The sequence below is a fragment of the Stappia sp. genome, assembly GCF_040110915.1.
Lineage (GTDB): Bacteria > Pseudomonadota > Alphaproteobacteria > Rhizobiales > Stappiaceae > Stappia.
Genome location: NZ_CP157793.1, coordinates 3,875,542 through 4,099,989, shown reverse-complemented (window position 1 = coordinate 4,099,989; position 224,448 = coordinate 3,875,542). Strand labels below are relative to the sequence as shown.

General features: G+C 68.5%; 211 protein-coding genes, 3 tRNA genes and 1 pseudogene (2 of these 215 cut by a window edge). 124 read left to right on the top strand and 91 right to left on the bottom strand.

The genetic code is table 11. The features are described from left to right. The 3 genes from ABL312_RS18360 to ABL312_RS18350 all read left to right on the top strand — a co-directional run. Window positions 1-807, top strand: the 3' portion of a protein-coding gene (locus ABL312_RS18360) for a TRAP transporter substrate-binding protein (protein ID WP_349358849.1). Its footprint begins 252 nt before the window's first position; only the last 807 of its 1,059 coding nucleotides appear in the window; its start codon lies off the left edge, out of view; the stop codon is at window positions 805-807. Between the two features lie 106 nt (window positions 808-913). After that, window positions 914-1,441 (top strand): TRAP transporter small permease, encoded by a 528-nt coding sequence (locus ABL312_RS18355; protein ID WP_349358848.1) that lies wholly within the window; start codon window positions 914-916, stop codon window positions 1,439-1,441. A gap of 5 nt (window positions 1,442-1,446) precedes the next feature. After that, a complete protein-coding gene (locus ABL312_RS18350) occupies window positions 1,447-2,769 on the top strand; it encodes a TRAP transporter large permease (RefSeq protein ID WP_349358847.1) in 1,323 nt (440 codons plus the stop codon). A 24-nt stretch (window positions 2,770-2,793) separates the two neighbouring features. On the opposite strand, the gene ABL312_RS18345 is transcribed toward ABL312_RS18350, so the two are convergent. The 4 genes from ABL312_RS18345 to ABL312_RS18330 form a co-directional block, all read right to left on the bottom strand. Beyond that, a complete protein-coding gene (locus ABL312_RS18345; RefSeq protein ID WP_349358846.1) occupies window positions 2,794-3,882 on the bottom strand; it encodes a hypothetical protein in 1,089 nt (362 codons plus the stop codon). 41 nt (window positions 3,883-3,923) lie between these two features. After that, on the bottom strand, window positions 3,924-5,351 hold the full coding sequence (locus ABL312_RS18340; RefSeq protein WP_349358845.1) for a cytochrome P450: 1,428 nt from the start codon (window positions 5,349-5,351) through the stop codon (window positions 3,924-3,926). 90 nt (window positions 5,352-5,441) lie between these two features. Beyond that, window positions 5,442-6,731 carry an amidohydrolase family protein gene (locus ABL312_RS18335; RefSeq protein WP_349358844.1) on the bottom strand — a complete coding sequence of 430 codons (1,290 nt, stop codon included), beginning with the start codon at window positions 6,729-6,731 and terminating at the stop codon, window positions 5,442-5,444. Between the two features lie 71 nt (window positions 6,732-6,802). Next, window positions 6,803-7,699: a LysR family transcriptional regulator gene (locus tag ABL312_RS18330; protein WP_349358843.1), complete on the bottom strand. Its 897-nt coding sequence runs from the start codon at window positions 7,697-7,699 to the stop codon at window positions 6,803-6,805. Between the two features lie 96 nt (window positions 7,700-7,795). Here ABL312_RS18330 and ABL312_RS18325 point away from each other — a divergent pair, with 96 nt between their 5' ends. Next, window positions 7,796-8,473: an NAD(P)H-dependent oxidoreductase gene (locus tag ABL312_RS18325; protein WP_349358842.1), complete on the top strand. Its 678-nt coding sequence runs from the start codon at window positions 7,796-7,798 to the stop codon at window positions 8,471-8,473. 15 nt (window positions 8,474-8,488) lie between these two features. Here ABL312_RS18325 and pobA read toward each other — a convergent pair whose 3' ends face one another. Then, on the bottom strand, window positions 8,489-9,682 hold the full coding sequence (gene pobA, locus ABL312_RS18320) for a 4-hydroxybenzoate 3-monooxygenase (protein ID WP_349358841.1): 1,194 nt from the start codon (window positions 9,680-9,682) through the stop codon (window positions 8,489-8,491). 134 nt (window positions 9,683-9,816) lie between these two features. On the opposite strand from pobA, the gene ABL312_RS18315 reads away from it, so the two are divergent. From ABL312_RS18315 to ABL312_RS18305, 3 genes are all read left to right on the top strand, one after another. Then, entirely contained in the window at window positions 9,817-10,689 is an 873-nt protein-coding gene (locus tag ABL312_RS18315; protein WP_349358840.1) for a helix-turn-helix domain-containing protein, read from the top strand. Between the two features lie 119 nt (window positions 10,690-10,808). After that, window positions 10,809-11,165: a hypothetical protein gene (locus ABL312_RS18310; RefSeq protein ID WP_349358839.1), complete on the top strand. Its 357-nt coding sequence runs from the start codon at window positions 10,809-10,811 to the stop codon at window positions 11,163-11,165. After that, window positions 11,162-11,749: a zeta toxin family protein gene (locus ABL312_RS18305; RefSeq protein WP_349358838.1), complete on the top strand. Its 588-nt coding sequence runs from the start codon at window positions 11,162-11,164 to the stop codon at window positions 11,747-11,749. Before ABL312_RS18310 ends, ABL312_RS18305 begins: the two co-directional genes overlap by 4 nt. Before the next feature lie 42 nt (window positions 11,750-11,791). Here the strand turns inward: ABL312_RS18305 and pap are convergent, their stop codons facing one another. Beyond that, on the bottom strand, window positions 11,792-13,360 hold the full coding sequence (gene pap, locus ABL312_RS18300; RefSeq protein ID WP_349358837.1) for a polyphosphate:AMP phosphotransferase: 1,569 nt from the start codon (window positions 13,358-13,360) through the stop codon (window positions 11,792-11,794). A 165-nt stretch (window positions 13,361-13,525) separates the two neighbouring features. Between pap and ABL312_RS18295 the strand changes: the two genes are divergently transcribed. Continuing rightward, complete coding sequence (locus ABL312_RS18295) at window positions 13,526-15,586, top strand: VTT domain-containing protein (RefSeq protein WP_349358836.1); 2,061 nt, start codon at window positions 13,526-13,528, stop codon at window positions 15,584-15,586. Window positions 15,587-15,700: 114 nt separating this feature from the next. On the opposite strand, the pseudogene ABL312_RS18290 reads toward ABL312_RS18295, so the two are convergent. Continuing rightward, window positions 15,701-15,988, bottom strand: a pseudogene (locus ABL312_RS18290) (ArsR/SmtB family transcription factor); the annotation flags it as partial. Window positions 15,989-16,159: 171 nt separating this feature from the next. Between ABL312_RS18290 and ABL312_RS18285 the strand changes: the two are divergent. From ABL312_RS18285 to ABL312_RS18260, 6 genes are all read left to right on the top strand, one after another. Beyond that, on the top strand, window positions 16,160-16,588 hold the full coding sequence (locus tag ABL312_RS18285) for a YeeE/YedE family protein (RefSeq protein WP_349358835.1): 429 nt from the start codon (window positions 16,160-16,162) through the stop codon (window positions 16,586-16,588). Window positions 16,589-16,592: 4 nt separating this feature from the next. Then, window positions 16,593-17,033, top strand: coding sequence for a DUF6691 family protein (locus ABL312_RS18280; protein WP_349358834.1), 441 nt, complete (start codon window positions 16,593-16,595; stop codon window positions 17,031-17,033). A 79-nt stretch (window positions 17,034-17,112) separates the two neighbouring features. Continuing rightward, window positions 17,113-18,006: an MBL fold metallo-hydrolase gene (locus ABL312_RS18275; protein WP_349358833.1), complete on the top strand. Its 894-nt coding sequence runs from the start codon at window positions 17,113-17,115 to the stop codon at window positions 18,004-18,006. A gap of 47 nt (window positions 18,007-18,053) precedes the next feature. Next, window positions 18,054-18,482 (top strand): TIGR01244 family sulfur transferase, encoded by a 429-nt coding sequence (locus ABL312_RS18270; protein ID WP_349358832.1) that lies wholly within the window; start codon window positions 18,054-18,056, stop codon window positions 18,480-18,482. A 162-nt stretch (window positions 18,483-18,644) separates the two neighbouring features. Then, the gene (locus ABL312_RS18265; protein ID WP_349358831.1) at window positions 18,645-20,429 is read left to right on the top strand and encodes a sulfate permease; all 1,785 of its coding nucleotides are present in this window, start codon (window positions 18,645-18,647) and stop codon (window positions 20,427-20,429) included. Window positions 20,430-20,528: 99 nt separating this feature from the next. Next, window positions 20,529-21,653 (top strand): hypothetical protein, encoded by a 1,125-nt coding sequence (locus ABL312_RS18260; protein ID WP_349358830.1) that lies wholly within the window; start codon window positions 20,529-20,531, stop codon window positions 21,651-21,653. A 40-nt stretch (window positions 21,654-21,693) separates the two neighbouring features. Here the strand turns inward: ABL312_RS18260 and ABL312_RS18255 are convergent, their stop codons facing one another. Next, the gene (locus ABL312_RS18255; RefSeq protein ID WP_349358829.1) at window positions 21,694-23,793 is read right to left on the bottom strand and encodes an EAL domain-containing protein; all 2,100 of its coding nucleotides are present in this window, start codon (window positions 23,791-23,793) and stop codon (window positions 21,694-21,696) included. 200 nt (window positions 23,794-23,993) lie between these two features. On the opposite strand from ABL312_RS18255, the gene ABL312_RS18250 reads away from it, so the two are divergent. Continuing rightward, complete coding sequence (locus tag ABL312_RS18250; protein ID WP_349358828.1) at window positions 23,994-24,368, top strand: septal ring lytic transglycosylase RlpA family protein; 375 nt, start codon at window positions 23,994-23,996, stop codon at window positions 24,366-24,368. 254 nt (window positions 24,369-24,622) lie between these two features. Here the strand turns inward: ABL312_RS18250 and ABL312_RS18245 are convergent, their stop codons facing one another. Continuing rightward, window positions 24,623-25,570 carry a LysR substrate-binding domain-containing protein gene (locus ABL312_RS18245; protein WP_349358827.1) on the bottom strand — a complete coding sequence of 316 codons (948 nt, stop codon included), beginning with the start codon at window positions 25,568-25,570 and terminating at the stop codon, window positions 24,623-24,625. 232 nt (window positions 25,571-25,802) lie between these two features. Here ABL312_RS18245 and ABL312_RS18240 point away from each other — a divergent pair, with 232 nt between their 5' ends. The 3 genes from ABL312_RS18240 to ABL312_RS18230 all read left to right on the top strand — a co-directional run bounded on the left by ABL312_RS18240 (window position 25,803) and on the right by ABL312_RS18230 (window position 29,634). After that, window positions 25,803-27,026 carry an acyl-CoA dehydrogenase gene (locus ABL312_RS18240; protein WP_349358826.1) on the top strand — a complete coding sequence of 408 codons (1,224 nt, stop codon included), beginning with the start codon at window positions 25,803-25,805 and terminating at the stop codon, window positions 27,024-27,026. Window positions 27,027-27,132: 106 nt separating this feature from the next. Continuing rightward, the gene (locus tag ABL312_RS18235) at window positions 27,133-28,314 is read left to right on the top strand and encodes an FAD-binding oxidoreductase (RefSeq protein WP_349358825.1); all 1,182 of its coding nucleotides are present in this window, start codon (window positions 27,133-27,135) and stop codon (window positions 28,312-28,314) included. A gap of 96 nt (window positions 28,315-28,410) precedes the next feature. Further along, window positions 28,411-29,634, top strand: coding sequence for an aminotransferase class V-fold PLP-dependent enzyme (locus ABL312_RS18230; RefSeq protein ID WP_349358824.1), 1,224 nt, complete (start codon window positions 28,411-28,413; stop codon window positions 29,632-29,634). 53 nt (window positions 29,635-29,687) lie between these two features. On the opposite strand, the gene pyrF is transcribed toward ABL312_RS18230, so the two are convergent. Continuing rightward, window positions 29,688-30,407 carry an orotidine-5'-phosphate decarboxylase gene (pyrF, locus tag ABL312_RS18225; protein WP_349358823.1) on the bottom strand — a complete coding sequence of 240 codons (720 nt, stop codon included), beginning with the start codon at window positions 30,405-30,407 and terminating at the stop codon, window positions 29,688-29,690. A gap of 280 nt (window positions 30,408-30,687) precedes the next feature. On the opposite strand from pyrF, the gene hisB reads away from it, so the two are divergent. The 9 genes from hisB to coaA all read left to right on the top strand — a co-directional run bounded on the left by hisB (window position 30,688) and on the right by coaA (window position 36,376). Next, the gene (gene hisB, locus ABL312_RS18220; RefSeq protein WP_349358822.1) at window positions 30,688-31,281 is read left to right on the top strand and encodes an imidazoleglycerol-phosphate dehydratase HisB; all 594 of its coding nucleotides are present in this window, start codon (window positions 30,688-30,690) and stop codon (window positions 31,279-31,281) included. Between the two features lie 31 nt (window positions 31,282-31,312). After that, window positions 31,313-31,831 (top strand): DUF2628 domain-containing protein, encoded by a 519-nt coding sequence (locus ABL312_RS18215; protein WP_349358821.1) that lies wholly within the window; start codon window positions 31,313-31,315, stop codon window positions 31,829-31,831. A gap of 29 nt (window positions 31,832-31,860) precedes the next feature. Further along, a complete protein-coding gene (hisH, locus tag ABL312_RS18210) occupies window positions 31,861-32,511 on the top strand; it encodes an imidazole glycerol phosphate synthase subunit HisH (RefSeq protein WP_349358820.1) in 651 nt (216 codons plus the stop codon). A gap of 56 nt (window positions 32,512-32,567) precedes the next feature. After that, on the top strand, window positions 32,568-32,771 hold the full coding sequence (locus ABL312_RS18205) for a hypothetical protein (RefSeq protein WP_349358819.1): 204 nt from the start codon (window positions 32,568-32,570) through the stop codon (window positions 32,769-32,771). Beyond that, window positions 32,768-33,292, top strand: coding sequence for a hypothetical protein (locus ABL312_RS18200; protein WP_349358818.1), 525 nt, complete (start codon window positions 32,768-32,770; stop codon window positions 33,290-33,292). Before ABL312_RS18205 ends, ABL312_RS18200 begins: the two co-directional genes overlap by 4 nt. 17 nt (window positions 33,293-33,309) lie before the next feature. Next, window positions 33,310-34,041 carry a 1-(5-phosphoribosyl)-5-[(5-phosphoribosylamino)methylideneamino]imidazole-4-carboxamide isomerase gene (gene hisA, locus ABL312_RS18195; protein ID WP_349358817.1) on the top strand — a complete coding sequence of 244 codons (732 nt, stop codon included), beginning with the start codon at window positions 33,310-33,312 and terminating at the stop codon, window positions 34,039-34,041. Between the two features lie 113 nt (window positions 34,042-34,154). Continuing rightward, a complete protein-coding gene (gene hisF, locus ABL312_RS18190; protein WP_349358816.1) occupies window positions 34,155-34,931 on the top strand; it encodes an imidazole glycerol phosphate synthase subunit HisF in 777 nt (258 codons plus the stop codon). Between the two features lie 36 nt (window positions 34,932-34,967). Then, entirely contained in the window at window positions 34,968-35,291 is a 324-nt protein-coding gene (locus tag ABL312_RS18185; protein WP_349358815.1) for a phosphoribosyl-ATP diphosphatase, read from the top strand. Between the two features lie 107 nt (window positions 35,292-35,398). Continuing rightward, window positions 35,399-36,376 (top strand): type I pantothenate kinase, encoded by a 978-nt coding sequence (coaA, locus tag ABL312_RS18180; RefSeq protein WP_374730150.1) that lies wholly within the window; start codon window positions 35,399-35,401, stop codon window positions 36,374-36,376. A 13-nt stretch (window positions 36,377-36,389) separates the two neighbouring features. On the opposite strand, the gene ABL312_RS18175 is transcribed toward coaA, so the two are convergent. The 10 genes from ABL312_RS18175 to ABL312_RS18130 all read right to left on the bottom strand — a co-directional run bounded on the left by ABL312_RS18175 (window position 36,390) and on the right by ABL312_RS18130 (window position 48,201). Further along, complete coding sequence (locus ABL312_RS18175) at window positions 36,390-37,700, bottom strand: folylpolyglutamate synthase/dihydrofolate synthase family protein (RefSeq protein ID WP_349358814.1); 1,311 nt, start codon at window positions 37,698-37,700, stop codon at window positions 36,390-36,392. 232 nt (window positions 37,701-37,932) lie between these two features. Further along, complete coding sequence (gene accD, locus ABL312_RS18170; protein WP_349358813.1) at window positions 37,933-38,952, bottom strand: acetyl-CoA carboxylase, carboxyltransferase subunit beta; 1,020 nt, start codon at window positions 38,950-38,952, stop codon at window positions 37,933-37,935. Window positions 38,953-39,025: 73 nt separating this feature from the next. Then, complete coding sequence (gene trpA, locus ABL312_RS18165) at window positions 39,026-39,859, bottom strand: tryptophan synthase subunit alpha (protein WP_349358812.1); 834 nt, start codon at window positions 39,857-39,859, stop codon at window positions 39,026-39,028. 154 nt (window positions 39,860-40,013) lie between these two features. Beyond that, window positions 40,014-41,177: an iron-containing alcohol dehydrogenase gene (locus tag ABL312_RS18160; RefSeq protein WP_349358811.1), complete on the bottom strand. Its 1,164-nt coding sequence runs from the start codon at window positions 41,175-41,177 to the stop codon at window positions 40,014-40,016. A 108-nt stretch (window positions 41,178-41,285) separates the two neighbouring features. Then, entirely contained in the window at window positions 41,286-42,677 is a 1,392-nt protein-coding gene (locus ABL312_RS18155) for an aldehyde dehydrogenase family protein (protein ID WP_349358810.1), read from the bottom strand. An 82-nt stretch (window positions 42,678-42,759) separates the two neighbouring features. Continuing rightward, window positions 42,760-44,127, bottom strand: a complete 1,368-nt coding sequence (locus ABL312_RS18150) for a glutamine synthetase family protein (protein WP_349358809.1) — start codon at window positions 44,125-44,127, stop codon at window positions 42,760-42,762. Between the two features lie 112 nt (window positions 44,128-44,239). Beyond that, complete coding sequence (locus tag ABL312_RS18145; RefSeq protein WP_349358808.1) at window positions 44,240-45,289, bottom strand: TRAP transporter substrate-binding protein; 1,050 nt, start codon at window positions 45,287-45,289, stop codon at window positions 44,240-44,242. Window positions 45,290-45,444: 155 nt separating this feature from the next. Continuing rightward, window positions 45,445-46,785: a TRAP transporter large permease subunit gene (locus ABL312_RS18140; RefSeq protein WP_349358807.1), complete on the bottom strand. Its 1,341-nt coding sequence runs from the start codon at window positions 46,783-46,785 to the stop codon at window positions 45,445-45,447. After that, complete coding sequence (locus tag ABL312_RS18135; RefSeq protein WP_349358806.1) at window positions 46,785-47,381, bottom strand: TRAP transporter small permease subunit; 597 nt, start codon at window positions 47,379-47,381, stop codon at window positions 46,785-46,787. The genes ABL312_RS18140 and ABL312_RS18135 overlap by 1 nt, the downstream gene beginning before the upstream one ends. After that, window positions 47,374-48,201, bottom strand: coding sequence for an N-formylglutamate amidohydrolase (locus ABL312_RS18130; RefSeq protein ID WP_374730149.1), 828 nt, complete (start codon window positions 48,199-48,201; stop codon window positions 47,374-47,376). Before ABL312_RS18130 ends, ABL312_RS18135 begins: the two co-directional genes overlap by 8 nt. 195 nt (window positions 48,202-48,396) lie before the next feature. Between ABL312_RS18130 and ABL312_RS18125 the strand changes: the two genes are divergently transcribed. Further along, complete coding sequence (locus ABL312_RS18125) at window positions 48,397-49,272, top strand: MurR/RpiR family transcriptional regulator (protein ID WP_349358804.1); 876 nt, start codon at window positions 48,397-48,399, stop codon at window positions 49,270-49,272. Between the two features lie 15 nt (window positions 49,273-49,287). On the opposite strand, the gene pcaQ is transcribed toward ABL312_RS18125, so the two are convergent. Further along, on the bottom strand, window positions 49,288-50,211 hold the full coding sequence (pcaQ, locus tag ABL312_RS18120) for a pca operon transcription factor PcaQ (protein WP_349358803.1): 924 nt from the start codon (window positions 50,209-50,211) through the stop codon (window positions 49,288-49,290). Between the two features lie 100 nt (window positions 50,212-50,311). On the opposite strand from pcaQ, the gene pcaD reads away from it, so the two are divergent. From pcaD to ABL312_RS18095, 5 genes are read left to right on the top strand one after another with little or no spacing between them, the layout of a single operon-like run. Beyond that, window positions 50,312-51,103: a 3-oxoadipate enol-lactonase gene (pcaD, locus tag ABL312_RS18115; protein WP_349358802.1), complete on the top strand. Its 792-nt coding sequence runs from the start codon at window positions 50,312-50,314 to the stop codon at window positions 51,101-51,103. Further along, window positions 51,100-51,519, top strand: coding sequence for a 4-carboxymuconolactone decarboxylase (gene pcaC / locus ABL312_RS18110; RefSeq protein ID WP_349358801.1), 420 nt, complete (start codon window positions 51,100-51,102; stop codon window positions 51,517-51,519). Before pcaD ends, pcaC begins: the two co-directional genes overlap by 4 nt. Then, window positions 51,516-52,250, top strand: a complete 735-nt coding sequence (pcaH, locus tag ABL312_RS18105) for a protocatechuate 3,4-dioxygenase subunit beta (protein WP_349358800.1) — start codon at window positions 51,516-51,518, stop codon at window positions 52,248-52,250. The genes pcaC and pcaH overlap by 4 nt, the downstream gene beginning before the upstream one ends. Beyond that, window positions 52,250-52,810: a protocatechuate 3,4-dioxygenase subunit alpha gene (gene pcaG, locus ABL312_RS18100; protein WP_349358799.1), complete on the top strand. Its 561-nt coding sequence runs from the start codon at window positions 52,250-52,252 to the stop codon at window positions 52,808-52,810. Before pcaH ends, pcaG begins: the two co-directional genes overlap by 1 nt. 46 nt (window positions 52,811-52,856) lie before the next feature. Beyond that, entirely contained in the window at window positions 52,857-54,188 is a 1,332-nt protein-coding gene (locus tag ABL312_RS18095) for a lyase family protein (protein WP_349358798.1), read from the top strand. 6 nt (window positions 54,189-54,194) lie between these two features. On the opposite strand, the gene ABL312_RS18090 is transcribed toward ABL312_RS18095, so the two are convergent. The 10 genes from ABL312_RS18090 to ABL312_RS18045 form a co-directional block, all read right to left on the bottom strand. Further along, a complete protein-coding gene (locus tag ABL312_RS18090; RefSeq protein ID WP_349358797.1) occupies window positions 54,195-55,139 on the bottom strand; it encodes an ABC transporter permease in 945 nt (314 codons plus the stop codon). Beyond that, window positions 55,136-56,218, bottom strand: a complete 1,083-nt coding sequence (locus ABL312_RS18085) for an ABC transporter permease (protein WP_349358796.1) — start codon at window positions 56,216-56,218, stop codon at window positions 55,136-55,138. Before ABL312_RS18085 ends, ABL312_RS18090 begins: the two co-directional genes overlap by 4 nt. Then, entirely contained in the window at window positions 56,215-57,762 is a 1,548-nt protein-coding gene (locus ABL312_RS18080; protein WP_349358795.1) for an ABC transporter ATP-binding protein, read from the bottom strand. The genes ABL312_RS18085 and ABL312_RS18080 overlap by 4 nt, the downstream gene beginning before the upstream one ends. Before the next feature lie 81 nt (window positions 57,763-57,843). Beyond that, window positions 57,844-58,863, bottom strand: a complete 1,020-nt coding sequence (locus ABL312_RS18075; protein ID WP_349358794.1) for a BMP family protein — start codon at window positions 58,861-58,863, stop codon at window positions 57,844-57,846. Window positions 58,864-59,210: 347 nt separating this feature from the next. Next, window positions 59,211-60,791, bottom strand: coding sequence for a murein biosynthesis integral membrane protein MurJ (gene murJ, locus ABL312_RS18070; protein WP_349358793.1), 1,581 nt, complete (start codon window positions 60,789-60,791; stop codon window positions 59,211-59,213). Between the two features lie 46 nt (window positions 60,792-60,837). After that, window positions 60,838-63,669: a [protein-PII] uridylyltransferase gene (locus ABL312_RS18065; RefSeq protein ID WP_349358792.1), complete on the bottom strand. Its 2,832-nt coding sequence runs from the start codon at window positions 63,667-63,669 to the stop codon at window positions 60,838-60,840. A 74-nt stretch (window positions 63,670-63,743) separates the two neighbouring features. Then, window positions 63,744-64,115, bottom strand: coding sequence for a helix-turn-helix transcriptional regulator (locus ABL312_RS18060; RefSeq protein ID WP_349358791.1), 372 nt, complete (start codon window positions 64,113-64,115; stop codon window positions 63,744-63,746). Then, window positions 64,112-64,726: a Smr/MutS family protein gene (locus tag ABL312_RS18055; RefSeq protein WP_349358790.1), complete on the bottom strand. Its 615-nt coding sequence runs from the start codon at window positions 64,724-64,726 to the stop codon at window positions 64,112-64,114. The genes ABL312_RS18060 and ABL312_RS18055 overlap by 4 nt, the downstream gene beginning before the upstream one ends. Next, window positions 64,723-65,844 (bottom strand): MltA domain-containing protein, encoded by a 1,122-nt coding sequence (locus ABL312_RS18050; RefSeq protein ID WP_349358789.1) that lies wholly within the window; start codon window positions 65,842-65,844, stop codon window positions 64,723-64,725. The genes ABL312_RS18055 and ABL312_RS18050 overlap by 4 nt, the downstream gene beginning before the upstream one ends. A gap of 203 nt (window positions 65,845-66,047) precedes the next feature. Next, a complete protein-coding gene (locus ABL312_RS18045) occupies window positions 66,048-66,773 on the bottom strand; it encodes a Tim44/TimA family putative adaptor protein (RefSeq protein ID WP_349358788.1) in 726 nt (241 codons plus the stop codon). Window positions 66,774-67,195: 422 nt separating this feature from the next. On the opposite strand from ABL312_RS18045, the gene ABL312_RS18040 reads away from it, so the two are divergent. The 3 genes from ABL312_RS18040 to polA all read left to right on the top strand — a co-directional run bounded on the left by ABL312_RS18040 (window position 67,196) and on the right by polA (window position 71,921). Beyond that, on the top strand, window positions 67,196-67,735 hold the full coding sequence (locus ABL312_RS18040) for an FxsA family protein (RefSeq protein WP_349358787.1): 540 nt from the start codon (window positions 67,196-67,198) through the stop codon (window positions 67,733-67,735). Window positions 67,736-67,820: 85 nt separating this feature from the next. Then, on the top strand, window positions 67,821-68,864 hold the full coding sequence (locus ABL312_RS18035; protein ID WP_349358786.1) for an acyltransferase family protein: 1,044 nt from the start codon (window positions 67,821-67,823) through the stop codon (window positions 68,862-68,864). 60 nt (window positions 68,865-68,924) lie between these two features. Beyond that, window positions 68,925-71,921, top strand: coding sequence for a DNA polymerase I (gene polA, locus ABL312_RS18030; RefSeq protein WP_374730148.1), 2,997 nt, complete (start codon window positions 68,925-68,927; stop codon window positions 71,919-71,921). 460 nt (window positions 71,922-72,381) lie between these two features. Here polA and ABL312_RS18025 read toward each other — a convergent pair whose 3' ends face one another. After that, on the bottom strand, window positions 72,382-72,843 hold the full coding sequence (locus ABL312_RS18025) for a MarR family winged helix-turn-helix transcriptional regulator (protein ID WP_349358784.1): 462 nt from the start codon (window positions 72,841-72,843) through the stop codon (window positions 72,382-72,384). Between the two features lie 208 nt (window positions 72,844-73,051). On the opposite strand from ABL312_RS18025, the gene hmgA reads away from it, so the two are divergent. The 6 genes from hmgA (at window position 73,052) to ABL312_RS17995 (ending at window position 78,968) form a co-directional block, all read left to right on the top strand. After that, a complete protein-coding gene (gene hmgA / locus ABL312_RS18020; protein WP_349361452.1) occupies window positions 73,052-74,350 on the top strand; it encodes a homogentisate 1,2-dioxygenase in 1,299 nt (432 codons plus the stop codon). Window positions 74,351-74,357: 7 nt separating this feature from the next. Next, window positions 74,358-75,374, top strand: a complete 1,017-nt coding sequence (locus tag ABL312_RS18015; RefSeq protein WP_349358783.1) for a fumarylacetoacetate hydrolase family protein — start codon at window positions 74,358-74,360, stop codon at window positions 75,372-75,374. 70 nt (window positions 75,375-75,444) lie between these two features. Further along, entirely contained in the window at window positions 75,445-76,404 is a 960-nt protein-coding gene (locus ABL312_RS18010; RefSeq protein WP_349358782.1) for an MBL fold metallo-hydrolase, read from the top strand. A gap of 77 nt (window positions 76,405-76,481) precedes the next feature. Further along, on the top strand, window positions 76,482-78,092 hold the full coding sequence (locus ABL312_RS18005; protein ID WP_349358781.1) for an FAD-dependent oxidoreductase: 1,611 nt from the start codon (window positions 76,482-76,484) through the stop codon (window positions 78,090-78,092). Window positions 78,093-78,103: 11 nt separating this feature from the next. Further along, complete coding sequence (locus ABL312_RS18000) at window positions 78,104-78,310, top strand: DUF2783 domain-containing protein (RefSeq protein WP_349358780.1); 207 nt, start codon at window positions 78,104-78,106, stop codon at window positions 78,308-78,310. Between the two features lie 103 nt (window positions 78,311-78,413). Next, the gene (locus tag ABL312_RS17995; protein ID WP_349358779.1) at window positions 78,414-78,968 is read left to right on the top strand and encodes a VOC family protein; all 555 of its coding nucleotides are present in this window, start codon (window positions 78,414-78,416) and stop codon (window positions 78,966-78,968) included. A 65-nt stretch (window positions 78,969-79,033) separates the two neighbouring features. Here ABL312_RS17995 and ABL312_RS17990 read toward each other — a convergent pair whose 3' ends face one another. After that, entirely contained in the window at window positions 79,034-79,837 is an 804-nt protein-coding gene (locus ABL312_RS17990) for a 4'-phosphopantetheinyl transferase superfamily protein (protein WP_349358778.1), read from the bottom strand. 161 nt (window positions 79,838-79,998) lie between these two features. Here ABL312_RS17990 and ABL312_RS17985 point away from each other — a divergent pair, with 161 nt between their 5' ends. From ABL312_RS17985 to ABL312_RS17955, 7 genes are all read left to right on the top strand, one after another. After that, window positions 79,999-80,610, top strand: a complete 612-nt coding sequence (locus tag ABL312_RS17985) for a histidine phosphatase family protein (RefSeq protein WP_349358777.1) — start codon at window positions 79,999-80,001, stop codon at window positions 80,608-80,610. Between the two features lie 84 nt (window positions 80,611-80,694). Then, the gene (locus ABL312_RS17980) at window positions 80,695-81,108 is read left to right on the top strand and encodes a hypothetical protein (RefSeq protein ID WP_349358776.1); all 414 of its coding nucleotides are present in this window, start codon (window positions 80,695-80,697) and stop codon (window positions 81,106-81,108) included. A 52-nt stretch (window positions 81,109-81,160) separates the two neighbouring features. Beyond that, window positions 81,161-81,700: a cytochrome c gene (locus ABL312_RS17975; RefSeq protein ID WP_349358775.1), complete on the top strand. Its 540-nt coding sequence runs from the start codon at window positions 81,161-81,163 to the stop codon at window positions 81,698-81,700. Continuing rightward, window positions 81,697-83,235 (top strand): multicopper oxidase domain-containing protein, encoded by a 1,539-nt coding sequence (locus ABL312_RS17970; RefSeq protein ID WP_349358774.1) that lies wholly within the window; start codon window positions 81,697-81,699, stop codon window positions 83,233-83,235. The genes ABL312_RS17975 and ABL312_RS17970 overlap by 4 nt, the downstream gene beginning before the upstream one ends. Window positions 83,236-83,246: 11 nt before the next feature. Beyond that, window positions 83,247-84,272: a cation diffusion facilitator family transporter gene (locus ABL312_RS17965; protein ID WP_349358773.1), complete on the top strand. Its 1,026-nt coding sequence runs from the start codon at window positions 83,247-83,249 to the stop codon at window positions 84,270-84,272. Between the two features lie 41 nt (window positions 84,273-84,313). Then, on the top strand, window positions 84,314-84,442 hold the full coding sequence (locus ABL312_RS17960; protein ID WP_349358772.1) for a hypothetical protein: 129 nt from the start codon (window positions 84,314-84,316) through the stop codon (window positions 84,440-84,442). Window positions 84,443-84,634: 192 nt separating this feature from the next. Then, window positions 84,635-86,128 (top strand): hypothetical protein, encoded by a 1,494-nt coding sequence (locus tag ABL312_RS17955; protein WP_349358771.1) that lies wholly within the window; start codon window positions 84,635-84,637, stop codon window positions 86,126-86,128. Window positions 86,129-86,419: 291 nt separating this feature from the next. Here ABL312_RS17955 and ABL312_RS17950 read toward each other — a convergent pair whose 3' ends face one another. Next, complete coding sequence (locus ABL312_RS17950; protein WP_349358770.1) at window positions 86,420-87,568, bottom strand: benzoate/H(+) symporter BenE family transporter; 1,149 nt, start codon at window positions 87,566-87,568, stop codon at window positions 86,420-86,422. 108 nt (window positions 87,569-87,676) lie between these two features. Here ABL312_RS17950 and ABL312_RS17945 point away from each other — a divergent pair, with 108 nt between their 5' ends. Both ABL312_RS17945 and ABL312_RS17940 read left to right on the top strand, forming a co-directional pair. Next, window positions 87,677-88,327 carry a GntR family transcriptional regulator gene (locus ABL312_RS17945; protein ID WP_349358769.1) on the top strand — a complete coding sequence of 217 codons (651 nt, stop codon included), beginning with the start codon at window positions 87,677-87,679 and terminating at the stop codon, window positions 88,325-88,327. 126 nt (window positions 88,328-88,453) lie between these two features. Beyond that, window positions 88,454-88,777: a multidrug efflux SMR transporter gene (locus ABL312_RS17940; protein WP_349358768.1), complete on the top strand. Its 324-nt coding sequence runs from the start codon at window positions 88,454-88,456 to the stop codon at window positions 88,775-88,777. A gap of 12 nt (window positions 88,778-88,789) precedes the next feature. On the opposite strand, the gene ABL312_RS17935 is transcribed toward ABL312_RS17940, so the two are convergent. After that, a complete protein-coding gene (locus ABL312_RS17935; protein WP_349358767.1) occupies window positions 88,790-89,488 on the bottom strand; it encodes a LysR substrate-binding domain-containing protein in 699 nt (232 codons plus the stop codon). Window positions 89,489-89,694: 206 nt separating this feature from the next. Here ABL312_RS17935 and ABL312_RS17930 point away from each other — a divergent pair, with 206 nt between their 5' ends. Together ABL312_RS17930 and ABL312_RS17925 are read left to right on the top strand one after the other, a co-directional pair. Continuing rightward, window positions 89,695-90,660, top strand: coding sequence for a DMT family transporter (locus tag ABL312_RS17930; RefSeq protein ID WP_349358766.1), 966 nt, complete (start codon window positions 89,695-89,697; stop codon window positions 90,658-90,660). A 419-nt stretch (window positions 90,661-91,079) separates the two neighbouring features. Then, window positions 91,080-92,006, top strand: coding sequence for a DMT family transporter (locus ABL312_RS17925; protein ID WP_349358765.1), 927 nt, complete (start codon window positions 91,080-91,082; stop codon window positions 92,004-92,006). Between the two features lie 6 nt (window positions 92,007-92,012). On the opposite strand, the gene ABL312_RS17920 is transcribed toward ABL312_RS17925, so the two are convergent. Then, a complete protein-coding gene (locus tag ABL312_RS17920) occupies window positions 92,013-93,458 on the bottom strand; it encodes an MFS transporter (protein WP_349358764.1) in 1,446 nt (481 codons plus the stop codon). A 57-nt stretch (window positions 93,459-93,515) separates the two neighbouring features. On the opposite strand from ABL312_RS17920, the gene ABL312_RS17915 reads away from it, so the two are divergent. Beyond that, a complete protein-coding gene (locus ABL312_RS17915) occupies window positions 93,516-94,148 on the top strand; it encodes a MarR family transcriptional regulator (protein ID WP_349358763.1) in 633 nt (210 codons plus the stop codon). Between the two features lie 156 nt (window positions 94,149-94,304). On the opposite strand, the gene ABL312_RS17910 is transcribed toward ABL312_RS17915, so the two are convergent. Continuing rightward, on the bottom strand, window positions 94,305-95,312 hold the full coding sequence (locus ABL312_RS17910) for a zinc-binding alcohol dehydrogenase family protein (RefSeq protein ID WP_349358762.1): 1,008 nt from the start codon (window positions 95,310-95,312) through the stop codon (window positions 94,305-94,307). Window positions 95,313-95,645: 333 nt separating this feature from the next. Further along, complete coding sequence (locus ABL312_RS17905; RefSeq protein WP_349358761.1) at window positions 95,646-95,933, bottom strand: putative quinol monooxygenase; 288 nt, start codon at window positions 95,931-95,933, stop codon at window positions 95,646-95,648. Between the two features lie 114 nt (window positions 95,934-96,047). Here ABL312_RS17905 and ABL312_RS17900 point away from each other — a divergent pair, with 114 nt between their 5' ends. Next, window positions 96,048-96,440: a helix-turn-helix domain-containing protein gene (locus ABL312_RS17900; protein WP_349358760.1), complete on the top strand. Its 393-nt coding sequence runs from the start codon at window positions 96,048-96,050 to the stop codon at window positions 96,438-96,440. Between the two features lie 171 nt (window positions 96,441-96,611). Here ABL312_RS17900 and ABL312_RS17895 read toward each other — a convergent pair. From ABL312_RS17895 to ABL312_RS17880, 4 genes are all read right to left on the bottom strand, one after another. Continuing rightward, a tRNA-Arg gene (locus ABL312_RS17895) sits at window positions 96,612-96,688 on the bottom strand. A 164-nt stretch (window positions 96,689-96,852) separates the two neighbouring features. Beyond that, window positions 96,853-98,067 carry a tryptophan synthase subunit beta gene (trpB, locus tag ABL312_RS17890; protein WP_349358759.1) on the bottom strand — a complete coding sequence of 405 codons (1,215 nt, stop codon included), beginning with the start codon at window positions 98,065-98,067 and terminating at the stop codon, window positions 96,853-96,855. Next, window positions 98,064-98,810, bottom strand: coding sequence for a phosphoribosylanthranilate isomerase (locus ABL312_RS17885; protein ID WP_349358758.1), 747 nt, complete (start codon window positions 98,808-98,810; stop codon window positions 98,064-98,066). Before ABL312_RS17885 ends, trpB begins: the two co-directional genes overlap by 4 nt. 30 nt (window positions 98,811-98,840) lie before the next feature. Then, window positions 98,841-101,123, bottom strand: a complete 2,283-nt coding sequence (locus ABL312_RS17880; protein ID WP_349358757.1) for an NADP-dependent malic enzyme — start codon at window positions 101,121-101,123, stop codon at window positions 98,841-98,843. 209 nt (window positions 101,124-101,332) lie between these two features. Here ABL312_RS17880 and mutS point away from each other — a divergent pair, with 209 nt between their 5' ends. Next, window positions 101,333-104,140: a DNA mismatch repair protein MutS gene (gene mutS, locus ABL312_RS17875; protein ID WP_374730147.1), complete on the top strand. Its 2,808-nt coding sequence runs from the start codon at window positions 101,333-101,335 to the stop codon at window positions 104,138-104,140. Between the two features lie 41 nt (window positions 104,141-104,181). On the opposite strand, the gene ABL312_RS17870 is transcribed toward mutS, so the two are convergent. Beyond that, on the bottom strand, window positions 104,182-105,066 hold the full coding sequence (locus tag ABL312_RS17870) for a methylated-DNA--[protein]-cysteine S-methyltransferase (RefSeq protein WP_349361450.1): 885 nt from the start codon (window positions 105,064-105,066) through the stop codon (window positions 104,182-104,184). 334 nt (window positions 105,067-105,400) lie between these two features. Here ABL312_RS17870 and ABL312_RS17865 point away from each other — a divergent pair, with 334 nt between their 5' ends. Beyond that, window positions 105,401-107,419, top strand: coding sequence for a hypothetical protein (locus tag ABL312_RS17865; protein ID WP_349358756.1), 2,019 nt, complete (start codon window positions 105,401-105,403; stop codon window positions 107,417-107,419). A 54-nt stretch (window positions 107,420-107,473) separates the two neighbouring features. Here ABL312_RS17865 and ABL312_RS17860 read toward each other — a convergent pair whose 3' ends face one another. After that, window positions 107,474-108,016: a DUF2244 domain-containing protein gene (locus tag ABL312_RS17860; protein WP_349358755.1), complete on the bottom strand. Its 543-nt coding sequence runs from the start codon at window positions 108,014-108,016 to the stop codon at window positions 107,474-107,476. 22 nt (window positions 108,017-108,038) lie between these two features. On the opposite strand from ABL312_RS17860, the gene nth reads away from it, so the two are divergent. Then, entirely contained in the window at window positions 108,039-108,782 is a 744-nt protein-coding gene (nth, locus tag ABL312_RS17855; RefSeq protein WP_349358754.1) for an endonuclease III, read from the top strand. A gap of 145 nt (window positions 108,783-108,927) precedes the next feature. Here the strand turns inward: nth and irrA are convergent, their stop codons facing one another. Beyond that, complete coding sequence (gene irrA, locus ABL312_RS17850) at window positions 108,928-109,320, bottom strand: iron response transcriptional regulator IrrA (RefSeq protein ID WP_349361449.1); 393 nt, start codon at window positions 109,318-109,320, stop codon at window positions 108,928-108,930. A 614-nt stretch (window positions 109,321-109,934) separates the two neighbouring features. Between irrA and fabA the strand changes: the two genes are divergently transcribed. The 3 genes from fabA (at window position 109,935) to fabI (ending at window position 112,886) form a co-directional block, all read left to right on the top strand. Then, on the top strand, window positions 109,935-110,444 hold the full coding sequence (gene fabA, locus ABL312_RS17845) for a 3-hydroxyacyl-[acyl-carrier-protein] dehydratase FabA (RefSeq protein ID WP_349358753.1): 510 nt from the start codon (window positions 109,935-109,937) through the stop codon (window positions 110,442-110,444). Between the two features lie 318 nt (window positions 110,445-110,762). Then, entirely contained in the window at window positions 110,763-111,980 is a 1,218-nt protein-coding gene (fabB, locus tag ABL312_RS17840; RefSeq protein ID WP_349358752.1) for a beta-ketoacyl-ACP synthase I, read from the top strand. A 75-nt stretch (window positions 111,981-112,055) separates the two neighbouring features. Further along, on the top strand, window positions 112,056-112,886 hold the full coding sequence (gene fabI, locus ABL312_RS17835; protein ID WP_349358751.1) for an enoyl-ACP reductase FabI: 831 nt from the start codon (window positions 112,056-112,058) through the stop codon (window positions 112,884-112,886). Window positions 112,887-112,997: 111 nt separating this feature from the next. Here the strand turns inward: fabI and ABL312_RS17830 are convergent, their stop codons facing one another. Beyond that, window positions 112,998-113,528, bottom strand: a complete 531-nt coding sequence (locus tag ABL312_RS17830; RefSeq protein WP_349358750.1) for an SH3 domain-containing protein — start codon at window positions 113,526-113,528, stop codon at window positions 112,998-113,000. 264 nt (window positions 113,529-113,792) lie between these two features. On the opposite strand from ABL312_RS17830, the gene ABL312_RS17825 reads away from it, so the two are divergent. Then, window positions 113,793-114,779, top strand: coding sequence for a D-glycerate dehydrogenase (locus ABL312_RS17825; RefSeq protein WP_349358749.1), 987 nt, complete (start codon window positions 113,793-113,795; stop codon window positions 114,777-114,779). A 293-nt stretch (window positions 114,780-115,072) separates the two neighbouring features. Here ABL312_RS17825 and dnaQ read toward each other — a convergent pair whose 3' ends face one another. The 5 genes from dnaQ to ABL312_RS17800 all read right to left on the bottom strand — a co-directional run bounded on the left by dnaQ (window position 115,073) and on the right by ABL312_RS17800 (window position 118,873). Then, window positions 115,073-115,783 (bottom strand): DNA polymerase III subunit epsilon, encoded by a 711-nt coding sequence (dnaQ, locus tag ABL312_RS17820; RefSeq protein WP_349358748.1) that lies wholly within the window; start codon window positions 115,781-115,783, stop codon window positions 115,073-115,075. Window positions 115,784-115,923: 140 nt separating this feature from the next. After that, on the bottom strand, window positions 115,924-116,511 hold the full coding sequence (gene coaE, locus ABL312_RS17815) for a dephospho-CoA kinase (protein WP_349358747.1): 588 nt from the start codon (window positions 116,509-116,511) through the stop codon (window positions 115,924-115,926). Then, window positions 116,508-117,347 carry a shikimate dehydrogenase gene (locus ABL312_RS17810; RefSeq protein WP_349358746.1) on the bottom strand — a complete coding sequence of 280 codons (840 nt, stop codon included), beginning with the start codon at window positions 117,345-117,347 and terminating at the stop codon, window positions 116,508-116,510. The genes coaE and ABL312_RS17810 overlap by 4 nt, the downstream gene beginning before the upstream one ends. Continuing rightward, window positions 117,344-117,940 carry a Maf-like protein gene (locus tag ABL312_RS17805; protein WP_349358745.1) on the bottom strand — a complete coding sequence of 199 codons (597 nt, stop codon included), beginning with the start codon at window positions 117,938-117,940 and terminating at the stop codon, window positions 117,344-117,346. Before ABL312_RS17805 ends, ABL312_RS17810 begins: the two co-directional genes overlap by 4 nt. Before the next feature lie 60 nt (window positions 117,941-118,000). Then, window positions 118,001-118,873, bottom strand: a complete 873-nt coding sequence (locus ABL312_RS17800) for a pyruvate, water dikinase regulatory protein (protein WP_374730146.1) — start codon at window positions 118,871-118,873, stop codon at window positions 118,001-118,003. A 433-nt stretch (window positions 118,874-119,306) separates the two neighbouring features. Here ABL312_RS17800 and hemE point away from each other — a divergent pair, with 433 nt between their 5' ends. The 9 genes from hemE (at window position 119,307) to ABL312_RS17755 (ending at window position 129,654) form a co-directional block, all read left to right on the top strand. Beyond that, the gene (gene hemE, locus ABL312_RS17795) at window positions 119,307-120,326 is read left to right on the top strand and encodes a uroporphyrinogen decarboxylase (RefSeq protein WP_349358744.1); all 1,020 of its coding nucleotides are present in this window, start codon (window positions 119,307-119,309) and stop codon (window positions 120,324-120,326) included. 7 nt (window positions 120,327-120,333) lie between these two features. Continuing rightward, window positions 120,334-120,759, top strand: coding sequence for a protoporphyrinogen oxidase HemJ (hemJ, locus tag ABL312_RS17790; protein ID WP_349358743.1), 426 nt, complete (start codon window positions 120,334-120,336; stop codon window positions 120,757-120,759). A 324-nt stretch (window positions 120,760-121,083) separates the two neighbouring features. Beyond that, window positions 121,084-122,349 carry a transcription termination factor Rho gene (gene rho / locus ABL312_RS17785; protein WP_349358742.1) on the top strand — a complete coding sequence of 422 codons (1,266 nt, stop codon included), beginning with the start codon at window positions 121,084-121,086 and terminating at the stop codon, window positions 122,347-122,349. Between the two features lie 138 nt (window positions 122,350-122,487). After that, window positions 122,488-123,060 (top strand): GNAT family N-acetyltransferase, encoded by a 573-nt coding sequence (locus tag ABL312_RS17780; RefSeq protein WP_349358741.1) that lies wholly within the window; start codon window positions 122,488-122,490, stop codon window positions 123,058-123,060. 178 nt (window positions 123,061-123,238) lie between these two features. Then, complete coding sequence (gene mnmE / locus ABL312_RS17775; RefSeq protein WP_349358740.1) at window positions 123,239-124,582, top strand: tRNA uridine-5-carboxymethylaminomethyl(34) synthesis GTPase MnmE; 1,344 nt, start codon at window positions 123,239-123,241, stop codon at window positions 124,580-124,582. Between the two features lie 521 nt (window positions 124,583-125,103). After that, a complete protein-coding gene (mnmG, locus tag ABL312_RS17770; RefSeq protein WP_349358739.1) occupies window positions 125,104-127,041 on the top strand; it encodes a tRNA uridine-5-carboxymethylaminomethyl(34) synthesis enzyme MnmG in 1,938 nt (645 codons plus the stop codon). Next, on the top strand, window positions 127,038-127,790 hold the full coding sequence (gene rsmG, locus ABL312_RS17765; protein ID WP_349358738.1) for a 16S rRNA (guanine(527)-N(7))-methyltransferase RsmG: 753 nt from the start codon (window positions 127,038-127,040) through the stop codon (window positions 127,788-127,790). The genes mnmG and rsmG overlap by 4 nt, the downstream gene beginning before the upstream one ends. Next, window positions 127,787-128,614, top strand: a complete 828-nt coding sequence (locus ABL312_RS17760; RefSeq protein WP_349358737.1) for a ParA family protein — start codon at window positions 127,787-127,789, stop codon at window positions 128,612-128,614. The genes rsmG and ABL312_RS17760 overlap by 4 nt, the downstream gene beginning before the upstream one ends. A 140-nt stretch (window positions 128,615-128,754) precedes the next feature. Then, window positions 128,755-129,654 carry a ParB/RepB/Spo0J family partition protein gene (locus ABL312_RS17755; RefSeq protein ID WP_349358736.1) on the top strand — a complete coding sequence of 300 codons (900 nt, stop codon included), beginning with the start codon at window positions 128,755-128,757 and terminating at the stop codon, window positions 129,652-129,654. A 233-nt stretch (window positions 129,655-129,887) separates the two neighbouring features. Here ABL312_RS17755 and ABL312_RS17750 read toward each other — a convergent pair whose 3' ends face one another. Beyond that, window positions 129,888-130,454 (bottom strand): sigma-70 family RNA polymerase sigma factor, encoded by a 567-nt coding sequence (locus tag ABL312_RS17750; protein WP_349358735.1) that lies wholly within the window; start codon window positions 130,452-130,454, stop codon window positions 129,888-129,890. Between the two features lie 409 nt (window positions 130,455-130,863). Between ABL312_RS17750 and ABL312_RS17745 the strand changes: the two genes are divergently transcribed. The 3 genes from ABL312_RS17745 to ABL312_RS17735 all read left to right on the top strand — a co-directional run bounded on the left by ABL312_RS17745 (window position 130,864) and on the right by ABL312_RS17735 (window position 133,478). Next, a complete protein-coding gene (locus tag ABL312_RS17745) occupies window positions 130,864-131,373 on the top strand; it encodes an invasion associated locus B family protein (protein WP_349358734.1) in 510 nt (169 codons plus the stop codon). 319 nt (window positions 131,374-131,692) lie between these two features. After that, window positions 131,693-132,943 (top strand): 23S rRNA (adenine(2503)-C(2))-methyltransferase RlmN, encoded by a 1,251-nt coding sequence (gene rlmN / locus ABL312_RS17740; protein ID WP_374730145.1) that lies wholly within the window; start codon window positions 131,693-131,695, stop codon window positions 132,941-132,943. Between the two features lie 7 nt (window positions 132,944-132,950). Next, window positions 132,951-133,478 (top strand): translation initiation factor IF-3, encoded by a 528-nt coding sequence (locus tag ABL312_RS17735; RefSeq protein ID WP_349358733.1) that lies wholly within the window; start codon window positions 132,951-132,953, stop codon window positions 133,476-133,478. Between the two features lie 65 nt (window positions 133,479-133,543). On the opposite strand, the gene ABL312_RS17730 is transcribed toward ABL312_RS17735, so the two are convergent. The 5 genes from ABL312_RS17730 to htpX form a co-directional block, all read right to left on the bottom strand. After that, window positions 133,544-133,930, bottom strand: coding sequence for a YkvA family protein (locus tag ABL312_RS17730; protein WP_349358732.1), 387 nt, complete (start codon window positions 133,928-133,930; stop codon window positions 133,544-133,546). Between the two features lie 133 nt (window positions 133,931-134,063). Continuing rightward, a complete protein-coding gene (gene purH / locus ABL312_RS17725; protein WP_349358731.1) occupies window positions 134,064-135,680 on the bottom strand; it encodes a bifunctional phosphoribosylaminoimidazolecarboxamide formyltransferase/IMP cyclohydrolase in 1,617 nt (538 codons plus the stop codon). Between the two features lie 139 nt (window positions 135,681-135,819). Beyond that, the gene (locus ABL312_RS17720; RefSeq protein ID WP_349358730.1) at window positions 135,820-137,568 is read right to left on the bottom strand and encodes a heparinase II/III family protein; all 1,749 of its coding nucleotides are present in this window, start codon (window positions 137,566-137,568) and stop codon (window positions 135,820-135,822) included. A 256-nt stretch (window positions 137,569-137,824) separates the two neighbouring features. Next, a complete protein-coding gene (locus tag ABL312_RS17715; protein ID WP_349358729.1) occupies window positions 137,825-139,126 on the bottom strand; it encodes a transcription antitermination factor NusB in 1,302 nt (433 codons plus the stop codon). A 190-nt stretch (window positions 139,127-139,316) separates the two neighbouring features. Next, the gene (htpX, locus tag ABL312_RS17710; RefSeq protein WP_349358728.1) at window positions 139,317-140,288 is read right to left on the bottom strand and encodes a zinc metalloprotease HtpX; all 972 of its coding nucleotides are present in this window, start codon (window positions 140,286-140,288) and stop codon (window positions 139,317-139,319) included. Between the two features lie 189 nt (window positions 140,289-140,477). Between htpX and ABL312_RS17705 the strand changes: the two genes are divergently transcribed. The 5 genes from ABL312_RS17705 (at window position 140,478) to ABL312_RS17685 (ending at window position 147,013) form a co-directional block, all read left to right on the top strand. Next, window positions 140,478-140,738 (top strand): DUF1674 domain-containing protein, encoded by a 261-nt coding sequence (locus ABL312_RS17705; protein WP_349358727.1) that lies wholly within the window; start codon window positions 140,478-140,480, stop codon window positions 140,736-140,738. Between the two features lie 370 nt (window positions 140,739-141,108). Beyond that, entirely contained in the window at window positions 141,109-142,377 is a 1,269-nt protein-coding gene (locus ABL312_RS17700) for an aminotransferase class I/II-fold pyridoxal phosphate-dependent enzyme (RefSeq protein WP_349358726.1), read from the top strand. Window positions 142,378-142,379: 2 nt separating this feature from the next. Beyond that, complete coding sequence (locus tag ABL312_RS17695; RefSeq protein WP_349358725.1) at window positions 142,380-145,142, top strand: DNA translocase FtsK; 2,763 nt, start codon at window positions 142,380-142,382, stop codon at window positions 145,140-145,142. Between the two features lie 109 nt (window positions 145,143-145,251). Continuing rightward, window positions 145,252-145,917, top strand: a complete 666-nt coding sequence (locus ABL312_RS17690; RefSeq protein WP_349358724.1) for an outer-membrane lipoprotein carrier protein LolA — start codon at window positions 145,252-145,254, stop codon at window positions 145,915-145,917. A 10-nt stretch (window positions 145,918-145,927) separates the two neighbouring features. Further along, window positions 145,928-147,013 carry an ATP-dependent carboxylate-amine ligase gene (locus ABL312_RS17685; protein ID WP_349358723.1) on the top strand — a complete coding sequence of 362 codons (1,086 nt, stop codon included), beginning with the start codon at window positions 145,928-145,930 and terminating at the stop codon, window positions 147,011-147,013. 238 nt (window positions 147,014-147,251) lie between these two features. On the opposite strand, the gene acnA is transcribed toward ABL312_RS17685, so the two are convergent. Continuing rightward, entirely contained in the window at window positions 147,252-149,999 is a 2,748-nt protein-coding gene (gene acnA, locus ABL312_RS17680) for an aconitate hydratase AcnA (protein ID WP_349358721.1), read from the bottom strand. Between the two features lie 509 nt (window positions 150,000-150,508). On the opposite strand from acnA, the gene ccmA reads away from it, so the two are divergent. The 8 genes from ccmA to ABL312_RS17640 all read left to right on the top strand — a co-directional run bounded on the left by ccmA (window position 150,509) and on the right by ABL312_RS17640 (window position 156,131). Beyond that, on the top strand, window positions 150,509-151,135 hold the full coding sequence (ccmA, locus tag ABL312_RS17675) for a heme ABC exporter ATP-binding protein CcmA (RefSeq protein ID WP_349358720.1): 627 nt from the start codon (window positions 150,509-150,511) through the stop codon (window positions 151,133-151,135). Window positions 151,136-151,143: 8 nt separating this feature from the next. Next, entirely contained in the window at window positions 151,144-151,803 is a 660-nt protein-coding gene (gene ccmB, locus ABL312_RS17670; RefSeq protein ID WP_349361447.1) for a heme exporter protein CcmB, read from the top strand. A 140-nt stretch (window positions 151,804-151,943) separates the two neighbouring features. Further along, window positions 151,944-152,702, top strand: coding sequence for a heme ABC transporter permease (locus tag ABL312_RS17665; protein ID WP_349358719.1), 759 nt, complete (start codon window positions 151,944-151,946; stop codon window positions 152,700-152,702). Continuing rightward, a complete protein-coding gene (ccmD, locus tag ABL312_RS17660; protein ID WP_349358718.1) occupies window positions 152,699-152,971 on the top strand; it encodes a heme exporter protein CcmD in 273 nt (90 codons plus the stop codon). Before ABL312_RS17665 ends, ccmD begins: the two co-directional genes overlap by 4 nt. Then, window positions 152,968-153,585, top strand: a complete 618-nt coding sequence (locus ABL312_RS17655) for a DsbE family thiol:disulfide interchange protein (protein WP_349358717.1) — start codon at window positions 152,968-152,970, stop codon at window positions 153,583-153,585. Before ccmD ends, ABL312_RS17655 begins: the two co-directional genes overlap by 4 nt. A 14-nt stretch (window positions 153,586-153,599) precedes the next feature. Then, on the top strand, window positions 153,600-154,142 hold the full coding sequence (locus ABL312_RS17650) for an NUDIX hydrolase (protein WP_349358716.1): 543 nt from the start codon (window positions 153,600-153,602) through the stop codon (window positions 154,140-154,142). Window positions 154,143-154,285: 143 nt separating this feature from the next. Next, entirely contained in the window at window positions 154,286-155,074 is a 789-nt protein-coding gene (locus tag ABL312_RS17645) for a DUF1223 domain-containing protein (protein WP_349358715.1), read from the top strand. Between the two features lie 169 nt (window positions 155,075-155,243). Further along, complete coding sequence (locus ABL312_RS17640; protein WP_349358714.1) at window positions 155,244-156,131, top strand: cation diffusion facilitator family transporter; 888 nt, start codon at window positions 155,244-155,246, stop codon at window positions 156,129-156,131. Between the two features lie 25 nt (window positions 156,132-156,156). On the opposite strand, the gene ABL312_RS17635 is transcribed toward ABL312_RS17640, so the two are convergent. Next, window positions 156,157-157,311, bottom strand: coding sequence for a response regulator (locus tag ABL312_RS17635; RefSeq protein ID WP_349358713.1), 1,155 nt, complete (start codon window positions 157,309-157,311; stop codon window positions 156,157-156,159). A gap of 277 nt (window positions 157,312-157,588) precedes the next feature. On the opposite strand from ABL312_RS17635, the gene ABL312_RS17630 reads away from it, so the two are divergent. Next, the gene (locus ABL312_RS17630; RefSeq protein WP_349358712.1) at window positions 157,589-158,545 is read left to right on the top strand and encodes an AEC family transporter; all 957 of its coding nucleotides are present in this window, start codon (window positions 157,589-157,591) and stop codon (window positions 158,543-158,545) included. A gap of 18 nt (window positions 158,546-158,563) precedes the next feature. On the opposite strand, the gene gluQRS is transcribed toward ABL312_RS17630, so the two are convergent. After that, window positions 158,564-159,433 (bottom strand): tRNA glutamyl-Q(34) synthetase GluQRS, encoded by an 870-nt coding sequence (gene gluQRS / locus ABL312_RS17625; RefSeq protein WP_349358711.1) that lies wholly within the window; start codon window positions 159,431-159,433, stop codon window positions 158,564-158,566. Between the two features lie 160 nt (window positions 159,434-159,593). Between gluQRS and ABL312_RS17620 the strand changes: the two genes are divergently transcribed. Continuing rightward, window positions 159,594-160,241: a DNA-3-methyladenine glycosylase 2 family protein gene (locus tag ABL312_RS17620; RefSeq protein WP_349358710.1), complete on the top strand. Its 648-nt coding sequence runs from the start codon at window positions 159,594-159,596 to the stop codon at window positions 160,239-160,241. An 84-nt stretch (window positions 160,242-160,325) separates the two neighbouring features. On the opposite strand, the gene ABL312_RS17615 is transcribed toward ABL312_RS17620, so the two are convergent. Next, window positions 160,326-160,400 (bottom strand) — tRNA-Gly (locus ABL312_RS17615). A 235-nt stretch (window positions 160,401-160,635) separates the two neighbouring features. On the opposite strand from ABL312_RS17615, the gene ABL312_RS17610 reads away from it, so the two are divergent. The 4 genes from ABL312_RS17610 to ABL312_RS17595 all read left to right on the top strand — a co-directional run bounded on the left by ABL312_RS17610 (window position 160,636) and on the right by ABL312_RS17595 (window position 163,257). Next, a complete protein-coding gene (locus ABL312_RS17610) occupies window positions 160,636-161,145 on the top strand; it encodes a prolyl-tRNA synthetase associated domain-containing protein (protein WP_349358709.1) in 510 nt (169 codons plus the stop codon). Between the two features lie 97 nt (window positions 161,146-161,242). Further along, the gene (gene trxA, locus ABL312_RS17605; RefSeq protein WP_349358708.1) at window positions 161,243-162,217 is read left to right on the top strand and encodes a thioredoxin; all 975 of its coding nucleotides are present in this window, start codon (window positions 161,243-161,245) and stop codon (window positions 162,215-162,217) included. Between the two features lie 107 nt (window positions 162,218-162,324). After that, the gene (locus ABL312_RS17600; RefSeq protein WP_349358707.1) at window positions 162,325-163,008 is read left to right on the top strand and encodes an LON peptidase substrate-binding domain-containing protein; all 684 of its coding nucleotides are present in this window, start codon (window positions 162,325-162,327) and stop codon (window positions 163,006-163,008) included. A gap of 57 nt (window positions 163,009-163,065) precedes the next feature. Beyond that, entirely contained in the window at window positions 163,066-163,257 is a 192-nt protein-coding gene (locus ABL312_RS17595; RefSeq protein ID WP_349358706.1) for a Trm112 family protein, read from the top strand. A gap of 82 nt (window positions 163,258-163,339) precedes the next feature. Here the strand turns inward: ABL312_RS17595 and leuB are convergent, their stop codons facing one another. From leuB to tsaD, 11 genes are all read right to left on the bottom strand, one after another. Beyond that, window positions 163,340-164,452 (bottom strand): 3-isopropylmalate dehydrogenase, encoded by a 1,113-nt coding sequence (gene leuB, locus ABL312_RS17590; RefSeq protein ID WP_349358705.1) that lies wholly within the window; start codon window positions 164,450-164,452, stop codon window positions 163,340-163,342. A gap of 82 nt (window positions 164,453-164,534) precedes the next feature. Then, the gene (locus ABL312_RS17585; protein ID WP_349358703.1) at window positions 164,535-165,470 is read right to left on the bottom strand and encodes a threonine/serine dehydratase; all 936 of its coding nucleotides are present in this window, start codon (window positions 165,468-165,470) and stop codon (window positions 164,535-164,537) included. Between the two features lie 55 nt (window positions 165,471-165,525). Next, entirely contained in the window at window positions 165,526-166,293 is a 768-nt protein-coding gene (locus ABL312_RS17580) for a TSUP family transporter (RefSeq protein WP_349358702.1), read from the bottom strand. Then, a complete protein-coding gene (locus tag ABL312_RS17575; protein WP_349358701.1) occupies window positions 166,290-167,099 on the bottom strand; it encodes an ATP-binding protein in 810 nt (269 codons plus the stop codon). Before ABL312_RS17575 ends, ABL312_RS17580 begins: the two co-directional genes overlap by 4 nt. A gap of 88 nt (window positions 167,100-167,187) precedes the next feature. Then, entirely contained in the window at window positions 167,188-168,357 is a 1,170-nt protein-coding gene (locus ABL312_RS17570) for a M20 aminoacylase family protein (RefSeq protein ID WP_349358700.1), read from the bottom strand. A gap of 174 nt (window positions 168,358-168,531) precedes the next feature. Beyond that, the gene (locus ABL312_RS17565) at window positions 168,532-169,200 is read right to left on the bottom strand and encodes a methyltransferase (RefSeq protein ID WP_374730215.1); all 669 of its coding nucleotides are present in this window, start codon (window positions 169,198-169,200) and stop codon (window positions 168,532-168,534) included. A gap of 7 nt (window positions 169,201-169,207) precedes the next feature. Continuing rightward, window positions 169,208-169,630, bottom strand: a complete 423-nt coding sequence (locus ABL312_RS17560; protein ID WP_349358698.1) for an EVE domain-containing protein — start codon at window positions 169,628-169,630, stop codon at window positions 169,208-169,210. A gap of 1 nt (window position 169,631) precedes the next feature. Next, window positions 169,632-169,919 carry a YciI family protein gene (locus ABL312_RS17555; RefSeq protein ID WP_349358697.1) on the bottom strand — a complete coding sequence of 96 codons (288 nt, stop codon included), beginning with the start codon at window positions 169,917-169,919 and terminating at the stop codon, window positions 169,632-169,634. 33 nt (window positions 169,920-169,952) lie between these two features. Beyond that, window positions 169,953-170,954, bottom strand: a complete 1,002-nt coding sequence (locus tag ABL312_RS17550; RefSeq protein WP_349358696.1) for an NAD(P)H-dependent glycerol-3-phosphate dehydrogenase — start codon at window positions 170,952-170,954, stop codon at window positions 169,953-169,955. Further along, window positions 170,951-171,493: an NUDIX domain-containing protein gene (locus tag ABL312_RS17545; RefSeq protein WP_349358695.1), complete on the bottom strand. Its 543-nt coding sequence runs from the start codon at window positions 171,491-171,493 to the stop codon at window positions 170,951-170,953. The genes ABL312_RS17550 and ABL312_RS17545 overlap by 4 nt, the downstream gene beginning before the upstream one ends. Continuing rightward, window positions 171,490-172,596, bottom strand: a complete 1,107-nt coding sequence (gene tsaD, locus ABL312_RS17540) for a tRNA (adenosine(37)-N6)-threonylcarbamoyltransferase complex transferase subunit TsaD (RefSeq protein WP_349358694.1) — start codon at window positions 172,594-172,596, stop codon at window positions 171,490-171,492. Before tsaD ends, ABL312_RS17545 begins: the two co-directional genes overlap by 4 nt. Window positions 172,597-172,685: 89 nt before the next feature. On the opposite strand from tsaD, the gene hemC reads away from it, so the two are divergent. The 8 genes from hemC (at window position 172,686) to dcd (ending at window position 181,426) form a co-directional block, all read left to right on the top strand. Continuing rightward, window positions 172,686-173,654: a hydroxymethylbilane synthase gene (gene hemC / locus ABL312_RS17535; RefSeq protein ID WP_349361446.1), complete on the top strand. Its 969-nt coding sequence runs from the start codon at window positions 172,686-172,688 to the stop codon at window positions 173,652-173,654. Window positions 173,655-173,658: 4 nt separating this feature from the next. Continuing rightward, window positions 173,659-174,363 (top strand): uroporphyrinogen-III synthase, encoded by a 705-nt coding sequence (locus ABL312_RS17530; RefSeq protein ID WP_349358693.1) that lies wholly within the window; start codon window positions 173,659-173,661, stop codon window positions 174,361-174,363. 908 nt (window positions 174,364-175,271) lie between these two features. After that, window positions 175,272-176,711, top strand: coding sequence for a mitofilin family membrane protein (locus ABL312_RS17525; RefSeq protein WP_349358692.1), 1,440 nt, complete (start codon window positions 175,272-175,274; stop codon window positions 176,709-176,711). Window positions 176,712-176,820: 109 nt separating this feature from the next. Continuing rightward, a complete protein-coding gene (locus tag ABL312_RS17520; protein ID WP_349358691.1) occupies window positions 176,821-178,722 on the top strand; it encodes a heme biosynthesis HemY N-terminal domain-containing protein in 1,902 nt (633 codons plus the stop codon). 453 nt (window positions 178,723-179,175) lie between these two features. Continuing rightward, a tRNA-Thr gene (locus ABL312_RS17515) sits at window positions 179,176-179,251 on the top strand. Between the two features lie 205 nt (window positions 179,252-179,456). After that, window positions 179,457-179,822, top strand: a complete 366-nt coding sequence (locus tag ABL312_RS17510; protein WP_349358690.1) for a hypothetical protein — start codon at window positions 179,457-179,459, stop codon at window positions 179,820-179,822. Beyond that, window positions 179,779-180,831: a hypothetical protein gene (locus ABL312_RS17505; protein WP_349358689.1), complete on the top strand. Its 1,053-nt coding sequence runs from the start codon at window positions 179,779-179,781 to the stop codon at window positions 180,829-180,831. The genes ABL312_RS17510 and ABL312_RS17505 overlap by 44 nt, the downstream gene beginning before the upstream one ends. Then, window positions 180,815-181,426, top strand: a complete 612-nt coding sequence (dcd, locus tag ABL312_RS17500; RefSeq protein ID WP_349358688.1) for a dCTP deaminase — start codon at window positions 180,815-180,817, stop codon at window positions 181,424-181,426. Before ABL312_RS17505 ends, dcd begins: the two co-directional genes overlap by 17 nt. Before the next feature lie 318 nt (window positions 181,427-181,744). On the opposite strand, the gene ABL312_RS17495 is transcribed toward dcd, so the two are convergent. The 6 genes from ABL312_RS17495 to ABL312_RS17470 all read right to left on the bottom strand — a co-directional run bounded on the left by ABL312_RS17495 (window position 181,745) and on the right by ABL312_RS17470 (window position 187,900). Then, complete coding sequence (locus ABL312_RS17495; RefSeq protein WP_349358686.1) at window positions 181,745-182,263, bottom strand: hypothetical protein; 519 nt, start codon at window positions 182,261-182,263, stop codon at window positions 181,745-181,747. A gap of 75 nt (window positions 182,264-182,338) precedes the next feature. Next, window positions 182,339-184,183 carry a DUF294 nucleotidyltransferase-like domain-containing protein gene (locus ABL312_RS17490; RefSeq protein ID WP_349358685.1) on the bottom strand — a complete coding sequence of 615 codons (1,845 nt, stop codon included), beginning with the start codon at window positions 184,181-184,183 and terminating at the stop codon, window positions 182,339-182,341. Between the two features lie 119 nt (window positions 184,184-184,302). Further along, complete coding sequence (locus tag ABL312_RS17485) at window positions 184,303-186,078, bottom strand: sodium:solute symporter family protein (protein WP_349358684.1); 1,776 nt, start codon at window positions 186,076-186,078, stop codon at window positions 184,303-184,305. Between the two features lie 19 nt (window positions 186,079-186,097). Next, window positions 186,098-186,358 (bottom strand): DUF4212 domain-containing protein, encoded by a 261-nt coding sequence (locus tag ABL312_RS17480; protein ID WP_349358683.1) that lies wholly within the window; start codon window positions 186,356-186,358, stop codon window positions 186,098-186,100. A gap of 616 nt (window positions 186,359-186,974) precedes the next feature. Then, complete coding sequence (locus ABL312_RS17475; RefSeq protein ID WP_349358682.1) at window positions 186,975-187,412, bottom strand: MarR family transcriptional regulator; 438 nt, start codon at window positions 187,410-187,412, stop codon at window positions 186,975-186,977. Continuing rightward, window positions 187,409-187,900, bottom strand: a complete 492-nt coding sequence (locus tag ABL312_RS17470) for a flavin reductase family protein (protein WP_349358681.1) — start codon at window positions 187,898-187,900, stop codon at window positions 187,409-187,411. The genes ABL312_RS17475 and ABL312_RS17470 overlap by 4 nt, the downstream gene beginning before the upstream one ends. Before the next feature lie 178 nt (window positions 187,901-188,078). Between ABL312_RS17470 and ABL312_RS17465 the strand changes: the two genes are divergently transcribed. From ABL312_RS17465 to ABL312_RS17415, 11 genes are all read left to right on the top strand, one after another. Continuing rightward, window positions 188,079-189,125: a peptidase M29 gene (locus ABL312_RS17465; protein WP_349358680.1), complete on the top strand. Its 1,047-nt coding sequence runs from the start codon at window positions 188,079-188,081 to the stop codon at window positions 189,123-189,125. After that, a complete protein-coding gene (locus ABL312_RS17460; RefSeq protein ID WP_349358679.1) occupies window positions 189,122-189,904 on the top strand; it encodes an alpha/beta hydrolase in 783 nt (260 codons plus the stop codon). The genes ABL312_RS17465 and ABL312_RS17460 overlap by 4 nt, the downstream gene beginning before the upstream one ends. A gap of 50 nt (window positions 189,905-189,954) precedes the next feature. Then, window positions 189,955-191,226: an acyl-CoA dehydrogenase family protein gene (locus ABL312_RS17455; RefSeq protein ID WP_349358678.1), complete on the top strand. Its 1,272-nt coding sequence runs from the start codon at window positions 189,955-189,957 to the stop codon at window positions 191,224-191,226. Beyond that, the gene (locus tag ABL312_RS17450; RefSeq protein ID WP_349358677.1) at window positions 191,223-192,755 is read left to right on the top strand and encodes an AMP-binding protein; all 1,533 of its coding nucleotides are present in this window, start codon (window positions 191,223-191,225) and stop codon (window positions 192,753-192,755) included. Before ABL312_RS17455 ends, ABL312_RS17450 begins: the two co-directional genes overlap by 4 nt. A 99-nt stretch (window positions 192,756-192,854) precedes the next feature. Beyond that, on the top strand, window positions 192,855-193,877 hold the full coding sequence (locus tag ABL312_RS17445) for a TRAP transporter substrate-binding protein (RefSeq protein ID WP_349358675.1): 1,023 nt from the start codon (window positions 192,855-192,857) through the stop codon (window positions 193,875-193,877). After that, complete coding sequence (locus ABL312_RS17440) at window positions 193,874-194,350, top strand: TRAP transporter small permease (protein WP_349358674.1); 477 nt, start codon at window positions 193,874-193,876, stop codon at window positions 194,348-194,350. Before ABL312_RS17445 ends, ABL312_RS17440 begins: the two co-directional genes overlap by 4 nt. 148 nt (window positions 194,351-194,498) lie before the next feature. Beyond that, window positions 194,499-195,791 (top strand): TRAP transporter large permease, encoded by a 1,293-nt coding sequence (locus tag ABL312_RS17435; RefSeq protein ID WP_349358672.1) that lies wholly within the window; start codon window positions 194,499-194,501, stop codon window positions 195,789-195,791. Between the two features lie 138 nt (window positions 195,792-195,929). Beyond that, the gene (locus ABL312_RS17430; protein ID WP_349358671.1) at window positions 195,930-196,988 is read left to right on the top strand and encodes a DUF2336 domain-containing protein; all 1,059 of its coding nucleotides are present in this window, start codon (window positions 195,930-195,932) and stop codon (window positions 196,986-196,988) included. Between the two features lie 491 nt (window positions 196,989-197,479). After that, the gene (gene leuC / locus ABL312_RS17425; RefSeq protein WP_349358670.1) at window positions 197,480-198,892 is read left to right on the top strand and encodes a 3-isopropylmalate dehydratase large subunit; all 1,413 of its coding nucleotides are present in this window, start codon (window positions 197,480-197,482) and stop codon (window positions 198,890-198,892) included. A gap of 131 nt (window positions 198,893-199,023) precedes the next feature. After that, the gene (locus tag ABL312_RS17420; RefSeq protein WP_374730144.1) at window positions 199,024-199,596 is read left to right on the top strand and encodes an HNH endonuclease; all 573 of its coding nucleotides are present in this window, start codon (window positions 199,024-199,026) and stop codon (window positions 199,594-199,596) included. A 148-nt stretch (window positions 199,597-199,744) separates the two neighbouring features. After that, window positions 199,745-201,133 carry a pilus assembly protein TadG-related protein gene (locus tag ABL312_RS17415; protein ID WP_349358668.1) on the top strand — a complete coding sequence of 463 codons (1,389 nt, stop codon included), beginning with the start codon at window positions 199,745-199,747 and terminating at the stop codon, window positions 201,131-201,133. Between the two features lie 146 nt (window positions 201,134-201,279). Here the strand turns inward: ABL312_RS17415 and acs are convergent, their stop codons facing one another. From acs to ABL312_RS17360, 11 genes are all read right to left on the bottom strand, one after another. Continuing rightward, window positions 201,280-203,220, bottom strand: a complete 1,941-nt coding sequence (gene acs, locus ABL312_RS17410; RefSeq protein ID WP_349358667.1) for an acetate--CoA ligase — start codon at window positions 203,218-203,220, stop codon at window positions 201,280-201,282. Between the two features lie 158 nt (window positions 203,221-203,378). After that, window positions 203,379-203,786 carry a DUF1761 domain-containing protein gene (locus ABL312_RS17405; protein WP_349358666.1) on the bottom strand — a complete coding sequence of 136 codons (408 nt, stop codon included), beginning with the start codon at window positions 203,784-203,786 and terminating at the stop codon, window positions 203,379-203,381. Between the two features lie 88 nt (window positions 203,787-203,874). Beyond that, entirely contained in the window at window positions 203,875-204,564 is a 690-nt protein-coding gene (ureG, locus tag ABL312_RS17400) for an urease accessory protein UreG (RefSeq protein WP_349358665.1), read from the bottom strand. 36 nt (window positions 204,565-204,600) lie between these two features. Beyond that, window positions 204,601-205,305: an urease accessory protein UreF gene (locus tag ABL312_RS17395; RefSeq protein WP_349358664.1), complete on the bottom strand. Its 705-nt coding sequence runs from the start codon at window positions 205,303-205,305 to the stop codon at window positions 204,601-204,603. 268 nt (window positions 205,306-205,573) lie between these two features. Next, a complete protein-coding gene (locus tag ABL312_RS17390) occupies window positions 205,574-206,104 on the bottom strand; it encodes an urease accessory protein UreE (RefSeq protein WP_349358663.1) in 531 nt (176 codons plus the stop codon). Next, a complete protein-coding gene (locus tag ABL312_RS17385; RefSeq protein ID WP_349358662.1) occupies window positions 206,101-206,724 on the bottom strand; it encodes a glutathione S-transferase family protein in 624 nt (207 codons plus the stop codon). Before ABL312_RS17385 ends, ABL312_RS17390 begins: the two co-directional genes overlap by 4 nt. Before the next feature lie 37 nt (window positions 206,725-206,761). Then, the gene (gene ureC, locus ABL312_RS17380; protein WP_349358661.1) at window positions 206,762-208,474 is read right to left on the bottom strand and encodes an urease subunit alpha; all 1,713 of its coding nucleotides are present in this window, start codon (window positions 208,472-208,474) and stop codon (window positions 206,762-206,764) included. Window positions 208,475-208,541: 67 nt separating this feature from the next. Further along, the gene (locus ABL312_RS17375) at window positions 208,542-208,976 is read right to left on the bottom strand and encodes a lysozyme inhibitor LprI family protein (protein ID WP_349358660.1); all 435 of its coding nucleotides are present in this window, start codon (window positions 208,974-208,976) and stop codon (window positions 208,542-208,544) included. Then, on the bottom strand, window positions 208,973-209,278 hold the full coding sequence (locus tag ABL312_RS17370) for an urease subunit beta (RefSeq protein ID WP_349358659.1): 306 nt from the start codon (window positions 209,276-209,278) through the stop codon (window positions 208,973-208,975). Before ABL312_RS17370 ends, ABL312_RS17375 begins: the two co-directional genes overlap by 4 nt. Before the next feature lie 11 nt (window positions 209,279-209,289). After that, window positions 209,290-209,592, bottom strand: a complete 303-nt coding sequence (locus tag ABL312_RS17365) for an urease subunit gamma (protein ID WP_349358658.1) — start codon at window positions 209,590-209,592, stop codon at window positions 209,290-209,292. A 73-nt stretch (window positions 209,593-209,665) separates the two neighbouring features. After that, window positions 209,666-210,526 (bottom strand): urease accessory protein UreD, encoded by an 861-nt coding sequence (locus ABL312_RS17360; protein WP_349361445.1) that lies wholly within the window; start codon window positions 210,524-210,526, stop codon window positions 209,666-209,668. A gap of 661 nt (window positions 210,527-211,187) precedes the next feature. On the opposite strand from ABL312_RS17360, the gene ABL312_RS17355 reads away from it, so the two are divergent. Continuing rightward, a complete protein-coding gene (locus ABL312_RS17355) occupies window positions 211,188-212,576 on the top strand; it encodes a D-alanyl-D-alanine carboxypeptidase family protein (protein ID WP_349358657.1) in 1,389 nt (462 codons plus the stop codon). 209 nt (window positions 212,577-212,785) lie between these two features. Then, window positions 212,786-213,988 (top strand): GTP-binding protein, encoded by a 1,203-nt coding sequence (locus ABL312_RS17350; RefSeq protein ID WP_349361444.1) that lies wholly within the window; start codon window positions 212,786-212,788, stop codon window positions 213,986-213,988. On the opposite strand, the gene tesB is transcribed toward ABL312_RS17350, so the two are convergent. Continuing rightward, the gene (tesB, locus tag ABL312_RS17345; protein ID WP_349358656.1) at window positions 213,985-214,887 is read right to left on the bottom strand and encodes an acyl-CoA thioesterase II; all 903 of its coding nucleotides are present in this window, start codon (window positions 214,885-214,887) and stop codon (window positions 213,985-213,987) included. The two genes, ABL312_RS17350 and tesB, sit on opposite strands and share 4 nt — an antisense overlap. A 189-nt stretch (window positions 214,888-215,076) precedes the next feature. On the opposite strand from tesB, the gene ABL312_RS17340 reads away from it, so the two are divergent. From ABL312_RS17340 to ABL312_RS17295, 10 genes are all read left to right on the top strand, one after another. Continuing rightward, on the top strand, window positions 215,077-216,312 hold the full coding sequence (locus tag ABL312_RS17340) for a ubiquinone biosynthesis hydroxylase (RefSeq protein WP_349358655.1): 1,236 nt from the start codon (window positions 215,077-215,079) through the stop codon (window positions 216,310-216,312). A gap of 59 nt (window positions 216,313-216,371) precedes the next feature. Next, complete coding sequence (locus ABL312_RS17335; protein WP_349358654.1) at window positions 216,372-217,244, top strand: SDR family NAD(P)-dependent oxidoreductase; 873 nt, start codon at window positions 216,372-216,374, stop codon at window positions 217,242-217,244. A 145-nt stretch (window positions 217,245-217,389) separates the two neighbouring features. Beyond that, entirely contained in the window at window positions 217,390-217,587 is a 198-nt protein-coding gene (locus tag ABL312_RS17330; protein ID WP_349358653.1) for a twin transmembrane helix small protein, read from the top strand. Window positions 217,588-217,612: 25 nt separating this feature from the next. Then, the gene (locus tag ABL312_RS17325) at window positions 217,613-218,188 is read left to right on the top strand and encodes a cob(I)yrinic acid a,c-diamide adenosyltransferase (RefSeq protein WP_349358652.1); all 576 of its coding nucleotides are present in this window, start codon (window positions 217,613-217,615) and stop codon (window positions 218,186-218,188) included. Between the two features lie 148 nt (window positions 218,189-218,336). After that, window positions 218,337-219,029: a rhomboid family intramembrane serine protease gene (locus ABL312_RS17320; protein ID WP_349358651.1), complete on the top strand. Its 693-nt coding sequence runs from the start codon at window positions 218,337-218,339 to the stop codon at window positions 219,027-219,029. 230 nt (window positions 219,030-219,259) lie between these two features. After that, on the top strand, window positions 219,260-220,009 hold the full coding sequence (locus tag ABL312_RS17315) for an electron transfer flavoprotein subunit beta/FixA family protein (protein WP_349358650.1): 750 nt from the start codon (window positions 219,260-219,262) through the stop codon (window positions 220,007-220,009). A gap of 28 nt (window positions 220,010-220,037) precedes the next feature. After that, the gene (locus ABL312_RS17310; protein WP_349358649.1) at window positions 220,038-220,979 is read left to right on the top strand and encodes an electron transfer flavoprotein subunit alpha/FixB family protein; all 942 of its coding nucleotides are present in this window, start codon (window positions 220,038-220,040) and stop codon (window positions 220,977-220,979) included. A 263-nt stretch (window positions 220,980-221,242) separates the two neighbouring features. Continuing rightward, a complete protein-coding gene (locus tag ABL312_RS17305; RefSeq protein ID WP_349358648.1) occupies window positions 221,243-222,124 on the top strand; it encodes a 3-hydroxybutyryl-CoA dehydrogenase in 882 nt (293 codons plus the stop codon). Window positions 222,125-222,139: 15 nt separating this feature from the next. Beyond that, window positions 222,140-223,633, top strand: a complete 1,494-nt coding sequence (locus tag ABL312_RS17300) for an AMP-binding protein (RefSeq protein WP_349358647.1) — start codon at window positions 222,140-222,142, stop codon at window positions 223,631-223,633. Between the two features lie 54 nt (window positions 223,634-223,687). Next, window positions 223,688-223,894 (top strand): hypothetical protein, encoded by a 207-nt coding sequence (locus ABL312_RS17295; RefSeq protein ID WP_349358646.1) that lies wholly within the window; start codon window positions 223,688-223,690, stop codon window positions 223,892-223,894. 28 nt (window positions 223,895-223,922) lie between these two features. Here the strand turns inward: ABL312_RS17295 and ABL312_RS17290 are convergent, their stop codons facing one another. Next, a protein-coding gene (locus ABL312_RS17290; protein WP_349358645.1) for a TlpA disulfide reductase family protein crosses the window boundary here: on the bottom strand, window positions 223,923-224,448 show its 3' portion. It continues 131 nt past the right edge of the window; only the last 526 of its 657 coding nucleotides appear in the window; the start codon falls outside the window, past its right edge; the stop codon is at window positions 223,923-223,925.

Genomic DNA, 224,448 nt, shown 5'->3' with positions numbered 1-224,448 from the left:
GCGCTCTTCGACCAGGCCCGCGACGGTGTCGTCGACATCGTCTGGACGCTGCTCGGCTATACCCCCGGCCGCTTCCCCAAGACGGAGGCCTTCGAGCTGCCGTTCCTCGGCAAGGATGCGGAGTCCTCGTCGCGCGCCTTCCACGAGTTCGTCGAGACGCATGCGATGGACGAATTCGCCGGTGTCAAGCCGCTGGCGTTTCACGTGCACGGCCCCGGGCTGCTGCATGTCTCGGGCGACGGCGTGTCGCGCCTTGAGGACATGGAAGGCCTGAAGCTGCGCGGGCCGACGCGCATCGTGACCAGGCTGCTCGGCGAGCTGGGCGCGACCGCCATCGGCATGCCGGTGCCGGCCGTGCCGGAGGCGATCTCCAAGGGCGTGATCGACGGCGCGGTGATCCCCTGGGAGGTGACGCTGCCGCTCAAGATGACCGAACTGGTCAACACGCACACCGGCTTCGACGATCCGCGCGGGCTCTATACCGCGACCTTCGTCTTCGCCATGAACCAGGCGAAATACGACGCCCTGCCGGACGACCTCAAGGCCGTGATCGACGCCAATTCCGGTCCCGAGGCGGCCGCGCTGTTCGGCCGGGCGATGGACGAGGTGGACGCGATCGGCAAGGCCAGGGCGGAGGAGGCCGGCAATACCATCCGCATGCTGTCGCCGGAGGAAACCGCGCGCTGGAAGGCGGCGGCCCAGCGGGTGACCGACGACTGGATCGCGGAGATGGACGGACGCGGGCTCGACGGACAGGCGCTGGCAGAGGCGGCCCGCGCGCTGGTCGACAAACACGCCGGCGAGTGATAGCGAGCAGCGACTTGACGGAACGGCCCGCGGGTCGTTCCGTCAAAGGTCCGGCGCCGGGGACGCCACGCCCCGGCCAGGGTTTCGGATCAGGAGAGGATCTGCCGTGCGCAAGTCGATGGAACGAATCCTGGAGCGGATCTCCGCCTTTCTCGCGATTGCCGGCGGCGCCGTTCTCGTCGCGCTGACCGTGACCACGGTCGTGTCGATCACCGGGCGCGAGCTGAACTGGATGGGCCTCGGCCCGGTGCCGGGCGATTACGAGCTGGTCGAGGCGGGCACCGCCTTCGCCATCTTCGCCTTTCTGCCCTGGTGTCAGCTCAAGCGCGGGCATGTCACCGTCGACCTGCTGATGACCCGCTTCGGATCGCGCGTGAACGCCGCCGTCGATCTGGTCAGCAACATCCTGATGACCGCGGTCGCCGCCCTCATCGCCTGGCGCCTGTGGCTCGGCCTGCTCGACAAGAAGACCTATCAGGAAACCACCTTCATCCTTCAGTTTCCGCTGTGGTGGGCCTATGCGGCCGCCATGATCGGCGCGAGCTTCGCGATCGTGGTCTGCGCCTACACGATCTGGCGCAGCTACGACGAGATGCGCGCGGGCACGCCCCACCCGACCGCCGCCCAGGAGTGACGTCCGTGACACCTCTCGAAATCGGCCTGTGGTCGATCCCGGTCCTGCTGGCGCTGATCTTCGCGCGCCTGCCGATCGGGCTTGCCATGTTTCTCGTCGGCGTTGCCGGCACGACGCTGGTGACGGGCACCACGGCGCCCATCCTCGGCCAGCTCAAGTCACTGGTCTACAGCACGTTTTCCAACTACTCGCTGTCCATCGTGCCGCTCTTCCTGCTGATGGGGCAGTTCGCGACGCGCGGCGGCATGTCGCGGGCGCTGTTCCGCGCGGCCGAAACCCTCGTCGGGCACCGGCGCGGCGGCGTCGCCATGGCCTCGGTCGCCGCCTGCGGCGGCTTCGGCGCGATCTGCGGCTCCTCGCTCGCCACCGCCGCCACCATGGGCCAGGTGGCGCTGCCGGAGATGCGGCGCGCCGGATATTCCGGCGCGCTGTCCACCGCCTGTCTCGCCGCCGGCGGCACGCTCGGCATTCTCATTCCGCCGTCAGTCGTGCTCGTCATCTACGCGATCCTGACCGAACAGAACATCGCCAAGCTGTTCATGGCCGCCTTCGTGCCCGGCATTCTGGCGGCGGCCGGCTACATGCTCACCGTCTCGCTCTACGTGCGCTTTCGCCCCGACAGCGCGGGCAGCCGGGAGCGCGCCTCCTGGGCGGAGCGCGGCGCGGCGCTCGCCGCCGTGTGGCCGGTGCTGCTGATCTTCATCGCGGTGATCGGCGGCATCTACTCCGGCTTCTTCACGCCGACGGAAGGGGCCGCGGTGGGGGCCGCCGGCACCGGGCTGGTGGCGCTGATCAACGGCGGGCTCGACCGCAAGGGGCTGGTGGACTCCTTCCTGTCCACCGCCTCCTCCACCGGCATGATCTTCTTCATCGTGCTCGGCGCCACGGTCTACAACGGCTTTCTCGCCTTTTCGCAGCTGCCGCAACAGGCCGCCGCCCATGTCGCCGATCTCGGCCTCAATCCCTGGCTGGTGCTGCTTCTGATCCTGGTCTGCTACCTGATCTTCGGCTGCATCATGGATTCGCTCTCGATGATCCTGCTGACGATCCCGATCTTCTTCCCGATCGTCTCGGCGCTCGATTTCGGCCTGCCGCCGGAGGAATTCGCCCTGTGGTTCGGCATCATCGTGCTGATCGTCGTGGAGGTCGGCCTGATCACGCCACCGGTGGGCATGAATCTCTTCGTGATCAACTCCATGGCGCCCAATGTGTCGCTCGGCCAGACCTTCCGCGGCGTGGTGCCCTTCATCGCCAGCGATCTGGTGCGGGTCGCCATTCTGGTCGCCTTCCCCTCGATCACGCTGTTCCTGGTGCGCTGGCTCTATTGAGCCGGCGCGTCGCATCCGCTCGCATCACGTCCGGTTCGGATCGAACCCCGGCAGCCGCGCCTCGGCGAGCATCCACCATTGCTCGCGATTCTCCCGCACGATCGGATCGAAGAAGGCGTCGATCTCCTCAAGCGCCTTGCGCAGCGCCTCCTCGGCGGGCACCTCCCGGTCGAGCGGCAAAGGCGGGTGCAGGCGCACGCGAAAGCGGCCGCCCGGCTCGCGCAGCATGTAGACGGGAATGAGCGGGGCGCCGGAGCGCAACGCCAGTTTCACCGCGTTGACCCCGTTGCCCCGGTCCGGCAACGGCCGGCCGAAGGTCGGCAGATGGCTTTGGCGCGCGCGCACCTCGTCGACGAAGCACAGGATGTCCGTGCCGCCCTGCACCACGCAGCGGTGGATGTGCCGCGCCGAACGCTGACCCGGCGGGAAGACATGCATGCCGTAGCGGCGGCGCAGCCGCGACAGCAGGCGGTTGCGGAAGCGGTTGCGCTCCGGCTCCCAGATGCCGATGCAGGTCCGGTTCAAACCGTTGTTGACGACCTCGCCGAGCAGTTCGAACGAGCCGAGATGCACGGCGACATAGATGAACTGCCCGTCGGCCAGCCCCGTTTCTTTCAGCGCGTCATAGCCTTCCACCGTGACCCGTCGGGACGCGCGATAGCGCTCGACGCTGGCGTATTCGGCCATCATCCGCCCCATGGTGCGCCACCAGCGCGCCACGCTGGCTTCCAGCGCCGTGCCCGTGACGGGACCGTCCGGCGCGAGGACGGAGAGATTATGGGCGATCCGACGGGCATAGACGCGCCGACCCTCCAGGCGGCGGGTCACGCCGGCGATGGCCGCCCCGACCGCCGGACCGACATCGACGGGAAGACGGCGGAACAGCGCGTCGAGCGCGACGAAGGCGCCGCCGGACAGCCGATCCCACAGGTGATACCCGCGCGCCGCGCGCCCGATCTCCCCGCGCGCGAAACACGCGCCGAGCGGCGGCGCCTCCGGCTCGGGCGCCATGGTTTCGGCAAAGGGAATCTCGTCGATCCGGATCGTCACCGCGCCGTCGCGCGCGGGCGCAGGATCGCGTGTCGGCTCCTGCCGGTCCTCACGCCCCGTCATCGTCCCGTCCGCGCCCCGCACCGCCATCCGCGGAACACCCGTCAGCGCCGCATCAGCCGCATGGGCAGCGCATCGCCCGGGCGCAGGGTCAGGCGGCAGACCGGCTGAATGTCGACGCCCTCCTCCAGCACCGGATCGAAGCGCTGCGCGAGCATGGCGAGCGACAGGATCGCCTCCGTCAGGCCGAAGGCGAGCCCCGCGCAGATCCGCGGCCCGATGGCGAACGGCACATAGCCGTATTTCGACTGGCCGCCGCGTGCAGCCTCCAGGAAGCGCTCCGGCTCGAAGTGATCCGCGCGCTCCCACAGGGTCGGATTGCGGTGCAGCAGCCACGGCACGACGAGAACGATGGAGCCCTTGGGGATCGGCTGGCCGGTGATCGTGTCGTCGGCGAGCGCCTCGCGCCCCAGGATCGGCACGGGGGGATAGAGCCGCAGGGTCTCCTCGATCACCGCCCGCGTGTAGGGCAGCCGCGCGATATCGTCGAAGCCGGGATCGCGGCCGCCGAGCACGGTGTCGAGTTCCGCGTGCAGGCGGGCGCGCACGTCCGGCGCCTGCGACAGCAGGAACCACGCCCAGGCCAGCGTGTTCGCCGTCGTTTCGTGACCCGCCATGAAGATCACCGACGCCTCGTTGCGGATTGCCTCGCGCGACAGCGGCTTGCCGTCGGCGTCGCGGGCGTCGAGCAATCCGCCGATCACCGAGGTCTCGCCGTCGCGGGCGCGCTCCGCATAGCTGGAAATGATCTCGTCGAGCACCGTGTCGATGCGCTTGACCGCCTTTTTCACCGCGCGTCCGCGCCAGCGCGGAAACCAGTCGGGCAAGCCGATCAACGAGGGCAGATCGACCTGGTCGATGTGGCGCTGGTAGTCGGAAAAGCTCTCGACGATCTCCGCGGCATAATCGCGGCCGAGCTGGCGGCCGAAGATGGTGCGGCAGATGATCTCCGCCGTCAGATGGGCCATCTCCTGCAGCGCGTCGATCCGCCCGCCGTCGCCCAGCGCCTCCCAGGCGGCGCGGCGTTCGGCCACGGTCTCGCTCATGATGGGGAAGAACGCGGGTACCCGCGAGGCATGAATGATCGGCGCCACGATCTGCCGGCGCGCCTTCCAGGTCTCCTTGTCGGAGATGAACAGCCCGTCGCCGATCAGCGGCTCGAGCGCGTGGCGCATCTGCGCCGTCTTGCGCTGGAAGGTCTCGTGCTTGCGGGCGAGCGCTTCCTGCACGGTGGCCGGATTGTTGCAGACGAAGATCTGCCGGCGCAGGATCGCGATCTTGAGCCACGGCAGCGAAAAGGCGTGCGCCGGCCAGATGTCCAGAAAGCTGCGGCGGCCCAGCCGGATCAGGTCGGGCACCGAGGGTGTCGCCGGATGGCGATAGGGATAGGGAGGGACATACCCGCCCGCTGCCCCGGATCCCGTCTGCGTCGCCGCATCGGGCCTGTCAGCGCGCGCCGTGCTCCGTGCCATTCGTGCACCCCCTCGTTGTCGCCGGTCGCGCGTCTTATGGACCAGATTTGCCGGCGCGCCAAGCGGCTGACGTCCAGCCGCGGTCGGGCGTCAGCCCGCAGGCGCATAGTCGGCCGGATCGAGCGTCGACGGCCGATCCGGCAGGTCTAGGCGCGTGAGGACCGGATCGCTTTCGGCAATCACGCGGCCGCGCCGCACCACCGCGAGACGGCGGGCGCGCAGGCGGATCGCCTCGATCGGATCGGCGGCCTGCAACAGCACGAAATCGGCGTTGCAGCCAGGCGCCAGCCCATATCCCTCCAGCCCGAGAATGGTCGCGGGATGGGTGGTGACGCAGGCGAACGCGTCGCGCATCGCGCCCCGGCTCATCATCTGGGCGACATGCAATCCCATGGAGGCGACCTCCAGCATGTCGCCGGACCCCATCGAATACCAGGGATCCATCACGCAGTCGTGGCCGAAGGCGACCGTGATCCCCTGCGCCCGCATCTCCGGCACACGCGTCTGGCCGCGGCGCTTCGGATAGCTGTCGTGCCGGCCCTGCAGCGTGATGTTGATGAGCGGATTGGCGATCGCATGCACACCGGCCTCGGCGATCAGCGGCAGGAGCTTGGAGACGTAGTAATTGTCCATGGAATGCATGGAGGTGAGATGCGAGCCGGCGACACGACCCTGCAGCCCGAGGCGCTGCGTCTCGAAGGCCAGCGTCTCGATATGGCGCGACAGGGGATCGTCGCTCTCGTCGCAATGCAGATCGACCCTGAGGCCGCGCGCCGCCGCGATCTCGCACAGCGCGCGCACCGAGCGGGCGCCGTCGGCCATCGTGCGCTCGAAATGGGGAATGCCGCCGACCACCTCGACGCCCATGTCGAGCGCGCGCAGCAGGTTCGCTTCCGCCGTCGGCGAGCGGTAGAGCCCGTCCTGCGGGAAGGCGACGAGCTGGAGGTCGAGATAGGGCGCGACCCGCTTCTTCACCTCAAGCAGCGCCTCGACGCCGGTGAGCCGGTCGTCGCAGACATCGACATGCGAGCGGATCGCGAGCAGCCCCTGCGACACCGCGAGGTCGCAGTAGCGCAACGCGCGCTCCATCACCGCCTCGACCGTGAGAAGCGGCTTCAACTCGCCCCACAGCGCGATCCCCTCGAGCAGCGTGCCGCTCTCGTTCATGCGCGGCAGGCCGAGGGACAGCGTCGCGTCGAGATGAAAATGACTGTCGACGAAGGGCGGCGAGACAAGCCGCCCCGCCGCATCGATCACCCGCCCCGCTTCCGCCGCGATGCCCGGCTCGACGGCAAGGATGCGCCCGTCCCGGCAGGCGATGTCCACGCCGGCCCGCCCGTCGGGCAGGGTCGCGTTGGTGACGAGAAGATCGACGGTCATGGCAGGTTTTCCGGGAATCGGGAGAGGAAAGGGTACACGCCGGGGCAGTTTCGGTCGCAACCGCACCCGATTCAAGCGCCCGGTTGCGGGGCGCGAAAACCGGCGGTTTCGTCGAGCAGCCACTCCGTGACACGCGTCACCTCGCGCCGCGTGCGCGCGTGGGGTGCCTCAAGGAGACGGTAGCAATGACCGTCGGCCCGCGGGCGGAGATCGACTTCCTGCAGCAGCGAGGCGGTCACAAGATGTCCGGCCAGCACGTCTGAGAGCACGGCGATGCCCTTGCCGGACACCGCCGCGAGCGCCGCGTGATGCTCGTCGTCGAAGATCACGCGCTCGCGAACCCGCGCGCCGAGCGCGGTCTCGAAGACGGCGAGCGGGAGCTCCGGCAGCGCGGGCGTGTGCCAGCGGCAAGCAAGCAGGGCGGCGCCCACCGCAGCGCCCCCGGCTGTCGGCCGGGCCAGCGCGGGCGCGGCGAAGGCCGCGAAGCTCTCGCGCGCCAGAAGCCGGCCGTCTGTCGCGGAGCGGGGGCGATAGCGCACGGCAAGATCGACGCCACGGGTGCGCTCCAGGTCGACCGGCGCATGGGCGGATTCGACCCGCAGGGCCACGTCCGGGAAAGCCGCCTGAAAGGCGGACAGGCGCGGCGCCAGCCAAAGCGCGGCGAAGGCCGGGGTCGTCGCCAGGGTGACCCCGCGCTCCGCCGACACCAGCCGGTCCGCCGCCGCGTCGATGACGGCAACCGCGGTGCGCGCCGCCTCGAACAGGTCCGCGCCGGCGGCCGTCAGGTCGACCTTGCGATGCGACCGGCGAAACAGGGGAAGCCCCAGACCGGCCTCCAGATTGCGGATGCGATGCGAAACGGCCGTCGGCGTCAGGCCAAGCTCGTCAGCCGCCGCGCGAAAGCTGCCGAGCCGCGCCGCGGCCTCGAAGACCCGGATTGCAGCAAGCGAGAGGCGATGGGACGACACGATGAATTCTCCTCATCTCAAGAGGTGATCAGATCGTTTGAATATTATAATTTAATCAATAGTTTGATGTGGATTTCATACTCTGGAGACATGCCAATGACAAGACTTCTGCGCATTGATGCGAGCGCCCGGCGATCCCGCTCCCTGACCCGGGAGCTGGGCGATCTCTTCGAGGCCGAATGGCGCCGCCTGCGCCCTGCCGACACCTGGATGCACCGGGATCTCGCCGATCAACCACCGCCGCATGTGACGGAGGAGTGGATCGCGGCCGCCTTCACCGGCGCGGACGCGCGCACGCCGGCGCAGCGGGAGGCGCTCGCCGTCTCCGACGCGCTGGTCGACGAGCTGGTCGCCGCCGATCTGCTTGTCGTGACCGTGCCGATGTACAATTGCGGCATGCCCTCGGCCCTGAAGGCCTGGGTCGACAATGTGGTGCGGATCGGCCGAACCTTTTCCTTCGATCTGGCGCGCGGCGATTTTCCCATCGAGCCGGTTCTTCGCGACAAGGAGATGGTGGCGCTCACATCCGCCGGCGAGTTCGGCTTCGATCCGGGCGGCCCGCGCGACCACCTGGACCACCTGATCCCGCATCTGCGGGCCGTGAACGGCTATCTGGGCGTGCGCGACCTGCATGCCGTGCGGATCGAGTATCAGGAGTTTCGCGACGCGCGGCACGACGCCTCGGTGCGCGCGGCACGGGAAGAGACGGCCGCGCTGGCGGCGCGGCTGGCGGGATCCCGGACAACCGTCGGGTCGGCGACGGACGCCGCATGATCGACCGGTTACAGGTCAGTAGGGCAGGCCGACGTAATTCTCGGCCAGAGACGCCTGCGCGGCGCGCGAGGACTTCAGATAGTCGAACTCCGCGCGCTGCATGCGGGCGCCGAAGGCGCCCTTTTCGGGAAAGCGGTGCAGGAAGGTGGTCATCCACCAGGAGAAGCGCTCCGCCTTCCACACCCGCGCCAGCGCGCGCTGCGAATAGGTCTCGAGCCCCGTGCTGTCGCCCCGATAGTGGTCGATCAGACCGGTCGAAAGGTAATGGATGTCGGAGGCCGCGAGGTTCAGCCCCTTGGCGCCGGTCGGCGGCACGATGTGGGCGGCATCGCCGGCCAGGAACAGCCGGCCGTGGCGCATCGGCTCGGTGACGAAGGAGCGCAAGGGCGCGATGCTCTTCTCGATCGACGGACCGGTGACCAGCTTTCCCGCCACATCGGCCGGCAGATGCGCGGCCAGCGCCTCCCAGAAACGGTCGTCCGACCAGTCCTCGACCTTTTCCTCCAGCGAACACTGGATGTAATAGCGGCTGCGGGTCTGCGAGCGCATGGAACACAGCGCGAAACCCTTGTCGTGACAGGCGTAGATCAGCTCGTCGTTGACCGGCGGCACGTCGGCGAGAATGCCGAGCCAGCCGAAGGGATAGACCAGCTCGAAGGTCTTGAGCACATCGGCGGGGATCGTCTGGCGGGCCACGCCGTGAAACCCGTCGCAGCCGGCGATGAAATCGCAGGCGATTCGGTGCGTCTCGCCGTTCTTCTCGAAGGTGGCATAGGGCGCGTCGCCGTCCACGTCGTGCAGGGCGACGTTCTCCGCCTCATGCACGATCACGCCCCCCATCGCGTCGCGCGCGGCATAGAGATCCGCCGTCACCTCGGTCTGGCCGTAGACCATCACCGTCTTGCCGCCGGTGAGATCGGCGAGATCGAGGCGCAGCCGGTCCTCCTCGAAGGCGATCTCGACCCCGTCGTGCACCAGCCCCTCGCGGTCCATGCGCTCCGCCGCGCCCGCCCGGCGCAGCAGGTCGACCATCCCCTGTTCGAGGACGCCGGCGCGAATGCGCGACAGCACATAGTCGCGGCTGCGCCGTTCCAGCACCACCGTGTCGATACCGGCGCGGTGCAGGAGCTGCGACAGCAGCAGGCCGGAGGGGCCCCCGCCGACGATCAGAACCTGCGTCTTCGCGGGGCAAGGCATGGGAGCGGACATCGGGCGTTTCTCCATTTGTTGATCTTGTCGGGGCGCAGGAGACCCCGCCGGACGGCGCGCGGCCGGTCGATTTCGCACCGGAGTGTGGAAAGACCCGCTGGACAAGGGAAGGGACGTTTCGATCTAATACTTGCATGAATCGAACATCGCCCCTTGCCCCCGATTACGGATTGTATGGCGAACCGGCGCGTGCGGGTTTTCCCGATCTGGTCCATATCGAACGTCTGGTGGAGCGCAGCGGCCCCCGCCGCTGGCGCATCTCGGCGCATCGCCACCCGGCCCTGCATCAGCTCTTCTGGATCGTCGACGGCGGCGGCGTGATGCGTCTGGGCGAGGAGGAGCGCGCCTTGCGCGCGCGCATGCTGATCTCCCTGCCGGCCGGGACGGTGCACGGCTTCCGCTTTCGGCCCGGTACCGAGGGCTGGGTGATCACGCTGCCCGACACGGTGTTCGAGCCGATCCGCGCCGCGCTCGACCCGGGACGGCGGCTGGCGGTGCCGCATCTGGTGGGCGTGGACACGCCGCCCCCGGACCTGGAGGCGCTCGCCGCCGAACACGCGGGCCACGCGCGGCTGCGCGGCGAGGCGCTTCGGGCGCGGCTGACGCTGATCCTCGTCTGGCTCTTGCGCGAACTCAGCCCGACGACCGGCGCGGCGGATGTCGCCGCCGCGCCGGAAAACCGGCTCTACGGCCGCTTTCTCGATCTGCTCGACACACGGCGGGGCGACCTGAGGTCGGTGTCGGACTATGCCGACGCGCTCGCGGTGAGCGCCCCGCATCTGTCGCGCGTGTGCCGGCGCGAGGCCGGCAAGCCGGCCTCCGCGCTGCTGCGCGCGCGGCAGATGCTGGAGGCGCGCCGGCTGCTCGCCTACACCCAGATCGCCGTCGCCGAGATCGCCTATCGCCTCGGCTTTTCCGATCCGGCGCATTTCAGTCGCGTGTTTTCCGCCGAAACGGGCCTGTCGCCCCGCGCCTTCCGCAAGGGGTTCACCGACAAGGCGGAGTGAGCGCCGGCGCTTCCACGCCGGAACCGACCCGCGTCCGTCGGCGGCGGAGGACACGGAGCAACCTTGATCAAGAGGTGGCAATTTGCTACCTTTGTGCACCCCTGACGCAGGAGGCTCCCATGGCGCAATCCGTGAAACTTGCCGATGACATCATGGCGCTGGTCCGTCGCGAGGCCGATCTCCACAGCCGGTCGGTCGCCGGCCAGATCACCCATTGGCTAAAACTCGGCCGGGCGATCGAGCACTCCGGCCGCTTCGACCATGCCCGCATCACCGCCGCCCTCGAAGGGAAGCTCGATACGGTTCATCTGGCGGACGAGGAGGAAATCGCCTGGCTCGACGCCTTCACCGAGAAGATGAGCGCGCCTTCGCAAGAGGAAACGCGTTTCTTCGCCCGGCGACAGGCGCTCGGCCGGGGCGTCGGGCTCGATGCCGGCGGCAATCTCGTCCACGCCAGGGCGGACCCGGCCGAATGAGGCCAAGCCTCGTTCTGCTGGCCGGACCGAACGGCGCCGGAAAGTCGACCCTTTACCAGACCCGCGTCGCGCCCAGCTTCGCGGGTCCTTTCATCAATGCGGACATCATCCAGCGCGACGAGTTGCGCGACCCGTCGATGCAGGCATCCTACGAGGCCGCGCGGATCGCGGAAGAGCGGCGCGGCGCGCTGCTGGAGGCACGGCGGAGCTTTGCGACCGAAACCGTCTTCTCGCACCCCTCCAAACTCCACATCATCGAAACGGCCCGGGAACGGGACTATCTCGTCATCGTCCTGCATGTGGGAGTCGAGAGTCCTGACCTGTCCGTCTTCCGGGTGAAGGGTCGCACCGAGGAGGGCGGCCACGATGTCCCCGAGGACAAGGTCCGGGCGCGCTACGCGCGCGGCCTGCCGCTGATCCGCGAGGCCGTGCTTCGGGCCGACAGAGGCATGGTCTTCGACAATTCACGTCTCAACGTTCCGCCGCAGCGGATGCTGGTCTTCGCCGAGGGGCGCCTGATCGAGGCCGCGCCGCACCTGCCGACGTGGATCCTCACGGCCTATGCCGCCGATCTGGTGATCTGAGCACCTCGGTCCGAAAGCAACACGCGGGCGTTCGCGCGGGCCTCAGAGCGCCGCCTTCAGCCGCTTGCACATGCGCTTGAGCACCTGCACCCGGGCGTGGCGCTTGTCTTCCGCCGAGATCAGCTCCCACGGCGCGTAATGGGTCGACGTGCGGTCGATCATGTCGCCGGCGGCCATGGCGTAGTCGTCCCACTTCAGCCGGTTGCGCCAGTCCTCGTCGGTGATCTTGAACTGCTTGTAGGGCGTTTCCTCGCGCGCCTTGAAGCGGGCGAGCTGCTCTTCCTTGCTGGTCGCCAGCCAGAATTTGACCACCAGCGTGTCGGCCTCGCCCAGCTCCGCCTCGAATTCGTTGATCTCGTTGTAGGCGCGCAGCCAGTCGGCCTCGGAGCAGAAGCCCTCCACGCGTTCCACCAGCACCCGGCCGTACCAGGAGCGGTCGAAGACGGCCGTGTGGCCGCGACGCGGCAGCCGGCGCCAGAAGCGCCAGAGATAGGGCCGGGCCTTTTCCTCGTCGCTCGGCGCGCCGATGCGGTGGACCCGGTAGCGGCGCGGATCGAGCGGGCGCACCATCCGGCGGATCGCCCCGCCCTTTCCGGCCGCGTCGTTGCCCTCGAAGACCGCAACGAGCGACAGATCGCGAAACGCCTTCTTGTCGGTCAGATGCGCGAATTCCGCCTGCCAGTGCTCCAGCTCCTCGCGATAGTCGGACTTCGACAGGCGCTTCGACAGATCGATCGCCTCGACCGCGCTGCGGCGCGTGAGCCGCTGGACCGCCGGCGGCCTTGTCTCGGAGGCCTGCTGAGCGCGCGCCAGACGCCGCGACAGCGCGATCTCGATGGCCCGGCCGAAGGCGAGATCGCGCGCCTCCGTGTCCTCCGAGGGAATCACCAGCCAGGGCGCGGCCGGCGTGGAGGTGGTCACCGCCGCTTCCTCGAAGATCGCCTGGGCGGTGGCGGAACGCTCGATGTCGGTCCATTCGGCGAGAATGCGCCGGGCGCGCTTCTTCTTCCTGGTGAGCGCCGCGAGGCGTTCCTTCTGGACCTCCGGGCGGAGCGCGAACCAGAATTTCAGCACCAGGACGCCCTCGTTCGACAGCATCTGCTCGAAGCTGTTGATGCGGGCGAGGCGCGTCTGGAAGGTCGTCTCGTCGATCTCGCCGAGCACCCGGTCGCGCAAGGGGGCATTGTACCAGGAGGACACCACGATCGAGGTCTGGCCACGCGCCGGCAGGTCGCGCCAGTAGCGCCACAGCTCCGGGCGGTGGCGCTCCTCCTCGCTCGGCGCGTCATAGGCGTTGCAGGCCAGATGGCGCACATCGAGCCATTCGAGCAGCCGGGCGATGGCCTCGTTCTTGCCCGCGCCGTCGACGCCGGCGATCACGATGAGCAGCGCCGCCGCCTCGCCGGCGATCATCTTCTGCTGCGCGGCGAGCAGCTCGGTGCGCAGGGCCGGCTCCAGCTTCTTGAAATCCTCTTTCGACAGGGTCACGGGCAATGCGGCCGACTGAAACACGGGCGGAGCGCCTCCTGGCTTGTGCGAACACACGACATGGCGAAACGACAGGGTGGCGCGTTTGCGCAGCACGCGCAACGCCGGGACATCAAGCGCCATCGGGACCGCTCCCGACGCGGGCGGATTTTCCCGGATCGCGAGGATTGGCGCGGGCTTGCGGAGCGCGTACATGTAACACGCGCGCGCCTCCCGGGCCCGCGCCTGCGTATCGCGCGGGGGCGGTCCCGTCTGCCGCGCGTCTTCAGTGATCCCGAGCCGCGACCCGTGACAGACCTCCTCAACCAGCTCGTTGCCTTCATCGGCGAGAACCCCACCCTCGCCAATGCCGTCGTGTTCCTCATCGCGATGGGCGAGGCGCTGTTCCTGATCGGCATGGTGGTGCCCTCCACCGTCGTGCTGGTGGGCGCCGGCACGCTGGTCGGCCTCGGCAAGCTCGACCCCTGGCCGATCTTCCTGTGGACCACGCTCGGCGCGATCGCCGGCGACGCGATCTCCTACTGGATCGGCGCCTATTACAAGGACCGGATCAAGTCGGTCTGGCCGTTCAACCGCTACCGGGTGCTGGTGGAGCGCGGCGAGGCCTACTTTCTGCGCCACGGCGGCAAGAGCGTGTTCATCGGCCGCTTCGTGCCCGGCGTGAAGGCCATCGTGCCCGGCATCGCCGGCATGGTCGGCATGAATGTCACCCGCTTCACGGTGATCAACGTGACCTCGGCCATCGCCTGGACCATCGTCCATCTGGGGCCGGGCTATGTGGCGGGCACGGCCTTCGGCGCGCTCGGCGAGATCAGCGGACGGCTCGCCACCGTGCTCGGCATCTTCCTGGTGGTGCTCTTCGTCGCGGTGATGCTGGCGCGCTGGCTGATCCTGATCGTCCTGCCGCTCTATGCCGGACGGCGCACCCGCATCGTGCGCTGGCTGGAGGCCCGCCCCTCCCGCGCGGCCCGCTGGTTCGCCCGCATGCTCGATCCCGAGCACCCCCGCTCGGCCGGCATGCTGGTCTCCGCCACGCTGCTGCTCGTCACCGTGCCTTTGTTCGTCGGTCTCGCGGCCGCGATCTCGCCCGACAACGGCCTGCAACGCGCCGACACGGCGATGCGCAACCTGTTCCTGAGCCTGCGCACGCCGACGGGCGACGAGCTGATGACCTTCGTCACCATGCTCGGCGACGGCATCGTCACCACCGTGGTGGCGAGCGTCACCGTGGCCTATCTCTTCATGCGCCGGGCGTGGCGGCGGGCGACCGGCTTCCTGATCGCCATCGCCGGCACCGCGCTCTTCGTGCCGCTGTTCAAGCTGTTGATGGATCGCGCAAGGCCGATCGACATCTACACCGGCGCCGACGCGCTCTCCTTCCCCAGCGGGCACGCAACGCTCAACACCGTGCTCTACGGCATCATCGCCGTGCTGGTGGCGCACGACCGCTCGCCGCTGGTCAAGGCGTCGGTCTTTTCGGTGACCGTCACGCTGGTCGGCGCCATCGGCTTTTCCCGCGTCTATCTCGGCGCGCACTGGATGAGCGACGTCATCGGCGGGCTTGCCTTCGGCACGGCGATGGTCGCCGCCTTCGCCTTCGTCTTCGGTTCGATCCACAACGAGAAGGTCGGCCGCTGGGCGCTCGCCGCGCTGACGAGCGTGACCGTCATCGTGGTCGGCGGCGCCCATGTGACGCGCAACTTCGACGCAGGCCTTGCGCTCTACCGGCCCGTCGCGCCGACGGTGACGCTGTCGCAGGCGGAGTGGCTGGCGCGCGGCTGGCGCGACCTGCCGCGCCATCGCATCGAGCTGAACGGCGAGCGGGAAGAGCCGCTGATCGTCCAGTGGGCGGGCGATCCGCAGGCGCTCGCCGACGCGCTCGCCCCGCTCGGCTATCAGCGCGCGCCCGCCTGGTCGCTCGCCACCTTCGCCGGCTTTCTGGCCGGACAGACGGCGCCGGAGGACCTGCCCGCCCTGCCGCGCATCCAGAACGGCCGCGCCGCCGAACTCGTGCTGATCCGCCGCGACACCGCCCATCCGTCGGCGACCGGGGCCGAGGACACGCCCGACGACGACACGCCGCCCGACGGGCGCTGGGTGCTGCGGCTGTGGCCGACGCATTTTCGGGTGGAAACGGAGACGGGCAGAACCGTACCCGTCCATGTGGGCTCGCTCATCCACGAGCGGATCCTGCGCCCGCTCAACGAACTGTCGACGCCGCGCGCCGATCGGGACCTGCCGCAGGCAGAGGAAAACCCGCTGCCCGGCCTGCCCGGCACGCTGACGCGCCAGCGCCAGGACGGGACCCAGGTGGTGCTAGGCGGGACGGACCTCGACAAGGGTCTCTGACGCCTCGGCCTCTTCCGGCGCGGAGGGCGTGTCCGGCCCGGCGCTCTCCGCCGGAGCGGGCGATGTAACCGCCTTTGCGGCACCCTTTCCAGCCCCCTTGCCCGTCTGCGGCGGGCAGTAAAGCGCGTGCAGCGTCTCCAGCACCGCCATCACCTCCCGGCTCGCCAGGCGGTAATAGACCGTCTGGCCATCGCGGCGCGCCACCACCAGCCCGAGCGCGCGCATGCGCGCCAGATGCTGCGAGAGCGCCGACTGGCTCAGGCCGACGTGCTCGGCCAGCGCGCCGACGCTGCACTCGCCGTCGACCAGATGACACAGCATCATCAGCCGCCGCGCATTGGCCATGGAGGCCAGCATCGTCGCGGCGCGGTCGGCGTTATCTTCCAGATATTGAATATTCATACTTGCTAAATTAGCATATCCTTATATATTTGCAACGAGCGTTTCACCGCAGGGGCGACCGTCACCGGCCGTCCCTGCCGGCGTTTCCGGCGGGGCTGCGCCGGACGTCGGCCGGATCCCCGGCGGCACCGTTCACAAGGGGGCGTTCTCACAAGAGGAACGTGAGGAGACATGACCGAATTCACACCTGTTCTGTCCGCCGCCGGCGGACTTCTCATCGGCCTCGCCTCGGTCGCGCTGATGGCCGCGATCGGACGTATCGCCGGTATCTCCGGCATGCTGGGCAACCTGCTGCCGCCGATCACCGACGGCGACTGGGGCTGGCGGCTGGCGTTTCTCGCCGGCATGGTCGCCGCCCCGCTCGTGATGCTGGCGGCGACCGGCCAGATGCCGCAGATCGAGGTTCCGGTGACCACCACGATGCTGGTCGTCGGCGGCGTGATCGCCGGCATCGGCGTCTCCTACGGCAGCGGCTGCACGTCGGGCCACGGCGTGTGCGGCATGGCGCGGCTTTCCGCGCGCTCGATCGCCGCGACCCTCACCTTCATGGCGACGACGGGCGTCACCGTCTATCTCGTGCGCCACGTCTTCGGAGGCTGATCCCATGGCCAAGATCGCGGTTTCCTTTCTCATCGGCATCGTCTTCGGCATCGGCATCCTGGTTTCGGGCATGGCCAATCCGGCGAAGGTGCTCAACTTCTTCGACGTCTTCGGCACCTGGGACCCGAGCCTCGCCTTCGTGATGGGCGGCGCGCTGGTGGTCACGGCCATCGGCTTCCGCCTCGTCCTGGCCAAGTCGCATCCGCTGCTCGCCAACGGCTTCGCCCTGCCCAGCAAGACGGATCTCGACCTGCGCCTGATCGGCGGGGCGGCGACCTTCGGCGTCGGCTGGGGCCTGTCCGGCTTCTGTCCGGGCGGCGCCGTCCCCGCGCTGGGGCTCGGTCGCGCCGAGCCGGTCATCTTCGTCGCCGCGCTCGTGGTCGGCATGGGGCTCGCCAAGATCGTCGAGACCGCCCGCGCCCGCACCGCCGCGCAAACGAGCTGACGGCCGGCCGGCCGAACAGGTCGGCCGCACACCCCAAGTCCAACACGATCCCTCAACGCAAACCCAAGGAGCGATCGAGATGAGTGCCCATTGCTACCCGGTCGACGTCGCGACCAAGCCCGACGTCACCGCCTTTTTCGACGAACCCACCAACACCATCTCCTACGTGGTGAAGGACCCCGCCTCCAACGCCTGCGCCGTCGTCGACAGCGTCATGGACATCGACTATGCGGCCGGCCGGATTTCCTTCGCCTCCGCCGACAGGATCATCGAGCACATCCGCGCCAATGGCCTTGAGCTGGAATGGCTGATCGAGACCCATGTGCACGCCGATCATCTCTCCGCCGCGCCCTACATCCAGGAGAAGCTCGGCGGCAAGATCGGCATCGGCGAGAACATCACCGTCGTGCAGGACACCTTCGGCAAGGTCTTCAACGAAGGCACCGAATTCCAGCGCGACGGGTCGCAGTTCGACCGGCTGTTCAAGGACGGCGACACCTACACCGTCGGCAAGATGAGCTGTTTCGCCATGCATACGCCGGGGCACACGCCGGCCTGCATGACGCATGTGATGGGCGATGCGGTCTTCGTCGGAGACACGCTGTTCATGCCGGACGGCGGCACCGCGCGGGCGGACTTTCCCGGCGGCGACGCGGGCGAGCTCTACCGCTCGATCCGCAAGGTGCTGACCCTGCCCGACAGTTTCCGCCTGTTCATGTGCCACGACTACGGCCCGAACGGCCGCGAGATCCGCTGGGAAACCACGGTCGCGGAGGAACGCCAGCACAATATCCACGCCCGCGACGGGATCACCGAGGAAGAATTCGTCAAGATGCGCACAGAGCGCGACGCGACGCTCGACATGCCGAAATTGATCATCCCGTCCATTCAGGTCAACATGCGCGCCGGGCGCCTGCCGCCCAAGGACGATCAGGGCAAGACCTTCCTCAAGGTGCCGGTCAACGAACTTTGACGACCGCGGACACCGCGGAAGGACAAACGACGCGAGGACAATCGGGCATGCAAACCGCCAAGGTCGACGACACGATCACCGTCGCCTACCAGATCCGGCCGGAGGACGTCGCGGCGATCCGCGACGCGGGCTTCGTCGCCATCGTCAACAACCGTCCCGACGGCGAGGCCTTCGACCAGCCGGCGGGCGCGGAGATCGCGGCGGCGGCGGAGGCGGCGGGGCTTTCCTACGCCAGCCTGCCGATCGGCCGCGAGGGGATCGCCCCCGATCTCGTCGAGGGCCTGCGCAAGATCCTCGACGCGGCGCAAGGCCCGGTCTTCGCCTTCTGCCGCACGGGCACGCGCTCCATCAACCTGTGGGCGCTGACCCAGGCCGGGCAGCGCGATCCGGACGAGGTGATCCGTCTGGCGGCCGAGGCCGGGTACGACCTCTCCGGCCTGCGCCCGGTTCTCGCCCGGCTCGCCGAAACCGGATAGTTGCGCGCCCGCGGAACGGGCGACGCTTCATTTCCCCCGACCGACCCCGACCGGGCGGACCGCGATCCGCCCGGACGGTACCTTCGTGCCTTTTGTCCGGAACCCTCCGGAACCGCCCGACCGCCAGGCGACACCGCCAAACGATCAAGACGAGACGCCCCCATGAAGAAGCTCGCGTCCTACCTCCCCATTCTCGACTGGGGCCGCAGCTACACGCGCGACACGGCGACCGACGACCTGATCGCGGCGCTGATCGTCACGATCATGCTGATCCCGCAGTCGCTGGCCTATGCGCTGCTCGCGGGCCTGCCGCCGGAGATCGGGCTTTATGCCTCGATCCTGCCGCTGGTCGCCTATGCGCTGTTCGGCACCAGCCGGGCGCTGGCCGTCGGGCCGGTCGCCGTGGTCTCGCTGATGACCGCCTCGGCGGTCGGCGAACTGGCGCAGCAGGGCACGCCGGAGTATCTCGGCGCGGCCATCGCGCTCGCCTTCCTGTCCGGCCTGATGCTTCTGGTGATGGGCGTGTTCCGCCTCGGGTTTCTCGCCAATCTCCTGAGCCATCCGGTGATTTCCGGCTTCATCACGGCCTCGGGTCTGATCATCGCCGCCAGCCAGCTCAAGCATCTGCTCGGCGTGCCGGCCAGCGGTCACAACCTGTTCGAGCTGGTGGTCGCGCTGGTCGCGGCGCTGCCCGAGACCAATATCTACACGCTCGCCGTCGGCGTTCCCGCCACGATCTTCCTGTTCTGGGTGCGCAGCGGTCTGAAGCCGCTGATGCGCAAGGCCGGCCTCGGCCCGCGCATGGCCGATGTGATCGCCAAGGCCGGCCCGGTCGCGGCGGTCGCGGTCACCACCGTCGCGGCGGTGGTCTTTTCGCTGGGCGACAAGGGCGTGCGCCTCGTCGGCGACATTCCCACCGGCCTGCCGATGCCGACGCTGCCGCCGGTCAGCCTCGACCTGTGGTCGCAGCTCGCCGTGCCGGCGCTGCTGATCTCGGTGATCGGCTTCGTGGAATCGGTCTCCGTCGCCCAGACGCTCGCGGCCAAGAAGCGCCAGCGCATCGTGCCCGACCAGGAGCTGATCGGGCTCGGCACGGCCAACATCGCCTCGGCCGTCTCCGGCGGCTATCCGGTGACCGGCGGCTTCGCCCGGTCGGTGGTGAATTTCGACGCAGGTGCGCGCACGCCGGCCGCTGGGGCCTTCACCGCCGTCGGCATTGCGCTGGCGACCCTGTTCCTCACGCCGCTGCTCGCCAATCTGCCGCAGGCCACGCTGGCCGCGACCATCATCGTCGCCGTGCTGTCGCTGGTCGACTTCAAGGCGCTCGGCCAGGTCTGGGCCTATTCCAAGAGCGATTTCGCGGCCATGGCCGGCACGATCCTCGTGACGCTCGGCTTCGGCGTCGAGACCGGCGTGGTGACGGGCGTCGCCGTCTCCGTCGCGCTCTATCTCTATCGCAACTCGCGCCCGCACATGGCCATCGTCGGCATCGTGCCGGGCACGGAGCACTTCCGAAACGTCAATCGGCACCAGGTGATCACCGGCGACAGCGTGCTGTCGGTGCGCGTCGACGAAAGCCTGTTTTTCGCCAACAGCCGCTATCTGGAAGACCGGCTGCTGGAATTCGTCGCCGAACGTCCCGCACTGAAACACGTCGTTCTGATGTGCACGGCGGTGAACGAGATCGACGCCTCGGCGCTGGAAAGCCTGGAGGAGATCAACCGCCGCCTGTCGGATTCCGGCGTCAGCTTCCATCTGTCCGAGGTCAAGGGACCGGTGATGGACCGGCTGGAGGGCACGGAGTTCCTGGCGCATCTGAGCGGGCGGGTGTTCCTCACCCAATACGAGGCGTTCGCCGCGCTCGATCCCGCCACCGCGCATATCGCGGAAGCCCGCAAGCCGCGCAAGGCGACCGAAGCGAACTTCTGGATCGGCCCGCAGATCTGATCGCCCCCGCCTTTATTGCAACGACCCGCCCGCGCCCTTGCGCCGGGTCGGGCGTTGGCGCATCTCTGATCTGCGGTGGCAACAGGCATCGGGACAGGAATGCAAGAGCCGGAGCGAGAGGAACAACGGGGGCACGATCCCGACACCGGTCTCGTCTGGCGGTTTCGCCCGGCGGGCCCGGACGCTGGGTCGGCGCAAGAAAGAGCAGCCGGGCCGTGCCTCGTCGTCGTCTATTCGCAGGCCCGGGTGGCGCCGGGGCGCTTCGGTCTGGAGCGGCTGTTTTCAGCCACGCGCCACGCCTGCCTGTTTCTCAACGCACCGGATGCCGGCTGGTACATCGGCTGCGAACAGGCAATCGACGCAGCCATTGACGCGGCGGTGCAGGCGGCACGCCCGGCGCGTGTCATCCATTACGGCGCCTCCAAGGGGGCCTATGGCGCGCTGCTGACCGGCCTGCGGCGCGGCGACGGGGCGATCTACGCCTTCGGTCCCGAATTCGAACTCGGCGCGCCCGGCACGCAAAGCGCGCAGCACATGCGCGGACACGTTCGCGGACCGGATCTGGCCGCCGCCTTGCGACGCGCCGAGGCCGGACCGCCGATCACGCTCGTCTTCGGCCTGTTCGACCCGGTCGATGCCGCCGGCGCCGCAGCGTTGATGGACACGACCCTGCCGGCGCGCGTCCGCCTGCTCACATTGCGGTCGTCGCACGCAAGCCACGACCATCTCTACAGCCAGAACGTCATCCGCAAGCTGATCGCCCGCTTCGACCGGAACCTCGATGCCCTTTGCGCCGACCGCGACCTTCTCGCGCGCGAGACACGGGCGGATCTCGTCCGCTTCGCCGATACGGGGCGGCGCTTCGCGCAGGGAGACCTCCCCGACGATCTCACCCGGCTGATGCCCGGCCATCCAAGCGAAGACCCGCATCTGCGCGCCAATGCCGGCCATGCGCTGCTCGCCGGGGAGATCCTGCTCGCCGCCGGACGGGCGCAAGAGGCGGCAGACCGCCTCGCGGCGCTTCAGGCCGGGCTTGACGCCGATCCCGCCTTGCGGGCCCTGCCCAAGCGCTGGCGCAAGCAGGTGTGGCGCGCGCGCCGGGCGGCGCTTGCCGCGGTCGGCGACGCGGTGCGGCTGGCCGATCTCGACCGCGCGATTGCGGAGCGCTTTCCCGAGGATCCGGACCTGCGCGCCCCGCTGCCCCGCCCCACGGTCCCCGATTGAGCGCGCAGCCTCACGCCGTTTCGGGCCGCGCCGTGTCGGGCTACACCGTATCGGGCCCCACCGTGTCGGCCCAGGGCGTCGGCCGGCCGAGATAATGCCCCTGGGCGTAGCGCACGCCGAGGTCGGCGAGGGGCGCGAAGCCGTCCGCGTCCTCGATGTATTCCGCCACCGTGGGCAGGTCGAGCGCCTCGGCCAGTCCGACCACGCCGGAGACGGCCGCGCGCTTGACCGGATCGCCGGCGATGCCGGAGGTCAGAACGCGGTCGATCTTGATCATGTCGAAGGCGTTTTCCCGAAGCTGGGAGAAGGATGAAAACCCCTTGCCGAAGTCGTCGAGCGTCACCCGGCAGCCGAGACGGCGCAGATCGCCGAGACAGGTCCAGCTTGCGGCCGTGAGGCGGGTGATCGCGGTTTCCGACACCTCGACGACGAGCTTTTCGGCAATCGCGGGGGCGGCCTGCAGCCGCTCCAGAAGCGGATCGACGAAGGCGGCGCTGCCCAGCGCGTCGTGCGACAGGTTGATCGCGACCGGCAACTCCGGCGGGCGCCGCTCGAGACGGTCCAGCACCGCCTCGACCATCCAGCGGTCGACGTCGCGCATCAGGCCGTGACGCTCGGCGGTGGCCAGAATGAGCGAGGGGCCCTGGAGCGTCCCGTCCGGCATGGCGAGGCGCAGCAGGATCTCGTGCATCACCGGCGCGCGCGTTTCCACGTCGACCACCGGCATGCGTTGCAGCGACAGGAGGCCCGGTTCGGCGAGCGCCTGCTCGATCAGCGTGAGATGATGCACTTCGGTGCGCCGGGTCGCGGTGATGCCGTCCCGGGCCCGATGCTCCACCAGCCGGCGGCCGCCCGCCGCCTTCGCCTGCATGCAGGCGTGATCGGCCCATTGCAGGACGTTGCCGATGTCGGCGTCCTGCGCGCGCACCATGTCGCGGGTCACGGTGGCGAGCCCGAGGCTCGCGCCGCTGCGGAAGGTCATGCCCTCGCTGGCGAAATGATGGCGGTCGAACGCCTTGAGAATCCCGCCGCACAGGGCGCGGGCGTACTCCCGGTTCTCGCCGTCGATCACGAAGCCGAACTCGTCGCCGCCGATGCGCGCGACATGCACCGTGTCGGACGCGAAGGACGCCAGCCGCTCGGCGATGCTTTGCAGGAAGCGGTCCCCCGCGCCGTGGCCGGCCGTGTCGTTGACGATCTTGAAGTCGTCGAGATCGATGAAGACCACGCTGAAGCCGCTGAGTGTCACATTGCCCTCGGCCAGCTTCGTCAGGCGCAGGTCGAGCCATTTCTCGAAGGCGCGGCGGTTGGCGAGCCCGGTGAGATCGTCGGCCAGCGCCAGCTTTTCCAGCCGGTCGGCGAGCCGTCGGTTTTCGGTCACGTCACGCAGGGTGACGACCGCCCCCTCGATGGCACCGGACCCGTTGCGGAACGGCTCGAGCCGCGCCCCGATGATCACGGCCCGACCGTCCGGCGCCGTGGTGTCAAAATCATACTCCACCGTTTCGCCGGCGAAACAGCGCTCGAGGGTGGGTTTGACCTCCCGTTCGAACCGCTGCTGGCCGACGAGCCTCTCGACCGGGCGCCCGACGAAGTGCTCCGGTTCGTCGCCATACCAGCGCGCATTGCTCTCGTTGGTCATCTTGTAGCGATAGTCGCGGTCGATGATGGAGATGCGATCGGCCATCTGCGAGATGACGCTCTTGTACATGCGCAACGCATCGTCCGCGCGCTTGAGCTCCGTGACGTCGCGCCCGAAGGCGGCGACGCCGATGACCGTGCCCTTCGTGTCGCGGACCGGCTGATAGGTCACATCGTAGTAACGCCGCCCCTTGCCCGGCACGTCGACGCCGGCCTGCAGCGTCGTCGCGACACCGGACAACGCCTTGTCGAGCTGCGGGCGCCGATACTGAAAGACGGAAGGGCCCACCAGATCCGCGACGGTGCGGCCAATGGCATGATCGCGCGTGTGCCCGCCGATTTCGGCATAGAGCGCATTCGCCTCGCGGACGACATAATCCGGCGTGCAATAGTAGATGGGATCGGGCGACGCCGCGATCACCCGGGCATGCAGGCCGTCCTCGATGCCATGCGACCCGCTGCCGGTGCGCCGAGGATCCGCGTCCTCACGATCCGTCATCGTCGTGCCTCGCCCAACTCCAGTCCCCCCAACCAGAATCCGGACCCTCAGTGCCCGAAACGGCCCCTCGCCCGGCAGGCATGCGCTCAACCATCCTAAAAATGCCTCTAAGGAATCCCATGAAGACAACCTGTGCAGATCGAAAGTTCACGTGTGAATAAAAGCTATAAATGACCTATCGAAAATAAGGATGTGATTCGGTGATTCGCAACCTGACTCTTTCCGTGTTTTTGACAGTATCGATATCCGGAAACGCCGCCGCATCCCCTGCGGAATGTGGCAGGGCCTCCTGGTATCAGCTGCGCGGCCTCACCGCGAGCGGCACCCAGGCCGACCCGGAGGCCCTCACCGCGGCCCACCCGAGCCTGCCCTTCGGCACGCGGATAACCGTCACCAACCTCGCCAATGGCCGAAGCATCGCGCTGACGGTGGTCGACCGCGGCCCCTTCGTCCGGGGCCGGATCGTCGACGTGTCGCGGCGCGCGGCGCGCGAGCTCGGATTTCTGAGGCAGGGGGTGACCCGCGTCCGCGTCGAACCGGAGGGGGCGCAGGGCGACACGGCGACGTGTCGATGACCCGCTCCGCCCGCCGGGGCGTCGCACGCGTCGGCCATCCGGGCCGTTTCGGCGGAAGGAAATGGATCGGGGTCCCGGGCCTGAGGGGCCGCGTGGAAGAAAGTTGGTCCTGATCGCGAGGAGGGAGGGGGGGAACCCCGCGATCAGGACCGCCGCATCTCCATGACTGAAGACACACCGATACGAACAGGATTCGCGGCGCCTGCAAAGCCGAAATGCCCGCGCCTCTCTCAGGTGTCGATCTCGGGCGCCGGTCACCCCCGGGACGGCGCGGCGTCCGGGATCAACTCCGGGGTCGCCTCGTCGGCGTTCTCGCGTGCCACCTCCCTGTGCAGCCAGTCGCGGAACGCCCCGGCGATGGGGCGCAGGGTTCGGTTTTCGGGAAACACCAGATGATAGGCGGAGGGCAGTCGCAGGACGTGGTCGAACAATTGCACCAGGCGTCCCTCGTCCAGTTCCTCGGCGACGAAGAACCGCGGCACCAGCGCCGCGCCGAGATCATGCGCCGCCGCCTGGGCCATCATCACGAACTGCTCGAAGCGCGGCCCCTGGAAGGCAAGGTCGGTATCGACGCCGGCGCATTCGAACCACTGCCGCCACGCGAGCGGCCGGGTCGACTGGTGCAGCCGCATCAGCGGCGCCAGATCGGCGGGCGTCTCGATGCGGTGGCGGTCGCGAAAGCGGGGCGAGGCGACGGCGATCACGTCCTCGCGAAACAGCGGCTCGGCGATCGCCCCCGCCCACACCGGATCGCCGTAGTGGATCGCCGCGTCGAAGGGCTCCTTGGCGAAATCGAAGGGGCGCAGGCGCACCGCGAGATTGAGGCTCGCCGTGGGATGCACCGCCACGAAACGGGCCAGACGCGGCGCCAGCCACCGGGTGCCGAAGGAGGGCAGGGTCGCCAGATTGAGCACGTCCTCGTTGCCGGCGAAGGACATGACCTGACGCGTCGCCGCCGTGAGGCTTTCCAGCGCCCCGCGCACGTCGTGCAGATAGAGCCGGCCGGCATCGGTCAGCACGATGCGCTGGCGCACCCGCTTGAACAGCTCGACGCCGAGCCGGGTCTCCAGATGGCGCACCTGCTTCGACACCGCGCCCTGGGTAAGATGCAGCTCCTCGGCCGCCCGGGTGAAGCTGCCATGCCGGGCCGCGCACTCGAAGGCGATCAGGCTGTCGGCGTGGGGAACGAATCCGCGTTTCAAAGCCTATTCCATTCACTCATGAACTCGGGACACAATATCACTTTCGCAACGCCTGCCCAGACAAGACACTCCGGCGGCGTGAAATTGCTGCCCGGGCGGTCGCCGCCTTGTAACGGATCCGCGTGCACGCATGCACCGTCCCGTATTGCCGGTGCCGATACCCGTCCCGGGACACCCCGACCCTTGTGCGAGTGCCGTGCGGCCCGCGCGACCGTGGAGGAAACGAAAGACCATGACCGCCAACACCGCTCTTCAGCCGAAATCCAATCCGACCGGCGGCGGCAGCTTCATGTGGGACGACCCGTTCCTGCTGCGCGACCAGCTGAACGAGGACGAGATCCTGATCATGGAGACGGCCCGCGCCTATGCGCAGGACAAGCTCCTGCCGCGCGTCCTGTCGGCCTATGCGAACGAGCGCACCGATCGCGAGATCTTCAACGAGATGGGCGAGCTCGGCCTGATCGGCGTGACGCTGCCGGAAGACTACGGCTGCGCCGCCGCCTCCTATGTGGCCTACGGCCTGGTGGCGCGCGAGATCGAGCGCGTCGATTCGGGCTACCGCTCGATGAACTCGGTGCAGACGTCGCTGGTCATGTATCCGATCTACGCCTATGGCGACGAGGCCCAGCGCAAGAAGTACCTGCCCAAGCTCGCCTCCGGCGAATGGGTCGGCTGCTTCGGCCTGACCGAACCGGACGCCGGCTCCGATCCCGCCGGCATGCGCACCCGCGCCGAGAAGATCGACGGCGGCTACCGGCTCAAGGGATCCAAGATGTGGATCTCCAACTCGCCGATCGCCGATGTCTTCGTCGTCTGGGCCAAGTCCGACGCCCATGACGGCGCGATCCGCGGCTTCGTGCTGGAAAAGGGCATGAAGGGCCTCAGCGCGCCGAAGGTCGGCGGCAAGCTCTCCCTGCGCGCCTCCATCACCGGCGAGATCGTCATGGACAACGTCGAGGTCGGCGAGGACGCGCTGCTGCCGAACGTCTCCGGCCTGAAGGGTCCGTTCGGCTGCCTCAACCGGGCCCGCTACGGCATCTCCTGGGGCGCGCTCGGCGCGGCGGAAGACTGCTGGCACCGCGCCCGCGACTACGGCCTGGAGCGCAAGCAGTTCAACAAGCCGCTCGCCCAGACCCAGCTCTTCCAGAAGAAGCTCGCCGACATGCAGACGGAGATCTCGCTCGGCCTGCAGGCCTCCCTGCGCGTCGGCCGTCTGTTCGACGAGGGCCGCGCGGCGCCGGAGATGGTGTCCATCGTCAAGCGCAACAATTGCGGCAAGGCGCTGGACATCGCCCGCCAGGCCCGCGACATGCACGGCGGCAACGGCATCCAGGAAGAGTACCACGTGATGCGCCACGCGCAGAACCTGGAGACCGTCAACACCTACGAGGGCACGCATGACATCCATGCGCTGATCCTCGGCCGCGCGCAGACCGGCCTGCAGGCGTTCTTCTGATCTCGGCACGACGCGAAAATTCGTGCTAGCGTTGGACGCGGGCGATTCCTCGCCCGCGTTTTTCGTTTCCGCTCAGCATGTTCGCCCTGCCAACGAGATCACAGCCATGACCCAGACCCGCGTCGACGTCGCCATCGTCGGCGGCGCCGTGATGGGCTCCTCCATCGCCTGCCATCTCGCCATGGACCCCGGTTTCAACGGATCGGTCCTGGTGATCGAGAAAGACCCCTCCTACGCCCGCTGCGCCTCGGCGCTCTCCGCCGCCTCGATCCGCCAGCAGTTCTCCACCGCCGTCAACATCGAGATCTCGCTCTACGGCATCGACTTCCTGCGCGAGATCGGCACGCGTCTCGCGGTCGGCGACGACCGGCCCGCGATCGACCTGCACGAGGGCGGCTACCTGTTTCTCGCCACGCCCGACAGGCGCGACCTTCTGGAGGCCAACCACGCCCTGCAGACCCGGCTCGGCGCGGATATCGTCTTCCTCGAGCCCGACGGCCTGCAAGAGCGCTTTCCCTGGCTCAACGTCGACGACGTGGCCGCCGGTTGCTGGGGCGCGCGCGGCGAGGGCTGGTTCGACGGCTACGGGCTGATGCAGGCCTTCCGCAAGGCCGCCCGGGCCCGCGACGTGCCCTATCGCGCCGGCGAGGTGGTGGCCGCCGCGCGCGACGGCGACGGCTTCCGGCTGACGCTGGCCGACGGCGACACGGTGCTGTGCGACCGGCTCGTCAACGCCGCGGGCGCGAGCGGCGCCGCGCGCCTTGCCGCCGATCTCGGCGTCGACATTCCCGTCGTCAGCAAGAAGCGCATGATCTTCACCTTCGACTGCCGCGAGGCGGTCGCGGGCTGTCCGCTGCTGGTCGACCCGACCGGCACTTACGTGCGCCCCGAAGGCACAGGCTTCCTGTGCGGATCGGCCCCGCCGGAGAGCGACGATCCGGAGACGGACGACTTCGAGGTCGACCACACGTTCTTCGAGGAGCATCTGTGGCCGACGATCGCCCATCGCGTGCCGGCCTTTGAGGCGATCAAGCCGGGCGCCGCCTGGGCCGGGCATTACGACATGAACCTCTTCGACCACAATGCGCTGCTCGGTCCGGTCGACGGCGTGCCGGGGTTTTTCCTGTGCGCGGGCTTTTCCGGCCACGGGCTGCAGCAGGCACCGGCGGCGGGGCGCGGGATCGCGGAGCTGATCGTGCACGAGCGTTACCGCACGCTCGATCTCACGCCGCTTCATCTGGCCCGCATCGCCGAAAATCGGCCTGTCGCGGAACGCAACGTCGTTTAAACTGCAGAACGAATGCGCCGCCCGGGGGCGGCCTTCGCCACGTTTCGCGCGGGCCGCGTCCGGCCGCCGCGCCAGCCCACTTTGCGGGAGGATACCGTGACGCTTGCCCATGGCCGCCAGGTCCTGATGATCCCCGGACCGACGACGGTCCCCGACGCCGTTCTGCAGGCCATGCACCGGCCGGCCATCGACATCCGCCAGGGCGAGTTGGTCGACATGACCGACCGCTGTCTGGCCGACCTGAAGACGCTGTTCGGCACCGCCGGGGAGACCTTCATCTATGCCGCCAACGGCCATGGCGCCTGGGAGGCGGCGCTGTCCAACACGCTGTCGCGCGGCGACCGGGTTCTGGTGCTGGAATCGGGCCGCTTCGCACGCGGCTGGGGCGAGATGGGCGCGCGCCTGGGGCTCGACGTCGAGCTGCTTCCCGGCGACTGGCGCCGCGCCGTCGACCCGGCCGCGCTTCAGGCGCGGCTGGCGGCCGACGACGCCCATGAAATCAAGGCCGTTCTGGTCGTCCAGATCGACACCGCCTCAGGCGCGCTCAACGACATTCCCGCACTGCGCCGTGCACTCGACGCGGCCGGTCATCCGGCCCTCTTCATGGTCGACACCATCGCCTCGCTCGCCTGCGTGCCCTTCGAGATGGACGGCTGGGGCGTCGATCTCTCCGTCAGCGCCACCCAGAAGGGCCTGATGACGCCGCCGGGCCTGTCCTTCGTCGCCGCCGGCCCGCGCGCCATGGCCGCCCATGCCTCGGCCGGGCTCGTCACCCATTACTGGGACTGGACGTTCCGCATGGGCGCGGCGCATTACCAGAAATACTGCGGCACGCCGCCCGAGCATCTGATCTTCGCCCTGCGTGCCGCGCTCGATCTGCTGCTCGCCGAAGGACTTGCGGCCGCGCAGCGCCGCCATCGGCTGCTGGCCGAAGCCGTGCGCGCGGCGGTCGCGGTCTGGGCGCAAGCCGGAGCCCTCGCGTTCAATATCGAACGCCCGGAAGAACGGGCGGATTCCGTCACCGTGGTGCTGATGCCCGACCACGATCCGGAGCGGTTGCGCCGCTTCTGTCTGGAGACCTGCGGGGTCACCATCGGCGAGACCATCGCCGAGATCCACGGCCACGGCTTCCGCATCGGCCACATGGGACACGTCAACGCGCCGACCGTGCTCGGGGCGCTGGCAAGCGTCGAGATGGGCCTGTCGGTGCTCGGCATCCCGCATGGGGCGGGCGGCGTTCAGGCCGCGACCGAGCATCTCGCGACAGCGCTTGCCTCCGAGCGCAGGACGCAGGCGGTCCCGGCGGCGGCGGCCGGCTGACGCCTAGCGGGGACGCATCCCGGTTACGCAAGCGCCCCGGTGCGGCCTGCGCCTCAAAGAGCCGCTTCGATCTCCGCGACGATCGCTTGCGCCGCCGCGCGCGGGTCGGGCGCGGTGACGACGGGGCGCGCGACCACCAGATAGTCGGCACCCTGGCGGATCGCATCCGCCGGCGTCATGATCCGCTTCTGGTCGCCGGCGGCGGAACCGGCGGGGCGGATGCCCGGCGTCACCGCCACCAGATCGGGACCGAGCACGCCGCGCAGGTCGCCGACTTCCTGCGGCGAGCACACGATCCCACCCATGCGGGCGGCGCGCGCATCCGCCGCGCGGGCGCGCACCAGATCCGGCACCGAGCCCGCATAGCCGGCCTCGTGCAGATCGCTTTCGTCCATCGAGGTCAGCACCGTCACGCCGAGCAGGCAGAGGTCGCCACCGACGTTCTCCAGCGCCTGAACGGCGGCGCGCATCGCCTTGGGGTAGGCGTGGATGGTGACGAAGCGCACGCCCATGCGCGCGATGTTCTCCACCGCCTTCATCACCGTGTTGTCGATGTCCAGCAGCTTCACGTCGAGGAAGATGCTGTGGCCGGCGCGGGCCAGCTCCTCGGCGAAGGCCAGCCCGCCGGCGAACTGCAGCTGCATGCCGATCTTGTAGGTGCCGACCGCGCCTTCCGTCCGGCGCACGATGTCGCGGGCCTCGTCGACGCTCGGCACGTCGAGGCCGACGATCAGCCGGTCGCGGGCGGTGCGCGGGGCAAACCGCGGATGCATCGGGGCGGTCTGCATCGAGGCAGACTGGGGCAAAGGATCGGGGGCGGTCATCGCAAATCGGTCTCCGGACGGTCGAGGCGGGCGCAAGGCGTCTCCCGTTCTCTTACGCGAGGTGTGCCCGGTTTGGCCAGATCCCCGGCCGGGTCCTCTTCCGGCACGCGCCCGATCCATCGAACCGGCCGCGCGCCGCGTGAGGTATTTCCATGCCCGCACCCGCCTGATACAAGGCGCTGACACCGGGTCGACCGCACGCTCCGGGCCGATAGGAAAGACGTTTTCGATGCGCACTGCCTCCATCTCGCGCGAGACCAAGGAAACCGACATCGCCGTCACGGTTTCCCTCGACGGCACCGGCGCCTATGACATCGCGACCGGCGTCGGCTTTCTCGACCACATGCTCGAGCAGTTGGCCCGCCATTCGCTGATCGACATCACGGTGAAGGCGCGCGGCGACACGCATATCGACTTCCACCACACCACCGAGGATGTGGGCATCGCGCTCGGCCAGGCGCTCAGGCAGGCGCTCGGCGACATGACCGGCATCACCCGCTACGCCGACTGCCATCTGGCGATGGACGAGGCGCTGACGCGCTGCGCCCTCGACGTCTCGGGCCGGCCGTTCCTGGTCTGGGACGTGAGCTTTTCGCGCGACAAGATCGGCGACTTCGACACGGAGCTGTTCGAGGAGTTCTTCCGCGCCTTCGCGATGAACGCCGGCATCACGCTCAACATCGCCGGCCTGACCGGCACCAATTGTCACCATATCGCCGAAACCTGCTTCAAGGCGGTGGCGCGCTGCCTGCGCAAGGCCGTGGAACCCGACCCCCGCCAGGCGGGCCGCATCCCCTCCACCAAGGGGCAGCTCGGCGGTTGAGCCCGCGCGCCGCGCGGCAAGGAGGCGTATCGTGACGATCTACACCGTGATGATCCCGCCGGGCGCGCGGCCGGGCGAGATGACCGACGAGGCCTTCGACCGCACCGTCTTCATCAAGGAAGGGTTCTGCTGGCCGGCGCTGTTTGTCGCGATCCCCTGGATGCTCGTCCACCGGCTGTGGCTGGTGCTCCTCGTCTATCTCGTCGTCGGGCTGCTGCTGGAAGCGAGCGCGCAGGCGCTCGGCGGGGCCGTGCCCGGCGTCGTCGCGGCCGCCTTTTCGCTGCTCGTCGCGCTGGAGGCGAACGAATTGCGCCGCTGGACGCTGGAACGGCGCGGATGGCGGCTGGCGGGCGTCGTCGAGGGCGCGACGCGCATCGATGCCGAACGCCGCTTCTTCGCCGGGTTTGCCGCCGCCGCGGCCCGCGCGCCCGATCCCGCTCCTGCGGCCGCGCCGGCGCCGCCGAGCCCGCCCGCGCCGGCGCGCGCGCCGCGCATCGGCGGACCCCAGGTGATCGGCTTCACGCCCGCGCCCCCGCGCGGCACCTCCTGACCCGAACCCGACCTGCCACGGACAGTTCCATGCTCATCGCCATCATCGACTACGGATCCGGCAACCTGCGCTCGGCGGAAAAGGCGTTCGAACACGCCGCCCGCGGCCATGGCGCCAATCCGCGGGTGCGCGTGACGGCGGACCCGGACGTGGTGGCACGGGCCGACCGGATCGTGCTGCCCGGCGTCGGCGCCTTCGCCGACTGCCGGCGCGGGCTCGCCGCGGTCGACGGCATGACCGAGGCGCTGGTCGACGCCGTGGAGACGAAGGGCCGCCCCTTTTTCGGGATCTGCGTCGGCATGCAGCTGATGGCGACACGCGGGCTCGAATTCGAGACGGCGCAGGGCTTCGGCTGGATCCCGGGCGACGTCACCGCGATCACCCCGGACGACCCCGACCTGAAGATCCCGCACATGGGCTGGAACACGCTTCAGGTCACCCGCCCGCACCCGGTGCTCGCGGGGCTCGAAACCGGTCGCGACGGAGGCCATGCCTATTTCGTGCATTCCTACCACCTGAAGGCGGAGACCCCCGACCACGTTCTGGCGACCGCCGACTACGGCGGCACGATCACCGCGATGGTCGGCCGCGACACCATGATCGGCACCCAGTTCCACCCGGAAAAGAGCCAGAAACTCGGCCTCGCGCTGATCGCCAACTTCCTCGACTGGGCGCCTTAGGGGATTCACAAACGTGCTTGCATGATTATATGCTGCAAGTGGCGATGGAGAGTGAAATGGCGAAAGTCGGCAAGCCGGTGTCGCGCAGCGGACACGTGACCTATTCAATGCGTCCTCACAAGCAGGGACGCGGCGTGTTCTCGGATGTCAAACTCCCGGATGGCACGATCATTCGCAGGGTTGACGAATCCGTTCATCGTGCAGGCCTGAAGCGTGTCAAAGAGGCCTTCCGGAAGCATGAAGTGAAAGAACCGGCGTGAGCCAGTCGGGCGATTCAAGTGCGGCCACGCCGGAAGCCTACAACAAGGTCTTCGAGTTTTACGCAGAAGACACGGACAACGATATCGATCTCGTCGGCTTCGTTGCTTACGCCCTCTATAAGCGGCAGAAGCGCGACTGGATCCTGAAGCATCTTGAAGACAAGCATCGTCGGCCGACCGACGAGGAGATTTCTGCTGTCATCACCAGCTATCTGACGGATGACATGCGTAGAACGCTCCGCGACCGTGCATCCGATCTGCTCAGTCAATATGCGGAAGAGTACGTGTCAGCGCTGGAGCCCAGCATTCGCGAAAATGCCGTAAACAGCGAATCACTGGTCCGCGTACGCGAAATCAAAGAGGAAATCGCGAGACAGACCGGGTTCTGGCAACAGGTGAAAACGGGGCTCGCGGCATCAGTCATATGGACCGGCATTCTCATCGTCGTCTTGGCTGGAGCGGCGTTGTTCGGTACAGACCTCAGCGAAGCTTGGCGTACCCTCAATCCATCCACGAACTGAGAGCTCCCCGAATCGACATGCCCCTTCTCTTTCCCGCCATCGACCTCAAGGGCGGCCAGTGCGTGCGCCTCAAGCTCGGCGACATGGACCAGGCCACCGTCTTCAACGACGACCCGGCCGCCCAGGCCCGCGCCTTTCAGGACCAGGGCTTCTCCTGGCTGCATGTGGTCGATCTCGACGGCGCCTTCGCCGGCGAAAGCCGCAACGGGGCCGCGGTCGACGCGATCCTCGCCGCGACCTCCAATCCCGTCCAGCTCGGCGGCGGCATCCGCACCATGGCCCATATCGAGGGCTGGCTCGACAAGGGCATCACGCGCGTGATCCTCGGCACCGTCGCGGTGCGCGATCCCGAACTGGTCAAGGCCGCCTGCGCCGCCTTTCCGGGCAGGATCGCCGTGGGCATCGACGCGCGCGCCGGCAAGGTCGCCGTCGAAGGCTGGGCGGAAACCTCTGAACTCGCCGTCCACGATCTCGCCGCCCGCTTCGAGGACGCGGGCGTTGCCGCCATCGTCTACACCGACATCGACCGCGACGGCGTGCTGGCCGGCATCAACTGGACGGCGACCCTCGATCTCGCCAACCGCACGTCGATCCCGGTGATCGCCTCGGGCGGCCTCGCCTCGATGGACGACGTGAAGCGCCTCGCCGCGCCCGACTGCGCCCGGCTTGCCGGCGCGATCTCCGGCCGCGCGCTTTACGACGGGCGTCTCGACCCGGCCGAGGCGCTCGCCGCCCTGTCGGCCGCCTGATCCCGGGGCCCGCGCGCGGTCGTGTGCCTGCTCCCCGTGGTTTCCCGTCTTTGCAGTTTCGCGCCCGCGCCGTTATGCTGCGCCCGCGAAACGCCCTGCGAGGTTCCGCCAAGATGCTGAAAGCGCGTGTCATTCCCTGTCTGGACGTGAAGGACGGCCGTGTCGTCAAGGGCGTCAATTTCGTCAATCTGGTCGATGCCGGCGATCCGGTGGAGGCCGCCAAGGCCTATGACGCGGCCGGCGCCGACGAATTGTGCTTCCTCGACATCACCGCGAGCCACGAGGGCCGCGACACGATCTACGACGTGGTCCGGCGCACGGCGGAAGCCTGTTTCATGCCGCTGACCGTCGGCGGCGGCGTGCGCAGCGTGGAGGACATCCGCAAGCTGCTGATCGCCGGGGCCGACAAGGTGTCGATCAACACCGCCGCGGTGAAGACCCCGGAGTTCATCCGCGAGGCGGCCGAAAAATTCGGGTCGCAGTGCATCGTCGTCTCCATCGACGCCAAGCAGGTCAACGCGCCCGGCGAGCCGGAGCGCTTCGAGATCTTCACCCACGGCGGGCGCACACCGACGGGGATCGACGCGGTCGCCTTCGCCAAACGCGCCGTCGAGCTCGGCGCCGGGGAATTGCTCGTCACCTCGATGGACCGCGACGGCACAAAGCTTGGCTTCAATCTGGCGCTGACGCGCGCCATCGCGGATGCCGTGCCTGTTCCGGTGATCGCCTCGGGCGGCGTCGGCACGCTCGATCACATGGTCGAGGGCATTCGCGACGGCCATGCGACCGCCGTGCTCGCCGCCTCGATCTTCCATTTCGGCACGCACACGATCCACGAGACCAAGGCCCATATGGCGGCGAACGGCGTGCCCGTTCGCATGGACGCGTGAGCGGCGCGCCGCGAACCCGAAGGATCTGTTGAACCAATGACCGGCTTCACACTCGCGGATCTGGAGCGCATCATCGAGGCGCGCGCGGCAAGCGACGACCCGGCGTCCTATACGCGCAAGCTGATGGACAAGGGCGTGCCGAAGATCGCCCAGAAGCTCGGCGAGGAGGCGGTCGAGACGGTCATCGCCGCGCTGGACGAGGATGCCGCCGGGCTGACCGGCGAAACGGCGGATCTTCTGTATCACCTGCTCGTGCTGCTGAAGGCGCGCAACGTGCCGCTCGACGCGGTGATGGCGGAACTGGCCCGGCGCACCGGACAGAGCGGACTGGAGGAAAAGGCGTCGCGCACCGCGGACTGACGGGTCCGCGGACCTAAGGCGCGCGACGGGACGAAGAGCGCTCCCCCGCAAGACGGCAAGGGGCGCGGCTTCGCACGGGTCGGGGGGACCCGGAGACGGATTGGGGCATGATGGTCGCCATGGAACAAAGTCTCGGGAAGATCACCGAGGAGGAGCTGTCGCCGTATCGGGTGTTCAGCGAGGCGGAATGGGCGCGGCTCAGGGCCGACACCCCGATGACGCTGCGCGCGGAGGAGGTGCGGCGGCTTCAAAGCCTCAACGACCCGGTCTCCATCGCCCAGGTGGAGTCGATCCTGCTGCCGCTGTCGCGGCTGCTCGCCTATTACGTGGAGGCGACCCAGCAGCTCCACCGCGCCACCAACCGGTTCCTCGGCTCCAACGAGGTCAAGAACCCCTTCATCATCGGCATCGCCGGCTCGGTCGCCGTCGGCAAGTCGACCACCGCCCGCCTGCTGCAGGCGCTGATGGCGCGCTGGCCGGCGAGCCCCAAGGTGGATCTCGTCACCACCGACGGCTTTCTCTATCCCAACGCGGTGCTGGAAGCGGAAGGGCTGATGCGGCGCAAGGGCTTTCCCGAAAGCTACGACCGGGCGACGCTGCTGAAGTTCCTGTCGGACCTCAAGGCCGGCAAGCGCAACGTCCGCGCCCCCGTCTACTCGCACTTTTATTATGACGTCATGCCGGGACAGTTCGTCACCGTCGACCGGCCCGACATCCTCATCCTCGAGGGCCTCAACGTGCTGCAGACCACCAATCTGCCGCGCGACGGCAAGGAAATCCCCTTCGTTTCGGATTTCTTCGACTTCTCGATCTACATCGACGCGGACGAGGACATCCTGCACGACTGGTACGTGTCGCGCTTCATGCGCCTGCGCGAGACCGCCTTCCGCGATCCCGGCTCCTACTTCAACAAGTATTCCACGGTGGCCGAGGACGAGGCGCTGGCGATTGCCGAAGGCCTGTGGCGCGAGATCAACCTGGTCAACCTGCAGGAAAACATCCTCCCGACCCGCCCGCGCGCCGACCTGATCCTCGGCAAGGGCAGCGATCACGCGATCAACGAAGTGCGGCTCAGAAAGCTGTGAGCCCGCGCCGGGGTCACGCCGGCTTCATGCCGTTCTTCGCCAGGATCTCACCGGCCAGATAGAGCGAGCCGCAGATCAGCACGCGCGGCGGCGTATCGTGCGCCTCGACGCGGGCGCGCAGGTCGGCGAGCGCCGCCTCGAGCCCCGCGAAGGGCGACGCGGCAAGCCCCGCCTCGCGCGCGGCCTCGGCCAGATCCTCGGGCGGGCGAAAGGCATCGGTGGAGGCCAGCGGAACGGTCGCCACATGACGGGCCAGCCCCGCGAAGGGCCGAAAGAAGCCGACCGGATCCTTGGTCTTGAGCATGCCCGAAATGAGATAGAGCGGCCGGTCGGCGCGCTCCTGCTGGGCGCCCATGACGGCGGCGACCGCCACGCCCGCGCCGGGGTTGTGCCCGCCGTCGAGCCACAGTTCGGTGCCCGGCGGGCATTGGTCGAGCAGCGGCCCGTGCCCGAGCGGCTGCATGCGCCCCGGCCAGTCGACGGACACAAGGCCCTGTTCGATGGCCGCCGTCGCCGGAAGACGGCCGGCGGCCCGCAAGGCGGCGATCGCCATGCCGGCATTGACCGCCTGATGCGCGCCGAAGAGCTTCGGCGCCGGCAGGTCCATCAAGCCGCCCTCGTCCTGATAGACGAGCCGGCCGTTTTCCTCAAAAGCCATGAAATCCCGGCCGAAGACGGACAGCGGCACGCCGCGCTGTGCCGCGATCTTCTCGATCACGGCAAGGGCTGCGTCGGGCTGCGGCGCGATGACGGCCGGCGCGCCGGGCTTCAGGATGCCGGCCTTTTCCGCCGCGATGGTTTCGATGGAGCCGCCGAGATAGCGTTCGTGATCCATCGACAGGGGCGTGATCAGACTGGCGAGCGGGGCGTCGATCACATTGGTCGCGTCCAACCGCCCGCCGAGGCCCACCTCGAGCAGCAGGACGTCCGCCGGTTCTTCGGCGAAGAGCCAGAAGGCGGCGGCCGTCGTGATCTCGAAGAAGGTGATCTCCGCGCCGGCGTTGGCCTGTTCGCAGATGTCGAGCGCCTCCACGAGGCGCGCATCGCTCACCAGCCGGCCGGCCAGGCGGATGCGCTCGTTGAAGGCGACGAGATGCGGCGAGGTATAGACGTGGACCTTGAGGCCGGCGGCCTCCAGGATCGCGCGCATGAAGGCGGTGGTCGAGCCCTTGCCGTTGGTGCCGGCAATGTGAAGCACCGGCGGCAGGCGGTCCTGCGGGCGGCCGAGCGCCGTCATCAACCGCTCCATGCGGCCGAGCGAGAGGTCGATCTCGCGCGGATGCAGCGCCAGAAGCCGGTCGAGGATTTGCGTGACCTGATCCATCGTCGAAGCCCGTCAGACGGCGCGCCGCGCCCGTCGATCGTCCTGGAATACGCCCGGTCCGGAGACTGGTCCGGAGATCCTTGGGCGGCACTTGCCGGGGCCGGACATTCCATGCATTTCGCCCTGCAGTCCGTCCTGCCTTACGCGCCCGCCCGGTCGCGCGCAAGGCCGGACCCCGGCGGTGTCGCGTCTGCGCAACGCCCGTGCCGGTCCGGGACCGGCACGGCCTGCGTCAGCCGGCCTTCGGGGCCTCGCGCGGCGCGGTTTCCTCGTCCCCGGCATCCTTGTCGGGGGCCGCGCCGGTCGCGGCCTCGGGCTCCGGATCCGCGGTCGCGTCGGTCGCGGGCGCCTCGGACGTTTCCGGCTCCGCTGCGACGAGGTCCTCCGGCTCCGGCGCGCTCACCGGCGTCTGCATCAGCACGGCGCAGATACGCGCGATGGTCTCCGGCAGATCGTGGCGATGCACCACCAGGTCGACCATGCCGTGATCGTAGAGATACTCGGAGCGCTGGAAGCCCTCGGGCAGCTTCTCGCGGATCGTCTGCTCGATGACGCGCGGGCCCGCGAAGCCGATGAGCGCGCCGGGCTCGGCGAGATGCACGTCGCCGAGCATCGCGTAGGAGGCCGTCACGCCGCCGGTGGTCGGATTGGTGAAGACCACGAGAAACGGCAGGCCCGCCTCGCGCATCATCTGCACGCCGATCGTCGTGCGCGGCATCTGCATCAGGGACAGGATGCCCTCCTGCATGCGCGCGCCGCCCGACGCGACGAAGAGCACGAAGGGCGTCTTGCGCCGCACGGCTTCCTCAAGCCCGGTCAGCACCGCCTCGCCGGCGGCCATGCCGAGCGAACCGCCCATGAAGGCGAAATCCTGCACCGCCGCCGTCACGGGCATGCCCTTCAGGAGCCCCGTGGCCACGGTCACCGCGTCGTTGAGGCCGGTCTTGCTGCGGGCCTCCCGCAGCCGGTCCGTATACCGCTTCTCGTCGCGGAACTTCAGCGGATCGGCCACCACCTCCGGCGTCTCGACGACGTCATAGGCGCCGTTGTCGAAGAACAGCTCCAGACGCTTCTTGCCGGCGATGCGCATATGGTGCCCGGAACTCGGCACCACCCACTGGTTCGCCTCCAGATCGCGGTGGAACACCATCTCGCCGGTCTCCGGACACTTGATCCAGAGGTTCTCGGGCACGTCCCGCTTCTGCAGCAGGCCACGGATTTTCGGGCGAACGAGGTTGTTGATCCAGTTCAAGGCAGGTTCCGTTCGTGTCTCGTCGGGTCCGGCGGCTCAGGGCTTCCGCGCGCCGATCAGTCTTGCGCGCCGATCACTGGGGCCGGGCGCGGCGCACGCCCTCGGCCAGGCTGGCGACGCGCTCCGTGACCGCCGCCACTGTCTTATCCGTCGCCTTTCCGGCATCATCAAGGCTTTCGCGCACGGCCTCGACAAGCACGGAGCCGACCACGACGCCATCGGCGTCGCGCCCGATCACCTCCGCGTCCTCCGCCGTCTTGACGCCGAAGCCCACGGCCACGGGCAGATCGGTGTGCCGCTTGATGCGCTTCACCGCCTCGGCCACGCTCGCGCGGTTGGAGATCGTCGCGCCGGTGATGCCGGTCACGGAGACGTAGTACACGAAGCCCGAGGTGTTGGCGAGAACCGCCGGCAGGCGCCTGTCGTCGGTCGTCGGCGTCGTCAGGCGGATGAAGTTGAGCCCCGCCTCCAGCGCCGGCAGGCAGAGCTCGTCGTCGGCCTCGGGGGGAATGTCGACCACGATCAGCCCGTCGACGCCGGCCTCGACGGCTTCCCTGACGAAGACCTTCGGGTCGCGCACGTAGATCGGATTGTAATAGCCCATCAGCACGATGGGCGTGTCGTCGTCGTGCGTGCGGAAGGCCCGCACCATGTCGAGCGTGTCGTCCATGCGCTGGCCGGCGGCGAGCGCGCGCTGGGTGGCGCGCTGGATCGGCACGCCCTCCGCCATGGGGTCGGAAAAGGGCATGCCGAGTTCGATCACATCGGCGCCGGCGCCGGGAAGCGCGTCGAGGATCGCCTGCGACGTCGCCCGGTCGGGGTCACCCGCCGTGACGAAGGTCACAAGGGCCGGCCGGTTTTCCGCCTTCACCGCCGCAAAGCGGCGGTCGATCCGCGTGTTCGTCATGTCGCCTCGTCCCGCGCTTGAGATGCCCGCCCGCCACGGTTGGCGGGCGCGCATCGGTGTAGGGTCGGAAGCGACCGGCTGTCAATCGACGCGAGGTCGGCCGGCGCTTTTCCGCGTTGTTTTGCCCGCAGGACCCCGCCGACCGCCGCCGCGCCTACAGCTTGCCGGTGAGCGCGGCCTCGAAGATCTCGGTCGCACCGTCGACGGTGAGCTCGCGCGGATTGCCGCCCGCGGTCGGATCGACCACCGCCATCTTGGCAATCCTGGCGGTCTGCGTGCCGTCGACCTTGAGCCCGTCCAGCGTGTGCGGCACCTCCAGATCGGCGCGCAGGTCGAGCACCGCCTTCATCACCCCGTCGAAACCGCCGTCGATCCCGAGGAACCCGGCAAGGCGCTCGAACTTCTTCTCGATCAGCGGCCGGTTGAAGGCCAGAACATAGGGCATGAAGACCGCATTGGTCATCCCGTGATGGGTGTCGTAGAGCGCGCCGACGGGATGGGACAGCGCATGGATCGCGCCCAGCCCCTTCTGGAAGGCGACCGCGCCCATGGCGGCGGCCGACATCATGTGACCGCGCGCCACCACGTCGCCGGGCTCCTGGGCCACGCGGCGCAGGTTCTCGAACACCAGGCGCATGCCCTCCAGCGCGATGCCGTCGCTCATCGGGTGGTACATGAGCGAGGAATAGGCCTCCAGGCAGTGGGCGAGCGCGTCCATGCCGGTGCCGACCGTGAAGTAGCGTGGCATGCCGACGGTCAGCTCCGGATCGCAGATGACGATCGCGGGCAGCATCTTGGGGTGGAAGATCACCTTCTTGGTATGCGTCTCCTCGTTGGTGATGACGCCGGCGCGCCCCACCTCGGAGCCGGTGCCGGCGGTCGTCGGCACGGCGACGATGGGCGCGATCCCGTCCGGATCGGCCCGCGTCCACCAGTCGCCGATGTCCTCGAAGTCCCACATCGGCCGCGTCTGCCCGGCCATGAAGGCGATCACCTTGCCCGCGTCGAGACCCGACCCGCCGCCGAAGGCGATCACGCCGTCATGATCGCCGGTACGAAAGGCCTCCACCCCGGCCGCGATATTGGCGCCGGTCGGATTGGGCTTCACGTCGGAGAAGATCCCCGGCGCGAGACCGGCATCGCGCAGGATCTCCAGCGCGGCCCCGGTCATCGGCAGCTTTGCGAGGCCCGGGTCGGTGACCAGCAGCGGCCGTTTCATGCCGCAACTCGCGGCGCATTTGCCCAGTTCGGAGATGCGCCCGGCGCCGAAGCGCACGGACGTGGGATAGGACCAGTTGGCGGAAGGGGTGTCGCTCATGACGGTCAACCTTGAAGCGGAGGAAAAGAGGAAAGAGGAATGCGGCCGGCGAGAGGACGAAGGAGGCCCGCCGGCCGGTGTCGGCCTCCCGTGAGACGGGGCCCGGGGTCAGCCGGTCGACTGGCGCAGGTGATAGGACTTCGGCCGGGTGAGGGCGTAATAGCCGAACTCGGACAGGCCCGCGCCCTTGCCCGTCTCCTTGACGCCGGTCCACACCAGCGCGGGATCGAGATAGTCGCAGCGGTTCATGAAGACCGTGCCCGTCTCCAGCCGGTCGCCGAGCGCGATGGCCGCCGCCTCGTCCGCCGTCCAGATGGAGGCGGTCAGGCCGTAGGGGCTGTCGTTCATCAAGGCCAGCGCCTCCTCGTCGTCGCGCACCTTCATCACGCCGACGACCGGGCCGAAGCTTTCCTCGCGCATGACCGACATCTGGTGGTCGACGTCGACCAGAACCTGCGGCGCGAGATAGGGCGTGCCGGGCTCGTTCGCCGGGAAGCCGGCCGGATCGACGAGCGCCCTGGCGCCCTTGCGCAGGGCCTCCTCGGTCTGCTCGCGCACATGCGCCGCGAAGCGGGCCTGCGCCATCGGTCCGAGCGTCGTCGCCTGGTCGAGCGGATTGCCCAGCGTGAAGCCGCGCGCGATCTCCGCGAGCCCTTCCGCCACCGCGTCGAAGTGCTTCTCATGCACATAGACGCGCTCGATGCCGCAGCAGCACTGGCCGGAATTGAAGAAGGCGCCGTCGGCCAGCCCCTCGATGGCGGCGGCGACGTCGGCGTCCTCGCGCACATAGCCGGGATCCTTGCCGCCGAGTTCCAGCCCGAGCGAGGCGAAGGTGCCGGCCGCGGCCCGCTCGATGGCGCGCCCGCCGGCGACCGAGCCGGTGAAGTTGATGTGGTCGATCCTGCCCGAGCCGAGCAGCTTTTCCGTCTGGCCGTGGGTGAGCACCACGTTCTGGAAGACCCCCTTCGGCAGGCCGGCCGCCTTGAACGCCTGGTCCAGGCGCTCGCCGACCAGCAGCGTCTGCGCGGCGTGCTTGAGGATCACCACGTTGCCGGCGGCGAGCGCCGGCACCACCGTGTTGATCGCCGTCATGAAGGGATAGTTCCACGGCGCGATCACCATGACGATGCCGAGCGGCTCCGGCTTCACGTGGCGGGTGAAGCCCGGGCGATCGGTGTGACGGCGGGGCGCCAGCGCGCCTTCAGCGATCTTGAGCATGTAATCGGTGCGCTCGCGGGTGCCGCCCATCTCGCCGCCGTAGCGCACCGGCCGGCCCATCTGCCAGGCCAGTTCCGGCACGATCTCGTCGTTCATCGCCTCCAGCGCGTCGATGGCGGCGGCGACGGCGGCGCAACGCTCGGCGAGCGGGCGGGCGGCCCAGTCCGCCTGTGCCGTGCGCGCCGCCTCGACGGCAGCGGAGAGCGCGGCGTCGCTGGTCGCGGGGCGCTCGGCATAGACCGACCCGTCGACCGGGGAAATCAGCTTGATCGTGTCCGACATGATTCACCTGTGAAAACGAAGGCCGCGCGAAAGGCGCGGCGTTCGGGACAAAACAATTCGGGCGCGGGCGACCCGCGCCGGTTCAGCAGCGTTCGAAGCCGCGCGCGATCTCGTAGTCGGTCACCACGCGGTCGAATTCCTCCTGCTCCCACTCCGCGGCCCGCACGTAGTGGTCGATGACCCCCTCGCCGAAGGCCTCGCGCAGCATTTTCGACGCCTTGAGCGCCTGCGTGGCCTCGCGCAGGGTGCGCGGCACGTCCTGCAGGCGTTCGGCCTGATAGAGATCGCCGGTGACCGGCGGATCGAGCGGCAACTCCTCCTCGATGCCCCGCAGTCCGGCCGCAAGCTGGGCGGCCAGCGCCAGATAGGGATTGAGGTCGGAGCCGCCGATGCGGCATTCGACGCGGATCGCCGGCGAGCCCTCGCCGCACAGCCGGAACCCGGCGGTGCGGTTGTCGATCGACCAGGCGGTCTTGGTGGGCGCGAAGGTGCCCTCCTGGAAGCGCTTGTAGCTGTTGATGTAGGGCGCCAGGAAGTAGGTATAGTCGGGCGCGTATTTGATCAGCCCGGCGACATACTGGCGCATCATCCGCGACATGCCGTGTTCGGCCTCGCGGTCGAGGAACAGGCTCTCGCCGTCGAGCGTCCACAGCGACTGATGGATGTGGGCCGACGAGCCGACCTTGTCGCGATGCCACTTCGGCAGGAAGGTCACCGCCCGGCCCTGCTGCCAGGCGATTTCCTTGGTGGCGTGCTTGGCGATGGTGTGATGGTCGGCGCACAGCAGCGCGTCCTCGTAGCGGATGTTGAGCTCTTCCTGGCCCGTTTCCGCCTCGCCCTTGGTGTTCTCCACCGGAATGCCGGCGGCATAGAGGTGGTTGCGCAAGGGGCGCATCACCGCCTCTTCCTTGGTGGTCTGGAGGATGTGGTAATCCTCGTTGTAGCCGGAGATCGGGCGCAGATCGCGGAAGCCGGTCTTCTGCAGTTCCTCGAAGCTCTGCTCGAACAGGAAGAACTCCAGCTCGCTGGCGGCCATGACCTTCAGCCCGCGCGCCTCGAAGGCCGCGATCTGGCGCTGCAGGATCGCGCGCGGCGAATGCGGCACGGAGTCATGGGTGTGATGGTCGAGCACGTCGCACAGCACCATGGCCGTGCCCTCCAGCCACGGCACCCGGCGCAGCGTGGCGAGATCGGGCTTCATGACATAGTCGCCGTAGCCACCGGCCCAGCTCGTCGCCCGGTAGCCCTCGACCGTGTACATCTCCAGATCGGTCGCCAGCAGGTAATTGCAGCAGTGGGTTTCCTTGTAGGCGTGATCGACGAACATCTGCGCGTGGTAGCGCTTGCCCATCAGCCGGCCCTGCATGTCGACGAGGCAGGTGAGCACGGTGTCGATCTCGCCGTCTGCAACGAGGCGGGAAAGCTCTTCGAAGGTCAATGTGCCAGCCATGGAGGGTGTCGTCTCGTGTTCGGGTCGCCGTCAGGAAAAGACGAACCGCGTCCTTGAGCGAAGCGGTTCGCCGGCTCGCGCGGGGCGGCCCGGCGGCCGCCCCGGCATCGGATCAGGTATAGCGGTAGGGCCGCCCGGCCTTTTCCATGTCGTCGTTGTACTTCTTGATGATCGACACGACCTTGGCCTTGACCTCGGATTCGGCGGCGATCTCGTCCCAGAAGTCGCGCGCGGCGCGCTCCACCTGGGCCCATTCGGCATCGGGGATGGAGGTCAGTTCGAGCTTGGTACCGTTGACGCGCAGGTTCGCCTCGCCGCCCCAGTACCACCACTGGCGATAGTAGTGCGAGGCGTCCATGGCGAGCTGGAGCATGGTCTTGAGATGCTCCGGCAGCTCGTTCCAGCGCTCCATGTTGGCGAAGAACGATCCCGCCCAGGCGCCCGAGATGTTGTTGGTGAGGAAGTAGTTGGTCACGTCGGCCCAGCCCACCGTGTAATCCTCGGTGATGCCCGACCAGGCGATGCCGTCGAGCTCGCCGGTCTGCACCGCGACCTCGATGTCCTCCCAGGGCAGCGTCACCGGCACCACGCCGAACTGCGCCATGAAGCGCCCGGCGGTCGGGAAGGTGAAGACGCGCTTGCCCTTCAGGTCCTCCAGGCTGCGGATCGGATCCTTGGTGGCGAAGTGGCACGGATCCCAGGCGCCGGCGGAGATGTGCTTGACGCCGACCTTGGCGTATTCCTCCTCCCAGATCTCCTTCAGGCCGTACTGGTTGAACAGCACCGGCACGTCCAGCGAATAGCGACTGGCGAAGGGGAAGTAGCCGCCGAAGACGGTGACTTCCGTCGGCGAGGCCATGGAATCGTCGTCCGACTGCACGGCGTCGATGGTGCCGCGCTGCATGGCGCGGAACAGTTCGCTCGTCGGCACCAGCTGGTCGGCGAAGAACAGCTCGATCTCCATCTCGCCGTTGGCCGCCTTGTTGAAGGCGTCGATATGCGGCTTGATCACATGCTCGGCGAGCGCCGGGCCGGCGTAGGTCTGCAGGCGCCACTTGAGCGGCGCCTGGCCGACGACGGCCGGCGCGGCGAGCGTCGAGGCCCCGGCGGCCGCCACGGTTCCCAGGCCGGCCTTCTTGAGAAAATCGCGTCTGTTGGTCATGGCTTCAGTCCCCTTTTTCGTGTGTTCCTGGATGCGGATTGCAGCCCTTGCGGCTTTCTTGGTCTTGTCACGCGCCAAGGCGTGAGGAGTGTGGCACCGATGTCTCCCGCTGTGCTCCGTCCCGGTCCTTGCGGACCTTCGGTGCCGGTTGCGCGCTAGCGACCATAGACGACCTCCGGCAGCCAGAGCGCGATCTGAGGAAAGATCATGATGAGCGCCAGCGCGAGCACCATCACCAGAACGAAGGGCGCGATGGAGCCGTAGATGTCGCGCAGGCTGATTTCCGGCGGCGCCATGGCGCGCATCAGAAACAGATTGTAACCGAAGGGCGGGGTCATATAGGCGATCTGCGTCGTCACCGTGTAGAGCACGCCATACCAGATCAGCACCTTCTCCGGCGGAATGCCGAGATCCAGCGTCGCCACCAGCGGAACGTAGAGCGGCGCGACGATCACCAGCATCGCCGTGTCGTCGAGGAAGGTGCCCATCACCAGGAACGACAGCTGCATCAAGATCAGGATCATCCAGGGCGACAGGCCGAGCTGATCGGTGAACAGATCCTCGATCGCCTTGACCGCGCCAAGCCCGTCGAACACCGCGCCGAAGCCCAGCGCGGCCAGGATGATCCACATGAACATGCAGGAGATGGCGAGCGTCTGGCGCACGCAGGTCTCGAACACGGTCCAGGTCATGCGCCGCTTCGCCACCGCCGCCAGGAAGGCCGTCATCGCGCCGATGGCCGAGCTCTCCACCAGCGATGTCCAGCCGTTGACGAAGGGCACCATCATCGCGGCGAAGATGACCAGCGGCAGCAGCCCGGCGCCGAGCAGGCGGATCTTCTCCGGCATCGGCACGTCGCGTTCGGCCTTGGGCAGGGCCGGTCCAAGCGCCGGATTGAGGCGGCAGCGCACGTAGATGTAAACGATGAACATCGTCGCCATCATCAGCCCCGGCACGACGCCGGCGAGCCAGAGCTGGCCGACGGGCGCGCGCGCGATCATCGCGTAGAGCACCAGCACGACCGAGGGCGGCACCAGGATGCCGAGCGAGGATCCCGCCTGGATGACGCCGGTGACCATGCGCTTGTCGTAGCCCCGGCGCAGAAGCTCGGGCAGGGCGATGGTGGCGCCGATCGCCATGCCGGCGACCGACAGGCCGTTCATCGCCGAGACCAGCACCATCAGCCCGATGGTGCCGATGGCGAGCCCGCCGGAGACCGGGCCCATCCAGACGTGGAACATGCGGTAGAGATCGTCGGCGATCTTCGATTCCGACAGCACGTAGCCCATGAAGATGAACATCGGCAGCGTCAGCAGCGGATACCATTTCATCAGCTTCATGGCGGCGGAAAAGGGAATGTCCGACCCGCCGGTGCCGTAGAGCGTGAGGGCGGCGATCGCCGCGATGCCGCCGATGGCGCCGAAGACGCGCTGACCCGTCATCAGCATCAGCATCATCGAGGCGAACATCAAAAGCGCGATCATCTCGTAGGACATCACACCTCCTCCCCGCGGATGCGCAGGATGTCCTTGAACAGCTCCGAGACGGCCTGCAAAAGCATCAGGAAGAAGCCGAGCACCATGATGAATTTCACCGGCCACAGATAGGGCCGCCAGGCGGTCGGGCTGCGTTCGATGTAGCCCATGACCTCGCCGGCCGCCTCGGGACCGCCGGTGACGAAGGCGACGATCAGGTCCTTGTAGAAGACGAAGGGCTCGGAGCCGAAGTAGCCGAGCGAATAGGCGCCCGAGCCGAGGCCGCCGTAGAGCAGCACGCCGAGGTAGAACATCAGGACGAAGACCGTGAAGGCGTCGACCCAGGCCCGCTTCTTGAGCGACCAGGTGGCATAGAAAAGGTCCATGCGCACGTTGGCCTTCATCTGCATGGCGTAGGGACCGCCGAGAATGTAGTAGGCGACCATCGCGAATTGCGCGAGCTCCAGCGTCCACAGCGAGGGATTGAAGGCCGTCTTGGAGATCGACGACCACAGCAGGATCGCGACCATCACGAAGATGCCGTACATGATGATCCGTCCGAGACGACGGTTGAAGGCGTCCACCGCGCGGATGTAGAGCCGCATCGCCTTACCCATGGCGCGCCCCGTCCGTCGCCCCGTCCGCCGCGACGTGCCGCAAAGGAGCGGCCGCCGGCACGAGATCCGCCAGGCCGGCGCGGATCGCCCGGGCGAGCCGGTCCGCCCACAAGATCGCCTCGGCGTCGCCCGGCACCTCGTCGTTGCGGATCTCGACCATCGCGCAGGCAAGCCCGCGCGCCTCGCCGTGCCGCGCGAGCGTGTAATAGACCCCGTCGGCCGGACGATACGGTTCGTTGTCGCCCACATGCGGCACGCCCTGAGCCACGAGATCGGCGATCATGGCGTCCGCGAGCCGCCGGTCCGCGTTCGACAGGATGCCGATGGGCCAGGGACGGGCGACGCCCTTGTAGACCGGTGTGAAGGTATGGATCGACACCAGCACCGTCGGCAGCCCCTCGGCGGCGCGCCGGTCGAGCAGACGGTCGACCGTCTCGTGAAACGGCGCATGCGCCAGCGCGATTCGCGCGGCGCGTTCCGCCGGCGGCAGATCGCGGTTGCCGGGAACGGGCGTCGTCTCGCTGATTTCGGGAATGAGATCGGGGGCCGCGACGTCGCGATTGCAGTCGATCACCAGCCGCGACAGGTCCGGATAGACGAGCGGCGCGTCGAGGTCGCGGGCCAGATGCCGCGACACCTCCAGCGCGCCCGGATCCCAGGCGATATGCGCGCGCCGCGCATCCGCGTCGAGCCCGAGATCGCCGAGCGGTTCGGGGATCCGGTTCGAGGCATGATCGCACAGCAGCACGACCGCGCCGCGCCCGGCCGCGTTTTCGCTCACGATCACGCCGTCCCCCGCGGCCGTCGCTCTCGGCTCCATCTCACCCCCCTGGCTCACCCCCTGGTCCGCCGCCGCCCGGGAAGGCGGCCGGGCAGGGCGATGGCGCGGCGCCGATCGGCTGCCGCCTTGTTCGATTTGTTACAAAATTGCGTTGATATTGTTCTTCTGTATGATTTGATACACAGATACGACCGATGTCAATCGGCTTTCGTAACGGGAGGCGGCACGACCGACATGACCCAGTCCCTGGCCGAGGACATCCGCGAGCGGCTCGACAGTTTCACCGCGACGGAGCGCCGGGCCGCCCTTGCGCTGCTCGCCAATTATCCGGTGCTCGGGCTCGGCACGGTGGCGCAATTCGCCGCCGCCGCCGGCGTGTCGTCGCCCACCATTCTGCGTTTCGCCGCCCGCATGGGCTTCTCCACCTATGCCGCGCTGCAGACCCGGCTGCGCACGGAACTGGAAGACCAACTCAAGTCGCCGCTCGCCCGCGCCCGGGACGGCGGTCACGCCCGCGAGCCGGGCAGCCTCGATCTCGCGGCGGCGGCGGAAGCCAACATCGCGGAGACCTTTCGCCATCTGCCCGAAGCGGAGCTGGAGGCCGTGGTGCGGCTGATCGGCGACGAGCGGCGCACGCTCTATCTGCTCGGCGGACGCTTCACCGACGCGCTGGCGCGCTACATGGCCGCGCATCTGCGTGTTCTGCGCGGCCGCGTCGTGCATGTCGCCGGGCAGGAGGGCAACTGGCGCGACCATCTCGTCGACATGACGCGCAAGGACGTGCTGATCGTCTTCGACATCCGCCGCTACCAGGCCGATCTCGCACGTTTCGCGCAGGCCGCCTCGGATCTCGGCGTGTCCATCGTGCTGATCACCGACAGCTGGCTGTCGCCCATCGCCAGCGTCTCGACGCATGTGCTGCCGGCACGCGTGTCGGTGCCCTCGCCCTGGGATTCGGCCGCCGCGCTGATGGTGATCGCGGAAACGCTGATCGCCGGCGTGACCACCGACCATCCCGAGCGCAGCGACCGGCGCATGTCGATGCTGGAACGCTACCGCGACGCCGACGATCCCGAACGACGCCCGGCCCCGGCACGCGAGCCGGGCTGAGCGCGCCAGCCGGGATCACGCGCAAGGGCGGACCCACGCCACCGCCTCGCGCACGGCCGACATGAACAGCAGCAGATCGGGCGCATGCGCTTCTTCCGCCCGCGTCGAGATCCCCACCGGGCCGAGCGTGATCGCCGTGTCGACCGGCAGCGCGACAAGGGCGCCGTCGGCGAGGTCCCCGGCGACCACCCCGTGCGAGATGATCCAGACCGCGTCGGTGGACCGCGTGAAGGCGCGGCCGAAGGCGTTGGACACCGTCTCGATGCGGCGCGGCAGGGGGCCGAGCCCGTTGGCGACCATCAGCCGTTCGACCAGCGGGCGGATCGCCGCCGTGCGGCTTGGAAAGAGCACCGGATAGTCGGCCAGACGCGCCAGATCGGGCGCCGCGCACAGCGGATGGCCCGGGCGTACCACGAAGGCGACCTGCTCGCTGTAGAGCTGCTGGAAGCTCAGCCCCTGCATCGCCTGCGGCTGCCCGAGCCGGCCGACGACGACGGTCAGCGCGCCGCTGCGCAGCTGGTCGAGCAGATGGCCGTTGGGGCCGGTCACGATCTCCAGCGTCGCCCCCCGGCCATGCTCCAGATGCAGCTCCGCCGCACGTGGAATGATGCTCGCCGCCACGCTCGGCAGGGCGCCGACCCGCAACAGCCGCTCGCTGCCCATGCGCGCCTGCTCGATGCCGTCGAGCCCCTCGCGCAGGGCCGCCACCGAAAGCGCGGCGTAATGCTGGAAGATCTCCCCCTCCGCCGTCAGCGCCACGCCGCCGCGGCCGCGCTCCATCAGCACCGTGCCGAGCAGGGTCTCCAGCTCCTTCAGCGTCTTGGAGATGGCCGGCTGGGTGACATTGAGCGCGTCGGCCGCGTCCGTCAGACTGCGCCGGCGGGCGATCTCCAGAAAGGCCTGCAGGTGGCGTAGCTTGATCCCGGCGCCCATGGCCATGGTTTGCATCTCTTCAGGTTATGCGAATCCGAAAAATTCTCATTTTACATTACCAATTCGACCAATCATGCTGCAAGTCGACACAACGAGGGGATACGGCGTGAAAGCTGTCAGGCGCGACGGGCGCATTCTGCATGCACATCACAGGCCGGCGGCGCCGGGTCAGGCGACGCTCGCCTTTTCCAATTCACTGGGCACGGATCTGCGGATCTGGGACCGGGTCGTCGCGGCGCTGCCCGACACGCTCGGCCTGCTGCGCTACGACACCGCCGGCCACGGCCTGTCGCCATCGGGCGGCGAGATGAGCATCGAGGACCATGGCGCCGATCTCGTCGCGCTGCTCGACGCCTTCGGGATCGACCGGGCCGCGATCGTCGGCCTGTCGGTCGGCGGTCAGATCGCCCAGGCGGTGGCGCTGTCCGCGCCCGAGCGGGTCGCCGGCCTGCTGCTCTCCAACACCGCGCCGAAGATCGGCACGGCGGAGGCCTGGGGCGCGCGCTTCGCCGCCATCGGCACGGGCGGCATGGAGGCGATCGCCGACGCCACCATGGAGCGCTGGTTTTCCGAAAGCTTCCGCACGGCCAATCCGGACGAACTGCTCCTGTGGCGGACCATGCTGACGCATACGCCGGCGCGCAATTACATCGATCTGGGTCGGGCCATCGTCGGTTGCGACTTCACGGATCGGGTCGCGACAATCGCCGCGCCGACGCTGTGCCTCGCCGGCGGAGAGGATCTCGCCACGCCCCCCGCCGTGGTGAAGGCGATGGCCGAGGCGATCCCAGGCGCGCAGTACCGCGAGATCGCCGGCGTCGGTCACCTGCCCTGCATCGAGGCGGCGGAGGAGACGATCCTCGCCATCGCCGATCTGCTGAAGGAGGTGGGCCGATGAGCGAGGACGATCCGCGCGAGGGCGGTCTGGCGACGCGGCGCGCCGTGCTGGGCGAGGCGCATGTGGCGCGCGCGCAGGCGGGCACCACCGAGTTCGACGCGCCGTTTCAGGATTACATCACGCGCGGCGCCTGGGGCACGGTCTGGGCGCGCGACACGATCAGCCGGCGCGAGCGCTCGATGATCACCATCGCGCTGCTGGCCGCGCTCGGCCATGACGAGGAACTGGCCATGCATTGCCGCGCGACGGCGCGCACCGGCGCCAGCCGCGACGACATCTGCGAGGCGCTGCTGCATGTCGCCGTCTACGCCGGGGTGCCGGCCGCCAACCGCGCCATCAAGATCGCCAAGGCCGTGTTCGCCGAGATGGAGACCGGCGAGGCGACCGCGACCGAGGGAGAGACGACCAGGCCATGACCGCACCCGAGACCGACCGGGATTTCTACCGGCGCGACCGCGCCGCGCACCCGACACCGCTTGCGCCGACCTACAAGAGCACCGTGTTGCGCGCGCCCTTCCGCCCGCTGCACGCGGTGGAACAGAGTGCGCTGGAGCGCAGCGGGCCGACCTTCGGCCGCGCTGCGCTCGGCCCCGTCGACCACGATCTCATCCGCAACGCCGCGGTCGACGGCGATGCGCTCGGCGAGCGCATCTATGTCCACGGCCGGGTGCTCGACGAAAACGCGCGGCCCGTGCCCAATGCGCTGATCGAGATCTGGCAGGCCAATGCCGCCGGGCGCTACGCCCACGTCAAGGACGGCTACCTCGCCCCGCTCGACCCGAATTTCTCCGGCTGCGGGCGCTGCATGACGGATGCGGAGGGGCGCTATCTCTTCCGCACCATCAAGCCCGGCCCCTATCCCTGGCCGAACAACGGCTCGGACTGGCGGCCGGCGCATATTCACCTCTCCGTCTTCGGCGAGGCCTTCACGCAGCGGCTGATCACGCAGCTCTACTTCGAGGGCGATCCGCTGATCCCGCTGTGCCCGATCGTCAATACCATCCCCGATCCGACCGTGATCGAGCGCCTCGTCGCGCGGCTCGACATGAAGAACCAGGAACCCTTCGACTGCCTAGCCTACCGCTTCGACATCGTGTTGCGCGGCCGCCGGCAGACGCATTTCGAAACCAGACCGGAGGGCGCGTGATGCGTGACGACAGGCTCGGCGAAACCCCGTCGCAGACGGCGGGACCCTATGTGCATATCGGCACCGTGCCGCAGGCCATCGGCCGCGCAGCACTCCCCCATCAGCCCGGTCCGCGGATCAAGAGCGACACGGGCCCGAGGATCGTTTTGGAAGGCATCGTGTACGACGGCGCCGGCGTGCCGGTGCGCGACGCCATGCTGGAGATCTGGCAGGCCGACGGCCACGGCCGGGTCGGCCCGCACGGCCTCTTCGCCCGCGCGGCGAGCGACTTCGACAGCGGTCTCTTCCGCTTCGAGACGGTGCGGCCGGGCGCGCATGCCGACGGCCATGCCCCGCATGTGGCGCTGCTGATCTTCGCGCGCGGCATCAATATCCATCTGCACACGCGGATCTATCTTCCCGAGGATCGCGAGGCGGTGCACGCCGACCCCGACCTCAAGCGCCTCGACCCGGCCGCGCGCGACGGGCTGATCGCCGTCGCCGATCCGGACCGGCCCGGTACCTACCGCTTCGATGTCCATCTTCAGGGGCCGAAGGAAACGGTCTTCTTCGACATCTGACCCCGCCGAGCGACCCGATGACCGCCCCGCTGACCGGAGCCCCGCCATGGCGCTGACGCCGCTTGCCTCGCCGCTCTATGCCGATCTCTTCGGCGATCCGGAGACCGCCGCGCTGTTTTCGCCCGAGGCGGAAATCGCGGCGCTGATCGAGGTGGAGCGGGCGCTCGCCGGCGCGCAAGGGGCACTCGGCGTCATTCCTTCGGAGGCGGCGGCGGCGCTCGAGGCCGCCTTGCGGGAGGCGCGGGTCGACCCGGCGATCCTTGCCTCCGGAACCGGCTCGGCCGGCGTCGCCGTGCCCGCGCTGGTCGCCCAGCTTCGGAGCGCGTTGCCGCGCGCCGCCGCCGATTACCTGCATTTCGGCGCGACCTCGCAGGACATCGTCGACACGGGCACGATGCTGCGCGCAGGCCGCGCGCTGGCGCTGTACGAAACGCGCCTCGAGGCGCTTCTCGGCCTCCTGGTCCACCTTGCCCGGACCCATCGCGCGACCGCCATGGCGGGGCGCACGCGCGGGCAGGTCTCCACGCCGGTGAGCCTCGGACTGCGACTCGCCAACTGGGCCTTGCCGCTGGCCCGCGCCCGCGTCGCGCTCGCCGCGCAGCGCGAGCGGCTGCCGGTGCAACTCGGCGGCGCCTCCGGCGATCTGTCGGTGCTGGGCGAACGCGGCGCGCACGTGCGTGAGGCGGTCGCGCATCGTCTCGGCCTCGCGCCGTCCCTGCCGTGGATGACCGATCGCGCGCCGGTGCGCGCACTTGGCCAGATCTGCATCGACCTGACGTCGGCGCTCGGCAAGATCGGCGCGGATGTGGCGCTGATGACCCGCTCGGAAGCCGGCGAGATGCGGCTTTCCTCCGCCGGCGGCTCCTCCACCATGCCGCAGAAGCAGAACCCGGTGCGCGCCGAAACGCTTATGGCGCTGGCCCGTTTCGTGGCCGGGCTCGCGGGCCAGCTCGCCGCCTCCGGTGTCCATGCGGAAGAGCGCGACGGGGCGGCCTGGATGGGCGAATGGCTGGTGCTGCCGCAGATGTTCGTGGCGACCGGCTCGGCTCTGGAAACCGCGCGACGCCTTGTCGACACGCTCGAACCCCAGACAGACGCGATGACGGCCCGCGCCACCGGCGACGGCGGCCTGCCGCTCGCCGAGACCCTCTCCTTCGCGCTGCTGCCGCATGTGGGTCGCGCGCAAGCCCAGGATCTCGTCAAACGCGCGGCCGCCGACACGCGGACACGCGGCACGCCACTCGTCGAGGCGCTTCGGGCGCTCACCGACGCGCCGCTCGACTGGGACACGCTCGGTGCGCCGCAGGCGGCCACGGAGGCGGCCGCGCGCATGACCGACGCCCTTCTCGCCGAGATCGACGCCCTCGCCGCGCGCTGAAGGCCGTCAGCGCTGACCCTTGAAATAGGGCTTCAGCAGCGCGCGCGGATAATCCACCTTGCGCGCCACCACGACGAGGGCGGCGATCGACAGGAGATAGGGCAGCATCAGGAAGATCTGGCCCGGAACGAAGGCGCCGACCTCGGTCTGCAACCGCACCTGAAACGCGTCGAACGCGCCGAACAGCAGCGCGCCGAGGAGCGCCTTGCCGGGCCGCCAGGAGGCGAAGACGACGAGCGCGATGCAGATCCAGCCGCGCCCGTTGACCATCCCGAAGAAGAAGGCGTCGAAGGCCGACATGGTCAGGAACGCCCCGCCCAGCGCCATCAGCGCCGAGCCGGCCACCACCGCGCCGATCCTCAATGCCATGACGGAAAGCCCCTGCGCCTCCACCGCCGCCGGATTGTCGCCGACGGCGCGGATCGCGAGCCCCAACGGCGTGCGGTAGAGCACGAAACCGACGGCGAGCACGAGGGCCAGCGCCAGAAAGGTCAGCGCCGTCTGCTGGAAGAGGGCGGGGCCCAGAAAGGGCAGATCCGACAGCACCGGGATGTCGAGGGGCGGGAACGCCTCGATGCGCGGCGGCGAGGAGACGTCGGGCAGGGCGGTGCGATAGGTGTAATAGCTGAGGCTGGTCGCGAACAGCGTCACGCCGATGCCCGACACATGCTGCGACAGGCCGAGCGGCACGGTCAGGATCGCGTGGATCAGCCCGAAGAGCGCGCCGGCAAGCGCTGCGACCATCACCCCGCCCCACAGGCCCGCGCCGAGCCAGGCGGCCATCCAGCCGGCCATGGCGCCGGCGGTGAAGATCCCCTCGATGCCCAGATTGAGCACGCCCGCGCGCTCGCAGATCAAGGCGCCGAGCACGCCGAAGATCAGCGGCGTCGCGATCCGGAGCGCGGCGGCCCAGAAGTTCGCATTGAGGAGAATGTCGAGGATCTCGGTCATGCCCCGCCTCCCTTTGCCGACCCGGGGCGGACGAGGCGCACGCGGAAGCGCACGAAGAGCCCGGAGATCAGCACGCAGATCAGTGATGTGGCGACAACGAGATCGGCCAGGTAGTTCGACACGCCGATGGCCCGGCTCATGGAGTCCGCGCCGACGAAGACACCGGCGATGAACAACGCGGCCACCACGACGCCGAGCGGCGAGAGGCCGGCAAGCATCGCAACGACGATGCCGGCATAGCCGAAGCCGGGCGACAGATCGGCGGTGAGATAGCCCTTGAGGCCGGCCACCTCGCCGACGCCGGCCAGCCCGGCGAGCGCCCCGCTCAGGCAGGCGACGCGCAGCACCGTCGCGGTGACGGGAATACCGGCATGGCGCGCGGCCTCCGGGTTCTCGCCGACCGCGCGCGTCTCGAAGCCCCACACGGTGCGCGTCAGCACGATGTGGACGACAAGCGCGGCGACGAGCGCGACGATCAGCCCGGCATGGACGCGCATGCGCTCCAGGAGCTTCGGCAGCATGGCCTCGTCGACGATCGGCTCGGACTGCGGCCAGCCCATGCCCATCGGGTCCTGCATCGGGCCCTCGAGCATCATCTGCACGAAGAGGATCACGACGAAATTCAGCAGGAGCGTCGTCACCACCTCGTCGGCGCCAAGCCGCACCTTGAGAAGCGCCGGCACCAGCATCAGCGCCGCACCCGCAAGCGCGCCGGCGAGCATCACGGCGGGGATCAGCAGCGCCGGCGGCAGGGTCAGCGCGCCGGTGCCGACCGCGACGGCGGCGAGCGCGCCGGCATAAAGCTGCCCCTCGCCGCCGATGTTCCACAGCTTGGCGCGAAAGGCGATGGCCGCCGCAAGCCCGGTGAAGATCAGCGGCGTGGCGCGCGCCAGGAGTTCCGACAGCGCGAACACCGAGCCGAGCGCGCCCCGCGCCATCAGCGCATAGGCCTCCAGCACTGGCGCGCCGGCGGCGGCGATCGGCAGGCTAGCAAGGGCGAGCGCGGCGAGTGCCGCCAGCACCGGCGCGCCGATGCGGCGGCGCGCGGAAATCCGCTCGCGCGGTTCGAAGCGGATCATGCCGCCTCCTCCGGTTGATGGCCGGCCATCATCAGCCCGACGGTGGAGCGGTCGAGCGCCTCGGCCGGCTGCGGCGCGCTCAGGCGCCCGCGATGCATGACGGCGATGCGGTCCGACAGGGCGAAGAGCTCGTCGAGATCCTCGGAGATCAGGATCACGCCGGCGCCGCGTCCGCGCGCCTCCAGCAGACGCCGGTGGACGTCCTCGGTCGCGCCGATGTCGAGCCCGCGCGAGGGCTGGGCGGCGAGCACCACGGTCGGTTCGGCATCGAGCGTGCGGGCCAGCACGATCTTCTGGATGTTGCCGCCCGACAGCAGCCGCGCCACCGCGTCGCCGCCGGGGCAGCGGATGTCGTAGCCGGCGATCGCCTCGCGGGCGCGCGCGGCGATGGCCCCGAATTTCAGAAAGCCGAAGCGCTGGTAGCGGGCGGAGCGCAGCTCCTCGATCACCAGGTTCTCCGCCACGCTCATCGCGCCGACGATGCCGTCCCTGTGGCGGTCCTCGGGAATGCGCGCCACGCCGGCGCGCACCATGTCGGCGGCCGAATGGGCGTGCAGCTCCCGGCCGCTCAGCCGGATGCGGCCCGTGTCGGGCTCCTCCAGCCCGGACAGCAGCCGCGCGAGCATCGCCTGCCCGTTGCCGGACACGCCGGCGATGCCGAGGATCTCGCCGGCCTTGAGTTCGACCGTCAGATCCGTCACGGCATCGCGGCCGTCGCCGCGGCTCACGCCCTCGAGCGCCAACAGCGGCGCGCCGGCGGCCTGCGGCGTGCGCCGGCTTGTCGTGACCGCGTGGCCGACCATGGTTTCGGCCAGCGACTGGCGGTCCCACTCGGCGGTTGGCCGGTCCGCGACCTTGGCGCCCTGGCGCAGCACGGCGATGCGGTCGGAGGCGGCCAGCACCTCGGCGAGCTTGTGCGAGATGAAGACGATGGCGAGCCCCTGGCCGGCGAGCGCCTTGAGCGTTTCGAACAGCGTTTCGGATTCCTGCGGCGTCAGCACGGCGGTCGGCTCGTCGAGCACCAGAACGCGGGCATCGCGATAGAGCGCCTTGAGGATTTCCACCCGCTGCTTCTCGCCGACCGACAGGCGCGAGACGCGCACGTCGAGATCGACGCCGAGGCCGGAGCGCGCCATCAGATCGGCGAGCCGGGCGCGCGCGGAGCGCGAGCCGATGCGCGGCGCGACCAGCGCGCCCGTGCCGAGCACGATGTTCTCGAAGGCGGTGAGGTTTTCGGCCAGCGTGAAATGCTGGTGCACCATGCCGATCCCCGAATCGAGCGCGGCATGGGGCGAGCCGGGTTCGAGCGGCTGCAGCCGCCCCTGCGCATCCGCCACCCACACGCGGCCCGCGTCGGCGACATAATGGCCGAAAAGGATGTTCATGAGCGTGGTCTTGCCGGCGCCGTTCTCGCCGAGCAGCGCGACGATCTCGCCGGCGCGCAGGTCGAGATCGACCGCGTCATTGGCGGTGAGCGCGCCGAAACGCTTGGTGATGCCGTCGAGCGACAGCACCACGGGTGAGCCCGCGTGCGACGCGGTCATGAGATGGCCCCCGAACCCGGATGGAAGAGACGTCAATCGAAAGATCGGCAGCCGCGCCGGCTGACGCGGCCGCCGGCCGCGTTACATGGTCGACTTCGGCTCGGCGTCGTTGACGTTGACGCGGAACAGGCCGTCGAGAATGTCCTGCTCGATCTTGCGGGCCTCGGCCAGCGCATCGGCATCGGCCAGGCTCTCGTCGACGACGAAGCTGCCGCCGCCGTAGCTCATGAAGCTGTACTGACCGTAATCGGCGGGCTCGAAATCGCCGCTCTTCACGTCGGCGACCACGCGCTCGATGGTCGGCCCCATGTGCCACAGCGCGCTTGCCAGGATCGTGCCGGGATAATCGGCCGAGGTGTCGATCACGTTGCCGACGGCGAGGATGCCCTTCTCCTTCGCCGCATCCGACACGCCGAAACGCTCCGCGTAGAGAAGGTCGGCGCCCTTGTCGATCATGGCGAAGGCCGCTTCCTTGGCCTTGGGCGGATCGTACCAGGAGTTCAGGAAGGTCACGAGGAACTTCACATCCGGATTGACCGCGCGCGCGCCGTCCATGAAGGCATGCATCAGCCGGTTCACTTCCGGGATCGCATAGCCGCCGACCATGCCGATGATGTTCGATTCGGTGGCGGCGCCGGCGACGATGCCGGTCAGATAGCTCGGCTCGTGGATCCAGTTGTCGAAAACGGCGAAATTCGGCTGCGCCGGACCGAAGGAGGAGCCCATCAGGAAGGCGGTGTCGGGATATTCCGCCGCCACCTTGCGCGCCGCGCGTTCGACCGCGAAAGCCTCGCCGACGATGAGATCCATGCCGCCCTCGGCATATTCGCGCATGACGCGCTCATAGTCGGTGTTGGCGACGTTTTCGGAGAAGGTGTAGGTGACGTCGCCGCGCGCCTCGGCCGCCGTGAGCGCCTCGTGAATGCGGCCGACCCACTGCTGCTCGACCGGCACGGTGTAGATTGCGGCAACCTTGAGCGGCGCGTCCTGCGCCTTTGCGGGCGCGCCTGCGACGACCAGCGCCACGCCGGCCGCGAGACCGAGCACGGCCCGGCGGCTCCATCCGGCCCACGTCCGGGCCGTCCCATCAAAACCTGTCATCTTGCTCCCCCTTTGCCCCTGGTCATTTGCTCATGGTCCCACGCGGTGGCACCGGCTGTGCGTGCGCATCCGGTTTTCAGCGGACCGTGCCGGCCGAGCGGATGCCCGCCGACCGCGTGTCCGCGCTCTCGCCGACGCGACGGCTCGGCTCCGCGCCCGGCTGTTCGGGGCGGGCGCAGGACAGGCCGCACGCTGCGTCCTGAGGGAAATTGGATCACAGAATGGGCACGCTCACAATCCAGGCAGAGCGCGCCGCATGTCGATTCTCGACCGAATGGACAAGATTTGATCGTTTGGTCAAAATTTGAGCCGGCACCCGACGCCGCCACGGGCAATCGCGCGCCGCCTCAGGATTGGTCTTCGGCACTCTTTCGCGATTTGCGTGCACGCCGCGCGAGGCTCTTCAGGTCGACCACGCCGGTCAACTGCACGAACAGGCCGAAGAGCACCATGCCGACCGTGACCAGCGCGCCGAGCGCGGCGAAGCGGACGAGGAGCGCCGGGGCCTCCAGCCAGGGCGCCAGCAGGATGCCGCCGGCATAGACGCCCGCCCCCATCAGGAGGCTCGCCAGCGCCAGCAGCGGCAGGCGCTTGACGGCGCCGGCATCCATGCGGAAGGCGCCGCGCCGCCACAGGGTCACGGCGAGCAGCGTGCTGTTGACCCAGCCGGCGAGGCTGGTCGCCACCGCGATGCCGACATGGCCGAAGAACGGGGCGAGCGCCAGCGCGCCGACGACATTGACGATCATGCCCACGCCGGCGAACCACATCGGCGTCACCGTGTCCTCGCGCGCGAAGAAGCCGGGCGAGAACACCTTGTTGAGCACGAAGGCCGGCAGTCCGGCGGCGAAGGCGATCAGCGCCGCGGTCGTCGCCTGCGTCGCCGTGGCGTCGAAGGCGCCGCGCTCGAACAGCACCGAGACGATCGCCCCGGGCACCACGATGAGCGCGACGGTCGCCGGCAGGGTCAGCGCCAGCGCGAATTCCATCGCCCGGTTGAGCGTGTGGTTGGCGCGCCCGTCCTCGCCCGAGCGCAGGGCCCGCGACAGGTCGGGCAGCAGCACCACGCCGATGGCGATGCCGACGACACCGAGCGGCAGCTGGTAGATGCGGTCGGCGTAATAGAGATAGGAAACGGCGCCGGCCTGCGCCGAGGCGATGATCGTGCCGACCGCGATGTTGATCTGGGTGATGCCGCCGGCCAGGATGCCGGGCACGCCGAGCGCCCACAGCCGCTTGACCGAAGGGGTCAGGCGCGGGCGCAGCAGCGGGATCGCCACACCGAGGTGGCGCACCGCGCCGAAGACGAGGGCGAGCTGCGCGAGCCCCGCGACCGCCACCCCGCCGGCAAGCGCCATGCCGAGCGTCACGCCCGGCTCCAGCCCCGACCACCAGATGCCGGCGAGCACGGCGATCATCACCACGTTGAGCACCACCGGCGCGAAGGCGGCCGCCGCGAAGCGGCGATAGGTGTTGAGGATGCCGGAGAAGAAGGCCACCAGCGACATGCACAGCAGATAGGGGAAGGTGATGCGCGACAGCAGCACGGCGAGGTCGAACTTCTCCGGATCCTCCGTGAAGCCCGGCGCGAGCACATAGACGAAGGCGGGCATCGCCACCTGGGCCAGCGCGGTCAGGCCGAGCAGCGTCCACAGGAGGGCGGCCATGATCTCGGCGGCGAAGGTGCGCGCGCCCGCATCGCCCTTTTCCTCCACGGCACGGGCGAAAAGCGGCACGAAGGCGGAGTTGAACGCCCCTTCCGCGAACAGCCGGCGGAACAGGTTGGGCAGGCGGAAGGCGACGAAAAAGGCATCGGCCACCGGCCCCGCGCCGACGAAGGCGGCGATCATCACGTCGCGCAGGAAGCCGAGCACACGGCTGGTCATCGTCGCGCCGCCGACGGTGGCGAAATTGCGCAAGAGGCTCACGGGGTGCGCTCCCCCGCCGGCTCTCTCGCAGCGCATGCGATCGCGCTCATGCGGCGCCTGCCGCGCGGCGCGGCCGGCGACGTCCGGTCTCCTCGCCGGCCTCCGCGTCGACCGCGATCTTCAGCCGGTCTCGGATCGCCTCCTGGCGCCCGATGTTGCCGATCTTCTGCCCCGTGAGGTCGGTGACGTAGAACACGTCCACCGCCCGCTCGCCGAAGGTGGCGATATGGGCGGAGTTGATGTTGAGGTTGAGCGCGGAGATCTCCCGCGTCAGGTCGTAGAGCAGGCCGGGACGGTCGAGCCCGGTGATCTCCAGCACCGTGTGCCGGTTGGACAGCGCGTTGTTGACCAGCACCTCGGCCTCGATGCGGAACGCCTTCATGCGTCCGCGCGCGCCCGCCTTGGTCGCGACCTTGCCGGCGACCTGCTCCGGCAGGCGTTCCTCGCCGCGCAGCGCCTGTTCGATCAGCCGGCAGATACGTTCGCCGCGGCGGATCTCGTCGGCGTCGTCGGGCAGTTCGCGGGAGATGAAGATCGTGTCCAGCGCGAAGCCGTCGGTCGTCGTGTCGATCTGCGCGTCGACGATGTTCGCCCCGGCGACGAAACAGGCGCCCGCGATGGTCGACAGCAGCTTGGGATGGTCGGCGGCCAGCACCGTGATTTCCGTCACCTCCTCGAAGGCATGCGGGATCACGCGGGCGGAAAAGCCGGTGCGTTCGTGATCGGCGGCGCGGATCATCTCCGCGTCGGCGATCTTGCGCTCCAGCGGCACGCGCAACCAGTAGGCCGGATAATGCCGCTCCAGATAGTCCGTGCGCGCCGCCTCGTCCCAGGAGGCGAGCGCGCCGGCCAGCTCCGCCTTGGCCGCCGCCACGCGCTGGTCGTGCGGCAACAGGCTGTGGCCGCCTGTCAGCACCGGTTCGCACTCGTAGTAGAGCGTGCGCAGCAACTGCCCCTTCCAGCCGTTGAAGACATTCGGCCCGACGGCGCGGATGTCGGCGACGGTGAGGATCAGGAGCAGCTTCAGGCGCTCCAGGCTCTGCACCTCGCGGGCGAAATCCTCGATGGTCTTGCGGTCGGCGAGATCGCGCGACTGCGCGGTCGTGCTCATGTCGAGATGATGCGCGACCAGCCAGGCGACGGTGTCCGTCTCCGACGACGACAGTCCGAAGCGCGGGCACAGCTTGCGCGCGATGCGGGCGCCGGCGATCGAATGATCCTCGGGCCGTCCCTTGGCGATGTCGTGCAGGAACATGGCGACGAAGAGCACCCGCCGGTTCTGGATCGTCTTGATCAAATCGGTGGACAGGGGATGGTCCTCGCCCGCCTCGCCGCGCTCGATCTCGCCGAGCACGCCGATGGAGCGGATCAGATGCTCGTCGACCGTGTAGTGGTGGTACATGGAAAACTGCATCATCGCCACGACCTTGCCGAAATCCGGCACGAAACGGCCGAGCACGCCGGTCTCGTTCATCTTGCGCAGCACCGTCTCCGGGTCCTTGCGCGAGGTCAGGATCTGGAGGAACAGCCGGTTGGCTTCCGGGTTCTCGCGCACCGCGGCGGTGATCAGCTTCAGCGACCGGCGCACGCGCTTGAGCATCTCGGGATGCAGCATCGCCCCCTGTCTGTCGGCGATGGCGAAGAGGCGCACCAGATTGACCGGGTCCTTCTCGAAAACGCCCTCGTCCGCGATATTGAGCCGGCCGTTGTCTATCACGAAATCGGGATGACCCGACTCCGACCGCCGGCGGCGCACGCGGTCGGTCAGCTGCCCGATCAGCCGCGACAGGGGCTGCGGCTGCTTGGCGTGCTGCTCCTCCAGCGCGGCGCAGAAGATGCGGGTCAGATCGCCCACGTCCTTGGCCACCAGGAAGTAGTGCTTCATGAAGCGCTCGACGTCCTTCATGCCCGGATGCTGGGTGTAGCCGAGGCGCACCGCGATCTCGCGCTGAACGTCGAAGGACAGCCGTTCCTCCGCCCGTCCCGCGAGGAAATGCAGGTGGCAGCGCACCGCCCAGAGGAAATCCTCGCCCTTGCGGAAGCGCTGATGGTCGGCGCGGGTGAAGACGCCCGCCTTCACCAGCCCCGACCCGGAGCGCACGCGATAGAAATACTTGGCGATCCAGAACAGCGTGTTGAGATCGCGCAGGCCGCCCTTGCCCTCCTTGACGTTGGGCTCGACCAGATAGCGCGAGGCGCCCTGGCGGGCGTGGCGGGCATCGCGTTCGGCCAGCTTGGCGGCGATGAATTCCGCGCCGGTGCCGGCGACGACCGTCTCGTCGAAGCGGGTGACCAGTTCGTCGTAGAGGGCCTTGTCGCCCCACACGTGGCGGGCTTCCAGGATCGCCGTGCGGATCGTCATGTCCGACTTCGACAGGCGCAGGCATTCCTCCACGTTGCGGGTGGCGTGGCCGACCTTCAGCCCCAGATCCCACAGCATGTAGAGGATGTATTCGACCACCTGCTCGCCCCAGGGGGTCTGCTTGTAGGGCAGCACGAAGAGCAGGTCGACGTCGGAGCCCGGCGCCAGCGTGCCGCGCCCATAGCCGCCGACCGCGACGACGGCCATGCGCTCGGCCGCGGACGGGTTCTTGACCCGATAGACGTGATAGAGCGCGAAATCGTAGACGACGCGCAGGATCTCGTCCTGCACGAAGCTCAGCCGCCGCGCGCAGAGCGTGCCGCCGCCGTCGTCGAACAGCCGGTCCTCCACACGCTGGCGGGCGTCGCGCATCGCCTCCTTGAGGCGGGCCAGCACCTGCGCGCGCACGCCGGCATCCGACCCGTCGCCGTCGAAGGGCGCGGTCATGGCGGTCAGCTCGTGACGCAGCGCGTCCGCATCGATGAGACCGGCGAAGGTGTCGGCCGTCTTCGTCATGGGGCTCAGTCGATCCTTCCCTTGTGCGATCCGGCCTTGTGCGAGCCGGCCTTGTGCGAGCCGGTGCCGCGCGCCTAGACGCCGTCGCGCGCCGCCGCCGCCCGGACCTGATGCAGCAGATGCCTCAGGCTTTCCGGCGACAGGCCCGAGATCTTCGCCGCCAGCACGTTGGCGAGTTCGGTCGCCTCCGGCGTCAGTCCGCCGGTGTCGATCGACACCTTCGGATCCGAAAGCTCCGCCAGCCGCTGCAACTCCTCCGCTTCATCCCAGATCACGTTGAAGAAGGCAATGATGCGCTGGACCATGAACCAGGTCGGCGTCCCGCGCCGGCCGTGCTCCAGCGCCGACAGATAGGCCGGCGACACCGACAGGGCGGCGGCCATCTGCGACAGGGTCACGCCCCGCTTCTTGCGGTGCTCGCGCACCTTGGCGCCGAAGGGGGTCATCCGCGCCTCCCGGCCGGCGGCGCGAAACGGCCGGCCTTGCGGATGCGCACATAGAGCGCGCCGCCGCCGCCATGGCCGGCATGCGCCTCCTCGAAGCCGACCACGAGACCGCGAAACTCGGGAAACGACAGCCATTGCGGAACCACCCGACGCAGCACGCCGCGCCCCTCGGCCGACAGGCTGCCACCGGCCCCGCCCTTGCCGGTGATCACCAGGACCAGCGACAGGCCCTGCGCCTGGGCCTGGGCGAGAAAACCGCGCAACCGGGTATGCGCCTCGGCCTGGGTCAGGCCGTGCAGGTCGATGCGCGCGTCGATGGCGCGCGTGCCGCGCGCGATGCGCCGCCGGGTGCGCGGCTCGAGCGGCGCGAGCGCCGGCGGCTGCGGCGGTGCCGGGGGTTTTTGCGGGTGAAGCGCGCGCATCGCCGTCGTCGCGCGCGGCGGCGGGGTCGCGCCCAGGGACCGCTCGGGCTCCGCCGCCGGCGCGGGCGCGCTCTCGGCGGAGCGCGGACCGCGATCCTCGGCGAGCGGCGTCACGTCGGCGGTCACCTGCGCCCACAGCTTGCGCTCGTCCGGCGAGGGCAGCCGCGATTTCCGGCGGCGCCCGCTCATCGACCGGCCTCCGGTGCGTCCGCGCCGGCCCCACCCGCATCAACGGGCCCATCAACGGGCGTGGCGCGCGGGAGGAGCACGACCATCTCCGCCGGATGCTGGATCCGCCCGGCCATGGCCCCGGCCAGCGCGCCGGAGCCGAAGAAGACGTCGCCGCGCGCCGGTCCCACGATCGCCGACCCGGTGTCCTCGGCAATCATCAGCCGGTTGAAGGGGCGGGCGTCCGTGCCGTCCGCGAGCGGCAGCCGCGCGGAGACGAAGATCGGCGTTCCATAGGCGTGATGGCCCGCGTCGACCGCGAGGCTGCGCCCGGCAACAAGCGGCAGGCCGGCGGCGCCCACGGGGCCTTCGTCGGGGCCGACCTCCGTCACCTCGCGAAAGAAGATGTAGGAGCGGTTGCGCCGCAGAACGCCGTCGACCTCCCCCGGGTTGGCGGCCAGCCAGTCGCGCAGCACGTCCATGGTGACCGTGCCCGGCTCGGCGAGCCCGCGCTCGATCATCACCCGGCCGATGGCGGTATAGGGATGGCCGGTCTTGCCGGCGTAGCCGACGCGCATCGAACCGCCGTCCGCCAGCCGGATGCGGGCCGAACCCTGGACATGGATGTAGAAGGCGTCGACCGGATCGGCGAGCCAGACCAGTTCGAGGCCCTGCCCGTCGAGCGCCCCGTCCATGATGGCCCCGCGATCCGGCGGCATCTCGAGGCCTCCGTCGGACGTCCTCAGGGCGAAGGCGTGATCCTTCGGAAAGCCGGCCGGCCGGTTGGCGTCGGTGACGGCGACCAGCGCGTCCGGACGCATGAGCAGCGGCGTGCGATGGGTGGCATCGCGCGTGCGCGATCCGCGAAACTCCGGCTCGAAGTAGCCGGTGAGAAACCCGTCCGCCGCGACCCGGTGCGGCGCGAACCAGTCCTCGAAGAACCTCCGGGCGGCATCGGGCGTGCCGGCGCTCGAGGCGGCGTGGCCGGCCTCGCACAGCGCGGGCGCGAAGACCTCGCGCTCCGCCGTGCAATGGCGCAGCAGGGCCGAGAGCGCCGCGCGATGATCGTCGGCGGTCCAGCCGGACAGATCGGAGAAGGCGACGGCGGTGGTCGGGGCGGTTGTTGGGGCGGATGTCATGACGGGGACCCGCTTCGTGGACGCCGGCGCATGCGTGCCCGACAGGGACCAGAGGGCAAGCGCCAGACAAAGGCAGCGGCCCGCCGCCCGCACCGGCCGACAGGCCGGCCCTGCGACCCGGATCGAAATCCGAAACGGAATCCGGGGCGCGCATATCCGCGCGGCCCGGCGCGACGCCTCGGGCGCGCTCCGCGCCACGACGGTCACTCGACGGATTCGGTCGCCACCAGCCGCCAGTTGGGATCGCGCGAGGTCGTGTCGCGGGCAAAGGTCCAGATGTCGGTGACATCGCTGACGGCATTGGGGTCGCCGTCGATGATGCGCCCGTCGCTGTCGCGGGTGGCGGAAATCAGCTCGCTGCGGAACTTCACCGTGACCTGCGCCGTGGTGCCCTTCAGCGCGGCCTCCACGAGATCCGCCTTCTCGATGCCGACGAAGGTGGACTCGATGGTCTCGCCGCGCGATTCGCGGTCGGAGATCGCCGCGACGAAGCCCTCGTAGACATCCTTCGACAGGAGGTTCTTGAGCGTCTTGCGGTCGCCGGCGGCGAAGGCGGTGACGATCATCTCATAAGCGCCGCGCGCGCCCTGCAGGAACGACTGCGGATCGAAGGAGCGGTCGGCGGACAGAATCTGGCGCAGCGCGTCGTTGAGGGCGGAGCCTTCCGGCGCGACCGTCTCGATGGTCGCCGTGCCGGCGGCCGGCTGCTCCTGGCCGGTCGGGCGGCCCTGGCCGGGCAGGGACACCACATTGTCGTCCGACGCCCCCGACGGACGCTCCCGGTCCGCCTCGCGGTCGCGCGCCGAATACGGATCGAAGGGCGGCCGTTCGTGGCCGGTCCGCTTGCCGAGCACGCTGCGCAACCTCAAAAAGATCACGACCGCCAGAACAAGAAAGATGAGAGTGGTGACGTCGAACATGTGACCCATTTCGCGTTCGGCCGATGATGCTCAAGAAGATTACCCGTTCGGCGGCGCGACTGGCCGGATGGACACCGCCGGCACCCCGGACAGGGGATATGTATGCACCCTTGAACCAACATCCAGTCTTCAGCACAAGGGCGCGGATGCGGTTTTCATGCGTGCCCTGCATGAAACGCTCGCATTCCGCGCGCAAGTTTCCTACCTGTCGGAGGCGCGAGCGCGCCGAAACACCCTACCGGACCGCCGTCCGGCGGGCCATGGTTTCGTCGCGGGACCGCCGTGTCACGGAGTGCTCCCTTCGGGTCGCCGCCCGGCGGGCGCTCTCGTTTCGGCGCTCCCGTCACAGTGCCGGCGTCGCGCCAGCCGGCGGCGGGCAGCGATGCACGCCCGTCGATCCTACACCCTTGCAACGCGGACGAGTGTCGCCCATGCCCGTCGGACTTGTCATCCTGCTTCTTCTCATCGGCCTGCCGCTGCTGGAGATCGCCGTCTTCGTTCAGGTCGGCGGCGAGATCGGCGCGCTCGCCACCATCCTGCTCACCGTCGCCACCGCGCTCGCCGGCACGATCATGCTGCGGCTGCAGGGCCTTTCCCTGCTGATGCGCATGCGCGGCGAGATGGACGCGGGCCGGGTGCCGGGCGAGGACATGATGCAGGGCGCGCTGATGGTGGTGGCCAGCCTGCTGCTGCTCATTCCCGGCTTCGTCACCGATGCCGTCGGCCTGCTCCTGTTCGTGCCGCCGCTGCGCGCGGCGATCGCGCGCGTCGCCATCCGCAACGCCCGTGTCACGGTCGTCCAGGCGGAGCGCCGCGGCCGCGCGGGCGAGCCCGTCGTCGATCTCGACGCCGACGAATGGGCCGACGTCGACCGCAACCGGCGTCCGCGCGACGATGGCTCACCCTGGATCACCGACGACCGGCCGGACACGGACGACCCCTCCGGCCCCCGGTCACAACCTCGTGATTGAAGCGCGACGGGCCTGCAATTAACGGCCCGTACACCCCGGCCTGCAAGTGTGGCGTGCAATCAATCGCTTGGAAGTGGAGACCGAGATGACCGGGCAGGCCGGGGCACGCGTGGACTGGGTGGATACCGCCAAGGGCTTCTGCATCGTCTTCGTGGTGATGATGCATTCCACCCTGGGGGTTCAAAATGCCGTCGGCGCCGAGGGGTGGCTCGGCACGGTGGTTGCCTTCGCCGCGCCGTTTCGCATGCCGGACTTCTTCATGATCTCGGGTCTCTTCCTGGCCCGCGTCATCGACCGGCCGTGGCGCGGCTATCTCGACCGCAAGCTCGTCCACTTCTTCTATTTCTATGTGCTGTGGCTGACGATCCAGTTCGCGGTCAAGGCGCCCTCCATGGCCGCCGAGATCGGCTATGCCGGCGTGCTGCGGGAGTATCTCTTTGCCTACGTCCAGCCCTTCGGCACGCTGTGGTTCATCTACATGCTGCCGATCATGTTCGTGATCACCAAGGCGCTGCGCCATGCCGGCGTGCCCTGGCAGGCGGTTCTCGCCGGCGCGATCCTGCTGCAGGTCGCCCCGATCCACACCGGCTCGGTTCTGATCGACGAATTCGCCTCGCGCTACGTCTTCTTCTTCGCCGGCTATATCTTCGCCGAGCGCGCCTTCGCGCTGGCCGCCTGGGCGCGCGCCAACCTGCCCTTCGGCATCGCCGGGCTGCTCGCCTGGGGCATGGCGAACGGCCTGCTCGTGTTCAACGGCTATTCCGAGCTGCCCGGCATCGCGCTGGCGCTCGGGGCCGCCGGCGGTCTGGCGGTCATCGTGCTGTCGGCGCTCCTGACCCAGCTGAAGCTGTCGAAGCCGCTGGAGTATTGCGGCGTCAATTCCATCGCGATCTATCTCGCCTTCTTCTTTCCCATGGCGGCCTCGCGCATCGTGCTGATCAAGCTCGGCCTCGTGCCGGACGTCGGCACGCTGTCGGCCATCGTGACGGCCGCCGGCGTCATCGCGCCGCTGGTGCTGCTGTGGATGATCAATCGCTTCGACATCGGCCATTTCCTGTTCCGCCGCCCGGCCTGGGCCCGGCTGGAGCCCGCGCCCGACAGGCAGGCGCGGCCGCAGGCGGCCGAGTAGCGCAGCACTCGAGGGGGCAAAAGGCGCGAAACGGGCTTTTCACCGCATCGCGGGGCGGGCATGATCCGCGCCATGTCGAACAAGCCCTCTTCCGCCCCCCTCAGCTCCGGCGACCACCTCATCCTGGTCGACGGCTCCACCTTCATCTTCCGCGCCTATCACGCGCTGCCGCCGCTGACGCGCAAGTCCGACGGGCTGCCGGTCGGCGCGGTCGCGGGCTTCTGCAACATGCTGTGGAGGCTGTTGCAGGAGGGCCTCACGCCGGAGGAGGGCGACGAGCCCACCCATATGGCGGTGATCTTCGATTATTCGGCCAAGACCTTCCGCAACGACATCTATCCCGAGTACAAGGCCCAGCGCCCGGAGCCGCCGGAGGATCTGGTGCCGCAGTTCGGTCTCATCCGCGAGGCGACCCGGGCCTTTTGCGTGCATTGCATCGAACAGGAAGGCTTCGAGGCCGACGATCTGATCGCCACCTACGCGCGCAAGGCGGCAGCCGCCGGCGCGCGGGTCACCATCGCGTCGGGCGACAAGGACCTGATGCAGCTGATCGGGCCGAATGTCGGCATGATCGACACGATGAAGAACAAGGTCTTCGGCGAGGCGGAGGTCTTCGAGAAGTTCGGCGTCGGCCCGGACAAGGTGATCGAGGTGCAGGCGCTCGCCGGCGACAGCGTCGACAACGTGCCGGGGGTGCCCGGCATCGGGCTGAAGACCGCCGCACTGCTGGTCAACGAGTTCGGCGATCTGGACACGCTGCTCGCCCAGGCCGACACCATCAAGCAGAAGAAGCGGCGGGAAAACCTGATCGAGTTCGCCGAGCAGGCGCGCATCTCGAAGGAGCTCGTCACGCTCAAGGACGACGTGCCGGTGGAGCTGCCGCCCGAGGCGCTCGCCGTCGCGGAGCTGGACGGAACGCGCACGCTCGCCTTCCTCAAGGCGATGGAATTCTCCACGCTGACGCGGCGGGTGGCGGAGACCTGCGGCCTGGAGGCCGCCGACGTGGAGCCGGCGGCACTCAAAATCCCGGGCTGGGATGCGCCCGACGCCAAGGGCCGCATGGTGCGCGACCTGCCCGATCCGCAATCGGCCGACGTCAAGTCCGCCGACACCGCCGGGACGGGCGACGCGGCGGGCGCAGAAACAGGCGGCTGGCGCCCGCAAACGGTGGCCGAGGCGGCGGTCGAGGCCGCCAAGGACGTCACGATCGACACCGGCGCCTATGAAACCGTGCGCGATCTGGAGCGTCTGGAAGCCTGGATCGCGGAGGCGCGCGAGATCGGCCATGTGGCCGTCGACACCGAAACCACCTCGCTCAACGCCATGCAGGCGGAACTCGTCGGCGTGTCGCTGGCAACCGCGCCGGGCAAGGCCTGTTACATTCCGCTCGCCCATGTGGAGGGCGAGGGCGATCTCCTGGGCGGCGGGGCGCTGGTCGAGGGGCAGATCCCGCGCGACACCGCGCTCGACGCGCTGAAGCCGCTGCTGGAGGACCCCGGCGTTCTCAAGATCGCGCAGAACCTGAAATACGACTGGCTGGTGCTGAAGCGCCACGGCATCGCCGTCGCGCCCTATGACGACACGATGCTGCTCTCCTATGCGCTCGACGCGGGCAAGGGCGGCAACGGCATGGACGCGCTCGCCGAACGCTGGCTCGGCCACACGCCGATCCCCTTCAAGGAGGTGGCGGGCTCGGGCAAGTCGATGATCACCTTCGACAAGGTGGCGATCGACAAGGCGACGGCCTATGCGGCCGAGGACGCCGACGTCACCCTGCGGCTGTGGCAGGTCCTCAAGCCCCGGCTGGCGGCGGAGCGCATGACCACCGTCTACGAGCGGCTGGAACGGCCGATGGTGCCGGTGCTCGCGCGCATGGAGGAGCGGGGCATCTCCATCGACCGGCAGATGCTGTCCCGGCTGTCGGGCGATTTCGCGCAAGGCATGGCGGCGCTGGAAGACGAGATCCACGCGCTCGCCGGCGAGAGCTTCAACATCGGCAGCCCGAAGCAGCTCGGCGACATCCTCTTCGGCAAGATGGGCCTGCCCGGCGGCAAGAAGACCAAGACCGGCGCCTGGTCGACCTCGGCCTCGGTGCTGGAGGATCTCGCCGCCGAGGGCCACGAGCTGCCGGCGAAGATCGTCGACTGGCGACAGCTGTCGAAGCTCAAGTCGACCTATTCGGATGCGTTGCCGGAGTATATCCACCCGACGACGAAGCGGGTGCACACCTCCTATTCGCTCGCCGCGACCACCACGGGCCGGCTGTCGTCGTCGGAGCCGAACCTGCAGAACATTCCGGTGCGCACGGAAGCCGGGCGCAAGATCCGCAAGGCCTTCGTGGCGGAAAAGGGCCACAAGCTGCTGTCGGCCGACTACAGCCAGATCGAGCTGCGCGTGCTCGCCCACATGGCCGACATCGACCAGCTCAGGCAGGCCTTCGCCGACGGGCTCGACATTCACGCGATGACCGCCTCGGAGATGTTCGGCGTGCCCATCGAGGGCATGGAGCCGAGCGTGCGCCGTCAGGCCAAGGCGATCAACTTCGGCATCATCTACGGGATTTCCGCCTTCGGGCTCGCGGCCCAGCTCGGCATCTCGCGCGGCGAGGCGTCGGACTACATCAAGACCTATTTCGAGCGCTTTCCCGGCATTCGCGACTACATGGAGGACACGAAGAAATTCGTGCATGCCAACGGCTACGTGGAGACCATCTTCGGCCGGCGCGCGCATTATCCGGAGGTCAACACCAAGAACCCGAACATGCGCGCCTTCTACGAGCGCGCGGCGATCAACGCGCCGATCCAGGGCTCGGCCGCCGACATCCTGCGCCGGGCCATGATCCGCATGGAGGACCGGTTGTCGGCCTCCAGGCTCGACGCGCGGATGCTGTTGCAGGTGCACGACGAGCTGATCTTCGAGGTGCCGGACGACCAGGTGTACGCCACGACGGAGCTGGTGAAGGAAGTCATGTCGACGGCCGCCGAACCGGCGGTCACCCTCAAGGTGCCGCTGCAGGTCGACGCCCGCGCCGCCGACAACTGGGACGAGGCGCACTGACTCCACGAAGGCGGGCTGCCTGGGCGGCCCCGCCCACGGCTGGCGTCCTCCCGGACGGCGCGGCAGCGACGATCCGGGACCGGAGAGGCACGGAGCTTCGGGGATCCGAATGCCGGACCGCACCTCTTGCGGCTCCCCGATCCCGGCTTTCCGCTACGCTGCAGCCGGGATGACGCAGAAGAAGAAAGCAGGCGTAGCCGATAGGACCCGGCGACCGGCCTTCGGATGACCACGGTGCGTGCGCGGCAGTCCCGCACGGTTCAAGATCGCGAAAGCCACAGCCACCGGCGTCCTCCCGGACGGCGCGGCAGCGACGATCCGGGACCGGAGAGGCACGGAGCTTCGGGGATCCGAATGCCGGACCGCACCTCTTGCGGCTCCCCGATCCCGGCTTTCCGCTGCGCTGCAGCCGGGATGACGCAGAGGAAGACGGCATGCGTGGGAGACCTGGCGGCCTTTGTCAGCGGTCGCCCTGCGCCGCCCCGTCGCCGGACATCAGCCGCGCCTCGACCGCATCGAGGCCGGCTTCGAGGCCCTCCGCCGCGGGCCCGAGGTCCTCGGCAAGCTCCGCCTGGAACGCGTGCGCCAGCGTTGCCAGTTCGCCGTAGACCTTGCGCCCCGACGGGGTGAGGCGCAAATGCTCGACGCGCCGGTCCGCCTCGTCGATCTGGCGGATCAGCCAGCCGCGCGCCTCCAGCGCGGCGACCGCGCGGCTCACCTTGGTCTTGTGCATGGTCGAGCGCCGGCCGATCTCCGTCGCGGTGACGCCGTCCACCTCCCCCAGAATCGCGAAGGTGCGCCATTCGGGCCGCGAAATCCCGTAGCGGGCCTTGTAGAGCGCGGCGAAGCGCTGGCTCACGAGATCGGACGCGCGCACCAGCCGATAGGGCAGAAAGCGGTCCAGCGTCAGACGGTCGGTCATGGTCTCAAGCCCCCCAATTACTCGCCCGGACAAGCCGGCACGATGCGCCCGGCGCACCCCGGATCCGCGACCCTGCGTCGCGAGAGTGCCGGTTCGAATTTCCGATGCGGCACCATTGATAGTTACAAACTAAACAGTTACAAGCGCAACTATCAACGGCTGAGTTCAGGAGGGATCAGACGTGACAGGCACATCGCCATTCAGCTACATGCCGGGCTTCGGCAACGACTTCGAGACGGAAGCGTTGCCCGGCGCCCTGCCGCAGGGACAGAATTCCCCGCAGCGCGCGCCCTACGGGCTCTATGCCGAGCAGCTTTCGGGCTCGCCCTTCACCGCGCCGCGCGGCACCAACGAGCGTTCGTGGCTCTACCGCATCCGCCCGTCGGTGAAGCATTCGGGCCGCTTCTCGGCGCTCGACCTGCCGCACTGGAAGAGCGCGCCCAATGTCGGCGACCATTCGCTGGCGCTCGGGCAATTGCGCTGGGACCCGGTGCCCATGCCCGACGCGCCGACCGACTTCCTGGCCGGGATGCGCACCGTGACCACGGCGGGCGACGTGCACACGCAGGTCGGCATGGCCACCCATGTCTATGTCGCCAACGCGGACATGGGCGACGACTTCTTCTTCAACGCCGACGCCGAGCTTCTGATCGTGCCGCAGGTGGGGGGCTTGCGCGTCTTCACCGAGCTCGGCGCGATGGAGGTCGTGCCCAAGGAGATCTGCGTCATCCCGCGCGGCATGATCTTCCGCGTCGAACTGATGGACGGGACGGCACGCGGCTATGTCTGCGAGAACTACGGCGCGAAGTTCACCCTGCCGGATCGCGGGCCGATCGGCGCCAACTGCCTCGCCAATCCGCGCGACTTCAAGACGCCGGTGGCCTGGTACGAGGACGCGGAAAAGCCCTGCCGGCTGATCGTCAAGTGGTGCGGCACCTTCCACGCGACCGAGCTTGGCGCCTCGCCGCTCGACGTGGTCGCCTGGCACGGCAATTACGCGCCCTACAAATACGATCTCACCACCTATTCGCCGGTCGGCGCGATCCTCTTCGATCACCCCGACCCGTCGATCTTCACGGTGCTGACCGCGCCCTCGGGCGAGGAGGGAACCGCGAACATCGACTTCGTGATCTTCCCCGAGCGCTGGATGGTGGCCGAGCATTCGTTCCGCCCGCCCTGGTACCACCGCAACATCATGTCGGAGTTCATGGGGCTGATCTACGGGCGCTACGACGCCAAGGAAGAGGGCTTCGTGCCGGGCGGCATGAGCCTGCACAACATGATGCTGCCGCACGGACCGGATGCCGCCGGCTTCGAGAAGGCGAGCCGCGCCGATCTCAAGCCGGAAAAGCTTTCCGGCACGATGGCCTTCATGTTCGAAACCCGCTTCCCGCAGCATCTCACCCGCTTCGCGGCGGAGCTTGACACGCTGCAGGACACCTACATCGACTGCTGGGCCGATCTGAAGAAACGCTTCGACGGCACCCCCGAAGGCAACTGGGACTGATCACGCCATGAAACTCGCTACCCTCAAGGACGGCACCCGCGACGGCAAGCTCGTGGTCGTCAACGCCGCGCTCACCCGCTGCACGGAAGCCACCCACATCGCGCCGACGCTGCAGGCCGCGCTCGACGACTGGGCGCGCGTCGCGCCGAAGCTCGAAACGCTGGCCGAAAGCCTGGAGCACGACGCGGTGCCGTCCCTGCGCTTTCACGAGCACGACGCCCTGTCGCCGCTGCCGCGCGCCTATCAGTGGGCGGACGGCTCGGCCTACGTCAACCACGTGGAACTGGTGCGCAAGGCGCGCGGCGCGGAGATGCCGCCCTCCTTCTGGACCGATCCGCTGATGTATCAGGGCGGCTCCGACACCTTCCTCGCGCCCCGCGACCCGATCCGCATGGGCGACGAGGCCTGGGGCATCGACATGGAGGGCGAGGTCGCCGTCATCGTCGACGACGTGCCGATGGGCGCGAGCGTGGAGGAAGCCCGCGCCGCGATCCGCCTGGTCATGCTGGTCAATGACGTGAGCTTGCGCGGGCTGATCCCGGCGGAACTCGGCAAGGGCTTCGGCTTCTTCCAGTCCAAGCCATCCTCGGCCTTCTCGCCGGTCGCGGTGACACCGGACGCGCTTGGCGACGCCTGGGACGGCGGCAAGCTCAAGCTGCCGCTCCTCGTCGACTACAACGGCGAGCGCTTCGGCTGCGCCGACGCAGGGATCGACATGACCTTCGATTTCCCGACCCTGATCGCCCATGCGGCGAAGACGCGCCCGCTCGGCGCCGGTGCGATCATCGGCTCGGGCACCGTCTCCAACAAGCTCGACGGCGGGCCGGGCAAGCCGGTCTCCGCCGGCGGCGTCGGCTATTCCTGCATCGCCGAGATCCGGATGATCGAGACCATCGAGACCGGCGAACCGAAGACGCCCTTCATGCGCTTCGGCGACACCGTGCGCATCGAGATGAAGGACAAGGACGGTCATTCGATCTTCGGTGCCATCGAGCAGACGGTCGAGAAATACGAGCGCGCCTGACGCCTCCGGCGCATCCGGCGCGGACCGCCCGCGCCGCTTCCCTTTCCCTTCGCATTTCCGGAGCCGACCCATGGCCAAGACCTTCGCCTCCCAGGGCGACATGACCGAGAAGACAATCTCCTTCACCGAGATCGGCCGCGACCTTTGGGCCTTCACCGCCGAAGGCGACCCCAACACCGGCGTCATCATCGGCGACGACAGCGTGATGATCGTCGAGGCGCAGGCCACGCCACGTCTCGCCAACAAGGTGATCGAGAAGGTGCGCGAGGTCACCGACAAGCCGATCACCCATCTGACGCTCACCCATTATCACGCCGTGCGCGTGCTGGGCGCCGCCGCCTACAACGCGCCCAACATCGTGATGAGCGAAAAGGCGCGCGCCATGGTGGTGGAACGCGGCATGGAGGACCGCGAGTCCGAGTTCATGCGCTTCCCGCGCCTGTTCCAGGGCTATGACAGGGTCGAGGACATTCCGCCGCTCACCTGGCCGACCACCACCTTCAACGACCGCATGAGCGTCTATCTCGGCAACCGCCGCGTGGATCTGATGTTCCTCGGCCGTGCACATACCGCCGGCGACATCGTCATCCATGTGCCGGACGAGAACGTCATGTTCACCGGCGACATCGTGGAATACCACTCGGCCTGCTATTGCGGCGACGGGCATTTCCACGACTGGCCGGGTACGCTCGAGGAAATCCGGGCCTTCGACGTCGATGCCATCGCGCCGGGCCGGGGCGATGCGCTCGTCGGCAAGGAGATGGTCCATGCCGCGCTCGACGCAACCGCGGATTTCGTCACCTCGACCTATCGCCCGGTGGCGCAGGTCGCGCTTCGGGGCGGCTCGCTGAAGGAGGCCTTCGACGCCTGTCGCGCCGAATGCGATCCGAAGTTCTCCGATTACGCGATCTACGAGCACTGCCTGCCGTTCAACGTGGCGCGCGCCTATGACGAGGCCCGCGACATCGACACGCCGCGCATCTGGACCGCCCAGCGCGACAAGGAGATGTGGGAGGCCCTGCAGGGCTGACGACCCGAGGCCTCGCGGCGCCCTGACGCGCCGGGAGGCCTCTCCCGCTTTCGGTTTTCGGCTCTGTGGGAGGAGACATGACCAAGATTTTCGAAACGCCGCTTTACCCCTATGCGCGCTCGCCCGATCAGGACGCGGCGACGCCGGTGCGCCACCCGGTCGTGGTGCTGGGCGCGGGCCCGGTGGGACTTGCCGCGGCCATCGATCTGGCGCAAGCGGATGTGCCCGTCGTCGTCCTCGATGAAAACGACAAGGTGAGCTGGGGCTCGCGCGCCATCTGCTTCGCCAAGCGCCCGCTGGAAATCCTCGACCGGCTCGGCTGCGGCGACGCGATGGTCGACAAGGGCGTGGTGTGGAACCTCGGCAAGGTCTTCTTCGACGAGCGCAAGGTCTATGATTTCAACCTGTTGCCGGAGGACGGCCACAAGCGGCCGGCCTTCATCAACCTGCAGCAGTATTACCTCGAGCAGTATCTGGTCGACCGGGTGCGCGCCCTCAAGTCCGAGGGCAAGCGCATCGAGCTGCGCGGCGGCAACAAGGTCACCGCCGTCAAGCCGGACGACACGGGCGCCCGCCTGACCGTGGAAACGCCGGACGGGCCGTACCAGATGGACGCCGACTGGCTGATCGCCTGCGACGGTGCGGCCTCGCCGACCCGCGCGATGCTCGGGCTCGACTTCGTCGGCCGGGTCTTCGAGGACAATTTCCTCATCGCCGACGTGGTGATGAAGGCCGATTTTCCGACCGAACGCTGGTTCTGGTTCGACCCGCCCTTCAACAAGGGTCAGTCGGCGCTGCTGCACAAGCAGCCGGACGACGTCTGGCGCATCGACCTGCAGCTCGGCTGGGACATCGACCGCGAGGCCGAGAAGGACCCGGAAAGAATCGCGCCGAAGCTCAAGGCCATGCTCGGCGAGGACACCGACTACGATCTGGAATGGGTGTCGATCTACACCTTCCAGTGCCGGCGCATGGAGCGGTTCCGCCACGGCCGGGTGATCTTCGCCGGCGACGCCGCGCATCAGGTCTCGCCCTTCGGCGCGCGCGGCGCCAACTCCGGCTTCCAGGACACGGACAATCTGATCTGGAAGCTGAAACTGGTGATCGACGGCACGGCGCCGGAAGCCCTGCTCGACAGCTACGACGCCGAACGCGTCTATGCGGCGGACGAGAACATCCTCAACTCGTCGCGCTCGACCGACTTCATCACGCCGAAGAGCCACGCAAGCCGGGTGTTCCGCGACGCGGTGCTGGATCTGGCCGAGCATCACGCCTTCGCCCGGCCGCTGGTCAATTCGGGCCGCCTGTCGCTGCCCTCGATCTACGACGGATCGCCGCTCAATGGCCCCGATGCGCCGGGTCTGCCGGCCCGCGCGCGCCCCGGCGCCCCGGCCAGCGACGCCCCACTTGCCGACGGCTGGCTGATCGATCGCCTCGGCGGCGGCTTCCAGCTGCTCACCATCGACGCGGAGGCGCCCGACACGCTCGACGTCGACGGTATCGCGGTCACCCGCCTTGCGGTCTCGGCCAAAGACGATCCGACCGGCGCGCTGGCCGCGCGCTACCTCGGCAATGCGGCGAGCGCCGTTTATCTGATGCGGCCCGACCAGCATGTCGCCGCGCGCTGGACCGCCTATGACGGCGACGCGGTCGCGGCGGCCGTGAAGACCGCCACCGGCCGGGCCTGAGGAGGACAGCCATGACGACCACCGAGAAAACCACGCTCACGCTCGAGCCCAACATCCCCGACCCGGACGGCTTCTACGCCGAATTGCTGGCCGCGCACGAGGGCCTGAGCCGGGAGGACAGCGAGGCGCTCAACGCCCGCCTCGTGCTGGTGCTCGCCAACCATATCGGCGATCGCGACGTGCTCGCGGCGGCCTTCGCCGCGGCGAAACGTCCCTGAGGAAACGGAGACGGCCGGCCGGGGAGGGGCCGACCGTGTTCACATGGCCGAAACGCGCGAACGCGGACGGGGCGTTCCGACAATGACGGAAGGACCGAACCCCATGAAAATCGAGCAGATCCACCACGTCGCCTACCGGTGCAAGGACGCCAAGGAAACCGTCAACTGGTATGTCGACAACCTGAACATGGACTTCGTGCTGGCCATCGCCGAGGACAAGGTGCCCTCCACCCATGAGCCGGACCCCTACATGCATGTCTTCCTCGACGCCGGGAACGACAATGTGCTCGCCTTCTTCGAGCTGCCGACCAAGCCGGAGATGGGCAAGGACCCCAACACCCCGGAATGGGTGCAGCACATCGCCTTCAAGGTGAAGGACCGCGACACGCTGCTGGCCTACAAGGAGAAGCTGGAGAAGAACGGCATCGAGGTGCTCGGCGTCACCGACCACTCGATCTTCCATTCCATCTACTTCTTCGACCCCAACGGCCACCGCATCGAACTCGCCTGCCCGGATCCGGCGGAAGAGGAGATGCTGAAGAAGCTCGACGCCGTGAAGTGGGACATGCTGGAGGAATGGTCGAAGACCAAGCGCGCGCCCCAGCACGCCGCCTGGCTGCACGCCAAGGAACTGTCCAAGGACGACGGCGCGGCCTGAGACGGCCCGCGCCTCAAGCCGACCTGGTTGACGACGGCCGCCGGACCTTCGGCGGCCGTCGGTCGTCATGCACCGTGCGAGCGCCGCGACCAGGCGAGGTCCAGCGGGCGAAAGCGCACCCCGGGCACCGCCTCGAAAACGGCAAGGCGCGGGGGCACCGGCGCGGCGCAGCCCACCGCCAGCGCATGGCCGCTCCCCACCGTTGCTTGCGCGAAGCGCCAACTCCCGGCCGGCACGGCCGCGTCCGCATCGGGCCGGAACCCGATGCCATCCGTGCCGGGGAAGGAAAAGGCGAAACCGTCCAGCGGGATCGCCAGACCCAGACCGCGCGCCTTGATGTAGCTTTCCTTCAGCGTCCACAGCGCGAAAAAGCGGGCGCGGTGAAGGCCGACCGGCAGGGCCGCCAGATCCCGCACCTCGCCGGGCGCGAAGAAGCGTTTCGCGATGTCGAGGCTGGTCCGCCGTCCGGTCGCCTCCACGTCGACGCCGAGCAGGTCGGGTGCCGCGAGCGTCTCGCTGCGCGCGACCGCCAGCGCGATCAGGCCCCTGGCATGCGACAGGTTGAAGGCGAGCGGCACACCCGACCCGGCAAGGCGGGGCTTGCCGTGCGATCCGGCGTCGAAGCGCCAGCGGTCCGGCGCCACCTCCGGCCGGTAGAGCGAGAGCACATGGCGCTTGAGCCCATGCGCCAGTCGCGACTGATGCGCCTGATCCGGGCACCGGTAGCGGGCCGCACGGGCGCGTTCCGCCTCCGACAGCACCTGCGTGCCGGCCTGAACCTCCGCCGCGTCCCGGATCTCGCCATCGCGCGCGAGCCAGAGATGCACCGCGCCGGGCGCCAGAGGCGGCGGTTCGTTCCAGGTTCTCACGCGTGTGCTCTCCTTTCATCCGACAGCCTCGCCGCATCCGAGTGTGACCCTCCGTCCGCCTCGTCTCAAGACGCTGGAAGCGCAGAAGGCGTCCAATCGCGGCACGCTGGCGTACCTCTCCTCGAACACACGCCCGCACGACACACGAAAGGACATGCGACATGGTCAAGCGCTTGCGCCTTGCCAAGACACGCCCCCGGCGCTTCGGGGCGCGCCTTGGCGCGCTCTGGATCCTTGCGCTCGTGACGCTGATGCCGGGATCGGCGGCGCAGGCTTCCGAAGCCGCATGGGCGGCGCTGGACGAGCCCGGCACGGTCGCGATCATGCGCCATGCGCTGGCGCCGGGCACCGGCGATCCGGCCGATTTCGCGCTGGACGACTGCACCACCCAGCGCAATCTCGACGAGCGCGGCCGCGACCAGGCCCGCGCCATCGGCGCGGCGTTTCGCGCGCGCGGGATCGCGGTCGACCGAGTGCTCACCTCGCAATGGTGCCGCTGCCGCGAGACGGCCGAACTGCTCGATCTCGGACCGGTCGAGGATCTGCCAGCGCTCAATTCCTTCTTTGGCAACCGCGCGGCCGGCCCGGAGCAGACGCGGGCCACGCGCGCCTTCCTGCGCGACACCGCCGGCACGGCCCGGCTGATGCTGGTCACCCATCAGGTCAATATCACCGCGCTGACCGGGGTCTTTCCCGCCTCCGGCGAGGTGATCGTCGGGCGGATGGGCGGCAACGGCTTCGAGGTGCTCGGCACCATCGAGATCGCCCCGTGAGACCTCGTGCCGCCTTGCCCGCATTCACGGGGACGTGATCTCCCTGCCTTGGGATCGCCACGCTCGGCGCGCTAGAAGAAAGGCATGATACGCGCGCTTCGGCTCATTCTGGCGGTCGTCCTGCTGGCCGCAAGCCTCGCCCCCGGACCGGGGAGCGGGATCGCCATGGCGCATGACGGCGCGGACCGGGCGGCGTCCTTTCAGGCCCCGGTCCATGCCGGAGCGTCGCACAGGGTCGAGACCGCGCGGGACGCAGGCTCGCCGACCGCCGCGAGCCTGAGCGCGCTGCCGCCTCCCGCCTCCGAGATGCCGCCCTGCTGCCTGTTGCGCGCCCGATCGGGCGCGCACGGGTCAGGCTGTGCCTTCGACTGCCATCCCGCGATCCTCGAGGCACCGCACGTGCCCGACGCGGCGCGCGCCTCCGTCTTCGCCGACGGTCCGACACGGATCGCCGCCCACGACGCCCGCTTCCAGTTCCGCCCCCCGATTCCCGTCTGACGTCCCCGCCCCCGTTGGGGGCCGTTACCGTTCGTCAGACGAGGATCCTCTCATGTCCAAATCCGGGCGCAGGCCCGCCCCCGCCACCGGAGCGCGGTCCGGCCGGCGCATCCCTGTTCTCGCCGCCGCCGCGGCACTTGTCGTCGTCGGCGGCACCTCCGCCGCCCTGTTCGCCGCGCGACCGAACGCAGACCCGCCGCCCTGGCGGCTGACGCCGGGCGACGCGGCCGTCGTCGCGCAGGGGCGGGCGATCTATGCCGAGACCTGCGCCGTCTGCCACGGCGCCAATCTGGAAGGCGAGGCCGATTGGCGGACCCGCCGACGGGACGGGCTGCTGCCCGCCCCGCCGCACGACGCGAGCGGGCACACCTGGCACCACCCGGACCGGGTGTTGTTCGACCTCACCAAATACGGCGTCGCGCGCGCGGCGGGCCTGACCGGCTACGCCTCGGCCATGCCCGCCTATGAAGGTCAGTTGAGCGACGCGGAGATCGTCGCCGTGCTCAGCTTCATCAAGAGCACCTGGCCCGACGACATCCGCGCCGGCCACGACCGGCTCACCGCCCAATCGGAAAAGGACACACGCTCATGAACCGCCGCACGCTTCTGCTCGGCGGCAGCGCGCTCGCGCTCGCCGGGGTCGGCGCCGCCGGCCTGGCCGGGGCCTTGTCACCGCGCCGCGCCGACCTCGCCGGCCGGCCGCGCCTTGCCATGCCGAGGCTCGTCGACACGCGCGAGAGCGGCCGGCTCGCGCTCGCCGCGCAAGACGGAACGGTCGCCTTTCGCGACGGCGTCCCGTCGCCGACCGCCGGCTTCGATCAGGACTTTCTCGGTCCGGTGATCCGCATGGCGAGAGGCCCGCTCGACGTCGCCATACGCAACCGACGCGGCGTCCCGGTCACCACCCATTGGCACGGCCTGATGGTGCCGGGCGAACACGACGGCGGTCCGCATTCGCAGATCGCCCCGGGCGCGGACTGGACGCCCGACATGGAGATCGACCAGCCGCCGGCCACCGCCTTCTACCATACCCATGCGCACGGCCGGACGGCGGCGGATGTCTATGCGGGCCTTGCCGGGGTGGTCCACGTCACCGACGGACGCGACGACGACCGGGGGCTGCCCGCGACCTATGGCGTCGACGACCTGACCCTGGTGCTGCAGGACCGACGGTTCGACGGTCGCGGGCGCATGGCCTACGACCTCACGATGATGGACGTGATGCACGGCATGACCGGCGACACGCTGCTGATCAACGGCCAGATCGCCCCGGTCGCCGTGGTGCCGAAGGGCATCGTCCGGCTGCGCCTCGTGAACGGCTCGAACGCCCGCATCTACACGCTGTTCTTCGACGACGACCGGCCGCTGCACCTGATCGCCACCGACGGCGGGTTTCTCGACGCCCCGCGCGCGCTCGACCGGTTGCGGCTCGCGCCGGGCGAACGCGCCGAGGTATTGGTGGACCTCGCGCAAGGATCGCCCCCCGTCCTGATGAGCGCGGGCGATCCGAACCAGGGGCCGGGCCGCATGATGGGCCGCATGCGCGCCGTGCTGGACGTCCTGCGGGACCGGTCCTTCGAGGTGCTGCCCTTCGCCATCGACGAGGCGCAAACCGCCCGGATCACCCGCCTGCCCGACGCGCTCGACGGAACGCGGCCCGATCTTGCCTCCGCCGTGACCGGCACGCGGCGCATCTCGCTCGACATGCCCATGAACATGGGAGGGGGCATGATGGGTAACGGGATGATGGGCGGCGGCATGATGGGAGGCGGCATGATGGGAAGTTCGGGCGGCGATGCGCTGTTCGGGCTGAACGGCCGGCCTTTCGCCATGGAGCGCATCGATTTCACGGTCCAGCGGGGCGCGGTCGAGCGCTGGATCGTGGAAAGCCCCATGCTGAGCCATCCGATCCATGTGCATGGCGCGATGTTTCAGGTCGTGTCGGAAGACGGCAGCGCGCCGCGTGCCGAAAGCCTCGGCTGGAAGGACACGGTGCTGGTCACCGGCCGCAGCGAGCTCTTCGTGCGCTTCGATCAGCCGGCGTCGCGCACCCATCCCTTCATGGTCCACTGCCACATCCTCGAACACGAGGACCGCGGCATGATGGGCCAGTTCACCGTCACCTGAACGAGGTCGCCATGACCCAGTCCCACACATCCTCCACCGCGGAGCCGGCCGCCGGCACGCATGATTCCGGCGGGCATGACCCCGGCGGCCAGGCACCCGGCGGGCACGATTCCGGCGGGCATGGGCACGCCGGCCATCTGCCGTCTGGCGGGACGGCCCTGACCGTTTCCGCCTGGCTGACCGGCGTCTATTTCGTCGTCGAACTCGGCGTCGGATTATGGACCGGCTCGGTCGCCGTGATGTCCGATGCGTTTCACACATTTTCCGCCGTCGGCGGCGTGCTGGTGGCCATCGTGGCGGCGCGGCTGGCGCAACGCCCGGCCGATCTCGACCGGACCTTCGGCTGGTATCGCGCGGAACTCATCGGCGCGCTCGTCAACGGCGCCTTCCTGCTGATCATGGCGCTCGCCGTCATCGTGATGGGCGCCATGCGGCTCGGCGCCCCGATCGATCTGCCGACCACGCCGATGCTGCTTGCCGCCTTCGGCGGGATCGTCACAGAGGTGATCGCGCTCGCGCTGCTGTATCGCGATCAGGGCGGCAACCTCAACGTCAGGGGCGCCTATTGGCACATCCTGCAGACCTTCGTCGGCAGCCTGCTGATCATCGTGACCGCGGTGGTGATCGAAACCACCGGTTTCCTGCTGATCGATCCGCTGCTCGGCATCGCCTTCGGCCTCGTTCTGCTGTGGGCGAGCTGGGGCATCCTGCGCGACACCACCCATCTCCTGATGGAGGGAACGCCGGCGGACGTGGAGCTCGGCGAGGTGATCGAAGCGCTCGACGCGCTCGACGGCGTCGCCGACGTGCATCACGTCCACGGCTGGGCGCTGACCAGCGGGCGCTACGTGGTCACGGCGCATCTGCGCGTGCGCGACGGCTGGAGCGGGGATCCGGCGGAGCTCCTTAAGGCCGCGCACGCGCTGCTGCGCACGCGCTTCGGCTTCTATTTCGCGACGCTCCAGATCGAAACGGCGTGTCTCGACGAGACGCATGCGCGGGCAATCGACGTGACGCGCGCCCCGGAGGCCACCTGAAACCGACGGACGAACCACACCCAACCCAGGGAGAAAAAAGCATGTATGGCAACGGCATGATGGACGGCGGCGGCTGGATGATGATGGGCGGCATGGGCCTGACGGGCCTGCTGCTGATCGTTCTCGCCATTCTGGCGATCGCCGCGCTCGTCAAATATCTGCTGAAGTGATCACAAGATACCTTCCGCAGAGTCCGCGTTAACCATGACGCAAGGTTCGTCGGCGCTCACAAGTCGTGAAACGTTACGCTGAGCAATGGTCGTTGAAAGGCGACCATGGGATAGGTTAATAATGCCTTAACGTCATCATCAGTAACGTGCCGGCGGACGTTTCGCGCGCTCGGCGGTCGACAGGAGTGGTCAATGGGTATCTTCTCCAAGACACCGAGATCGTCCGAGACGGAGGACGACGCGCAGCGCCCGTCCACCGGCGAGGCGCGCGCCAGCGTGAGCGCGCAGGAGGATGACGAGACCCCGTCCAACGTCGAGCGGCTGTCGCCCTTCGCGTTGCGCATGCAGGAGAAGATGCATCAGATCGACGGGCTGAAGTCCCGGCTCGGCGGTCTGACGCAGTCCTTCGAGCAGATCACGGCGATGGCGTCGGAATCGCGCAACAGCATCCAGCTGCTGTCGGAGTTCATCGAGACCTCGCGCGCCCAGGTGGAAACCGAGATCCGCCTGAAGTCCGAGAACGCCAAGATCTCCACCGATCTGCTGGACGCCAACCACCGGGTCGGCACGCTGACCACGCAGCTCGGCGACGCCCAGGCGGAGGTGCATTCGCTGCGCAAGCGGCTGACCGAGACGCGCACCGCGCTCGAAACCGCGCGCAACGAGCTCATCTCCATTCGCGACAACAACAAGAAGGTCAACGAGGACTATCGCCTCCAGAGCGCCAAGCTCGTCGAGGCGAATGGCCAGGTTGCCGAGCTGACCGGCGAACGCGACGACCTCCAGGCGAAATACGCCTCGCTGGAAGAGCACGCCGACAAACTGCAGGCCAATCTCGACGAGGTCACGAAACGCGAGAAGGAGCTGCAGCAGAACCTGTCGGAAAGCGCCGCGCTGCTGGAGGAGGAGGCGAAGAAGAACAGCCAGGCGACGAGCGAGCTGGAATCGCTGCGCCGGCGCATCACCGACATGCGCGACGAAAACATCGACCTCAAGTCGCATCTCGACGTCGCCAATCAGGAGCTGGCCTACTCCAAGACGCGGCTGGAGGACGAACAGCGCAAGCACGACAACGAGGTCTATACGCTCAACGCCGAGATCGAGAACCTGTCGTCGCAGCGCCGCATCGGCGCGCAGACGCTGCAGGACATGACGCGGGACAACGCCGCGCTCAAGGAGCGCAATCGCGAGCTGATGAAAAGCATGCAGGAAATCGAACGCATGCTGGAGGGCGCCCATAAGAAGCAGGGCGCGGATCGCGAGGAACTCGTGACCGCCAACGGCAAGCTGCGCGAGCTCAATCTGCGTTACAACGCCGCGCTCACCGACCTCAACCACGAGCGTAACCAGAACGCCCGATACGCCGAGCGTCTGGAGGATCTCACCGAGGAAAACAAGCGCCTGCAGCGGTACAAGATCGAGGTCGAAACCGCCAACGACCAGATCGTCCAGCTCAAGTCGGTCATCGCCAACTATCAGCGCGCGATGGAAGGGCGCGGCCCGGCGGAAGCCATGGGCCTGACCGACACAGCCGATCCGGCCGAGGAGGCGGGGCTCATCTCGCGCACCCGCCGCGCCTATGGCGATGAGGCTGAAGGCCCGTCCGGTGACGGGTCGGAAACCGGCGATGCCGGAGCCAAAGGCCGGACGCCGGCGGACAAGATCGTCCGGCTGCGGGACGAGTAGGCCCCGCCGGCAAGGCGCGGCGGCGTTTCCAGCGGCGCCAAGGATCGCGCCGGGCGCATATCGGAGCACGAACCGGGGGCCAATTGCCGGGGCGGGGACTTTGGAACCGGGAACCCACGCGAACCGGGCGACCGGAATCTCGGGCCCGAGGCATCGGCGACCGGGGACGCCGTGACGACTCCCGCAACGGCCTCGGGTCCTGGTGACTGAGGCCGGATGCGCGTCTTTTGGCACGATTGCCCGTGTAGCGAGCGTCCGGCCTGACCCCGCGCCTGCGGTTACGGCCAGGCGTCACAGCCTGCCACTCTTCACCCGCCTTGCCCCCTCAAGCGCCAGTCCCGCCATCAATCCCCAGAAGGGGGCGCCGATGCCGAGAAGCGTCAGTCCCGATGCCGTCACGACGAAGGTGACCACGGCGGCGAAGGCATCCTCGCTCGTTGACACGGCCGCCGACAGCGCGCCGATGAACGGCCCCGTCAGGGCGAGGCCGGCGAGAATCAGGATCAGCTCGGGCGGAAAGGCGGCGAAGAGCGCGACGACCGAGGCAGCGACGACCGCCAGAACGAGATAACCGGCGGCATAGACGAGGCCGCCCAGCCAGCGTTTCGCGGGATCGGGATGGGCGTCGGGCCCGGTGCAGATCGAGGCGGTGATGGCGGCAAGGGACGTGGTGTGGGCACCGAAGGGGGCGCTCAGCAGCGAGGCCAGCCCGGTGACGCCCAGGATCGACTGGACGGGCGGGTCATAGCCATCCGCGCGCAGCACCGCGAAGCCCGGCAGGTTCTGCGAGGCCATGGTGACGATGTAGAGCGGCAGGGCGAGCCCGATCAGCGCCGCCGCATCGAAATGCGGCGTGGTCCAGACGAGATGCGACAGGACCGGGGCCGGCAGCGGGTCGTTGAGACCGAAGACGAGCGCCGTCCCGAAGCCGACGACAAGCGCGCCGATCACCGCCCAGCTTGGCGACCACAGCCGCAGGCTCACGAAGATCGCGATCATCGGCACGCCGATCAGCGGCAGCGTCGCCGAGCGGGTCACGGCGCCAAGAACGAAGTCGAACAGCACGCCCGCCAGCACGGCGGTCGCGAGCGAGGTCGGGATGCGGCACACCAGATCGCCCAGCGGCCGGAGCAGCGCCGTCAGCAGGATCAGAAGTGCGCAGGCCGCGAAGGCACCGACCGCCTGCGCGAAACCGATGCCCGAGGCGGTGGCGACCAGCGCCGCCCCCGGGGTCGACCAGGCGAGCACGATCGGCATCCGGTGGCGCGTGCTGAGATACCCCGACGCGATGGCCTTCGCCAGACAGACCGCCGCAAGCCAGGACGAGGTGGCCGCCGCCGATGCCCCGACCGCCTCGGCGGCGGCGATGACGATGGCGACCGACCCGCCGAAACCGACGATGACGGCAACGAGCGCCGAGACGATGAGAGACAGGCGCATGGCGCTCCTTCGCATCCAATCAGATAATTTTGGATACAATTTTCTGATATGGATGTTGAGTCAACCATGGCGTATCTGTGGAAGGCGAAGCGAAGGGCGAAACACGGCATGAGCGACAGGCAGCAGCGCGGCGCGCAGGCCGCCGAGATCGCCGCGCGATTGCGCGACGAGATCGTCTCCGGCGCGATCGCCGGCGGCACGCGGCTCGGGCAGGACGCGCTCGCCGCGCGGTTCGGCGTCAGCCGCATGCCGGTGCGCGAGGCCCTGCGCCTTTTGGAGGCGCAGGGGCTGGTCGATGTGCCGCCGAACCGCTCGGCCATCGTCGCGCGACTGAGCCGGGACGATCTGCTCGACATTTTCGACATGCGCGCGGCCGCCGAACCGCTGGCGCTCGGGCTTGCCCTGCCGCATCTCACCAATGCCCGGATCGACCGCGCCGCCGGGATCCAGCGCGAGATCGAGGAGGCCCCTCTCGACCGCTTCGGCGATCTCAACGCCGCCTTTCACCGAACGCTCCACGACCCCTGCGGCCGGCCGCGCCTGCTCGCCCATATCGAAAGCCTCAACGCGCTGGCCGACCGCTATCTGCGACTCGCCATCGGCACGATGGATCATCAGGGCCCGTCCGATGCCGAACATCACGCCTTGCTGGACGCCTGCCGCGCCCGCGACGCGGACGTAGCCCGCGCGATCCTGACCGCGCACATCCTCCGCGCCCGCGACGCGCTCGCCAACGCCTTCGACCAGCGGGCCCGCTAGCCCGCCGCACGGTTGCCGCGACCGCTTGATGTGCGACCGCGAATCCCCCAGACAGGACATGCGCGGGACGACCCGCGCCGCGGATCGCACCCGGGACGGCCCGGCCCAACACTGGAGGGCCGTTCCGTGGCCTGGATCTATCTCGGCATAGCCGGACTGTTCGAAATCGTCTGGGTTGTCTTCATGAAGAAGTCGGCGGGCTTTTCGCTGCTCGTTCCGAGTCTTGTGACAATCGGCGCGATGATCGTCAGCTTCGCCCTTCTGTCCACGGCAATGAAGACGCTGCCGCTGGGAACCGCCTATGCGGTCTGGACGGGGATCGGCGCGGCGGGGGCCTTTGTCCTCGGCGTCGCGCTGTTCGGCGAAGCCGTCACCGCGATGCGGGTGATCGCCTGCGCGCTGATCGTGGCGGGCATCGTCCTGATGAAGCTGTCCACGCCGAATCCCTGACCGGCGCGCCGGTCATGAACAGTGTCGCGCCCACTCGTGCAGGCGTTTGATCGGCGCGGCGCTCCTGTCGGCGCGGCGTGTCACGAGATGATAGGTGGCGCCGCCCGGCGCCGGACGGCGGGCCAGCGGATGCAGCCCCGGGCGCTCGCCGACATTGCAGGCGCGCACGCTGGCGATTCCATGGCCGAGATCGGCGGCCCGCAGGCTCGCCGCATCGTCGCTCACACGCGGTCCCCAGGTGACGTCCTCGGGCCGAACGCCCAGCGCGTCGAGCCAGACCGGCCATTCCTCCAGACCCGGCTGGCGGATCAGCGGCAGGCCGCGCAGCATCCCGGCCGCGTCGTGCGTTGCATGGGCGCTCGCCACCACCAGCGCGATCTCGGCAGGGACGAGCGGCGTCGCCATCAGATCGTCGGCGAAGGTCGCACCGTAGCGAAGGGCGATGTCGAAGGCCGTCCAGCCGCGCGTCTCCTCGAAGGGGGCCGTCGCCGTGAGAAGGTCGAGCGCAAGAGGGGCGGCCAGCGCCCGGATCGTCTCGAGCCGGGGCATCACCCAGGCATCGGCGAAGGCGGGCGTGGCATGCAGGCGCAGAACGCGGTCGCGCCGGTCGGGCGCCATAACCTCCTCGATCGCCTCGAGATGCGGGCGCACCCGCTCAAAGAGGGCGAGACCGTCGCTGGTCGGCGCGAGCTTGCGGCCACGCCGGGTCACCAGGGTGCGGCCGAGGTGCGTCTCGAGCGCGGCAATGCGCTGACTGACCGCACCGCGCGTGACGTTCAGCCGCGCGGGCGATCTCGGCGAAGGTCCTGAGCGCGTCGAAGGGCAGGCGCGAGATCATGACCTCAGTTTAGCCGAGCTCAATCCGGCGTCGACACCTCTCGCTTGTCCGAGATCGCCTCCCGGCTGACATGGACGGCATGTCCGATCCGCGCACATCGCTGACGCCCTCCTCGGCCTTTCTGCTCGTCGTGATCTTCGCCGCCTTCGGCGCGCAGCAGACGGCCGTCAAGCTCGCCGTCACGGATATCGGCCAGATCGCGCAGGCGGCCCTGCGCTCGTTCGGCGGGGCCGGGCTTCTGGCCGGCTGGTTCCTGTGGCGTCGCAGCAACCCGTTTGCCGCGCCCCTTGCGCTGTCGGTCCTGCTCGGCGTCCTCTTCGCCATCGATTTCGGCCTGCTCTACCTCGGCATCGCGCTGACCTCGGCGAGCCATGCCACGGTGCTCTATTCCACCGCGCCGATGATGATCGCGATCGCCGCGATGACGGCCATCGCCGACGAGCCCTTCGACACCCGCAAGATCGCCGGGATCGCCATCGCCTTTTCGGGCGTGGCCATCGTCGCGCTGGTCCGGCCGTCCGGCGGGTCGGCCACGCGTGTCGGCGACCTTCTGTGCCTCGGCGCGGCGGCGGCCTGGGCGCTGACGGTTCTGGTCGTCCGGGCGACCTGCCTGAAGACCGTCGACGCCCCGGTGGTGCTGTTTCACCAGCTTTTCTGGTCGGTCCCGCTCCTGGCCGCGACGGCGCGGGTCACGGGCGAAACCGTCCGCTTCGGCCCCGTGGCCGTCGGGTCGCTCGCCTTCCAGACCATCGCGGTCGCCTTCGTCGGCTATCTGATCTTCTTCCGGCTGCTTCAGCTGCACCCGGCCTCGCAGGTCTCGGCGATGAGCTTCCTGGCGCCGCTCTTCGGCGTCCTGAGCGCCTGGGCGATCCTCGACGAAGTGCCGACGCCCGGCTTTGCCGCCGGCGCCGGGGCGATCCTGACCGGCCTGTACCTGACCAACCGGGCGCCGCGAACCGGGCGGGATCCGCGCCGGCTGCCCCGTGATCGGCCGTCCGCCGCGGCGGCCCCGCAGAAATCACCGCCGCCCGGAGCTTGCCGCTGATCGACCGGAACACGCCGGTCACGCGCGCGACGGCCGCCGCAGCGGGTGCCCTTCGCGAGCCTGCAAGGCCTTGCGCAGACACGACCCGCTCCCGGTTTTCCCTTCGATGTGAAGGCATTTTTGTCTTCCGCCGGGACTTGCCTCTACACGCGGGGGCTGTTTCCCATCATACTGCCCGTCATGGAAAAGACGCAGACAGAATTTCGCCCGTATGTAGCGGCTTCCTTCCCGGCCGGCGGTGCAGCCGTGCCGCTTCACGTCGCCTTCGGTGTCGGCGCGCGGACGGATTTTCCGCCGCCTTTCCGGGCAGGGAGAAGACTGACCGCTGACAGACCGGCCGCAGAACGACCGGCCGCGGAAAGACCCGTGCCGCGCACATCGGCAACGCGAGCCGGCGGCGCAGGGCGCCCGACCCGTCGATGAGCTCACCCGACAGCAGCCGGCCCGCCCCGTCGATCCCGGCAATGGGCAGCGTGCTGCTGGTCGTCGTGGCGGCCGTGCTGTGGGGCACGGTCGGTGTCGCCTCCAAGCTCCTCTACGGCACGACCGCGATCTCGCCGGTCTTCGTCGGCTTCGTGCGGCTGGCGCTCGCCGGGCCGCTGCTTCTGGTCCTGTCGCTTGTCACCGTGCGCGCACGCACCTTCGCCTTCGCCGGGCGCGAGCTGGGCGCGGTTCTGATGATCGGCGTCTCCATGGCGCTCTATCAGCTCTTCTATTTCACCGCCGTCGCGACCGCCGGTGTCGCCATCGCCACGCTGGTGACGATCTGCACCGCCCCGCTGATCGTGGCGCTGCTCGCGGGCGCCTTCCTGGGCGAACGCCTGACCGCGACCGTGCTCGGCGCGCTCGGCATCGGCATCGCCGGCACCGCGATGCTGGTCGGCGTGCCCTCCGATGTCGGCGTTTCGCAAGCGGCGGTTCTCACCGGCACCGCCTGGGCGCTCGGCTCGGCGGCAAGCTTCGCCGTCTTCACCCTGTTCAGCCGGGTGCTGGCGCCGCGCCACCATCCGTTCACGCTGATCGGCATCGGCCTTGGCGCCGGCGCGCTGATGCTGCTGCCCGTCGCCCTGTTCCACATCCCCGCGTCGGTCCCGACGGAGGGACTGGGGCTGCTGCTCTACATCGGGCTGGTGCCGACGGGCTTTGCCTATGTGATCTTCTTCGCCGGCATGCGGCGCACCGGCGCGACGGTCGCCAGCATCGCCGCGCTGAGCGAGCCGCTGACGGCGACGCTGCTGGCCTGGGCGGTCTTCGACGAGCGGCTCGGCGCCCTCGGCCTGATCGGCGCGGCCCTGCTCGTCGGCGCGATGGTGTTGCTCACGCGGAGTCCGCGGCGGACAGGCTGACGGCGCTCAGTCCATGCCCATCGAGACGGTCCGGCGCGCGCGGGCCACGCCCGGCGAGACGAAACGCGCCATTGCGACGAGGCCGACCAGCGCCAGCGGCAGGCTGCCCAGAAACACCCAGCGCGCGGCGGGCAGGAGGGCCTCGGCCGTCTCCGCCTCGGCGAAGCCGGCGGCATTGGCGATGATCCCGATATAGGCCGCGCCCAGCGCGTAGCCGAGCCTTTGCACGGTGGGAAGAGCGCCAGATACCCGCTCGGTCTCGGCCGGATCGGACAGTTTCGTCACCCGGCGCAGGATGAAGGTCCAGGCGATGCCGAAGCCGCCGCCCTCGATCGCCGCGACGAGGGCGATCAGCCAGACCGGGCCGGCCGGCACGGCGACCGCGAATCCGATAATGCTTGCGACCACCATCGCCATGCCGACGGCAATGTATCTGGGATCGTGGCGCGGATCCGAGCCGGACACGAGGATCGCGAAGACCGTCCAGCCGACGGCCGAACAGGCGACCAGATAGCCCGCGACGATGGCCGACACCCCGTGGATCGCCACGACCAGCAGCGGGCCGTAGGCGGTGATCGCGATCGTCGCCGCCGACATCGCCAGCACCATGGCCAGCGCGCTTCCATGCGCGGTGACCAGACCGAAGGGTCCTGGCGGCAACAGCCGGTCGGCGCCGGCGCCCCGGTCCAGCACCAGAAAGACGATCAACAGCACGCCCCCGGCCGCAACGAAGGCGGGCGTCGCCACCGGATCGATGTCGATGCCGGCCCAGGCGATCGAGACGATCCCGGCGGCAAGCACCGTGAGGCGCGCGACCGGCATAGGGCTCGACACCCCGGTGGCCGGCGGCCGCGCGCCGAGCCTGGCGGCCAAACCGATCCACAGCGCGAGCGCCAGCGCCTGCACGGCAAAGAAGACGAACCCGGCCCGCCAGGTGGCGGCTTCGACGAAGACACCGCCGATCAGCGGACCGAGAAAGGACGACACGCCCCACAGCGCCGAGATCGCCGCCATGGCCCGCGCCATCAATCGCGGCGGGAACAGCAGCGAGACCGCGACGAAGGACAGCGCCACCAGTCCGCCGCCGCCCAGCCCCTGCAGCAGACGGCCCGCCAGAAGCACCGGCATGGTCGGCGCCAGCGCGCTGACGAGGCACCCGAGCGCGAACAGGGCGCCGGCGAGCGTCATCGGCAGGCGCAGCCCGTAGCGCAGCGCCAGAAACCCGCCCGTCGCACCGGCGACGATGGAGCCGATCTCGTAGAGCGCCACCGACCAGGCGACCATCGCGCCGCCGCCGATCTCGGCGACAATGGCCGGAAGCATGGTCGCCACGACCAGCCCGTCGGCCGCATGCAGCCAGACGCCCAGGCACACCAGCGCCAGCGCCGGGGCATGCTCCCGGGTCAGGAGTTCGGACCAGGCGACACGGCTGTGGGCGGCGGGATCGGCCATTGACGGCGGCCTTTCGGTGGATATTATAAAAAGCGATTACTTGATAAAATGAGTCCGATGTCAAGGCCGAGCGACGAGCGACTGCTCTATCTGATCAAGAGCCGGGGGCCGGTGACCGCGCGCGACGCCGGGGCGGCGCTCGCCATGACGACGGCCGGAGCGCAGCACTGGCTGGCGAAGCTTGCCGGCGAAGGCCTCGTCGTGGCGGAGGACCGCCGGCACGGGCGCGGGCGCCCGCGCCGCTACTGGGCGCTGACGGCCCGGGGTCACGCCCGCTTTCCCGACCGCCATTCGGACCTGACGCTCGACATGCTGGCCTCGACCCGCGCGGTCTTCGGCGCCGATGGACTCGACCGGCTGATCGCCCACCGCGAAGCCGAGACGCTCGCGCGATACGAGGCGGCGATGGCCGGCTGCGCGACGCTGGAGGCGCGGGTGGCAAAACTCGCCGAATTGCGCAGCGCCGAGGGGTACATGGCCGACTGGCACGCCACCGAGAAGGGCGGCTTCGTGCTGGTCGAGAACCACTGCCCGATCTGCGCGGCGGCCGCCGTCTGCCAGGGTCTGTGCCGGTCGGAACTGGCGATCTTCCGCGCCGTGCTCGGACCCGATGCAAGGGTGGAGCGCACGGACCACGTGCTCGACGGCGCGCGGCGCTGCGCCTATGCGATCGATCCGGCGGCTTCCTGAGATCGCTCCAGGATCCGCGCCGGTGGCGCGGATCTGGATCGTCATTGCCGCGTGCGGGGCTTGAGACGCATGCTCCGCACGGCACGCTTCGCGACAACGCCTCCGGTCAGATCAGGACCGCGGTCGCGGTGAAACCGTCACGCAGCAGTGGTCCTGTCACCACGTCAGCGTCGTCTTGCCGATGGCACGGCCGCTTTCCTGCAGCTGATGGGCTGCCCGTAGAGTGTGCGGGGTCATGGTCCCGCCGTCATGATTGGCGGTGGTACGGATCCGGCCCGCATCGACCAGATCCGCCACCCGGGAGAGCAGGCGGTGCTGTTCGATCATGTCATGTGTTGCGAAGAGCGAACGGGTGAACATGAACTCCCAGTGGAGCGAAATCGCCTTGTGCTTGAGCAGCATCACATCGACAGCCTTGGGATCGGGATCGTCGACCAGGCCGAACCTGCCTTGCGGGGCCAGCATTTCGGCGATCGCCGGAAAGTGATGCTCCGTGCCCGTGAGCCCGGCGACATAGCGCGGCACGAGGCCCAGCGCCTTCATCTGCGCGGGCATGTCGCCCCGGTGGTCGATGACATGATGGGCGCCCATGGCCTCCACCCAGGCCCGGGTTTCGGGCCGCGACGCGGTGGCGACGACGGTCAGGCCGGTGAGGGCACGCGCGAGCTGGATCAGGATCGAGCCGACCCCGCCCGCACCGCCAATGGCGAGCAGCGTGTCTCCCGCCCCTCCACCCTCGGCGATGCCGAAGCGGTCGAAGAGGAGTTCCCACGCGGTGATCGTCGTCAGCGGCAGGGCGGCAGCCTCCGCATGGGACAGGCGCGACGGCTTGCGCCCGACGATGCGCTCGTCCACCACATGCAGCTCGCTGTTCGTGCCCGGGCGGTCCAATGCGCCGGCGTAGAAGACCTCGTCACCAGGCTTGAAGCATGTAACGTCCGCGCCGGTTGCCCGCACGATGCCCGAGGCATCCCAGCCCAGGACCTTGGTCTCGCCGGCGGGATCGACGCCGGTGCGCACCTTGACGTCGACGGGGTTCACCGAGACGGCCTTGACCTCGACGAGAAGATCCCGCGCTCCAGGCTCGGGCGTGGGAATGTCGAAGGCCTGCAAGGCGCCCTCATCCGTGATGGGCAGGGATTTCGTGTAGCCGATGGCTTTCATGAAACATCTCTTTCGTTTGCGCCCGGTCGCGCGCCGCTCTGGGCGGCCGGGCATGACCTCATGTCGTGGCTGGAAGACCCGTCGGGCGCGATCCGACGGAGCGACGCGGGCAGCCTCCTCGCCAGGATTGAACGTGATCGGAGTGCGTGGATCGTTCGTGGACCGGTCCGCGTCACGCAGAGCGGGCCAGCGCGGCCCGGCGACGCACGGCGGAAGACAGGGGGCGGTCGGCCGCGACCGCGGGGTTGCCCGACCGCAGCGCCGGTTCTCGCGCGTCTCTTCGCGTGGCGACGGCCGGCCGGTTCGGCGCGGGAGGGCACGCGGGGAACGCCCTCATGCCAGACGCTCCATCTCGCTGACCACGAAGGCCTCGACGGCCCCCTCGGTCGCCTCCATGTAGGCGGCGATATGCGGCGCATTCATGTGCGCCTGCCACAGGTCACGGCTCGCCCAGGTCTCGTAGAACAGGAAGTGGCCGGGGGATTTGATGTCATGATGCAGGTCGTACCGGATGCAGCCCGGCTCCGCCCGGGTCGGCGCCACAAGCTTTTCCAGTTCCTGCCGGACAAGAGCCTCACGATCTGGCCTTGCGTGAATGGTCGCGACGATTGTCAGGGGCATGTCCTTGCGTCCTTTCCGAAGCATGATTGCGACGAGAGGACAGATGGACTATGCATTCGAACAGAACAAGTACGCACGTTTTGGGCATATAGGTACATAAGGGATACTGTAAACATGACTGCTCTCAAGACGACGGATGCCGACAGACGCCAGCGCTATGACACCTACGACTGCAGCGAGGGCTGTCCGGTCGAGGCGGCGCTCGAACTGATCGGCGGAAAATGGAAGGGGCTTGCCCTCTATCACCTGATGGAGGGGCCGGTCCGCTTCAACGAACTCAAGCGTCAGATGGGGGATGTGACGCAGCGCATGCTGACCAAACAGTTGCGCGAGCTGGAAGCGGACGGGCTGATCCGCCGTGAGGTGTTCCCGGTTGTGCCGCCGAAGGTGGAATACAGCCTCACCGAGAAGGGCGAGAGCTTGCGGCCCATCATCATGGCTCTGCGGGACTGGGGGCTGAAACAGGCGCTGCCGCTCCTTCGGCGTGACGCGACGGCGAGCTCCTGACGCGAGTGTCTCCGCGCCATGCGCACGACCATGCGCCGCCCGATGAGGCCGCTCCACCGCATCGCCGTGAGAAAGGAGAGAGAAAGAAGGTCGCAAAACAGGAAAGCGGAGCGCTCGGTCGACCCTTCTCCGATCCCACTTTTCTGGAGGTGCGAAAATTCCCGGGGAAATTGGCGCACCCGACAGGATTCGAACCTGTGACCTCTGCCTTCGGAGGGCAGCGCTCTATCCAGCTGAGCTACGGGTGCCTGGGGCGTGAAGGGTCACGCGCCGAGCCCGAGGGATAGCCGATCCCCCGGAGCGAGGCAACGGTTTTGTGCCGAGAACCGGCCGGGGCGCGGGCCTTGTGGACGGTCCGACGTGGACGGGCCGGCGCAGCCCCGCATCGCAAGCCGGGTCCGCGCCGCGCCTGTTACAGGTCGAAGCCGAGCATGTCGCCGACGGCGAAGATGTCCTTGTCGCCGCGCCCGCACAGGTTCATGACGATGATCTGCTCCTTGTCCATCGTCGGCGCGAGCTTCATCACCTGGGCGAGCGCATGGGCCGGCTCCAGCGCGGGGATGATCCCTTCCACCCGCGTCAGCAACTGGAACGCCTCCAGCGCTTCCGTGTCGGTGATCGGCAGATAGCTGACGCGGCCCGTCTCCTTCAGCCAGGAATGCTCCGGTCCGATGCCGGGATAGTCGAGCCCGGCCGAGATCGAATGACCTTCCAGGATCTGCCCGTCGTCATCCTGCAGCAGATAGGTGCGGTTGCCATGCAGCACGCCCGGCTTGCCGGCGCTCAGCGACGCGCAATGCTCCTCGCCGGACAGGCCCTTGCCGCCCGCTTCCACGCCATAGATCTTGACGCCGGGGTCGTCGAGGAAGGGATGGAACAGGCCGATCGCATTCGATCCGCCGCCGACGGCGGCGACGAGCGCATCCGGCAGACGGCCTTCCGCCTCCAGAAGCTGCGCGCGGGTCTCCTTGCCGATCACCGACTGGAAATCGCGCACCATTTCCGGATAGGGGTGCGGACCGGCGGCCGTGCCGATCAGATAATAGGTGCTGTCGACATTGGTCACCCAATCGCGCAGCGCCTCGTTCATGGCGTCCTTGAGCGTGCCCGCGCCGGAGGTGACCGGCACGATCTCGGCCCCCAGAAGCTTCATGCGGAAGACGTTGGGCCGCTGGCGCTCCACGTCCGTCTTGCCCATGTAGACCACGCAAGGCAGGCCGAAGCGGGCGCAGACGGTGGCGGTCGCCACGCCATGCTGGCCGGCGCCGGTCTCGGCGATGATGCGGGTCTTGCCCATGCGCTTGGCCAGCAGGATCTGGCCCAGGCAGTTGTTGATCTTGTGGCTGCCGGTGTGGTTGAGCTCGTCGCGCTTGAAATAGATCTTGGCGCCACCGAGCTCCGCGGTCAGCCGCTCGGCGAAATAGAGCGGCGAGGGGCGGCCCGTGTAATGGGCGTTGAGGTCGTCGACCTCCGCCTGATAGGCGGGATCGGCCTTGGCGTCCGCATAGGCCTTTTCCAGATCGAGGATCAACGGCATCAGCGTTTCGGCAACATATCGACCGCCGAAAATGCCGAAGTGACCGCGCTCGTCCGGGCCGGAGCGGTAGGTGTTGGGATGGATCGTCATGCCTCCACTCCTTCCTGAGAGGATTCGTCCTTAGAAGAGTCGCAAGATGATGCCGCGCCATCGCGCGTGGCAAAGGCGGCCCGCGCCGCCGCAATGAACTGCCGGATCAGGTCCGGATCCTTCTCGCCGCGCGCGCGCTCCACGCCCGACGATACGTCGACCGCATCGAGACCGCTCACGCGGATGGCCTCGCCGACACGTGCCGCGTCGAGACCGCCCGACAGCATCAGCGGAACGCCGGGAACGAGATCGCGCAGGATCCGCCAGTCGAAACTGACGCCGTTGCCGCCGGGCAGATCGGCGCCCTTCGGCGGCTTGGCGTCGAACAACAGCCGGTCGACATGGCCTACATAGGGCGTTGCCCGCGCCAGGTCATCGGCGCCCGACACGCCCAGCGCCTTCATGACGCGGATGCCGTGACGGGCCCGCAGCGCGGCGCAGCGCTCCGGGCTTTCCCCGCCGTGCAGCTGCAGCCAGTCGGGACGCACCGCATGCACGATCTCGTCGAGCAGCGCATCGTCGGCATCGACCGTGAGCACGACGATGTCGGCCCGCCCGCGCGCGCGGTCGCCAAGCCGCGCGGCGGTCGCCAGATCGACATGCCGCGGGCTTTTTTCGAAGAACACGAGGCCGACCATCTCCGCGCCCGCGTCGAGCGCGGCGTCGAGCGCTTCGTCGGTCTTCAGACCGCAGATCTTGATCGTCCCCGCGCCCGATGCCTCGGTGGTGCCGCTGTGGGTCATTGTGCGTCCCCGGCCTTGCGCCGTCGTGTCTCAGGTCACGTTGTAGGCGGCAATGGCCGCCATGTTGACGATGTCGCTGTCCTTGGCGCCGATGGGCAGGATCTGCACCGGCTTGTCGAGGCCGACGAGCAGCGGGCCGATCACCGTCGAGCCGCCCAGTTCCTGCAACATCTTGGTGGAGATGGCGGCGGAGTGGAAGGCCGGCATGATCAGCACATTGGCCGGACCGCTCAAGCGGCAGAAGGGATAGGCGGCCATCTTGTCCATGTTGAGGGCGACATCGGCGCCCATCTCGCCATCGTACTCGAAATCGACGCGGCGCCGGTCGAGGATCTTCACCGCCTCGATGACCTTTTCCGAGCGCTCGCCGCGCGGATGGCCGAAGGTGGAATAGGCGAGCATGGCGACGCGCGGCTCATAGCCGAGCCGCCGGGCGACATGCGCCGCCTCTTCCGCGATGTCGGCCAGCTCTTCCGAGGTCGGCATGTCGATCACGGCGGAATCGGCGACGAGCACCGTGCGGCCCCGGCACAGCGCCAGCGACACGCCGATCACCCGGTGGCCGGGCTTCACGTCGATGCAGTTGCGCACCGTGTCGAGCGCCACGGAGTAATTGCGGGTGAGGCCGGTGACCATGGCATCGGCATCGCCGCGCGCCACCATGATCGCGCCCCAGTAGTTGCGGTCGTTGTTGACGAGCCGCTGGCAGTCGCGCTGCAGGTAGCCGCGCCGCTGCAGCCGGGCATAGAGAAAGGCCGCGTAGTCCGCGTTGCGGGTCGACAGCCGGGCATTGTGGATCGAGATGCCGCCGCGGTCGATGTCGATGCCGGCGGCGGTCGCGGTGGCGCGCACCTCGTCCTCGCGCCCGATCAGGATCGCCTCGCCCAGCCCTTGCGCGACGAAGCTCGCCGCCGCGCGGATCATCGGCTCTTCCTCGCCTTCCGCGAAGACGACCCGCTTGGGCTGCTGACGGACCTTGGAGAAGATGCGCTGCAAGGTGCCGGCGACCGGATCGCGGCGGGCGGAGAGCTGGTGGCGGTAGGTCTCCATGTCGACGATCGGCCGGCGCGCCACGCCGCTGTCCATCGCCGCCTGGGCGACGGCCGGCGGAATGGTCGAGATCAGGCGCGGATCGAAGGGCACCGGAATGATGTATTCGGGCCCGAACTTCGGCCGCTTGCCGCGATAAGCGGCGGCGACCTCGTCCGGCACCTCCTCGCGGGCCAGGCTCGCCAGCGCTTCGGCGCAGGCGACCTTCATGGCGTCGTTGATGGTGGTCGCCTGCACGTCGAGCGCGCCCCGGAAGATGTAGGGAAAGCCGAGGACATTGTTGACCTGATTGGGATAGTCGGAGCGGCCGGTGGCGACGATGGCGTCGTCGCGGATCGCATGGGCTTCCTCCGGCGTGATCTCCGGATCGGGATTGGCCATGGCGAAGATGATCGGGTTCGGCGCCATGGCGCGCAGCATGTCCTCGGTGAGCGCGCCCTTCACCGACACGCCGAAGAAGACGTCGGCGCCCTTGAGGGCATCGTAGAGGCTGCGCGCGTCGGTCTCCACGGCGTGGGCCGACTTCCACTGGTTCATGCCTTCCTGGCGGCCCTTGTAGATCACGCCCTTGGTGTCGCACAGGGTGACATTGTCATGCGGCACGCCCATCGCCTTGACGAGCTCGATGCAGGCGATGCCGGCCGCCCCGGCGCCGTTGCAGACGATCTTGGTCGTCTTCACATCGCGGCCGGTCAGATGCATGGCGTTGATCAGCCCGGCGGCGGCGATGATCGCGGTGCCGTGCTGGTCGTCGTGGAAGACGGGAATGTCCATCAGTTCGCGCAGGCGCTGCTCGATGATGAAGCAGTCCGGCGCCTTGATGTCCTCCAGGTTGATGCCGCCGAACGAAGGACCGAGATAGCGCACGGCGTTGACGAATTCGTCCACGTCCTGCGTATCGACCTCGAGATCGATGCTGTCGACGTCGGCGAAGCGCTTGAACAGCACCGCCTTGCCTTCCATCACCGGCTTGGAGGCGAGCGCGCCGAGGTTGCCGAGGCCGAGGATGGCGGTGCCGTTGGAGATCACGCCGACGAGATTGCCGCGCGTGGTGTAATCGAAGGCGCGCGAGGGGTCCTCGGCGATGGCGCGCACCGGCACGGCGACGCCGGGCGAATAGGCGAGCGACAGGTCGCGCTGGGTCGCCATCGGCTTGGTCGGCGTGATTTCCAGCTTGCCCGGCTTGCCCTGTTGATGAAACTGGAGGGCTTCCTGCTCGGTGAAGCTGACGTTGCTGCTGCGTGATTTATCCGACGACGACATTCCATTCTCCTGTTGGCCCGCCCCCGACGGCGGAGGCAGACATTATCCCCTGCAAATACCGCACTCAACCCGGCGAATCGGACCGCGTGGCTGAAACTTTCCCGCCCGTTTGATAAGGGCCGGAGCCGGGCGGCGCGAAGCCCGACGCAGCGGCATGTGGACAGCCGAAACGGCTTTCCCATCGCGAGGACGCGAATTAGGGTCTCAGCATGAACGATCAGGCGACAGAGCATCCCCGCCAGGGGCAGCGGCCCGACGCGGGCGCGGACCGGCAGACGGCGCAAGAGGCGACCCAGACGGGAGCGGCCAAGGCGGCCCAGCCGACGCCGATGATGGCGCAATACATCGAGATCAAGACCGCCAATCCCGATTGCCTGCTGTTCTACCGCATGGGCGATTTCTACGAGCTGTTCTTCCAGGACGCGGAAGACGCCTCGCGCGCGCTCGGCATCACGCTGACCAAGCGCGGCAAGCATCTGGGCGAGGACATCCCGATGTGCGGCGTGCCGGTGCATGCGGCCGATGACTATCTCCAGAAGCTGATCGCGCTCGGCTTTCGCGTCGCGGTGTGCGAGCAGACCGAGGATCCGGCGGAGGCGAAGAAACGCGGCGCCAAGGCGGTGGTGCGGCGCGAGGTGATCCGCCTCGTCACGCCCGGCACGCTGACCGAGGACCGGCTGCTGGAGCCGGCGCGCAACAATTTCCTGCTGGCGCTGGCGCGCGGCAAGACCGGCTCGCTCGACGACGCGACAGCTTACGGGCTCGCCTGGGTCGACATTTCCACCGGCGCCTTCCGGGTCGCGGCCAGCGACGGGGCGCGGCTTGCGGCCGATCTCGCCCGCATCGACCCGCGCGAGATCGTCGTCGCCGACACGCTGCTGGAGGACCCGGGCTTGCGCGCGATCCTGAGCGACACGCCGGCGTCGCTGTCGCCGGTGCCGCGCAGCCTGTTCGACGGGGCCACCGCCGCCGACCGGCTGGCGCGCTATTTCGGCGTGGCGACGCTCGACGGCTTCGGCGACTTCACGCGGCTGGAAACGAGTGCGGCCGCCGGCGCGCTCGCCTATGTGGAGCGCACGCAATTCGGCGCCCGCGCGCCGCTCGACCCGCCCGCCCACGACGGCGCCGGCGCGCGCATGCTGATCGATCCGGCAACCCGGGCGAACCTGGAGCTGATGCGCACCCTGTCGGGCGAGCGCGGCGGCTCGCTGCTCTCCGTCATCGACCGGACCGTCTCCGGCGCGGGCTCGCGGCTGCTCGCCCAGCGCCTGGCGAGCCCGCTCACCGACATCGCCGAAATCCGCCGCCGGCAGGACGCCGTCGCCCGGTTTCACGAGGACACCTATCTGCGCGAGCGGCTGCGCGAGCGGCTGAAGCAGGTGCCGGACATGGCCCGCGCCCTGTCGCGCCTGTCGATGGACCGGGGCGGCCCGCGCGATCTGCTGGCGCTCGCCGACGGGCTGGCCGCGGCGCGCGACATCGCCGGGCTCTTCAAGACTGGCGAGGACGATCCGGACGCCGCGACGGCGGAGATCGCCAATGCGGTGGCCCGGCTTGCGGCGGCGCCGGCGGACCTTGGGCACGAGCTTGGTCTTGCGCTCAAGTCCGATCCGCCGCTGCTCGCGCGCGACGGCAATTTCGTCGCCGACGGCTATCTGCCGGAGCTGGACGAGGTGCGCCGGCTCAGGGACGACAGCCGCAAGGTCATCGCGCAGATGCAGGGCGATCTCTCGGCGGAGCTCGAGATCCGGGCGCTGAAGATCAAGCACAACAATGTGCTCGGCTGGTTCATCGAGGTGCCGGCGGCGCATGCGGAGAAGCTCACAAGCGATCCGGGGCGCTTCATCCACCGCCAGACGATGGCCGGCGCCATGCGATTCACCACGCCGGATCTGGCGGATCTCGAAAGCCGCATCGCCAATGCGGCCGGGCGGGCGCTGTCGCTCGAAACCGAGGTTTTCACGCGGCTCGTCAACGACGTGGTGGAGGCGGGCGGCGCGATCAAGGCGGCGGCCGACGGGCTCGCGGTGCTCGATGTGGCAAGCGCGCTCGCGGACCTCGCCGAGGCCGACGCGCACACCCGCCCGCAGGTCGACGACAGCCTTGCCTTCGAGATCCGGGGCGGGCGTCATCCGGTGGTGGAACAGGCGCTGAAACGCGCCGGCGAGGACGGCTTCGTCGCCAATGACGCATCGCTCGGCCCCGAGGGCGACGAGGGGTCGGGCCGGATCTGGCTCGTCACCGGGCCGAACATGGCCGGCAAGTCGACCTTCCTGCGCCAGAACGCGCTGATCGCGATCCTGGCCCAGATGGGCGCCTTCGTGCCGGCGGAGGCCGCGCATATCGGGGTCGTCGACCGCCTGTTCTCGCGTGTCGGCGCGGCCGACGATCTGGCGCGCGGGCGCTCAACCTTCATGGTCGAGATGGTCGAGACCGCCGCCATCCTCAATCAGGCGGGACCGCGCGCGCTGGTCATTCTGGATGAAATCGGACGCGGCACCTCCACCTTCGACGGGCTCTCCATCGCCTGGGCGGCGATCGAGCACCTGCACGAGGTCAACCGCGCGCGCACCCTTTTCGCCACCCATTATCACGAGCTGACCGCGCTGTCGGCGCGCCTTTCCCGGCTCACCAACGCCACGGTGCGGGTCAAGGAGTGGGAAGGGGACGTCGTCTTCCTGCACGAGATCGTGCCGGGCGCGGCGGATCGCTCCTACGGCATTCAGGTCGCCAAGCTCGCCGGCCTGCCGGCGGCGGTGATCGAGCGCGCCCGCGCCGTGCTGGCCCAGCTGGAGGAACAGGATCGTCGCGCGCCCGGCGAGGCGCTGATCGACGATCTGCCACTCTTCGCCGCGATGCCGGCCGTCGCGCCGGCGCCGACGGCCCCCGTGTCACAGAGCGACCCGCTGGGCGAGGCGCTGGATGCGCTCGATCCCGACGACATGACCCCGCGCGAGGCGCTCGACGCGCTTTACGCGCTCAAGCGCGCCCGCAAGCAGAGCCGCCCGGACGACTGAGCAGGGTGCTGACTATGGGCAAATGACCGGCGCGCCGCCGGTCACTCCACCGCGTCGCTGGCCTGGGCGACCCGTCCGGCCTCCCAGCCGAGAATGGCGCGCTTGCGGGTGAGGCCCCAGTGGTAGCCGCAGAGCGTGCCGCCGCTCGCCAGCACCCGATGACAGGGCACCACGAAGGAGATCGGATTGCGCCCGACTGCGCGCCCCACCGCGCGGGCCGCCTTGGGTTTTCCGAGCCGCGCGGCGATGTCGGAGTAGGTCGTCGCGGCCCCAAGCGGAATGCGCAGCAGCGTTTCCCAGACGCGGATCTCGAAGTCCGTGCCGATCATCACCACGCGAAGCGGCGTGTCGGGCGACCAGGCCGCGGGATCGAACACGCGCCGCGCCATCGCTTCGGTCGCGCCCGCATCCGCGACATAAGTCGCCTGCGGCCAGCGCCGCGTCATGTCCTCGAGCGCGCCCGCCTCCTCGCCGGGCTCGCAGAAGCCGAGGCCCGCGAGACCGTGCTCGGTCACCATCACCAGCGCCAGACCGAAGGGCGAGGGGTGAAAGCCGTAGCGGATCGTCAGGCCCGCCCCTTTCGCCCGGTAGACGCCCGGCGTCATCGCCTCATGGGTCACGAAGAGATCGTGCAGCCGCGCCGGGCCCGACAGGCCGAGCTCGTGACTTGTGTCGAGCACCGTCGCCGACTGGCGCAAGAGGTCGCGGGCGTGATCCAGCGTGATCGCCTGAAGGAACTGCTTGGGCGTGATCCCGGCCCAGCGCGAGAACACCCGCTGCAGCTGGATCGGCTGGACGCCGGCCTCGGCGGCCAGCGTCTCCAGCCCCGGCTGATCGCGCCAGCGTTCGGTGATCGTCTGCAGGGTCCGTCGGACGATGTCGTAGTCGTCGAGGACCGTGTCTCCGACACCCCCCGAAGACGGCATCCCCGAGGCGGGTTTCCTCTGCTCCTGATGCTGATCCCGGCGTGCCTGCATCGCGCTCATGAACCGTTTTCCCTTGGCTGGTGTGGGGCGAGAGTACTCAGGCCGGCAAGCCGAGACCACCCGATTTGCGAGTTGCACGGTATACGCGGACGATCGATCCGTTCCGGGGGCAGGGAGGGGCGATGTCTTGCTTAAGACAAAAACCCGGGCCACGCTGTGGCCCCGGTTCCACCACCTTGCCCGAGCGAGAGAATTCGTCTTCATGCGTGCCCGATCGTCTGCGTCGCCTCTCTCCCCCTTGCGCCGCCCCTTGCGCCCCCATTTGCGCCCACCCTTGCGCAAACGGCTCGCCGCCGCCTGCGCGGCCCCGATCCTCGCCACCATTCTCGCCCTCGTTCCGGGCAAGGCGGCGGCCGACGTGCGCATCGTCTCGGTGAAGACCGATACGCAAGACGTGACCGTGCGCGAGGTGCGCGTCGACGGGCGAACGCTCAAGGAAGCGGGGCGCTCCGACACCAGCCTGTTCGTCGAGGCCGGGCAGGCGGACAGCCCCTTCGACTGCACCCAGACGCTGGCGGTCGGGCTCTCGAACGGGCGGACGGTCACCCGCACGCTCGATCTTTGCGCGGCGAACTACGCAGTGACGGTTCCGGTCGCCGAGGCCTCTGCCGCAGAAACACCCGCGCCGCGCGTGGAGCGCAAGCTCCTGATGATCCAGACCGACGACGACACCGCGATCCGCGAGGTCTTCATCGACGGCGTCGCCATGCCGGTGCGCCGGCGCTCGCGGGCCCGAGTTTTCGTCGAGATGGAAGGCGATCCGGACGACGGCGGCCGCATCGCCTGCCGGCGCGACCTGCGCCTGGTGCTCGCCGACGGCCGCATTCTCAAGGACCGGATGGACATCTGCGGCGACTGGAAGGTCACCATGACAACCCAGGCCCGGGCGGCGGCGGACACGCAATCCGTGCGCCGGGCCGTGCCCTCCGATGCCGGTCCGGCCGCCCCGCCGCTCGCCGGCGGCGTGCGTCGCCCGTCGACCGGTAACGGCGAGACGGCGCTGCGCGGCAGCGCGGACGCGACACAGGATACCGCAGCACCGGAAGACACCGCGCAAGACGCGGGTGCCGGCACGCAGGACACCGCCGCGACCGCCTCCGCCGCCGGACCGACGATCGCCCCCGACCCGGGCGCGCTGCCGCTCTACGACGGCCGCACATGGTCCGTGGCGCCGCTGGGCGGCGACCGTCTCGCGCTCGTCTACGGCGTGCCCGAGACCGACGACCGGGGATTTCGCGCCAGCTGCACGCGCGGATCGGGACGCATGACGACGACCCTGATCGGCACGGTCGACGGCTTGCGGGAGGGCGCGCCCGTCTCCGTGACGCTGGCCGCGCGCGACGTGTTGCGCAGCTACACGGCGCGCGGCTCGTCGGCGAACACGGAAGCCGGCGTCTCCGAGCCGGTGGTGACGCTTGCCGCCGATGATCCGATCTGGACGGCGCTGATCCGCGGATCGGAGCTGACGGTGGCGATGGACGGGGCCTGGGCCTACCGGGTGTCGCTCACGGGCAGTGCCGGGCCGGTGCGCCGCTTCGTCGAGGCCTGCGCGGTGCCGGCGCCGGAGATCGTCGCCACCCCGGACCCGTCCGGCGGCTTCGTCGATCCGGGCGCGGCCGGCTTTACCGGCGACGGGGCGAGCTGCGCCGACGAGGGGTTTATCCGCTCGGTGCCGAGCAGCCGGCCGGCGACGCTGATCTTCCGCAACGAACGGCAACGGCCCGTGGTGGTGCACTGGATCGATTTCGACGGCGACCGGCGGATGCAGGCGCGCATTCCGCCGGGTGGCGAAATGGTGCAGCCGACCGTCGCCGGTCATCCCTGGCTGGTGGCCAATCTGCGCGGGCGATGCCTCGGCATCTACCTGCCGCGCGGCGCCTCGCGCACCGTCACCCTGCGCCCAACCCGCGAGCTGCCGCCGGAGCCGGAGGTTTTCGCGCCCGCCCCAGCCCCACTCGACCCATATCCGCTCGACACGTTCCCGCCTGAACCGCTGCCGCCCGAGCCGCTGCCGCCGGCACCCGTTCCGGCGGGGCCGCTGTTCGGCGGCGCGGAGGACCAGCTGCGCCTCGACTACGACTGCGCCGGCGGGGCCTATCTGACGGTGACCATCGACAATGTGCGGCGCGTGGCGATCGTACGGGAGTCCGGCCTGTCACCGGTCACGCTCGCGGATCGCTCGAACGGGCCGGACCTGCTCTACGCCAGTCGCGGCTATCGGCTGGAGGGGAGCGGCAACCGGGTCATCTGGACGCGCCCCGGCGCGGGCCCGCGCAGCTGCCGCATCTTCTGACCCGGTTTGCGATCTGGCGCGACATGCGAGCGGGCGGGGGACCGGCGTTCCCGCTCAGCCGGCGGCAACCGGGAACGGCCCGCCGGATTTCGCCTGCGCGACCGCCCTGCGGAACGCGCCGGCGAAACTGGTGCGGTCCTGCGGATTGAGAAACCCGCCGACGTCGACCGCCTGACCGCGCGCCGACACGGTGATGCGGGTGACGCCCTCGTCCTCCTCCTCGCGCACCACCAGCTTCGTGCCGAAGGGATTGAACCGGTAAAGCGCCTCGCGCCCGGCGGCGTTGACCTTGCGAATGCGGATCTCGGTGCGCGACACATGCACCTCCTCGAAGGCGCGCGCGGCCCGGTAATTCCAGCGAAACGCCAGGAAGATCAGCAGGATGTCGAGGCCGAGAAAACCGAAGACCGGCCAAGCGCCCATCGACAGGAACACAAGCCCCGCCGCGAAGCAGATGCCGCAAACGACAAGCATCAGCACGCGGAAGCCATTCGGCCCCAGCGAGCGATAGGGCGTGAGCAGGGCCGCGAAGAAAGGCGTATCCGCCGCCTCGCTTCCCGCAACCTCCAGCTCGGATTTCGGATTGCCGCTCGTCATGACGCCCAAGTATAGAGAAGCGATGAGCGAGAACCAGTCCGATTCCGGTAAAACACGTAGCGCACCCGCGCCGAAATCCGCAAAAGCCGCGGTGCGCCGGCGCCGGTCGCGCTACACCAAGGCCGAACTCCACGCGATCTTCGCCCGCTTCCATGCCGCCAATCCGGAACCGGAAGGCGAGTTGCACTACGTCAATCCCTATACGCTGCTGGTCGCCGTGGCGCTGTCGGCACAGGCGACGGACGTCGGCGTGAACAAGGCGACACGGCCGCTGTTCGAGGTCGCCGACACGCCGGAAAAGATGGTCGCGCTCGGCGAGGAAACCGTGCGGGATTACATCAAGACGATCGGCCTCTATCGCAACAAGGCGAAGAACGTGATCGCCCTGTCACGGCAGCTGATCGACGCCCATGGCGGGGAGGTGCCGCAGGACCGCGCGGCGCTTGAGCAATTGCCGGGCGTCGGTCGCAAGACCGCCAATGTGGTGCTCAACATCGCCTTCGGCCAGCCGACGATTGCCGTCGACACGCATCTCTTTCGCCTCGCCAACCGGATCGGCATCGCACCGGGCAAGACGCCGCTGGAGGTCGAGCTTGCACTGGAAAAGGTGATCCCGCCCGAGTTCCTGCTGCACGCCCACCACTGGCTCATCCTGCATGGCCGCTACATCTGCAAGGCGCGCAAGCCCGACTGCGAGAAATGCCTGATTGCCGATCTGTGCAAGAGCCCGGAAAACACCACGCGGACGAAGAGCGCCGCCCGCTGAGCGCAAATGCGCGGCGTGCAGGATCGCCCGCACCGACGGGTGCGGGGCGCAGGATCCATGATTTTGGAAAACGGTCTCGGATCAGGTTCGCCGGGGAAGCCAGGTCCGCCGGGGCAGACTGAAACGCGCAACGACGCGGGCTTGGTCAGCCCTTGCGATCCTTGCGGCGTACCCGCACGACCACATCGACCCGCACGACTTCCATCCCCTCCGGCGCTTCGGGCAGGGAGGCCATGGTCACGCCGGTTCCGGGGATGTCGACCACCTTGTTCTCGCCTTCGATGAAGAAGTGGTGGTGATCGTCGGTGTTGGTGTCGAAATAGGTCTTGGTGCCTTCGACGGCGACCTCGCGCAGCAGACCGGCCTGCGTGAACTGATGCAGCGTGTTGTAGACGGTCGCGAGCGACACCGGCACGTCGGCGGCTTCCGCCTCCTCATGCAGCACTTCCGCCGAAACGTGGCGATTGCCCTTGGAATACAGGAGCTCCGCAAGGGCGACGCGCTGCCGCGTCGGGCGCAGGCCCGCCGTGCGCAACATGTCCTGAACTTCGCCTCGTGCCACCGTTTCGCTCACGCTGCCTCGCTTGCGTTCGTTCGTTGTCGCCCGTTCATTCCGGCCGTGACCAGGCTTTCGCCTGTGCTCAGGCATCGCCTTTGTTCGGGGCCCCTGTTCGGGGGCCTCTGTTCGGGCACCGCCGCGCGTTCGTCCGCTCAGGTATCCCGGGCACCTGAAACCCGCCAGGGTCCGGTGCACGGGGTCGAATGCCCTCGACTGTCTCTGGCCCGGATGTCCCTTAAATCTGGTCCACACCGCGCGCATGGTCAACGCGTTGGGCTGCCGAAAGGGAACCCAACGGCAGATTTCTGCCATAGACCGCGCGGCCATTGCAAGTGCTCCGCCCGTGGATGGCTCCTCCCGCGGCCGGCATCGCCCGGGCGGGCGACACATGACGGGCGCAGGCCGGGCGCAGGCCCGGACACAGCGGGGATCCGCCGCAGCGCGCCGCCTCGCGCGGGGTTTCGAAGCGCCAGACCCTATGATAGTAAGCGGGCGACAATGAGACGTCGCGTTCCGTCCGCCTGTCATCATGCGCGTCAGATGCCATGAGCGACAGACCCGGCGCGGTCGCGAGAGAACCTTGCGGGAATGGAATGAACCAGCGGCAATCCAGCTTCACCTACGACGAGTTGCTCGCGTGCGGACGCGGCGAACTGTTTGGCCCCGGCAACGCGCAGCTGCCGCTCCCGCCCATGCTGATGTTCGACCGGATCACGGAGATCTCCGAGGACGGCGGCGACTACGGCAAGGGCTGTGTGCGCGCCGAACTGGACATCAAGCCGGACCTCTGGTTCTTCCCGTGCCACTTTCACGGCGACCCGGTGATGCCGGGCTGCCTCGGCCTCGACGCGCTGTGGCAGATGACCGGCTTCTTCCTCGGCTGGCTCGGCGAGCCGGGCAAGGGCCGCGCCATCTCGACGGGCGAGATCAAGTTCTCCAAGATGGTGACGCCCGACGTGAAGCGCGTCGAGTACGGCATCGACATCAAGAAGCTGCGGCGCGGCCGGCTGGTCCTCGGCATCGCCGACGGATGGCTGAAGGCCGACGGCGAGACGATCTATCAGGCCAAGGACCTGCGGGTCGGCCTGTTCCGGGCCGAATAAGGCGCTTGCGAAAACCGGGCGAGCCACGGGACGCCTTGCGGAAACAGGGCGCTATCGGCGCGATATCGGGGCAAATGCCGCCCCGAAGCCGGCCTCGATGCCGCGCGACGATTGATCCCGGGCGCCGAACCACTTATCTCAAGCGCCCGTGCCGATGGCATCGGCCCGCGTGATGGGCGGGCGGCAACATGCGGCGCCAGAGCGTTTTTTCCGGAGAAACCGTGTCCGGCCCGTCGGGCGGACACGCTCCGGCACTGCTGATCGGAGCGGACGCGCAGCGCTGGCCTGCGCCCGGTCCAAGATAGACGGGAGACCCCAATGAGGCGGGTGGTAATCACCGGAATGGGCATCGTGTCGTCGCTCGGCGGGACGACCCAGGAAGTCACCGCAAGCCTGCGCGAAGGCAAGTCGGGCATCGGACCGGCCGAGGACTATGCGCGCCTCGGGTTCCGTTGCCGCGTGCATGCCGCCCCCAAGCTCGACCCCTTCGAGGTGCTCGACCGGCGCACCACGCGCTTCATGGGGCCGGGGTCGGCCTGGAACTACATCGCCATGCAGCAGGCAATCGCCGATGCGGGCCTGGAGGAGAGCGACATCTCCAACGAGCGCACCGGCATCATCATGGGCTCGGGCGGCCCGTCGACGCGCGCCATCGTGGAAGCCGCCGACATCACCCGCGAGAAGGGCCCGCGCCGCATCGGTCCGACGGCCGTGCCCAAGGCGATGAGCTCCACCAACTCGGCGACGCTCGCCACGCCGTTCAAGATCCACGGCGTCAACTATTCGATCTCCGCGGCCTGCGCGACCACCAACATCTGCATCGGCAACGCCGCCGAGCTGATCCAGTGGGGCAAGCAGGACGTCGTCTTCGCCGGCGGCGGCGAGGATCTCGACTGGACGCTGTCGAACCTGTTCGACGCCATGGGCGCCATGTCGAGCAAGTACAACGACGACGCCGCGCATGCCTCGCGGCCCTTCGACAAGAACCGCGACGGCTTCGTGATCGCCGGCGGCGCCGGCACGCTGGTGCTGGAAGAGCTGGAACACGCCAAGGCTCGCGGCGCGAAGATCTACGCCGAGATCGTCGGCTATGGCGCCACCTCCGACGGCTACGACATGGTCGCCCCCTCCGGCGAGGGCGCCGCGCGCTGCATGAAGCTGGCGTTGAAGGACGTCAGGGAGCCGATCGACTACGTCAATCCGCACGCCACCTCCACGCCCGTCGGCGACGAGCGCGAGATCGAGGCGATGCGCGAGGTCTTCGGCGACAAGATGCCGCGGATTTCCGCCACCAAGGCGCTGTCGGGCCATTCGCTTGGAGCGGCCGGCGTGCATGAGGCGATCTACTCGCTCCTGATGATGCAGAACGACTTCATCGCGCCGTCGTGCCACATCGACGAGCTCGACCCGGTCTTCGCCGACGTGCCGATCGTGCGCGAGCGCGTCGACAACGCCGGCCTCAACTGCGTGATGTCGAACGGCTTCGGCTTCGGCGGCACCAACGCCACGCTGGTTTTCCGACGCTTCGACGCGTGATCCCCAGTGACACATCAATCCTTGGGCCGACGCGGGTCAGCAACCCGCCGGCCGTTCGTCTGACAGGAGTAAGGAATGGGTGGGCTTCTGGACGGTAAGCGCGGCCTCGTCATGGGCGTTGCCAACGATCACTCCATCGCCTGGGGGATCGCCAAGGCGGCGGCGGCGCAAGGCGCGGAACTGGCATTCACCTATCAGGGCGACGCCTTCGGGCGGCGGGTCCGGCCGCTGGCGGACAGCGTCGGCTCCAAGCTGCTGCTCCCCTGCGATGTGGAAAACGTCGACACCGTCGACGCCGTCTTCGACACGTTGAAGTCGGAGTGGGGGAAGCTGGACTTTCTGGTTCATGCCATCGCGTTTTCCGACAAGTCGGAACTGCGCGGGCGCTATGCCGACACCACGCGGGAGAACTTCTGCCGCACGATGGTGATCTCCTGCTTCTCCTTCACCGAGATCGCCCGGCGCGCCTCCGAGCTGATGACCGACGGCGGCTCGATGATCACGCTGACCTACGGCGGCTCGACGCGGGTCATGCCGAACTACAACGTGATGGGCGTCGCCAAGGCGGCGCTGGAATCCTCCGTGCGCTATCTGGCGATGGACTTCGGCCTGCAGAACATCCGCGTCAACGCGATCTCGGCCGGTCCGGTGCGCACGCTCGCCGGCTCCGGCGTGTCCGATGCGCGGGTGATGTTCAACTACCAGAAGGAACATTCGCCGCTCGGCCGCACGGTCACCATCGACGAGGTGGGCGGATCGGCGCTCTATCTGCTGTCGGATCTGTCGTCGGGCGTCACCGGCGAGGTGCATTTCGTGGATTCGGGCTACAGCACCGTCTCCATGCCGCGCCTTCAGGCGCTCAAGACGCAGGAAGCCCGCGCCCAGGAAATCGTCGACACCAAATGATCCGCGCGACCGGTTCCGCGCGCCGCGCGCGCGGCCGGTCGTCGCCGACACCGCCCGGCCGACGGCCCCGCGCAAGGAGCGCGCCGACCCGGCCCGACGACCCGCGGCAGCTCACTCCACCGTTTCGTCCGGATAGATGCCGAACAGCCGGGTCTGGTCGATCCAGCCGCTGAATTCCTCGCCGGAAATCTCGCACCAGCCGTCGGAACAGGACCCGACGTTCGCCAGAACCCGGGGGCCGAGTTCCGCGACGATCGTCGCGTCGGAGCGCGGATCGGCGCGCAAGGGGGTCGTGCCTTCTGCTTCCCAGGGTGCGACCAGCGCCGTGCGCCGGCCCGACAGCAGCGAATGGAAGACCCAGCCCTCATCGCCTTCCCAGTCGCGCACGCGGCGCCAGTTCTCGAACTCCTGCACGATTTCCACCGGCAGCCCGGCGCGCACGAAGGTCCATCCGATCCGGTGCTCGCGGCTCGGCCCGACGCGCACGTTGACGCGGTCCGACTTGAGGCTGACGAAACGCGGCACCGGAAAGCCGCTCGGCCCGATGGTCCCGGACTGCGCCTGCACCGGCGTGCCGAAAGCGGCGACGACGACGAGCATCAGACCCGCGAGACCCAGGCAACCGGCCGTACGGAGTGTCATTTTGCATTCCCCTTGACCGCCGTCGCGCGAACGGCGTGAACCTTGATACGAGATATCGGGCCAATTCGACCATATTCGTGGCGTGGGTATGACCGCGCCCGGAGCCGGAGGCCCTCCGACGAAAATCTATGCAAGCCGATCCCTTGTTTTGACCGGGCCATCTGGTAAGGAGAACAAGGAATTCGTGCCGATGCGTCGTGCGGCGGTACAGTCTGGGGGAAGCAGGGTTAAGGAGCCCTCAATAGAGCGCGGAAGGCGAGGAGCATGCCCAAGAAGAAGCCGCTGGTCGTCGTGACACGCAAGTTGCCGGATGTCGTCGAGACGCGGATGCGCGAGCTGTTCGAAACACGGCTCAACGAGGCCGACCGGCCCTTCAGCCAGGCGGAGCTCGTCGAGGCGGTGAAGACCGCCGACGTCGTCGTTCCGACCGTCACCGACCGCATCGATTCCGCCGTCCTGTCGCAGGCCGGCGAGCGCCTCAAGCTCATCGCCAACTTCGGCAATGGCGTGGACAACATCGACGTCGTCACCGCCAACAATCGCGGCATCACGGTTACCAACACGCCGGGCGTGCTGACCGAGGACACGGCCGACATGACCATGGCGCTGATCCTCGGCGTGCCGCGCCGCATCGCGGAAGGCATCAAGGCGCTCGAGCACGGTGAGTGGACCGGCTGGTCGCCGACCTGGATGCTCGGCCATCGCATCTGGGGCAAGCGGCTCGGCATCGTCGGCATGGGCCGGATCGGCCAGGCGGTCGCCCGCCGGGCCAAGGCCTTCGGCATGTCGATCCACTATCACAACCGCCGCCGCGTTCCCGAGGCCACCGAGGAAGCGCTGGAAGCGACCTATTGGGACAGCCTCGACCAGATGCTGGCGCGCATGGACGTGGTGTCGATCCACTGCCCGCATACGCCGGCGACCTTTCATCTTCTCTCGGCCCGGCGGCTCAAGCTGATGAAGCCCGAGGCCTACATCGTGAACACCGCGCGCGGCGAGGTGATCGACGAGGCCGCGCTCATCCGCCAGCTCGAGGCCGACCAGCTCGCCGGCGCCGGTCTCGACGTGTTCGAGCACGAGCCCGCCGTCAATCCCAAGCTGGTGGCCTCCGACAAGGTCGTTCTGCTGCCGCACATGGGCTCGGCCACCATCGAGGGCCGCATCGACATGGGCGAGAAGGTGATCATCAACATCAAGACCTTCATGGACGGCCATCGTCCGCCCGACCGCGTGTTGCCGTCGATGCTCTGACGGATCGGCGCCGGGGGCATCGCCCCCGGGTCCGGAGGGTCCGGCGTTTCACCCGGATTGACCGGGCCCCAGAAAGAGCGCTGATCGCATCTACAATCCGATTTCTCAAACGGGAAGAGCGGTTTCCGCGTCCGTCCGCACGCTTTGCGTGACAGGTGAGGGACGCGGCCGCCCTGCGCGGCGACGGATCACGCCCGTCCCGAAAACCGCTAAACTCCCCTGAAACGCAGGCGCTTCAAAGGTCAGTCGGCGATGCCCGTCCGACGTAGCGCGGGGCATCTCCCGCGCGCGAGTCAGCCGTCGTATGTCGCCCAGAGGCCGCCGTCCGGGAGATCTCCGATGAAGGCGCGATGCGCTTCGCGCTCCGATGCGCTCAGCCGGGGGACGAGCGGGACCGGGCGGGCCCGCGCCGGACCGCGGCGCGCCGGCGTCTGGCTCGCATAGGACGCGGCGTCGTCGCCGCCCTCGCTGGCGAAGGCGAGGCCCGCCTGCTTGCCCCCGATCAGCTCGATATAGACTTCCGCCAGGATCTCGGAGTCCAGCAACGCCCCGTGTTTCGTGCGCCGCGAATTGTCGATCCCGTAGCGATTGCACAGGGCGTCCAGCGAGGCGGGCGAACCGGGATGCTTGCGCCGGGCGATTGCCAGCGTATCGAGCACCTGCACCTCGGGGATCGGGTCGAGCCCGACGCGCGCCAGCTCCATGTTGATGAAGCCCATGTCGAAGGCGGCGTTGTGAATGACCAGCACCGCATCGGCCACGAAGTCGAGAAACTCCCGTGCCACATCCGCGAACTTCGGCTTGTCGGCGAGAAATTCGCTCGACAGACCATGCACGTTGAAGGCCTCGATCGGCACGTCGCGTTCCGGATTGAGATAGACGTGATAGGTGCGCCCGGTCGGCACGTGATTGATCAGCTCGACGCCGCCGATCTCGACCAGCCGGTCCCCGTTCTTCGGATCGAGGCCGGTGGTTTCGGTGTCGAAGGCGATTTCGCGGCGCATGATGTCTCCTCGAAGGCGCGGACTGCAGCGCAAGTGTCCCGCGCGGCTGCCCGGGACTCAAGACGTCGGCGCCCGGCCATCCCCGGCACGCACCGCTTTTCCCCAGTTCCGCCGGCGCGGCGGAGTTGCGCGAGCCTCCGTCAGGCGAGCGCGGAAAGCGCGCGCAGGATGGCGGCGACGCTGCGCCGCGCCATGTCGAGCCCGTGGCCCGTATCGACCAGAAAATGCGCGCGGCGACGCTTGTCCGCATCCGGCATCTGCTTTGCCAGGATGGCCGCGAAAGCGTCTTCCGTCATGCCGGGCCGGGCGAGCACGCGGGCGCGCTGCACCTCGGCCGAGGCCGTCACCACGACGCTTGCGTGCACGCGCGCCGCGCCCCCGGTTTCGAACAGCAGCGGAATATCCAGGACCGCCACCCGCGCGGCGGAGGCACGGGCGGCTTCGAGAAACGCCTCTTCCGAGCCGCGCACCAGCGGATGGACGATGGCCTCCAGCCGCGCCATCGCCTCCGGCTTGCCGATCACCTGCGCACCGAGTGCCTTGCGGTCGACGACCCCGTCGACAACCGTCCCGGGAAAGGCCGCCTCGATCTTCGGCGCGGCCGCTCCGCGATAAAGCGCGTGGACGGCGGAATCCGCGTCGTAGACGGCGGCGCCCGCGCGCGCGAACATCGCCGCCGTGGTCGATTTGCCCATGCCGATGGACCCGGTCAGCCCGACGACGATCATTCCGCGAGCCCGAGATCGGCCAGCACCAGCCGGCGCAATTCGTCCGTCACCTGCGGCCGCACCCCGAACCAGCGCTCGAAGCCCGGCACGGCCTGATGCAGCAGCATGCCGAGCCCGTCCACCGTGCGAAGCCCGCGCGCGCGGGCCTCGCCGAGCAGCGGCGTCTCCAGCGGCGCATAGACGATATCGGTCACCAGGGCGCCGGATTTCAGCGGTGCCAGATCGAGATCGAGCGGCGGTTGGCCCGTCATGCCAAGCGACGTGGTGTTCACCAGACAGTCCGTTTTCCCCAGGAGATCTGGTATATCTCCCCAGGCAACGGCAATCGAGTCGGGCGCGAAACGGCTGGCGAGCGCCTTGGCCTTTTCGGCTGTCCGGTTGGCGATCATCACGGTTTTCACACCGCGCGACAGCAACGCCCAGACAATCGCCCGCGCCGCACCGCCCGCGCCGAGAACGAGCGCGGACGACACATCCTCATCCCATCCCGGCGCCTGCTGGTCGAGATTGCCGAGAAAGCCGAGACCGTCGGTGTTGTCGCCGACGAGCGTGCCATCGTCCTGCAGCCAAAGCGTGTTGGCCGCGCCCATGATCCGCGCGGTTTCCTCCAGCCGGTCGCAGCATTGCGCGGCGATCTCCTTGTGCGGCACGGTGACATTGCATCCGACGAGGCCGCTGTCGCCGAACCCGCGATAGAAGGCCTCCGCCTCCTCCGGCTTCACGGCGATACGCTCATAGGCGCCGTCGATGCCGTGGGTCTTCAGCCAGTGTCCGTGAATGAGCGGCGAGCGCGAATGCGCCACCGGATAGCCCGTGATCGCGGCCCGGCGGCTCATGCCTCGATCTCCCCGCGGGCCCGCAGTTCGGCCAGAAGCGGCAAGAGCGGCAGGCCGAGCACGGTGAAATAGTCGCCATCGATCTTGTCGAAAAGCTGCACGCCCACGCTTTCCAGCTGATAGGCACCGACGCTTGAGAGCGCCGCATTGCCCGCCTTCGCAAGATAACGGCCGACGAATTCCGGACCGAAGGGACGCATGGTCAGCCGCACGGTCGCGACCGTCCGCCACAACGTCTCGCCGTCGCGCGCCAGGGCCGCGGCGGAATGCAGGGCGTGCTCCTTGCCCGACATGGCAAGAAGCTGACGGCGGGCCGCTTCCATGTCGTCGGGCTTGGTGAGACGCGCGCCCTCGAATTCCAGCACCTGGTCGGCACCGAGAACGAGCGCCCCGGGCCGGCGTTCGCTGACCGATTGCGCCTTGGCCTCGGCCAGCACCTGGGCGATGTCTGCCGGGGCGAAGCCGCTCTCCAGCAGGGGCGCCTCGATGGCGCGTTCGTCGACGTCGGCGGGGTCGATGTCGAAGGCGAGGCCGGCGTTGCGCAGAAGATCCGCGCGGATGCGGCTGCCGCTGGCGAGAACAAGGTGGGTCATCGTCACGGTCCGGAGCAAGGGGTCGGGAAGGGCTGCGCCATCCGGCACCCCCTCGCGATATCAGGCCGACGTCGGGTTTTCCAGCGCGCTCTTGTGCGCCCGGTAGAGGCTCATGATCTCCGCCGCCGTCTCCTCGATGGAGCGCCGCGTCACGTCGATGACCGGCCAGCCGCGTTCGGCGCAAAGCTTGCGCGTGGTGGAGATCTCCCGCGCGATGGCCCGGCGGTCGACGTAGGTTTCATTGGCGAAATTCGCCGCGTTCAGCGCCAGGATGCGATTCTGACGCACCTGCTGGATCCGCTCCACCGATGCGATGACCGCCACCACCATCGCCCGCTTCAGACGGTCAAGCTGATGCGGCAAGGGAATGTCGGGAACGATCGGGATATTCGCGGCCTTGATGCCGCGATTGGCGAGATAGATGCAGGTCGGTGTCTTCGACGTGCGGCTGACGCCGAGCAGCACGACGTCGGCCTCGTCGAGATCCTCCGGGATCTGCCCGTCGTCATGCATCATGGTGAAGTTCAGTGCCTCGATGCGCTCGAAGTAATCCGCGTCGAGCGCATGCTGGCCGCCGATCCGGCCCGTGAGCTGCACATTGAGATAGGACTGAAAGACCGCGAAGACCGGCGAGAGAATGTTGACGCAGGGCACGCCGAGCTTGCGCCCCGCCTGTTCCAGCCGCTCGGCGAGCTCGGCATCGACCAGCGTGTAAAGCACGATGCCCGGTGCCGTCTCGATCTCGGTGATCGCCCGTTCCAGCTGCGCGGCCGAGCGCACCAGCGGATAGACATGCTCGATCGACTGGACGTCCTCGTATTGCGCCGTCGCGGCGCGCGCCACGGTCATCAGGGTTTCGCCGGTCGAGTCCGAAACCAGATGCAGGTGGAAGAAGTTACGCGATTTACCCAAGCTGTTATCCCCGTGACACATATCTGCTGTTCAAAGATCGCGTCCGTCTGGGGATCGTCGAGCGGTCGGCCGGTTTTCCTCCCCGAAGCGCGAAATCCATCAACACTTCACAGCGACGCGCGAGACGGAGCCGAAAGCGCTGCTTGAATCGGGGACGAAACGGTTGTTGTGAACCGATCCCCAGCTTGTCCCACCGCGCCTTAAAAGTTAACAAACAGTTAACGAAGCGCCAAGCGTCTGACCAATCACATCGATTCGGGTTCTCAACGGTTGGCGGAAGATGCTTTTCACGCAAAACCCCTCGACAGGTGCGGCGTGGATGAGTCATGTGGACAGGAGTCGACAATCGCCAATCCCGGTTGTCCAGTGCCAATCAAAAACAACAGAATCCTCTTTTCAGGATTCTTTTCTTTTTTAGGGGGTGTTCGTGTCTCAGACCGCTTCACGACGGGTCATGAAGGTGCTCGAGGGAGATCGGCTCTGGCCGCCCCCAATCTGGATGATGCGTCAGGCGGGCCGCTACCTTCCTGAGTACAGGGAAGTTCGTTCAAAGAAGGTTAATTTTCTGGAATTTTGCTACGACACGGATCTCGCGACGGAGGTGACGCTTCAGCCGATCCGACGCTACGGGTTCGACGCCTCGATCCTGTTCTCCGATATCTTCGTCGTGCCCGATGCGCTCGGATATCCGGTCTGGTTCGAGGAGGGGAAGGGACCGCGGCTGGAGCCCTTGCGGGCCGAGCTCGTCGATAATCTCGACCAGAGCCGCGCGGTCGGTCACCTCGATCCGGTCATCGAGACCGTGCGCCGGCTGCGCGCCGAACTCCCCGAGGAGACCACGCTGCTCGGCTTTTGCGGCGCGCCGTGGACGGTGGCGTGCTACTCGGTTGCGGGCCACACGACACAGGACCAGACAGTGGCGCGGGTCGGCGCCTATCGCGATCCGGATCTGATGCAGGCCTTCATCGATCAGCTTGTCACGGCCTCCATCGACTATCTGACGCGGCAATTGCGCGCCGGAGCGGATGCGGTCCAGATCTTCGACACCTGGGCCGGCGTGCTGGACGACGCGGGCTTCGAGCGCTGGTCGATCGAACCGACCGCGCGGATCGTTGCCGGCGTGAAGGCGGCGGTGCCGGGCGCCAAGGTGATCGGCTTCCCCAAGGCTTCGGCGGCGCGTCTCGCCCATTACGTGGCGCGCACCGGCGTGGATGCGGTCGGTCTCGACTGGACGGTGCCGGGCGCGCTTGCCCGCGACGTCCAGAAGATGGTGCCCGTGCAGGGCAACCTCGATCCGATGCGGCTGGTGGCCGGCGGCGACGCGCTGATGGAGGGCGTCGACAGTGTGTTGAAGACGCTGGGCGACGGGCCGCTGATCTTCAATCTTGGCCATGGCGTTACCCCGGATGCCGATCCGGACAATGTGGCGCGGATGATCGAGCGCGTGCGCAACACCCCGGACCCGCGGGGCTAGGCGCGGGATGCTCTATCTCTGGCTCAAGGCGCTGCACATCATGTCGGTGATCGCCTGGATGGCGGCGCTGTTCTACCTTCCGCGGCTGTTCGTCTATCACGCGGAGACCGAGGCGGGCACGCAGCAGAGCGAGACCTTCAAGATCATGGAGCGGCGCCTGCTCAAGGCGATCATGACGCCGGCCATGATCTCGAGCTGGATCTTCGGGCTCTGGGTGGCCTGGGAGGGCGGCTTCCTGCGCGACGGCTGGTTCCACGCCAAGCTCGCGCTGGTGCTCGCGATGAGCGGCTACCATGGCTATCTCGCCCGCTGTGTGCGCGTGTTCGCCAGCGATGCGAACACGAAGAGCCACCGCCACTACCGGATCGTCAACGAGGTGCCGACCCTCCTGATGGTGGTGATCGTCATTCTGGTGGTGATCAAACCCTTTTGAGATTTCGATCCGGCCCGATCTCGTAGCGTCGGGTCGGATCGAAGACATGCAAGTGACTGCGACCAATTGCACCTGGGTGTTATTGCGCCATTCGGCGAATGCACTTGCCTTCGCGTGAACGACTCTGTACATTCCGCCAATCTTCGATCCTGCGGGTATGGTTTTCGAATCGACCGTCGACCCAAGCGAAGACCAGGCCGAGCCCCATGCATCGGCTCCCCACCCGCAGATAATTCCATCCTTTCGAAGCGATCCCTGGCCCACTGACCGGCCAATTGGATCACCTGCATCCAGTTCACTCCAGAAGAAGACCATTCTCAGCCCATGCGGGAAATGAAACTCTCGGACCTCAAGGTCAAAACGCCTACCGAACTGCTTTCCTTTGCGGAAGAGCACGAGGTCGAAAACGCGAGCACCATGCGAAAGCAGGAATTGATGTTCGCGATCCTCAAGCAACTCGCCGTTCAGGACGTGGAAATCATCGGAGAAGGCGTCGTCGAAGTTCTGCAGGACGGGTTTGGGTTTCTGCGCTCGCCGGATGCGAACTATCTGCCCGGGCCGGATGACATCTACATCTCGCCGTCGCAGATCCGCCGCTTCTCGCTGCGCACCGGCGACACCGTCGAGGGAGAGATCCGCAGTCCGAAGGAAGGCGAGCGCTATTTCGCGCTGCTGAAGGTCAACAAGATCAATTTCGAGGATCCGGACAAGGCGCGCCACAAGGTTCACTTCGACAATCTGACGCCGCTCTATCCCGACGAGCGGTTCAAGATGGAGGTCGAGAATCCGACCATCAAGGACTTCTCGGCGCGGGTCATCGATCTCGTCGCGCCGCTCGGCAAGGGACAGCGCGCGCTGATCACCGCCCCGCCGCGCACCGGCAAGACCGTGTTCCTCCAGAACATCGCCAAGTCGATCACGACCAATCATCCGGAATGCTATCTGATCGTTCTCCTGATCGACGAGCGCCCGGAAGAAGTCACGGACATGCAGCGCACGGTGAACGGCGAGGTCGTGTCGTCGACCTTCGACGAGCCCGCGGTGCGCCACGTCCAGGTCGCGGAGATGGTGATCGAGAAGGCCAAGCGCCTGGTCGAACACGGACGCGACGTCGTTATCCTGCTGGATTCGATCACGCGTCTCGGCCGGGCCTACAACACCGTCGTGCCGTCGTCGGGCAAGGTGCTGACCGGCGGTGTCGACGCCAACGCGCTGCAGCGTCCGAAGCGCTTCTTCGGCGCGGCGCGTAACATCGAGGAAGGCGGTTCGCTGACGATCATCGCGACGGCCCTGATCGACACCGGCAGCCGCATGGACGAGGTGATCTTCGAGGAGTTCAAGGGCACCGGCAATTCCGAGATCATTCTCGACCGCAAGATCTCCGACAAGCGAGTGTTCCCGGCCATCGATATCCAGCGGTCCGGAACGCGCAAGGAAGAGCTTCTCATCGAGCCGGTGCAGCTCAAGAAGATGTTCGTCCTGCGCCGGATCCTCAATCCGATGGGAACCGTCGATGCCATCGAGTTCCTGCTCGACAAGCTGCGCCAGACCAAGTCGAACGACGATTTCTTCGATTCCATGAACACCTGACGCGGGTGTGACGCCCCGCCGTCAGGCGGGAGAACGGATTCACGTGGAACACCCGCAAGAGCCCCTTGCGGGTGTTTGCATGTCCGGATGTGTTTCACGTGAATCCGATCCGATTCGGGATCGCAACGGACCGACACCATGACGACCCATGCAACGCCCCCCGTGATCGAGACCGAGCGGCTGATCCTGCGCCCCTGGCGGGACAGCGACTATGACGTTCTCGCCGAGATCAATGCGGACCCGGAGGTCATGCGCTACTTTCCGGCGGTGCTGGACAGGGCGCACAGCGATGCGCTCCTGACCCGCGCGCGGCAGCGGGAAGCGGAGCGGGGGATCTGTTTCCGCCCGGCGGTGGAGAAAGGTCAAGGCCGGGTGATCGGTTTCGTCGGGCTCAATGTCCCGGAACCCGAAATGCCCTTTGGACCCTGTGTCGAGATCGGATGGCGGCTGGCACGCTCGGCCTGGGGACACGGCTATGCGAGCGAAGGTGCGCGAGCCTGGCTTCGATTCGGCTTCGAAACCCTCGGCCTTACCGAAATCGTGTCCTTCACCACCGTTGAAAACCGGAACTCGCGCCGGGTGATGGAGCGTCTCGGCATGCGCCACGATCCGCACGACGACTTCGATCATCCGGCTCTTGAGACGGGACACCCCCTGCGGCGCCATGTGCTCTATCGGCTGAGCGGGGATGCGTGGCGGGCGCGGGTGTAAGGGGTCCGGCCGCCGCAGGCGGATTCACGTGAAACGGACAAGAAATCCGTCAAGAAGCCCGCCCGTCGGTCCCGAGGGCCGGTGATAGCAACCGGCGGGACCGCGAAGCGGGGGAAGGCGGGTCGGCCAGGAGGCCAGGGTTGCCAACCGGTGCTCGCGAACAGGAGGAAGGACAGACATGCGCGCCCAGACCATCTACGCCTTGTCGAGCGGCGCGGTGCCGAGCGGCGTTGCGGTGATCCGCGTGTCCGGTCCAAGGGCGCGATTCGTCCTCGAAACGATTTGCCAGCGGATGCCCGACGCGAGACAGGCTCAAGTGCGCCGGCTTCTTGATCCACGGTCTGGAGAGGTTCTGGACGAAGCGCTGGTCTTGTGGTTTCCGGCTCCCGGGAGCTTCACCGGTGAAGACGTGGTCGAACTTCAGTGCCATGGCGGGCGGGCCGTCGTGGCCCGGGTGCTCGAGGTTCTGGGGTCGATCGAAGGATGCCGGCCTGCCGAGGCCGGGGAGTTCACCCGGCGCGCCTTCGACAACGACCGCCTGGATCTGCTGCAGGCCGAGGCGTTGGCCGATCTGATCAATGCGGATACGGAGGCGCAGCGCCGGCAGGCGGTCCGGCAGCTGGGCGGCGATCTGGGGCGGATCTACGATGCCTGGCGGAGCCGGTTGCTGCGCGCCCGCGCGATGATCGAGGCGGAGCTCGATTTCGCGGAGGAAGAGGATGTGCCGGGCGCGGTCTCGGATCGGATCTGGAGCGATGTGGCCGCGCTCGGGCGCGAGATCGCGGCGCATCTTACGGCCGCGAAGGCGGCCGAACGCCTGCGCGAGGGCCTGCAGGTCGCGCTCGTCGGCAAGCCCAATGCGGGCAAATCGAGCCTTCTGAATGCGCTCGCCCGGCGCGATGTGGCCATCGTGACGGAGGAGGCCGGAACCACTCGGGACGTGATCGAAGTGCATCTCGATCTTGGCGGATACCCGGTCACGCTGGTGGATACGGCCGGGGTCCGCGAGGCGACGGGTCTGGTGGAGCGGGAGGGAATTCGCCGGGGACTTGCCCGGGCGCGGACGGCGGATCTCGTTTTGCTGCTGAGCGAGCCGGCCGATCCTGTCGACGCGAAGACGGTTGCGGATCTTGGATTCGGGCCCGAAACCGATGTCTGGATTGTTGGCACGAAGTCGGATTTGCAATCCGAGGGATCGGCGCGAGGGGAGGTGTCGGACGCTGGCCATCGGATCTCGGTGAAGACAGGTTCCGGCATCGGGGATCTCATCGATGCGATCGGGGCCTTCGCGGAAACGCGGCTCGGTCTGCGAGAGGACCCGGTGGCGACTCGGGCACGGCATCGCCATCATCTGGAAGATGCGGCGGCGGCGCTTACCCGAGCGGAGGCGGGGGATCGTCCGTTGGAGCTGAGGGCGGAAGATCTCCGTCAGGGGGCGGATGCGCTCGGTCGTATCGCCGGGCGCATCGGCGTCGAGGATATGTTGGACGTGATTTTCCGCGAATTTTGTATCGGGAAGTAAACGAGCGTTTCACGTGAAACACCGGAGTCCGGGGCTCGATTCAAAACCGTTATGAAGACTCCTGCGGAACGACCGTGAGTTTTCATCCGTCGGGCGCGCTCGAGACCCAGAAACCGCCGCAACCGGGAGCGCGGGCGGCGGTGTGCCCGATGGGGCACTGGCAGGCCCTTGCCTTGGTCTGCGACAGGATTGGCATAACCGACCGGAGCGCGCTTCGGCGGGATCGTTTTGACCGGTACACGCCATTCCAGTATAGGCTTTCCGGTATCACGAGAGTGGCAGAGGCGCGGTGCGGGGCCGAGTGGTGACGCCTGTGTCCTTCCGCATGCGCAGGGATTGGATCTCCCGGCAGACCTGGAATCGCTTTACAGTCGCGAGCAACGGCGCTCTGCCCATGGTCTGCCGCATGTGGACCTGGTGCAAGAGGGTCTGCCTGGCGGACGCGAGGTGGAGCGTTTTGCGTGGCGGCGAGAAACGGGCCGACGGGCGAGGCCCGCGACGGACAATGTGGACTGGCGAGAATGCGAACCTGGGACGGCGATAGACAATCGACGGCGGATGTCGTGGTGATCGGCGGCGGTCATGCCGGCTGCGAAGCCGCGGCCGCGAGCGCGCGGCTCGGGGCCGACACGGTTCTGCTCACGCATCGGTTCGAGACCATCGGGATCATGTCCTGCAATCCGGCGATCGGGGGTCTCGGCAAGGGGCATCTCGTGCGCGAGGTGGACGCGCTCGACGGGTTGATGGGCCGCGTCGCGGATCGGGCCGGGATCCAGTTCCGCCTGCTCAACCGGCGCAAGGGACCGGCGGTGCGTGGGCCGCGCGCGCAGGCCGACCGCAAGCTCTACCGGGCTGCGATGCAGGAGGCGATCCGCGAAACCCGCGGCCTCGACGTGGTGGAAGGCGAGGCGGCCGAGCTTGTGGTGTCGGAGGGCCGGGTGACCGGGGTTCGGCTGGCGGACGGTCGCGAGATCCGCGCCGGGGCGGTGGTGCTCACCACGGGCACCTTCTTGCGCGGCGTGATCCATATCGGCGACCGGCAGATCCCGGCGGGGCGCGACGGGGAGACGCCGGCGGTGCGTCTGTCGGAGTCGCTGCTGGCCCATGGGTTCGCGCTGGGACGGCTGAAGACCGGCACGCCGGCGCGGTTGAACGGGGCGACCATCGACTGGGACGCACTGGCGGAACAGCCCGGCGATTCGGATCCGGAACCTTTTTCCACGCTGACGACCAAGATCGACACGCCGCAGATCTCCTGCTTCATCACCCGCACGACGCCGGCGACGCACGACCTCATTCGCGACAATCTGAACCGCTCGGCGATGTACTCCGGCGAGATCACCGGGCAGGGGCCGCGCTACTGTCCCTCCATCGAGGACAAGGTGGTCCGCTTCGGGGATCGCGACGGGCATCAGATCTTTCTGGAGCCGGAAGGGCTGGACGATCCGACCGTGTATCCCAACGGCATCTCGACGTCGCTTCCCGAGGAGGTGCAGCATGCCTTCCTGCGCACGATTCCCGGTCTGGAACGGGTGGAGATCTTCAAGCCCGGCTACGCCATCGAATACGATCACATCGATCCGCGCGAGTTGAGGCGGACGCTGGAAACCCGGCGGGTCGCGGGGCTGTTCCTCGCCGGTCAGATCAACGGCACGACCGGATATGAGGAAGCAGCCGCGCAAGGTCTCGTGGCGGGGCTGAACGCGGCGTTGCAGGTGGGCGGTCGCGAGGCGGCGGTCTTCGGGCGCGATCAGGGCTATCTCGGCGTCATGATCGACGATCTGGTCACCTGCGGCATCTCGGAGCCCTATCGCATGTTCACCTCGCGCGCGGAGTATCGGCTGTCGCTGCGAGCCGACAATGCGGATCAGCGCCTGACGCCGCTCGGTCTTGCGCTCGGCTGCGTCGGGGCGGCGCGTCGAGTCGCCTTCGAAACGAAACAGGCTGCGCTCGCGGACACCGAAGCTCGGCTGAAGGCCTTGCAGGTCACGCCGGAGCAGGGGCGGCGGGCCGGCCTGCCGATCAATCAGGACGGCGTGCGCCGTTCGGCCTTCGATCTCCTGTCCTATCCCGACATCGATCTGGACATGCTGTCGCGGGTCTGGCCGGAGGAGATCGCCGCGATGGATCGCAGGATCGCGGATCAGGTCGCGATCGATGCGCTTTATGCGGTGTATCTGGCACGACAGAGCGCCGACATCGAGGCGCTGCGGCGCGACGAGGCGCTGATCCTTCCGGTCGATCTGGATTATGCGCTGGTGAAGGGTCTGTCGAACGAGGCGCGCCAGAAGCTGGAGGCCGTTCGGCCCGAAACGCTCGGCCAGGCAAGCCGCATCGATGGCGTGACGCCGGCGGCGCTCGGCCTGCTTCTGTCCCATGTGCGGCGCAAGGGCACGACGCGAAACGCGGCGTCGGGCGGTGCTCCAAATGGCGGCACGGACCGGGGAGCGGCGGCATGAGTCGGCCCGCGCGCGTGGATATCCACGACGGTCCCCAGGTTCTGCACGGGGTTTTCCCCGTTTCACGTGAAACAGAAGAGCGCCTGAAAACGCATGTGGATCTGCTCCTGCGCTGGCAGCGGGCGCAGAACCTGGTGGCGCCCTCGACCCTTGGCGACGTCTGGCGGCGGCATGTGGCCGACAGTCTTCAGGTCATGCGGCATGTGGAGCGCGCGCGAACCTTCGTTGATTTCGGCAGCGGGGCCGGGTTTCCGGGGGTCGTGATCGCCTGTCTCTTGATGGAGCGACGGGCCGAAGACCCGTTCTTCGCCGCCGCCCATGTGCATCTGGTGGAAAGCAATCAGCGCAAGGCGGCCTTCCTGCGCACGGTGATCCGCGAGACCGGATGTCCGGCGACGGTGCATGCCGAGCGCATCGAGGCCTTTGCCGCGCGCCGGGGCGAAGGGTTTGGAGAGGGAACGGGAGAGGGAGCGGAGGACGCGACGGTCGATGTCGTGACCGCCCGGGCGCTGGCCGATCTGGAGACGCTGTGCGGCTTCGCGGCCCCGTTTTCCGCCGCCGGCGCGCGGGCCATTTTCCACAAAGGGCGAAATTTCCGCGAGGAGGTCACGCAAGCGTCTCACGCCTGGGCCTTCGATCTGATAGAAGAAGAAAGCCTCATCGATCCCGACAGCCGGATTCTGCTCCTCTCCGATATCCGGCCGCTTGGCGCGACAGGAGCACGACAGGGAAAGGTTAGATCCGGATGAGCAGCCTTCCGCAAATGCCGCGCGTTCTTGCGCTCGCCAATCAGAAGGGCGGCGTCGGCAAGACGACCACGGCCATCAATCTCGGCACGGCGCTGGCCGCCATCGGCGAACGCGTGCTGGTCGTCGATCTCGACCCGCAGGGCAATGCCTCGACGGGCCTCGGCATCGACCGCAATGCGCGCGAGTTGTCCACCTACGACGTTTTGACGGGTGAGTGTTCTTTGTCCGAAATGATCCAGGACACTGACGTGCCGCGACTGTGGCTCGCCCCGTCGACGATGGATCTTCTCGGTGTGGAGTTGGAAATCGCCTCCGCCTCGGATCGCGCCCAACGGTTGCGCAATGCGCTGTCGGATCTGGCGGAGCAGGACCGTTACGATCACAGTTTCGATTTCACCTATGTGCTGATCGACTGTCCGCCCTCGCTCAACCTGCTCACCATCAACGCGCTGACCGCGTCGCATTCCATCCTCGTGCCCCTGCAGTGCGAGTTCTTCGCGCTCGAGGGTCTCAGCCAGTTGCTCAACACGGTGGAGCAGGTAAAGGCGGCCCTGAACCCGCAACTGTCGATCCACGGCATCGTGCTGACGATGTTCGACAGCCGGAACAACCTGTCGAATCAGGTTGTGGCGGATGTGCGCGAGACCATGGGCGATGCGGTCTACGAGACGATCATCCCGCGCAATGTGCGCGTGTCGGAGGCGCCCTCCTATGGCAAGCCGGCGCTTCTCTACGACCTGAAGTGCTCGGGCAGCCAGGCCTACCTGCGGCTCGCCTCGGAAATCATCCAGCGCGAGCGGGCCCTGCGCGGTGTCGCGGCCTGACGGGTCGATTCGCCTGCGCAACGACAAACGGCCCCGGGGGCATCTGCCCGGGGCATCTGACCGCGACACAAGGTCTGACCTGAACGTAAGCAAAGACGCGTGGGGCCAGGCCCACACGCGCGACAACGGGTGACATGGGCATGTCTGAAGAGGACAGTGGGAAGAAGAAGCGACTTGGCCGCGGGCTCGCGGCGCTCATCGGCGAGGTCGGCACCGAGCCGCCGGCCGATCCGCGTCCGCCGCGCGACACGCGCCGGGTTCCGATCGAGCATCTGACAGCCAACCCCCGCAACCCGCGCAAGAATTTCACCGAGGCCGATCTCGAGGATCTCACCAACTCGGTGCGCGAGAAGGGCATCGTGCAGCCGCTCCTGGTGCGCCCCGTCGCGGATCGCGACAACGCCTATGAGATCATCGCCGGCGAGCGCCGCTGGCGCGCCGCGCAGCGGGCGGGCATCCATCTGGTGCCGGTGGTCATTCGCGAGGTCACCGATCAGGAAGCGCTCGAGCTGGCGATCATCGAGAACGTCCAGCGCGCCGACCTCAATCCGATCGAGGAGGGGCTCGGCTACGATCAGCTCGTGCAGGAGTTTTCCTACAGCCAGAGCGAATTGGCCAAGGTGATCGGCAAGAGCCGCAGCCATGTGGCCAACACGCTGCGCCTGCTGAAGCTGCCCAACCCCGTGAAGGACTATCTGGCCGAAGGGCTGCTGACGGCCGGCCATGCGCGGGCGCTGATCACGGCCGAGGACCCAGCGGCGCTGGCCGAGCTGATCCTTGAAAAGGGGTTGAATGTGCGCGAGGCCGAGAGGCTCGCGCAGGACCCGGACGCCTTCGCGAAGAAGACGAAAGCCTCGGGCACTGACAGGCCGGAAAAGGACGCGGACACGCGGGCGCTGGAGAAGCGGCTCACCGATACGCTCGGTCTGAAGATCGCGATCGCCCACAAGCCCGAGAAGGGCTCCGGCGAACTGAAGATCCGCTATGCCTCGGTCGAGCAGCTCGACGAGATCTGCCGTTTGCTCGGGGTCGCGAGCTGACGCCAGCCTTCGTTTCAGCCGGCGAGCGCGTTGCGGGATGTGAGGTCGACGGGCCCCGGGTCCGGACAGGTTTCATGTCGTCTTCGCCCGCACAGTCGGGTGTGATACTGCGCAAGTCCGCGACAAATTGACGCAATCGCGCGCCGGAAGGCCCGTGACCGGGATGCCGGAATCAGACTGGCCCGGTATCGGACGGGACGGCGAGGGACCGTTTCTCCGGAACCCCAGTCGCTTTACTCGATATCGACGGCCTCGTCGGCCTCCAGAATGCGTCGCAGACGCGTGAAGGCAAGCCGGATGCGGGATTTCACCGTGCCCAAGGGCAGGCCCGTCTCATCGGCGATCTGGCTGTGCGAGAGGCCGGCGAAGAACGCGCGGCGAATGAGCTCGCGTTGCTCCTCGGGCAGGGCGGTGAGCGCTTCGCGGACGCGATCCTCGCGCAGGCGCGCATCGAGTTCGTCGTCCTGATCCTCCGGCGCGGCGGGACGCAGGCTCGGGTCCTCGGCGTCGAGCAGCGCGGAGCGGTCGCGGCGCAACGCGTCGATGCGGCGGTTGCGCGCGATGCGGAAAAGCCAGGTGGCCGCTGTCGCGCGGCGGGCATCGAAGAGCGACGCCTTGCGCCAGAGCGTGATCATGACCTCCTGGGTGAGTTCTTCCGCCGTCGCGGCATCGGCGCCCAGACGCATGAGATAGGCCTTCAGGCGCGGCGCGAAATGATCGAACAACGCCGCGAACGCCGTCTTGTCGCGCTGCTCTGCGACCCGGACGATCAGGTCTGAAAAGGGGTCTGACGTTGCCACGCTTGAAGAAGCCTCACCCAATCCTGGTCGGCGTGTGCGCCGCATTCGTGTTTCGGAGCCGCCGAAGGCGCATCGCGGAGCACTCGGTTCCGCCCGGGTCGGCCGCGTGAGAGCCCGGCCTTGCACGGCGACGCAAGAGCGATGCAGCCGCGCCCGTCGCGCCACAACAGCCCGCTCGCCATGCCCGCGTCAATAGTCTTTTGGATTTTCCCGCCATTTCGGGAATGTCACACTCTCGCCTGAATTTTATCAGCAGCGTGCCCCGTTCACGAAAGACACAGGTCAACCCGCGGCCGGGAATTTCCGGCCATCAACCCTTTCGTAACTTGCCGCGCAGTATGCTTAAGGCAAGGTAATGCGGACGCACCACGTTCGACTCAAATTCAACAGGAGCAGTAGCGGTTAGGAGATGATGCAGGCACGAACGCTTATTCCGGCCCTTCTCGCACTTGCTTTCACCAGCGTGGCAGCATCTGCGCAAACGCCTGCCTTGATCAGCCAGCACAATGCCTGGGCGACCTATTCCTATGGCGGTGCCAAGGGCAAGGTGTGTTATGCGCTGTCGAAGCCAACGAAACTCGCCCCGACGGACCGAAATCACGGAGATGTGTTCTTTTTCGTGTCGAACCGCCCGGGCGAAAATGTCGCGAACGAACCCAGCGTGATCGTGGGTTATTCCTTCCGGGAAGGATCGTCAGTCGCGCTCGACGTGGACGGCAAGAAATTCGTGATGTTCACGAACAACGACGGCGCGTGGGTCCGCAATGCGGCCCAGGAACGTGAACTCGTCGCGGCCATGAAGGCCGGGCGCGAGCTGGTCGTCTCCGGCGTTTCCGCGCGGGGCACGCAGACCACCTATACGTTCTCGCTGTCCGGCGTGACGGCGGCGATTGGCGCGGCGGACACCGCCTGCCGCTAGGCGGGCCGGCGGCGATCCCCGCCTGAAATCCCCGATTGAGGGGACTCGCAATCCGCGTCAGATACGTTATATCCACGATATCGAGCGAGGCGGTGGCGACGGTCACCGCCTTTTGCCGTTGCCGCGCCGGCCATGGCCCGCGTCTTCGCGGTCTTGCGACCGCTGGAAATCGAGCGGGGGACGTGTGTCGCGTAGGCGGGGCGCCAATGCGCCAGACGCCGATACGCCGGATACCGGGGTGCCGGACGGCCATCGCTCGATACGTTCGACCTGCGGTGCACGGCGTGCCGGCGACCCGCACAAAGGATGGTCCCGAGACATGAGCCTGACCGAAACCGACCGTGACGTCACGCCCGCCCGCAAAGCGGCCCCGCGCCCGCCCGCCGACGGGGCGGCCGAGATGCCGTCGCTGATCGGATTGGATCGCGCCGAGCTGGCGGAAGCGCTGGCCAGCATCGGCGTTCCCGAGCGCCAGCGGCGCATGCGCGTCGCCCAGCTCTGGCACTGGCTCTATGTGCGCGGCATCTCCGACTTCTCGGAGATGACGAATGTTTCCAAGGGGCTGCGGGCCGATCTGGAGCGTGCCTTCACCATCGCGCGCCCGGAGATCGTGTCCGAACAGATCTCCAACGACGGCACCCGCAAGTGGCTGTTTCGCTTTCCGTCGCGCGGCGCCGGGCGGCCGGTCGAGGTGGAAACGGTCTATATTCCGGAAGAGGGCCGGGGCACGCTTTGCGTTTCCTCGCAGGTCGGCTGCACGCTCACCTGCACCTTCTGCCATACGGGCACGCAGCGGCTGGTGCGCAATCTGACGGCGGAGGAGATCCTCTCGCAGGTGCTGATCGCGCGCGACCGGCTGGGCGATTTCCCCAGGGGCGAAACACCGGAGGGCGCGGCCGTTCCGAGCGAAGGCCGCCTCGTCACCAACATCGTGATGATGGGGATGGGTGAGCCGCTCTACAATTTCGACAACGTCAAGAAGGCCCTGCTGATCGCCTCCGACGGCGAGGGGCTGTCGCTGTCCAAGCGCCGAATCACCCTGTCCACGTCGGGCGTGGTTCCGATGATCGAGCGCACGGGGTCCGAGATCGGCTGCATGCTGGCGATCTCCCTGCATGCGGTGCGCGACGATCTGCGCGACGAACTCGTGCCGATCAACAAGAAGTGGAACATCGCGGCGCTTCTCGACGCCTGCCGCGCCTATCCCGGGCTCAACAACGCCCGGCGTATCACCTTCGAATATGTGATGCTCAAGGGCGTGAACGACAGTCTCGCCGAGGCGCGGGATCTGGTGCGGCTGCTCAAGGGCATCCCGGCGAAGATCAACCTGATCCCGTTCAACCCCTGGCCCGGCTCGGCCTACGAATGCTCCGACTGGGAGCAGATCGAGGCCTTCGCCGATGTGGTCAATCGGGCGGGCTACGCCTCGCCGATCCGCACGCCGCGCGGGCGCGACATTTTCGCCGCCTGCGGCCAGCTCAAGTCCGAGTCCGAGAAGGTCCGCGCGCGCGAGCGCAAGGCGCTGGAAACGGATGCGGCGCGCTCCGCCCTGTCGTCGGCCGGCGGCTGATGGCGCGATGATCGACGCCGGCGCCGTTCTCGCGCAGACGATCCGCATCGTGGTCGGCCTGATCGCCGCCTTTCTCGCGGCGGGGATCTTTCTTGCCTTCGGTCTGTTTCAGGCCCTCGATCCGCAGAGCGATCCGGTCGGTTTCGGGGCGACGGTCGGCACCGGTCTCGTTTCGGCGAGCGTGATCGGCGGGGTGACCTTCGTGCCCGCGCTGATCGCCGTCTGCGCAACGGAGATCTTCCGGCTGCGCGGCATCACCGTGCATCTCGCGGCGGCCGGCCTCATCGCGGTGGGCGTGTGGAGCGCCGGCGATGCGCAGAGCGTCGCACCGGGCAGCGGCGGGCTTGCCCCGGGCTCCGTCGTCGCGGCCGCCGCCGGCTTTGTCGCCGGGTTTGTCTATTGGCTGATCGCCGGACGGCAGGCGGGCGGCTGGCGGCGGTCCCGGGACGCGGGCGCTCCTCTGGAGGACCGCGACGCGACCGCACGCACGGGCGCACACGGCAACGACACACCACCATCCTCCGGCGCGCGCTGACGCCCGTCGGAGCCTTGAGTCTTTCCTCGAATGCGTCTTGCTGCCGGACCCCGGAGCGGGCGGCCTCAGGCTGCGGAAGCGCGCCGATCCCTGCGCAGGGCCGTGCGGGCCGCCTCGACATGCTCGTCCCGCACGTGGGCGCGGACCATGGCGAGCACGCCCAGCAGCACGCTGGCGTCGTCGCTGAAGCCGACGCCGAACATCACGTCGGGGATCATGTCCATCGGCATGACGAAATAGGCCAGCGCGGCGAAGATCGCCCCGCGAACCCGCGCCGGCGTCGCCGGATCGAGCGCGCAGTAATAGGCCGCGATCACATCCTCCATGAAGGGGATCTGGCTGGCGGCCTTGCGCGCGACATCGAAGATCCGCGCCTTGACGCGGCGCGTCTCGGCCTCGTCGGGTCCCTCGGCTCCGGATGTGAAGCCGAACTGCTCATACTCTGCTCGCATGTGCGGGGTCCTCCCACCCTTGCCCGCGGGGCGATCCCGCGTCGGCGTGTCTCCCAGCCTGCCACAGCGTAATGTGGGGAGGTGACACGCCGATTTCAAAAGCGGAAAGCCCCCGATTCATGCGGGGAGGGGGTCAATGGCGAAAATGTCGCATGCCGGTGAGCACCATGGCGAGGCCCGCCTCGTCGGCGGCGGCGATCACCTCCTCGTCCCGCATCGATCCGCCCGGCTGGATAACGGCCGTGGCACCGGCGTCGGCCGCCGCCAGCAGCCCGTCGGCGAAGGGGAAGAAGGCATCCGAGGCAACGGCCGAGCCGATCGTGCGCGGATGGTCCCATCCGGCGGCCTCGGCGGCGTCGCGGGCCTTCTGCGCGGCGATGCGGGCGCTGTCGAGCCGGCTCATCTGCCCGGCGCCGATGCCCGCGCTCGCCCCGTCCTTCACATAGACGATGGCGTTCGACTTGACGTGCTTGGCGATGCGGAAGGCGGTCTTGAGGTCGGCCAGTTCCTGCGGGCTCGGCGCGCGTTTCGTCACCACCTTGAGGTCGAGATCGTCGACGACGCCCGTGTCGCGATCCTGCACCAGAAGCCCGCCGGCGACCGATTTCACGATCCGTCCCGGGGCCCGGGGGTCGGCGAGGCCGCCGGTGACCAGCAGCCGAAGATTCTTCTTGGCCGCGACGATGGCGCGCGCTTCCTCGGTTGCCTCGGGCGCGATGATCACCTCGGTGAAGATCTTGACGATCTCGGTCGCGGCTTCGGCGTCCAGGGGGGCGTTGAGCGCCACGATCCCGCCGAAGGCCGACACCGGATCGCAGGCGAGCGCCTGCGCATAGGCGTCGGCGAGGCTTTGCCCCAGCGCCACGCCGCAGGGGTTGGCGTGCTTGATGATGGCGACCGCCGGCGCGATGGCCGGGTCGAACTCGCTGACCAGCTCGAAGGCCGCATCCGTGTCGTTGATGTTGTTGTAGGACAGCGCCTTGCCCTGAAGCTGGCGGGCGGTGGCCACACCGAAGCGGCGCTCCGGCGTCGTGTAGAAGCCGGCCCGCTGGTGCGGGTTCTCGCCGTAGCGCATCACCGAGGCGAGCGTGCCGCCGAAGGCCACATGGGCGGGCGCCGGCTCGTTTAGTTCGCCGGCAAACCAGTTCGACACGGCGGCGTCATAGGCCGCGGTGCGGGCGAAGGCCTTTTGCGCCAGGCGACGGCGCAGCTCGAGCGGCACCTGTCCGTCGTGGGTCGCGAGCGCCTCGAGCACGGACGCATAATCGGCCGGGTCGCTGACCATGGTGACATAGGCGTGGTTCTTGGCGGCCGCACGGGTCATCGCCGGGCCGCCGATGTCGACATTCTCGATGGCCGTGGCGAAATCGGCGCCCGACGCGACCGTGTCCTCGAAGGGGTAGAGATTGACGCAGACGAGGTCGATGCCGGCGATCCCGTGCGCGGCCATCGCCGCCTGATGCTCCGCGTCGTCGCGGATCGCCAGCAGGCCGCCGTGCACCGCCGGATGCAGCGTCTTGACCCGCCCGTCCATGATCTCGGGAAAGCCGGTGACATCGGAGATGTCGCGCACGGCAAGCCCCGCCTCGGCAAGCGCGGCGCGCGTTCCGCCGGTGGAGACCAGTTCGATGCCGCGCGCGGCCAGTGCCGTGGCGAAGTCGATCAGGCCGGTCTTGTCGGACACGGACAGAAGGGCCCGGCGAACCGGAACCAGATCGGGAACGGGAATGCGCTTCGACGCCACGGCCATGTGGAGCTTCCTTCGGCTTTCTTGGGGAAACTGAGACGGAAACGGGGCCTAGCACGAAGTTCCCGGAACCGGAAGCCGACCTTATGCGCAGTGGCTCAAAATCGCCGCTGGACCGCGTCGTATCACCGGCCGCGCAGGATCACAGGTCGAGTTCGGCGGCCGACGCATCGCTGACGCGTTTGCGGGCCGTTTTCGCCGTGGCGGTGCGGCTGAACTGCCAGCTCACCTCGGGGCGATGCTGGATGCGGCCGTAAAGGACGATCTGTTCGCTGCGCCGGTGGCCGTAGCCGTCGGAAAGATAGATGGATTCCTCGATCGCCGTCTCGCATCCCGGTGCCGCGAACTCCCAGGCCTCGCCATCCGGCGTGACCAGCAACACGGCCGAGCCGCCGCCGATGCTGCTCGCCTTGACCGCCGGGTGCAGATGGAACCGCACGGCGAACTCGCAGGCGCGGCCGGCCTTGGCGAGGCTCGAGAAGCGGTCGACGCCCTCCAGCAGCGTGCCGTCCGCCGACAGGCGCAGCTCGCGCTCGTGAATGACGCGATGGCTGTCCTCGTAGCCGTTGTGGCTGGCGACGACGCGGGTGCCATCGGCCGTGTCCTGACGCTCCACCGGCACGTGGCTAGGGCCCGACACGATCGGCGTGCCGAGCCACCACCGATAGCGGGTGTCGGGCAGGAAGCGCGCCGAGGAGGTGTCGTCGAGGGTCGCGGTGGAATGGGCTGCGGTGGCGCGCGACACCATGCGCCAGGTGCCGCGGTCGCTTTGCGACACGCCGCAATTGACGATCAGCCGCGTGCGCCGCGACGACATCTCGAATGACAGGCAGCCCGCATGGGCGGTCTGGCTGAGCGTCGGCGGCGGCGGGCAGCCGGTGTCCATCAAGACCACCGTGTCGCCGCAGGTGACGCGCTGGTAGCCGGAATGCGGGGCATTGCCCGGCGGCGCGCCGCGCGCGTCGTCATAGGCGAGAATGGTTGCGACGAGATCGGCCGGGGTCGACCCCATGCCGTTGAAATGCGCGAAAGTGCCGTCGCCGTGCCGGAAAAAGCGGATCATCGGCATCATCCGGTCGATGGACTGCATCACGGTTCCCGACGTCGGCAGGCCCTGCACCGTCAGCGCGTGGCGCAGGGGCAGGAGATCGACAAGAACTTCCAGGAGCGCCGAGGGGTTGCGCGAGACATGGCCGCCGTCGGCCAGGATCTGCCGCGCGAGCTCCTGATCCAGCCGCCGGAGGCTTTGGCGCACGTAGCGGCCCTGACCGGACATGGAGACCGTGGCGGCGGCGACCGCGATGGTCGCCACCAGACGCGGCACGCCGTCGGGCGTCTCGTTCATCGTGCGGCGCAGATAGCGCACCTGACGGGCGAGCGAGCGCAGGAAGCGCCGGTAGAATTCGCGGTCGCAGCCCTCGAGGATCAGCGGCGACTGGGACAGCCAGGCCAGCACCCGGCGCGCGACGACCGTCTGTTCCCAGGCGGTCTCGTGCCAATAGCCGCAGATGCGGATCCAGTCGTCGACCAGCGCGCGGGCGTTCTGGCGGGCCACGACGGTTTCCGCGGCGCGCAGATGGCGCAGCCAGCCGAAGCCGTGCAGGGCACGCGCCCAGTCGGGGGAGGGGGGCTCGATCTCGAAGGCGGAGCGGCCGAAGCTCTCGGCCTGCTGACCGGCGAAGACGAAGCGGCCGGCGTAGATGTCGGCGGCAATCGTTCCGTCCGCGGTGCGCAGGTCCTGCGGCGCGATCAGCAGGCGCGTGGGCGCGCCGCCGAAGGGCTTCCAGCGAAACAGGGGGCCGCCATGAATCCATCGCAAGACCGATTGCCAGGCCGCATGCGCGAGAAGACGCCACACCCGGGCCCGTTCGGCCACCGTCAAAAGCGTCATCTCGGTCAAACGTCCTCCGGTGAGCGGGCATCGGGTCGGGGCCGGACAGCGTGCCCGGCCATGGGCTTGGCGGCGGACTTCGCCGCGGGGCGCGATACAGGCGACGCGACCGGACACCGGCCACGCATGCCCGACAAGTTTCGGGGATCAAGGTTAGCGATCCGTTACCCATTTCAGCGCGATTCGTCCGATCCGGGCAGCCCTGGGGACGGACCCGTCCTGGCCGAGTGTCGAACGGGGGCTGCCGGCCGGCGTGTTACACGCGTTTCAGGCGGGCGGCGAAAAACCCGTCGAGGCCGCCCCCGGCCGCCGGATCGCGCGGCAGCAGACACGGCAGGGTGCGCAGATCGCCGGCATCGGTCACCGAGCCCGGCACGCCGGTCTCGTTCTCGTCGACCGGGACCCGGCGAAACTCCGGCCGGTCCGCCAGGAAGGCCGCGATCCGCGCTTCGCCCTCCTCCGGCTCCAGCGAACAGGTGCAATAGACCAGAACCCCGCCCGGCGCGAGCCAACCGGCGGCACGTTCCAGCAAGGCGGCCTGACGCTCGGCAAAGGCCGCGATGTCCTCCTTGCGGCGGTTCCAGGCGACCTCCGGATGACGGCGGATCGTGCCGGTCGCGGTACAGGGGGCGTCGAGCAGGATCGCGTCGAAGGGCGTTGCGGGCTCGAAGGTCAGGAGGTCCGCCGCGACGATCTCGGCGAGAAGCCCGAGGCGGGCGAGATTGGCCCGCAGCCGCTCCAGCCGGGTCTCGGAGATATCCACCGCCGTGACGGCGGCGCCGGCGGCGGCCAGCTGCGCCGTCTTGCCACCGGGGGCCGCGCAGAGATCGGCGACGCGCTTGCCGGCCACATCGCCGATGAGTCGGGCGGGCAGGCTCGCGGCGGCATCCTGCACCCACCAGGCGCCGTCCGCGTAGCCCGGCAGGGCATCGACGCGGCCGCGATGGGCGGTCAGACGCAGCGTGTTACCCGCAATCCGCGTCGCGCCGAGGCGCTCCGCCCAGAGATCCGGGTCCGCCTTGACGCAGATGTCGAGGTTCGGCTCATGCAGATGCATGCGGGCGATGGCCTGCGCGGTCTCTTCGCCATGGGCCTTCTGCCAGCGCGCGAACATCCACACGGGCGCGGTGCGCCAGGGCTGATCGGTCTCGGCGAGAAGCGTCTCGCGGTCGCGCGCGGCCCGGCGCAACACCGCGTTCACCAGCCCCTTGTAGCGGCGAATGCGCGGATCGGCGCCGGCGATCTCCATGGCGGTCGCCACCGCCGCGCGGTCCGGCACCTCCATGAACAGGATCTGGGTCGCCGCCACATGCAGGAGATCGAGCACCGCGCCGGATTTTTCCGGGATCGGGCGTTCGAGAAGGCGGTCGAGAATGGCGGCGATCCGTCCACGCTGGCGCAGCGCCGTGCCGAGGATCGCCCGCACGAGCGCCCGGTCCTTGTCCGAAAGCTCCGCGAGGCCGGCCGGCCCGCGGTCGGCGTCGAGCGAATCGTCGAGCGGTTGGCGGGAATGGATGACCTGGCCCAGGATCTCGCATGCGAGGCGGCGCGCGGCCACGCCAACCGGGACGGCCGCGCGCCCGCGATCGGTCTGCCGGGGGGAGCGGCGGGGCGGACGGGAACGGGGCGCGGTCACGGTCTGGGTCGTCTCCTGGGCTGGCCGGTCACGGATGCCGGGTATGCCCTGCGCGCCTTGCGCGTCACAAGGAAAATCGACAGCCGGTGGCCGTGTGTCCTAGTCCCGTGTCCTAACCCCAGGGGCCGCGTCGCCCGGTGTCGCGGTTGCGTGCCGAACGGCCCCAGGGACCGGGCGGGTCCGTGCGCGGCGCCCGCTCCCTGCCGCCGCCCCCAAAGCCGCCACCCCCGAAGCCCGATCCTTGCGCGCCGGCGAGTTCCTTGAGGGCGCGGATGCGGTTGTCCGTGTTCGGGTGGGTGGAGAAGAGATTGTCCATCCGCTCGCCCGACAGGGGGTTGATGATGAACATATGGGCGGTGGCCGGATTGTCCTCCGCGTCGGCGTTGCGGATGCGCGCCGCGCCGCCGGCGATCTTGTGGAGCGCGGAGGCGAGCCACATCGGATCGCCGCAGATCTCGGCGCCCAGCCGGTCGGCGGCATATTCGCGGGTGCGGCTGATCGCCATCTGCACCAGCATGGCGGCCAGCGGCGCCACGATCATCGCCAGGATGACGCCGACGAAGCCCAGCGGATTGTTGTTGTCGCGGTTGCCGCCGAAGAAGAACGCGAAATTCGCGAGCATGGAGATCGCGCCGGCGATGGTCGCGGTGATCGTCATGATCAGCGTGTCATGGTTTTTCACATGGGCCAGCTCGTGCGCCATCACGCCGGCGACCTCCTCGCGGCTCAGCGTGTTGAGCAGGCCGGTGGTGGCGGCGACGGCGGCGTTTTGCGGATTGCGGCCGGTGGCGAAGGCGTTGGGCTGCGGATTGTCGATCAGATAGACCTTCGGCATGGGAAGATCCGCGCGCGCGGCCATCTCGCGCACCATGTGATAGAGTTCCGGCGCCTGGCGCGCGTCGACCTCCACCGCATGGTGCATGCGCAGCACCATCTTGTCGGAATTCCAGTAGCTGAAGACGTTCATCGCCGCGGCGATCACCAGGGCGATGACCATGCCGCTTTCGCCGCCGATCATGAAACCGAGGCCCATGAACAGGGCCGTCATGGCGGCAAGAAGAAGCGCCGTGCGGAAGTAGTTCATTCGTCAGACCTCGATTCGGACCCGTTTCGGATACGCATTGCCGGGCACTGGCGTTCATGCGCGCCCGGGCTATATGTTGGCAAGCGCGTGTCCCGGCGCAAGTGGATCGGCCGTTCGATCTATGCCACGCAGGCGAGATCGCGCCGACGACATCTCGAGACGAACCCAGACAACGACAGACGAACAGGCATGGCGAGCATGACGCAGCACGACGAGACCGCTTCTCCGTCCACGGCGACCGCGAGCGAACCTGCCGCCGAGCCTGCTCCGCGCCGGCGGTTCGAGGATCTGCCGCCGGCCGCGCAGCGGGCGCTCAAGGAGGCCGAGGCGCGGCGTGCGGAGATCGACGCTCGCCAGCGCGATATGCCGCGCGAGATCGACGGGCGCGGCGGGCTGGAGCCGACCCGCTACACGGACTGGGAAATCAAGGGCATCACCTGCGACTTCTGACCGGCCTGCGATCGGGATTGCGACCGGGCCTGAATGCGGGCCTGAGTGCGGGCCAGGGTCCGGACCCGTAGCGGGGCCTGGCACCCGCCTTGCCGGACCGTCTCCTGTGACCGACGCGGGGATCTGTCCCCGACCCTGAGATTGCAGTCTCGCGCTTTCTCCCGCGGCCAAGAGCCCGCTTGGTTAATGAGCGCTTTACCAACCGGCGTTAGGCTTGCCCGGTCGATCCGCTTTGTCCGGCTGCGCGGTGTCGCAGGCGAGATGCCGGATTTGCGCGTTAAATCAAGTGGTTCGTCCCGCGACGCGGCGTCGCGAGGCGGAGCGTTGCCGGTGCCGTTCCGGCTCCGGTCCAGGGAGTATCCGAGTTCGCATGACCGCGTCGTCCGCAGCCCCCGTATCCGTGTCCGGCCCGTCCGGTCTGCCGAGCGCCAATCCGTTCGAGCGGCTGGCGGAGATGCTCGACGGTCTCGCCCCCGGGGCCGAACCGATCGTCATGACCATCGGCGAGCCGCGCCATGCGCTGCCGGCCTTCACCGGTGACATTCTGGCGCAGACCGTCGCAGATTTTCGTCGCTATCCAAACATTCGCGGGACGGACGAGTTTCGCGCCGCCGTCGGCGACTGGCTCGAGGCGCGCTACAGTCTGGGCGGGGCGCTGGACCGGGCGCGCGGCATTCTGCCGCTCAACGGCTCGCGCGAGGGTCTGAGCTTCGCCGCGCTGGGCGCGCGCGACTATCTGGCGCAAAAGCAAACGACGCGCGCGGCGTCCGCACGGCCCGCCGTGCTCATGCCCAATCCCTTCTATCAGACCTATGCGGCGGCCGCGCATGTCGCCGGCGCCGAGGCGATCTACCTCGACGCGGGCGCCGAGACCGGTTTCCTGCCCGATCTCGCCCGGGTTCCGGAGGCCGTGCTGGCGCGCACCGTCGCGCTTTTCTACGCCTCGCCCGCCAATCCGCAGGGCGCGGTGGCGGATGCGCAAACCTGGGCGCGCGTCATCGGGCTCGCCCGGCGTTACGGCTTCTTCGTCTTCGCAGACGAGTGCTATTCGGAAATCTATCGCGACACGCCGCCGCCGGGCGTTCTGGAAGTCGCGCAGGGGATGGGCGACGGCTTCGCCAATGTCGTGACGCTCAACTCCCTGTCCAAGCGGTCCAATCTCGCCGGCTTGAGGTGCGGTTTTGCCGCCGGCGATCCCGATTTTCTCGCCGCCTGGTCGAAGTTCCGCGGTCTGGCCGCGCCGCAGGTGCCCATGCCGCTGCAGGCGGTGGCGGCCGCCGCCTATCGCGACGAGGCGCATGTGGCGGAAAACCGCCGGCTCTACAACGCGAAATTCGCGGTCGCCGAGGAGATCCTCGCGCCGCTGTTCGGCTCCGTGACGCCTCAGGGCGGCTTCTTTCTCTGGCTCGACGTGGCGCGCTGGGGCGGCGGCGCGGCGGTGGCGCGCAAGCTCTGGGCGGAGGCCGGCGTCAAGGTTCTGCCCGGCGAGGTGCTGGCCGTCGACACCGCGTGCGGCAATCCCGGCGCCGACTTCATTCGCATCGCGCTGGTCGACGATCTGGCGGTGGTGGACACCGCCCTGCGCCGGGTCGCCAGCGTGTTGGGCAGCGTTCCGGGCAGCGATCTGGGAGGGTCATGATCATGCGTCGCGCAGCAGCCGTGCGGTCGGGACGCGCCGCCACGCTCGATCTCGAGGACACGCAGGCGCCGTTCAAGCGGTTCCTGAAGCGCAACATGATCGGCGCCGCCGGGCTGCTGCTGATCGCGCTGTGCGCCGCGCTCGCCTCCGCGCTCGCCACCTGGTCGGCGACCGACCCGAGCCTCAGCCACGCCACGACGGCGCCGGTGCGCAATGCGCTCGGCTGGCCGGGCGCGGTGGTGGCCGATCTCTTCATGCAGGCGATCGGACTGGCCTCGGCGGTGTTCCTGCTGCCGGTGGTGCTGTGGGGCTGGCGCCTGCTCGCGGCGCGGGCGACGCGTATCGCCTGGCGCCGGATCGGGGCCTGGGTCGCGGGAACGCTGCTGGCGGCCGGCGCGCTCGCCGCCCTGCCTGTGCCGTCCGGCTGGCCGCTGCCGACCGGACTCGGCGGCTTTCTGGGCGATTTCGTGCATGTCATTCCGGCCGCCCTGACGGGCGATCTGACCGAAGGCATGGCGATGATCGTCGGCGGTCTCGGTCTCGGTGTGCCGGCGGCCTATCTGATGCTGCGCGCCGGCGGCTGGCTGGCGCGCGATCCCGAGCCGGTGCGCACGCCCCTGCCCGAGCCCTCGCGGCATGCCCGCAGCGTCGGCGCGGTGCCCGACTTCGACGCCGACGACGAGGATGACGACGACGCCGGAGGCCGCTGGCAGGCGATGGCCGGCGCGTTCGCCCATTGGGGTCTTCTGGCGCGCGCGACCGCGCGGCGGATGGTCGGCCGGCGCCGCAGGCCGCAGGCTTATGCGGGGCCCGTCGACCCCGATCTCCAAGACGGGGATGACGATTGGGACGCCGCGTATCCGGAGGTCGTGGAGGAAGACGAGGATCCGGTCGGACGGCGCGGCGGCTTCAGCGCCTTGCGCCAGCGGCTCGCGGATCGGCTGATGCCGCGTGAGGACGACGGCCTCGACGCCTTCTATCCCGGCGAGGACGAGGAGATGGCCGAACCGGACCTGGCGGAGCCGGTCGCGCCACGCGCGCCCGCTCCCGCCGCGAGCCTCGACGACCTGCCGGATCTCGACGAGGCGGACGACGGAGCGATGGCCACACCGTTGCCGAGAAGCATCGCCGGCCCGGCGCGGCGCGAGGAGCCCGTGGCCACCGGCCGGGTGGTGCCGCCGGCCGGCCGTCCGCGACCGGGCAAGCGGGTCGCGGCGGAGGCGCAGCCCTCCTTCCTCAAGGCGCCCGACAGCTACGAATTGCCGCCGCTGCATCTGCTCGCCGAGCCGAAGGCCGGCAGCCGCCAGGCGGCGATCAACACCGACGCGCTGGAACAGAACGCGAGGATTCTCGAAGGCGTGCTGGAGGATTTCGGCGTGCGCGGCGAGATCATCGAGGTGCGCCCCGGTCCCGTGGTCACGCTCTACGAGCTGGAGCCGGCGCCGGGCATCAAGTCGAGCCGCGTGATCGGGCTCGCCGATGACATCGCCCGCTCGATGAGCGCCATTTCCGCGCGTGTCGCCGTGATTCCGGGGAAGAATGCCATCGGCATCGAACTGCCGAACCAGCGCCGCGAAATGGTGTTCCTGCGCGAGCTGCTGGCCGCCAGCGACTACGAGAAGAGCAAGGCCAAGCTCGCGCTGACGCTGGGCAAGACCATCGGCGGCGAGCCGGTGATCGCGGATCTGGCGCGCATGCCGCATCTGCTCGTCGCCGGCACCACCGGCTCGGGCAAGTCGGTGGCGATCAACACGATGATCCTGTCGCTGCTGTACCGGCACGAGCCGGAGCAGTGCAAGCTGATCATGATCGATCCGAAGATGCTGGAACTGTCGATCTACGACGGCATTCCGCATCTGCTGACGCCGGTCGTGACCGATCCGAAGAAGGCCGTCGTCGCGCTCAAGTGGACCGTCCGCGAGATGGAGGACCGCTACAAGAAGATGTCGAAGATGGGCGTGCGCAACATCGACGGCTACAACACCCGCGTGGCGCAGGCGCTGGAAAAGGGCGAGGTCTTCACCCGCACCGTGCAGACCGGCTTCGACCGCGACACCGGCGAACCGATCTACGAGGACGAGGAACTGCCGCTGGAGAAGATGCCCTACATCGTTGTCATCGTCGACGAGATGGCCGACCTGATGATGGTCGCGGGCAAGGACATCGAGGGCGCGATCCAGCGTCTGGCGCAGATGGCGCGCGCCGCCGGCATTCACCTGATCATGGCGACGCAGCGCCCCTCGGTCGACGTGATCACCGGCACGATCAAGGCGAACTTCCCGACCCGCATCTCGTTCCAGGTCACCTCCAAGATCGACAGCCGCACGATCCTCGGCGAACAGGGCGCGGAACAGCTGCTGGGTCAGGGCGACATGCTCTACATGGCCGGCGGCGGGCGCATCCAGCGCGTGCACGGGCCCTTCGTCTCCGACGACGAGGTGGAGGACATCGTCGCGCACCTCAAGCGCCAGGGCACGCCGCAATATCTGGAGGCGGTCACGGAAGAGGACGAGGTCTCAGACAGCCCCTACGACGGGCTTGCCGGCGGCGGCGACGAGAGCAACGATCTTTATGACAAGGCGGTGGCCATCGTGCTGCGCGACAAGAAGGCCTCGACCTCCTACATCCAGCGCCGTCTGTCGATCGGCTACAACCGGGCCGCCTCGATCATCGAGCGGATGGAGCAGGAAGGCCTCGTCGGACCGGCCAATCATGCCGGCAAGCGCGAGATCCTGGTGCAGAACGGGGTCGAGGAGGACTTCTGACGCCCGCCCGCGTCGCAACTTCGCCACAGCCGCCTGCTAGCGCGGGGCAACATCCGATGGCACGATTCGGCGCCGGTGCGCGCCCAGATCACTCGACGGAGCCACACGCATGACCCTTCTCCGCCGCCCCCTCGCCCGCCGCGCGGTGCTGCGCCTCGCGGCGCTTGCCTGCGCCGCCGCGCTGCCGCTCGCCGGGGTCGCCGGCGCACAGGCCGCGACGCTCACCAGCGAGCAGCAGACGACGCTTGCCGAGGTGAACGCCTATTTCAACTCCGTGAAGACCATGCACGGCGACTTCATCCAGTTCGGTCCGAACGGAGAGCGCGCCGAGGGCAAGTTCTACCTCGCCCGGCCGGGCCGCATCCGCTTCTATTACAATCCGCCGTCCAAGGTGGACATCATCGCCGACGGCAAGTCGGTCTCGGTGAAGGACCGCAAGCTCGCCACGCAGGACATCTGGCCGTTGTCGGAAACACCGCTGCGCTTCCTGCTGGCCGAGCAGATCAACCTGCAATCGGACGCCCAGGTCACCGGCGTGTCGGTGGAACCGGATCTCGTCACCGTCGTGCTCGCCGACGACACGACCTTCGGCTCGGGCAAGCTGACGCTGATCTTCGACGCCGAGAGCACCGAACTGAAGCAGTGGACCGTGACGGATGCGCAAGGCTTCGACACTTCGGTCGCGATCTACAACACGACCGTCAACGGTCCGACCAACCCGAAGCTCTTCACCATCGACTACAACGCCAACACCATGCAGCGGCGCGGCAACTGAGGCCGCGCCCATGGCCGCGAGCGAGTTCGGGGACGCGCCCCGCCGGCCGCTTGACGCGCCCCGCCCGCCACTTGATGCGCCCCGCCCGCCCCTGTGGGTTGCTCTCTTCGAGCGGCTGTGCGCGGCGCGGGGCGCGCGGCTGGAGGTGGAGCCCACCTACGGCTACGCCGGCGCGATCGTCGCCGCCGATGGCCGCCGCAGCGTCTTCAAAGGCACCAATTTCGACATCAACCCCGCGGGCGCGGCAGCCCTTGCCCGCGACAAGGACTATGCCGCCCGCTTCCTGAGCGCGGCTGGACTGAATGTGCCGCGCGGCCTGCTGGTGCATGCGCCGCAGCGCATCGCCGCCTTTCACCTGAAGAACCCCGCCATCGCCGCCCGTCTGCCGGACAGCGAGGCCGCCCTAGCCTTTGCGCGCGACGTGGGGTTTCCGCTCTACGTGAAGCCGAACGAGGGCTCGGAGGGGGACGGCGTGGTCAAGGTCGCGGACGCGGCCGCGCTGACCGCCGCCCTGTCGGGGCTCTGTGTGCGTCACGACCGGGTGCTCGTTCAGGAAACGGTCGACGGTGCGGATCTGCGTCTCGTCGTGCTCGACGGCGCGGTCCGGGCGGCCTTTCTGCGGGCACCGCTGACGGTCGTCGGCGACGGGCTCTCGCCCGTTTCGGCCTTGCTGGCGGCCCGGCTGGCGACGTTCTCGGCGGGCGGACACGGCGCGCGCATCGCGGTCGACGATCCGCGCATCCTCGCCCATCTCGCGGCCTCGGGCCGCACGCTCGCCAGCGTCCCGGCCGCCGGCGAAAGGATCGCCTGTCTCGCCAATGCCAATCTGTCGACGGGCGGCACGGCGGAGGACGTCACCGACACCCTGCCGCCGGCGCTCGCCGGTCTCGGCGCGCGGGCGGCGGCCGCGCTGGGCCTCAGGTTCGCCGGCGTGGATCTGCTGGTCGAAGAGCTTTCCGCCGACACCCCGCGCGCGGTTGTGCTGGAGATCAACGCTGGACCGGGCCTGTCCTACATCCACCGTCAGGGCGGCGCCGCGGCCGCGCGCGTCGAGGCGATCTACGCCGATCTGCTGGACGCGATGCTCGCGGGGTAAGTCGCCCGCGCGCGTCGCGCAGGCGACGATCCGGGACCGGGGCGGCACAGGGCTTCACTCTCGCATCGCGGCGACCGTGCCGACAACGCGCGTCTTGCGGCTCTCCGATCCCGCATCTTCGGCTGCGCCTTCGTGCGGGAGGGCGCCGGGACAAGGGCCCGTCCTTGTGACTTCCCCCGCCCCAAAAGAAAAGGCCGGCGCTGGGCCGGCCTTTCCGTCGTCTCGAGGTGTTGCGCGCTTACGCGGCGACGAGGTTCCGGAGCACATAGTGCAGGATGCCGCCGGAGCGCACGTATTCCAGCTCGTCCTCGGTGTCGATGCGGCACAGGACCTCGATGGTCTTCTTGGTGCCGTCGGCGTATTCGACCTCGATGTCGACCATCTGGCGCGGCTTGAGATCGGCGACGCCCTTGATGGTCACCTTCTCGGTGCCGGTGATCTCGTGCGACTGCCAGCTCTCGCCCTCCTTGAAGGTGAAGGGCAGCACGCCCATGCCGACGAGGTTCGAGCGGTGGATACGCTCGAAGGACTGCGCGATGACGGCGCGCACGCCCAGAAGGCGCGTGCCCTTCGCCGCCCAGTCGCGCGACGAGCCGGTGCCGTATTCCTTGCCGGCGAAGATGACGAGCGGAGTGCCCTCGGCCTTGTACTCCATGGCCGCGTCGTAGATCCACTTCTTCTCGCCGTCCTTGACGGTGACGCCGCCTTCCACGCCCGGAACCATCTGGTTCTTGATGCGGATGTTGGCGAAGGTGCCGCGCATCATGACCTCATGGTTGCCGCGCCGCGCGCCGTAGGAGTTGAAGTCCTTCTGCGCGACCTGATGCTCCTGCAGGTAGGTGCCCGCCGGGGCATCCGCCTTGATCGATCCGGCCGGCGAGATGTGGTCGGTCGTGATCGAGTCGAGGAAGAGGCCGAGCACGGCCGCGCTCTCGATATCCTCGAGGGGCTTCGGCTCCATGGTCATGTCTTCGAAGTACGGCGGGTTCTGGACGTAGGTCGACCCGGCCGGCCAGCCGTAGGTCATGCCGCCCTCGACCTTGATCCCCTGCCAGTGCTCATCGCCCTTGAAGACGTCGGAGTAGCGCTCGCGGAACATCTCCTCGGTGATCGAGGTGCGGATCAGGTCGGTGATCTCGGCGTTGGTCGGCCAGATGTCCTTCAGATAGACCGGATTGCCGTCCTTGTCCTCGCCGAGCGGGTCCCTGGTCAGGTCCACATGCAGCGAGCCCGCGAGCGCATAGGCGACGACGAGCGGCGGCGAGGCGAGATAGTTCGCCCGCACGTCCGGATTGACGCGGCCCTCGAAGTTGCGGTTGCCCGAGAGCACCGAACAGGCGACCAGATCGTTGTCGTTGATCGTCTTGGAGATCGCCGGGTCGAGCGGACCGGAGTTGCCGATGCAGGTCGTGCAGCCGTAGCCGGTGAGGTTGAAGCCGAGCGCGTCGAGATCGTCCTGCAGCCCGGCCTTCTCCAGATAGTCGGTGACAACCTGGGAGCCCGGCGCCAGCGAGGTCTTCACCCACGGCTTGACCTTGAGCCCCTTGGCGAGCGCGTTGCGGGCGATGAGGCCGGCGCCGATCAGCACGGAGGGGTTGGAGGTGTTGGTGCAGGAGGTGATCGCGGCGATCACCACGTCGCCGTCGGCGAGGCCGTGGTCGCGGCCGTCGACGTCATAGCGCTGGTGCGGCTTGTCGAGCACGCCGGTGGCGCCCTCGCCCACGAAGCGCGACTCGTCCTTCGACGCGGGCATTGCGCCCGGCGCGATGCCGCCGCCCTTGATCTCGGTCAGCGCCTCGGCGAACTTCGGCGCCGCCTCGCTCAGCGCGACGCGGTCCTGCGGACGCTTCGGGCCGGCCAGCGACGGCACGACGGTGGAGATGTCCAGCTCCAGCGTGTCGGTGAAGGCCGGCTCCTCGTCGCCCGAGCGGAACATGCCCTGCGCCTTGGCATAGGCCTCCACCAGCGCGACGCGCTCCGGATCGCGGCCGGTCGAGGTGAGATAGGCGAGCGTGTCGCCGTCGACGGGGAAGAAGCCGCAGGTCGCGCCGTATTCCGGCGCCATGTTGGCGATCGTCGCCGCGTCCTCGAGGCTGAGGTTGTCGAGGCCGGGGCCGTAGAACTCCACGAACTTGCCGACCACGCCCTTCTGGCGCAGCATTTCCACGACGCGCAGCACCAGGTCGGTGGCGGTGATGCCCTCGTTGAGCTTGCCGGTCAGCTTGAAGCCGACGACCTCGGGGATCAGCATGGAGATCGGCTGGCCGAGCATGGCCGCTTCCGCCTCGATGCCGCCCACGCCCCAGCCGAGCACGGCGAGGCCGTTGACCATCGTCGTATGGCTGTCGGTGCCCACCAGCGTGTCGGGATAGGCGATCGTCTCGCCGTCCTCGTCCTTCGTCCAGACGGTCTGACCGAGGTACTCCAGGTTGACCTGGTGGCAGATGCCGGTTCCCGGCGGCACGGCGCGGAAATTGTCGAAGGCCGACTGGCCCCAGCGCAGGAACTCGTAGCGTTCGCCGTTGCGCTCGTACTCCAGCTCGACGTTCTTGGTGAAGGCGTCCCTGGTGCCGAAATAGTCGATCATCACCGAATGGTCGATGACGAGGTCGACCGGCACCTGCGGGTTGACCTTCTTCGGGTCGCCGCCGAGCTTCACGGCCGCGTCGCGCATTGCCGCAAGGTCGACGACGGCCGGAACGCCGGTGAAGTCCTGCATCAGGACGCGCGCCGGGCGATAGGAAATCTCGTGGCTGGACTTGCGCGTCTTCAGCCATTCGGCGCAGGCGACGATGTCTTCCTTCGTGACGGTGCGGCCATCCTCGAAGCGCAGCAGGTTCTCCAGCACCACCTTGAGCGAGAACGGCAGCTTCGAGACGCCGTCCAGCCCGTTCTTCTCCGCCTCGGGAATGGAGAAATAGGTGTAGGTCTTGTCGCCGACCTGCAGCGTCTTCCTGGCATTGAAACTGTCGAGAGATTTGGTCACGGCTGGCGATCCCCTTCCTGTGTGCGTGCGGGCCCGCGCATGAGGCGGACGCACCCTGAATGCCGGCCCGGCGGGACGGGAGGACCGGGGGCAGACCGCCCGCGAGATCGGGGCGCGTCAGGACCGGGGTCCGCCGGGGAGCGGTCGTCGCGGCGCGAGGTGAGGCGAATGCGACACTTCGGCGCGCGGGTTGGCGCCCGTATACCGAATTTTGCGACGCGGTGCCAGCGACAAGCGACGCGTCCCTCTCGGCAAATAGTCTCGGCAAACGGGCATGCGCCGCGCTCCGGTTTCCGGGCCGGGAACGGGCCCGGAAACCGGAGCGTCCGATCGCGCGTCCGATCGCGCAACTGGCAGGCCCGACCGTCCGGCATCCGTCCCCGGCCCGCGCGACGGCGGGTGCGACGGGCGCATTGTCTCTTGATCCCGTGACCGGGGCCGTGCGATTGGCTTGGAGCGTATCCCGCGTCGCCCGTCCGACCCGCCGACCCCGAGCCCGATCCCTCACGATGCGTCTTCTTGCAGAAAGCCTGGCCTGCGACCGCGGTGGCCGCCGTGTCTTTTCGGATCTGGCCTTCGCGCTCGAGGCCGGCGTCGCGCTGGTGATCACGGGCCCGAACGGCGTCGGCAAGTCCAGCCTGCTGCGAGTGCTCGCCGGGCTGGTCGCGCCGTCGCTCGGCTCCGTGCGGGTCGAGGGCGGCGACGCGGACTATCGCGCCAGCGAGCATTGCCATTACTTCGGTCATCTCGATGCCCTGAAGGCGGCGCTCACCGTGCGCGAGAACCTGGAGTTCTGGGCGCGCTTCTACACGCCGATCGAGCGTTGCGGCGGGCTGGCCCCCGTCTCCGCGCAGACCGCGCTGGAAACGCTGGGGATCGATCACGCGGCCGATCTGCCGGCCGCCTATCTGTCGGCCGGCCAGCGCCGCCGGCTGGCGCTGGCGCGGCTGCTCGTGGTGGCGCGGCCCGTGTGGCTGATGGACGAACCGACCTCCGCCCTCGACGCGGCGTCGGAGGCGCGTCTGTTGGCGCTGATGGCGGAGCATCTTTCGGCCGGCGGGCTGATCGTCGCGGCCACGCACCAGACGCTCACCCTGCCGACAATCGAGACCCTGCGGCTGGAGGCGGCGGCATGACCGGCTGGGTGGGCGCGCTCTTCGTCCGCGAGCTGCGGCTCGCGCTGCGCGTCGGCGGCGGCGCGCTGATCGGCGTCTTGTTCTTTCTCGCGGTCATCACGGTCATCCCCTTCGGCGTCGGCCCGGATCTCAACCTGCTGGCGCTGATCGGGCCGGCGGTGCTGTGGATCGGGGCGCTGCTGGCGACCCTGCTCGGGCTCGACCGCCTGTTTCAGGCCGATCGCGACGACGGGTCGCTCGACCTCATGCTGATGGCCGGACGGCCGCTGGAACTGCTGGTGCTGGTGAAATGCCTGGCGCATTGGGCGGGCACGGGACTGCCGCTGGTGCTCTCGGCGCCAGTTCTGTCGATCTTTCTCAACCTCGAGCCGCTGGCGATCGGCGCGGTGACGCTGACGCTTCTGGTCGGCACGCCGGCGCTGACGCTGATCGGCGCCGTCGGCGCGGCGCTCACGGTCTCGCTGCGCCGGGGCGGACTGCTGCTCGCGGTGCTGGTCGTGCCCTTCTCGATCCCCGTGCTGATCTTCGGCGTCAGCGCCTCGGGCGCGGCGGTCACGGAGCCGACGCCCTTCATGACGCCGTTCCTGTTCCTGTGCGCCCTCACGCTGATCTCGGGCGTCGTGGGGCCGGTGGCCTCGGCCATGGCGCTGCGCTTTTCCAGCGATTGAGGTCGGGGTGTCGGATCGGGGGCCGATTGCCGCGGCGGAGAGGATCCACGCCAAGTTTCAACCCGATGTGATCTCGGTCAAGGCGCGACGTTGCGTTCTCGTCCATTGAAAGCGCTGTACCGCGACATTAGAACTGTTCCATGGCCATCATCGACCTTGCAAATCCGACCCGTTTCCTCACGTTCTCCGGGCGTCTCCTGCCCTGGCTCGTGGGGGCGTGCGTCGTCGCCTTCGCCGTCGGTCTCTATCTGACGTTCTTCGTCGCCCCCGACGACTACCAGCAGGGCGCGACCATCAAGATCATGTATCTGCACGTGCCGGCGGCGTGGCTGGCGATGATGTGCTACTCGATCATGGCGGTGTCCTCGCTCGGCACGCTGATCTGGAAACACCCGCTCGCCGACGTGTCGGCCAAGGCGGCTGCGCCCATCGGGGCCGCCTTCACGCTGATCTCGCTGATCACCGGGTCGCTGTGGGGCAAGCCGATGTGGGGCACCTACTGGGTGTGGGACGCCCGGCTGACCTCGGTGCTGGTGCTGTTCATCATGTATCTCGGCCTGATCGCGCTGTGGCGCACCATCGAGGACCCGATCCGCGCCGGCAAGGCGGCGGCGGTGCTGACGCTGGTGGGTGCGATCAACCTGCCGATCATCAAGTTTTCCGTCGACTGGTGGAACACGCTGCACCAGCCGGCGAGCGTGATCCGCCTCGACGGCCCGACGATCCATGCCTCGATCCTGTGGCCGCTGCTCGTCATGGCGGGCGCTTTCACCCTTCTCTTTCTCATCCTTCACCTGATGGCGATGCGCAACGAGGTCCTGCGGCGGCGGCTGAGGACGCTGCAATTGCAGGCCGCGAGCGCGCGCGTCGGCGTGGCGACCCCGCAGGCGGCCGAATGATCGAGTTCATGATCGAGTTTCTCGACCTGGGGCCCCATTGGGGCTTCATCGTCGCCTGCTACATCGTCACCATCGGCGTGATCGGTGCCTTGTTCGTCTGGATCCGCGCCGATCAGACGTCCTTGCGCAGCCGGCTTGCCACGCTCGAGGCGCAGGGCATCCGGCGGCGCTCGACACAGGGCGCGACATCGGGCGGGGCACACGAGGGGGCAAGACAGGGGGCGCATCGGGGGGCGGCAACCGCAACGGCCAAGGATCCCGACGCATGAGCGACGACACCGCCTCCGCACCTGCCGCGCGCCCGAAACGCCGTCTGCCCCTGGTGGCCCTGCTGCCACTGGTCGTCTTCGGCCTTCTGGCGGCGCTGTTTCTCGTGCAGCTCCTGAGCGGCAAGGACACCTCGCAGGTGCCCTCCGCGCTGATCGGCAAGCCCGCGCCGGAGTTCACGCTGCCGCCGGTGCCCGACCTCCTCGGCGAGGACGGGGCGCCGATGCCGGGCTTCACCCGTGCCGATCTGCTGGGCAAGGTGAGCGTGGTCAACATCTTCGCGTCCTGGTGCGTGCCGTGCCGGCAGGAGCATCCCCTGCTCGAGGCGCTGGCCGACGACGGGCGGGCCGAGATCATCGGCATCAACTACAAGGACAAGCCGGAAAATGCGCGGCGCTTCCTCGGCGCCCTCGGCAATCCTTACGATCGCGTCGGGGCCGACGACCGGGGCCGCGCGGCCATCGACTGGGGCGTCTACGGGGTGCCGGAGACCTTCATCGTCGATGCGGCCGGCACCATCCGTTACAAGTTCATCGGGCCGCTGGCGCCCGAGACCTATCGCGACGTGTTCCTGCCGGAGCTGGAAAAGGTGCTCGCGTCGCCGAACGGCGCGTGACGGGACCGCCCGCGATGCCCGACCGCGCCCTGTCCCCGGACTTCCGCCGCGCGACGCCGGAGGGCGACACGCACGAGCGCGACGTCTGCGACCACTGCGGCTTCATCGCCTATGACAACCCGCGCATCGTCGTCGGCGCCGTGGTCACCCATGCCGGGCGCTATCTGCTCGGCCGGCGGGCGATCGAGCCCCGCTCCGGCCTGTGGACCCTGCCGGCGGGCTATCTGGAACAGCGCGAAACGCCCGAGGACGGCGCCCGGCGCGAGGCGCGCGAGGAGCTCTGCGCCGAGATCGTGCTCGATCGGCTTCTGGCCGTCTACACCATCGAACGTCTGTCGCAGGTCCAGCTCATCTATCGCGCGCGCTTCGACGGCGCCTTCGCCGCCGGCTCGGAGACGCTCGAGGCCGGACTCTTCGCCTGGGACGACATTCCCTGGGACGCCATCGCCTTTCCCTCCGTCCACTGGGCGCTGCATCACGCGCGCGCGCTCGACGCCGGCGAAAGCGGTGCGCCCTTCTCCAATCCGCCCGGCGAGACCGGGGCGATGGCCCGGTGACGCGGGCTCGCTTCCGGCGCGCCTCAAGGCCTCGTGACTGGCCATTGATCGCGCGGCTTCCTATCGTTGCGCTTCCCGCGAAGCGCGATGAGGCGCATCGCGGTCCTGCGCTCCCGCAGCCGGAGACGATCCGCGAGATGGTCATGGGATTTTCGCTTGTGTCTTTGGTGCGTGGCGGTCGGGCGCTGACGCTCCTTGCCGGTCTGGTGCCCGTACTGGTGTCGGTTGTGGTGCCGGGTGTGGCGTCGGGGCCGGCGCAGGCCGGCGACCGCCCGCGGGGCGTGGTCGAACTCTTCACCAGCCAGGGCTGCTCTTCCTGTCCGCCGGCCGACCGTCTGATGCAGAAGCTCGCCGAACGCGACGATCTCGTCGCCCTCACCTTTCCGGTGGATTACTGGGACTATCTCGGCTGGCAGGACACGCTCGCCCTGCCGGCGCACAGCGCCCGCCAGCGCGATTATGCCGAGGCCCGCGGCGACCGCGAGGTCTATACCCCGCAGATCGTCGTCAACGGCCACCGGCATCTGGTCGGCAGCGATCATGGCGCGCTGGAGCGGGCGTTGTCCGCCCTGCCCGCCCTGCCTGTCCAGGTCACGCTCGAGCCGCATTCGGACGTGCTGGAAATCCGGGTGTCGGGCGCCTTGCCGGCGGAGGTGGCACGCGCGCCCGGAGCGATGGCGACGGTCGTCTTCGCGTTTGTCTCCGATCCGGTCGCGGTGAACATCGGGCGCGGGGAAAACCGGGGACGGGAAATCGTCTATTCCAACGTGGTCCTGGGCCTGCGGGCGGTGGGCATGTGGGACGGCGGCACGGCGACCTACCGGCTGCCGATGAGCGAACTGAGGAAGATGCGCGCCGGACGCTGCGCCGTGCTCGTGCAGATGGAGCGCGACGGCCGTCCCGGCATCATTCTCGGCGCGGGCATGCTTTAGCCGGCGTCGGAAAGGCGAGACCCGCGCGGATCGACGGGCTGGTCCGAATGCCGGTCTGCGGGTTTGTCAGCGGCGGAAAAACCGGCTAGGGCTTGGCCGCCGCACCGGGTGCGATCCGCTCGCGACCCCGGGCACAGACACCTGGACCGTATCCGCACAGGCCGCCCGCATGATCCTTCGTTTGCGTATCGCCTTGGCGAGCATCGCCGTCGGTTGTGCCGTGCTCGGCCTGAAGCTGGTCGCCTATTGGTGGACCGGGTCGGTCGCGCTCTATTCCGATGCGCTGGAGTCCGTCGTCAACGTCGCCTCGGCGGTCGCGGCCTTTCTGGCCGTATGGTTCGCCGCGAAACCGGCCGACAGCAATCACCCTTACGGGCATCACAAGGCGGAGTATTTCGCCGCGGTCTTCGTCGGCGTGATGATCGTGCTCGCCGCGTTGTCGATCGCGCGGGAGGCGGTGCTCGCCTATCTCGATCCGCAGCCGGTGGTGTTCACGGCGCAGGCGCTCGGCGTCAATGCGCTGGCAAGCCTGATCAACGGCGTCTGGGCCTTCGTCCTGATCCGGGTCGGGCGAAGCCATCGCTCGAAGGCGCTGGAGGCCGACGGCAAGCATCTCGTCACGGACGTGCTGTCGTCGGCGGGCGTGCTGATCGGCGTCGGTCTGGTGTGGGGCACCGGCATTCAGGCGCTCGATTCGCTGCTTGCGGGGATCGTCGCGCTCAACATCCTGTGGTCGGGCTGGATATTGATGAAGGAATCGGTGGGCGGACTGATGGACGAGGCGGTGCCGCCGGCCATGCAGGACAAGATCCGCGACGCCATCTCGGCGGCCGGCGCCGGGGCGCTGGAGGCGCACGACCTCCGGACGCGGTCGGCCGGCCATGTGATCTTCATCGATTTCCATTTGGTGGTGCCCGGCGACATGACCGTGGAGCGCGCGCACGAGATTTGCGACCGGATCGAGGTGGGGATCGCCGAGGGCGTGCCCGGCGCGCGCACCACGATCCACGTGGAACCGGAGCACAAGGCCAAGCACAGCGGCATCGTCGTCGTGTGAGCGCCGAGGCGGTGTGAGCGGCGCGTTAGCCCCGCGAGGCATCCCGCATCAGCCGGTCGAGGGTGTCGAACAGCACCGCCGGGGCGACCGGCTTGTCGAGCACCGCATCGAAACCGGCCCGCTCGAGCACGCGCGAGCCGGGCAGCAGCGCCGCGGTGATGCCGATCACCGGCAGATGGGCGTCAGTGCCCGACCGTTTCCGGATTTCCGAAACCGTTTCGACGCCGTCCATCCCCGGCATGTTGATGTCGAGCAGAACGGCATCGACGGGGTGCGCTTTCAGTAAGGTTAGCGCCGCGTGGCCGCCTTCGGCGAGCACGACCTCGAGCCCGAAGGCCTCCAGCATCGCCTGCATCATCTGCCTGTTGGCCGCATTGTCGTCCACCACGAGGACGCGGCGCAGCGGCAGGGGGCCGATGTTGCTGCCCTGCGTTTCGACCGAGGCCGGCGCCGGAGCGGTCAGCGGAAGCCGCAGGCCGAAGGTCGTTCCGGCGGCGGAACTGTCGAGAAGATCGAGCCGGCCGCCGGCCGATGTGGCCAGTCGCGCCGCGCTCCACAGGCCGAGCCCGCTGCCGCTTGCCGTGCTCCGGGCCCGGCTGCCGCGCCGGCGCGGGCGAAACAGGTCCACCCGCTCGTCCTCGGGAATGCCGATCCCGGTGTCCGTCAGATCGAGCACCAGCATGGGCCGGGCCCCGCCGCGTTCGACGTCGGCGGTCACCTGCACCGAGCCTTCGCCGGTGTATTTGAGCGCATTGTCGAGCAGCACCGAAAGGATGCGCCGCAGCGTCAGCGGATCGCCGAGAGCGTAGCTTTCCAGATCCGGCGACAGGCGCGCCGTCAGGTTGAGCCCGCGCGCTCGCGCGTCCGCCATGAAGAGATCGACGGTGGCCTCGATTTCCTCGCCCGCGTTGCCGGGTTCGATGGCCCGCGCCGGACCGTCGGGCGCATCGAGAAAGCCCTGGGTCATCGACAGCAGCGCATCGATCGCCAGTTCCAGCGTGTGCAGCGCCCGGGCCTGCCGGTCGTTGAGCGGGTCGAGGCCGATCACCTCGCTCGCCGTCTTCATCGCCGACAGCGGGGTGCGCAGATCGTGCAGCAGTGCCGCGAGGCGCGCGTCATGGGTCTCCCCCGGCTCGGGGCGCCCCGCCGGCGTGCAGTCGCGGTCCTCTGTGTCCGGCATTGCGTCCTCGCGTCCTGACGGTCGATGACGCCGACCCCTCGATGCCGTGTGGGAGGGGCAGCGTCGAGAAGGCCGGGTCGGGCGCCGATTCGCGCCTGCGTCACCCCTGCGGCCGACTTTGACAGCGCCGTCCACCGAAACCAAGCACAACCCAACACGGCAGAGGCCCACCAGGGACAAGGCACGGCCGGCGCCCTTTTCTGGCCTGATGCAGCGCGGGGCCGTCCTGACGCAGCGCGGGCTTGTCGTCGGGGCGTGCGCGTGCGAAAGAGCGCGCATGGTCGATCAGATCCTCACCATCGTCCTGCCGGTCTTCGCGCTCATCGGGATCGGCTATGTCTCGGCGCGCTCGGGCCTGCTCAAGGCGGAGATCGGCGACGCGCTCGGGCAATTCGTCTTCGTGATCGCCATTCCGGTGCTGATCTTCCGCACCCTCGCCACGAGCTCGCTCGGCGGCGTCTCCCCCTGGGGCTTCTGGATCGCGTATTTCACCGGCGTCGCCGTGACCTGGGCCATCGGCACGGTGATCGTGCGGCGCGGCTTCGGGCGCGAGGCGCGCGCCGGCGTGATCGCCGGCATCAGCGCGGGCTTCGCGAATACCGTTCTGGTCGGCATTCCGCTGATCACGGCGATCTACGGCGAGGCGGGGCTGGTGCCGCTCTTCGTGCTGATCTCGATCCATCTGCCGGTGATGACCATCGTCTGCGCCGTTCTGATGGAACGCGCCGCCGTGATCGACGGAACCCATGCGCCCAAGCCGCTGGGCGCGCTTTTGCGCGATGTCGGTCGCAATCTGCTCACCAATCCGATCGTCATCGGCATTCTCGCCGGCGGCGCCTGGCGCATCGCCGGACTGCCGCTCGACGGCATCGTCTCGGACGTGCTCGGCCGCATCGCCGGGGCGGCCGTTCCGGTGGCGCTGTTCTCGCTCGGCATGAGCATGGTCGCCTATGGCATTCGCGGCAATCTCGCGCCGGGGCTGCTGCTCAGCCTGCTCAAGGTCGCCGTGATGCCGGCGGTGGTCTACGTGATGGCGGCGCATGTGGTGAACCTGCCGCCGCTGTGGGTGGCGGTGGCGACGCTGACGGCCGCCTGCCCGACCGGCATCAACGCGTTTCTCTTCGCCAATCGCTACGGCACCGGCCATGCCATGTCGGCCAATTCGATCACGCTGACGACCGGCGCGGCCGTGGTGACCACGGGGCTGTGGATGGCCTTTCTGGGATTGGCGTAAGCCGGCTTCGGAAATGCCTTAAAGCCCCACCCGGGCCCGCACATCCTCCGGCGTCCAGCCGTCGGACCGCAGGGCCGCCAGCGCGGTGTCGCCGTCGGACTTGGAGAGCTTGCGCCCGTTCGCGTCGAGGATCAGCGCATGGTGATGATAGACGGGCGCCGGCAGGTCGAGCAGCACCTGCAGCAGGCGGTGCACGGCCGTCGCGGCGTAGAGATCGCGTCCGCGCATCACATGCGTGATCCCTTGCGCGGCATCGTCGACCACCACCGACAGATGATAGCTCGTCGGGATCTCCTTGCGCGCCAGCACCACATCGCCCCAGCGGGCCGGCTCGGCGGCAATGCGGTCGCGCGTGCCCCCTCCCTCCTCGATCCAGTCGAGCGGCTGCGCGATCTTCGCCAGTGCCCGCGTCATGTCCAGACGCAAGGCATGGGGCGCATTGTCAGCGGCCCGCCGGGCGATCTCGTCCGGTGTCAGAACGGCGGAATCGCCGGGGTAGAGCGGCGCTCCGTCGGGGTCGCGTGGCCAGGGCCGGCCGGTTCGCGCTTCGGTCCGGGCGACCGCGTCCCGGATTTCCCTACGCGTCAGATAGGCGCGGTAGACGAGCCCCATCGCTTCCAGCCGCGCGAGCGGGGGGGCGTAGTCGGCAAAATGCTCCGACTGGCGCCGCACGGGGTGCTCCCAGTCGAGACCGAGCCAGGCGAGGTCCTCGAGCACCCCCGCTTCGAGGTCGGCCGTGCAGCGGGTCGTGTCGATGTCTTCCATGCGCAGAAGGAAGCGCCCGCCCCGGGCGCGGGCCGTGTCGTGGTTGATCAGCGCCGAATAGGCATGGCCGAGGTGCAGCCGGCCGTTGGGCGACGGTGCGAAGCGCAGGACGGGGACGGTCATAGAGGCGAGATGCCCCGGTTTCCCGCCAAGGTCAATCAAGGGATCGTGGCGACCGACCGGGGGCTCTCCGGCGCCGGCCGCGAAACCGCTGGCGCGCGCGGGCGTCTTCGCTAGGCTGCCGAAGCGCGCGCGCCGACATTCCCGAGAGGAAAGACGCTTGATGGTGCTGACAGCGATCGAAACCGATGCCGACCTTGAGGTCGGCCTTGCGGCCTTGCTGCGCGTCGATCCCGGCTTGCGGGCGGTGGCGGCGCGCGCCGGGCCCCTGCCGCTTCGCCGGTCTCCGCCGACGCTCGCCGGCCTTGCCCGAATCGTGACGGCGCAGCAGGTGTCGGTGGCCAGTGCCGCGGCGATCTTCGCGCGGCTGGAGGCGCTGGTCGATCCGTTCGAGGCGGCAACGCTCTCGGCCCTGAGCGACGAGGACCTCGGGCGCGCCGGGCTGTCGCGGGCGAAGATCGCGAGCCTGCGCGCGGTCTACGACGCGCTGGAGAGCGGGCTCGATCTGGCGGCGCTTGCCCGCGCGCCGGCTGAAGAAGCGCATCGCCGGCTGGTCGCCTTGCGCGGGATCGGGCCGTGGACGGCGGATGTGTTCCTGTTGTTTTGCGCCGGGCATCCCGACATCTTTCCCGCTGGCGACCTGGCGTTGCGCGAGGCGGTGCGGCTGATCGACGGGAGTACGTCGCGCCCGGATGTCGCCGCTACGCGGGCCCGCGCGCAGGCCTGGGCGCCCTGTCGCGGCATTGCGGCGCGGCTTCTGTGGGCGCACTATCGCGCCGAGACCGGGCGCGGCGCGGCCGTGCCGGTCTGAGACCCGAGCCCGCGCACTACACGCAACGATACCGCCGCGAAGCACGCAACGTCTGACCGTTTCAGATTGTCCTGGAGAGATGTTTGGAGCGGGCGATGAGATTCGAACTCACGACCCCAACCTTGGCAAGGTTGTGCTCTACCCCTGAGCTACGCCCGCATCCGAGTGGCTGTCCGGGTGACCCCGGCGCCTGAGGTGGGCTGTATATGCAGCAACACGATCCGGATTGCAACAGGGTTTTTCTCTGCCTGCCTTTCGTGCTCCCGGCTGTGGATGGTCGGTGGATTTTTCGCGCGCCGGCGGGCTTGTGCCGGTGCTGCCGCCTCGGCTACAGGGAGAGAAACGTGCAGCCGCCGGCGATCCGGCGCAGGCACCGCACCACGGAGGATCGCCCATGCCCGCAAGCCGTGCCGAGCTTCTGTCCTTTCTGGAGGACCTGGAGATTTCGAGCGAAACGCACGACCACCCGGCGGTCTTCACGGTCGAGGAATCGACCGGGATCCACGACAGAATTCCGGGCGGGCACACCAAGAACCTCTTCCTGAAGGACAAGAAGGGACGGCTCTTCCTCGTGGTCGCGCTGCATGACGCGGAGATCGACCTGAAGTCGATCCACGGCAAGATCGGCGCGCAGGGGCGCGTGTCCTTCGGCAAGGCGGATCTGCTGATGGAGGCGTTGGGCGTCGAGCCGGGCTCCGTCACGCCCTTCGCGCTGATCAACGATCGCACGGCGCAGCGGGTCACGCCGATCTTCGACGCGGCGATGATGGCGGTCGATCCGCTCAACTTCCATCCGCTGCAGAACACCGCGACGACGACGATTTCGGCCAGGGATCTGATGACCTTCGCCAAGGCCTGCGGTCACACGCCGCAGGTGATTGCGGTCAGCGGCGAGACGGTGTGAGGCCGTTTGAAATTTCACGCCACGACGCCCATGTTAGGCGCAACGAGACAGGCGAGCGCGCCCGGCGTCGGGCCCGCGCGGGATTGGGGATCACGACATGAGCAATGACGGCTTTTCGGTCGGAGGCAGCTTCGGCGGCAGTTTCGGCGGTGGCATGAGCGGCGGCGGCCAGCCGGCCGGCCCCTCCGGCGGCGCGGCGGCGGGCGACGTCGTCAAGGATGTCACCACCCAGACCTTCATGAGCGATGTCATCGAGGCGTCGCGCACCACGCCGGTGCTGGTCGACTTCTGGGCGCCCTGGTGCGGCCCCTGCAAGCAGCTCACCCCGGTGATCGAGAAGACCGTGCGCGACGCGCGCGGCGCCGTGGTGCTCGCCAAGATGAACATCGACGATCACCCGGAAGTGGCGGGCCAGCTCGGCATCCAGTCGATCCCGGCCGTGATCGCCTTCAAGGACGGGCAACCGGTCGACGGCTTCATGGGCGTGCAGCCCGAAAGCCAGATCAAGGCCTTCATCGAGCGCGTCGCAGGTCCGGTGGCGCCGAGCGATTTCGATCAGACGCTGGCCGCGGCGCAAGCCGCGCAGGAGGCCGGCGACATGCCGCGTGCGGCGGAGCTCTATGGCGCGGCGCTTGCGCTGGAGCCGCAGAACGTCAAGGCGCTTGGCGGGCTCGCGCAGGCCTATGTCGCGCTCGACGCGCTCGACCGGGCGAAGGAAATCCTGGCGCTGGCGCCGGCGGACAAGGCCAACGAGCCGGCGCTCGCGGCGGCGCGCGCGGCCATCGAACTCGCGGAACAGGCGGAAAATCTCGGCGATCTCGCCGAACTGGAAGCCCGGATCGCCTCCGATCCGGGCGATCATCAGGCCCGCTTCGATCTGGCCGTGGCGCTGGGCTCCGGCGCGCAGAAGGAACAGGCGGTCGACCATCTGATCGAGATCGTGCGTCGCGACCGCGAGTGGAACGAGGACGGGGCGCGCAAGCAGCTTCTGCAGTTCTTCGAGGCCTGGGGGCCGAAGGAGCCGGCGACCAGCTACGGCCGGCGCAAGCTGTCGTCGGTGCTGTTCCGCTAAACCGGGCGCGCCGCGCGTCGAGCCGCGCGGGCCGGGTGGTCCGCGCGGGCGGAACGTCCCATATAGACCGGTGTTGGAAAGACGTTCCGTAACCAGAGTGAGGTCGAATGCTTGCTGGCAATGTGACCTATTCCGATCCGTCCGACCTGCCGCAGACCGTGCCGCTGTTTCCGCTGACCGGCGCGGTGCTGCTGCCCAAGGCGCAGATGCCGCTCAACATCTTCGAGCCGCGCTATGTCGCGATGATCGACGCCGCGCTCAAGAGCGACCGGATGATCGGCATGATCCAGCCGGACTTTTCCCAGCCCGGCGTGGAGCAGTCCGAAACGCCGCCGCTGGTCGGCGTCGGCTGCGTGGGGCGGATCGTCGCCTATCAGGAAACCGGCGACGGCCGCTATCTGATCACGCTGACCGGCGTGTCGCGCTTCAAGCTGGAGGAAGAGCTGGAAACGGTCACCCCGTTCCGCATCGGCCGCATTTCGGCGCAAGGCTTTCCCGACGATTTCGAGACGGGGCACGGCGAGGATGCGGTCGACCGCAAGGGGCTCGTCGAGACCCTGCGCAGCTATCTCGAGGCCAACGATCTGGAAGCCGACTGGGACAGCATCGAGCGCGCCTCCACGGAGGTTCTGGTCAATGCGTTGTCGATGATGAGCCCCTATGGGCCGGCGGAAAAGCAGGCGCTGCTGGAAGCGCCGGACCTGAAGACGCGGGCCGAGACGCTGGTCGCCCTCACCGAGGTGGACCTGGCGCGCAGGCAGGGCGACGACGGCGGCGTGACGCTGCAATAGGGCCGGCCGGGAAAAGAAGGCCGCGCCCGCAAAAGGCTACGTGAGAAAGAGACGGACATGACGGACCAGACGGTGCATGAGCTCGACCGGAAGCTGCTGGAGCTTCTCGTGTGTCCGGTGACGAAGACCACGCTTGAGTATGACGCGGAAAATCAGGAGCTGATCTCCCGCGTGGCCAAGCTCGCCTATCCCATCCGCGACGGCATTCCGATCATGCTGCCCGACGAGGCACGCAAGCTCGAGGGCTGATGTGTTTCCCGCTCGAGACCGGTCAAGAAAAAAGCCGGTCGCATCCGCGACCGGCTTTCGTGTTTTGAGGCGTCGCCGGCCGTCAGGCCGAGAGCGCGTCGAGTTCGGCGACGATCGCGTCGCCCATCTGTGTCGTTGAGATGGTCGCTTCGCCCTTGGCCGCGATGTCGGCGGTGCGCAGGCCCTTGTCGAGCGTCCGGGCGATCGCCTTTTCCAGCATGTCGGCTTCCGCCACCAGCTCGAAGGAATAGCGCAGCGCCATGGCGAAGCTCGCGATCATGGCGATCGGGTTGGCCTTGCCCGTGCCGGCGATGTCCGGCGCGGAGCCGTGCACCGGCTCGTAGAGCGCCTTGCGCTTGCCCGTCGACGGGTCCGGGGCGCCGAGCGAGGCCGAGGGCAGCATGCCGAGCGAGCCGGTGAGCATGGCGGCTACGTCGGAGAGCATGTCGCCAAAGAGGTTGTCGGTGACGATCACGTCGAACTGCTTGGGCCAGCGCACCAGCTGCATGCCGCCGGCATCGGCCAGCATGTGTTCCAGCTCCACGTCCTCGTAGCCGTCCTTGTGCGCCTGGGTGACGACCTCGTTCCACAGAACGCCCGACTTCATGACGTTGCGCTTTTCCATCGAGGTGACCTTGCCGCGCCGGGTGCGCGCCAGCTCGAAGGCGGCCCGCGCGATGCGGTCGATCTCGTAGGATTCATAGACCTGCGTGTCCACGGCGCGCTTCTGGCCGTTGCCGAGATCGGTGATTTCCTTCGGCTCGCCGAAATAGACGCCGCCGGTGAGCTCGCGCAGGATCAGGATGTCGAGACCCTCGATCACGTCGCGCTTGAGCGAGGAGGCATCGGCGAGCGCGGGATAGCAGATCGCCGGCCGCAGGTTGGCGAAGAGCTGCATGTCCTTGCGCAGGCGCAGGAGGCCCGCTTCCGGGCGCACGTCATAGGGCACGCCGTCCCACTTCGGGCCGCCGACGGCGCCGAAGATCACCGCGTCCGCCGCCATGGCCTTGGCCATGTCGTCTTCGGAGATCGCCTGCCCGTGGGCGTCATAGGCCGAGCCGCCGACCAGACCTTCCTCGGTCTCGAAGGTGGCGGTGCCGCGCGCGCTGAACCACGCGAGGATCTTCTTCACCTCCTCCATGATCTCCGGGCCGATGCCGTCGCCGGGCAGGAGAAGAAGCTTGTGCGTGGTCATGGCGGTGCGTTTCCTCGGTTCGTGTTGACCCTCTGACGGGTTTGCTAAATCCTCGCCGCGGCCTTGGCAAGCGGCAGGGCGCTCAGCGCGTCTCGATGGTCTCCAGCGCGACGTTTCCGCCGCAGACCAGCACGCCGACGCGTTCGTCGCGGGCAGGCCGGTAGACCCCGCTGGTGAGTGCGGCCAGCGCGGCCGCGCCGCCCGGTTCCGCCGCGATCCGCACATCCGCCCAAAGCCGCGTCTGGGCATCGCGGATCGCCTCGTCGGAGACGACGAGGCTTTGCGCCACGCGCGGTGCGGCGAGCTCATAGACCAGATCGCCGCAGCGTTTGGCGCCGAGACTGTCGGCGGCCAGGCTTTCGACCGGCACGTCGACCGGGCGGCCGGAACTCAAGGCCGCGTGCAGCGCGCAGGCGCCTTCCGGCTCGACCGCGATCACCTTGACCGCCTCATGCAGCCAGACGGCACAGCCCGACACCAGCCCGCCGCCGCCGACCGCGATCAGCACGGTGTCGAGATCGGGAACCTGCTCCTGCCATTCGAGCGCCACGGTGCCCTGTCCGGCGATGGTCGCCGGCGCGTCATAGGCGTGAATGTCCATCGCGCCCGTCGCCGCGCGGTGGCGCGCGCAGGCCTCGGCCGCATCCGCATAGCGCGCGCCGCCGACATGCAGATGCGCACCCGATGCGCGAATGCGCGCGATCTTCGTCGGGCTGGAGGTTTCGGGCACGAAGATGTCGGCCGCATGCCCCAGCGCGCGCGCGGCATGGGCCACCGCCGCGCCGTGATTTCCGCCCGAGGCGGCGGCGACGCCGGCGGCGGGTACGGTCTGCGACAGCAGCGTGTTGAACGCCCCGCGCGCCTTGAACGAGCCTGAGTGCTGCAGCAGTTCCAGCTTCAGGGAGAGCGAGCGGTCCAGGCCGAAGCTGCCCGCGCCGCTCTCGATCACGGGGGTGCGGCGCACATGACCCGCGATGCGGGCGGCGGCGGCTTCGATGTCGGTGCGGGTGACGGTCATCAGGGGTCCTTCGGGCGGTCCTTCGAGGCGGCCAGATGCGCGGGGCCTGCGCGGGTCAGGGGGCAAGCCCCAGCGCGCCGCGCACGACCAGGATTGCGGCAAGCGCCGTCATAACAAGGCGGAAGCCCGCGCGAAAGCGCTCTTCCGGCATCCGCCCCAGGACCCGAGTGCCGGCGAGCGTGCCCAGGAAGCCGCTGGCGATCATCGCCGCGATCAACCCCGCCCAGGGCACGAAGGCGAAGCCGAGCAGGCCGAAGGCCACGATCTTGAACAGATGCATGACCAGTGCCGTCACGCCTTGCGTTGCGACGAAGCCGTGGCGCGGCAGATCGAGGGCGGAGAGCACCGCGCCGCCGATCGGGCCGGTGGCGCCGAAGACCATGCTCAGCCCGGTCGAGAGCGCCCCGGCGGCGGCCATGGCCCGGTGCGGCATGCGCGCGAACCGCGGACGCGGCCCCCAGACCACCCACAGCAGGAACAGCCCCAGCGCCAGGCGCAGCCCGTCGGCCGGCAATTGCACCGCGAGCGCGCCGCCGAGTCCGGCCCCGAGCACCGCGCCCGCGCAGAACCAAAGTGCTGCCGGCCAGTGAATGTGGGAGCGCAGCACCAGCGCCCGGCCGGCGTTGGAGCCAAGCTGCACCGCGCCGTGCACCGGCACCAGCGCGGCGACGGGCATGACCTGCGCCATTGCCGCGATCAGCAGCATCCCGCCGCCGAGGCCAAGTGCCGCGGTCACCGCCGAGGTGACGAAGCTGATCCCGACGAGGGCGAGTGCGGCCCAGACCGGCAGGTCCGGCGGCAAGAGGGAAAGAAGGGCGGTCACGGCCAGCGCGTGCGGGCGTAGTCCATCGCCTCGCGCAGGTCGAGCTGGCGCGTGGCGTTGCCGCTGCGCACGTAGAAATGCAGCTTGCCGCCGTCGCTCAGATAGACCGCGCGCGGCGCCGGCTGGACGAGGATCATGCACACGTCCTTGCCGTCGATGCTGGCGAAGGTCGTCTGCAGGGCCGGGTTCAGGTCGCCGCCGAGGAATTTGGCGACGATGCTCGTCACCGTCTGCTCGAAGCCGTCGCGGGTCGGCAGGCGCAAGGTGGCGTAGTCGTCCTCCAGCCCCAGAACGGTGCCGTCGTCGGCGACGCCGATCAGCAGCCGGCCGCCGCGCGCGTTGAAGAAGCCGGCGATGGTCTTGGCGATCACCGTTTCCAGCTGCTTGTTGATGCGCTGTTCCTTGACGTCCCAGCGCATGGTCGCCTTGAACTCGACGTCGGCGGTCTCGCCCTTTGCGATCAGGGCGGGGATTTCCTCGCCGTGAATCTCGCGGAAGAAGCGCAGGCCCTGCGAGGCCTCGACGTAGGAGCGGGTGAGCGCGCCGAAGGCGAGGCCCACCAGCGCGCCGAGACCGGCGAAGGCAAGCGTCATCTGCACATCGCGCGGGATCACGAACAGCAGCAGGCGGTCGGAGAGAAAGACGGGCAGCGAAGGAGGGTCCGGCGCGATCGCGCGGAACTCCAGCCAGACGATGGCGAGCACCGCCGGGTGGATCAGCACCAGGCCGACCAGCGCGCCGGCAAGCGCATAGGCCGCCAGCAGGGGCAGGCGGGTGCCGACGAAGCTGAACAATCGGGACACCATCGAAGATCCGGCACGGTGAGGCGGCAGCGGGCCCCTGCCGGGCAGTCCCGAGGGACGCCCGACGGGGAAGACAGGGGGAAGGCGCGGCTCAGTCGGCGGCCATCGCCGTTTCGACGAGTTTCACCCAGTAGGAGCAGCCGACGGGGATCAGCTCGTCGTTGAAGTCGTAGGCCGGGTGGTGGAGCATCGCGCTGTCGCCGTTGCCGGCGAAGATGAAGGCGCCAGGGCGCTCCTCCAGCATGAAGGAGAAGTCCTCGCCGCCCATGGTCGGCGGCACGTCGGTGTCGACATTGTCGGCGCCGGCGATCTCGCGGGCGATTCGGGCCGCGAAGTCGGTCTGCTCCGCGTGGTTTACCGTGATCGGGTAGTCGCGCTTGTAGTCGATCGTCGCCCTGGCGCCGAAGGCTTCGGCGATGGTCGGCACGATGGCCTTGAGCCGGGCTTCCGCGAGGTCGCGCACCTCCGGGTCGAGGGTGCGCACCGTGCCGCGCAGGACGGCCGTTTGCGGCACCACATTGTCGGTGAAGCCGGCGTTGAAGGTGGTCAGCGACACGACGACCGACTTGAGCGGATCGACGTTGCGGCTGGCGATCGACTGCACGGCCTGCACGATGTGGCTGCCGACGAGGATGGTGTCGACGCCCTCGTTGGGCTTGGCCGCGTGGCAGCCGATGCCCTCGATCTCGATGCGCAGCCGGTCGGCGGCGGCCATGATGCCGCCCGGGCGGATGTGGAAGGTGCCGACCGGCGCGCCGGGCAGATTGTGCATGCCGTAGACTTCCTGGATGCCGAAGCGGTCCATCAGCCCGTCGTCGATCATCGCCTTGGCGCCGGCGCCGCCCTCCTCCGCCGGCTGGAAGATCACCACCGCCGTGCCGTCGAAGTTGCGGGTCTCGGCGAGATACTTCGCCGCGCCGAGCAGCATCGCCGTGTGGCCGTCATGGCCGCAGGCATGCATCTTGCCGGGCACGGTCGAGGCGTAGGGCTTGCCCGTGATCTCCTCCAGCGGCAACGCGTCCATGTCGGCGCGCAGGCCGATCACCTTGCCCGAGGTGTCGCTCTTGCCGCGGATCACGCCGACGACGCCGGTCTGGCCGATGCCGGTGGCGATCTCGTCGACGCCGAAGGCCTTGAGCTTCTCCGCCACCACGGCGGCCGTGCGGTGGGTGTCGTAGAGCAGTTCCGGATGCGCGTGGATGTCCCGCCGCCATTCGGTGATTTCCTCGGCGAGATCGGCGAAACGGTTGATGATCGGCATGATGACCCTCGAAAGGTGGGAATGGTCGGAAGTGACGGTCTGATGTGCTGGCGCACGACGCGGCTGCATGGCGGCGCGCCCGTCGCCCCTCTGGCCGGTCGCGGTATTGAGGCCGAAACCCGGCGCCCGCGCAAGCCCCGCCGCGCGAAATTGTCGGACGAATGGACGGCTCCCTCAGCCCGTCGCGGGCGGACGCAGGCGAAACACGCTGGAGCGCTTGATCGCGTAGTCCTCGAGAGAACGGTTGACCGGAACGTCGTAGGTCGCGAGATGCGCGAGCCGGTCCTTCGGCAGATAGGCGCGGCCCGGATCGCCGATGAGCACGTCGATGCCGCGCGCCTGCGCCGCGTCGAGCCAGGCGAGCACGCGGGCCGCCATCGGGGCCTCGTAGAAAACGTCGCCGGTGAGCACCACGTCGACACCCGGCGGCGGGCTCGCGAGCAGATCGGCGCCCGTCGTCTCCACGCGGACCGCGTTGAGCGCGGCGTTGAGCGCCGTTGCGGCCAATGCGAAGGGGTCGATGTCGCTTCCCGTCACATGGGCCGCGCCGGCCCGCGCCGCGGCGATGGCGACCAGTCCCGAACCGGTGGCAAAATCGAGCACCCGGCGACCGGCCACCACCTCAGGGGTGTCGAGCACGTACCGTGCGAGCGCCTGCCCGCCGGCCCAGGCAAATGCCCAGAAGGGTGGCGGCAGGCCGATGGCCTGCAGATCGTCCTCGGTCTTCTGCCACAGGTCCATTGCCTCGTCGGCGAGATGCAGGCGGATCTCCGGCGCATGCGGCACGGCATGGATCGCGGTGTTGGCGCGGATGAAACCCGTGCGATCCGCCGCCGGGCTCAGGCGTGCGCTATCCCTCGGCAAGGCCGCCCATCTCGCAGACGATCTTCCATTCCTCTTCGGTGACCGGCTGCACGGAGAGCCGCATGGAGGTGACCAGCGACATCTGAGACAAGCGGGGCTCGGCCTTTACCTGAGCGAGCGTGACGGGCCTGGGCATGTCGCACACGGCCTTGACGTCGACACACTCCCAGCGCGGATCGTCGGTGGTCGAATCCGGGTGGATCTCGGCGCAGACCTCCACGATGCCGACCACCTCCTTGCCGATGTTGGAGTGGTAGAAGAAGCCGCGGTCGCCGATCTTCATCTCGCGCATGTTGTTGCGCGCCTGATAGTTGCGGATGCCGTCCCATTCCTCGCCGGCCTCGCCCTTGGCCTTCTGCATCTCCCAGGACCATTTGTCGGGCTCGGACTTGAAGAGCCAGTACCGCATGTCATGCCTCCGGATTGTTGATGACCCAGTTCCAGGGCCGGATTTCCACCGTCTCAAACAGTCCTGCGCGGGCATAAGGGTCCTCGCCCGCGATCGCCAGCGCTTCGTCGCGGTTCTCCGCCTCGATGACGACCAGCGAGCCGGTCATGCCGCCGTGGTCGTCGAGAAACGGGCCGGCGGCCTTGAGCTTGTCGCCCATGGCCTTGAGGTAGGCCAGATGGTCCTCGCGGGTCGCGGCGCGCAGATCCTGCGCGTGCGGCTTGTCGGTGCAGATCAGGGCATAGAGCATGGATCGTCCTCCAATCTTGGAAATTCTTAGAATTCAGTGTTCGCGTTTGAGCGGGCGGGTCATCAGCGCCTCGAGCGCGTCGTCGAGCGACAGGCGGCCGGCGAGAACTTCGGCGACCGCCTCGCAGATCGGCAGGTCGATGCCGTGGCGCCGCCCGAGTTCCACGGCGATGGCCGCCGACGCGGCGCCCTCGGCGAGCTTGCCGCCGCCGCCCGTCATCTCGGCCACCGTCCTTCCCTCGCCCAGCGCCTGGCCGAAGGCGAAGTTGCGCGATTGAGCGGAGCCGCAGGTCAGCACCAGATCGCCGAGCCCGGACAGACCGGTGAGCGTCTCGCGCGCGCCGCCGAGCGCCAGGCCCAGCCTCGTCAGTTCGGCGAAGCCGCGCGCGGTGAGCGCGGCCAGAGCGCTGGCGCCCCAGGCCTTGCCGGCGACCGCGCCGCAGGCAATGGCGAGCACGTTCTTCAGCGCGCCGCCGACCTGCACGCCGGTGATGTCGGTCGCCGCATAGGGGCGGAACTTGGGGCTTGCGAGCGCCAGCGACAGCGCGTCGGCGACCGCGCCGTCCTTCGCCGCCACGGTCACGGCGGTCGGCAGGCCGCGTGCCACGTCGGCGGCGAAGCTCGGACCCGACAGGACGGCGGGCACGGCGGCCGGGACTTCCTGCGCCAGAACGTCGGTAAGCAGAAGCCCGGTGTCGCGTTCGATCCCCTTGGCGCAGAGCACCACCGGCGTGCCGGGGCGCAGATGCGGCGCGAGCGCGCTTGTCATGGCGCGCGTCGTCTGCGCCGGGGTGACGAGCAGCACGACATCGGCGCCGACGACGGCGGTTGCCAGATCGGCGGTGGCGTCGAGCGGCGGATCGAGTGGGATGCCGGGCAGATAGGCCGGGTTTTCGCGCGTCGAGCGGATCGCCTCGACGGTGCCCGCATCGCGGGCCCACAGGCACACCTCGCGCCCGGCGCGCGCGGCGACCAGGGCAAGCGCGGTGCCCCAGGCCCCGCCGCCCAGAACGGCGATGCGGCGATAGTCGCTCATGCGCCCGCTCCGGTTGCGTGGCCCACAAGCCGGGGCTTCAGCGCCGCGAGCGGCGCATGAAATCCGGTGAAGAAGCCGGCGGGATCGAGCGCGAGTGCGGCGTCGATGTCCATCCAGAAAAGCTCGAAGCGGATCGGGTCGCCGCCCGCCGACGGGCTCATCTCGAAGTGCTCCCAGCGTGCGCGGCGGCGCGCCTGCGCCGTAACCGGCATCCGGGCGTGATAGAGGCGGCGGTGGTGCACATCGCGTCCGGCGGCATTGTCGTAGAGCACCATCTGTTCGGTGAGCGCGTCGAGCGCGTGCGGCAGGGCCAGGCCGGTCTCCTCGTGAAACTCGCGAAGCGCGGCCTGAAGATGGCTTTCGCCGGGATCGACCGTGCCGCCCGGCACCTGCAGGCCGACCCAGGGCTGGTCCGGCTGGCGGAACACCAGCAGGTCGCGCCCGGCGGTGAGATAGATATAGGCCTTGTGCTTGAGCTTGTCGTAGCGCGCCGGCATCGCGGCCACGACCTCGCCTTCCTCGAACCGTGGATCGGTCACGCCTTCGCTCCCTTGCGGCCCGCGCCATAGGCGGCCTGCGCCGTGTCGTCCAGCGGCCAGCGCGGGCGCGGCGCGGCATCCCGGTCGTCCAGGATCTCTCCCCGCGCGCGGGCCACGCGCAGCCGCTCGATTCCCGCCCAGGCGATCATCGCCGCATTGTCCGTGCACAGCCGCGCCGGAGGCGCGACGAGCCGGGCGCCGGCGTCATGCGCGACGCTGTCCAGCCTTGCGCGGATGGCGGTGTTGGCGGCGACACCGCCGGCGACCACCAGCACCGGGGGCGTGTCGGGATGGGCCTCGGCGAAGGCGGCGAGCGCGCGCCGGCTCTTCTCGCCGACCACATCGGTGACGGCGGCCTGAAAGCTGGCGCAGAGATCGGCAACGGCCTGCGCGTCGAGCGGCGCGGCCTCATAGGCGGCGGTGCGCACCGCGGTCTTCAGTCCGGCGAAGGACAGCGCCAGCCCGGGTCGGTCGAGCATCGGGCGCGGCAGGCGGAAGCGGGCGGGATCGCCGTCGCGCGCGGCGCGCTCCACCGCCGGGCCGCCCGGATAGCCGAGGCCCAGCAGCTTCGCCGTCTTGTCGAAGGCCTCGCCGATGGCATCGTCGATGGTCGACCCCAGCCGGCGATAGGCGCCGACGCCCTCCACCAGCAGGAACTGGGTGTGACCGCCGGAGACGAGCAGCAGCAGATAGGGAAAGGCGAGGTCGTCGGTGAGCCGCGCGGTCAGCGCGTGGCCTTCAAGGTGGTTGACCGCGACGAGCGGCTTGCCGGCGGCAAGCGCCACGGCCTTGGCGGTCATCAGCCCGACGATGACGCCGCCGATCAGGCCGGGGCCGGCGGTGGCCGCCACGGCGTCGAGATCCTCGAAGCCGACGCCGGCCTCGCTCATCGCCGTCTCGATCATGCGGTCGAGGATGGAGATATGGGCGCGGGCGGCGATTTCCGGGACGACGCCGCCGAAGGCGGCATGTTCGTCGACCTGGGAGCGGATCGCGTCGGACAGGACGATGCGCGCGCCGTCCGCTGTGCAGCGCACCACGGCGGCGGCGGTCTCGTCGCAGCTCGTCTCGATGCCGAGCACGGTCAGCGGCTGGTCGCGCACGGCTGTCCTTCTGGCCTCGCTTCGGGGTAAGGTTTCGGCCGCATTGGCCGATGTGCCATCAAACCCTATCATTCTCGTCCGCCCACCGGATGAGATCCCGCGTAGCACCAGGACCAATCTTCTTGCAAACAAAACCTTCAGCACCGCATTTGCGCATCGGAACCCGCGGCAGCCAGCTCGCGCTCGCCCAGGCCCACGAAACCCGCGACCGCCTGATGGCCGCGCACGGTCTTCCCGAAAGCGCCTTCGAGATCGTCGTCATCAAGACCTCCGGCGACATCATCCAGGACCGGCCGCTCTCCGAGGTCGGCGGCAAGGGGCTTTTCACCAAGGAAATCGAGGAAGCGCTCTACAGCGGCGACATCGACATCGCGGTGCATTCGGCCAAGGACATGCCCACCGTATTGCCGGACGGGCTGGAGCTGATCGCCTTCCTGCCGCGCGAGGACGTGCGCGACGCGTTCATCTCGCCCAAGGCCAAGCGCATCCAGGATCTGCCGCAGGGCGCGGTGGTCGGATCGTCGAGCCTGCGCCGCCAGGCGATGATCAAGCGGCTGCGCCCGGATATCGACGTGGTCATGTATCGCGGCAACGTGCAGACCCGGCTGCGCAAGCTCGCCGAGGGCGTGGTCGACGCGACCCTGCTCGCCCATGCCGGCCTGCGCCGGCTCGGGCTCGGCGACGTGGTCACCTCGGTGATCGAGCCCTCGGAATTCCTGCCGGCGGTGGGGCAGGCGGCGATCTGCATCGAGGCGCGCGCCGACGACACCGCCACCCGCGACCTGCTGGCGGCCATCCATCATCGCGAGACAGAGATCTGTCTGACGGCGGAGCGCGCGTTCCTCGGCGAGCTCGACGGCTCCTGCCGCACGCCGATCGGCGGCCTCGCCCGGCTCGACGGCGACCGTATCGCGCTGACCGGACTGATCCTGCGTCCCGACGGCAGCGAGGCGCATGAAACCGCGCGCGAAGGCGGCATCGCGGAAGCCGCCGAGCTCGGCCGCGACGCGGGCGCCGAATTGAAGGCGCGCGGCGGCCCGGACTTCTTTCGGGAGTGAGGTGATGGCCCGCGTGCTCGTGACCCGGCCGGAGCCGGCCGCAACCCGCACCGCGAGGCGGCTGACCGCGCGCGGGCATCGCCCCATCGTCGCGCCGATGCTGGTGATGCAGGCGCTCGCCCTGTCGCCGGACATCGCCGACGGCGGCGAGCCGGTGGTGGCGCTGACCAGCGCGCGCGCGGTGGAGGCGGTCGCCGGCACGCCGGCATGGAACCGTCTGGCCGGTCGCACTTTTGTTGCCGTGGGCTCCGCGACGGCAGAGGCGGCGCGTGCGGCGGGTGCGGCGGAGGTGATCGCCTGCGGCGGCACGCTGGAGACGGTCGTCGACCGGCTCGGCGAGATGCGTCCGGCCGGCGGCGTGCTCTATCTCGCCGGACGTCAGCGCTCGGGCGATCTGTGCGCCCGGCTTGCCGACCGTGGCATCGCCTGTCGCATGCAGGAGGTCTACGACATGGCCATCGCGCCGGTCTGGCCGGAGGCGGCGCGGCGCGCCATCGAGGAAGCCGGTCCGCTCAGCGTGCTGGTCTACTCGCGGCGCTCCGGCGAGGCGGCGGCCGCCGCCCTGTCGCAGGTCGCAGCACCGGGACCGGTGACCTTCGTCGCGATCTCCGAGCAGGCGGTGGAGCCCGTGCGGCATCTGGGCGCCTGCCGGGTGGCGGCGGCGCCCTGCGAAACGGAGTTGATCGCGCTTCTCGACGAGACGTGCTAATCGAAACGGGAAGGTCTGTTGCACTGCGATGGCACCGGCGAGGGCGCGTCCACACGGGGCGCACGGCGGGCGCGCGCGCCCCGCGCGATACGGGTCCGGTGGCGCGTGCGGAGGGTGCATCGCGGGGGAGCAGCGGACGATGAGAGGTGGCAAGGGAGACGATGTCCATGGCGGCCGATAGGAAAAAGCCGGACGCAAAAGGCGCACCGGGCAAGACGTCCGCGAAGCCGGGGAGCGGCGGGGGCCGCAAGCCGGTCACGATCGATCTCGATGCGAAGGACGTGACCGCGCCGAAGGCGGCGGACAGCGGCAAGGACGCGGCCGCCAAACCGTCCGGCGGGCCATCCACGGGGCCATCTACAGGGTCGTCCGGCGGGCAAAAGACAGATCCCTCCCGGCCCGGCGCTTCGGCTGCCGGGGCCGCGGGGTCCGGCTCCGGCGCGGGCGGTGGCAGCGCGCCAGGCCAGAAGCCGGACCAGACATCGGACACAAAGACCGACCCGAAGACCGATCCGAAATCCGGCACGACGTCCGGCCCGGCAGCAGGGGCGAAACCCGAGACGAAATCCGGCGCGGGGCCGGCGACGACGCCGGGTGGCGGAACCGCGACGTCGTCGGCCGGCTCGTCGACACCCTCGGGCGGACCCAAAACGACGGCCGGTTCGGCCGGATCGGGTCCGGCAGGCGCCGCAAGCGCGACCGGCACGCCCGGGGGCGGCACTGCGGGCAAGACGGGAGCCTCCGCCGCGAGCGGTCACCAGGGGGCGGGCGGAAAGCCGGACGCTTCGGCGAAACCGTCGGACACGAAACCGGCGGACACGAAACTGTCCGAGGCCAAGACCTCGGGCGCGTCCGCGACCGGACCGAAGCAGACCGGGGCCTCAGAAACCAGGACGCCCAACCCCAAGATGTCCGATTCCAAGACGTCCGGAACCGGGGCGGGCGGGCCGACGGCGTCCGGTGCGAAACCGCAAACGGCGGCGTCCGCGACCTCCGACAAGGCATCGTCCTCCGGCGCGGGCATTGGCGGTCTTCTGGCGGCCTCCATTCTGGGCGCGGCGGTGGCGCTCGGCGGCGTCTACGGCGCGCATCGGGCCGGCTATCTGCCGGTCGAGACGGGCGCGGATGCCGATCTCCAGGCCGCGCTGACGGCGGCGCAAAGCCGCGTCGCGGGTCTGGAAGAGCGCGTGGCCGGGCTGTCCGAGGCGCAGGAGCGCGCGGCCGGCGACGATGGCGCGGTCGAGACCCTGCGGGGGCAGATCTCCGCGCTGGAGGAGCGCGTCGCGGCCCTTGCCGCCGCACCGGACGCGGGCGATCTGCCCGAGGATGTGGCGGGCCGGCTCGACGCGGTGGAAAGCGGGCTTGGCGAATTGCGCCGCTTCGTGTCCTCCGGCGGGGCCGGGGAAACGGCCGGCCTGGCGAGCCTCGAACAGTCTCTCGCCGGTCTCTCCGATCAGGCGCGGGACAACGCGGAGTCCGTCTCGGCGCTGGGCGAGCGGGTCGATGCGCTGTCGGCCGAGCTGGAGGCCGATCCGGGCACGGACGCGCTTGCCGCCCGGGTCGGGGAGCTGGAGACCGCCCTTGCTGGCGCGCAGGACACCGCCTCCGGCCTTGCCGGCTTGCGCGAGACCGTCGACGCGGTGGCGCAGACCGTGGCCGCACAGGGCGAGACGGCGGGCCAGCAGGCCACGACGCTGGAGGCGGTGCGGACCGATCTCGGTGCGTTGGAGGAGCGGCTCGGCGCCCGGTTGTCCGATCTTTCGGCGCAGGTGTCGGCGCTGGACGAGCGTTTGACGCCGGTCGAGGCGCGTATCGGCGATGCCACGGCGCGGGAAACGGCGGCGCGTGCGCTCGCCGTGTCGCGGCTCAAGGCCGCGCTCGACCGCGGCGCGCCCTTCGAGACGGAACTCGCGGCGGTTGCCGCCGCGCTGCCGCAGGATGCCGATCTGGGCGTTCTGTCCGAGCGGGCCGGCGACGGCGTGCCCACCCAGGCCACGCTCAAGGCGCGTTTCGGCGCGGTGGCCCGGTCCATGAGCGCCGCGCTCGACCGGCCGGCCGACGGCGATGTGGTCGACAGCTTCTGGTCCAATGCGCGCTCGCTGGTGTCGATCCGCCAGCCGGGCGATACGGACGCCGACACGCCCGCGGCCGCGCTCGGACGCATGGAAGCCCGGGTCGAGGCCGGCGATTTCGCTGGTGCGGTGGAGGCCTATGAGACCCTGCCCGAAGCCGTCCGCGCGGCCGGTGCGGATTGGGTCGCCGATGCGCGCGCGCGGGTCGCGGCCGATCGTCTGGTGGACCTTGTGACCGCCGACGTGCTCAAATCGCTGGGATCGGCGTCGAATTGAGGCCGGATCCGTCGGCGCGGGCACGGCGCGCGCCGCACCGCCGTTTGGAGATGCGCACCGGGAGGGATCGCTTGGGTTCCGACCGCCGGGGCGGGGAGACTGGAAGACCATGATTCGCTTGCTGATATTCATCGCCCTTGTGTTCGTGGTGGCGCTCGGATCGGCGTGGATCGCCGATCGGCCCGGTGTGATCACGCTCGACTGGCAGGGCTATCGGATCGAGACGGGCCTGATGCCGGCGCTGGTGGCGCTGGCCCTGCTGCTGGCCGCCGGGATCGTGCTGTGGAATCTGGCGCTCTATATCCTGCGCTCGCCGGGCCTGTTCGGCCGTTTCCTGCGCCGCCGGCGCAAGGATCGCGGCTATGACGCCATGTCGAAGGCCATGCTGGCGCTGGGCGTGGGCGATGCCGGGTCCGCCGCCCGGCACGGGCGCGAGGCGTCCAAGCTGCTCGCCAGGGAGCCGGCGACGGAGCTGCTTCTGGCGCAAAGCGCGCAGCTCGCCGGCCGCCACGACGAGGCGCGCGAGCGCTTCGAGGCGATGCTGGAGGATCCCGCGCTCAAGCCGGTCGGCCTGCACGGGCTCTACATCGAGGCCGAGCGGCTGAACGAGCCGGTCGCCGCGCGCCATTACGCGCAAGAGGCGATGAAGCTGGTGCCGGGCCTCGACTGGGCCGGGCGGGCGGTGCTCGGCTATCAGGCGGTCGCCGGCGACTGGGCGGCGGCGATCCGCACGTTGGAGCGCAACTACGCCTCCAAGCTCATCGACAAGAAGACCTTTCGCCGCCACAAGGCGGTCCTGCTGACCGCGCAGGCGCAGGAGCTGGAAGACCGCGATCCCGATTCCGCGCGCCAGAAGGCGAATGAGGCGCACGGGCTCGCGCCCGGTCTTGTGCCGGCGGCCGTGCTGGCCGCGCGGCTCGCCACGCGGCGTGGCGACATCCGCAAGGCGATGAAGGTGGTCGAGGCCACCTGGAAGGAAGTCCCGCATCCCGATCTCGCGGATGCCTATGCGCATGCGCGCAACGGCGATTCGGCGCAGGACCGGCTGAAGCGGGTCAAGGCGCTTGCCGCCCTGCGCGCCCACAATGCGGAAGGCGCGCTGGCCGTGGCGCGCGCCGCGATGGAGACCGGCGACTGGGAACTGGCGCGCGCGCAGATGAAGAGCGTGATGCGTCAGGAGCCGACCCGGCGCGCGTTCCTGCTGATGGCCGATCTGGAAGAACGCCAGCACGGGGATCGCGGCCGGGTGCGCGAATGGCTCGCGCGGGCCGTGCGCGCGCCGGCCGATCCGGCGTGGGTGGCCGACGGCGTGGTGGCCGAGAGCTGGGCGCCGGTCTCGCCGGTCGACGGGCGGCTCGATGCCTTCCGGTGGACCACGCCGCCGGAGGCGATCGACCACAATGACACCTCGCTCGAGGCGCTGGACGACACGTTGCTTGACGCCCTTCCGACGATGCCGGAGCCGGCTGACGATCCGGACGCGGAGGTCAAGACGCTGGAAATGACGGCCGAGCCGCCGCGCGCCACGGCGGGCGAGGGGACGCAGACGGCCGAGGTCGCTGCAGATGCCGAGGTCGATGCCGGCGACGCCGCCGAGGGCGCGACGACCACAAAGGACGGCGCCGCATCGCCGACGGCGAAGGCGGAGCCGGCGCAGGCACCGGACGCGGCGAAGGAGACGGCCGGCGGCGCGGGACCGGCGGCCGCGTCTGCCGCGCCGGAAAAGGCCGAGGGATCCGGGACGGTCGAGAAGCCCGCGTCCGAGACGGCGCAGAAAAAGGACGGGTCGCAGAGGGCGCAGGCGAGCGGATCGCCAGCGCCGGCACAGGCTCAGTCCGCAAAGCCGGAGGGCGCCACGCCGGCCGGGCCGGGGGCGACAAAGGCCGGCGACAAGCCGGATCTCTCCAAACCCATCGAGTTTCCGCTCAAGCATATGCCCGACGATCCCGGCCCGGACGACGACGACGCGTCGGAAACGGTCAAAAAGCCGGGCTACCGCTTCTTCAACTGACGCGCCGGCCCGGCACCGCGCGGCCTTCGGACAAGGCGCCTGCGACTGAGGTGCGCGTGCCGACGTCCCGCCCGTTTCTTGCGCGCGCCAGGCGTCGGGCTTTCCTCGCCCTGCCGGTTTGGCGGGGTATGGTTCGGGCGCCTCGCCCCGGATTGGCCCTGCCCCGGGACCGACCCTGGACCGATCCCCAGCGTTAACGTCACCGGGAAGGGTCCTGGGACGAACATGGGGCAGACATAAGGACGGGCATCAGGACAGACACGGGGACGCGCCCGACGGCGGGCGAAACCGGAGCAAGAAAGGGCCTTGCAACGGCGCGCGGCCTCGGGTATCAAGCGCCCACCTCGCGTGTCTCCGGCCCGGGTCGACCGGTCGGTGTCAAGAGCGTTGCGAGGCGGGGTGGCCGATCCGCGCCGCCCGATACATACGGAGCCTCCCGCTCCGGTTTGGTGCGCCGGTGTAGCTCAGTTGGTAGAGCACGTCATTCGTAATGATGGGGTCGGCGGTTCGAGTCCGTTCACCGGCACCACCATCAAAGCAAAGCGGTCCGCGTCTAGAACGACGCGGACCGCTTTGCTTTTTGAGAAACTGCAGGTGGACAAGGTAGTGGGTTTCACTGAAGACTGGACATTAAAAGTCCAAGGATTATCTATATTTACTTTTATTTCAATCTTAGATTGACCAGATTCACTCAATGATTCATGATGATCGAATCATAGGGAGTCACATGAGATATGCTTGCAGCCGCTGAGTCAAGATCAGATCGTGCGCTTGAAACTGTCAAGCTGGTGTTGGCCCTTGAGACCAAGCAGCAGCAGTACCCGGACACGTTGAAGGCGTACTTCAAAGAGGTTGTTCAGCAGACGATGGCATTGCTGAAATCACCCTCGGAGTCTGCATCCACGGCTTTGCCGGAAGCAGTATCTCTTGCGGTACGACTGTCGTCGAACGAAGATCTACGCATGGCAATTGAACAGATGCTTCAACAAGATGATATTGATGCCGACAAGGCCGAAACGGCATTGAACAGCTTGGAGGCCGGATTTGACCCCAATATTGAATCTGCACATTTTAGCAAAGAGATATACGCAGCTATCTAAGTCAGCTTTCTTCGATCCGGCGTTCAGGGAGTTTGCCCACAGAACTGTCGAAGCCATTAATCATGTCATTGAAAACGTCGAGAACTATCCAGAAGATGTCGTTCGCCAGTTTGAGGCTCATGTTTGGCGGGTGATGCAGTTCGTCCGTGGGAGTCGCTCGAACGATGCCCCATATGAGACTCAGTACGTTCTTAGAAAAGTTCTGAAAGAGTGGATTCCAGAAGATGCACTGATTTCTAGTGCTGCGTTGGAGGAGTTCAGTTTTTTCCTGAACCCTGCTGACCTCTGGGAACACATTGGGCGATCATTGAATCTGTTCGACACGCAAAACTACAAGCCCCTTGTAGTTCGAATTGGAGCCCCAGAAGCTTATAAACATCGACCCATTTTCTGCACCCCCCTTTTCCATGAGCTGGGCCATTTCGTAGATCACCATTTCAAGCTCTGTGAGCTATCTATGCTGTTGTTTCCGCCTGCTGCGCCGCAGCATGGTATCTCTCAAGCCGATTGGAATTTTATTAATCTTCGCCATCGGATGGAACACTTTGCTGATCTGTTCAGCTCTTGTTACTGTGGATCAGCTAGCACCAAATCGCTACTCGCAATAGCACCAGGCCATCCTGACAGCCCGACTCACCCAAGTACCGCTAAACGAATTGCTACAGTCGATGATTTTCTTAATGGTCGACCCAACCCTATGGTCACCATCATACAGGAAACCTTAAAGGCTCGCGGCCAGAAACAACTTGATCAGTGGTTCGCGGTTCCGAATGTAAGGGCGTCATTCGATGATGTCGTGACCTACAAGATTCCCAATGTGCCTGAACTGTATGGCATATTCTTAGCGGGCTGGGACTACTTGCATGACCAGTTGGGGAACCGGACCGCAGCTTGGGTTGAAGGCGATGTTGATGCGTACACAATTGAAAAGACGGTCAATGATCTGATTGAGAAATCAATACGGAATTTCGAAATTCGGGAAAGGTGGTCGGATGTCGTTGCTAACTAGGAAGGAGCTAGAGAGCAGAATAAATTCCGACGGAAATGATCGAATTTTCATTGATCCGTTGATTTCTGATGATCAGGTTGGCGCCGTTTCAGTAGATTTACGCCTAGGGTGCGATTTTCTGGTCTCAGTTTTAAACCACAAACCGAGTGTAAGTCTGCATCCCTCCGAGGATCATTCCAGTCCCGAAACATTCTTTCAGGCAGCGAGGCGAAATATAGGAGATATATTTCTAATACATCCTTCGCAAACAGTACTAGCAACATCTCTTGAATACATAGGGCTTCCAAATGACGTCTATGCCGACATCATTAGTAGGAGTAGTTATCACAGGCTGGGAGTCAGTATTTCTTCAATGTTCCAGCCGGGCTTTCGCGGTTGCATCTCTCTGGAGTTGTTTAATCACTCTAATGTACCAGTGGAGTTGATTGTGGGGAGTAGGATTGTCCAGGCGCGTTTTTTCAAGAACGAGCAAGAGGAAGAGTACATGAATCCGGGTCAGAGGCGAAAATATATTGGAAATGTTCGCCCTACCGTATCGCGCGCTCAACTCGACTCAGATTTGCCCGGCCTGCTTGCACTTTCACGCCAGCGGTAGCTTTATATAGAAGATAGGGACGCTTAGATTTTTGTCATCTGGAATAAATCTCCAATCTAAGGGCTGGCACATGCTAGATAAAAACTTAAGATCGTAATACACTCACCATCATGGCTTAGAAATTATACGTCACTTATTTTGCCATTTATGTGGTTGCGATTTCACTCGACGATGAAAAGCTAGGGTTACACGGTAGGCTGACAATTGCCGGCGACGAGAGGGAGCGTGAGCGTGGTGGGTGCGACCGATCTGCTGCGGGCTTTGCGGCGAAGCCGTGCCTGCGCAGGAGGCGAAGGGCCCGGCGGAGAGCCGCGCGCCTCACGCCGCCCCCTTGCAGACCTCTTGCGCGATCGGGTCGTCGGTGAGCGGTTCCCAGGCGGCATCGGGCAGCGTCGTCGGGTCGACCAGTTCGCCCGGCACCAGATCGATGCGGCGGTTTTGCGCGCAGTCGTAGATCTGGCGGAGCTCGGTCACCGGCAGGAAGCGGGTGAAGAGGAACAGGCTCGCCTTGCGGAAGCGCGGGTCCTTGTCGTTGGCGGTGACGGTCGTCCGGTCCAGCGCCACGAAGCGGTTGGTGCGCGGCACCACATAGGTCCAGGGCTGAAGCAGGTTGCGGGACTGGTAGGTCTCGACCACCTCGAGCCCGGCCGGAAGGCCGGCCCGCGTGCGCTCCAGCCAGTTGTATTCCGTCCACACCGTGAAGACGAGCATGGCAAGCCCGGCCGCCGCCGGCGCGATCCATTTCGGCAGGCGGTTGCCGGTCGCGCGGTTGAGAAGCAGCAGGATGCCGGCAACGGCGATCCCGAGAACGAAGGTGCTGATCAGCGTGAAAATCATGCAGGATCCGGTCTTGTCGAAAGGCTTTGGCGCGGCGGGAGCGCGCAAGGTCTAAAGGGCGTCGGGACGCGCCCTCTATAACACGCTTGTGTGGCCGATGGCGGATTGCAGCGTCTTCACCACGCCGAAGGCATCCTTCAGGTGGTTGCGTTCGAGCGCCGACAAGGTGCTGGGCGCCAGAAAATTGTCCGGCTTCCCGCCGTCGCGCACCTGCCGGGCCTGATGCTCCAGGCGGATGTTGGAAATGAGATCATAGGCGGCGATCAGGTCGCCGCCGCCCGAGACGCTCACCGTGCCCGCCTCGCGCGCCGCGACCAGCCGCTCGCGCGTGTTGACCGGTTCGAGCGCGCCCTGCAGCGCGTAGAGCCGGGCGAGATCGACGATCGGCACCACGCCGGAGTGCTTGAGATCGAGCGTGTCCTTGTGCTCGCCCGAGCGGATCAGCGCGAACCCGCGGAACAGGCCGAGCGGCGGGGTATGCTTGAGCGAATTCGCGGTCATATGGGCGCGGAAGATGGAGTTCTTGCGCGCCATCTCCAGCGTGCGGGCATGCAGCCCGTCGTAAAGCGCCGTTTGCCCGTGGATCGCCCGCAGGTCGAACATCACGCTCGCCAGCATCTGCGCCATCGGGTCGGGCCGGGCGATCCAGCCCTCGAAGTAGCCCTTCCACACCGAGACCGGCTGACGCCAGCGCGGGTTGGTCGCCATCATGTCGCCGGGGCAATGGAAGTAGCCGCAGGCGTCGAGCCCGTCGCAGACGAAGGTCGCGAAGCGCTCGAACCAGGGCCCGTGCGCGTCGGCGTCATAGGCATCGTCGAGGATCAGGCAATTGTCCTGGTCGGACACGCCCGTCTGCTCGCGCCGCCCTTGGGACCCGCAGGCGAGCCAGAGATAGGGCACGGGGGCGGGGCCCATCTCCGCTTCCGCCAGCTCGATCAGCCGGCGGGTGAGCGCATCGGTGACGCTGGTGATCAATTGGCCGACCTTGTGGGCCTCGACGCCGAGCCCGACGAGCTGGGCCAGCAATTGCGGCACGCGGGCGACGACGCCGGCGAGCTCCGGCACCTTGTCGAAACGGCCGATGTCCGAGATCATCGCCACCGCCGACAGCGACTGGCGGCGCACCAGATTGGTGCGTGTCAGAATGCCGACCGGGCGACCGGCCTCGACGATGGGCAGATGGCCGATGCCGCGCGCGCTCATCAGCAGCAGCGCGTCGAAGAGCAGGGCGGAGGGGACGAGCGTTGCCGGATCGGCGGTCATGACGAGGGCGACCGGGGTCTCGGGATCAAGGCCGGCGGCGAGCACGCGCGCGGTCAGGTCGCCGGTGGTGAGGATGCCGTCGAGGGTGTCGTCGTCGCCGACCAGAACGCAGGAAATGTTGTTCTCGTCCATGATCCGCGCGGCCTGACGGACGCTGGTGTCCGGCGCGACGATCACCGGATTGCGCGTCATCACCTCGCCGAGCGAGGCGGAGACCAGGGCCGCGCTGGTGTCGGGCGCCGGGGTCGGGCGGCGGTCCCGGACGTCGCGCAGCCGGTCGAAATAGGCGTCGAATTTCGCAAAGCGGGCGAGAAGGTCGCGAAAGCGGGCGGCCGGGCAGTCGACGAGCGTCACGTCGCGCGCGACCACGGCCCGCAGCAGCGCGTGTCCGTCGCGCAGGATGCCCTTGGCGCCGAAAACCTCGCCGGCGGTTACGCGGGAGATCAGCTCGCCTTCGGGTGAAAACAGGTCGACCTCGCCGCCATGCACCACGTGGAGCGTGTCGATGGCGTCGCCGATCTCATAGAGGCATGTGCCGGCGGCGGCCGTCTGCTGGCCGCTCGCGTCGACCAGGGCGGCGATCTCGTCGCCGGGCAGGAGATCGAAGGGGTGATGGCTGGCAAAGAAGGCGATCAGCTCCGCTCGCTCGATTGTCATGACGCACCCTTTCGCAGCAGGCGGACAAGATGGGCCGGCGCGCGTTGGACGCCGGCCCGAAACGGATGAACCCCGCCCGTGGGCGGGGTTCGGTCTCGCAAGAAGACGGCGCGGGGGGCCTAGTGGTCGACCGCTGCGCCGGCGCCGCGCGGCACGCGCACGGATTCCACCAGCTCCTGGATTTCCTGCGGCGGCTCGGCGGTCTGGATCGACACGGCGTAGGCCACCGCGAAGTTGAAGATCGCGCCGATGGTGCCGAAGGAGGCCGGCGAGATGCCGAGGACCCAGGCGTCGGGCGTGTTCGGCAGCAGGTTGGTGCCGGGGATGAAGAACATGCCGAGATAGGTGAAGATATAGGCCACCGTGAGGATCAGGCCGGTCAGCATGCCGAAGATCGCCCCGGTGGAGTTCACCCGCTTGGAGAAGATCCCCATCATCAGCGCCGGGAAGATCGACGCCGCCGCGAGACCGAAGGCGAGCGCCACGGTCTGGGCCGCGAAGCCCGGCGGGTTGAGCCCCAGATAGGTGGCGAAGACGATCGCGCCGGTCATCGCGAGACGGGCGGCGAGCAGCTCGCCCTTTTCGCTGATGTTCGGGTTGATCACCGACTTGATCAGGTCGTGTGAGATCGCCGAGGAAATGGCGAGCAGCAGACCGGCTGCCGTCGACAGCGCGGCGGCGAGACCGCCGGCGGCGACGAGCGCGATGACCCAGCCGGGAAGCTGCGCGATCTCCGGGTTGGCGAGCACCAGGATGTCCCGGTTGACGGTCAGTTCGTTGCCGTTCCAGCCGAAGTCCTGCGCCTTGGCGGCAAACTCCGGATTGCGGTCGTTGTAGAACTGGATGCGTCCGTCGTCGTTCTTGTCCTCGAACTTGAGCAGACCCGTCTGCTCCCAGTTCTTGAACCACTGCGGGCGTTCCTCATAGGCCAGATTGGCCTCGGGCGCGCCGACCTCGCCGGTCTGGATCGTCTCCATGATGTTGAGACGGGCCATGGCGCCGACCGCCGGGGCGGTGAGATAGAGCAGCGCGATGAACACCAGCGCCCAGCCGGCCGACCAGCGCGCGTCCGCGACCTTCGGCACGGTGAAGAAGCGGATGATGACATGCGGCAGGCCCGCCGTGCCGATCATCAGCGACATGGTGAAGAGCACCATGTTGAAGGTGTTGGAGTGGTGACCGGTATAGCTCGCGAAGCCGAGATCGGTGATCACCTGATCGAGCTTCTGCAACAGCGGCACGCCGCTCGCGGTATGTTCGCCGAAGAGGCCGAGGGCCGGCACGGCGTTGCCCGTCAGCGACAGCGAGATGAAGATGGCCGGGATCGTGTAGGCGGTGATCAGCACCACATATTGCGCTACCTGGGTGTAGGTGATGCCCTTCATGCCGCCAAGAACCGCGTAGAAGAACACGATGGCCGCGCCGATCAGCAGGCCGGTGGTGACATCCACCTCCAGGAAGCGGGCGAAGGTGACGCCGACGCCGGTCATCTGGCCGATCACATAGGTGATCGAGGCGACGATCAGGCAGACGACGGCGACGATGCGGGCGGTCTGCGAGTAGAAGCGGTCGCCGATGAACTCCGGCACGGTGTACTTGCCGAATTTGCGCAGATAGGGCGCGAGAAGCATGGCGAGCAGCACGTAGCCGCCGGTCCAGCCCATCAGGAAGGTGGAGTTGTCATAGCCGGTGAAGGCGATCAGGCCGGCCATGGAGATGAAGGAGGCCGCCGACATCCAGTCGGCCGCCGTGGCCATGCCGTTCATGACGGGCGGCACGCCGCGGCCGGCGGCGTAGAACTCGCCGGTGGAGCCGGCGCGCGCCCAGATGGCGATGCCGAAGTAGAGCGCGAAGGACAGCCCCACGACGATGTAATTGAGTGTTGTTTGATCCATCGATCTGGTCTCCCGGGGCTTATTCTTCGACGCCGTGCTGGCGGTCGAGCGCGTTCATGCGCCAGGCGTAGAAGAAGATCAGACCCAGGAAGACCAGGATCGACCCTTGCTGGGCAAACCAGAAGCCGAGGTCGGTGCCGCCCACCTCGATGCCCGACAGCAGCGGGCGGAACAGGATGCCCATCCCGAAGGAGGCCAGGGCCCACACGATCAGGCAGTTGCGGATCAGAGCCAGATTGGCCTTCCAGTAGGCCTTTCCGGACTCGCTCTCATTGCTCATTGGTAGTCCTCCACGTTTGCGTCGCTGCCGCGAAGGGATCCGGGTGCCGGTGCGGGGCGCGTGTTCGCGATCCCCTCGATCCGGCGCCGCTCACCGACCTTCCGCGCTCCTCCCGCAACCGGTCCGTGGCGTGCTCCGCTCCCCCTCGCGCCGGGCCGGCGGCGCACCGCTGGCCCGGTCCACGACACGTCCTGCCAAGGCCGGACGCCATCGTGAGCGCACCATACTCCCATCGCCCGGCGCGGCGTACCGCGACATTCGGGTAATGGGGGGTGTGCGTATGCCACCGCGATCGGGCTTTGCACGGAGCAAAGACTCCAGCGATCGGGCTCCGCACGGAGCGGAGGGACAAGCGATCGGGCTCCGCACGGAGCGGAGGGACAAGCGATCGGGCTCCGCACGGAGCAGGGGATCAAGCGATCGGGCTTTGCACGGAGCAGGCGAGCAAGCGATCGGGCTCCGCACGGAGCGGAGGGACAAGCGATCGGGCTCCGCACGGAGCGGAGGGACAAGCGATCGGGCTCCGCACGGAGCGGAGGGACAAGCGATCGGGCTTTGCACGGGGCGAAGAGCCAAGCCGTCGCGGTCGCGGAAGGTCGGGGAGGCGTCGCCCGGATCAGGGCGCGCGGTCGATCACGCGTTTCAGCGCGGCCTTGAGGATCTCCGCTTCCTCCGGTCCGATGGCGGCGATCAGACGCGCCTGATGCGCTTCGGCGCGGGCGATCAGCCCGTCGACCCGCTCCTCTCCGGCGGCGGTCAGGCGGACCCACACCCGGCGCCGGTCGTTCGGATCCGCGTGGCGGTCCACGAGCCCCTGGGCGACGAGCTTGTCGACGGTCTTGGAGATCGCCGGCTGGTTGGCGAGGCAACTGCGGGTGAGCTCGCCGACGGTCAGGCCGTCGGGTGCGCCCTTGAGCGAGGCGAGCACCCGCCACACGGGGATGGAGACGCCCTGCGCGCGCACCTCGTCGTGGAACTCCGCGCTGGCGACGCTGGAGGCGCGCGCCATCAGATAGAGAAGATAGGTATCGACGAAGCGGGTCGGCGGGGTCATGCGCTGAAGATCTCGTAGCTCGGTGTCGCGTAGCGGCCCGCATGATAGATCAGCGGCTCGCGGTCGCATCCCTCGAAGGCCTCCACCGCGCCGAGAAAGACCACATGGTCGCCGCCGTCGACCCGGGTGGTGTTGCGGCATTCGAAGGTGGCGGTCACGCCGCTCAGCACCGGAACCCCGCCGCGCCCGGCGCGCCAGTCGACCCCGGCGAAGCGGTCGGCGACCGGGCGGGCGAAGCGGTCGGACAGGTGCCGCTGGTCGGAGGCGAGCACGTTCACGGCGTAATGCGATGCCTCGGAAAAGACAGCGAGATTGCGCGAGCTGCGCGCCAGAGACCACAGCACCATCGGCGGATCGAGCGAGACGGAGTTGAAGGAATTGGCCGTGAGACCGACCGGGGCGCCCTGCGCGTCCAGCGTGGTGATCACGGTGACGCCCGTGACGAAGCGTCCGAGCGCGGTCCGGAAATCTCGATGGTCGGTCATCATGGCGCGGCCCCCTGGGACGGATCTGTGATTCAGGTCTAAAAATATTCCTTTTCATACAATAACGAAATTGCTACGATCCTCCAAGTTCTTTTCATTTCCTGCGACCTTACGCAGTGCAGCACAACAATATTGCGTTGCGGGAAATGGATGACTGCAGCCGACAGGGAGGGGAAGGCGCATGCTGGCCGATCGGATCGAGGCGAAATGGATCGACGCGTTCGAGGAGGTCTTTCGCCTGTGCGCGCCTGCCCCCGGCGAGACCGTGGCTCTGCTGTCGGAAACCCAGTCGCGCCCGCTCAACGTGCATATCGCCGAGCTTGCCCTGCAGCGTCTCGGTGTGACGGTCTTTCACGTGGTGGTGCCGACCCCGCGCCAGGACGCGCCGGTGCCGGTGCGCTCCACCGGCGCTTCCGCCGCGCTCACCGGGCAGGACGCGGCCGTCGCCGCACTGGCCGCGAGCACGCTCGTCGTCGATCTGACGGTGGAAGGGCTCCTGCATGCGCCGCAACTGCCGAAGATCCTGGAGCAGGGCGCGCGGGTGCTGATGGTCTCCAACGAGCACCCGGATGCACTGGAGCGGCTGTTGCCGCAGGCCCGCGACAAGACACGGGTGCGCGATGCGGTCGCGCGCTGCCGCGCGGCGCGGGAGATGCGCGTCACCTCGCCCGCCGGCACGGATCTGACGGTCGCCATGGAGGGGGCGGCCAGCGTCGGCGTCTGGGGCTGGTGCGACAAACCGGGCACCGTCGCCCATTGGCCGGCCGGGCTGGTCGTGAGCTTCCCGAAGGCCGGCAGCGTCAACGGCACGCTGGTGCTCGACGCGGGCGACGTCAATCTCACCTTCAAACGCTACCTGGAACGCCCCGTCCGCCTCACCATCGTCGACGACTATGTCACCGACATCGCGGGCGAGGGGACGGATGCCGAACTCACCCGCCGCTATCTCGCCGCCTGGGGCGAGCGCGAGGCCTATGCGGTCAGTCACGTCGGTTTCGGCATGAACGCGGCGGCGCGCTACGAGGCGCTGGCCATGTACGACCAGCGCGACACCAACGGCACGGAAGTGCGCGCCTATGCGGGCAACTTTCTGTTTTCCACCGGCGCCAACGAGTTCGCCGGCCGCTTCACCAAGGGGCATTTCGACATTCCCGTGCGCGGCTGCACCATCGCGCTCGACGGCGAGGCGGTGGTCGTGAACGGCGCGCTGATCGAGGCACTGGCATGACAACCCTTTCGCAGCAAACGGATCATCTGCGCGTCAGCGGCGGCACGCACCCGGTCGTGCTGCTGCACGGGATCGGCGCGGGGGCGGAGATGTTCGCCCCGCAGATCGCGGATCTGGGGCGCGATTTCGACGCCATCGGCTGGAACATGCCGGGTTACGGCGGGACGGAGCTCGGGTCCGAGATGACTTTCGACGGGCTCGTCGACGCGCTCGCCCGTTTCCTCGACCGCGAGGGTCTGGAGGCCGTCGACCTTCTCGGCCATTCCATCGGGGGCATGCTGGCGCAGGCCTTCATCGCCCGCCACCCGGAGCGCGTGCGCCGTCTCGTCCTGTCGGCGACGACGGCGGCCTTCGGCAGCCGCGACGGCACGTTCCAGAAGCGCTTCGTGGCGGACCGGCTCGCGCCGCTCGACGCCGGGCGGACCATGCCCGAGCTTGCCCGCGATTTCGTGCCCGATCTCGTCGGCTCCGGGGCCGCGCCCGAGGCCGTGCCGGCGGCCATCGCGGCCATGTCGCAGGTGCCGCACCCGACCTTTCGCGCCGCGATCCGTTGCCTTGCCACCTTCGATGCGCGCGAGGCCCTACCGAGGATCTCCGTGCCCGTGTTGCTGGTGGCGGGCGAGGAGGACCGCAACGCGCCAGCGCCGACCATGCGCAAGATGGCGGACAGGATTTCCGGGGCCCGCTTCGTCACGCTGCCCGGCATCGGGCATCTGGCGCCGCTCGAGGCCCCGCGCGCCTTCACCGACCACGTCCGACGCTTTCTGAAAGACCAATAAGACCCTTCCGGAGCCAACGAGCCGACCCCAAGAGGGAGAGGAGCAGCCTCATGACCATCGCCGATCTCGACACGCTCGACATGGATGCCCCGATCTACGATCCCGCGGCCTTCCGCCTCACGGATCAGGAGGCGGAGCTCACGAGCCTTGCCCGCCGCGTGGCCAAGGCGCGCTTCGCGCCGCGCGCCGAACGCTTCGACCGCGAGGCGATCTTTCCCACCGAGAACTACAAGGACATGCACGAGGCCGGGTTGCTCGGCATCTGCGTGCCGCGCGAGAACGGCGGCCACGGCGCGCCGTTTCGCGCCTATATGCTGACGGCGGCCGAGATCGGTCGTTACTGCGGCGCCACCGCGCTGACCTGGAACATGCATGTGTGTTCCTGCCTGTGGACCGGCGCGCTGACCGACGATCTGGAGATGACCGCCGAGCAGCGCGCGACCCACGAGGCGCGCCGCGCCACCCATTACGCGCGCATTCTCGACGAGGGGGCGATCTACTCGCAGCCCTTTTCCGAGGGCGGGGCGGCGGCCGCCGGTGCCGTGCCCTTCTCCACCGGCGCGAAGAAGGTGGACGGCGGCTGGCTGATCAACGGCAAGAAGATCTTCGCCTCGCTGTCGGGCCACGCGGATTACTACGGCATCCTGTGCGGCGAGATGAAGGAGGGCGAGAAGCCCTCGCGCCGCGACACGATGTATATCGCCGTCCCGGCGACGGCGGAGGGCGTGGAGGTCGTCGGCGACTGGGATCCGCTCGGCATGCGCGGCACGGTCTCGCGCACCCTGCTGTTCAAGGACGTCTTCGTGCCCGACGACGCGCAGCTGATGCCGCGCGGCGTCTATTATCAGGCGGCGAGCCGCTGGCCGCACATGTTCATGACGCTGTCGCCCACCTACATGGGGATCGCCCAGGCGGCCTATGATTTCACCGTCGCCTACCTGCGCGGCGAATGGCCGGGCCTGCCGCCGGTCAAGCGGCGCATGTATCCGACCAAGCAGATCGGCGTCGCCCAGATGCGCCTGATGCTCGAGCAGACCAAGGCGCTGTGGTTTCAGGCGATCACCGAGGCCGGCCCCGATCCCTCGCGCGAGCAGGTGATGCGCGCCTGGGCGGCGCATTACACCGTCATGGAAAACGCCAACGAGATCTGCCAGCTGGCGGTGCGCACCTGCGGCGGCCAGTCGATGCTCAAGTCGCTGCCGCTGGAGCGGCTTTATCGCGACAGCCGCTGCGGCTCGCTGATGTTGCCCTGGACCGCGGAGATCTGTCTCGACAGACTGGGACGCGACAGCCTCTATCAGCCCGGAGAGACCGACGCGTGACCTCCATCGACAGCTGGATCGAAGCGCATGCGCGCTTCACGCCGGACAAGCCCGCGATCCGCTTCGACGCCGAGACGCTGACCTATCGCGACCTCGCCCGGGCCGTGGGCGAGGTGGCGGGGCTGTTGCGCGACGGGCACGGGATCGGGCGCGGCGACCGGATCGCCTATCTGGGCACCAATGCGCCGGATGTCGTGGTGCTTCTCTTCGCGGCCGCCCGCCTCGGCGCCATCCTGCTGCCGCTCAACTGGCGCCTCGCGCCGCCGGAACTGGCCCATGCGGTGACCGATTCCGGCGCGCGGCTCCTGGTGCATCAACCGGATTTCGCCGAGGCGGTGGCCGACATGGCCGGCGCCGGCGCGCCGGTGCCGCGCCTCGTCTCGGACCCGGCCCGGGGCGGGCTTGCCGTATTGGCCGCCGGCGGCTCGCGCGTCGCGGCGGAGGCGGCGACGGGCACGCTCGCCGATCCGCTGCTGCTGGTCTACACCTCGGGCACCACCGGACGGCCCAAGGGCGCGCTGATGACGCAATCCGGCGTGCGCACCAACGCCCTCAACGCCATACACATGCAGGGCCTGACAAGCCGCGATCACGTGCTCACGGTGCTGCCGATGTTCCACGTCGGCGGCCTCAACATCCAGACGACACCCGCGCTCTATGTCGGCGCGACGGTGACGCTGGAAGCGCGGTTTCACCCGGCCCGCACGCTCGAAGCCATCGCACGGCACCGGCCGAGCCTGACGGTGCTGGTTCCCGCGACGCTGGCGGCCCTGATCTCCCATGCCGATTGGGCGGGCGCCGATCTCGCCTCCCTGAGGCTGATCGCCACCGGCTCGTCCGATGTGCCGCATGCGCTCATGCGCGCCTTCATCGAACGCGGCGTGCCGGTGCTGCAGGTCTATGGCGCGACGGAAACGGGGCCCGTCTCGATCTACCAGCGCCCCTGCGACGATCCGTCGGAATTCGGCGCGATCGGCCGACCCGGACTGCACACGCGCGCAAGGGTCACGGTCGACGGGCGCCCGGCGCGGCCCGGCGAAATCGGCGAGATCGAACTCAAGGGCGACAACATCACGCCGGGCTACTGGAACCGCCCGGAGGCGACGCAGGCGAGCTTTCGCGACGGCTGGTTCCGCACCGGCGATCTCGCCCTCGTCGACGACAACGGCGTCTACTGGTTCAAGGACCGGCTGAAGAACGTCATCATTTCCGGCGGCGAGAACATCTATCCGGCCGAGATCGAGCGGGTGCTCGGCGAGATCGACGATCTGCGCGAGGCGGCGGTGGTCGGGGTGCGCGATCCCCAATGGGGCGAATCCCCGATCGCCGTGGTGGTGCCGCGCTCGCCCGAGACGGCCGATCCGGCGGCGGTGCTCGCCCGCTTCGACGGCCAGCTCGCCCGCTACAAGCAACCCAAGTCGGTGGTCTTCGTCCAGGAACTGCCGCGCAACGCGCTGGGCAAGATCAAACTGGATAAACTGCGGGAAATCGCGGAAGATGCATTGCGGCCCCCAAGCGAAAAAAACTGATAAAACAGGGGTTTGCACAAGCCGAAAAGGCAAGGTCGAAGAAGGCCGGACAAGATCGAAAAAGACAAGACAAAAAGACAAGACCAAGAGGGGATACACATGAAGCTCGTGACACAACTGTTGGGCACGCTCGCGACCGTCGCGGCCCTCGGGCTGGCGACCGCCGCCTCGGCACAAACCACCCTGCGCGTTTCGAACTGGCTCCCGCCGTCGCACCCGATCGTCAAGGACATCCTGGTGCCCTGGGGCGAACAGGTGGCGGAGGCGACGGAGGGGCGGGTCACCGTGGAGATCATGGCCGCGCCGATCGGCAAGCCGCCGGCGCAGTTCGATCTCATCCGCTCCGGCGCGGCGGACGTCGGCTTCAGCGTGCACGGCTATACGCCGGGCCGTTTCAAGCTGACGCCGATCGTCGAGGGCCCGTTCCTGTCGGACAGCGCCGAGGCGCTCTCCGTCGCCTATTGGCGCGTGCACGAGGCGATGCTTGCCGAGGCGGACGAGCACAATGGCGTCAAGCTGCTGACCGTCTTCACGCATGGTCCGGGCATGATCTACACCACGTCCAAGCCGGTGAACGGGGTCGCGGATCTGGAGGGCCTTAAGATGCGGATCGGCGGCGGTATCGTGTCGCAGATCGCGGACCGGCTCGGCATGGTCGGGGTTCAGGCGCCCTCGCCGCAGGTCTATGAGATCCTGGCGAACGGCGTGGCCGACGGCATTCTCTTCCCGGCCGAATCCGTTCCCTTCTTCCGCATCGACGAGGTGGTGCGCCACGGCGTCTCCGTGCCGGGCGGTCTCTACAACACGTCGTTCTTCGTCGTCATGAACCGGCGCAGCTGGGACCGGCTGTCGGACGCCGACAAGGCGGCGATCGACGCGGTGTCGGGCGAGGCGATGGCGCGCATGGCCGGCCAGGCCTGGGATGCCGCCGATGCGGCCGGCCTCAAGATCATGGAAGAGAAGGGCGTGGCCCTGTCGAGCGCCGACGCGGCGATGACCGAGGCGGTGCGCGCCGAACTCGCCGGCGTCGAGCAGGGATTCCTCGATGCGGCGGCGGCCGCGGGCATCGACGGCGCGGCGGCGCTTGACATGCTCAAGGCCGAAATCGCCAAAGAGCAATGATCCCGGCCGCGCTCGCCAGGCTCGTCGCGCTGGCCGCCCTCGGCCTGCGCGTGGCGGCGGGGGTGCTGTTGCTCGCGATGATGGCGGTCACCTTCGTCGATGTGGTCGGCCGCTATGCGTTCAACGCGCCGCTGCCGGGGGCCTTCGAACTGACGGAGGTGCTGCTCGCGCTGGTCATCTTCGTCGGGCTGCCGATCATCACCGCACGGCGCGAGCATGTGACGGTCGATCTGGTCACCGCGCGGCTGCCCGGTTTCGCGCAGGCCGGGCTCGCCCGTCTCGCCACGCTGGTGACGGCGCTGGTGCTCGCCGTTCTCGCCTGGCGGCTCGGACAGAGCGCGCTCGACTACGCGGCCTATGGCGACGCCACCGTCTATCTCGGGATCCCGCTCGGCCCCGTTGCCGGCTTCATGGCGGCCTGCGCGGCCGTCGCGGCGCTCGTCGCCGTGACGCTCGCGCTGCGCCGGCGCTGAACGCGCCGACTGGCGCCGACAGCCGACCGGCGCGGATTCGCGCCGTCCGGGGGCGCCGGGCCGACGGGTCCGGCGCGCCAAGCCGACCTCCCCGCCCGTCCCGCGTCCGGTCGCCTCTGTCCGGGCCGCAGTCTGGAACAGTGCCGTCATGGAAACCTGGTTGCCCGGTCTTCTCATTCTGCTCGTCGTCATGCTGGCCGGCGTGCCGATCGCCATGGCGATGGCGCTCGTCGGCGGCCTGGGTCTGACGGTCCTGCTCGGGTTCACGCCCGCCATGGCGATCATCGGGCAGACGACCTTCGACACGGGGCTGTCCTATTCGCTGTCGGTGGTGCCGCTCTTCGTGCTGATGGGCAATCTGGTGACCCGGGCGGGCCTGTCGCAGGAGCTTTACGGCGCCTGCCACGCCTGGCTCGGCCATCGGCGCGGCGGGCTCGCCATGGCCACCGCGGTGGCCTGCGGCGGCTTTTCCGCCGTGTGCGGCTCGTCGCTCGCCACCGCCGCGACCATGGGCAAGGTCGCGTTGCCGCAGATGCGGCGCTACCGCTACGACGACGCGCTGGCCAGTGGCGTGATCGCCGCCGGCGGCACGCTCGGCATTCTCATCCCGCCGAGCGTCATCCTCGTGCTCTACGGCGTGACCGCGCAGCAGGACATCGCCAAGCTGTTCATCGCCGGCATCGTGCCGGGTCTGCTCGGCATTCTCGGTTACATGCTGGCGGTGCGCGTGACCTGCTGGCGCAATCCGGCCGCCGGGCCGCCGGCCGAACGCATGGCCTATGCCGAGCGTTTCCGCGCGCTGCGGGGCGTTGCCGGGATCCTCGGCCTCTTCCTGCTGGTGATCGGCGGCATCTACATGGGCGTCTTCACGGCAACCGAAGCCGCCGGCATCGGGGCGAGCGGCGCCTTCGTCATCGCGCTGGCGCGGGGCAAGCTGACCTGGCGCACGCTGCTGGACACGCTGGCCGACACGGCCGCGACCACGACCATGATGTTCATGGTGCTGATCGGCGCGCTGATCTTCTCCAATTTCGTCAATATCGCCGGCCTGCCGAGCGCCCTTTCGGGCTTCGCGCGCGCCTCCGATCTGCCCGCCCCGGCGATCCTGGCACTGGTGCTGCTGGTCTATCTGCTGCTCGGCATGGTGCTGGAGAGCCTGTCCATGGTGCTGCTGACGGTGCCGATCTTCGCGCCCCTCATGGCGGCGCTCGGCTACGACCTGATCTGGTTCGGCATCGTGGTCGTGGTGGTCACCGAGATCAGCCTGATCACGCCGCCGGTCGGGCTCAACGTCTTCGTGCTGAAGTCCGTGCTGCCCGACGTGCGCCTCGGCACGATCTTTCGCGGCATCGTTCCCTTCGTCGCCGCCGATATCCTGCGGCTGGCGATCATCGTCGCGGTGCCGGGCGTGGTGCTGTTCCTGCCGGAGATGATGCGCTGAGCGCGTGGTCTCATCCTTAACGGAGTCTCCGCGCGACCCTGCAGGCCATGCGGGAATTGTTTAACCGAATCATCGTCTTTTCCGCGTAGAGCTGATGCGACGAAAAAGAACGATCACCCTCACGATCACGAGGTGCCCGTGCCTGCGATTGCCAGTTTGAAGGCGCTCAGCCTTGCGAACACGCCTGACGACCGCCGCAATCTGGTGCTCGCGATCACGCGGGCCTTCGAGGCCGTAGAGCAGGAACCGAACGACGAGGAGAACGCGCTGTTCTGCGATGTGGTCGGGGGGATCCTCGACCAGCTGACCGAGGGCGTGCGCGCCGAATTGTCCGATCATCTCGCGACGGCCGAGCGGACCCCGTCCGACCTTGCCTACAAGCTTGCCAGCGACCCCTCCATTGCGGTCGCGCGGCCCATCCTGGAAAACTCCTCGAAGCTGACGGACGACCAGCTCGTCGAGATCGCCGCGAACCGGGACGAGGACCATCGGCTGGCGATCGCCAGGCGCGCCACCGTGTCGGAGGCGGTGACGGACGTGCTCGTCGAGCGCAGCGGTCGCGAGGTGCTGCGCGCGATTTCCGCCAACCGGGGCGCGGCCTTCTCCGAAAGCGGCGTGGGCAGGCTGCTCGAGCGGGGCGGCGAGGACGAGACGGTCCAGAAGAACCTCATCGCGCGCAGCCGCGACGACGCCGGCATGGCGGGCAAGATCCGCGCGGCGTTGACCGAAGGCCTGCAGGCGAAGCTCGGCACCTTCGTCGATCAGTTGCCCGCCGAAGAGGTCGACCATGCCGTCGAGGTGGCGCAGCAGGCCTTCATGGCGGAAAAGGGCATCGCGCGGCGCGCGCGCATGGAGCGCAATCTGCTGCTGGAGGAAATCAACGCCGCCAACGCCTCGATCGATTCCGTGATGGCGCAGCTTGCGCGCGAACGTCGTCTCGCGGACATCGGCTGGATCGCGGCCAAGGTGCTGCAGATCCCCGTTCAGGTGGGCCATGGCGCGCTGACCGCGCCCACCGCCGATGCCGCCGTCATCGTGTGCCGCGCCGTGGGCATGTCGGAAGAGGTGTTCGCCCTGATCGCGCGGTTGCGCGGGCGGGAGCTGGACGGTCCGGACGCGGACGCCGAGGCCGAGGAGTTTCGGCAGTTGAGCCTCATGGAGGCCAATCGCGCGATCCGGTTGCTTAAGATGCGCTGACACGCGCCCGGCCAGACCCGGCACGGCCGCAGCCATTTCCATCCTTGACCCGGGGCGGGCTTCTGCGCCATTGAAGATGCTTGCCATCCCGCCGGCTTGGCCAGCGCGCGCGTCGTACGCGCGCGGGCCGTGCAGGCCGGGCGGACGAGAGGCGCGCCGAGCGTTGGTGATCTTCCGGCTGAGCGCGTGCGAGACGGCCCGGCCCGGCACGACAGGCGGAACACAGCAGGGGCAAAACAGTGGAGCGGATGTCGGCGTTCATGCCAATGGCCGAGACCATGAGAAACCGGTTTGCCCCGCGGCGCGCGGCATGGCGCGCGATCGTCATGCAGGACCGCGTCCGTCTGCCCTCGCGGTTTCACGCAAGGCTGAGCGCGGCTTTCGGCACCCGCCTTCCCGTCTGATCCCGACAGTCCGTTTCGCGCCGTTGCGGCGCCGTTTTTCCCTTTCGCGCGCGTCTCGCGCCGGCCCCGTTTCAAGGAGACCCCCCGATGAGCACATCGAAGACCCTCTACGACAAGATCTGGGACGATCACGTCGTCGACACCCAGGAAGACGGCACCAGCCTGCTCTACATCGACCGCCATCTGGTGCATGAGGTCACCAGCCCGCAGGCCTTCGAGGGGCTGCGCATGACCGGCCGTCAGGTGCGCCAGCCGGGTCGCACTCTCGCCGTGGTCGACCACAATGTGCCGACCACCGACCGCAGCCATGGCATCGACGATCCCGAATCCGCGCTGCAGGTCGACACGCTGGCGCGCAATGCGGACGCCTTCGGCATCGAGTATTACAGCGAGACCGACCTGCGGCAGGGCATCGTGCACATCGTCGGGCCGGAACAGGGCTTCACTCTGCCGGGCATGACCATCGTGTGCGGCGACAGCCACACCTCCACGCATGGGGCCTTCGGCGCGCTGGCGCATGGCATCGGCACGTCCGAGGTGGAGCATGTGCTCGCCACCCAGACGCTGATCCAGAGGAAGGCGAAGAACATGCGGGTCACCGTCGATGGCGAATTGCCCGACGGCGTCACCGCCAAGGACATCATTCTCGCGATCATCGGCGAGATCGGCACGGCCGGCGGCACCGGCCACGTCATCGAATACGCCGGCGACGCGATCCGTGCGCTCTCCATGGAAGGGCGCATGACGGTGTGCAACATGTCGATCGAGGGCGGCGCGCGCGCCGGCCTGATCGCGCCGGACGAGAAGACCTTCGAATACATCAAGGGCCGGCCGAAGGCCCCGAAGGGGGCGGCCTGGGATCAGGCGGTCGCCTACTGGAAGACGCTCTTCAGCGATCCCGATGCCGTCTTCGACAGCGAGATCCGTCTCGATGCCGCCAATCTGCCGCCGACGGTCACCTGGGGCTCGAGCCCGGAGGACGTGATCTCGGTGACCGGCCGGGTGCCCAACCCGGACGAGATCGACGACGAGAACCGTCGTGCATCGAAGTGGCGCGCGCTGCAGTACATGGGGCTGGAACCCGGCACGCCGATCACCGAGATCGAGATCGACCGCGCCTTCATCGGGTCGTGCACCAACGGCCGCATCGAGGACCTGCGCGCGGCGGCCGCCGTGGTGCGCGGCCACACCGTGCACGAACGCGTCGACGCGATGGTCGTTCCGGGCTCGGGTCTGGTGAAGCAGCAGGCGGAGGCCGAGGGTCTCGACGCGATCTTCAAGGCGGCCGGCTTCGACTGGCGCGAGCCGGGCTGTTCCATGTGTCTGGCGATGAATGCCGACAAACTGGCGCCGGGCGAGCGCTGTGCGTCGACCTCGAACCGCAACTTCGAGGGACGTCAGGGCTTCAAGGGCCGCACCCATCTGGTGTCGCCGGCCATGGCGGCGGCGGCGGCGATCGCCGGGCGCTTCGTCGACATCCGCGAATGGCCGAAGGGCTGACGCCTGTCTGAAAAGACGCCCGACACGGCGCGACATGACGTTGCGTGACGTGTCGGGCTTCACAAGACTGTCACTGTCGCTCTACACTATGCCGGCAGCCGGACGCCCTTGCGCGTCCGCGTGTGACCGGCATGAGGAGCGAAGGTGTGAATGTCGCCATCTCTCCAGGTGCTCACCCGGCCCTGGTTCTGAATGCGGACTACCGCCCGCTGGCATATTACCCGCTGTCCCTGTGGTCCTGGCAGGACGCCTTGAAGGCGGTGTTCCTGGAACGCGTCAACATCGTCTCCGAATACGATGTTACCGTTCGAAGTCCGAGCAGCGAATTCCGATTACCCAGCGTCGTCTCGCTCAAGAGCTACATCAAGCCGAACCGTTATCCCGCCTTTACCCGTTTCAACGTCTTCCTTCGCGATCGCTTCCAGTGCCAGTATTGCGGCACGCGCGAGGAACTGACCTTCGATCACCTCGTGCCCCGCTCCAAGGGCGGCCAGACCACCTGGCAGAACGTGATCACCGCCTGCTCTCCCTGCAATCTGCGCAAGGCCAACAAGTCGTGCCGCGAGATCGACATGTGGCCGATGCACATGCCCTTCGCACCGACGGTGCAGGATCTGCACAACAACGGGCGCCTGTTTCCGCCCAACTACCTGCACGACAGCTGGCTCGATTTTCTCTACTGGGACACCGAGCTCGAGCCCTGATCCGCGCGGGTCAGCGATCGCGTTAACCAACCGTCAAGCCAAGTCGCGAAAACCGTTGCCGGGGGCCTCCCGGCTTAACGCTCCGCAACCCGCGGTGTGGCATGGTCTCGCTCGCCCGCGGACGCGGGATCATGAGCGAGGGGTTTCGATGTCGAGCAGCGTCAAGCAGGCAATCCGGGTCGCGGCACGCCGCCTTGCGGCGGACCGGCGCGGCGCCGTCCTTCCGTTGTTCGCCGTTGCGCTGGTTCTCATCGTGGTGGCCGCCGGGGCGGGGATCGATTTCGCGCGGGCGGTGAACGAGCGCCAGGCGCTGGCGCGCGGTCTCGATGGGGCGATGCTGGCGGTCGCGCGCGAATTGTCCACGCGCAACCTGTCCCAGGCCGAGATCAAGGCCTATCTGGAGGACAATTACGAAGCCTTTTTCGGGGCCAATACGGCCGGATCGGCTTCGTTTGCGGGCAACATCGTGATCGAGGACCCGGTGATCGACACCGCCGCGCGCACGATCTCCGTCTCGGCGACGACCCGCGTGCCGACGTCCTTCATTCGCCTTGCCGGGGCGGGGCTCGAGGAGATCGAAGTCGGCGTCTCGGCCCAGGCGATCTACCCCAAGAGCGTCGAGGCGACGCTCGTGCTTGATGTGACCGGCTCGATGGGCGGCAGCAAGATCGCCGCGCTGCGCGAGGCGGCCACGGATTTCGTCAACACGCTGGTGCCGCCGGAAATCGCCGATGCGAACGAGAAGATCCGTATCTCCGTGGTGCCCTATGCAACGGGCGTGAATGTCGGCGAGGCGCGCGCGACGGCGGCCACGCGCGGCGCCAATGCGACACGGACCTCCTTCAGGTATTGCGTTTCGGAGCGTACCGGCGCGCAGGCCTACACCGATGCGAGCTATGTGACCGCCGCCGTCGGGCCGGGCACGGTGCAGGCCGGCTACAAGTCCGGGTACTACAAGTCCGGCAATCGCGCGCTGTCCCGCCGCTCCATGGTCTGCCCGGATGCGGAAGTGGTGCCGCTGACGCTGGACCCGGGACCCGCCTCGAAGCCGGGCACGCCGTTGCACACGATTTCGCGGCTTGCCGCCGACGGCCAGACGGTCGGCCAGGCCGGCATCGCCTGGGGCTGGTACACGCTGTCGGAAAACTGGTCGTCGCTGTGGCCCGCCGCGAGCCGGCCGGCGCCCTATTCGGACGAGCGGGTGCTGAAATACATGGTCCTGATGACGGACGGGGAGTTCAACACCTATTTCGACGGGCCGGTGCGGATCCAAGGGTCCTGGTATGACTGGATCGTCCAGCTCAGCACCTGGCAGTCGACCAACCGGGCGACGAAGCTCTGCGACGCGATCAAGAAGAGCGGGATCAAGATCATCACGGTCGGCTTCCAGATCGGCAGCAATGCGGACGCCAAGAAGGTGATGAACGATTGCGCCTCGACGCCGGAAGATTTCTATCTCGCCGACAATGATGACGAGCTGATCGCGGAATTCCGCAAGATCGCCAATCAGATCAAGGCGACTTTCCTGTCGCAGTAGGGCCTGAAGCATGAGGTCTGGCGCAGGAGGGCCTGCCACAGGAAGGATCGTGGCGCCCGCCCGCGGGTGTGCGCCTTGCCGAAAACGACAGGGCGCGCCGCGATGCGGCGCGCCCGTTGGCGTCGAATGATGACCTGTGCCGCGCGTCAGGACGCGCGGTTCTGCCGGTTCTCGATCAGATCGTCGACCACGGCCGGATCGGCGAGCGTGGAGGTGTCGCCCAGGTTCTCGAAGCTGTCCTCGGCGATCTTGCGCAGGATGCGGCGCATGATCTTGCCCGAGCGGGTCTTCGGCAGGCCGGGCGCGAACTGGATGAGGTCGGGCGAGGCGATCGGCCCGATTTCCTGGCGCACCCAGGTCTTGAGCTCCTTGGCGAGCGCGTCGCTCGGTTCCTCGCCCTCCATCAGCGTCACGTAGACGTAGATGCCCTGGCCCTTGAGGTCGTGCGGATAGCCGACCACGGCGGCCTCCGAGACCTTCGGGTGGGCGACGAGCGCCGATTCCACTTCCGCGGTGCCCATGCGGTGGCCGGAGACGTTGATCACGTCGTCGACGCGCCCGGTGATCCAGTAGTAGCCGTCCGCGTCGCGGCGGCAGCCGTCACCGGTGAAATACATCCCCTTGTAGGTGGAGAAATAGGTCTGCACGAAGCGCTCGTGGTCGCCGTAGACCGTGCGCATCTGGCCCGGCCAGCTGTCCAGCAGCACGAGGTTGCCCTCGGTCGCGCCCTCCAGAATGGCGCCTTCGGCATCGACCAGCGCCGGCTGGACGCCGAAGAAGGGCCGCGTCGCGGAACCCGGCTTGAGGGCGGTCGCCCCGGGCAGCGGGGTGATGAGGATGCCGCCGGTCTCCGTCTGCCACCAGGTGTCGACGATCGGGCAGCGCCCGTCGCCCACGTTGTCGTAATACCACTGCCAGGCTTCCGGGTTGATCGGCTCGCCGACCGAGCCCAGCACGCGCAGGCTCTTGCGCGAGGTCTTCTGCACGTGCTCCACGCCGGCGCCCATCAGCGAGCGGATGGCGGTGGGGGCCGTGTAGAAGATGGTGACCTTGTGCTTGTCCACCACGTCCCAGAAGCGCGAGGGCGCGGGGTAGGTCGGCACGCCCTCGAACATCACCGTGGTCGCGCCGTTGGCGAGCGGGCCGTAGACGATGTAGGAGTGGCCCGTGACCCAGCCGACGTCGGCCGTGCACCAGTAGATGTCGTCGTCCTTGCAGTCGAAGACGTACTCATGGGTCATCGAGGCATAGACCAGATAGCCGCCGCTGGTGTGCAGCACGCCCTTGGGCTGGCCCGTCGAGCCGGAAGTGTAGAGGATGAACAGCGGGTCTTCCGCGTTCATTTCCACCGGCGCGCAATGGTCGGACACGCGGTCGGCTTCCTCGTGGTACCAGACGTCGCGGCCGTCCTTCATGGTCACGTCGCCGCCGGTGCGCTTCACGACCACCACCTTGTCGACGTCGAGCCCCTCGACCGCCTTGTCGACATTGGCCTTGAGCGGCACCTTGCGGCCGCCGCGCAGGCCCTCGTCGGCGGTGACGACCACCTTGCTGTCGCAGCCCTTGATGCGCTGGGCCAGGCTGTCGGGCGAGAAGCCGCCGAAGACGATCGAATGCACCGCGCCGATGCGCGCGCAGGCGAGCATCGCATAGGCGGCTTCGGGGATCATCGGCAGGTAAAGGGTGACGCGGTCGCCCTTCGTGACGCCCATGGCATGCAGCACGTTGGCGAATTTGTTCACCTCGTGATGCAGCTCCTTGTAGGTGATGACCTTGTGCTCGCTCGGGTCGTCGCCCTCCCAGATGATCGCCGGCTTGTCGCCGCGCGTCGCCAGATGGCGGTCGACGCAGTTCGCCGACACGTTGAGCGTGCCGTCCTCGAACCACTTGATAGAGACGTTGTGCGGGTCGTAGGAGGTGTTCTTCACCTTGCTGTAAGGCTTGATCCAGTCGATCCGCTTGCCGTGTTCGCGCCAGAAGCCTTCCGGGTCGGACACCGACGCCTGATACATCTCCAGATACTTGTCGTTGTCGACAAGGGCATCGGCGGCGATTTCGGCCGGAACCGGATAGATAGTGTCGGACATGCGGATCCTCCCAAATGTCTTAACAGGTCGCCCTGATCCCCGGCGGACCTCGTTGTCGCCGCGCATTATGAAGTTGACGAACGGGGGCGTCCACTTCGCAGGGATCGTTCTTTCGTAGCCTCGGGATCAACCCGTAACCGGCCGGCGCGGACGCTCCGTCATCCGGCCCCGCCGATGGCGCCGATCACCGCGCCCTGCACCAGCAGCACGGCGAACCAGTGGCCGCCGTCGATCAGCGTCAGGCTCCAGGATTGCCGCTGGAAGCGGTGATTGACGATCAGCGATGTGGCGATGAAGCCGACCCAGATCAGGCTTGCCGACAGCAGGCCGTTCGCCACCGTGACCGGCCCGGCGTGATAGATCACGCCGGCGAAGACGAAGGCCATCAGCAGCAGGCAGACCAGCGTGCCAACGGCCAGTCCCGCGGAGAGGCGGGTGCGGTCCGGCTCCAGTCGGGCCGCCCGCATCCACAGGCGACCCAACACGCCATACCAGGCCGCGCCGGCGGCGAAGGAGGCGATCCCGGCGGCCAGCACCGCCAGAAGGTTGATGCCATCGAACATCATGGCGCGTCTGTCTCCCGTCCCGCCGTGCCGTCGATGCGACCCTAAGCGATTGAGCGGGGCGGGAAAAGGGGGCTTTGGCGGTGGGCGGTCAGACGGTCTCGGCGGGGTGTGTCGCAGCGGTCGCGCCGATCCGGTCGGGGAGGCCGCTGCGCGCGATCAGGAACGCCAGAACCGCCTCGACGCCGGTCCCGTCCTTCACGTTGGTGAAGACGAAGGGGCGGTCGCGGCGCATGGCGCGCGCGTCGCGGTCCATCACCTCCAGCGAGGCGCCGACGAGCGGGGCCAGATCCGTCTTGTTGATCACCAGCAGATCGGAGCGGGTGATGCCGGGGCCGCCCTTGCGCGGGATCTTGTCGCCGGCGGAGACGTCGATGACGTAGATCGTCAGATCCGCGAGTTCGGGCGAGAAGGTCGCGGCGAGATTGTCGCCGCCCGATTCGATCAGGATCATGTCGAGGCCGGGAAAGGCCGCCTCCAGGTCGGCCACGGCGGCGAGATTGATGGAGGCGTCCTCGCGGATCGCGGTGTGCGGGCAGCCGCCGGTTTCCACGCCGCGGATGCGCGCCGCCTCCAGCGCACCGGAGCGGGTGAGGAACTCCGCGTCCTCCTTGGTGTAGATGTCGTTGGTGATCGCCGCGATCTGATAGTGGTCGCGCAGACGCTTGCACAGGGCGTCCATCAGCGCGGTCTTGCCGGAGCCGACGGGTCCGCCGATGCCGATGCGAACAGGTCCGTGCTGGCCAGGTCCGGTGGGGCCAAGTCCGATCTGGGATGTCATGGCGCGGTCTCCTCCTGCGGGCGCCCGGCGCTCCGGTCAGGAGCGGAACAGCCGGGTGTATTGGGTCTCGTGATTCATCGAGGCGATGTCGGCGGCGAAGGCGCAGCCGCCGATCTCGTCGAGCGATGCGGTTCCGGCCTCCTCGGCGACCTGTCGAAGCACGGGGCCGAGCCGGTTGAGCACGCGCTGGCCGTCGGTCTGGCCGAGCGGCACGGCACGCACGGCCGCCGACACCAGATTGGCGGCGAAGGCATGCAGATAGGCGAAGCGCACCGCATCGGCGCTGAGTCCATGGGCGGCGGCCGAAACGGCGACGGCGAGCGGGTAGCTCCAGCCGCCGCGCGGGATCGCCTCCGGGCCGCTCGTGAGGGTCGCGAAAACCGATTGTGCCGGCGTGTCGCCCGCTTGCGACGCGGCGTTGGGCGGCCAGGCGTCGCGCACGGCGGCGATGAAGGCGTCGCCCTGGGCGGTCGCCTCCAGCCGGCGTTCGGCGGAGGGCTGCAGGGCGCGGGCGAGGTCCAGCAGGTCGCGCAAGGTGCGGACATCTCCCGCATGCGCCGCCGTCATCGCGTGGGCGAGCAGGATCGCGTCGCTGCGGCCCGCGCCATGGATGAGCACGCCGGCGCACCAGTGCGCGAGACTGTCGGCGTCGCAGACGTCGCCGGCCTCGATCGCCCATTCCAGACCGTGGCTGTAGGTATAGGCGCCGACCGGAAAGGACGGCGACATCCAGGCAAGCAACAGGTGCAACCCGCCGGTGCCTTGCGCGGGAAAGGAAGAATGCCCGCCGGCGCTTTGCGCGGCAGAAGAAAAATGCCCGGCGCTTTGCGCGGCAGATTGCCCGCCGGTGCCTCGCACGGCAGAAGCAAAATGCCCGGTGCCTCGCACGGCAGAAGCAAAATGCCCGGCGTCTGATGCGGCAGGGGGAGAGCCCCGAGCCGAAGAGTCTCCGGGGGTCGGCGCCGGCGAGGGTGCCGTCCCGTCGCATGGCGTATCCGTCATGCGTCCGTCAGTCATGGTCGTGCGCGTGTCCATGATGGTGGGAATGCGCGTGGTCGTGACCATGAGAAGGACCGTGGTCGTGCGGGTGATCGTGGCCCTGCACATGGCCGTGCCCGTAGGCGCCGCCTTCCGGGTCGAAGGGGGCGGTGAGCGGCGTCATGCGGCCGCCGAGCCGGGCGACCATGTCCTCGATCACGTGATCGCGGCGGATGCGCAGCGCGCCGGGCACGAGCTGGGTCGGCAGATGCCGGTTGCCGAGATGCCAGGCGATGCGGATCAGCGCGTCGGTGGTCTCCGCCTCGATCTCGACGAGATCCTCGGCGGCCGCGAGGATCGCCACGATGCGCCCGTCCTCCAGCCGCAGACCGTCGCCATGGTGCAGCTGCCGGGCCTTGGGCAGGTCGAGGAGCACCCGGGTACCCCCCGCCCCGTCCAGAACCGCGCGGCGGCGATGCCGGTCCTCGCGGTCGAGCACGACGCTGTCGGCCGGCGCGCCTTCCCAGCTGCCCGCCGGCAGGATTTCCGCGACGCGGATCACGCGGCCGCCTCCGCGCCGCGCCGCATCGCCCGGGCGAGCGCCGGCCGACCCGTGACGCGGACGAAATAGTCGGCGACGGGACCGCTTTCCGGCAGATCGAATTTCGCCGCCCGCGCCCAGCCGGCGACATGGCCCAGCAGAAGGTCCGGCACGGTGAACCGCGCGCCCGTGACGAAGGGCCCGTCGCCGAGAAGGGTCGCGAGCCGGTCGAGCGCGGTCGCGAATTCCGCCCGGCACACGCGCTTGATCTCCGGCACGCGCAGGTCCTGCGGGTGGATGAAACTGTTCTTGGCCGCCGTCCACAGCGCGCCCTCGATCTCGTCGACGACGAACTGGGTCATCCCGTCCTGACGCGCGCGTTCGAGCGTGCCGGCGGGATGGGTGAGCGGCTCTTGGGTGTCGGCAAGATGCTTGTCGGCAAGATATTGGCAGATCGCCACGGAATCGGTGAGCGCGGCCTCGCCGTCCTTGAGGATCGGGATCTTTCCGAGCGGGCTCAGCGCCCGCACCTCTTCCGATTGCGGCGCGGCCGGCACGAGATCGTACTCCTGGCCGAGTTCCTCCAGCATCCACATCACGCGCATCGCGCGGGTCTGGGGCGAGCCGATGACCGTGTACATTCGCAAAGCTCCGTCGTTTCTGAAGGTCCCGCGCAGCCTAGAAAAGAAAATAGCGCTGGGCCATGGGCAGCACCTCGGCCGGTTCGCAGGTCAGGAGCTCGTCGTCGGCGCGCACCTCGTAGGTTTCCGGGTCCACCTCGATCCGGGGGACCGCGTCGTTGAGGATCATCGACGCCTTGGAAATCCCGCCGCGCGTATTCGCGACCGGCAACACCAGCTTGTCGAGCCCGAGGCGCTCCTTGATGCCGGCGTCATAAGCGGCCTGCGACACGAAGGTGACGGCGGAGGCTGTGACCGACTTGCCGAAGGCGCCGAACATCGGGCGGTAGTGGACCGGCTGCGGCGTCGGGATCGAGGCGTTGGGGTCGCCCATGGGGGCGGCCACGATGGTGCCGAGCTTGAGCACGAGATCGGGCTTCACGCCGAAGAAGGCCGGATCCCACAGGACGAGATCGGCGAGCTTGCCGACCTCGAGCGAGCCGACATGCTCCGACAGGCCATGCGCGATGGCCGGGTTGATCGTCACCTTGGCGATGTAGCGGCGCACCCGCAGATTGTCGTTGTCGCCGGTCTCCTCCGCCAGCCGCCCGCGCTGGACCTTCATCTTGTGTGCGGTCTGGAAGGTGCGGATCACCACCTCGCCGACCCGGCCCATGGCCTGGCTGTCGGAGGCGATGATCGAGAAGGCGCCCATGTCGTGCAGGATGTCCTCCGCCGCGATGGTCTCCTTGCGGATGCGGCTTTCGGCGAAGGCGACGTCCTCGGGGATCGAACTGTCGAGATGGTGGCACACCATCAGCATGTCGAGATGCTCGTCGATGGTGTTGACCGTGTAGGGCCGCGTCGGATTGGTCGACGACGGCAGCACGTTCGCCTCGCCGCACAGCTTGATGATGTCGGGGGCGTGGCCGCCGCCCGCACCCTCGGTGTGAAAGGCATGGATCGTGCGGCCCTTGAAGGCGGCCGTGGTGTTTTCCACGAAGCCCGACTCGTTGAGCGTGTCGGTGTGGATCATCACCTGGATGTCGAAGGCATCGGCGACCGACAGGCAGCAGTCGATGGCCGCCGGCGTGGTGCCCCAGTCCTCGTGCAGCTTCAGTGCGCAGGCGCCGGCGAGGATCTGTTCCTCAAGGGCTGCCGGAAGCGCGGCGTTGCCCTTGCCGGCGAAAGCGAGATTCATCGGAAAGGCCTCGGCCGCCTGCAGCATCCGCGCGATGTGCCAGGGGCCGGGCGTGCAGGTGGTGGCGTTGGTGCCGGTGGCCGGGCCCGTGCCGCCGCCGAGCATGGTGGTGACGCCCGAGGTCAGCGCCTCCTCGATCTGCTGCGGGCAGATGTAGTGGATGTGCACGTCGAGCGCGCCGGCGGTGAGGATCTTGCCCTCGCCGGCGATCGCCTCCGTGCCGGGGCCGATCACGATGTCGACGCCGGGTTGCACGTCCGGATTGCCGGCCTTGCCGATCGCGGCGATGCGCCCGTCCTTCAGCCCGACGTCGGCCTTGTAGATGCCGGTGTGGTCGAGGATCAGCGCATTGGTGATCACCGTGTCGACGGCGCCCTGCGCGCGGGTCGCCTGCGACTGGCCCATGCCGTCGCGGATCACCTTGCCGCCGCCGAATTTCACCTCCTCGCCATAGGTGGTGAGGTCCTTTTCCACCTCGACGATCAGATCGGTGTCGGCGAGGCGGATCCTGTCGCCGGTGGTGGGGCCGAACATGTCGGCATAGGCGGCGCGGGACAGTCTGTGCGGCATTTCTCACTCCAGCAGATGTCGGCCTGGCAGATGTCGACCCGGCGGATTGCGACGGATCGCGCCCGGATCAGTTGCCGAGCCCGGCGGCGAGCGCCTCCAGCTCTTGCGTGCGTTGCCGCGTCAGATCCGCGCGGCACTGATATATCAGCATCGGTTCCATGGTGCCGCCGCGCGCCATGAAGCCCTGGGCGGCGCAGGCCTTGTCGCGATAGGGGATCCAGGCGCGCTGGGCCGCGCGCAAGGCATCGACGGCGCCGACGAGGTGCGGCAGGCCGGCCAGATCGGCGTCGATGCGCCGCATCTCGTCCATGGCGCGGGCGTAGGCCGCGTTGAGGGCGGCATCGGCCGCGTTCCAGTCCTGCTCGGCGCAATAGGTCATTTCCATCTGCGCGGTGGGATTGGAGCAGTCGACGTCCTGCGCCGCCGCCGGCGCGGCGAGCGCGGTCAGCGCCAGAAGCACGCCCGCGAGCGAGGGAAGCCTGGGAGAGAGACGGTGGTTCATAGCGGCCCCATTACCTTGGCGTTGAAGCCGTAGACGGTCCGGGCACCGGAAAAGGGCACCAGCGTGACGGTGCGCGTCTGCCCCGGCTCGAAGCGGATCGCGGTGCCGGCCGGGATGTCGAGCCGGTAGCCCCGTGCGGCCTCGCGGTCGAAGGCGAGCCCCGGATTGGTCTCGGCGAAGTGATAATGGCTGCCGACCTGGACGGGCCGGTCGCCGGTGTTGGCAACCTCGATCTCCACCGTCTCGCGGCCGGCGTTCAGCTCGATCCCGCCCTCGGCGGGGAAGAGTTCTCCCGGGATCATGGCCTGCCCTTTCAGCGGATCGGTTCGTGGACGGTGACGAGCTTGGTGCCGTCGGGAAAGGTCGCCTCGACCTGCACGTCGTGGATCATTTCGGGCACGCCTTCCATCACCTGCTCGCGGGTCAGCACGGTCGCGCCGTCGCGCATCAGCTCCGCGACGCTGCGCCCGTCGCGCGCGCCTTCCACCACGAAATCGGTGATCAGCGCGATGGCTTCCGGGTGGTTCAGCTTCACGCCGCGTTCAAGCCGCTTGCGGGCGACCTCCGCCGCCATGGCGACGAGCAGCTTGTCCTTTTCCCGCGGTGTCAGTTTCATCGATCGGTCCTGTCGGTTGCCAAGCGGTCTGTCTTCGGTGCGGGTGCGTCCGGGCGCTCTCCCGGATGCCCCCTCAGCAGTTCCATGTGCGCGGCAGCGGCGCGTCGCGCCAGGCGGTCAGAAAGCGCTCCACGCCGGTTCGAAGCGCCGTCCCTTCCTCTGCGACGAAGCGCATCACCAGCAGGTCTGGCAGCGCGCTCACGCCGACCCGCAGCTCGGGCGCACGGATATCCTCCACCAGCGTCCGCGCGCGGGCAAGCGCCTCGCTCGCTTGCGGAAAGCAATCGACCAGTGTCGCGAAGGCGCGTCCGCCCGCAGCCGTCGCCGAGCCGGCCAGAATATCGGCCGCGTCGCCGGAAATCCGTGCCTCGTCGGCGAAGACCAGCCGCCCGTCGCGGCGGATCCGCCAGCGGTCGCGGAACTGCAGGGCGTGCACGGTCTCGCCCATGGCCGCGCGGCCGAGCACCACGCTTTCCAGCGCGATCAGCCGGGCATCGCCGGCCAGATCGGCGGCAAGACTGCGCGTGAGGCTCGCCCGGTCGAAGAGAATCGTTTCCTGCGGCAGCCATTCGAGCGTCGCGCCGGCCTCGACCCGCACCGCGCTGTCGACCTGGGCCGCGCCCTCGGCGCTGCGGTAGATGCGCTCGGCCGCCTGGGTGGTGACGACGGCGTGGCCCCCTGCGCCAAGGCGGGCCTCGGTCTCGAGGCGGTCGCCGCCGGTCAGCCCGCCGGCGGTGTTGAGAAGGACGGCCACCGGCGGTCCGTCATGGGTCTTGGGCAGGCGGATCTTGGCGGACCCGCTCTGTTCGAGATCGGCGAGCCGGGTCCGCCCCTCCCGGCAGGCGAAGCCGACGACGGCTCGACCGCGCACCCGCTCGAGCCGCGCAAGCGTGCCCGGTCGCGCGCCGTCCGGTGGGAAGCCCTGGTCCGCCATGGTCGCCACGTCCGTTTTTCCTTTCTGCCGCTGCGGTCCGGCCCGCCCAGTCGCCGCGCCCAGTCGCCGCGCCCAGTCGCCGCGCTTTGTCGCCGGATGATGGGGCGGCGCGGCCGGCTGCAGTGGGCTGCAGTCGGCCCTGGCTTTGCAAGAGCGAGGCCAGTTTCCGCACCGGCTCGCCCTTCCGTAACGTGCGCCGGGGCGGCCCGGGGCCCGAACGACGCGTTTCCGCGTTGCGTTGGAGAGGGCCCCGTCGTCAAGATGCCTTATTCCTGCGCAATTGCCTCGTTGGTATGCAGAACCGGCGCGAAAACCGGGGCCGCGGGCGGTCCGCTTTGCATTTCGCCGTCCGGATCGGTTACATGTTGATGGAAAGCGATGATCGCGCTTGTGCATTTGACGCCGGGTCAGCGTCGGCACGCGGACAGGACCGGCGGGACCGGCTGCTGCGCGCGGGCGGATATCCGGGAACGGGTCTTCTGGCTTCGACAGGCCAGGCCGGCCCGGTTCGAAGGCGTGCGGATCTTGCGCCGCCCGACCGGGCAGTGCCGCCAACCGGCGTCGAAGCCAGGACGCGCCGACCGGCGGATGCTGAACCGGGGCGGTCCGTGGCGTTTGAGGACCGTTTCGAAGACCGTTTCTAAGACTGTGGAGAGCGGCCGTGCTACGACCTTCCATCGACAGGCTGATGCGCCATGCGGCCCGGGCCGCGCGACCGATCGTGTTCGGGCTCGGCGTCGGCATGTGTCTCGCCGCCTTGCCGCTCGTCGCCGCGAGCCCGGCGCGCGCCGACATCGCCGCCTGGATCGTGGTCGACGCCGAGACCGGCGCGGTCCTCGACCAGAAGCAGGCGCGCCGGCAATGGTATCCGGCCTCCATCACCAAGCTGATGACTGCCTATCTCGCCTTCAAGGCGGTGCGCGAGGGCCGCGCGACGCTGCAGTCCGCGGTGACGATCAGCGCCAATGCCCATGCCGAACCGCCCAGCAAGATGGGCTTCAAGCCGGGCACGCGGATCACGCTCGACAGCGCTTTGAAGATGGTGATCGTCAAGTCCGCCAATGACGTGGCGGTCGCGCTGGCCGAGGCGATCGCCGGCTCTGAGCCCGCCTTCATCGCCATGATGAACGCCGAGGCCGCCCGGCTCGGAATGACCGGCACGCGTTTCGTCAATCCGCACGGGCTGCCCGACAATCGTCAGGTGTCGACCGCGCGCGATCTGGCGGTGCTCGCCCGCGCCGTCTGGCAGGAATTTCCGCAGTATCGCGCCTATTTCAATCTGCCCGGCATCCGCGTCGGCAACAAGGCGCTGCGCTCCGCCAACCGGGAGTTCCTGCTGCGGGTGCCCGGCGCCAACGGCATGAAGACCGGCTACATCTGCAATTCCGGGCTCAATGTGGCGGTGTCCGCCACGCGGCGCGGGCGCACGGTCATCGCCGTCATCCTGGGCGCGGCCTCCGGCGTGGAGCGGGCGGCCAAGGCCCGGACCCTGATCGAGGCCGGGTTCAGGACGCGGAACGGCCGGTCGGTCGACCAGCTCGCCGGAGTGGACGGCGGACCGCCGGCCGACAGCTATTGCAAGCGCAATCCGCGCCCCACGGCGGAGGAGCTCCTGGAGCAATTCGCCGCGAAGCCGAAGCGGGCGCCGGTCCTGTCGTTCAGCCGCGCGGAGGACGACAACAGCCGCATCCGGGGCGGGCTCGCGCTGATGCCCGCCGCCCCGGGCGGGACGGAGGTTCCCAAGAAGGCCGACGGCGAGACCGACTGGGCCAAGGTCATGGACACGGTCATCGGACCGCGCCGCATGGCCTATGAGCCGATCGAGGTTTCCCTGCGCACGCCGTCGACGGCGCCCCGGGGCGCGACCGACGGACCGATCGAGGTGCCGGGCGCGCCGATCCCGCGGCTGAAGCCGCTCGGCGCCGCGGCCTCCTCTCTTGTGCCGGCGACGGCGGCGGCCGCCGCGCCGCAGCCGCCCAAGCCCGGCGCGATCTTCCAGGGCCAGCCGCTGGTGCTGGTCCCGGTGCCGCGCGCCAGCCCGGGCGACTAGAACCCCGGACCGGGAGCCGGCGGACCTGTGAGGCGGCGCGCGATCCGCGCCCGTCCGACGCAAGACGCTCACCGGCCGCTCCGCAGAACAAGACGACACCGCCAGATCACGCCGAAAGAAGGACGCCCGTGACCTCCGCCGATGCCTCCGCGCCGTCGCGCGCCACCGCCGCCGACTCATCCATCCCCGCTTCCGGGGCCTCCGAGAGCCTGCCCGAAACGCCCGTCCGGCGCCGCGCCCCGAAGCCGCCGATCCCGCTCACCGTGCTGACCGGGTTTCTCGGCGCCGGCAAGACGACGCTGCTGAACCGTCTGCTGAACGATCCGGCGCTGTCCGACGCGGCGGTGATCATCAACGAGTTCGGCGAGGTCGGTCTCGATCACCTGTTCGTCGAAGGCGGCGAGGAAGGCATCATCGAGCTGTCGTCGGGCTGCCTGTGCTGCACCATCCGGGGCGATCTGGTGAGCACGCTGGAAGACCTCCTGCGGCGGGTCGACAACGGTCGCACGGAGCGCCTGTCGCGGGTGATCATCGAAACGACGGGGCTCGCCGATCCGGCGCCCGTGCTGCACACGGTGATGCAGCATCCCTATCTGGTGCAGCGCTACCAGCTCGACGGCGTGGTCACGCTGGTCGATGCGGTCAACGGGCTGGCGACGCTGGACGCGCAGGAGGAGGCGGTCAAGCAGGTCGCGGTCGCCGACCGGATCGTCATCACCAAGACCGACCTGCCCGAGGGCGCGCCGGCGCGCCACCCGGCCAGCGACCTGCGCCGGCGCATCGCCGAGCTCAATCCGGCCGCGCCGGTGCTGCTGGCGGCGGAGGGCGAGGCACGGGCCGCCGGCCTGATCGGGACCGGGCTCTACGATCCGGCAACCAAGACGGCCGACGTGGCGCGCTGGCTCAACGCCGAGGCCTATGAAGGCGGCCACGCGCACGCGGGGCATGACCACGCTCACCACCATCATGATCACGGGCACGATCATCGTCATGACGTGAACCGGCACGGCGACGACATTCGCGCCTTTTCGCTGACCAGCGAACGGCCGATCCCGACGGCGGGTCTGGAGATGTTCCTCGACCTGCTGCGCTCGGCGCATGGGCCGAAGCTGCTGCGCGTGAAGGGGATCGTGCAGACGAGCGAGGATCCCGATCACCCGGTGGTGCTGCACGGGGTGCAGCATGTCTTTCATCCGCCGGCCAAGCTGCCCGCCTGGCCGGATGCCGACCGGCGCACCCGCCTCGTCTTCATCACCAAGGACCTACCGGAAGGCTTCGTCAAGCGCCTGTTCGACGCCTTCGTCGGCGGCGTGGCGAGCGACACGCCCGACGCCCAGGCGCTGACCGACAATCCGCTGGCGATCACCGGGTTTTCCGGCCGCTTCGACCGAGGCGGGCGCGGCGGCGCTTAGGTCTTCCGGTCGTCCGTCTTCCGGTTGTCCGTCTTGCGGGCGTCGCGCAGGCGGATCAGGCCTTCCTGAACGACGGAGGCGACGAGCCGGCCGTCGCGATCGTAGAGGCTGCCGCGCGTAAACCCGCGTCCGCCCGAGGCCGCCGGGCTGTCCTCCGAGTAGAGCAGCCACTCGTCGGCGCGGAAGGGACGGTGAAACCACATGGCGTGGTCGAGGCTCGCGACCTGCAGATTGGGATCGAAGACGCTGGTGCCATGGGCGAAGAGCGCGGTGTCGAGCAGCGTCATGTCGGAGGCATAGGCGAGCACGCAGGCATGCAGGCGCGGGTCGTCCGGCAGCGAGGCGCTGGCGCGCACCCACACGTTCTGGGCCGGCGTCAGCTTCTTGCGGCTGAAATAGTGGGTGAGATCGACGGGCCGCAGCTCGATCGGCCGGTCGCGTTCCCAGTAGCGGCGGACCGGCTCGGGCGCATGCGCCAGGAATTTCTCCTTCAGCTCCGCCTCGCTCGGCAGATCGTCCGGCCCCGGCACCTCGGGCATGTCGATCTGGTGATCGAGCCCGTCTTCCCGCGTCTGGAAGGATGCGGACATGGAGTAGATCGCCTGTCCGTGCTGGATCGCCACCACGCGGCGGGTGGTGAAGCTGCCGCCGTCGCGGATGCGGTCGACCTCGTAGACGATGGGGACGGAGGGGTCGCCGGGGCGCAGGAAATAGGCGTGCAGCGAATGGACGGCACGATCTTCCGGCACGGTGCGCGAGGCGGCGACGAGTGCCTGGCCGATGACCTGTCCGCCGAACACGCGCTGCCAGCCGACCTGCGGGCTCATGCCGCGGAAGAGATTGTGTTCCAGAACTTCCAAATCGAGTATCGAGAGAAGAGCATCGACGGCAGCGCGCATCGGGCAGGACCTTTTTCCAGAACCTCAAGGGTGGGACAATGTGTCCGGGACGGTGTGATTTGCCGGAAGCGAATGTCAAGACTGTCCCAAGGGCACCCATCGGGGGGCATCCGTCGGGCGGTCCCGCGGCGTAGACCGAACCGAAGACAGCTTTCGGTGCGGAGCTGTGCGGAGAGAAAGGACGATGAGATGACCACGACCCAATCGGAACCGGCGCTCGACGTGCTGATCGGCGGTGGCGGCTATGTCGGCCTGTCGCTTGGGCTCGCGCTGAAGCAGGCGGACCCGGCGATGCGCGTCGCCGTGGTGGATCTTCGGCCGCGCAGCGAGATGGAAAAGGATCCGCGGGCTTCGGCCATCGCGGCGGCGGCGAGCCGCATGCTCGACCGGCTCGGCGTGTGGGACGAGATCGCCCCGCATGCCCAGCCGATGACCGAGATGATCGTCACGGACTCCAGGCTGCGCGACGCCGTGCGCCCCGTGTTCCTGACCTTCGACGGCGAGGTCGAGCCGGGCGAGCCCTTCGCGCATATGGTGCCCAACGGCAAGATGGTCGCCGCGCTGGCCGACCGGGCCGCGGCGTTGGGCGTGGAGCTGATCGCGCCCGACAGCGTCGGCGACTTCACCGCGACCGCCTCCGGCGTGGAGGTCCGTCTGGGCTCGGGCGGCACGCGGCGGGCGAAGCTGCTGGTCGCCGCCGACGGGGTGCGCTCCAGGCTGCGCGACCTGGCCGGCATCCAGACGGTGCGCTGGGATTACGACCAGTCGGGCATCGTCACCACCGTGCGGCACGAGCGCCCGCACAACGGACGGGCGGAGGAGCATTTCCTCCCCTCCGGTCCCTTCGCGATCCTGCCGCTGACCGGAAACCGCTCGTCGCTGGTCTGGTCGGAGCGCCGCACGGACGCCGAGCGGCTTGTGAAGGGCGATGATTTCACCTTCGAACTCGAGCTGGAACGCCGCTTCGGGCATCACCTGGGCAAGATCGACCTCGACGGGCCGCGCAACGCCTATCCCCTGGGGCTGACGCTGGCGCGCGGCTTCGTGAAGCCGCGCATCGCGCTGGCCGGCGATGCGGCGCATGGCATTCACCCGATCGCCGGGCAGGGTCTCAATCTCGGCTTCAAGGACGTGGCGGCGCTGGCCGAGGTGGTCGTGGAGGCGCGGCGTCTGGGACAGGACATCGGCACGCTCGACGTGCTGGAGCGCTACGAGCGCTGGCGGCGGTTCGACACCTTCCGCATGGGCGTGACGAGCGACGTCTTGAACCGACTGTTTTCCAACGATATGGATGTGGTTCGGGCGGTCCGGGACGTCGGGCTCGGAATGGTCGATCGGCTTCCTTCCCTGAAACGGTTCTTCATCCGTCAGGCGGCCGGGCTGGAGGGCGCGCCGCCGCGCCTGCTGACCGGTGAGGCGATCTGACAGCCGGGCCGTTTGCAGCACGCCGCGTCGTCGGCGCCATGGGAGGGACGAGCCAGGTCATGCCCGGCACGACGGCAGCGGACGAGCCGCAGCGCATCATCCTGATCACCGGATGCTCGTCGGGCATCGGCGAGCGGGCCGCGCATATTCTGCGCGGCCGCGACTGGCGGGTGTTCGCCACCGCGCGCAAGGAAGCCGACGTCGCGCGCCTGCGCGACAAGGGCTTCGAGAGCCTGCGTCTCGACTATGAGGACGAGGCGGGCGTGCTGGCGGCGGCGGAGCATGTGCTGGAGCGCACGCACGGGCGTCTCGACGCGCTGTTCAACAATGGCGCCTATGCGATCCCCGGTGCGTTGGAAGACATGCCGAGCGACGCGCTGCGCGGGCTCTTCGAGGCGAATTTCATCGGCTGGCACACGCTGACGCGCGCGGTTATTCCGGCGATGCGGGCGCAAGGGGCGGGGCGCATCGTCCAATGTTCCTCCATCCTCGGCTTCATCGGCATGCCCTATCGCGGCGCCTACAACGCCTCGAAATATGCGCTGGAAGGCTACAGCGACACGCTGCGGCTGGAACTCGCCGGAACGGGCATCCATGTCTCGCTGATCGAGCCGGGGCCGATCGCGACGCGCTTTACGAAAAACGCCATGGCGAATTTCGATCGCGTCATCGGGGCGGAGGGGATGGCCGCGTCGCCGCATCGCGCGGCGTATGAAAAGCGGCTGGCGCGCATGAAGGCCGGCGAGCCGTCCCTGTTCAAGCTGTCGTCGCGCGCCGTGGTCAAGCATCTGGTGCATGCGGTGGAAAGCCCGCGCCCGCGGGTTCGCTACCGGGTCACGGTTCCGACCACGGCGATGGCGGTCGCCAAGCGGTTGCTCACGAGCCGCGGGCTCGACCGGGTGCTGACGCGCGCGGCGCGCAGCGAAGAATAGAGGCGCTGATGCGCACCGCGCCAAAGCTGCTGACGCGCGCCGCGCGCAAGCGCGGAACAGACATGCCGACGCGCCTGGCGCGTGGCGCGAATGAAAACTGCCGGGGCGCGCGGACGGGCGCGCCGGTCTGACAGGGAGCCTGAGAATGGCTGAACTCTTGCGTATGGCCATTCCGGTCGCGGTGGGCGCGGTCGCGGTCGTGCTTCTTCTGGGGCTTTGGAACATGATGCGCGGCGGCTCGTCGTCGCGCTCGCAATCGCTGATGCGCTGGCGTGTCGGCTTGCAGTTCCTGGCCATCGTCATCGTCATGGCCGTGCTCTATCTGAGTAGCGCCACGCCCTGACGGGCATTTCGACACGGGAGCGAACATGGTTGTTCTGAACAAGATCTACACCAAGACCGGCGATGCCGGCACCACGGCGCTGGCCTCCGGCGAGCGGCGGCCGAAGCACGATCTGAGGATCGAGGCCTATGGCACCGTCGACGAGACCAACGCGGTGGTCGGCCAGGCGCGCCTGGTGACGGCGAGCGCCCATCCGGAGCTCGACGCCGTGCTCGGGCGCATCCAGAACGACCTGTTCGATCTCGGCGCGGATCTGGCGACTCCGGAGACGGAGGAACCGCCGGCCTATCCGCCGCTGCGCATCACGGAAAGCCAGGTTTCGGCCATCGAGGCGGAAATCGACCGGTTGAACGCGGATCTCGAGCCCTTGCGCTCCTTCGTACTGCCGGGCGGCTCGCCGGCGGCGGCGCATCTGCATCTGGCGCGCACGGTCTCGCGGCGCGCGGAACGGGTGATGACGGCGCTCGCCGCCGAGGAGACGGTCAATCCCTCCTCCATCGTCTATGTGAACCGCCTGTCGGACTTCTTCTTCGTCGCGGCGCGCTGGGTGAACGACAAGGGCGCGCAGGACGTGCTTTGGGTGCCGGGCAAGAACCGGTAAGCTTTTTCCGTCCGCGCGGGATCGCGCCGGCGCGGCAGGGCCCGTGTCCCCGTCGCGGCGCGTCCGGATGCGGGGACGGTTGCGGGGCCGTGTGCGGGCCCGGGTGCGGAATGGGCGCGGGAGATCGCCCGCGATAAGGGGGCCGTCGATGTTCATTCCGCTGCACGATCACAATCCGCTCGCCCATGTCCGGCGACAATATGTCACCTGGGGGCTGATCCTGCTGAACGTCGCGGTCTTCGTGGTCGTGCAGGGCGGCGGCCTGTCGGCGCCCGCGCTGCAGGCCTCGAGCCTGTCCTTCGGCCTCGTGCCGGCGGTGTTCTTCGACTATCGCGATCTGGCGCCCGAGCTTGCCATCGTGCCGGAAGGCGCGTCCATCGTCACCTATGCGTTCCTGCATGGCGACTGGCTGCATCTGGGCGGCAACATGCTGTTCCTGTGGGTGTTCGGCGACAATGTGGAAGACGCGCTCGGGCATCTGCGCTTTCTCGTCTTCTATCTCCTGTGCGCCGCGCTGTCGGGCCTCGCGCACGCGCTGCTCGACCCGCAGTCGATCGCGCCGCTGATCGGCGCGTCGGGCGCGGTCGCGGGCGTGATCGGGGCCTATCTCGTGCTGCATCCCCGGGTCAACGTGTGGGTGCTGGCATTCGGGCGCCTGCCGCTGCGGCTTCCGGCCGCCTGGGTGCTCGCCGCCTGGATCGTCTTTCAACTGGTGATGGCATTCGGCGCCGGCGACGAGCAGGTCGCCTGGTGGGCCCATGTGGCGGGGGCGGCCGTCGGGGCGGTGCTGGTGATCGTGATGCGCCGGCGCGGCGTGCCGCTGTTCGATCGCGGCCTGTGATCAGGGCATGAGATCGCGGTCCTTGGAGTGCTGGCGAAGCTGTCGTTGTATTCGCGCCCGTGATGCATCCCGGCCGCCGTTGACACCGGCAAAGCGCCCCAGTACGGTCGCCGCCCGATACCCGGAAGCGGCGGATTTCTGCCGATATCGGGTGTCGTAACGGTAACCGGATGCGGCCCATGCGCGCCCGTCTCGACCGGCGGCCGCGCCAGCGGGAGGTTGAACAACCCATGAAGATCCTAGTCCCCGTCAAGCGGGTGATCGACTACAACGTCAAGGTACGCGTCAAGGCAGACGGATCGGGCGTCGACCTGGCGAATGTGAAGATGTCGATGAACCCGTTCGACGAGATTGCCGTTGAAGAGGCGATCCGGTTGCGCGAGGCCGGCAAGGCGGACGAGATCGTCGTCGTCTCCATCGGCCCGCAGCAGGCGCAGGAAACGCTGCGCACGGGGCTGGCCATGGGCGCCGACCGCGGCATTCTCGTCAAGACCGACCAGACGACCGAGCCGCTCGCCGTCGCCAAGATCCTCAAGGCGATCGTCGAGGAAGAGGCGCCGGGGCTGGTCATTCTCGGCAAGCAGGCGATCGACGACGACTGCAACCAGACGGGCCAGATGCTCGCCGCCCTTCTGGGCTGGGCGCAGGGCACCTTCGCTTCCAACGTCGACCTCGGCGAGGGCACCGTGGACGTGACCCGCGAGATCGACGGCGGCCTGCAGACCGTGAAGCTCAAGATGCCGGCGGTGGTCACCACCGACCTGCGCCTCAACGAGCCGCGCTATGCCTCGCTGCCCAACATCATGAAGGCGAAGAAGAAGCCGATCGCGGAAAAGACGCCGGAGGACTTCGGGGTCGACATCGCGCCGCGCCTGGAGGTTCTCAAGACCGTCGAGCCGCCGGCACGCGAGGCCGGCGTGAAGGTCGCCAGCGTGGCCGAGCTCGTCGAGAAGCTCAAGACCGAAGCCGGCGTTCTCTGAGCGCTTGGGAAGACAGGGAGACACACATATGACGACCCTTCTTGTTGCCGAGCACAGCAATGCCGCGCTCAACGAGGCGACGCACAAGGCGATGACCGCGGCCGTGGCCCTTGGCGGTGACGTGCACGTGCTGGTCGCCGGCAAGGATTGCCGCGCGGCCGCCGAACAGGCCGCCAAGATCGACGGCGCCGCCAAGGTGCTGGTCGCCGACGGCGACGGGCTTGCCGAGCAGCTCGCCGAGCCGATGGCCGAACTGATCCTGTCGCTGGCCGAGGGCTACGACGCGATCGTCGCGCCGGCCACCGCAAACGGCAAGAACATCCTGCCGCGCGTCGCGGCGCTGCTCGACGTGATGCAGCTGTCCGACATCACCGCCGTCATAGACGCCGACACCTTCGAGCGTCCGATCTACGCCGGCAACGCCATCCAGACCGTGAAGTCGGGCGATGCCAAGAAGGTCATCACGGTGCGCACCGCGAGCTTCGCCGCGGCCGGGGAGACCGGGTCGGCGGCGATCGAGGACGTGACCGCCACGACGTCCGATCTGTCGAGCTTCGTCGGCCAGGAGCTGTCGAAGTCGGACCGTCCGGAGCTGGCGTCGGCCAAGGTGATCGTCTCCGGCGGCCGCGCGCTCGGCTCGAAGGAGAAGTTCGACGAGGTGATGCTGCCGGTGGCCGATGCGCTGGGCGCCGCCGTCGGTGCCTCGCGCGCCGCCGTCGACGCGGGCTATGCCCCGAACGACTGGCAGGTCGGCCAGACCGGCAAGGTCGTCGCGCCGGACCTCTATGTCGCCTGCGGCATCTCCGGTGCGATCCAGCACCTCGCCGGCATGAAGGACTCCAAGGTCATCGTGGCGATCAACAAGGACGAGGAAGCGCCGATCTTCCAGGTCGCCGACTATGGCCTGGTCGCGGATCTCTTCGAGGTCCTGCCGGAGTTCAAGGCGGCCGTCGAGGCGGCCAAGAGCTAAGCGCCGGGCGACGATCCGCGGCGCTCAACGCGTCTGGAAAGGGCCCGTCGCGAGACGGGCCCTTTTGTCTGACATGCCGGCGCGCGCCGCCTTCGGGGGAGGGCGCCTGCCGGCGGAACCGCGCGAAAACGCAACCACGGTGTCCGCCCGGGCGCTCTTTGCAGTCGGGCCTCTTGCGGCGGGACCGGGAAGTTGCGATGAATAGCGCACTCATTTTTCCTTAGGCGCAGGCCTGCTGCGCGCAATCGAAATCGGAACGGACGATGGTGGTCGAGATCAAGAAGGTCGGGGTGATCGGCGCTGGCCAGATGGGCAGTGGCATCGCGCATGTCTGCGCGGTCGCGGGCTACGACGTGGCGCTCAATGACGTTTCGACGGAGCGGGTCCAGTCGGGCCTCGCCTCGATCAACGGCAACATGGCCCGGCAGGTCTCCAAGGGCCTGATCACCGAGGAGCAGCGCTCCGAGGCACTGTCGCGGCTGCGGGGCGCCGACAGCATCGACCAGCTTTCCGATGTCGATCTCATTATCGAATCGGCGGTGGAGAACGAGCAGGTCAAGCGCAAGATCTTCAGCCAGCTCTGTCCGCTCCTGAAGCCGGAAGCCATTCTGGCGACCAACACCTCGTCGATCTCCATCACCCGGCTGGCCGCCTCGACCGACCGTCCCGAACGCTTCATCGGCATCCACTTCATGAACCCGGTTCCGCTGATGGAACTGGTGGAGCTGGTGCGCGGCATCGCCACCGAGGACGAGACCTTCGAGGCGTCCAAGGCCTTCACCAAGACGCTTGGCAAGACCATCGCGGTCGCCGAGGACTTCCCGGCCTTCATGGTCAACCGCATCCTTCTGCCGATGATCAACGAGGCGATCTACACGCTCTACGAGGGCGTCGGCTCGGTGGAGGCCATCGACACGGCGATGAAGCTCGGCGCCAACCATCCGATGGGCCCGCTGCAGCTCGCCGACTTCATCGGCCTCGACACCTGCCTGTCGATCATGCAGGTGCTCTACGAGGGCCTTGCCGACAGCAAGTACCGGCCCTGTCCGCTGCTCGTGAAATACGTCGAGGCGGGCTGGCTCGGTCGCAAGACCCAGCGCGGCTTCTACGACTATCGCGGCGAGACGCCCGTCCCCACGCGCTGAGGCGCGTTCCCGGCCATGGCGAATCTCGCCGCAACCTGCCTGCGTCCCGCGGAGAGCGCGCCGGAGCGCGCCGCGCTCGTTGTGCTCGGACCCGATGCAGCGGTGCGCGAGACCTGGAGCTTCGCCGATCTGTCGGAGGCGATCCGGCGGATCGCAGCGGGGTTTCGGGCCGAGGGGCTCGCCCCCGGCGACCGGGTGCTGTTGCGCCTCGGGCATACCAGCGACTTTCCGCTCGCCTTCTTCGGCGCCATTGCCGCCGGTCTGGTGCCGGTGCCGACCTCGGCCATGCTGACCGCCGACGAATGCGACGTGCTGGTTGCCGATTGCACGCCGGCGCTCATCCTGCATGACGGTGTCACGGGGCTGCCGGCCGATCCGGGCGGCGCCCGGCTCGGCGGGCCGGAGACGCTCGCCCGGCTGAAACGCGCGCAGCCCGCGCCCTGGATGCCGATGGACGACGAGGCGCCGGCCTTTCTCGTCTATACCTCGGGCACGAGCGGCCGGCCGAAGGGCGTCCTGCACGCCCATCGCGCGGCGCGCGGGCGCGAACCGATGGTCGTCGGCTGGTCCGGACTTCGCCCCGGCGACCGGCTGCTGCATGCCGGGGCCTTCAACTGGACCTACACGCTCGGCGTCGGGCTGATGGACCCGTGGATGGCGGGCGCGACGAGCCTCGTCTACGACGGGCCGCGCGATCCCCATGTCTGGCCGGAGCTGATCGCGGCAAGCCGCGCGACCCATTTCGCCGCCGTGCCGAGCCTCTACCGCCGCATTCTCAAATATGCGTCCGTGACGCCCGAGAGCTTTCCGACGCTGCGGCACGCGCTGACCGCCGGCGAAGCCCTCGATCCGGCGCTGCACGCGGCCTGGACGGCCGCCAGCGGCCGTCCGCTCTACGAGGCGCTCGGCATGAGCGAGATCTCGACCTATGTGTCGAGCGGTCCGCAGACGCCGACGCGACCCGGCAGCCCGGGCCGCGCCCAGCCCGGCCGGCGGATCGCCATCCTCGATCCGGACGGCTCCGACGCCACGCCGCTGGCGGTCGGCGAGACGGGGCTGCTTGCGGTTCATCGCAGCGATCCCGGGCTGATGCTCGGCTACTGGAACCGGCCGACGGACACCGCCGCCGCCTTTCGCGGCGACTGGTTCGTGACCGGCGACCGGGCATCGCTCGATGCCGACGGCTACGTCTGGTACGGCGGGCGCAACGACGACGTCATGAACGCCTTCGGCTACCGCGTCGCGCCGCAGGAGGTGGAGCACGCGCTGGCCCTGCATCCGGACGTTCAGGACGTGGCGGTGACCGATGTGGCCGTGCGCGAGGGCGTGCGCCTGATCACGGCCTTCGTGATTCCGCGCGAGGGCGCAACCGGCGACGAGACGGCGCTCGCGACCCATGCCGCCGCGCATCTGGCGGAGTACAAGCGGCCGAAGGTCTATCGCTTCGTGACCGAGTTGCCGCGCACGGCCTCGGGCAAATTGCGGCGTCAGGCGCTCAAGCAGGCTTAACCCGGTCTTAACGCCGGGCTGTCAGCGTGGGTCTCGCTCACAAGGAGATCCCCCATGTCCAGCGTTGCCGGCGCGATGGTCGCCGCCAATCAGGCGCAGATGCAGACGACGCTCGCCACGACGTTCCTCAAGCAGAACGCCGCGGCCGAGGCCGGGATTGTCGCCATGCTGGAACAAAACGCCGATGCGGCCGCCGCCGCCGGCTCCGGCAAAGCGCCGACCGCGCCGGGGGTCGGCGGGGCCGTCGACGTCTCCGTCTGAGCGGCCTTTCCCGCGCTTGCTTTCCCCGTTACTCGCGCCCGAGGGCGGCCCGCACGAGCGCGAGCGCGTCGTCGCTCGCCCATTCGGCCGGGCCCATCAGCGTGCCGATCTCGCAGCCCGCGCCGTCGATCAGCAGCGTGGAGGGCAGGCCGGGCGCGCGGCCGCGCGAGCGCACCGTCTGGAAGATCTGCATCGAGGGGTCGTGATAGAAGGCGAGATGCTCCACGCCGATCTCGTTCAGAAAGGTCTTGGGCTTTTCATCGGAGCCGCGATCCACGCTGACGGTCACGACCTCGAAATCCGCGCCGCCGAGTTCGGCCTGCAGTTCGTCGAGCGCGGGCATTTCCTTGCGGCAGGGGGCGCACCAGGTCGCCCAGAGATTGACCAGCACCGTGCGGCCCGCGAAATCGGCCAGCGTGCGCGCCTCGCCGTCGTCGTCGACGAAGGCGAGATCGGCCATCGACAGCGGATCGCTCGCCGGCAGGAAGGCGGCCACCTCGCCGGTGACCTTCGGGCGGAGCGTCTCGGCCAGCTCGAGGGCCGGCTGGCAGCTC

What these genes read in the sequence shown, in the direction of transcription:
- ABL312_RS18345 (WP_349358846.1), bottom strand. Translation starts at nt 3,882, where the DNA reads ATGACGGGGCGTGAGGACCGGCAGGAGCCGACACGCGATCCTGCGCCC.
- ABL312_RS18340 (WP_349358845.1), bottom strand. Translation starts at nt 5,351, where the DNA reads ATGGCACGGAGCACGGCGCGCGCTGACAGGCCCGATGCGGCGACGCAG.
- ABL312_RS18335 (WP_349358844.1), bottom strand. Translation starts at nt 6,731, where the DNA reads ATGACCGTCGATCTTCTCGTCACCAACGCGACCCTGCCCGACGGGCGG.
- ABL312_RS18325 (WP_349358842.1), top strand. Translation starts at nt 7,796, where the DNA reads ATGACAAGACTTCTGCGCATTGATGCGAGCGCCCGGCGATCCCGCTCC.
- pobA (WP_349358841.1), bottom strand. Translation starts at nt 9,682, where the DNA reads ATGTCCGCTCCCATGCCTTGCCCCGCGAAGACGCAGGTTCTGATCGTC.
- ABL312_RS18315 (WP_349358840.1), top strand. Translation starts at nt 9,817, where the DNA reads ATGAATCGAACATCGCCCCTTGCCCCCGATTACGGATTGTATGGCGAA.
- ABL312_RS18310 (WP_349358839.1), top strand. Translation starts at nt 10,809, where the DNA reads ATGGCGCAATCCGTGAAACTTGCCGATGACATCATGGCGCTGGTCCGT.
- ABL312_RS18305 (WP_349358838.1), top strand. Translation starts at nt 11,162, where the DNA reads ATGAGGCCAAGCCTCGTTCTGCTGGCCGGACCGAACGGCGCCGGAAAG.
- pap (WP_349358837.1), bottom strand. Translation starts at nt 13,360, where the DNA reads ATGGCGCTTGATGTCCCGGCGTTGCGCGTGCTGCGCAAACGCGCCACC.
- ABL312_RS18285 (WP_349358835.1), top strand. Translation starts at nt 16,160, where the DNA reads ATGACCGAATTCACACCTGTTCTGTCCGCCGCCGGCGGACTTCTCATC.
- ABL312_RS18280 (WP_349358834.1), top strand. Translation starts at nt 16,593, where the DNA reads ATGGCCAAGATCGCGGTTTCCTTTCTCATCGGCATCGTCTTCGGCATC.
- ABL312_RS18275 (WP_349358833.1), top strand. Translation starts at nt 17,113, where the DNA reads ATGAGTGCCCATTGCTACCCGGTCGACGTCGCGACCAAGCCCGACGTC.
- ABL312_RS18270 (WP_349358832.1), top strand. Translation starts at nt 18,054, where the DNA reads ATGCAAACCGCCAAGGTCGACGACACGATCACCGTCGCCTACCAGATC.
- ABL312_RS18265 (WP_349358831.1), top strand. Translation starts at nt 18,645, where the DNA reads ATGAAGAAGCTCGCGTCCTACCTCCCCATTCTCGACTGGGGCCGCAGC.
- ABL312_RS18260 (WP_349358830.1), top strand. Translation starts at nt 20,529, where the DNA reads ATGCAAGAGCCGGAGCGAGAGGAACAACGGGGGCACGATCCCGACACC.
- ABL312_RS18255 (WP_349358829.1), bottom strand. Translation starts at nt 23,793, where the DNA reads ATGACGGATCGTGAGGACGCGGATCCTCGGCGCACCGGCAGCGGGTCG.
- ABL312_RS18240 (WP_349358826.1), top strand. Translation starts at nt 25,803, where the DNA reads ATGACCGCCAACACCGCTCTTCAGCCGAAATCCAATCCGACCGGCGGC.
- ABL312_RS18235 (WP_349358825.1), top strand. Translation starts at nt 27,133, where the DNA reads ATGACCCAGACCCGCGTCGACGTCGCCATCGTCGGCGGCGCCGTGATG.
- pyrF (WP_349358823.1), bottom strand. Translation starts at nt 30,407, where the DNA reads ATGCATCCGCGGTTTGCCCCGCGCACCGCCCGCGACCGGCTGATCGTC.
- hisB (WP_349358822.1), top strand. Translation starts at nt 30,688, where the DNA reads ATGCGCACTGCCTCCATCTCGCGCGAGACCAAGGAAACCGACATCGCC.
- hisH (WP_349358820.1), top strand. Translation starts at nt 31,861, where the DNA reads ATGCTCATCGCCATCATCGACTACGGATCCGGCAACCTGCGCTCGGCG.
- ABL312_RS18205 (WP_349358819.1), top strand. Translation starts at nt 32,568, where the DNA reads ATGGCGAAAGTCGGCAAGCCGGTGTCGCGCAGCGGACACGTGACCTAT.
- hisA (WP_349358817.1), top strand. Translation starts at nt 33,310, where the DNA reads ATGCCCCTTCTCTTTCCCGCCATCGACCTCAAGGGCGGCCAGTGCGTG.
- hisF (WP_349358816.1), top strand. Translation starts at nt 34,155, where the DNA reads ATGCTGAAAGCGCGTGTCATTCCCTGTCTGGACGTGAAGGACGGCCGT.
- ABL312_RS18185 (WP_349358815.1), top strand. Translation starts at nt 34,968, where the DNA reads ATGACCGGCTTCACACTCGCGGATCTGGAGCGCATCATCGAGGCGCGC.
- coaA (WP_374730150.1), top strand. Translation starts at nt 35,399, where the DNA reads ATGATGGTCGCCATGGAACAAAGTCTCGGGAAGATCACCGAGGAGGAG.
- ABL312_RS18175 (WP_349358814.1), bottom strand. Translation starts at nt 37,700, where the DNA reads ATGGATCAGGTCACGCAAATCCTCGACCGGCTTCTGGCGCTGCATCCG.
- trpA (WP_349358812.1), bottom strand. Translation starts at nt 39,859, where the DNA reads ATGACGAACACGCGGATCGACCGCCGCTTTGCGGCGGTGAAGGCGGAA.
- ABL312_RS18160 (WP_349358811.1), bottom strand. Translation starts at nt 41,177, where the DNA reads ATGAGCGACACCCCTTCCGCCAACTGGTCCTATCCCACGTCCGTGCGC.
- ABL312_RS18155 (WP_349358810.1), bottom strand. Translation starts at nt 42,677, where the DNA reads ATGTCGGACACGATCAAGCTGATTTCCCCGGTCGACGGGTCGGTCTAT.
- ABL312_RS18150 (WP_349358809.1), bottom strand. Translation starts at nt 44,127, where the DNA reads ATGGCTGGCACATTGACCTTCGAAGAGCTTTCCCGCCTCGTTGCAGAC.
- ABL312_RS18145 (WP_349358808.1), bottom strand. Translation starts at nt 45,289, where the DNA reads ATGACCAACAGACGCGATTTTCTCAAGAAGGCCGGCCTGGGAACCGTG.
- ABL312_RS18140 (WP_349358807.1), bottom strand. Translation starts at nt 46,785, where the DNA reads ATGTCCTACGAGATGATCGCGCTTTTGATGTTCGCCTCGATGATGCTG.
- ABL312_RS18135 (WP_349358806.1), bottom strand. Translation starts at nt 47,381, where the DNA reads ATGGGTAAGGCGATGCGGCTCTACATCCGCGCGGTGGACGCCTTCAAC.
- ABL312_RS18130 (WP_374730149.1), bottom strand. Translation starts at nt 48,201, where the DNA reads ATGGAGCCGAGAGCGACGGCCGCGGGGGACGGCGTGATCGTGAGCGAA.
- ABL312_RS18125 (WP_349358804.1), top strand. Translation starts at nt 48,397, where the DNA reads ATGACCCAGTCCCTGGCCGAGGACATCCGCGAGCGGCTCGACAGTTTC.
- pcaQ (WP_349358803.1), bottom strand. Translation starts at nt 50,211, where the DNA reads ATGGCCATGGGCGCCGGGATCAAGCTACGCCACCTGCAGGCCTTTCTG.
- pcaC (WP_349358801.1), top strand. Translation starts at nt 51,100, where the DNA reads ATGAGCGAGGACGATCCGCGCGAGGGCGGTCTGGCGACGCGGCGCGCC.
- pcaH (WP_349358800.1), top strand. Translation starts at nt 51,516, where the DNA reads ATGACCGCACCCGAGACCGACCGGGATTTCTACCGGCGCGACCGCGCC.
- pcaG (WP_349358799.1), top strand. Translation starts at nt 52,250, where the DNA reads ATGCGTGACGACAGGCTCGGCGAAACCCCGTCGCAGACGGCGGGACCC.
- ABL312_RS18095 (WP_349358798.1), top strand. Translation starts at nt 52,857, where the DNA reads ATGGCGCTGACGCCGCTTGCCTCGCCGCTCTATGCCGATCTCTTCGGC.
- ABL312_RS18090 (WP_349358797.1), bottom strand. Translation starts at nt 55,139, where the DNA reads ATGACCGAGATCCTCGACATTCTCCTCAATGCGAACTTCTGGGCCGCC.
- ABL312_RS18085 (WP_349358796.1), bottom strand. Translation starts at nt 56,218, where the DNA reads ATGATCCGCTTCGAACCGCGCGAGCGGATTTCCGCGCGCCGCCGCATC.
- ABL312_RS18080 (WP_349358795.1), bottom strand. Translation starts at nt 57,762, where the DNA reads ATGACCGCGTCGCACGCGGGCTCACCCGTGGTGCTGTCGCTCGACGGC.
- ABL312_RS18075 (WP_349358794.1), bottom strand. Translation starts at nt 58,863, where the DNA reads ATGACAGGTTTTGATGGGACGGCCCGGACGTGGGCCGGATGGAGCCGC.
- ABL312_RS18065 (WP_349358792.1), bottom strand. Translation starts at nt 63,669, where the DNA reads ATGACGAAGACGGCCGACACCTTCGCCGGTCTCATCGATGCGGACGCG.
- ABL312_RS18060 (WP_349358791.1), bottom strand. Translation starts at nt 64,115, where the DNA reads ATGACCCCCTTCGGCGCCAAGGTGCGCGAGCACCGCAAGAAGCGGGGC.
- ABL312_RS18055 (WP_349358790.1), bottom strand. Translation starts at nt 64,726, where the DNA reads ATGAGCGGGCGCCGCCGGAAATCGCGGCTGCCCTCGCCGGACGAGCGC.
- ABL312_RS18050 (WP_349358789.1), bottom strand. Translation starts at nt 65,844, where the DNA reads ATGACATCCGCCCCAACAACCGCCCCGACCACCGCCGTCGCCTTCTCC.
- ABL312_RS18045 (WP_349358788.1), bottom strand. Translation starts at nt 66,773, where the DNA reads ATGGGTCACATGTTCGACGTCACCACTCTCATCTTTCTTGTTCTGGCG.
- ABL312_RS18040 (WP_349358787.1), top strand. Translation starts at nt 67,196, where the DNA reads ATGCCCGTCGGACTTGTCATCCTGCTTCTTCTCATCGGCCTGCCGCTG.
- ABL312_RS18035 (WP_349358786.1), top strand. Translation starts at nt 67,821, where the DNA reads ATGACCGGGCAGGCCGGGGCACGCGTGGACTGGGTGGATACCGCCAAG.
- polA (WP_374730148.1), top strand. Translation starts at nt 68,925, where the DNA reads ATGATCCGCGCCATGTCGAACAAGCCCTCTTCCGCCCCCCTCAGCTCC.
- ABL312_RS18025 (WP_349358784.1), bottom strand. Translation starts at nt 72,843, where the DNA reads ATGACCGACCGTCTGACGCTGGACCGCTTTCTGCCCTATCGGCTGGTG.
- hmgA (WP_349361452.1), top strand. Translation starts at nt 73,052, where the DNA reads ATGCCGGGCTTCGGCAACGACTTCGAGACGGAAGCGTTGCCCGGCGCC.
- ABL312_RS18015 (WP_349358783.1), top strand. Translation starts at nt 74,358, where the DNA reads ATGAAACTCGCTACCCTCAAGGACGGCACCCGCGACGGCAAGCTCGTG.
- ABL312_RS18010 (WP_349358782.1), top strand. Translation starts at nt 75,445, where the DNA reads ATGGCCAAGACCTTCGCCTCCCAGGGCGACATGACCGAGAAGACAATC.
- ABL312_RS18005 (WP_349358781.1), top strand. Translation starts at nt 76,482, where the DNA reads ATGACCAAGATTTTCGAAACGCCGCTTTACCCCTATGCGCGCTCGCCC.
- ABL312_RS18000 (WP_349358780.1), top strand. Translation starts at nt 78,104, where the DNA reads ATGACGACCACCGAGAAAACCACGCTCACGCTCGAGCCCAACATCCCC.
- ABL312_RS17995 (WP_349358779.1), top strand. Translation starts at nt 78,414, where the DNA reads ATGAAAATCGAGCAGATCCACCACGTCGCCTACCGGTGCAAGGACGCC.
- ABL312_RS17985 (WP_349358777.1), top strand. Translation starts at nt 79,999, where the DNA reads ATGGTCAAGCGCTTGCGCCTTGCCAAGACACGCCCCCGGCGCTTCGGG.
- ABL312_RS17980 (WP_349358776.1), top strand. Translation starts at nt 80,695, where the DNA reads ATGATACGCGCGCTTCGGCTCATTCTGGCGGTCGTCCTGCTGGCCGCA.
- ABL312_RS17975 (WP_349358775.1), top strand. Translation starts at nt 81,161, where the DNA reads ATGTCCAAATCCGGGCGCAGGCCCGCCCCCGCCACCGGAGCGCGGTCC.
- ABL312_RS17970 (WP_349358774.1), top strand. Translation starts at nt 81,697, where the DNA reads ATGAACCGCCGCACGCTTCTGCTCGGCGGCAGCGCGCTCGCGCTCGCC.
- ABL312_RS17965 (WP_349358773.1), top strand. Translation starts at nt 83,247, where the DNA reads ATGACCCAGTCCCACACATCCTCCACCGCGGAGCCGGCCGCCGGCACG.
- ABL312_RS17960 (WP_349358772.1), top strand. Translation starts at nt 84,314, where the DNA reads ATGTATGGCAACGGCATGATGGACGGCGGCGGCTGGATGATGATGGGC.
- ABL312_RS17955 (WP_349358771.1), top strand. Translation starts at nt 84,635, where the DNA reads ATGGGTATCTTCTCCAAGACACCGAGATCGTCCGAGACGGAGGACGAC.
- ABL312_RS17950 (WP_349358770.1), bottom strand. Translation starts at nt 87,568, where the DNA reads ATGCGCCTGTCTCTCATCGTCTCGGCGCTCGTTGCCGTCATCGTCGGT.
- ABL312_RS17945 (WP_349358769.1), top strand. Translation starts at nt 87,677, where the DNA reads ATGAGCGACAGGCAGCAGCGCGGCGCGCAGGCCGCCGAGATCGCCGCG.
- ABL312_RS17930 (WP_349358766.1), top strand. Translation starts at nt 89,695, where the DNA reads ATGTCCGATCCGCGCACATCGCTGACGCCCTCCTCGGCCTTTCTGCTC.
- ABL312_RS17925 (WP_349358765.1), top strand. Translation starts at nt 91,080, where the DNA reads ATGAGCTCACCCGACAGCAGCCGGCCCGCCCCGTCGATCCCGGCAATG.
- ABL312_RS17920 (WP_349358764.1), bottom strand. Translation starts at nt 93,458, where the DNA reads ATGGCCGATCCCGCCGCCCACAGCCGTGTCGCCTGGTCCGAACTCCTG.
- ABL312_RS17915 (WP_349358763.1), top strand. Translation starts at nt 93,516, where the DNA reads ATGTCAAGGCCGAGCGACGAGCGACTGCTCTATCTGATCAAGAGCCGG.
- ABL312_RS17910 (WP_349358762.1), bottom strand. Translation starts at nt 95,312, where the DNA reads ATGAAAGCCATCGGCTACACGAAATCCCTGCCCATCACGGATGAGGGC.
- ABL312_RS17905 (WP_349358761.1), bottom strand. Translation starts at nt 95,933, where the DNA reads ATGCCCCTGACAATCGTCGCGACCATTCACGCAAGGCCAGATCGTGAG.
- ABL312_RS17900 (WP_349358760.1), top strand. Translation starts at nt 96,048, where the DNA reads ATGACTGCTCTCAAGACGACGGATGCCGACAGACGCCAGCGCTATGAC.
- trpB (WP_349358759.1), bottom strand. Translation starts at nt 98,067, where the DNA reads ATGACGATCCATCCCAACACCTACCGCTCCGGCCCGGACGAGCGCGGT.
- ABL312_RS17885 (WP_349358758.1), bottom strand. Translation starts at nt 98,810, where the DNA reads ATGACCCACAGCGGCACCACCGAGGCATCGGGCGCGGGGACGATCAAG.
- ABL312_RS17880 (WP_349358757.1), bottom strand. Translation starts at nt 101,123, where the DNA reads ATGTCGTCGTCGGATAAATCACGCAGCAGCAACGTCAGCTTCACCGAG.
- mutS (WP_374730147.1), top strand. Translation starts at nt 101,333, where the DNA reads ATGAACGATCAGGCGACAGAGCATCCCCGCCAGGGGCAGCGGCCCGAC.
- ABL312_RS17870 (WP_349361450.1), bottom strand. Translation starts at nt 105,066, where the DNA reads ATGCCGTCTTCGGGGGGTGTCGGAGACACGGTCCTCGACGACTACGAC.
- ABL312_RS17860 (WP_349358755.1), bottom strand. Translation starts at nt 108,016, where the DNA reads ATGACGAGCGGCAATCCGAAATCCGAGCTGGAGGTTGCGGGAAGCGAG.
- nth (WP_349358754.1), top strand. Translation starts at nt 108,039, where the DNA reads ATGAGCGAGAACCAGTCCGATTCCGGTAAAACACGTAGCGCACCCGCG.
- irrA (WP_349361449.1), bottom strand. Translation starts at nt 109,320, where the DNA reads ATGTTGCGCACGGCGGGCCTGCGCCCGACGCGGCAGCGCGTCGCCCTT.
- fabA (WP_349358753.1), top strand. Translation starts at nt 109,935, where the DNA reads ATGAACCAGCGGCAATCCAGCTTCACCTACGACGAGTTGCTCGCGTGC.
- fabB (WP_349358752.1), top strand. Translation starts at nt 110,763, where the DNA reads ATGAGGCGGGTGGTAATCACCGGAATGGGCATCGTGTCGTCGCTCGGC.
- fabI (WP_349358751.1), top strand. Translation starts at nt 112,056, where the DNA reads ATGGGTGGGCTTCTGGACGGTAAGCGCGGCCTCGTCATGGGCGTTGCC.
- ABL312_RS17830 (WP_349358750.1), bottom strand. Translation starts at nt 113,528, where the DNA reads ATGACACTCCGTACGGCCGGTTGCCTGGGTCTCGCGGGTCTGATGCTC.
- ABL312_RS17825 (WP_349358749.1), top strand. Translation starts at nt 113,793, where the DNA reads ATGCCCAAGAAGAAGCCGCTGGTCGTCGTGACACGCAAGTTGCCGGAT.
- dnaQ (WP_349358748.1), bottom strand. Translation starts at nt 115,783, where the DNA reads ATGCGCCGCGAAATCGCCTTCGACACCGAAACCACCGGCCTCGATCCG.
- coaE (WP_349358747.1), bottom strand. Translation starts at nt 116,511, where the DNA reads ATGATCGTCGTCGGGCTGACCGGGTCCATCGGCATGGGCAAATCGACC.
- ABL312_RS17810 (WP_349358746.1), bottom strand. Translation starts at nt 117,347, where the DNA reads ATGAGCCGCCGGGCCGCGATCACGGGCTATCCGGTGGCGCATTCGCGC.
- ABL312_RS17805 (WP_349358745.1), bottom strand. Translation starts at nt 117,940, where the DNA reads ATGACCCACCTTGTTCTCGCCAGCGGCAGCCGCATCCGCGCGGATCTT.
- ABL312_RS17800 (WP_374730146.1), bottom strand. Translation starts at nt 118,873, where the DNA reads ATGTGTCACGGGGATAACAGCTTGGGTAAATCGCGTAACTTCTTCCAC.
- hemE (WP_349358744.1), top strand. Translation starts at nt 119,307, where the DNA reads ATGAAGGTGCTCGAGGGAGATCGGCTCTGGCCGCCCCCAATCTGGATG.
- hemJ (WP_349358743.1), top strand. Translation starts at nt 120,334, where the DNA reads ATGCTCTATCTCTGGCTCAAGGCGCTGCACATCATGTCGGTGATCGCC.
- rho (WP_349358742.1), top strand. Translation starts at nt 121,084, where the DNA reads ATGCGGGAAATGAAACTCTCGGACCTCAAGGTCAAAACGCCTACCGAA.
- ABL312_RS17780 (WP_349358741.1), top strand. Translation starts at nt 122,488, where the DNA reads ATGACGACCCATGCAACGCCCCCCGTGATCGAGACCGAGCGGCTGATC.
- mnmE (WP_349358740.1), top strand. Translation starts at nt 123,239, where the DNA reads ATGCGCGCCCAGACCATCTACGCCTTGTCGAGCGGCGCGGTGCCGAGC.
- mnmG (WP_349358739.1), top strand. Translation starts at nt 125,104, where the DNA reads ATGCGAACCTGGGACGGCGATAGACAATCGACGGCGGATGTCGTGGTG.
- rsmG (WP_349358738.1), top strand. Translation starts at nt 127,038, where the DNA reads ATGAGTCGGCCCGCGCGCGTGGATATCCACGACGGTCCCCAGGTTCTG.
- ABL312_RS17760 (WP_349358737.1), top strand. Translation starts at nt 127,787, where the DNA reads ATGAGCAGCCTTCCGCAAATGCCGCGCGTTCTTGCGCTCGCCAATCAG.
- ABL312_RS17755 (WP_349358736.1), top strand. Translation starts at nt 128,755, where the DNA reads ATGTCTGAAGAGGACAGTGGGAAGAAGAAGCGACTTGGCCGCGGGCTC.
- ABL312_RS17745 (WP_349358734.1), top strand. Translation starts at nt 130,864, where the DNA reads ATGATGCAGGCACGAACGCTTATTCCGGCCCTTCTCGCACTTGCTTTC.
- rlmN (WP_374730145.1), top strand. Translation starts at nt 131,693, where the DNA reads ATGAGCCTGACCGAAACCGACCGTGACGTCACGCCCGCCCGCAAAGCG.
- ABL312_RS17735 (WP_349358733.1), top strand. Translation starts at nt 132,951, where the DNA reads ATGATCGACGCCGGCGCCGTTCTCGCGCAGACGATCCGCATCGTGGTC.
- ABL312_RS17730 (WP_349358732.1), bottom strand. Translation starts at nt 133,930, where the DNA reads ATGCGAGCAGAGTATGAGCAGTTCGGCTTCACATCCGGAGCCGAGGGA.
- purH (WP_349358731.1), bottom strand. Translation starts at nt 135,680, where the DNA reads ATGGCCGTGGCGTCGAAGCGCATTCCCGTTCCCGATCTGGTTCCGGTT.
- ABL312_RS17720 (WP_349358730.1), bottom strand. Translation starts at nt 137,568, where the DNA reads ATGACGCTTTTGACGGTGGCCGAACGGGCCCGGGTGTGGCGTCTTCTC.
- htpX (WP_349358728.1), bottom strand. Translation starts at nt 140,288, where the DNA reads ATGAACTACTTCCGCACGGCGCTTCTTCTTGCCGCCATGACGGCCCTG.
- ABL312_RS17705 (WP_349358727.1), top strand. Translation starts at nt 140,478, where the DNA reads ATGGCGAGCATGACGCAGCACGACGAGACCGCTTCTCCGTCCACGGCG.
- ABL312_RS17700 (WP_349358726.1), top strand. Translation starts at nt 141,109, where the DNA reads ATGACCGCGTCGTCCGCAGCCCCCGTATCCGTGTCCGGCCCGTCCGGT.
- ABL312_RS17695 (WP_349358725.1), top strand. Translation starts at nt 142,380, where the DNA reads ATGCGTCGCGCAGCAGCCGTGCGGTCGGGACGCGCCGCCACGCTCGAT.
- ABL312_RS17690 (WP_349358724.1), top strand. Translation starts at nt 145,252, where the DNA reads ATGACCCTTCTCCGCCGCCCCCTCGCCCGCCGCGCGGTGCTGCGCCTC.
- ABL312_RS17685 (WP_349358723.1), top strand. Translation starts at nt 145,928, where the DNA reads ATGGCCGCGAGCGAGTTCGGGGACGCGCCCCGCCGGCCGCTTGACGCG.
- ccmA (WP_349358720.1), top strand. Translation starts at nt 150,509, where the DNA reads ATGCGTCTTCTTGCAGAAAGCCTGGCCTGCGACCGCGGTGGCCGCCGT.
- ABL312_RS17665 (WP_349358719.1), top strand. Translation starts at nt 151,944, where the DNA reads ATGGCCATCATCGACCTTGCAAATCCGACCCGTTTCCTCACGTTCTCC.
- ccmD (WP_349358718.1), top strand. Translation starts at nt 152,699, where the DNA reads ATGATCGAGTTCATGATCGAGTTTCTCGACCTGGGGCCCCATTGGGGC.
- ABL312_RS17655 (WP_349358717.1), top strand. Translation starts at nt 152,968, where the DNA reads ATGAGCGACGACACCGCCTCCGCACCTGCCGCGCGCCCGAAACGCCGT.
- ABL312_RS17650 (WP_349358716.1), top strand. Translation starts at nt 153,600, where the DNA reads ATGCCCGACCGCGCCCTGTCCCCGGACTTCCGCCGCGCGACGCCGGAG.
- ABL312_RS17645 (WP_349358715.1), top strand. Translation starts at nt 154,286, where the DNA reads ATGGGATTTTCGCTTGTGTCTTTGGTGCGTGGCGGTCGGGCGCTGACG.
- ABL312_RS17640 (WP_349358714.1), top strand. Translation starts at nt 155,244, where the DNA reads ATGATCCTTCGTTTGCGTATCGCCTTGGCGAGCATCGCCGTCGGTTGT.
- ABL312_RS17635 (WP_349358713.1), bottom strand. Translation starts at nt 157,311, where the DNA reads ATGCCGGACACAGAGGACCGCGACTGCACGCCGGCGGGGCGCCCCGAG.
- ABL312_RS17630 (WP_349358712.1), top strand. Translation starts at nt 157,589, where the DNA reads ATGGTCGATCAGATCCTCACCATCGTCCTGCCGGTCTTCGCGCTCATC.
- gluQRS (WP_349358711.1), bottom strand. Translation starts at nt 159,433, where the DNA reads ATGACCGTCCCCGTCCTGCGCTTCGCACCGTCGCCCAACGGCCGGCTG.
- ABL312_RS17620 (WP_349358710.1), top strand. Translation starts at nt 159,594, where the DNA reads ATGGTGCTGACAGCGATCGAAACCGATGCCGACCTTGAGGTCGGCCTT.
- ABL312_RS17610 (WP_349358709.1), top strand. Translation starts at nt 160,636, where the DNA reads ATGCCCGCAAGCCGTGCCGAGCTTCTGTCCTTTCTGGAGGACCTGGAG.
- trxA (WP_349358708.1), top strand. Translation starts at nt 161,243, where the DNA reads ATGAGCAATGACGGCTTTTCGGTCGGAGGCAGCTTCGGCGGCAGTTTC.
- ABL312_RS17600 (WP_349358707.1), top strand. Translation starts at nt 162,325, where the DNA reads ATGCTTGCTGGCAATGTGACCTATTCCGATCCGTCCGACCTGCCGCAG.
- ABL312_RS17595 (WP_349358706.1), top strand. Translation starts at nt 163,066, where the DNA reads ATGACGGACCAGACGGTGCATGAGCTCGACCGGAAGCTGCTGGAGCTT.
- leuB (WP_349358705.1), bottom strand. Translation starts at nt 164,452, where the DNA reads ATGACCACGCACAAGCTTCTTCTCCTGCCCGGCGACGGCATCGGCCCG.
- ABL312_RS17585 (WP_349358703.1), bottom strand. Translation starts at nt 165,470, where the DNA reads ATGACCGTCACCCGCACCGACATCGAAGCCGCCGCCGCCCGCATCGCG.
- ABL312_RS17575 (WP_349358701.1), bottom strand. Translation starts at nt 167,099, where the DNA reads ATGGTGTCCCGATTGTTCAGCTTCGTCGGCACCCGCCTGCCCCTGCTG.
- ABL312_RS17570 (WP_349358700.1), bottom strand. Translation starts at nt 168,357, where the DNA reads ATGCCGATCATCAACCGTTTCGCCGATCTCGCCGAGGAAATCACCGAA.
- ABL312_RS17560 (WP_349358698.1), bottom strand. Translation starts at nt 169,630, where the DNA reads ATGCGGTACTGGCTCTTCAAGTCCGAGCCCGACAAATGGTCCTGGGAG.
- ABL312_RS17555 (WP_349358697.1), bottom strand. Translation starts at nt 169,919, where the DNA reads ATGCTCTATGCCCTGATCTGCACCGACAAGCCGCACGCGCAGGATCTG.
- ABL312_RS17550 (WP_349358696.1), bottom strand. Translation starts at nt 170,954, where the DNA reads ATGAGCGACTATCGCCGCATCGCCGTTCTGGGCGGCGGGGCCTGGGGC.
- hemC (WP_349361446.1), top strand. Translation starts at nt 172,686, where the DNA reads ATGAGATCCCGCGTAGCACCAGGACCAATCTTCTTGCAAACAAAACCT.
- ABL312_RS17530 (WP_349358693.1), top strand. Translation starts at nt 173,659, where the DNA reads ATGGCCCGCGTGCTCGTGACCCGGCCGGAGCCGGCCGCAACCCGCACC.
- ABL312_RS17525 (WP_349358692.1), top strand. Translation starts at nt 175,272, where the DNA reads ATGTCCGATTCCAAGACGTCCGGAACCGGGGCGGGCGGGCCGACGGCG.
- ABL312_RS17520 (WP_349358691.1), top strand. Translation starts at nt 176,821, where the DNA reads ATGATTCGCTTGCTGATATTCATCGCCCTTGTGTTCGTGGTGGCGCTC.
- ABL312_RS17510 (WP_349358690.1), top strand. Translation starts at nt 179,457, where the DNA reads ATGCTTGCAGCCGCTGAGTCAAGATCAGATCGTGCGCTTGAAACTGTC.
- dcd (WP_349358688.1), top strand. Translation starts at nt 180,815, where the DNA reads ATGTCGTTGCTAACTAGGAAGGAGCTAGAGAGCAGAATAAATTCCGAC.
- ABL312_RS17495 (WP_349358686.1), bottom strand. Translation starts at nt 182,263, where the DNA reads ATGATTTTCACGCTGATCAGCACCTTCGTTCTCGGGATCGCCGTTGCC.
- ABL312_RS17490 (WP_349358685.1), bottom strand. Translation starts at nt 184,183, where the DNA reads ATGACAATCGAGCGAGCGGAGCTGATCGCCTTCTTTGCCAGCCATCAC.
- ABL312_RS17485 (WP_349358684.1), bottom strand. Translation starts at nt 186,078, where the DNA reads ATGGATCAAACAACACTCAATTACATCGTCGTGGGGCTGTCCTTCGCG.
- ABL312_RS17480 (WP_349358683.1), bottom strand. Translation starts at nt 186,358, where the DNA reads ATGAGCAATGAGAGCGAGTCCGGAAAGGCCTACTGGAAGGCCAATCTG.
- ABL312_RS17475 (WP_349358682.1), bottom strand. Translation starts at nt 187,412, where the DNA reads ATGACCCCGCCGACCCGCTTCGTCGATACCTATCTTCTCTATCTGATG.
- ABL312_RS17470 (WP_349358681.1), bottom strand. Translation starts at nt 187,900, where the DNA reads ATGATGACCGACCATCGAGATTTCCGGACCGCGCTCGGACGCTTCGTC.
- ABL312_RS17465 (WP_349358680.1), top strand. Translation starts at nt 188,079, where the DNA reads ATGCTGGCCGATCGGATCGAGGCGAAATGGATCGACGCGTTCGAGGAG.
- ABL312_RS17460 (WP_349358679.1), top strand. Translation starts at nt 189,122, where the DNA reads ATGACAACCCTTTCGCAGCAAACGGATCATCTGCGCGTCAGCGGCGGC.
- ABL312_RS17455 (WP_349358678.1), top strand. Translation starts at nt 189,955, where the DNA reads ATGACCATCGCCGATCTCGACACGCTCGACATGGATGCCCCGATCTAC.
- ABL312_RS17445 (WP_349358675.1), top strand. Translation starts at nt 192,855, where the DNA reads ATGAAGCTCGTGACACAACTGTTGGGCACGCTCGCGACCGTCGCGGCC.
- ABL312_RS17440 (WP_349358674.1), top strand. Translation starts at nt 193,874, where the DNA reads ATGATCCCGGCCGCGCTCGCCAGGCTCGTCGCGCTGGCCGCCCTCGGC.
- ABL312_RS17435 (WP_349358672.1), top strand. Translation starts at nt 194,499, where the DNA reads ATGGAAACCTGGTTGCCCGGTCTTCTCATTCTGCTCGTCGTCATGCTG.
- leuC (WP_349358670.1), top strand. Translation starts at nt 197,480, where the DNA reads ATGAGCACATCGAAGACCCTCTACGACAAGATCTGGGACGATCACGTC.
- ABL312_RS17420 (WP_374730144.1), top strand. Translation starts at nt 199,024, where the DNA reads ATGAGGAGCGAAGGTGTGAATGTCGCCATCTCTCCAGGTGCTCACCCG.
- ABL312_RS17415 (WP_349358668.1), top strand. Translation starts at nt 199,745, where the DNA reads ATGTCGAGCAGCGTCAAGCAGGCAATCCGGGTCGCGGCACGCCGCCTT.
- acs (WP_349358667.1), bottom strand. Translation starts at nt 203,220, where the DNA reads ATGTCCGACACTATCTATCCGGTTCCGGCCGAAATCGCCGCCGATGCC.
- ABL312_RS17405 (WP_349358666.1), bottom strand. Translation starts at nt 203,786, where the DNA reads ATGATGTTCGATGGCATCAACCTTCTGGCGGTGCTGGCCGCCGGGATC.
- ureG (WP_349358665.1), bottom strand. Translation starts at nt 204,564, where the DNA reads ATGACATCCCAGATCGGACTTGGCCCCACCGGACCTGGCCAGCACGGA.
- ABL312_RS17385 (WP_349358662.1), bottom strand. Translation starts at nt 206,724, where the DNA reads ATGTACACGGTCATCGGCTCGCCCCAGACCCGCGCGATGCGCGTGATG.
- ureC (WP_349358661.1), bottom strand. Translation starts at nt 208,474, where the DNA reads ATGCCGCACAGACTGTCCCGCGCCGCCTATGCCGACATGTTCGGCCCC.
- ABL312_RS17375 (WP_349358660.1), bottom strand. Translation starts at nt 208,976, where the DNA reads ATGAACCACCGTCTCTCTCCCAGGCTTCCCTCGCTCGCGGGCGTGCTT.
- ABL312_RS17370 (WP_349358659.1), bottom strand. Translation starts at nt 209,278, where the DNA reads ATGATCCCGGGAGAACTCTTCCCCGCCGAGGGCGGGATCGAGCTGAAC.
- ABL312_RS17365 (WP_349358658.1), bottom strand. Translation starts at nt 209,592, where the DNA reads ATGAAACTGACACCGCGGGAAAAGGACAAGCTGCTCGTCGCCATGGCG.
- ABL312_RS17360 (WP_349361445.1), bottom strand. Translation starts at nt 210,526, where the DNA reads ATGGCGGACCAGGGCTTCCCACCGGACGGCGCGCGACCGGGCACGCTT.
- tesB (WP_349358656.1), bottom strand. Translation starts at nt 214,887, where the DNA reads ATGCGCGCTGCCGTCGATGCTCTTCTCTCGATACTCGATTTGGAAGTT.
- ABL312_RS17340 (WP_349358655.1), top strand. Translation starts at nt 215,077, where the DNA reads ATGACCACGACCCAATCGGAACCGGCGCTCGACGTGCTGATCGGCGGT.
- ABL312_RS17335 (WP_349358654.1), top strand. Translation starts at nt 216,372, where the DNA reads ATGCCCGGCACGACGGCAGCGGACGAGCCGCAGCGCATCATCCTGATC.
- ABL312_RS17330 (WP_349358653.1), top strand. Translation starts at nt 217,390, where the DNA reads ATGGCTGAACTCTTGCGTATGGCCATTCCGGTCGCGGTGGGCGCGGTC.
- ABL312_RS17325 (WP_349358652.1), top strand. Translation starts at nt 217,613, where the DNA reads ATGGTTGTTCTGAACAAGATCTACACCAAGACCGGCGATGCCGGCACC.
- ABL312_RS17320 (WP_349358651.1), top strand. Translation starts at nt 218,337, where the DNA reads ATGTTCATTCCGCTGCACGATCACAATCCGCTCGCCCATGTCCGGCGA.
- ABL312_RS17315 (WP_349358650.1), top strand. Translation starts at nt 219,260, where the DNA reads ATGAAGATCCTAGTCCCCGTCAAGCGGGTGATCGACTACAACGTCAAG.
- ABL312_RS17310 (WP_349358649.1), top strand. Translation starts at nt 220,038, where the DNA reads ATGACGACCCTTCTTGTTGCCGAGCACAGCAATGCCGCGCTCAACGAG.
- ABL312_RS17305 (WP_349358648.1), top strand. Translation starts at nt 221,243, where the DNA reads ATGGTGGTCGAGATCAAGAAGGTCGGGGTGATCGGCGCTGGCCAGATG.
- ABL312_RS17300 (WP_349358647.1), top strand. Translation starts at nt 222,140, where the DNA reads ATGGCGAATCTCGCCGCAACCTGCCTGCGTCCCGCGGAGAGCGCGCCG.
- ABL312_RS17295 (WP_349358646.1), top strand. Translation starts at nt 223,688, where the DNA reads ATGTCCAGCGTTGCCGGCGCGATGGTCGCCGCCAATCAGGCGCAGATG.